Source organism: Cellulomonas sp. Root485, from assembly GCF_001426705.1.
In the GTDB taxonomy this organism is placed as follows: Bacteria; Actinomycetota; Actinomycetes; order Actinomycetales; family Cellulomonadaceae; genus Cellulomonas.
The window spans coordinates 1,592,227-1,819,946 of record NZ_LMFC01000001.1 but is presented as its reverse complement, the minus strand read 5'-3'; the positions used below and the strand labels follow the sequence as shown (position 1 = coordinate 1,819,946).

At 72.1% G+C, this 227,720-nt stretch carries 209 protein-coding genes, 2 tRNA genes, 1 pseudogene and 1 riboswitch (2 of these 213 only partly in view); of the genes and pseudogenes, 127 read left to right on the top strand and 85 right to left on the bottom strand.

Features of this window, described 5'->3' with window-relative positions:
• The 3 genes from ASD16_RS08325 to ASD16_RS08315 all read left to right on the top strand — a co-directional run.
• Positions 1-308: the final stretch of a M20/M25/M40 family metallo-hydrolase gene (locus ASD16_RS08325; RefSeq protein WP_055915281.1), read on the top strand. It extends 1,036 nt beyond the left edge of the window; only the last 308 of its 1,344 coding nucleotides appear in the window; the start codon falls outside the window, past its left edge; the stop codon is at positions 306-308.
• 162 nt (positions 309-470) lie between these two features.
• Positions 471-1,046: a GTP cyclohydrolase I FolE gene (gene folE / locus ASD16_RS08320; RefSeq protein ID WP_055915278.1), complete on the top strand. Its 576-nt coding sequence runs from the start codon at positions 471-473 to the stop codon at positions 1,044-1,046.
• A gap of 9 nt (positions 1,047-1,055) precedes the next feature.
• On the top strand, positions 1,056-2,264 hold the full coding sequence (locus ASD16_RS08315) for an NAD(P)/FAD-dependent oxidoreductase (protein ID WP_055915275.1): 1,209 nt from the start codon (positions 1,056-1,058) through the stop codon (positions 2,262-2,264).
• Here ASD16_RS08315 and ASD16_RS08310 read toward each other — a convergent pair.
• Complete coding sequence (locus ASD16_RS08310; RefSeq protein WP_055915272.1) at positions 2,261-2,509, bottom strand: DUF5703 family protein; 249 nt, start codon at positions 2,507-2,509, stop codon at positions 2,261-2,263. The two genes, ASD16_RS08315 and ASD16_RS08310, sit on opposite strands and share 4 nt — an antisense overlap.
• Positions 2,510-2,621: 112 nt before the next feature.
• Between ASD16_RS08310 and ASD16_RS08305 the strand changes: the two genes are divergently transcribed.
• The gene (locus ASD16_RS08305) at positions 2,622-2,918 is read left to right on the top strand and encodes a hypothetical protein (RefSeq protein WP_055915270.1); all 297 of its coding nucleotides are present in this window, start codon (positions 2,622-2,624) and stop codon (positions 2,916-2,918) included.
• Here the strand turns inward: ASD16_RS08305 and ASD16_RS08300 are convergent, their stop codons facing one another.
• Together ASD16_RS08300 and ASD16_RS08295 are read right to left on the bottom strand one after the other, a co-directional pair.
• Positions 2,919-3,512 carry a YdeI family protein gene (locus ASD16_RS08300; protein ID WP_055915267.1) on the bottom strand — a complete coding sequence of 198 codons (594 nt, stop codon included), beginning with the start codon at positions 3,510-3,512 and terminating at the stop codon, positions 2,919-2,921.
• A gap of 87 nt (positions 3,513-3,599) precedes the next feature.
• Positions 3,600-4,559 (bottom strand): aldo/keto reductase, encoded by a 960-nt coding sequence (locus tag ASD16_RS08295; protein ID WP_055915264.1) that lies wholly within the window; start codon positions 4,557-4,559, stop codon positions 3,600-3,602.
• 79 nt (positions 4,560-4,638) lie between these two features.
• Between ASD16_RS08295 and ASD16_RS08290 the strand changes: the two genes are divergently transcribed.
• The gene (locus ASD16_RS08290) at positions 4,639-5,523 is read left to right on the top strand and encodes an undecaprenyl-diphosphate phosphatase (RefSeq protein ID WP_055915262.1); all 885 of its coding nucleotides are present in this window, start codon (positions 4,639-4,641) and stop codon (positions 5,521-5,523) included.
• Between the two features lies 1 nt (position 5,524).
• Here the strand turns inward: ASD16_RS08290 and ASD16_RS08285 are convergent, their stop codons facing one another.
• A complete protein-coding gene (locus ASD16_RS08285; RefSeq protein WP_235523172.1) occupies positions 5,525-6,535 on the bottom strand; it encodes a CorA family divalent cation transporter in 1,011 nt (336 codons plus the stop codon).
• A gap of 40 nt (positions 6,536-6,575) precedes the next feature.
• On the opposite strand from ASD16_RS08285, the gene mshC reads away from it, so the two are divergent.
• A complete protein-coding gene (gene mshC / locus ASD16_RS08280) occupies positions 6,576-7,835 on the top strand; it encodes a cysteine--1-D-myo-inosityl 2-amino-2-deoxy-alpha-D-glucopyranoside ligase (RefSeq protein WP_055915259.1) in 1,260 nt (419 codons plus the stop codon).
• 4 nt (positions 7,836-7,839) lie between these two features.
• Here the strand turns inward: mshC and ASD16_RS08275 are convergent, their stop codons facing one another.
• Entirely contained in the window at positions 7,840-8,697 is an 858-nt protein-coding gene (locus ASD16_RS08275; RefSeq protein WP_055915256.1) for a PAC2 family protein, read from the bottom strand.
• A gap of 116 nt (positions 8,698-8,813) precedes the next feature.
• On the opposite strand from ASD16_RS08275, the gene ASD16_RS08270 reads away from it, so the two are divergent.
• Entirely contained in the window at positions 8,814-9,506 is a 693-nt protein-coding gene (locus ASD16_RS08270) for an HAD family phosphatase (RefSeq protein WP_055915253.1), read from the top strand.
• Between the two features lie 12 nt (positions 9,507-9,518).
• On the opposite strand, the gene ASD16_RS08265 is transcribed toward ASD16_RS08270, so the two are convergent.
• Positions 9,519-10,457: a RecB family exonuclease gene (locus ASD16_RS08265; RefSeq protein WP_369817948.1), complete on the bottom strand. Its 939-nt coding sequence runs from the start codon at positions 10,455-10,457 to the stop codon at positions 9,519-9,521.
• A gap of 66 nt (positions 10,458-10,523) precedes the next feature.
• Here ASD16_RS08265 and ASD16_RS08260 point away from each other — a divergent pair, with 66 nt between their 5' ends.
• The 9 genes from ASD16_RS08260 to ASD16_RS08220 all read left to right on the top strand — a co-directional run bounded on the left by ASD16_RS08260 (position 10,524) and on the right by ASD16_RS08220 (position 20,420).
• Positions 10,524-11,654: a site-2 protease family protein gene (locus ASD16_RS08260; protein WP_055915251.1), complete on the top strand. Its 1,131-nt coding sequence runs from the start codon at positions 10,524-10,526 to the stop codon at positions 11,652-11,654.
• Positions 11,655-11,665: 11 nt separating this feature from the next.
• Positions 11,666-12,691, top strand: coding sequence for a tRNA (adenine-N1)-methyltransferase (locus tag ASD16_RS08255; RefSeq protein ID WP_055915248.1), 1,026 nt, complete (start codon positions 11,666-11,668; stop codon positions 12,689-12,691).
• A 149-nt stretch (positions 12,692-12,840) separates the two neighbouring features.
• A complete protein-coding gene (gene arc, locus ASD16_RS08250; protein ID WP_055915243.1) occupies positions 12,841-14,475 on the top strand; it encodes a proteasome ATPase in 1,635 nt (544 codons plus the stop codon).
• 46 nt (positions 14,476-14,521) lie between these two features.
• Positions 14,522-16,129 carry a depupylase/deamidase Dop gene (gene dop, locus ASD16_RS08245; protein WP_055915241.1) on the top strand — a complete coding sequence of 536 codons (1,608 nt, stop codon included), beginning with the start codon at positions 14,522-14,524 and terminating at the stop codon, positions 16,127-16,129.
• A 106-nt stretch (positions 16,130-16,235) separates the two neighbouring features.
• The gene (locus ASD16_RS08240) at positions 16,236-16,433 is read left to right on the top strand and encodes a ubiquitin-like protein Pup (protein ID WP_055915238.1); all 198 of its coding nucleotides are present in this window, start codon (positions 16,236-16,238) and stop codon (positions 16,431-16,433) included.
• Positions 16,434-16,439: 6 nt separating this feature from the next.
• Positions 16,440-17,273 carry a proteasome subunit beta gene (gene prcB / locus ASD16_RS08235; protein ID WP_055915236.1) on the top strand — a complete coding sequence of 278 codons (834 nt, stop codon included), beginning with the start codon at positions 16,440-16,442 and terminating at the stop codon, positions 17,271-17,273.
• On the top strand, positions 17,270-17,968 hold the full coding sequence (prcA, locus tag ASD16_RS08230; RefSeq protein ID WP_055915234.1) for a proteasome subunit alpha: 699 nt from the start codon (positions 17,270-17,272) through the stop codon (positions 17,966-17,968). Before prcB ends, prcA begins: the two co-directional genes overlap by 4 nt.
• A gap of 35 nt (positions 17,969-18,003) precedes the next feature.
• Positions 18,004-19,365, top strand: coding sequence for a Pup--protein ligase (gene pafA / locus ASD16_RS08225; protein ID WP_055915231.1), 1,362 nt, complete (start codon positions 18,004-18,006; stop codon positions 19,363-19,365).
• Positions 19,366-19,535: 170 nt separating this feature from the next.
• Entirely contained in the window at positions 19,536-20,420 is an 885-nt protein-coding gene (locus ASD16_RS08220; protein ID WP_055915228.1) for an FKBP-type peptidyl-prolyl cis-trans isomerase, read from the top strand.
• Here ASD16_RS08220 and ASD16_RS08215 read toward each other — a convergent pair.
• Positions 20,417-21,064: a TIGR03085 family metal-binding protein gene (locus ASD16_RS08215; RefSeq protein ID WP_055915225.1), complete on the bottom strand. Its 648-nt coding sequence runs from the start codon at positions 21,062-21,064 to the stop codon at positions 20,417-20,419. The genes ASD16_RS08220 and ASD16_RS08215 overlap by 4 nt on opposite strands.
• Before the next feature lie 145 nt (positions 21,065-21,209).
• Between ASD16_RS08215 and ASD16_RS08210 the strand changes: the two genes are divergently transcribed.
• The 15 genes from ASD16_RS08210 (at position 21,210) to pyk (ending at position 40,607) form a co-directional block, all read left to right on the top strand.
• Positions 21,210-23,060, top strand: coding sequence for an ABC transporter ATP-binding protein (locus tag ASD16_RS08210; RefSeq protein WP_055915222.1), 1,851 nt, complete (start codon positions 21,210-21,212; stop codon positions 23,058-23,060).
• The gene (locus ASD16_RS08205) at positions 23,057-24,874 is read left to right on the top strand and encodes an ABC transporter ATP-binding protein (RefSeq protein WP_055915219.1); all 1,818 of its coding nucleotides are present in this window, start codon (positions 23,057-23,059) and stop codon (positions 24,872-24,874) included. Before ASD16_RS08210 ends, ASD16_RS08205 begins: the two co-directional genes overlap by 4 nt.
• 52 nt (positions 24,875-24,926) lie before the next feature.
• Complete coding sequence (hisI, locus tag ASD16_RS08200) at positions 24,927-25,325, top strand: phosphoribosyl-AMP cyclohydrolase (RefSeq protein WP_055915217.1); 399 nt, start codon at positions 24,927-24,929, stop codon at positions 25,323-25,325.
• Positions 25,322-26,899: an anthranilate synthase component I gene (locus ASD16_RS08195; protein ID WP_055915214.1), complete on the top strand. Its 1,578-nt coding sequence runs from the start codon at positions 25,322-25,324 to the stop codon at positions 26,897-26,899. Before hisI ends, ASD16_RS08195 begins: the two co-directional genes overlap by 4 nt.
• Positions 26,896-27,504: a Trp biosynthesis-associated membrane protein gene (locus tag ASD16_RS08190; protein ID WP_055915211.1), complete on the top strand. Its 609-nt coding sequence runs from the start codon at positions 26,896-26,898 to the stop codon at positions 27,502-27,504. The genes ASD16_RS08195 and ASD16_RS08190 overlap by 4 nt, the downstream gene beginning before the upstream one ends.
• An 80-nt stretch (positions 27,505-27,584) precedes the next feature.
• On the top strand, positions 27,585-27,890 hold the full coding sequence (locus ASD16_RS08185; RefSeq protein WP_055915208.1) for an HGxxPAAW family protein: 306 nt from the start codon (positions 27,585-27,587) through the stop codon (positions 27,888-27,890).
• A 59-nt stretch (positions 27,891-27,949) separates the two neighbouring features.
• Entirely contained in the window at positions 27,950-28,462 is a 513-nt protein-coding gene (locus ASD16_RS08180) for a DUF4190 domain-containing protein (protein WP_055915205.1), read from the top strand.
• 1 nt (position 28,463) lies between these two features.
• Positions 28,464-28,937, top strand: a complete 474-nt coding sequence (locus ASD16_RS08175) for a DUF2752 domain-containing protein (RefSeq protein ID WP_235523170.1) — start codon at positions 28,464-28,466, stop codon at positions 28,935-28,937.
• Between the two features lie 133 nt (positions 28,938-29,070).
• Positions 29,071-29,883 carry an indole-3-glycerol phosphate synthase TrpC gene (trpC, locus tag ASD16_RS08170; protein WP_055915203.1) on the top strand — a complete coding sequence of 271 codons (813 nt, stop codon included), beginning with the start codon at positions 29,071-29,073 and terminating at the stop codon, positions 29,881-29,883.
• Between the two features lie 35 nt (positions 29,884-29,918).
• Positions 29,919-31,196: a tryptophan synthase subunit beta gene (gene trpB, locus ASD16_RS08165; protein ID WP_200942913.1), complete on the top strand. Its 1,278-nt coding sequence runs from the start codon at positions 29,919-29,921 to the stop codon at positions 31,194-31,196.
• Entirely contained in the window at positions 31,193-32,017 is an 825-nt protein-coding gene (gene trpA / locus ASD16_RS08160) for a tryptophan synthase subunit alpha (protein WP_055915200.1), read from the top strand. Before trpB ends, trpA begins: the two co-directional genes overlap by 4 nt.
• Positions 32,014-32,895: a prolipoprotein diacylglyceryl transferase gene (lgt, locus tag ASD16_RS08155; protein ID WP_055915196.1), complete on the top strand. Its 882-nt coding sequence runs from the start codon at positions 32,014-32,016 to the stop codon at positions 32,893-32,895. The genes trpA and lgt overlap by 4 nt, the downstream gene beginning before the upstream one ends.
• Positions 32,896-33,046: 151 nt before the next feature.
• Entirely contained in the window at positions 33,047-37,612 is a 4,566-nt protein-coding gene (gltB, locus tag ASD16_RS08150; protein WP_055915194.1) for a glutamate synthase large subunit, read from the top strand.
• On the top strand, positions 37,605-39,071 hold the full coding sequence (locus tag ASD16_RS08145; RefSeq protein WP_055915190.1) for a glutamate synthase subunit beta: 1,467 nt from the start codon (positions 37,605-37,607) through the stop codon (positions 39,069-39,071). The genes gltB and ASD16_RS08145 overlap by 8 nt, the downstream gene beginning before the upstream one ends.
• A gap of 99 nt (positions 39,072-39,170) precedes the next feature.
• A complete protein-coding gene (gene pyk, locus ASD16_RS08140; protein ID WP_055915188.1) occupies positions 39,171-40,607 on the top strand; it encodes a pyruvate kinase in 1,437 nt (478 codons plus the stop codon).
• A gap of 74 nt (positions 40,608-40,681) precedes the next feature.
• Here the strand turns inward: pyk and ASD16_RS08135 are convergent, their stop codons facing one another.
• Positions 40,682-41,371, bottom strand: a complete 690-nt coding sequence (locus ASD16_RS08135; protein ID WP_055915185.1) for a hypothetical protein — start codon at positions 41,369-41,371, stop codon at positions 40,682-40,684.
• A gap of 126 nt (positions 41,372-41,497) precedes the next feature.
• Between ASD16_RS08135 and ASD16_RS08130 the strand changes: the two genes are divergently transcribed.
• A complete protein-coding gene (locus ASD16_RS08130; protein ID WP_082570652.1) occupies positions 41,498-43,201 on the top strand; it encodes an MFS transporter in 1,704 nt (567 codons plus the stop codon).
• On the opposite strand, the gene ASD16_RS08125 is transcribed toward ASD16_RS08130, so the two are convergent.
• On the bottom strand, positions 43,127-44,236 hold the full coding sequence (locus ASD16_RS08125; protein ID WP_055915182.1) for a class I SAM-dependent methyltransferase: 1,110 nt from the start codon (positions 44,234-44,236) through the stop codon (positions 43,127-43,129). The two genes, ASD16_RS08130 and ASD16_RS08125, sit on opposite strands and share 75 nt — an antisense overlap.
• A gap of 56 nt (positions 44,237-44,292) precedes the next feature.
• Positions 44,293-45,039 carry a S9 family peptidase gene (locus tag ASD16_RS08120; RefSeq protein WP_200942881.1) on the bottom strand — a complete coding sequence of 249 codons (747 nt, stop codon included), beginning with the start codon at positions 45,037-45,039 and terminating at the stop codon, positions 44,293-44,295.
• 38 nt (positions 45,040-45,077) lie between these two features.
• Between ASD16_RS08120 and ASD16_RS08115 the strand changes: the two genes are divergently transcribed.
• Positions 45,078-45,662 carry a DinB family protein gene (locus ASD16_RS08115; RefSeq protein WP_055915176.1) on the top strand — a complete coding sequence of 195 codons (585 nt, stop codon included), beginning with the start codon at positions 45,078-45,080 and terminating at the stop codon, positions 45,660-45,662.
• On the opposite strand, the gene ASD16_RS08110 is transcribed toward ASD16_RS08115, so the two are convergent.
• The 3 genes from ASD16_RS08110 to ASD16_RS08100 all read right to left on the bottom strand — a co-directional run bounded on the left by ASD16_RS08110 (position 45,649) and on the right by ASD16_RS08100 (position 47,197).
• Positions 45,649-45,975: a hypothetical protein gene (locus tag ASD16_RS08110; RefSeq protein WP_157453821.1), complete on the bottom strand. Its 327-nt coding sequence runs from the start codon at positions 45,973-45,975 to the stop codon at positions 45,649-45,651. The genes ASD16_RS08115 and ASD16_RS08110 overlap by 14 nt on opposite strands.
• Positions 45,976-46,076: 101 nt before the next feature.
• Positions 46,077-46,739: a hypothetical protein gene (locus tag ASD16_RS08105; RefSeq protein WP_055915170.1), complete on the bottom strand. Its 663-nt coding sequence runs from the start codon at positions 46,737-46,739 to the stop codon at positions 46,077-46,079.
• Between the two features lie 23 nt (positions 46,740-46,762).
• Positions 46,763-47,197, bottom strand: a complete 435-nt coding sequence (locus ASD16_RS08100) for a MarR family winged helix-turn-helix transcriptional regulator (protein ID WP_235523168.1) — start codon at positions 47,195-47,197, stop codon at positions 46,763-46,765.
• A gap of 69 nt (positions 47,198-47,266) precedes the next feature.
• Here ASD16_RS08100 and ASD16_RS08095 point away from each other — a divergent pair, with 69 nt between their 5' ends.
• Together ASD16_RS08095 and ASD16_RS08090 are read left to right on the top strand one after the other, a co-directional pair.
• Positions 47,267-47,908, top strand: coding sequence for a maleylpyruvate isomerase family mycothiol-dependent enzyme (locus ASD16_RS08095; protein ID WP_055915167.1), 642 nt, complete (start codon positions 47,267-47,269; stop codon positions 47,906-47,908).
• Positions 47,905-48,279, top strand: coding sequence for a DUF1304 family protein (locus ASD16_RS08090; protein ID WP_055915165.1), 375 nt, complete (start codon positions 47,905-47,907; stop codon positions 48,277-48,279). The genes ASD16_RS08095 and ASD16_RS08090 overlap by 4 nt, the downstream gene beginning before the upstream one ends.
• A 25-nt stretch (positions 48,280-48,304) precedes the next feature.
• Here the strand turns inward: ASD16_RS08090 and ASD16_RS08085 are convergent, their stop codons facing one another.
• From ASD16_RS08085 to ASD16_RS08070, 4 genes are all read right to left on the bottom strand, one after another.
• The gene (locus ASD16_RS08085) at positions 48,305-49,624 is read right to left on the bottom strand and encodes an NAD(P)/FAD-dependent oxidoreductase (RefSeq protein ID WP_055915162.1); all 1,320 of its coding nucleotides are present in this window, start codon (positions 49,622-49,624) and stop codon (positions 48,305-48,307) included.
• 47 nt (positions 49,625-49,671) lie between these two features.
• The gene (locus tag ASD16_RS08080; protein ID WP_082570722.1) at positions 49,672-50,589 is read right to left on the bottom strand and encodes an RNA polymerase sigma-70 factor; all 918 of its coding nucleotides are present in this window, start codon (positions 50,587-50,589) and stop codon (positions 49,672-49,674) included.
• A gap of 16 nt (positions 50,590-50,605) precedes the next feature.
• On the bottom strand, positions 50,606-51,346 hold the full coding sequence (locus tag ASD16_RS08075) for an SDR family oxidoreductase (RefSeq protein WP_055915159.1): 741 nt from the start codon (positions 51,344-51,346) through the stop codon (positions 50,606-50,608).
• A 92-nt stretch (positions 51,347-51,438) separates the two neighbouring features.
• The gene (locus tag ASD16_RS08070; protein WP_055915156.1) at positions 51,439-52,254 is read right to left on the bottom strand and encodes a class I SAM-dependent methyltransferase; all 816 of its coding nucleotides are present in this window, start codon (positions 52,252-52,254) and stop codon (positions 51,439-51,441) included.
• Between the two features lie 91 nt (positions 52,255-52,345).
• Here ASD16_RS08070 and ASD16_RS08065 point away from each other — a divergent pair, with 91 nt between their 5' ends.
• Positions 52,346-53,530: a YibE/F family protein gene (locus ASD16_RS08065; RefSeq protein WP_055915152.1), complete on the top strand. Its 1,185-nt coding sequence runs from the start codon at positions 52,346-52,348 to the stop codon at positions 53,528-53,530.
• Here the strand turns inward: ASD16_RS08065 and ASD16_RS08060 are convergent.
• The 3 genes and pseudogenes from ASD16_RS08060 to ASD16_RS08055 all read right to left on the bottom strand — a co-directional run bounded on the left by ASD16_RS08060 (position 53,507) and on the right by ASD16_RS08055 (position 55,807).
• The gene (locus tag ASD16_RS08060; RefSeq protein ID WP_235523167.1) at positions 53,507-54,778 is read right to left on the bottom strand and encodes a YibE/F family protein; all 1,272 of its coding nucleotides are present in this window, start codon (positions 54,776-54,778) and stop codon (positions 53,507-53,509) included. The genes ASD16_RS08065 and ASD16_RS08060 overlap by 24 nt on opposite strands.
• A gap of 63 nt (positions 54,779-54,841) precedes the next feature.
• Positions 54,842-54,991 carry a hypothetical protein gene (locus tag ASD16_RS21695; protein WP_157453820.1) on the bottom strand — a complete coding sequence of 50 codons (150 nt, stop codon included), beginning with the start codon at positions 54,989-54,991 and terminating at the stop codon, positions 54,842-54,844.
• Positions 54,992-55,079: 88 nt separating this feature from the next.
• Positions 55,080-55,807: pseudogene (locus ASD16_RS08055) on the bottom strand (DUF72 domain-containing protein).
• A 101-nt stretch (positions 55,808-55,908) separates the two neighbouring features.
• Here ASD16_RS08055 and ASD16_RS08050 point away from each other — a divergent pair.
• On the top strand, positions 55,909-56,172 hold the full coding sequence (locus tag ASD16_RS08050) for a GlsB/YeaQ/YmgE family stress response membrane protein (protein ID WP_055915150.1): 264 nt from the start codon (positions 55,909-55,911) through the stop codon (positions 56,170-56,172).
• A gap of 87 nt (positions 56,173-56,259) precedes the next feature.
• Positions 56,260-57,162: an SDR family oxidoreductase gene (locus tag ASD16_RS08045; RefSeq protein WP_055915147.1), complete on the top strand. Its 903-nt coding sequence runs from the start codon at positions 56,260-56,262 to the stop codon at positions 57,160-57,162.
• Here ASD16_RS08045 and ASD16_RS08040 read toward each other — a convergent pair.
• On the bottom strand, positions 57,159-57,830 hold the full coding sequence (locus ASD16_RS08040; protein ID WP_055915144.1) for an AIM24 family protein: 672 nt from the start codon (positions 57,828-57,830) through the stop codon (positions 57,159-57,161). The genes ASD16_RS08045 and ASD16_RS08040 overlap by 4 nt on opposite strands.
• Positions 57,831-57,864: 34 nt before the next feature.
• On the opposite strand from ASD16_RS08040, the gene ASD16_RS08035 reads away from it, so the two are divergent.
• Positions 57,865-58,998 carry an alpha/beta fold hydrolase gene (locus ASD16_RS08035; RefSeq protein WP_055915141.1) on the top strand — a complete coding sequence of 378 codons (1,134 nt, stop codon included), beginning with the start codon at positions 57,865-57,867 and terminating at the stop codon, positions 58,996-58,998.
• Between the two features lie 74 nt (positions 58,999-59,072).
• On the opposite strand, the gene ASD16_RS08030 is transcribed toward ASD16_RS08035, so the two are convergent.
• The 3 genes from ASD16_RS08030 to ASD16_RS08020 form a co-directional block, all read right to left on the bottom strand.
• Positions 59,073-59,972 carry an ABC transporter permease gene (locus ASD16_RS08030; RefSeq protein ID WP_055915138.1) on the bottom strand — a complete coding sequence of 300 codons (900 nt, stop codon included), beginning with the start codon at positions 59,970-59,972 and terminating at the stop codon, positions 59,073-59,075.
• Positions 59,962-60,687 (bottom strand): ABC transporter ATP-binding protein, encoded by a 726-nt coding sequence (locus tag ASD16_RS08025; protein WP_235523210.1) that lies wholly within the window; start codon positions 60,685-60,687, stop codon positions 59,962-59,964. The genes ASD16_RS08030 and ASD16_RS08025 overlap by 11 nt, the downstream gene beginning before the upstream one ends.
• Positions 60,688-60,749: 62 nt before the next feature.
• Complete coding sequence (locus tag ASD16_RS08020) at positions 60,750-61,862, bottom strand: ABC transporter substrate-binding protein (protein WP_055915132.1); 1,113 nt, start codon at positions 61,860-61,862, stop codon at positions 60,750-60,752.
• 450 nt (positions 61,863-62,312) lie between these two features.
• Between ASD16_RS08020 and ASD16_RS08015 the strand changes: the two genes are divergently transcribed.
• From ASD16_RS08015 to ASD16_RS07995, 5 genes are all read left to right on the top strand, one after another.
• Positions 62,313-62,813, top strand: coding sequence for a metallophosphoesterase (locus ASD16_RS08015; RefSeq protein ID WP_055915130.1), 501 nt, complete (start codon positions 62,313-62,315; stop codon positions 62,811-62,813).
• 97 nt (positions 62,814-62,910) lie between these two features.
• A complete protein-coding gene (locus tag ASD16_RS08010; RefSeq protein WP_055915127.1) occupies positions 62,911-63,927 on the top strand; it encodes an iron-containing redox enzyme family protein in 1,017 nt (338 codons plus the stop codon).
• On the top strand, positions 63,924-64,133 hold the full coding sequence (locus tag ASD16_RS08005; RefSeq protein WP_055915124.1) for a CDGSH iron-sulfur domain-containing protein: 210 nt from the start codon (positions 63,924-63,926) through the stop codon (positions 64,131-64,133). The genes ASD16_RS08010 and ASD16_RS08005 overlap by 4 nt, the downstream gene beginning before the upstream one ends.
• A gap of 11 nt (positions 64,134-64,144) precedes the next feature.
• Positions 64,145-64,669: a hypothetical protein gene (locus ASD16_RS08000; protein ID WP_235523165.1), complete on the top strand. Its 525-nt coding sequence runs from the start codon at positions 64,145-64,147 to the stop codon at positions 64,667-64,669.
• A complete protein-coding gene (locus tag ASD16_RS07995) occupies positions 64,666-65,406 on the top strand; it encodes a glycosyltransferase family 2 protein (RefSeq protein ID WP_055915118.1) in 741 nt (246 codons plus the stop codon). The genes ASD16_RS08000 and ASD16_RS07995 overlap by 4 nt, the downstream gene beginning before the upstream one ends.
• Here the strand turns inward: ASD16_RS07995 and ASD16_RS07990 are convergent.
• On the bottom strand, positions 65,351-65,860 hold the full coding sequence (locus tag ASD16_RS07990) for a GNAT family N-acetyltransferase (RefSeq protein WP_055915903.1): 510 nt from the start codon (positions 65,858-65,860) through the stop codon (positions 65,351-65,353). The genes ASD16_RS07995 and ASD16_RS07990 overlap by 56 nt on opposite strands.
• A gap of 112 nt (positions 65,861-65,972) precedes the next feature.
• A riboswitch (SAM riboswitch) is annotated at positions 65,973-66,092 on the top strand.
• 271 nt (positions 66,093-66,363) lie between these two features.
• Between ASD16_RS07990 and ASD16_RS07985 the strand changes: the two genes are divergently transcribed.
• The 15 genes from ASD16_RS07985 (at position 66,364) to ASD16_RS07915 (ending at position 83,029) form a co-directional block, all read left to right on the top strand.
• Positions 66,364-67,521, top strand: a complete 1,158-nt coding sequence (locus tag ASD16_RS07985) for an LLM class flavin-dependent oxidoreductase (RefSeq protein ID WP_157453819.1) — start codon at positions 66,364-66,366, stop codon at positions 67,519-67,521.
• Positions 67,522-67,529: 8 nt separating this feature from the next.
• Positions 67,530-68,924: an NtaA/DmoA family FMN-dependent monooxygenase gene (locus ASD16_RS07980; protein ID WP_055915112.1), complete on the top strand. Its 1,395-nt coding sequence runs from the start codon at positions 67,530-67,532 to the stop codon at positions 68,922-68,924.
• Positions 68,925-68,962: 38 nt separating this feature from the next.
• Positions 68,963-70,606, top strand: a complete 1,644-nt coding sequence (locus ASD16_RS07975) for an ABC transporter substrate-binding protein (RefSeq protein WP_055915109.1) — start codon at positions 68,963-68,965, stop codon at positions 70,604-70,606.
• Positions 70,603-71,550: an ABC transporter permease gene (locus ASD16_RS07970; protein WP_055915106.1), complete on the top strand. Its 948-nt coding sequence runs from the start codon at positions 70,603-70,605 to the stop codon at positions 71,548-71,550. Before ASD16_RS07975 ends, ASD16_RS07970 begins: the two co-directional genes overlap by 4 nt.
• 17 nt (positions 71,551-71,567) lie before the next feature.
• Positions 71,568-72,452 (top strand): ABC transporter permease, encoded by an 885-nt coding sequence (locus ASD16_RS07965; protein WP_082570651.1) that lies wholly within the window; start codon positions 71,568-71,570, stop codon positions 72,450-72,452.
• Positions 72,449-74,095: an ABC transporter ATP-binding protein gene (locus ASD16_RS07960; protein WP_055915103.1), complete on the top strand. Its 1,647-nt coding sequence runs from the start codon at positions 72,449-72,451 to the stop codon at positions 74,093-74,095. Before ASD16_RS07965 ends, ASD16_RS07960 begins: the two co-directional genes overlap by 4 nt.
• Positions 74,092-74,922: a DUF1684 domain-containing protein gene (locus ASD16_RS07955; protein ID WP_055915100.1), complete on the top strand. Its 831-nt coding sequence runs from the start codon at positions 74,092-74,094 to the stop codon at positions 74,920-74,922. The genes ASD16_RS07960 and ASD16_RS07955 overlap by 4 nt, the downstream gene beginning before the upstream one ends.
• A complete protein-coding gene (locus tag ASD16_RS07950) occupies positions 74,919-75,488 on the top strand; it encodes a GNAT family N-acetyltransferase (protein ID WP_200942879.1) in 570 nt (189 codons plus the stop codon). Before ASD16_RS07955 ends, ASD16_RS07950 begins: the two co-directional genes overlap by 4 nt.
• Positions 75,489-75,490: 2 nt before the next feature.
• Positions 75,491-76,534, top strand: a complete 1,044-nt coding sequence (locus ASD16_RS07945) for an amino acid ABC transporter permease (RefSeq protein WP_369817947.1) — start codon at positions 75,491-75,493, stop codon at positions 76,532-76,534.
• Positions 76,531-77,295 (top strand): amino acid ABC transporter ATP-binding protein, encoded by a 765-nt coding sequence (locus ASD16_RS07940; RefSeq protein WP_055915097.1) that lies wholly within the window; start codon positions 76,531-76,533, stop codon positions 77,293-77,295. Before ASD16_RS07945 ends, ASD16_RS07940 begins: the two co-directional genes overlap by 4 nt.
• A 26-nt stretch (positions 77,296-77,321) precedes the next feature.
• Positions 77,322-78,335 (top strand): ABC transporter substrate-binding protein, encoded by a 1,014-nt coding sequence (locus tag ASD16_RS07935; protein ID WP_055915895.1) that lies wholly within the window; start codon positions 77,322-77,324, stop codon positions 78,333-78,335.
• 96 nt (positions 78,336-78,431) lie between these two features.
• On the top strand, positions 78,432-79,574 hold the full coding sequence (solA, locus tag ASD16_RS07930; RefSeq protein ID WP_055915095.1) for an N-methyl-L-tryptophan oxidase: 1,143 nt from the start codon (positions 78,432-78,434) through the stop codon (positions 79,572-79,574).
• A gap of 19 nt (positions 79,575-79,593) precedes the next feature.
• Positions 79,594-80,784 (top strand): LLM class flavin-dependent oxidoreductase, encoded by a 1,191-nt coding sequence (locus tag ASD16_RS07925; RefSeq protein ID WP_055915092.1) that lies wholly within the window; start codon positions 79,594-79,596, stop codon positions 80,782-80,784.
• Positions 80,785-80,811: 27 nt separating this feature from the next.
• Positions 80,812-81,918 carry an LLM class flavin-dependent oxidoreductase gene (locus ASD16_RS07920; RefSeq protein ID WP_055915089.1) on the top strand — a complete coding sequence of 369 codons (1,107 nt, stop codon included), beginning with the start codon at positions 80,812-80,814 and terminating at the stop codon, positions 81,916-81,918.
• A gap of 10 nt (positions 81,919-81,928) precedes the next feature.
• Positions 81,929-83,029 (top strand): LLM class flavin-dependent oxidoreductase, encoded by a 1,101-nt coding sequence (locus ASD16_RS07915; RefSeq protein WP_055915086.1) that lies wholly within the window; start codon positions 81,929-81,931, stop codon positions 83,027-83,029.
• A 62-nt stretch (positions 83,030-83,091) separates the two neighbouring features.
• Here ASD16_RS07915 and ASD16_RS07910 read toward each other — a convergent pair whose 3' ends face one another.
• The 8 genes from ASD16_RS07910 to ASD16_RS07875 all read right to left on the bottom strand — a co-directional run bounded on the left by ASD16_RS07910 (position 83,092) and on the right by ASD16_RS07875 (position 90,022).
• Positions 83,092-83,634 (bottom strand): flavin reductase family protein, encoded by a 543-nt coding sequence (locus ASD16_RS07910; RefSeq protein WP_055915083.1) that lies wholly within the window; start codon positions 83,632-83,634, stop codon positions 83,092-83,094.
• Complete coding sequence (locus ASD16_RS07905) at positions 83,631-84,203, bottom strand: NADPH-dependent FMN reductase (RefSeq protein WP_055915081.1); 573 nt, start codon at positions 84,201-84,203, stop codon at positions 83,631-83,633. Before ASD16_RS07905 ends, ASD16_RS07910 begins: the two co-directional genes overlap by 4 nt.
• Before the next feature lie 135 nt (positions 84,204-84,338).
• Positions 84,339-86,117, bottom strand: a complete 1,779-nt coding sequence (gene ggt, locus ASD16_RS07900) for a gamma-glutamyltransferase (protein WP_055915079.1) — start codon at positions 86,115-86,117, stop codon at positions 84,339-84,341.
• 71 nt (positions 86,118-86,188) lie between these two features.
• Entirely contained in the window at positions 86,189-86,617 is a 429-nt protein-coding gene (locus tag ASD16_RS07895) for a rhodanese-like domain-containing protein (RefSeq protein ID WP_055915074.1), read from the bottom strand.
• The gene (locus ASD16_RS07890) at positions 86,614-87,111 is read right to left on the bottom strand and encodes a cysteine dioxygenase family protein (protein WP_055915071.1); all 498 of its coding nucleotides are present in this window, start codon (positions 87,109-87,111) and stop codon (positions 86,614-86,616) included. The genes ASD16_RS07895 and ASD16_RS07890 overlap by 4 nt, the downstream gene beginning before the upstream one ends.
• A gap of 282 nt (positions 87,112-87,393) precedes the next feature.
• Positions 87,394-88,470, bottom strand: coding sequence for a DNA polymerase IV (locus tag ASD16_RS07885; protein ID WP_055915069.1), 1,077 nt, complete (start codon positions 88,468-88,470; stop codon positions 87,394-87,396).
• Positions 88,471-88,493: 23 nt separating this feature from the next.
• Positions 88,494-89,369, bottom strand: coding sequence for a phosphotransferase family protein (locus ASD16_RS07880; protein ID WP_162250285.1), 876 nt, complete (start codon positions 89,367-89,369; stop codon positions 88,494-88,496).
• An 83-nt stretch (positions 89,370-89,452) separates the two neighbouring features.
• Positions 89,453-90,022, bottom strand: coding sequence for a type 1 glutamine amidotransferase domain-containing protein (locus ASD16_RS07875; RefSeq protein WP_055915063.1), 570 nt, complete (start codon positions 90,020-90,022; stop codon positions 89,453-89,455).
• 340 nt (positions 90,023-90,362) lie between these two features.
• Between ASD16_RS07875 and ASD16_RS07870 the strand changes: the two genes are divergently transcribed.
• Entirely contained in the window at positions 90,363-90,803 is a 441-nt protein-coding gene (locus tag ASD16_RS07870; RefSeq protein ID WP_055915893.1) for an Hsp20/alpha crystallin family protein, read from the top strand.
• 104 nt (positions 90,804-90,907) lie between these two features.
• On the opposite strand, the gene ASD16_RS07865 is transcribed toward ASD16_RS07870, so the two are convergent.
• Complete coding sequence (locus tag ASD16_RS07865) at positions 90,908-92,005, bottom strand: DNA polymerase ligase N-terminal domain-containing protein (protein ID WP_055915060.1); 1,098 nt, start codon at positions 92,003-92,005, stop codon at positions 90,908-90,910.
• A gap of 84 nt (positions 92,006-92,089) precedes the next feature.
• On the opposite strand from ASD16_RS07865, the gene ASD16_RS07860 reads away from it, so the two are divergent.
• Positions 92,090-92,530, top strand: coding sequence for an SRPBCC family protein (locus tag ASD16_RS07860; RefSeq protein WP_055915057.1), 441 nt, complete (start codon positions 92,090-92,092; stop codon positions 92,528-92,530).
• A gap of 1 nt (position 92,531) precedes the next feature.
• Here ASD16_RS07860 and ASD16_RS07855 read toward each other — a convergent pair whose 3' ends face one another.
• The 3 genes from ASD16_RS07855 to ASD16_RS07845 all read right to left on the bottom strand — a co-directional run bounded on the left by ASD16_RS07855 (position 92,532) and on the right by ASD16_RS07845 (position 97,052).
• A complete protein-coding gene (locus ASD16_RS07855) occupies positions 92,532-95,258 on the bottom strand; it encodes a glycoside hydrolase family 3 C-terminal domain-containing protein (protein ID WP_055915056.1) in 2,727 nt (908 codons plus the stop codon).
• Positions 95,259-95,413: 155 nt separating this feature from the next.
• On the bottom strand, positions 95,414-96,580 hold the full coding sequence (locus ASD16_RS07850; protein ID WP_235523161.1) for a peptidoglycan-binding protein: 1,167 nt from the start codon (positions 96,578-96,580) through the stop codon (positions 95,414-95,416).
• A gap of 73 nt (positions 96,581-96,653) precedes the next feature.
• The gene (locus ASD16_RS07845) at positions 96,654-97,052 is read right to left on the bottom strand and encodes an SHOCT domain-containing protein (protein WP_055915053.1); all 399 of its coding nucleotides are present in this window, start codon (positions 97,050-97,052) and stop codon (positions 96,654-96,656) included.
• Between the two features lie 215 nt (positions 97,053-97,267).
• Here ASD16_RS07845 and ASD16_RS07840 point away from each other — a divergent pair, with 215 nt between their 5' ends.
• Both ASD16_RS07840 and ASD16_RS07835 read left to right on the top strand, forming a co-directional pair.
• Positions 97,268-99,541 carry a LuxR C-terminal-related transcriptional regulator gene (locus ASD16_RS07840; protein ID WP_157453818.1) on the top strand — a complete coding sequence of 758 codons (2,274 nt, stop codon included), beginning with the start codon at positions 97,268-97,270 and terminating at the stop codon, positions 99,539-99,541.
• Positions 99,542-99,591: 50 nt separating this feature from the next.
• Positions 99,592-99,816, top strand: a complete 225-nt coding sequence (locus tag ASD16_RS07835) for a hypothetical protein (protein WP_055915047.1) — start codon at positions 99,592-99,594, stop codon at positions 99,814-99,816.
• A gap of 17 nt (positions 99,817-99,833) precedes the next feature.
• Here the strand turns inward: ASD16_RS07835 and ASD16_RS07830 are convergent, their stop codons facing one another.
• Together ASD16_RS07830 and ASD16_RS07825 are read right to left on the bottom strand one after the other, a co-directional pair.
• Positions 99,834-100,016: a DUF1918 domain-containing protein gene (locus ASD16_RS07830; RefSeq protein WP_055915044.1), complete on the bottom strand. Its 183-nt coding sequence runs from the start codon at positions 100,014-100,016 to the stop codon at positions 99,834-99,836.
• A gap of 50 nt (positions 100,017-100,066) precedes the next feature.
• Complete coding sequence (locus tag ASD16_RS07825) at positions 100,067-100,672, bottom strand: FMN-binding negative transcriptional regulator (RefSeq protein WP_055915041.1); 606 nt, start codon at positions 100,670-100,672, stop codon at positions 100,067-100,069.
• Positions 100,673-100,768: 96 nt separating this feature from the next.
• Between ASD16_RS07825 and ASD16_RS07820 the strand changes: the two genes are divergently transcribed.
• Positions 100,769-100,975 (top strand): dodecin family protein, encoded by a 207-nt coding sequence (locus ASD16_RS07820; protein ID WP_055915038.1) that lies wholly within the window; start codon positions 100,769-100,771, stop codon positions 100,973-100,975.
• Positions 100,976-100,981: 6 nt separating this feature from the next.
• Here the strand turns inward: ASD16_RS07820 and ASD16_RS07815 are convergent, their stop codons facing one another.
• The gene (locus tag ASD16_RS07815; protein ID WP_157453817.1) at positions 100,982-103,420 is read right to left on the bottom strand and encodes a lysylphosphatidylglycerol synthase transmembrane domain-containing protein; all 2,439 of its coding nucleotides are present in this window, start codon (positions 103,418-103,420) and stop codon (positions 100,982-100,984) included.
• 243 nt (positions 103,421-103,663) lie between these two features.
• Here ASD16_RS07815 and ASD16_RS07810 point away from each other — a divergent pair, with 243 nt between their 5' ends.
• Positions 103,664-104,236, top strand: coding sequence for an NADPH-dependent FMN reductase (locus ASD16_RS07810; RefSeq protein ID WP_055915033.1), 573 nt, complete (start codon positions 103,664-103,666; stop codon positions 104,234-104,236).
• Positions 104,237-104,243: 7 nt separating this feature from the next.
• On the opposite strand, the gene ASD16_RS07805 is transcribed toward ASD16_RS07810, so the two are convergent.
• The 8 genes from ASD16_RS07805 to ASD16_RS07770 are packed head-to-tail and all read right to left on the bottom strand — an operon-like array spanning position 104,244 to position 112,779.
• Positions 104,244-104,693 carry a DUF1579 family protein gene (locus tag ASD16_RS07805; protein ID WP_055915030.1) on the bottom strand — a complete coding sequence of 150 codons (450 nt, stop codon included), beginning with the start codon at positions 104,691-104,693 and terminating at the stop codon, positions 104,244-104,246.
• A 25-nt stretch (positions 104,694-104,718) separates the two neighbouring features.
• The gene (locus ASD16_RS07800; RefSeq protein WP_055915027.1) at positions 104,719-105,522 is read right to left on the bottom strand and encodes an HpcH/HpaI aldolase/citrate lyase family protein; all 804 of its coding nucleotides are present in this window, start codon (positions 105,520-105,522) and stop codon (positions 104,719-104,721) included.
• Positions 105,507-106,295 carry a 2-keto-4-pentenoate hydratase gene (locus tag ASD16_RS07795; protein WP_055915024.1) on the bottom strand — a complete coding sequence of 263 codons (789 nt, stop codon included), beginning with the start codon at positions 106,293-106,295 and terminating at the stop codon, positions 105,507-105,509. Before ASD16_RS07795 ends, ASD16_RS07800 begins: the two co-directional genes overlap by 16 nt.
• Entirely contained in the window at positions 106,292-107,455 is a 1,164-nt protein-coding gene (hpaD, locus tag ASD16_RS07790; protein WP_055915021.1) for a 3,4-dihydroxyphenylacetate 2,3-dioxygenase, read from the bottom strand. Before hpaD ends, ASD16_RS07795 begins: the two co-directional genes overlap by 4 nt.
• 1 nt (position 107,456) lies before the next feature.
• The gene (gene hpaE / locus ASD16_RS07785; protein ID WP_055915018.1) at positions 107,457-108,941 is read right to left on the bottom strand and encodes a 5-carboxymethyl-2-hydroxymuconate semialdehyde dehydrogenase; all 1,485 of its coding nucleotides are present in this window, start codon (positions 108,939-108,941) and stop codon (positions 107,457-107,459) included.
• Between the two features lie 12 nt (positions 108,942-108,953).
• Positions 108,954-109,646: a GntR family transcriptional regulator gene (locus tag ASD16_RS07780; RefSeq protein WP_055915015.1), complete on the bottom strand. Its 693-nt coding sequence runs from the start codon at positions 109,644-109,646 to the stop codon at positions 108,954-108,956.
• Positions 109,628-111,097 carry a fumarylacetoacetate hydrolase family protein gene (locus ASD16_RS07775; RefSeq protein ID WP_055915011.1) on the bottom strand — a complete coding sequence of 490 codons (1,470 nt, stop codon included), beginning with the start codon at positions 111,095-111,097 and terminating at the stop codon, positions 109,628-109,630. The genes ASD16_RS07780 and ASD16_RS07775 overlap by 19 nt, the downstream gene beginning before the upstream one ends.
• Positions 111,098-111,132: 35 nt before the next feature.
• Positions 111,133-112,779 carry a thiamine pyrophosphate-binding protein gene (locus ASD16_RS07770; RefSeq protein ID WP_055915008.1) on the bottom strand — a complete coding sequence of 549 codons (1,647 nt, stop codon included), beginning with the start codon at positions 112,777-112,779 and terminating at the stop codon, positions 111,133-111,135.
• Positions 112,780-112,876: 97 nt separating this feature from the next.
• On the opposite strand from ASD16_RS07770, the gene ASD16_RS07765 reads away from it, so the two are divergent.
• Positions 112,877-114,697, top strand: coding sequence for an FAD-binding monooxygenase (locus tag ASD16_RS07765; protein WP_055915004.1), 1,821 nt, complete (start codon positions 112,877-112,879; stop codon positions 114,695-114,697).
• Here the strand turns inward: ASD16_RS07765 and ASD16_RS07760 are convergent.
• Both ASD16_RS07760 and ASD16_RS07755 read right to left on the bottom strand, forming a co-directional pair.
• Positions 114,694-115,584, bottom strand: coding sequence for a phenylalanine 4-monooxygenase (locus tag ASD16_RS07760; protein WP_055915001.1), 891 nt, complete (start codon positions 115,582-115,584; stop codon positions 114,694-114,696). The two genes, ASD16_RS07765 and ASD16_RS07760, sit on opposite strands and share 4 nt — an antisense overlap.
• Before the next feature lie 48 nt (positions 115,585-115,632).
• The gene (locus ASD16_RS07755) at positions 115,633-116,577 is read right to left on the bottom strand and encodes a hypothetical protein (protein ID WP_055914997.1); all 945 of its coding nucleotides are present in this window, start codon (positions 116,575-116,577) and stop codon (positions 115,633-115,635) included.
• A 210-nt stretch (positions 116,578-116,787) separates the two neighbouring features.
• Between ASD16_RS07755 and ASD16_RS07750 the strand changes: the two genes are divergently transcribed.
• Positions 116,788-118,440: a ricin-type beta-trefoil lectin domain protein gene (locus ASD16_RS07750; protein WP_055914994.1), complete on the top strand. Its 1,653-nt coding sequence runs from the start codon at positions 116,788-116,790 to the stop codon at positions 118,438-118,440.
• Positions 118,437-120,257 (top strand): family 43 glycosylhydrolase, encoded by a 1,821-nt coding sequence (locus ASD16_RS07745; protein ID WP_235523159.1) that lies wholly within the window; start codon positions 118,437-118,439, stop codon positions 120,255-120,257. Before ASD16_RS07750 ends, ASD16_RS07745 begins: the two co-directional genes overlap by 4 nt.
• 79 nt (positions 120,258-120,336) lie before the next feature.
• On the opposite strand, the gene ASD16_RS07740 is transcribed toward ASD16_RS07745, so the two are convergent.
• From ASD16_RS07740 to ASD16_RS07725, 4 genes are all read right to left on the bottom strand, one after another.
• Positions 120,337-121,611, bottom strand: a complete 1,275-nt coding sequence (locus ASD16_RS07740; RefSeq protein ID WP_055914991.1) for a glycoside hydrolase family 16 protein — start codon at positions 121,609-121,611, stop codon at positions 120,337-120,339.
• Between the two features lie 136 nt (positions 121,612-121,747).
• Positions 121,748-122,593: a hypothetical protein gene (locus ASD16_RS07735; protein ID WP_055914989.1), complete on the bottom strand. Its 846-nt coding sequence runs from the start codon at positions 122,591-122,593 to the stop codon at positions 121,748-121,750.
• 163 nt (positions 122,594-122,756) lie between these two features.
• Positions 122,757-124,901, bottom strand: coding sequence for a DEAD/DEAH box helicase (locus tag ASD16_RS07730; RefSeq protein ID WP_055914986.1), 2,145 nt, complete (start codon positions 124,899-124,901; stop codon positions 122,757-122,759).
• A 221-nt stretch (positions 124,902-125,122) separates the two neighbouring features.
• A complete protein-coding gene (locus tag ASD16_RS07725; protein WP_055914978.1) occupies positions 125,123-125,980 on the bottom strand; it encodes an alpha/beta hydrolase in 858 nt (285 codons plus the stop codon).
• Between the two features lie 288 nt (positions 125,981-126,268).
• Here ASD16_RS07725 and ASD16_RS07720 point away from each other — a divergent pair, with 288 nt between their 5' ends.
• The 4 genes from ASD16_RS07720 (at position 126,269) to arsA (ending at position 130,999) form a co-directional block, all read left to right on the top strand.
• Positions 126,269-127,000 carry a ZIP family metal transporter gene (locus ASD16_RS07720; protein ID WP_055914976.1) on the top strand — a complete coding sequence of 244 codons (732 nt, stop codon included), beginning with the start codon at positions 126,269-126,271 and terminating at the stop codon, positions 126,998-127,000.
• A 66-nt stretch (positions 127,001-127,066) separates the two neighbouring features.
• The gene (locus ASD16_RS07715; RefSeq protein WP_082570649.1) at positions 127,067-128,689 is read left to right on the top strand and encodes an FAD-dependent monooxygenase; all 1,623 of its coding nucleotides are present in this window, start codon (positions 127,067-127,069) and stop codon (positions 128,687-128,689) included.
• 136 nt (positions 128,690-128,825) lie between these two features.
• A complete protein-coding gene (gene arsD, locus ASD16_RS07710) occupies positions 128,826-129,206 on the top strand; it encodes an arsenite efflux transporter metallochaperone ArsD (RefSeq protein ID WP_055914973.1) in 381 nt (126 codons plus the stop codon).
• Positions 129,203-130,999 carry an arsenical pump-driving ATPase gene (gene arsA / locus ASD16_RS07705; RefSeq protein WP_369817946.1) on the top strand — a complete coding sequence of 599 codons (1,797 nt, stop codon included), beginning with the start codon at positions 129,203-129,205 and terminating at the stop codon, positions 130,997-130,999. Before arsD ends, arsA begins: the two co-directional genes overlap by 4 nt.
• A gap of 49 nt (positions 131,000-131,048) precedes the next feature.
• Here arsA and ASD16_RS07700 read toward each other — a convergent pair whose 3' ends face one another.
• The 5 genes from ASD16_RS07700 to ASD16_RS07680 form a co-directional block, all read right to left on the bottom strand.
• A complete protein-coding gene (locus ASD16_RS07700; RefSeq protein WP_055914970.1) occupies positions 131,049-131,321 on the bottom strand; it encodes a metal-sensitive transcriptional regulator in 273 nt (90 codons plus the stop codon).
• A 168-nt stretch (positions 131,322-131,489) separates the two neighbouring features.
• On the bottom strand, positions 131,490-131,852 hold the full coding sequence (locus tag ASD16_RS07695) for a rhodanese-like domain-containing protein (protein WP_082570648.1): 363 nt from the start codon (positions 131,850-131,852) through the stop codon (positions 131,490-131,492).
• A 17-nt stretch (positions 131,853-131,869) separates the two neighbouring features.
• Positions 131,870-133,579 (bottom strand): FAD-dependent oxidoreductase, encoded by a 1,710-nt coding sequence (locus tag ASD16_RS07690; protein WP_055914966.1) that lies wholly within the window; start codon positions 133,577-133,579, stop codon positions 131,870-131,872.
• A 160-nt stretch (positions 133,580-133,739) separates the two neighbouring features.
• Positions 133,740-134,858 (bottom strand): cell wall metabolism sensor histidine kinase WalK, encoded by a 1,119-nt coding sequence (locus ASD16_RS07685; protein WP_055914963.1) that lies wholly within the window; start codon positions 134,856-134,858, stop codon positions 133,740-133,742.
• The gene (locus tag ASD16_RS07680; protein ID WP_055914960.1) at positions 134,855-135,580 is read right to left on the bottom strand and encodes a response regulator transcription factor; all 726 of its coding nucleotides are present in this window, start codon (positions 135,578-135,580) and stop codon (positions 134,855-134,857) included. Before ASD16_RS07680 ends, ASD16_RS07685 begins: the two co-directional genes overlap by 4 nt.
• 427 nt (positions 135,581-136,007) lie before the next feature.
• Between ASD16_RS07680 and ASD16_RS07675 the strand changes: the two genes are divergently transcribed.
• From ASD16_RS07675 to ASD16_RS07660, 3 genes are all read left to right on the top strand, one after another.
• Entirely contained in the window at positions 136,008-138,089 is a 2,082-nt protein-coding gene (locus ASD16_RS07675; protein WP_235523157.1) for a copper-translocating P-type ATPase, read from the top strand.
• 46 nt (positions 138,090-138,135) lie between these two features.
• The gene (locus tag ASD16_RS07670) at positions 138,136-138,828 is read left to right on the top strand and encodes a DUF305 domain-containing protein (RefSeq protein WP_369817933.1); all 693 of its coding nucleotides are present in this window, start codon (positions 138,136-138,138) and stop codon (positions 138,826-138,828) included.
• A 551-nt stretch (positions 138,829-139,379) separates the two neighbouring features.
• Positions 139,380-139,823 (top strand): hypothetical protein, encoded by a 444-nt coding sequence (locus ASD16_RS07660; protein ID WP_235523153.1) that lies wholly within the window; start codon positions 139,380-139,382, stop codon positions 139,821-139,823.
• 57 nt (positions 139,824-139,880) lie between these two features.
• Here the strand turns inward: ASD16_RS07660 and ASD16_RS07655 are convergent, their stop codons facing one another.
• A complete protein-coding gene (locus ASD16_RS07655; protein ID WP_082570645.1) occupies positions 139,881-140,555 on the bottom strand; it encodes a DUF6803 family protein in 675 nt (224 codons plus the stop codon).
• Positions 140,556-140,965: 410 nt separating this feature from the next.
• On the opposite strand from ASD16_RS07655, the gene ASD16_RS07650 reads away from it, so the two are divergent.
• The 3 genes from ASD16_RS07650 (at position 140,966) to ASD16_RS07640 (ending at position 143,953) form a co-directional block, all read left to right on the top strand.
• Positions 140,966-142,252 carry a hypothetical protein gene (locus tag ASD16_RS07650; RefSeq protein ID WP_055914951.1) on the top strand — a complete coding sequence of 429 codons (1,287 nt, stop codon included), beginning with the start codon at positions 140,966-140,968 and terminating at the stop codon, positions 142,250-142,252.
• 70 nt (positions 142,253-142,322) lie between these two features.
• Positions 142,323-143,486 carry a molybdopterin-dependent oxidoreductase gene (locus ASD16_RS07645; protein ID WP_235523152.1) on the top strand — a complete coding sequence of 388 codons (1,164 nt, stop codon included), beginning with the start codon at positions 142,323-142,325 and terminating at the stop codon, positions 143,484-143,486.
• The gene (locus ASD16_RS07640) at positions 143,483-143,953 is read left to right on the top strand and encodes a hypothetical protein (RefSeq protein ID WP_055914948.1); all 471 of its coding nucleotides are present in this window, start codon (positions 143,483-143,485) and stop codon (positions 143,951-143,953) included. The genes ASD16_RS07645 and ASD16_RS07640 overlap by 4 nt, the downstream gene beginning before the upstream one ends.
• 8 nt (positions 143,954-143,961) lie before the next feature.
• On the opposite strand, the gene ASD16_RS07635 is transcribed toward ASD16_RS07640, so the two are convergent.
• From ASD16_RS07635 to ASD16_RS07625, 3 genes are read right to left on the bottom strand one after another with little or no spacing between them, the layout of a single operon-like run.
• Positions 143,962-144,576, bottom strand: a complete 615-nt coding sequence (locus ASD16_RS07635) for a bifunctional 2-polyprenyl-6-hydroxyphenol methylase/3-demethylubiquinol 3-O-methyltransferase UbiG (protein WP_055914945.1) — start codon at positions 144,574-144,576, stop codon at positions 143,962-143,964.
• Positions 144,577-144,590: 14 nt separating this feature from the next.
• Positions 144,591-145,247, bottom strand: a complete 657-nt coding sequence (locus tag ASD16_RS07630; RefSeq protein WP_055914942.1) for a DUF2064 domain-containing protein — start codon at positions 145,245-145,247, stop codon at positions 144,591-144,593.
• Complete coding sequence (locus ASD16_RS07625) at positions 145,244-145,906, bottom strand: glycosyltransferase family 2 protein (RefSeq protein ID WP_200942878.1); 663 nt, start codon at positions 145,904-145,906, stop codon at positions 145,244-145,246. The genes ASD16_RS07630 and ASD16_RS07625 overlap by 4 nt, the downstream gene beginning before the upstream one ends.
• A gap of 134 nt (positions 145,907-146,040) precedes the next feature.
• Here ASD16_RS07625 and ASD16_RS07620 point away from each other — a divergent pair, with 134 nt between their 5' ends.
• Positions 146,041-146,760 (top strand): response regulator transcription factor, encoded by a 720-nt coding sequence (locus ASD16_RS07620; RefSeq protein WP_055914939.1) that lies wholly within the window; start codon positions 146,041-146,043, stop codon positions 146,758-146,760.
• On the top strand, positions 146,757-147,905 hold the full coding sequence (locus ASD16_RS07615) for a cell wall metabolism sensor histidine kinase WalK (RefSeq protein WP_055914936.1): 1,149 nt from the start codon (positions 146,757-146,759) through the stop codon (positions 147,903-147,905). Before ASD16_RS07620 ends, ASD16_RS07615 begins: the two co-directional genes overlap by 4 nt.
• A gap of 10 nt (positions 147,906-147,915) precedes the next feature.
• On the opposite strand, the gene ASD16_RS07610 is transcribed toward ASD16_RS07615, so the two are convergent.
• Entirely contained in the window at positions 147,916-148,932 is a 1,017-nt protein-coding gene (locus ASD16_RS07610) for an NAD(P)-dependent oxidoreductase (RefSeq protein WP_055914933.1), read from the bottom strand.
• A gap of 101 nt (positions 148,933-149,033) precedes the next feature.
• Here ASD16_RS07610 and ASD16_RS07605 point away from each other — a divergent pair, with 101 nt between their 5' ends.
• From ASD16_RS07605 to ASD16_RS07580, 6 genes are all read left to right on the top strand, one after another.
• A complete protein-coding gene (locus ASD16_RS07605) occupies positions 149,034-149,843 on the top strand; it encodes an S-methyl-5'-thioadenosine phosphorylase (RefSeq protein ID WP_055914930.1) in 810 nt (269 codons plus the stop codon).
• A 417-nt stretch (positions 149,844-150,260) separates the two neighbouring features.
• Positions 150,261-151,202, top strand: coding sequence for an ANTAR domain-containing protein (locus ASD16_RS07600; protein WP_055914927.1), 942 nt, complete (start codon positions 150,261-150,263; stop codon positions 151,200-151,202).
• Positions 151,203-151,877: 675 nt separating this feature from the next.
• Positions 151,878-156,425: a multicopper oxidase domain-containing protein gene (locus tag ASD16_RS07595; protein ID WP_235523150.1), complete on the top strand. Its 4,548-nt coding sequence runs from the start codon at positions 151,878-151,880 to the stop codon at positions 156,423-156,425.
• A gap of 447 nt (positions 156,426-156,872) precedes the next feature.
• Positions 156,873-157,367, top strand: coding sequence for a MarR family winged helix-turn-helix transcriptional regulator (locus ASD16_RS07590; protein WP_200942877.1), 495 nt, complete (start codon positions 156,873-156,875; stop codon positions 157,365-157,367).
• Between the two features lie 115 nt (positions 157,368-157,482).
• The gene (locus ASD16_RS07585; protein WP_055914920.1) at positions 157,483-158,289 is read left to right on the top strand and encodes an MBL fold metallo-hydrolase; all 807 of its coding nucleotides are present in this window, start codon (positions 157,483-157,485) and stop codon (positions 158,287-158,289) included.
• Positions 158,280-158,714: a nuclear transport factor 2 family protein gene (locus ASD16_RS07580; protein ID WP_055914917.1), complete on the top strand. Its 435-nt coding sequence runs from the start codon at positions 158,280-158,282 to the stop codon at positions 158,712-158,714. Before ASD16_RS07585 ends, ASD16_RS07580 begins: the two co-directional genes overlap by 10 nt.
• A 122-nt stretch (positions 158,715-158,836) precedes the next feature.
• Here ASD16_RS07580 and ASD16_RS07575 read toward each other — a convergent pair.
• Positions 158,837-158,910, bottom strand: a tRNA-Leu gene (locus ASD16_RS07575).
• A gap of 28 nt (positions 158,911-158,938) precedes the next feature.
• Positions 158,939-159,901 (bottom strand): SMP-30/gluconolactonase/LRE family protein, encoded by a 963-nt coding sequence (locus ASD16_RS07570; RefSeq protein WP_055914915.1) that lies wholly within the window; start codon positions 159,899-159,901, stop codon positions 158,939-158,941.
• Positions 159,902-160,019: 118 nt separating this feature from the next.
• On the opposite strand from ASD16_RS07570, the gene ASD16_RS07565 reads away from it, so the two are divergent.
• Both ASD16_RS07565 and ASD16_RS07560 read left to right on the top strand, forming a co-directional pair.
• A complete protein-coding gene (locus ASD16_RS07565) occupies positions 160,020-160,712 on the top strand; it encodes an ANTAR domain-containing response regulator (RefSeq protein WP_369817932.1) in 693 nt (230 codons plus the stop codon).
• Positions 160,713-160,950: 238 nt separating this feature from the next.
• Positions 160,951-162,216 carry an ABC transporter substrate-binding protein gene (locus tag ASD16_RS07560; RefSeq protein ID WP_055914912.1) on the top strand — a complete coding sequence of 422 codons (1,266 nt, stop codon included), beginning with the start codon at positions 160,951-160,953 and terminating at the stop codon, positions 162,214-162,216.
• A gap of 80 nt (positions 162,217-162,296) precedes the next feature.
• Here ASD16_RS07560 and ASD16_RS07555 read toward each other — a convergent pair whose 3' ends face one another.
• Positions 162,297-163,058: an endonuclease/exonuclease/phosphatase family protein gene (locus ASD16_RS07555; protein WP_055914909.1), complete on the bottom strand. Its 762-nt coding sequence runs from the start codon at positions 163,056-163,058 to the stop codon at positions 162,297-162,299.
• Positions 163,059-163,117: 59 nt separating this feature from the next.
• Between ASD16_RS07555 and ASD16_RS07550 the strand changes: the two genes are divergently transcribed.
• Positions 163,118-163,762 (top strand): nucleotidyltransferase family protein, encoded by a 645-nt coding sequence (locus tag ASD16_RS07550; protein WP_055914906.1) that lies wholly within the window; start codon positions 163,118-163,120, stop codon positions 163,760-163,762.
• Here the strand turns inward: ASD16_RS07550 and ASD16_RS07545 are convergent.
• Genes ASD16_RS07545 through ASD16_RS07530 form a run of 4 tightly spaced genes read right to left on the bottom strand, consistent with a single transcriptional unit; the run spans position 163,759 to position 168,009 of the window.
• Positions 163,759-164,643, bottom strand: a complete 885-nt coding sequence (locus ASD16_RS07545) for an ABC transporter ATP-binding protein (RefSeq protein WP_082570642.1) — start codon at positions 164,641-164,643, stop codon at positions 163,759-163,761. The genes ASD16_RS07550 and ASD16_RS07545 overlap by 4 nt on opposite strands.
• Positions 164,640-165,572 (bottom strand): ABC transporter ATP-binding protein, encoded by a 933-nt coding sequence (locus ASD16_RS07540; RefSeq protein WP_055914903.1) that lies wholly within the window; start codon positions 165,570-165,572, stop codon positions 164,640-164,642. Before ASD16_RS07540 ends, ASD16_RS07545 begins: the two co-directional genes overlap by 4 nt.
• Positions 165,562-166,548, bottom strand: a complete 987-nt coding sequence (locus ASD16_RS07535) for a branched-chain amino acid ABC transporter permease (protein WP_055914900.1) — start codon at positions 166,546-166,548, stop codon at positions 165,562-165,564. Before ASD16_RS07535 ends, ASD16_RS07540 begins: the two co-directional genes overlap by 11 nt.
• Positions 166,549-166,560: 12 nt before the next feature.
• A complete protein-coding gene (locus ASD16_RS07530; protein ID WP_055914897.1) occupies positions 166,561-168,009 on the bottom strand; it encodes a branched-chain amino acid ABC transporter permease in 1,449 nt (482 codons plus the stop codon).
• 334 nt (positions 168,010-168,343) lie between these two features.
• Between ASD16_RS07530 and ASD16_RS07525 the strand changes: the two genes are divergently transcribed.
• The gene (locus tag ASD16_RS07525; RefSeq protein ID WP_235523148.1) at positions 168,344-169,066 is read left to right on the top strand and encodes a GNAT family N-acetyltransferase; all 723 of its coding nucleotides are present in this window, start codon (positions 168,344-168,346) and stop codon (positions 169,064-169,066) included.
• Here the strand turns inward: ASD16_RS07525 and ASD16_RS07520 are convergent.
• Positions 168,982-169,386 (bottom strand): PaaI family thioesterase, encoded by a 405-nt coding sequence (locus tag ASD16_RS07520; protein WP_055914894.1) that lies wholly within the window; start codon positions 169,384-169,386, stop codon positions 168,982-168,984. The genes ASD16_RS07525 and ASD16_RS07520 overlap by 85 nt on opposite strands.
• On the opposite strand from ASD16_RS07520, the gene polA reads away from it, so the two are divergent.
• The 3 genes from polA (at position 169,385) to ASD16_RS07505 (ending at position 174,292) form a co-directional block, all read left to right on the top strand.
• The gene (polA, locus tag ASD16_RS07515) at positions 169,385-172,144 is read left to right on the top strand and encodes a DNA polymerase I (RefSeq protein WP_082570641.1); all 2,760 of its coding nucleotides are present in this window, start codon (positions 169,385-169,387) and stop codon (positions 172,142-172,144) included. The genes ASD16_RS07520 and polA overlap by 2 nt on opposite strands.
• A gap of 142 nt (positions 172,145-172,286) precedes the next feature.
• Positions 172,287-172,637 carry a DUF485 domain-containing protein gene (locus ASD16_RS07510; RefSeq protein WP_082570640.1) on the top strand — a complete coding sequence of 117 codons (351 nt, stop codon included), beginning with the start codon at positions 172,287-172,289 and terminating at the stop codon, positions 172,635-172,637.
• Entirely contained in the window at positions 172,634-174,292 is a 1,659-nt protein-coding gene (locus ASD16_RS07505; RefSeq protein ID WP_055914888.1) for a cation acetate symporter, read from the top strand. The genes ASD16_RS07510 and ASD16_RS07505 overlap by 4 nt, the downstream gene beginning before the upstream one ends.
• Positions 174,293-174,313: 21 nt before the next feature.
• On the opposite strand, the gene ASD16_RS07500 is transcribed toward ASD16_RS07505, so the two are convergent.
• Positions 174,314-175,132: a class I SAM-dependent methyltransferase gene (locus ASD16_RS07500; protein WP_055914886.1), complete on the bottom strand. Its 819-nt coding sequence runs from the start codon at positions 175,130-175,132 to the stop codon at positions 174,314-174,316.
• A gap of 104 nt (positions 175,133-175,236) precedes the next feature.
• Between ASD16_RS07500 and ASD16_RS07495 the strand changes: the two genes are divergently transcribed.
• From ASD16_RS07495 to ASD16_RS07465, 7 genes are all read left to right on the top strand, one after another.
• Positions 175,237-176,262 carry a 6-phosphofructokinase gene (locus ASD16_RS07495; protein WP_055914883.1) on the top strand — a complete coding sequence of 342 codons (1,026 nt, stop codon included), beginning with the start codon at positions 175,237-175,239 and terminating at the stop codon, positions 176,260-176,262.
• Between the two features lie 241 nt (positions 176,263-176,503).
• On the top strand, positions 176,504-178,009 hold the full coding sequence (gene rpsA, locus ASD16_RS07490; RefSeq protein WP_055914880.1) for a 30S ribosomal protein S1: 1,506 nt from the start codon (positions 176,504-176,506) through the stop codon (positions 178,007-178,009).
• Positions 178,010-178,107: 98 nt separating this feature from the next.
• The gene (gene coaE, locus ASD16_RS07485; RefSeq protein WP_055914877.1) at positions 178,108-178,737 is read left to right on the top strand and encodes a dephospho-CoA kinase; all 630 of its coding nucleotides are present in this window, start codon (positions 178,108-178,110) and stop codon (positions 178,735-178,737) included.
• Positions 178,734-179,372: a pyroglutamyl-peptidase I gene (pcp, locus tag ASD16_RS07480; RefSeq protein WP_055914875.1), complete on the top strand. Its 639-nt coding sequence runs from the start codon at positions 178,734-178,736 to the stop codon at positions 179,370-179,372. Before coaE ends, pcp begins: the two co-directional genes overlap by 4 nt.
• Positions 179,373-179,408: 36 nt before the next feature.
• The gene (gene uvrB / locus ASD16_RS07475) at positions 179,409-181,514 is read left to right on the top strand and encodes an excinuclease ABC subunit UvrB (RefSeq protein ID WP_055914872.1); all 2,106 of its coding nucleotides are present in this window, start codon (positions 179,409-179,411) and stop codon (positions 181,512-181,514) included.
• 202 nt (positions 181,515-181,716) lie between these two features.
• On the top strand, positions 181,717-182,724 hold the full coding sequence (locus tag ASD16_RS07470; RefSeq protein WP_055914869.1) for a TerC family protein: 1,008 nt from the start codon (positions 181,717-181,719) through the stop codon (positions 182,722-182,724).
• A 10-nt stretch (positions 182,725-182,734) separates the two neighbouring features.
• Positions 182,735-183,742, top strand: coding sequence for a TerC family protein (locus ASD16_RS07465; protein WP_055914866.1), 1,008 nt, complete (start codon positions 182,735-182,737; stop codon positions 183,740-183,742).
• 2 nt (positions 183,743-183,744) lie between these two features.
• On the opposite strand, the gene ASD16_RS07460 is transcribed toward ASD16_RS07465, so the two are convergent.
• Positions 183,745-184,029, bottom strand: a complete 285-nt coding sequence (locus tag ASD16_RS07460; RefSeq protein ID WP_055914863.1) for a YciI family protein — start codon at positions 184,027-184,029, stop codon at positions 183,745-183,747.
• A 38-nt stretch (positions 184,030-184,067) separates the two neighbouring features.
• Between ASD16_RS07460 and ASD16_RS07455 the strand changes: the two genes are divergently transcribed.
• The 3 genes from ASD16_RS07455 to ASD16_RS07445 are packed head-to-tail and all read left to right on the top strand — an operon-like array spanning position 184,068 to position 187,469.
• A complete protein-coding gene (locus ASD16_RS07455) occupies positions 184,068-185,231 on the top strand; it encodes an acyl-CoA dehydrogenase family protein (RefSeq protein ID WP_055914860.1) in 1,164 nt (387 codons plus the stop codon).
• Position 185,232: 1 nt separating this feature from the next.
• Complete coding sequence (locus ASD16_RS07450) at positions 185,233-185,751, top strand: GNAT family N-acetyltransferase (RefSeq protein ID WP_055914857.1); 519 nt, start codon at positions 185,233-185,235, stop codon at positions 185,749-185,751.
• 29 nt (positions 185,752-185,780) lie between these two features.
• Entirely contained in the window at positions 185,781-187,469 is a 1,689-nt protein-coding gene (locus ASD16_RS07445; RefSeq protein WP_055914854.1) for an AMP-binding protein, read from the top strand.
• A 4-nt stretch (positions 187,470-187,473) separates the two neighbouring features.
• Here ASD16_RS07445 and ASD16_RS07440 read toward each other — a convergent pair whose 3' ends face one another.
• Positions 187,474-188,145 (bottom strand): MBL fold metallo-hydrolase, encoded by a 672-nt coding sequence (locus tag ASD16_RS07440; RefSeq protein WP_055914851.1) that lies wholly within the window; start codon positions 188,143-188,145, stop codon positions 187,474-187,476.
• Entirely contained in the window at positions 188,142-189,965 is a 1,824-nt protein-coding gene (locus ASD16_RS07435) for a glycoside hydrolase family 15 protein (RefSeq protein WP_055914848.1), read from the bottom strand. Before ASD16_RS07435 ends, ASD16_RS07440 begins: the two co-directional genes overlap by 4 nt.
• A gap of 107 nt (positions 189,966-190,072) precedes the next feature.
• Here ASD16_RS07435 and uvrA point away from each other — a divergent pair, with 107 nt between their 5' ends.
• Positions 190,073-192,964, top strand: a complete 2,892-nt coding sequence (gene uvrA / locus ASD16_RS07430) for an excinuclease ABC subunit UvrA (protein WP_055914845.1) — start codon at positions 190,073-190,075, stop codon at positions 192,962-192,964.
• A gap of 33 nt (positions 192,965-192,997) precedes the next feature.
• On the opposite strand, the gene ASD16_RS07425 is transcribed toward uvrA, so the two are convergent.
• Positions 192,998-193,510 (bottom strand): OsmC family protein, encoded by a 513-nt coding sequence (locus tag ASD16_RS07425; RefSeq protein ID WP_055914842.1) that lies wholly within the window; start codon positions 193,508-193,510, stop codon positions 192,998-193,000.
• Positions 193,511-193,583: 73 nt separating this feature from the next.
• Between ASD16_RS07425 and uvrC the strand changes: the two genes are divergently transcribed.
• The 10 genes from uvrC to ASD16_RS07375 all read left to right on the top strand — a co-directional run bounded on the left by uvrC (position 193,584) and on the right by ASD16_RS07375 (position 203,128).
• Positions 193,584-195,602: an excinuclease ABC subunit UvrC gene (uvrC, locus tag ASD16_RS07420; protein WP_055914839.1), complete on the top strand. Its 2,019-nt coding sequence runs from the start codon at positions 193,584-193,586 to the stop codon at positions 195,600-195,602.
• A complete protein-coding gene (gene rapZ / locus ASD16_RS07415) occupies positions 195,599-196,543 on the top strand; it encodes an RNase adapter RapZ (RefSeq protein ID WP_055914836.1) in 945 nt (314 codons plus the stop codon). The genes uvrC and rapZ overlap by 4 nt, the downstream gene beginning before the upstream one ends.
• Entirely contained in the window at positions 196,540-197,517 is a 978-nt protein-coding gene (gene yvcK, locus ASD16_RS07410) for a uridine diphosphate-N-acetylglucosamine-binding protein YvcK (RefSeq protein WP_055914832.1), read from the top strand. Before rapZ ends, yvcK begins: the two co-directional genes overlap by 4 nt.
• A gap of 50 nt (positions 197,518-197,567) precedes the next feature.
• Positions 197,568-198,548 carry a DNA-binding protein WhiA gene (whiA, locus tag ASD16_RS07405; RefSeq protein ID WP_055914830.1) on the top strand — a complete coding sequence of 327 codons (981 nt, stop codon included), beginning with the start codon at positions 197,568-197,570 and terminating at the stop codon, positions 198,546-198,548.
• A gap of 229 nt (positions 198,549-198,777) precedes the next feature.
• Positions 198,778-199,782, top strand: a complete 1,005-nt coding sequence (gap, locus tag ASD16_RS07400) for a type I glyceraldehyde-3-phosphate dehydrogenase (RefSeq protein ID WP_055914827.1) — start codon at positions 198,778-198,780, stop codon at positions 199,780-199,782.
• Positions 199,783-199,899: 117 nt separating this feature from the next.
• On the top strand, positions 199,900-201,099 hold the full coding sequence (gene pgk / locus ASD16_RS07395; RefSeq protein WP_055914824.1) for a phosphoglycerate kinase: 1,200 nt from the start codon (positions 199,900-199,902) through the stop codon (positions 201,097-201,099).
• A gap of 3 nt (positions 201,100-201,102) precedes the next feature.
• Complete coding sequence (tpiA, locus tag ASD16_RS07390; protein ID WP_082570638.1) at positions 201,103-201,897, top strand: triose-phosphate isomerase; 795 nt, start codon at positions 201,103-201,105, stop codon at positions 201,895-201,897.
• A gap of 166 nt (positions 201,898-202,063) precedes the next feature.
• Entirely contained in the window at positions 202,064-202,306 is a 243-nt protein-coding gene (secG, locus tag ASD16_RS07385) for a preprotein translocase subunit SecG (RefSeq protein ID WP_055914817.1), read from the top strand.
• Positions 202,307-202,317: 11 nt separating this feature from the next.
• Positions 202,318-202,665, top strand: coding sequence for an RNA polymerase-binding protein RbpA (locus ASD16_RS07380; RefSeq protein ID WP_055914815.1), 348 nt, complete (start codon positions 202,318-202,320; stop codon positions 202,663-202,665).
• A gap of 13 nt (positions 202,666-202,678) precedes the next feature.
• Positions 202,679-203,128 carry a VOC family protein gene (locus ASD16_RS07375; protein WP_157453815.1) on the top strand — a complete coding sequence of 150 codons (450 nt, stop codon included), beginning with the start codon at positions 202,679-202,681 and terminating at the stop codon, positions 203,126-203,128.
• Here the strand turns inward: ASD16_RS07375 and pgl are convergent.
• The 5 genes from pgl to tkt form a co-directional block, all read right to left on the bottom strand.
• The gene (gene pgl / locus ASD16_RS22440; RefSeq protein WP_055914809.1) at positions 203,125-204,573 is read right to left on the bottom strand and encodes a 6-phosphogluconolactonase; all 1,449 of its coding nucleotides are present in this window, start codon (positions 204,571-204,573) and stop codon (positions 203,125-203,127) included. The genes ASD16_RS07375 and pgl overlap by 4 nt on opposite strands.
• The gene (locus tag ASD16_RS07365; RefSeq protein WP_055914806.1) at positions 204,570-205,487 is read right to left on the bottom strand and encodes a glucose-6-phosphate dehydrogenase assembly protein OpcA; all 918 of its coding nucleotides are present in this window, start codon (positions 205,485-205,487) and stop codon (positions 204,570-204,572) included. The genes pgl and ASD16_RS07365 overlap by 4 nt, the downstream gene beginning before the upstream one ends.
• Positions 205,484-207,025, bottom strand: a complete 1,542-nt coding sequence (gene zwf, locus ASD16_RS07360; RefSeq protein WP_055914803.1) for a glucose-6-phosphate dehydrogenase — start codon at positions 207,023-207,025, stop codon at positions 205,484-205,486. Before zwf ends, ASD16_RS07365 begins: the two co-directional genes overlap by 4 nt.
• Positions 207,022-208,164: a transaldolase gene (tal, locus tag ASD16_RS07355; RefSeq protein ID WP_055914800.1), complete on the bottom strand. Its 1,143-nt coding sequence runs from the start codon at positions 208,162-208,164 to the stop codon at positions 207,022-207,024. Before tal ends, zwf begins: the two co-directional genes overlap by 4 nt.
• Before the next feature lie 66 nt (positions 208,165-208,230).
• A complete protein-coding gene (tkt, locus tag ASD16_RS07350) occupies positions 208,231-210,402 on the bottom strand; it encodes a transketolase (RefSeq protein WP_055914797.1) in 2,172 nt (723 codons plus the stop codon).
• Between the two features lie 319 nt (positions 210,403-210,721).
• On the opposite strand from tkt, the gene ASD16_RS07345 reads away from it, so the two are divergent.
• From ASD16_RS07345 to ASD16_RS07285, 13 genes are all read left to right on the top strand, one after another.
• The gene (locus ASD16_RS07345) at positions 210,722-211,714 is read left to right on the top strand and encodes a heme o synthase (protein WP_369817930.1); all 993 of its coding nucleotides are present in this window, start codon (positions 210,722-210,724) and stop codon (positions 211,712-211,714) included.
• Between the two features lie 11 nt (positions 211,715-211,725).
• The gene (locus tag ASD16_RS07340) at positions 211,726-212,667 is read left to right on the top strand and encodes a site-specific tyrosine recombinase XerD (RefSeq protein WP_055914795.1); all 942 of its coding nucleotides are present in this window, start codon (positions 211,726-211,728) and stop codon (positions 212,665-212,667) included.
• Positions 212,668-212,782: 115 nt separating this feature from the next.
• Positions 212,783-213,598, top strand: coding sequence for a ParA family protein (locus ASD16_RS07335; RefSeq protein ID WP_235523205.1), 816 nt, complete (start codon positions 212,783-212,785; stop codon positions 213,596-213,598).
• Positions 213,582-214,496, top strand: a complete 915-nt coding sequence (locus ASD16_RS07330; RefSeq protein ID WP_055914789.1) for a ScpA family protein — start codon at positions 213,582-213,584, stop codon at positions 214,494-214,496. The genes ASD16_RS07335 and ASD16_RS07330 overlap by 17 nt, the downstream gene beginning before the upstream one ends.
• On the top strand, positions 214,493-215,143 hold the full coding sequence (scpB, locus tag ASD16_RS07325) for an SMC-Scp complex subunit ScpB (protein ID WP_055914786.1): 651 nt from the start codon (positions 214,493-214,495) through the stop codon (positions 215,141-215,143). Before ASD16_RS07330 ends, scpB begins: the two co-directional genes overlap by 4 nt.
• Positions 215,140-216,549: a pseudouridine synthase gene (locus tag ASD16_RS22175; protein ID WP_235523146.1), complete on the top strand. Its 1,410-nt coding sequence runs from the start codon at positions 215,140-215,142 to the stop codon at positions 216,547-216,549. The genes scpB and ASD16_RS22175 overlap by 4 nt, the downstream gene beginning before the upstream one ends.
• A complete protein-coding gene (locus ASD16_RS07315) occupies positions 216,546-217,655 on the top strand; it encodes a prephenate dehydrogenase (RefSeq protein WP_055914783.1) in 1,110 nt (369 codons plus the stop codon). The genes ASD16_RS22175 and ASD16_RS07315 overlap by 4 nt, the downstream gene beginning before the upstream one ends.
• A complete protein-coding gene (cmk, locus tag ASD16_RS07310) occupies positions 217,637-218,347 on the top strand; it encodes a (d)CMP kinase (protein ID WP_055914780.1) in 711 nt (236 codons plus the stop codon). Before ASD16_RS07315 ends, cmk begins: the two co-directional genes overlap by 19 nt.
• A complete protein-coding gene (locus tag ASD16_RS07305) occupies positions 218,344-219,030 on the top strand; it encodes a 1-acyl-sn-glycerol-3-phosphate acyltransferase (RefSeq protein WP_055914776.1) in 687 nt (228 codons plus the stop codon). The genes cmk and ASD16_RS07305 overlap by 4 nt, the downstream gene beginning before the upstream one ends.
• Positions 219,030-219,845 carry a bifunctional 2-polyprenyl-6-hydroxyphenol methylase/3-demethylubiquinol 3-O-methyltransferase UbiG gene (locus ASD16_RS07300; RefSeq protein ID WP_082570636.1) on the top strand — a complete coding sequence of 272 codons (816 nt, stop codon included), beginning with the start codon at positions 219,030-219,032 and terminating at the stop codon, positions 219,843-219,845. Before ASD16_RS07305 ends, ASD16_RS07300 begins: the two co-directional genes overlap by 1 nt.
• Before the next feature lie 56 nt (positions 219,846-219,901).
• Positions 219,902-221,377, top strand: coding sequence for a ribosome biogenesis GTPase Der (gene der, locus ASD16_RS07295; protein ID WP_055914772.1), 1,476 nt, complete (start codon positions 219,902-219,904; stop codon positions 221,375-221,377).
• A complete protein-coding gene (locus ASD16_RS07290) occupies positions 221,374-222,417 on the top strand; it encodes a hypothetical protein (protein ID WP_055914769.1) in 1,044 nt (347 codons plus the stop codon). The genes der and ASD16_RS07290 overlap by 4 nt, the downstream gene beginning before the upstream one ends.
• A gap of 27 nt (positions 222,418-222,444) precedes the next feature.
• Positions 222,445-222,518, top strand: a tRNA-Pro gene (locus tag ASD16_RS07285).
• Positions 222,519-222,665: 147 nt separating this feature from the next.
• Here ASD16_RS07285 and ASD16_RS07280 read toward each other — a convergent pair.
• From ASD16_RS07280 to ASD16_RS07270, 3 genes are all read right to left on the bottom strand, one after another.
• Positions 222,666-224,879: a hypothetical protein gene (locus tag ASD16_RS07280; protein WP_055914765.1), complete on the bottom strand. Its 2,214-nt coding sequence runs from the start codon at positions 224,877-224,879 to the stop codon at positions 222,666-222,668.
• Positions 224,880-225,029: 150 nt separating this feature from the next.
• Positions 225,030-225,329: a hypothetical protein gene (locus ASD16_RS07275; protein WP_055914762.1), complete on the bottom strand. Its 300-nt coding sequence runs from the start codon at positions 225,327-225,329 to the stop codon at positions 225,030-225,032.
• A gap of 67 nt (positions 225,330-225,396) precedes the next feature.
• Positions 225,397-227,720, bottom strand: the 3' portion of a protein-coding gene (locus tag ASD16_RS07270; RefSeq protein ID WP_055914760.1) for a hypothetical protein. Its footprint extends 1,645 nt past the window's final position; 2,324 of the gene's 3,969 nt are visible here — the last part of the coding sequence; its start codon lies off the right edge, out of view — the gene reads right to left on this strand; it ends in the stop codon at positions 225,397-225,399.

The window sequence follows — 227,720 nt, the reverse complement described above, 5'->3', positions numbered from 1 at the left end:
TCCGCATCGAGCGGATCCATCACGACACCGCGCTCGAGGTGCCGTTCAGCGGTGACCTCGTCGACCGCATGGTCGAGGCTCTGCTGGCCGAGGACCCCGACGCCACCGTGCTCCCGTACACGCTGTCGGGCGGCACGGACAACAAGTCGCTCTCGCGGCTCGGCATCCGCGGCTACGGCTTCGCACCGCTGCGGCTGCCCGCCGACCTCGACTTCGCCGGCATGTTCCACGGCGTCGACGAGCGCGTGCCGTCGGACGCCCTGCGCTTCGGGACCCGGGTCCTGGACCGGCTCCTGCGGACCTGCTGACTCAGCCGGCACGCACGTCGAGGACGACGCAGCAGCGGTCGGGGTGCGGGTCGAGCCGCACGTCGAGCCCGGCGAGAGTGCTCGATGTCCCGTCGCCCATCTCCTTGACACCACCGGCGATCGTTTCTAGCGTACACAGAACTGTTCAATAGAAACGAGGCCGTGGTGACCGTCACCCTGACCCGACCCGAGGTAGGCGTCGACGCCGCGACACAGGCCGCGCGAGCGTTCCTGGAGGCCCTCGGTGTCCCCTGCGACACCCCCGGCACCGAGCGCAGCCCGCGACGCATGGCCGAGGCGTACGCCGCCATGCTCACGCCCCGGCCGTTCGAGATGACGACGTTCCCGAACGAGGAGGACTACGACGAGCTGGTCGTGGTCCGCTCGATCCCGGTCCAGTCGCTGTGCGAGCACCACCTGCTGCCCTTCGTCGGCGTCGCCCACGTGGGCTACCTGCCGGCGGGCCGGATCCTGGGCCTCTCGAAGTTCGCGCGCGTGGTCGAGATGTTCGCCCGCCGCCCCCAGGTGCAGGAACGCCTCACTCGTCAGGTGGCGGACTGGATCGACGCCGAGCTGGCGCCGAAGGGTGTCGGTGTCGTGGTCGAGGCCGAGCACCTGTGCATGAGCATGCGCGGGGTGCGCGCGGGTGGGGCGGTGACGACGACGTCGGCGCTGTCCGGAGTCCTGCGTGACTCGCCGGCCACCCGCGCCGAGTTCCTCGCCGCGGTGCGTTCCTAGGAGGTCGGCATGGCTGGGACCGTCGTCGTCGGAGCCGGGCTCGCCGCGGCGCACGTCGTCGCGACGCTGCGCGAGCTGGGGTACGCCGAGCCGGTGACCCTCGTCGGGGAGGAGATCGACCGGCCCTACGAACGGCCACCGCTGTCCAAGGCGTACCTGCAGGGGACGACGCCGCGCGAGGAGGTGTTCGTGCACCCGGACGGCTGGTACGCCGACCACGGGATCGGGACGCGGTTCGGCACCGCCGCGACGCGGGTCGACCGGGGTGCGCGCACCGTGGCGCTCGCCGACGGGACCGCGCTCGCCTACGACCACCTGGTGATCGCCACCGGGTCGAGCCCGCGCACCCTGGACGTCCCCGGAGCGGGACTCGGCGGCGTGCACACGCTGCGCCGGCTCGGCGACAGCGACGTCCTGCGCGACGAGCTGGCCGCGCGCTCACGCCTCGTCGTCGCGGGCGGCGGGTGGATCGGCCTCGAGGTCGCGGCCGCCGCCCGGCTGGCGGGGCTCCAGGTCACGGTCCTGGAGTACGCCGCCCAGCCGCTGCTGCGGGTGCTCGGCCCTGAGCTCGGCGCGTTCTTCGCCGACCTGCACCGTCAGCACGGCGTCGACGTCCGCACCGGCGTCGGGGTCGAGGGGTTCGAGGGTTCGGCCGGTCGCGTGACCGGGGTCCGGGTGGGTGGCGAGGTCGTGCCGGCGGACCTGGTGCTGGTCGGCGTCGGCGCAGCACCGAACATCGGTCTCGCCGCGGCATCCGGTCTCGCGGCGGACCCCGCCCGCGGAGTCACGGTCGACGAGCGCCTGCGGACCGCCGATCCGGCGGTGCTCGCGGCGGGGGACGTGGCGTACGCGTACAACACCGCACTCGGGCACAGCCTGCGCGTCGAGCACTGGGACAACGCGATCCGCCAGGGCGCCCTCGCGGCGCGGTCGATCCTGGGCCAGGACGCGGTCCACGACTGGCAGCCGTACTTCTACACCGACCAGTACGACCTCGGCATGGAGTACGTCGGGCACGCCGACGCGGACGACGCGGTCGTGCTCCGGGGTGACCTGCGCACGCGGGAGGTCATCGCGTTCTGGCTGCGCGACGGACGGGTCCGGGCCGCGATGAACGTCAACGTCTGGGACGTCAACGACCAGCTGCGCGCGCTCGTCGGGCGGGAGATCGATCCCCGTCGCCTCGCGCGGCAGGACGTGGCCCTCGACGAGCTCTAGCCCGACGTCTCCGCCAGGGTGCTGCGCACGCGGATGATCTTGCGCCGCAGCCAGACCTTGCGCTCGCCACCCGCGAACAGGAGCGTCCTCGACAGCTCCCAGCGGCCCAGCTCGGCCTGTTCGGTCAGCATCCGGCGTGCGTCGTTGCGGGACGTCGCCGCCGGGATCCGCAGCACCCGGTACTCGTACTGACCGCCTTGCGCGACCCAGTCGGGCCGCTTCGTCCGTGTCTGACCGATTGCCATTCGCCACCCCGTCCCGTGACGGCGCTCGCGCCGCGACGATAGAGAGTCAGAGCCTGGTGCCGGAGAACCTTACGCGCTGCCATTGTGCCCCGTAGACGACTACGGTCGTCGCATGACCGTCGACCCGCGTGCCGCGCTGGACCGCCTGATCGCAGCCCTCGAGGCCCACTACACCGCCGTCGCCGCGCCGCACGGCGAGGACGACCCCGCAGTGGACGACGCGTACGACATCCTGGCCGACGCCTTCGAGGTCTACGACGACGCCCTGGGCACCGTCCACGGCGAGGCCACGCCGTTCTACCTCGCCGAGGAGGACGACGGTGACGACGACGAGGATGACGAGGACGAGGACGACGAGGACTACGACGACGCGGACGTCGACGACCTCGCCGACGAGGCGAGCCGGTAGCTAGTCCTTCCTCCGCGGTACCGGGTGCGGCGTCGTGCCCTGGGCGAGTCCGTCGGTGAGCTGCTCGATCCGGCGCGCACGGGTCTCCGGGCGGACCGCCGTCTGGATGCGGGCCAGGAACGCGAAACGGTTGCGGCCGTCCAGCGCGGCGAAGACGTCAGTGAGGTTGCGGGTGGCCAAGGCGGCGGCGAGGTCGTCGGGCACCACTGCCGTGGCTGGGCTGTCGTAGGCCGCGTCCCAGCGGCCGTCCGCCTGCGCCCTCTCCACCTCGGCCAGGCCGGCCGGCCGCATCCGGCCCTCGGCGGTGAGCCGCTCGATGCGCACGCGGTTGATCTTCGACCAGACGCTCTTCGCGCGGCGCGGAGTGAACCGCTGCACGTACCACTCGTCGTCGAGCCGCCGGGCGATGCCGTCGATCCAGCCGAAGCAGAGCGCCACGTCCACGGCCGTCGTCCAGTCGATCGAGGTGACGCCGGTGCCCTTCTTGGCCATCCGGATCCAGACGTGCGAGGCGGTCGGGGCGTTCTGGCCGAGCCAGGCCTCGAACGCGGTGCCGTCCGCGAAGAACACCGCGTCCGTGTGGTCCATCGACATGGCGGCAGCCTAGAGCTCTGGATGAACGGGCTGTGGTGAGCTCGCGGACGTCGATGGATGGCTCGGCGTCGTCCCGTCGAGGACGAGCTAGAAGCGCTCGGGGTAGCCGAGCGTCGGGGCGCTGACCTCGTCGAGAGCCCGGCGCAGCTCGTCGGGCAGCACGAGGTCCTGCGCCGCGATCGAGGCCCGCAGCTGGGTCGCCGTGCGGGCACCCACGATCGCCGACGCGATCCCACGCCCCTGCACCCATGCGAGCGCGACCTCGAGCGGGGTCCGCTCCAGCCCGGTCGCCGCGGTGGCCACCGCCTCGACGATCGTCGCCGACGCCCGGGCCAGGTACGGCTCGACGAAGCCCGCCAGGTGCGGCGACGCGGCCCGGGAGTCGGCCGGGATGGTCCGGCGGTACTTGCCGGTCAGGACCCCGCGCCCCAGCGGCGACCACGCGAGCACGCCGACCCCGAGCGCGACGGCCGCGGGGACGACCTCGCGCTCGATCCCGCGCTGGAGCAGCGAGTACTCGGCCTCGACCGCGGTGAGGCCGACCTCGCCCTCGAGCAGGCTCGCCGCGCGGGCCACCTGCCAGCCGGCGTGGTTGGCCAGCCCCACGTAGCGGGCGCGCCCGCTGGTGACGGCCAGCCGCAGCGCGGACACCGTCTCGTCGAGCGGGGTGCGCGGGTCCGGCGTCTGGACGAGCCAGAGGTCGACGTGGTCGGTCCGTAGGCGCCGCAGCGAGCCGTCCAGCGACGCCAGGAGGCCGCCGCGCGAGGCGTCGACCACCCCGCCGTTGCTGGTGCGCCGGACGCCTGCCTTGGTGCACAGGACGACGTCGTCGCGCGGGACGACGTCGCCGAGCAGCTCGCCGAGGAGCTCCTCGGCGCCACCGTCGGCGTAGGAGGCGGACGTGTCCACCAGCGTCCCGCCGGCGTCCGTGAAGTCCCTCAGCTGCTCGGTCGCGTCGTGCTCGTCGGTGTCGCGGCTCCAGGTCATCGTGCCGAGCCCGAGCCGGGAGACCCGCAGACCCGTGCGGCCCAGGTGGCGCTGTTCCATGAGGCGCAACACTAATCGGCGCGGCCACGTCCTCTGCGGCAACGCACCCCGGCTATCGTGTCCGCTCGTGACAGAGGCGATGGGACTGGGTGAAGCGATCCTCTTGGGGCTCGTGCAGGGTCTGACCGAGTTCCTCCCGGTGTCGTCGAGCGCGCACCTGCGGATCATCGGCGACCTGTTCGGCTCCGACCCGGGCGCCGCGTTCACGGCGATCACCCAGCTCGGCACCGAGACCGCGGTGATCCTCTACTTCCGGCGGGACATCGCGCGCATCGCCACCGCCTGGTGGCGGTCGGTCCGAGGTGACCACGGCACGGACTGGCGCGCTCGCCTGGGGATGCCGCTGGGGCGGTCCGACCACGACACGCTCATGGCGTGGTTCATCGCGCTCGGCTCGCTCCCGATCGTCATCCTCGGGCTGGCGTTCCAGGACGCCATCGAGCAGACGTTCCGCAACCTGTGGCTCGTCGCGCTGACGCTCGCGGGCTTCGCGCTCGTGCTCGGCTGGGCGGACAGCCGGGGAGCCAAGCAGCGGGAGCTCACCGAGCTGACCGGCCGGCACGCGATCCAGTTCGGGTTCTGGCAGGCGCTCGCCCTGGTCCCCGGCGTCTCGCGGTCCGGCGGCACCATCACCGGCGGGCTCCTCATGGGCTACACGCGGGAGGCCGCCGCGCGGTACTCGTTCCTGCTGGCCATCCCCGCCGTGTTCGGGTCGGGGCTGTTCCAGCTGGCCAAGAGCGTCGACGACTTCGGCAAGGGCGGCACCCCGGGCTTCGGCGCGACGCTGGTGGCGACGCTGGTCGCGTTCGTCGTCGGCTACCTCGTCATCATCGTGTTCCTGAAGATCGTCTCGACGTTCAGCTACAAGCCGTTCGTGTACTACCGGCTCGGCCTGGCCGCGCTCGTCGTGATCCTGCTGCTCACCGGCGTCCTGGACGCGAACAGCGCACCCGTCACGACATAGCTCAGAGCCAGCCGGACCGACGGAACAGCCGGTACAGCGAGTAGCACACGGCACCCATCGCGGCGATCGCCAGCGGGTACCCGTACGTCCAGGTCAGCTCGGGCATGTGCTCGAAGTTCATGCCGTAGATGCTGGCGACCAGCGTGGGCGCGGCGGCGATGGCCGCCCACGACGAGATCTTGCGGACGTCCTCGTTCTGCCGCACCGAGACCTGCGACAGGTGCACCGAGAGCATGTCGCTGAGCAGGTCGTCGTACCCGTCCAGGTGCTTGTCCAGGCGGTCGACCCACGCCTCGGCCCGGCGCAGCCACGGCTGCGAGCGCTTGCGGCCGGGTCCCTCCTCGGCCTCCGCCATCAGCTCGGGCAGGACGGACGTGACCGGGCTGAGCGCCCGGCGCGCCTCGGCGATCTCGCGCTTGAGGTCGTAGATCTCCTCGAGCGGGTTGCGGTGCCGAGCCGTCGAGAACACGAGCCGTTCGGCGTCGGCGACGGCGTCCCCGAGGCCGATCTCGACGTCGGAGGCCTCCGCGACGAGCGTGAGCACGACGACGGCGAGGACCTGGTGGACGCCCTGGTCGGGGACCGGGAACCCGCCCGTCAGCTTGGCGACGGCGTGGTCGAGCACGTGCGCGTCGCCCAGCTCCGCCATGAGGACCACGTCCTTGCCGACGACGCTGGTCAGGGCACCGGTGTGCACGTCGTGCGTGGCCTCGTCGTAGGACAGGGTCGGCGTCGTCAGGATGAGCTCGCCGTCGGGGGAGCGGTCGAGGCGGGCACGCTGCGCGTGGTTCGGGTCGTGCGGGTGGGCGCCGGGGATGCGGTGCTCGAGGAGCGTGATCGCGCGGTCGCTGATGCCGTGCCGGCGCGCAGCGTCGGCCAGGTCGTCCATCGAGTCCACGACCACCCAGCGGGCCCCGCGGGACCGGGCCCCGTCCTGCGCGAGCTCCCACCCGTCGGACGTCTCCACGCAGACACGCTCGTGGTGGTCGTCGGTCGTTGTCTGGTGCGTCACCTGGGCATTGTGGACCTCGCGACGCGGTTAGGCTTCCGGCGTGCTCACCTGGCCGCCCCCGTACATCCCGCAGCTCCCCGGACAGGGCCTCCCGGTCCAGGTGAGGGACTCCTCGACGGACCAGCTGGTCCTTGCCGCGGCGGGGCCGGACGCGACGCTCTACGTCTGCGGGATCACGCCGTACGACGCCACGCACCTCGGCCACGCCGCGACCTACGTCGCGTTCGACATCCTCGGTCGAGCGTGGCGCGACGCCGGCCTGCGGGTCCGGTACGCGTCGAACGTCACGGACGTCGACGACCCGCTGCTGGAGCGTGCCGCGTCCCTCGGCATCGACTGGCGTGACCTCGCGGCCGAGCAGACCCAGCTGTACGCCGAGGACATGACCGCGCTGGCCGTGATCCCGCCCGACGTCTACTCCGGCGTGGTCGAGGTCATCCCCGCGGTCGTGGAGGCCGTCGAGGTGCTCCTCGCCGCCGGCGCCGCGTACCGCGTCCCGTCGCCCGATGCGCTCGCCGACGACGGCCTGGGAGACGTCTACGCCGACCTCACCGCCGACATCGACTTCGGTGCGGTCGCCGGCCTCGACGACGACACGATGCGCTGCCTGTCCGCGGAGCGCGGGGGGGACCCCGGGCGCGCGGGCAAGCGGGCACCGCTCGACCCGCTGCTGTGGCGCCGGGAGCGGGCCGGCGAGCCCGCCTGGGACGGCGGGTCGCTCGGACGCGGGCGTCCGGGCTGGCACATCGAGTGCGCGGTGATCGCGCGCGACGCGCTCGGGCTGCCCTTCGACGTCGAGGGCGGCGGGTCGGACCTGCAGTTCCCGCACCACGAGATGAGCACGTCGCACGCCCGGCTGCTCGACCAGGGTCGCGGCGCGCGGGTCCACCTGCACACCGGCATGGTCGGGCTCGACGGCCACAAGATGAGCAAGTCGCTCGGCAACCTCGTGCTCGTCTCCCGCCTGCGCGAGCAGGGCGTGGACCCGATGGCCGTCCGCCTTGCCATCCTCGCGCACCGCTACCGCGACGACTGGGACTGGACCGACGGGGGCCTGCACGCCGCGCAGGAGCGTCTGGAGCACTGGCGTGCGGCGGTCTCCGGCAACGGGGGCCCGGACGCCGACTCCACCCTGGCAGCCGTGCGCGCGGCGCTCGCCGACGACCTGGACACGCCCGCCGCTCTGGCCGCGATCGATGCCTGGGCGGACCTGTCCCTGGCCGGCACGGCCGACCCCGTGGAGGGTGCCCCCGGCGTCATCGGTCGCACCCTCGACGCCCTCCTGGGCATCCGCCTCTAGCGGGTCAGCCGCCGGTGCCCTTGTCGCGGCGGCGCAGGTAGCGCTCGAACTCCTGGGCGATGGCCTCGCCGCTCGCCTCCGGCAGGTCGGCCGTGTCCTTGGCCTCCTCGAGCTGGTGCACGTACTCGCCGATCTCGGCGTCCTCCGCGGCCAGCTCGTCGACACCGTGCTGCCAGGCGGCCGAGTCGTCGGGGAGCTCGCCCAGCGGGACCGGTTCGCCGAGGAGCTGCTCGATGCGGTGCAGGATCGCGAGCGTGGCCTTCGGCGAGGGCGGGTGCGCGACATAGTGCGGGACCGCCGCCCACAGGGACATCGCCCGCATCCCGCGCGCCGCAGCCTCGTGCTGGAGCACGCCGACGATGCCGGTCGGCCCCTCGTAGGTGTTCGGCTCGAGCCGGAGGTCGTCCCGGATACCCGCGTCCTCGCTCGTCGTGTTCACCGGGATGGGTCGCGTGTGGGGCACGTCCGCCAGCAGTGCGCCGACGGTCACGACCGTGTCCACGCCGAGGCCGGCGGCGATGTCCAGCAGCTCGGTGCAGTACCGGCGCCACCGCATCGAGGGCTCGATGCCGTGCACCAGGACCACGCGCCGCCCGCTCACCGGGGCGGTCGCGACGGCCACCGCGGTCGTCGGCCAGGTGATCTCCCGGCGCCCGTCGGGACCGGGACCGACCACCGGCCGGTTGACCTGGAAGTCGTGGTACTCCTCGGGGTCCAGCTCGTCCACCTGCTCGGCGTCCCAGACCTCGTGCAGGTGCTCGAGGGCCTGCGTGGCGGCCGAGCCCGCGTCGTTCCACCCCTCGAACGCCGCGAGCAGCACGGTCTCGCGGGCGGGGAGGTCGGCCGAGGAGGTCTCGCTCATCGGCCCAGCGTAAGGCGCCGGATCGTGGCGGCCGCGGACGGGCCGCCCGCGCGCGTCGGGAGTCACGGCCGGGGGAGCGTCACCGGCGTGTCCGCGCCGGCTCGTACGATGGACCGATGCCCAGCGCCTTCACCGACCTCGTCGCGCCGTCCGCCGTCCTGTGGGACATGGACGGCACCCTGATCGACACCGAGCCCTACTGGATGGGCGCCGAGACGGAGCTGGTCGAGGCCCACGGCGGTGTCTGGACCCGGCAGGACGGGCTGGCGATGGTGGGCAACCCGATGTCGGTGTGCGCCGCGACCCTGCGGTCGCGCGGGGTCGACCTGCCGGACGAGGAGATCGCCGACTTCCTGAACGGCCGCGTCGCGGAGGGAGTCGCCGCGGGGATCCCGTGGCAGCAGGGTGCGCAGGAGATCCTCGCCGCGCTCCACGAGGCCGGGGTGCCGATGGCGCTGGTCACGTCCTCGTTCCGGCGGCTCGCCGAGCCGTTCGCGGACGCCGTCGGCCTGTTCGACGTCGTCGTCAGCGGCGACGACGTGACCCGGCCGAAGCCCGACCCGGAGCCGTACGTCACGGCGGCGCGGCTGCTCGGTGTCGACGTCACCGACTGCGTGGCCGTCGAGGACTCGCACTCGGGGATCGCGTCCGCCGTCGCGTCGGGCGCCCACGTCGTGGCGGTCGAGGTGATGCAGGCGCTCGCGCCGCGGCCCGGCCTGAGCCGCGTGGCGTCGCTCGCGGACCTCTCCCTGACGGACGTCGCACGCATCGCAGGCGGTGCGGTGCTGGACCTGCGCCGCGCCAGCTGACGCGTCCGGGCCTCAGGCGGCGGGCACGACCCCGATCGATCGCTCGACGGCACCCTCGGGGATCTCGGGCGGTGTTCCGCCGAACGCCGGGCACAGGGCCTTGAACGAGCACCAGTCGCACAGCTTCGAGGTGCGCGGTCGCCAGTCGCCGGACCGGGCCGCGTCCTCGATACCGCCCCAGATGGAGCGCACCCGCGCCTCGACGGTCGCCATCTCCGCCTCGGTCGGCTCGTGGGTGAGGATGACGCCGTCGCCCAGGTACTCGAGCTGGAGGCGCTTCGGGAGCACGCCCCGGGTGCGCCAGATCACGTACGCGTAGAAGCGCATCTGGAACAGCGCCGAGCTCTCGTACCCGGCCCGGGGTGAGCGGCCGGTCTTGTAGTCGACCACGCGCACCCACCCGTTGGGCGCGACGTCGACCCGGTCGATGATGCCGCGGAGCTGCGGGCCACCCTCGTCGAGCTCGGTGGAGACGAGCAGCTCACGCTCCCGGGGCTCGATGCGTGTCGGGTCCTCGAGCGTGAAGTACGTGCCGAGCAGCGCTTCTGCGCTGGTCAGCCACTCGGCGAGCTCCGTCGGTCCGGCGAACAGCTCGCCGATCGCGGGGGAGCGCTCGAGCAGCGTGGCCCACTGGTCGGGCAGCAGCGCGTGCGCCGCCGCCAGGGTCCGCTCGGACGCCGGCAGGTCGAAGAGGTGCTCCAGGACGGCGTGCACCAGCGTGCCGCGCGCGGCGGCCGAGCTGGGCGGCTCGGGGAGCCGGTCGATCACGCGGAAGCGGAACAGCTGCGGGCACTGCAGGAAGTCGTTCGCCCGCGACGGGGAGAGCCCGGGGCGCGACGGGGGACGAGCCTTCGCGGCCGCCTCGACCGCGACCTCGACCGCCTCTTCCACCGCGTCGTCGGCGAGGGTGGCCGACGGGAGGTCGGGGGTGTCCTGGTCGAGGTGCTGCACTGTCACGTGTCGAGCGTAGGCGGGGGCGCCCACACGACCGACCAGCGACCCACCTACTCTGGACCGGTGAGCGCCTCCCGACCCCCGGCACGACGATCCTCCGGCTGGGTGATCGGCCGCGCGGTCGGCGCCCCGATCATCCTGGCCCCCAGCTGGCTCATCGCCGCGGTGGTGCTCACCCTGATCTTCGCCCCGACGATCCGCGCCCGGGCGGACCTCGGTGCGCTGGTGTACGTCGTCGCGCTGGGCTTCGTGGTCCTGCTGTTCGCCTCCGTGCTGGTGCACGAGCTCGCGCACGGCCTCATGGCCCGCGCGCGAGGGCAGCAGCCGCGCGAGTTCGTGCTCACGCTGTGGGGCGGGCACACCGCGTTCGGGGGCGCGACGCCGACGCCCGCCAGCAGCGCGCTCATCGCGGTGGTCGGCCCGATCGCCAACCTCCTGCTCGCGGCCGTGTTCCTCGCGGTCGCACAGGGCGTCGAGACGAACAGCCTCGTCGGGCTGCTGGTCTGGTCCGGGTGCCTGACCAACGCGTTCGTCGGCCTGTTCAACCTGGTGCCCGGCCTGCCGCTCGACGGCGGGTTCCTGCTCGAGGCGGCCGTGTGGGCGGTCACCAAGAACCGTCACACGGGGACCGTGGCCGCCGGGTGGGTGGGGCGCGTCGTCGCCGTCGCCGTGTTCGCGTGGGCGCTCGTGCTGCCGCTGGTGCAGGGCAGGCAGCCGGAGATCTACGACGTCGTCTGGGCCGCGCTCATCGGGGCGTTCCTCTGGTCGGGCGCCTCGGCGGCGGTCCGCGGCGGCCGCACCCAGAAGGCCGTCGGCCTCCTGACGGTGGCCTCCGTCGGTCGCCGGGCGACGGGGGTCGGGCACACCGAGTCCCTCGCACACGCCGGGGCGCTGGCAGCCGCGGCGGGTGCCGAGGAGGTCGTCATCCTGTCGCCCGACGGCCGGCCCGCCGCGTACGTCGACCGTGCCGCGGCGGCCTCGGTGCCCGCCGACGCGGCAGGCACCACGCCGGTGACCGCCGTCGCCGTCCCCCTGCCCGGCGGTGCGGTCGTCGACGGGCTGCTCACGGGGCAGCAGCTGGTGGCCGCCGTCGGCCGCGCCACCGAGCACTCCCCGGTCGTGGTGGCTGTCGTGGACGGTCGCGTGGTCGGCCTGATCCGCGCGATGGACGTCGTGGCCGCCATCCGCTCCTAGACTCGGGCACCGTGAACCCCGACCAGACGTCCACCGGGGCCGCGCAGCGCCGCGGCCTCTTCCGTGCGGGCGACCGCGTGCAGCTCACCGACCCGCGCGGCCGGCTGCACACGATCACGCTCGCCGAGGGCGCGTCGTTCCACACGCACCGCGGCTACCTCAACCACGACCAGCTCCTCGGCGCGCCCGAGGGGTCCGTCGTGCGGAACACGGCCGGCATCGAGTACCTCGCGGTGCGCCCGCTGCTCGCCGACTACGTGCTGTCCATGCCGCGCGGTGCCGCCGTCGTCTACCCCAAGGACTCCGGCCAGATCGTCGCGATGGCGGACATCTACCCCGGCGCCCGCGTCATCGAGGCCGGCGTCGGGTCCGGCGCGCTGACCATGTCGCTGCTGCGCGCGGTCGGCGACGGCGGCTCGCTGCACTCCATCGAGCGGCGTGAGGACTTCGCCGCGATCGCCCGCGGCAACGTCGAGGGGTTCTTCGGCGGACCGCACCCGGCGTGGCAGCTGTCCGTCGGCGACCTCTCGGACGTCCTGCCGACCGTGGCGGAGCCGGGCAGCGTGGACCGGGTCGTGCTCGACATGCTCGCACCGTGGGAGAACCTCGACGCCGTCGCCGAGGCGCTCGCACCCGGCGGCGTCTTCATCTCCTACGTCGCGACGACGACTCAGCTGTCCCGGCTGGCCGAGGACATCCGCACCGACGGCCGCTACACCGAGCCCGAGGCGTGGGAGTCGATGGTGCGCGGCTGGCACCTCGAGGGTCTCGCCGTGCGGCCGCAGCACCGGATGATCGGGCACACCGGTTTCCTGCTCACCACGCGCCGCCTCGCGGACGGTGTCGAGGCGCCGCAGCGTCGTCGCCGGCCCGCCAAGGGCGCGTACCCCGTGGCCCCCGACGGTGCTCCCGCGGTGGACGACTCCGAGCTCTGGTCGCCCGAGGCCATGGGAGAGCGGCTCGTCTCCGACAAGAAGCTGCGCCGGGCGCGCCGCGACGTCGGCCAGGCGCCGACGCCTCCGACGCCGTCCGCCTGAGGTCGATGTCCGCTGGTCGAGAACGGCTGCGCGCGTCGGACGCCGTGTGTTGACACTGGTGGTTAGGGTCGTCGGACCAGCAGGCACAGAGCCGTGCACGGTGGGGACGGAGTGACGACCACGCGCGACGCGGAACGGAGGCCGACGAGATGACCGATTCGGCAGCCCCTGGACGGGACCTGCACCGAGAGCTCACAGTGCTCGCGGCCAAGAACGAGCGGCTCAGCGACGCGCTCGTGGCGGCGCGGGAGCAGATCATCGACCTCAAGCGTCAGGTCGACGACCTGGCCAAGCCCCCGGGCACCTACGCGACGTTCCTCGGCTCCCGCGCCGACGGCACGGTCGACATCGTGTCGTCGGGACGCAAGATGCACGTCGGCGCCAGCCCGTCGCTCGACGTCTCGCGCCTCCAGCCGGGCCAGGAGGTCATGCTCAACGAGGCCCTGACCGTGGTCGAGGCCGGCGGGTACGAGGAGGTCGGCGAGCTCGTCACCGTCAAGGAGCTGCTGGGCACCGACCGTGCGCTGGTGGTCGGCCGCGGGGACGAGGAGCGCGTCGTGCGCTTCGCCGGTCAGGTCCGGGACGCGCACGTGCGGATCGGTGACGCGCTGACCATCGACTCGCGCAGCGGCTTCGTGTTCGAGGTCATCCCGCGCGCCGAGGTCGAGGAGCTGGTGCTCGAAGAGGTGCCGGACATCGACTATGCGGACATCGGCGGGCTCGGACCGCAGATCGAGGCCATCCGCGACGCCGTCGAGCTGCCGTTCCTGCACCCCGAGCTGTTCCGGGAGCACGGGCTCAAGCCGCCGAAGGGCGTGCTGCTGTACGGCCCGCCCGGCTGCGGCAAGACGCTCATCGCGAAGGCCGTCGCCCACTCGCTGGCTGCGACCGCCGCGGCCGCCAAGGGCGAGTCCACTGCCGACACCAAGAGCTTCTTCCTCAACGTCAAGGGTCCCGAGCTGCTCAACAAGTACGTCGGCGAGACCGAGCGGCACATCCGGCTGATCTTCGCGCGGGCCCGCGAGAAGGCGTCGCAGGGTCACCCGGTGGTGGTGTTCTTCGACGAGATGGAGTCGCTGTTCCGGACCCGCGGCACAGGGGTCTCCAGCGACGTCGAGACGACCATCGTTCCGCAGCTGCTCAGTGAGATCGACGGCGTCGAGCGGCTCGAGAACGTCATCGTGATCGGTGCCTCGAACCGCGAGGACATGATCGACCCGGCTATCCTGCGGCCCGGCCGGCTCGACGTGAAGATCAAGATCGAGCGCCCGGACGCCGAGGGTGCGCGGGAGATCTTCGGCAAGTACCTGGTGCCGACGCTCCCGATCCACGCCGACGACATCGCCGAGCACGGCGGCTCCGCCACGGCGGCCGTCGAGGCGATGATCACCCGGGTCGTCGAGCGGATGTACACCGAGAGCGACGAGAACCGGTTCCTCGAGGTCACGTACGCCAGCGGTGACAAGGAGGTCCTGTACTTCAAGGACTTCAACTCCGGCGCGATGATCCAGAACGTCGTCGACCGTGCGAAGAAGTCGGCGATCAAGGACTTCCTCCAGAGCGGTCAGCGCGGGATCCGCGTCGACCACCTGCTCACCGCGTGCGTCGACGAGTTCCGCGAGAACGAGGACCTGCCGAACACGACCAACCCGGACGACTGGGCGCGCATCTCCGGCAAGAAGGGTGAGCGCATCGTGTTCATCCGGACGATCGTGCAGGGCAAGAAGGGCGCGGAGGGTTCGCGCACCATCGAGAACGTCACGAGCACCGGCCAGTACCTCTGACGGTCGCGCGTCACGGCGCACGGTCGCACCGCCCTAGGGTGGTCGTGTGACCGTGCGCCGTGTGATGGGGATCGAGACCGAGTACGGGATCCTCCAGCCCGGACGCCCGCTGGCCAACCCGATGCTGCTGTCCAGCCACGTCGTCGCCGTGCACGCCGCGGCCCGCGAGGGTGCGCGGACGAAGGCCCGCTGGGACTACGACGACGAGGACCCGCTGCACGACGCCCGCGGCTTCCACCTGCAGAGGGCGTCGGCGCACCCGTCACTGCTCACGGACGACCCGGAGAAGCCGGCACCGTCCGGCGACGGACCGCAGGCGCTGCCGCGTGCGACGACCGAGGAGTACGAGGACCCGGGCGCCGCGAACGTGATCCTCACCAACGGCGCTCGCCTGTACGTCGACCACGCGCACCCGGAGTACTCCTCACCGGAGGTGACCAACCCGCTCGACGCCGTCCGCTGGGACCGCGCCGGCGAGCGCGTGATGCTCGCGTCGGTGCGGGCGCTCGCGTCGACGGCCGCGCTGCCGGACGTCGCGCTCTACAAGAACAACGTGGACGGCAAGGGCGCCACCTACGGCATGCACGAGAACTACCTCGTGGACCGGGCGGTCCCCTTCCACGACCTGGCCGCGCGGCTGATCCCGTTCTTCGTCACGCGCCAGGTGTTCACCGGTGCGGGCCGGGTCGGGCTGGGCCAGCGCGGGGAGGAGCCGGGCTTCCAGCTGTCGCAGCGCGCCGACTACATGGAGGCGGAGATCGGCCTGGAGACGACGCTGCGTCGCCCGATCATCAACACGCGCGACGAGCCGCACGCCGACCCGGACCGGTGGCGTCGCCTGCACGTGATCATCGGCGACGCGACGATGCTCGAGGTCGCCACCTACCTGCGGCTGGGCACGACGTCACTGGTCCTCTGGCTCATCGAGCGCGCGGTCGCCGACAGCGGCTCCGGGGGAGCGCTGGCGGCGATCGACCGGCTGACGCTGCGCGACCCCGTGCACGCCGTCCACGTGGTCAGCCACGACGTGACCCTCACCGCACGGCTGGAGCTCGCGGACGGGCGGCGGCTGACCGCTCTGGAGGTGCAGCGCGAGTACCTCGACGCGGTCCTCGCGGCCCTGGCGCACACCGGCGACGAGCCCGACCCGCAGACCGCGGACGTGCTGGCCCGCTGGGCCTCGGTGCTCGACCGGCTGGGGTCGGACCCGGCGTCGTGCGCGCGCGAGGTCGAGTGGCTGGCCAAGCTCCGCCTGCTCGAGGGCATGCGTCGCCGCGACCGGCTGGCGTGGGACCACCCGCGTCTGGCGGCGATGGACCTGCAGTGGTCCGACGTGCGACCTGAGCGCGGCCTCTACCACCGCCTGGTCCAGGCCGGGGCGGTCGAGCTCCTGGTCGATGCCGAGGACGTCGCCGACGCGGTTCTGCACCCGCCCCGGGACACCCGGGCCTACTTCCGCGGCGAGGCGGTGGCGCGGTACGGCGGCGAGATCTCGGCGGCCAGCTGGGACTCGGTGGTGTTCGACGTGCCGGGTGCGGCGACGCTCCAGCGGGTGCCCATGCGCGACCCGCTCCGGGGGACGCACGCGCACGTGGGCGAGCTGCTGGACCGCAGCCCCGACGCGACCGCGCTGCTGGACGCGCTCGGGGCCTGAACGACGACGGGTCCTCGTCCGCACCGTGGGCGTGGGGACCGGGAGCGTCGGAAGATGGGCCTAGGGTGGACGACAGCACATCGGCTCGGCACTTCGGGAGGTCACCATGGCTGGTCAGGAACACGTACGTCCGCGCCGCGAGGATGCGGAGCCGGACGACGGACCGGACACCCCCGCCCCCGTCGCCCCGGCTGCTCAGTCGCGGGACGCCGAGGTGGACGCGCTGCTCGACGAGATCGACGACGTCCTGGAGTCCAACGCCGAGCAGTTCGTGCGCGGCTTCGTCCAGAAGGGCGGTCAGTGACCGCACATGAGCTCATCCGACACGTCCGCTTCCGGGCGGCTGCCGCACGCGTTCACCACTCCGGGGTCGTCGTCGTTCCTGGAGTTCCTGTCCAGCCATGCCCCGCAGCTGCTGCCGGGTAACCGGCCCCCCTCGGACGTGCACGCACCGCACGGCACCACGATCCTCGCGCTCGCGTTCGCGGGCGGGATCGTCATGGCGGGGGACCGCCGCGCGACCATGGGCTCGATGATCGCGAGCCGGGAGATCGAGAAGGTCTTCCCCGCCGACGAGTACTCGGCGGTCGGCATCGCCGGCACCGCAGGCCTCGCCGTGGAGCTGGTCCGGCTGTTCCAGCTCGAGCTCGAGCACTACGAGAAGATCGAGGGCAGCCTGCTCTCGCTGGACGGCAAGGCCAACCGGCTCGCGACGATGATCCGTGGCAACCTCGGCATGGCGATGCAGGGGCTGGCCGTGGTGCCGCTGTTCGGCGGCTTCGACCTGGACCGCCGTGTCGGCCGGATCTTCTCCTACGACGTCACGGGCGGCCGCTACGAGGAGCACGACCACCACGCGGTCGGCTCGGGGTCGGTGTTCGCGCGCGGCTCGCTGAAGAAGCTGTGGCGGCCGGGGCTCGACGCCGACGCCGCGGTGAAGGTGGCCGTGGAGGCGCTCGTCGACGCCTCGGACGACGACTCGGCGACGGGCGGGCCCGACCACACGCGGGGGATCTGGCCCGTCGTCGCCACGGTGACGGAGTCCGGGTACCTGCGCGTGAGCGACGCCGACCTCGGGGCTGTCGCCGAGCAGGTCGAGCAGGAACGCAGACGGGCGCACGAGAGCCGTGGGGGTGCGCGATGAGCATGCCGTTCTACGTGTCACCCGAGCAGCTGATGAAGGACCGGGCGGACTACGCGCGCAAGGGCATCGCGCGCGGGCGGTCCGTCGTGGTCCTGCAGTACGACGACGGGATCGCGTTCGCCACCGAGAACGCGTCGCGTGCGCTGCACAAGATCTCCGAGATCTACGACCGGATCGGCTTCGCGGCGGTCGGCAAGTACAACGAGTTCGAGAACCTGCGGGTGGCCGGTGTGCGCTACGCCGACCTGCGCGGCTACTCCTACGACCGGGAGGACGTCACCGCCCGGGGTCTGGCCAACGCGTACGCGCAGACGCTCGGCACGTCGTTCACGACGGAGTCCAAGCCGCTCGAGGTCGAGATCGTCGTGGCCGAGGTCGGCCGCGCGGCAGCGGGTGACCAGATCTACCGGCTGGCCTACGACGGCTCGGTCACGGACGAGCACGGCTACGTCGTCATGGGTGGGCAGGCGGACCGGCTGGGCGTCCTCCTGGCCGAGCAGTGGCGGGCAGGGCTGACCCTCCCGGAGGTGCTCGCGCTCGCCGTGCGCACCCTCGGGGCGGCGGAGGACGGGGGCGAGCCGCGGGCGATCCCGGCTCCCCAGCTGGAGGTCGCGGTGCTGGATCGCACACGTCCCCGCAGGACGTTCCGGCGGCTCGCCGGTGCCCTGCTGGAGGACCTGCTGGGCGCAGACTGACGGGGACCGTACGAGGCGACGGAGGGAGCACGGCGATGGACAGGCGGATCTTCGGCCTGGAGACGGAGTACGGCGTCACGTGCGCCGCCCAGGACGGTCGTGGGCTCTCGGCCGACGAGGTCGCGCGGTACCTGTTCCGCAAGGTCGTCGCGTGGGGACGCTCCTCCAACGTGTTCCTGCGCAACGGCTCGCGCCTGTACCTCGACGTCGGCTCCCACCCCGAGTACGCGACCGCCGAGTGCGACGACGTGCGGCAGCTGGTCACGCACGACCGGGCGGGCGAGCGCATCCTCGAGGGGCTCGTCGCGGACGCGCAGCAGCGGCTCGAGCACGAGGGGCTGCCGGGCACGATCCACCTGTTCAAGAACAACACCGACTCCGCGGGCAACTCCTACGGCTGCCACGAGAACTACCTGGTGCGCCGGCAGGGCGACTTCTCGCGGCTCTCGGACGTGCTGGTGCCGTTCCTCATCACCCGGCAGATCCTCACCGGTGCGGGCAAGGTGCTCACGACACCGCGCGGGGCGGTCTACTGCCTGTCGCAGCGTGCGGACCACATCTGGGAGGCGGTCTCCAGCGCGACCACCCGCTCGCGGCCCATCATCAACACGCGCGACGAGCCGCACGCCGACGCCGAGCACTACCGCCGGCTGCACGTGATCGTCGGTGACTCGTCGATGTCCGAGTCGACGACGATGCTCAAGGTCGGCACGACGGACCTCCTGCTGCGGATGATCGAGGCCGGCGTCCCGATGCGGGAGATGGCCCTGGAGAACCCGATCCGCGCGATCCGGGAGATCAGCCACGACCTGACCGGCATGCACCCGGTGACGATGGCGAACGGCCGGACGGTCACGGCGATCGACCTGCAGGAGGAGTACCTCACGCGGGTGAGCGACTTCCTGGCCTCGGAGGGCGGGCCGAGCCCGGAGAACAAGCAGGTGCTCGACCTGTGGGAGCGCGGGCTGCGGGCGATGCGGACCGGGGACCTGTCCCTGGTGGACCGGGAGCTGGACTGGGTCATCAAGTACCGGCTGATCGAGCGGTACCGCGCCAAGCACGGCCTGGAGATGTCCGACGTGCGGGTGCAGCGCCTGGACCTGGCGTACCACGACATCTCGCGCACCGAGGGCCTCTACAACCTGATGGCCGCCAAGGGGCTGGTGGAGCGGGTGACGACGGACCTGGAGGTCTTCGAGGCCACCGCGGTGCCGCCGCAGACGACGCGCGCCAAGCTCCGCGGTGACTTCGTGCGTGCCGCGCAGGATGCCCGACGCGACTACACGGTCGACTGGGTGCACCTCAAGCTCAACGACCAGGCGCAGCGCACCGTCCTGTGCAAGGACCCGTTCCGCAGCGTCGACGAGCGGGTGGACCGGCTCATCGAGTCCATGTAGCCCCGGCCTGACAGCGCCGGGCCGTACAGTGTGGCGGTCTGGCGACCGCCAGGACGGTGGACTGTGGGTCCGCCAGGACTGTGGGCTCGTGTCCGCCAGGACTGTGGGCTCGTGTCGGCCAGGACCGTGGCGCTGGAACACGCCCGGACCCAGGAGCTGGAAGGAACGACGTGCGACGACTGCAGGGCAGAGCCCTGGTCGCCGGTGTGGCGATCGCGTTGCTGACCCTCGTCGGCTGCAGCGCGCCGGCGGCGGAGCCGGCCGCGGTGACGGTGACGGGGGAACCCGGCGCAGCGCCGACGATCACGTACCTGACCCCCTTGCAGGTGGACAAGACCCGGACGGAGCAGATCTGGCCGGGCACGGGCGCCGAGCTGGTCGAGGGCGCGCCGGTGCTCATCGACTTCTGGCTGGAGGACGCGACGGACGCGACCCTGGTCAAGGAGAGCTACACCACCAACCCGACGGCGATGCTCCTGACCGAGGAGGACCTCGGCAAGGACCTCTACGAGACGCTGCGCGGCCAGCAGGTCGGTGCCCGGATGCTCCAGATCAGCCCCGGCAGCGGCGAGGGTGCGACGGACTACCCGACGGTGACGGTGGTCGACGTGCTGCCCACGCGCGCGGACGGCGAGCCGAAACCTCCTCGTGCCGACCTCCCCGCGGTGACGCTGGACGCGTCCGGCGCGCCGACGATCACACCGACCGGGACGGAACCGCCGACGACGCTCGGCGCACAGCCGCTGATCCGTGGCAGCGGCGAGCAGGTGGCCGCGAGCGACGTCGTGACCGTGCAGTACACCGGTTTCGCGTGGACCACGGGCGAGGCGTTCGACTCGACCTGGACGCACGGGCTGCCGGTGTCGTTCTCGCTGCAGGACGTGCAGGCGTGGGCCGAGGGGCTGGTCGACCAGCCGGTCGGCAGCCAGGTGATGCTCGTCGTGCCGCCCACCTACGCCCTCGGTGTCACCGAGAGCGAGGAGCTGGCGGGGCAGACCGTCGTCTTCGTGGTGGACATCCTGGCCACCGGGCACCCCGAGCAGGCGGCGGGCTAGCGGGAGGGCAGGACCGCCTCGATCGTCGCGACGTCGTCGGCGTCGCCCTCGACCCGGACGTCGGCGGCGGCGCCCCGGCCGAGGAGGTAGAGGACGAGCTCGCCGACGGCGCCGCGGACGACGACGGTGCCGTAGTCCGCCTTGGGTGCGCGCAGGTGGTGCCGGACGCCGTCGTCGCGGACGAGGACGACCCCCACCGGGGCGCCGCGCAGCCGGCCCGCGGCGGCGCGCGGCAGGTGCGACCACAGCGCGTCGACGAGTCCCGCGTCGAGCTCGCGCGCCGGGACGGACCCCGCTCCGCGCCGGACGTCCTCGGTGTGGACGAAGAACTCGATGACGTTCGCGGACTCCCCGACCCAGGAGGCCGGGTGCCAGCGCGCGGGCGTGTCGGCGACCCGGGCCACCAGGTCCCGGTAGGCGCCCTCGGTGGAGGCCTGGTCGGCGAGCGTCGCGATGGCGGCCTCGGCACGGGATGCGAGGGCCGGGACGGCGATCCCCGCACTGACGATCGGTGAGCGCTCCCGGAGCACGACGTGCGCCGCGAGGTGCCGTGCCTGCCAGCCCTCGCAGAGCGTGGGTGCGTCAGGCGTGACGTCCAGGAGGGCCTGCGCCAGCTGCGCGCGCTCGATCTCGTGCCAGGTCATGACCGCAGGATCGCACGCGCCGCCGTGGCCCGTGGCCCGAGCGCTCGGCGGGTAAGCGCTCGCACCCTCATGAGAGAATGAGGAGAACCCCACCAGCGTCACGGAAGGTCCTGTCGTGCCCACGCGAGACGAGCCGTCCCGGTCGATGGCGCTCACCGGCTCCGTGCCGCGACGCGCCGTCCAGCTGCTCGGTCGAGGGCTGCGAGCGCACCCCCGCACCTACGTCCTGGCCATCGGGACGTCCGCGCTCTTCGGTGCCCTCACGGTCGGGGTCAGCCGCGTGCTCGGTGCCGTGACGGACCAGGTCGTCGTGCCGGCGCTGGCCGGCTCGAGCGAGGCACGGGACCGGATCTGGCTCGCGGGCGGCGCGATCGCGCTGGTCGCGGTGTCCCTCGCCCTGACGGTCGCGGCCCGCCGGATGTACGCGGGACGGGGGTTCGCCCTGATCCAGGAGGACCACCGGACCGGCGTCACCCGCCAGTACCTGCGGCTGCCGATGTCGTGGCACCGCGAGCACCCGACGGGCCAGCTGCTCTCGAACGCCAGCGCGGACGTCGAGGCGGCGACGTCGATCTTCAACCCCTTGCCGTTCGCCATCGGGGTCGTCGTGATGATGGTCGTCGCGACCGTCGAGCTGGTGCGGACCGACATCTGGCTGGCGCTCGCCGCGCTGATCGTCCTGCCGCTCGCGGTGGTCGCGAACGTCGTGTTCCAGAACCGGATGTCACCGGCGGCGATCCGCGCCCAGCAGCTGCGGGCCGAGGTGGCCGACATCGCGCACGAGAGCTTCGAGGCCGCCGTGCTCGTCACGTCGCTGGGCACGGAGGCGCGCGAGGAGGCCAGGTTCGCCGAGCGGGCCACCGAGCTGCGCCACGCGAACGTCCGCGTCGGTGTGGTGCGGGCGCTGTTCGACCCGGTCATCGACCTGCTGCCGAGCCTCGGGACCCTGCTCGTGCTCGTGGTGGGGACCGTGCAGATCAGCGAGGGCCACATCGGGACCGGGGACGTCGTCGCGGCGGCCTACCTGCTGACCCTGCTCGCCGTGCCCGTGCGTGCGTTCGGCTGGGTGCTGGGGGAGCTGCCGCGGGCGCTCGTCGGGTACGACCGGATCGCCCGGGTGATCGACTCGCACGGGGCGCTCAGCGTGGGCAGCACGCCGTGGGAGCCCGTCGGCGGTGCCCGGGTGGAGCTGCGTGAGGTGAGCCGCTCCGTCGCGCTGCCCGGTGGTGGGGAGCTCGAGCTGCTGCACGACGTCGACCTCGACGTGCCGGCCGGCCGCACCATCGCGGTCGTCGGCCCGACCGGTGCGGGCAAGACGACGCTCGTCTCCCTGGTCAGCCGCCTGTACGACCCGTCCCGGGGCTCGGTCCGGGTCGACGGGCTCGACCTGCGCGACGTGCCACCGGCCGACCTCGCGCGGCACGTCGCGCTGGTGGCCCAGTCGACGTTCGTGTTCGAGGACACCGTGCGCTCGAACGTCACGCTCGCCGACGACGGTGAACCGGGGTCGCCGGACGACGACGCGGTCTGGGACGCGTTGCGCCTCGCCCGCGTCGACGACGTCGTGCGGGCCCTGCCCGGCGGACTCGACGCACCCCTGGGCGAGCGTGGCGCGAACCTGTCGGGCGGTCAGCGCCAGCGCCTCGCGCTCGCCCGCGCGCTGGTCCGCCGGCCTGCCGTCCTCGTGCTCGACGACGCGACCTCCGCGGTCGACCCGCGCATCGAGCAGGCGATCCTGCGGGGGCTGCGCAGCGAGGCTGCAGGGAGCGGTCCGACGGTGCTGCTCGTCGCCTACCGGATGTCGTCCGTCCTGCTGGCCGACGAGGTCGTGCACATCGACGGCGGTCGGGTCGTCGACCGCGGCACCCACGACGAGCTCCTCGCCCGCGACGACGGCTACCGCGCCCTGGCGACCGCGTACGAGCAGGAGACCGCGCGCCGCGCCGCCGAGGCCGCGGACGAGGAGGCCCTCGAGGTCGTGGAGGACCTGGCATGACCGAGCCGAACGGCAGCCACCGGTTCGCCCCCGCCAGCACCCTCGGGGTGCTCGCGACGTTGCGCCGCGGCGTGCAGGTCTCCCCGCAGCTGCTGGTCGGCTGGCAGGTCACGGTGCTGCTCGCGGTGATCGCGTCGATCGGGCGGGTGCTCGTGCCGATCGCGGTGCAGCAGACCGTCGACACGGGCATCCTCGCGGAGGGGGGTCCGGACGTGTCGCGGGTCATGGCGCTCGCCGGCCTGGCCGCCGTCGGGCTCCTGATCGCGGCGGTGTGCTCGGCCTACGTCAACGTGCGGCTGTTCCGGTCGAGCGAGAGCGGGCTGCTGGCGCTGCGCACCCGGGCGTTCCGGCACGTGCACGACCTGTCGGTGCTGACGCAGAACACCGAGCGGCGGGGGTCGCTGGTCTCGCGCGTGACGTCCGACGTCGACACGATCTCGCTGTTCGTGCAGTGGGGCGGGATCATGCTGCTCGTCTCCGTGCTGCAGATCGCGGTGGCGACGGTGCTGATGGCGGTCTACTCCTGGCAGCTGACCCTGATCGTGTGGGCGGGGTTCGTGCCGCTCTTCGTGCTGCTCCAGCCGTTGCAGAAGCGCGTCAACGCCCGGTACACGGCGGTGCGTGAGCGCGTCGGCGGGATGCTCGGCGCCATCTCCGAGGCCGTCGTCGGCGCCGAGACCATCCGGGCGTACGGGGTCGCCGAGCGCACGCAGCGCCGGATCGACGCCGCGGTCGCCGCCACCCGTGCGGCGATGGTGCGGGCGCAGAACCTGGTCGCCCTCGTGTTCTCCAGCGGCGTGCTCGTCGCCAACCTCGTCCTGGCGCTGGTCGTCGTCGCCGGGACCTACCTCGGGATAGCCGGGGAGATGTCGGTTGGCCGCCTGCTGGCCTTCCTGTTCCTCGTCCAGCTCTTCACCGGCCCGGTGCAGATGGCCACCGAGATCCTCAACGAGCTGCAGAACGCCGTCGCCGGGTGGCGCCGCGTGCTCGGGGTCCTGGAGACGCCGGTCGAGGTGGTCGACCCGGGCGCGGACGGCGTGCCCAGCCCCCGCGGCCCTGCCCACGTCGAGCTGCGCGCGGTGGACTTCTCCTACCCGGACGGTCCGCCGGTGCTGCGGGAGGTCGACGTCGCGATCCCCGCCGGGACGTCCGTCGCGGTCGTCGGCGCGACGGGATCGGGCAAGACGACGATCGCCAAGCTCGTCGCCCGGTTCATGGACCCCACCGGGGGTTCCGTCCTGCTCGACGGGGTGGACCTGCGGGACATCGCCGTCGCGGACCTGCGGCGTCGCGTCGTGCTGGTCCCGCAGGAGGGCTTCCTGTTCGACGGCACCCTCGCGCAGAACGTCGCCTACGGTCTGCGCCACGAGGACGGGACGACCACTGCGCAGGACGACGACGTGCGGATCCGCGCCGCCATCGAGGCGCTCGGCCTGGACGGCTGGGTGGACGAGCTGGCCGACGGCCTCGACACTCCCGTCGGCCAGCGGGGCGAGTCCCTGTCTGCGGGGGAGCGGCAGCTGGTCGCGCTCGCCCGTGCCTACCTGGCGGAGGCGGACCTGCTGCTGCTCGACGAGGCGACCTCGGCGGTGGACCCGGCCACCGAGGTCCGGATCGCGCGCGCGCTGGACTCGCTCACGCGCGGCCGCAGCACCCTGACGATCGCGCACCGGCTGTCCACGGCGGAGGCGGCCGACACGGTGGTGGTGGTCGATGCGGGCCGTGTGGTCGAGGTCGGGCACCACGACGACCTGGTGGCGCGCGACGGTCACTACGCCGCGATGCACGCCGCCTGGGTGTCGCAGACCCGCTGACGGCTGGTGGGACGGGTCCGTCCGGCACGCGGCTGCGTGGCAGGATCGGTGCGTGTCTTCGAGCCCCTCCGCACCGACCCTCGATCCCGCCGTCGCCGCGCGCCTCAAGCACGACGACCACGGTCTGGTGGCAGCGATCGTGCAGCAGCACGACTCGCGCGAGGTCCTCATGCTCGGCTGGATGGACGACGAGGCGCTGCGCCGGACGCTGACCAGCGGCCGCGTCGTGTTCTGGAGCCGCTCGCGCCAGGAGTACTGGCGCAAGGGCGACACGTCCGGTCACGCCCAGTACGTGAAGTCCGTGAGCATCGACTGCGACGGCGACGCGCTGCTCGTCGAGGTCGACCAGGTCGGTGCCGCCTGCCACACCGGCGCGCACACCTGCTTCGACGCCGGCGGCCCGCTGTCCGCGGTCGTCGGCACCCGCCCCGAGAACGGAGAGCTGTCGTGACCGCGCCCGCTGTGCCCGCTGTTCCCACGGACGTCGCTGCGGCGGAGGTTCCCTGGGGTGGCACGTGGCCGTCGCTCGAGGTGTTCCGGGGCCTGGCGCGCGACCGCCGGGTCATCCCCGTCGCGCGCCGGCTCCTCGCCGACGACGTCACGCCCGTCGGCCTCTACCGCACGCTCGCGGCGGGGCGACCCGGGACGTTCATCCTCGAGTCGGCCGAGGCCGCAGGGAGCTGGGACCGGTACTCCTTCGTCGGCGTCCGCTCGCGCGCCACCCTGACCGTCCGGGACGGGTCGGCCGTCTGGGTCGGTGACGTCCCCGTCGGCGTCCCCACGGACGGTGACGCGCTCGACGTCCTCGAGCGCACGCTCGACGCGCTCCGCACCCCCGCGATCGCCGGTCTGCCACCCCTGACCAGCGGGCTCGTGGGTGCCCTGGGCTGGGACATCGTCCGGCACTGGGAGCCGACGCTGCCCGCGAACGCGCCCGACGAGCTGGGCGTGCCCGAGCTGACGCTGCTGCTGGCCACGGACCTGGCGGTCGTCGACCACCACGACGGGTCGGTCTGGCTCATCGCGAACGCGATCAACTTCGACGACACCGACGAACGGGTGGACGACGCGCACGCCGACGCCGTCGCGCGGATCGACGCGATGGAGGCCGCGCTGCTGCGACCGACCGAGTCCGCGGTCGCGGTCCTGGCGGACGTCGCGGAGCCCGAGCTGGCGTTCCGGTCCACCCGGCAGGACTTCGAGGACGCGGTGCGGACCGGTCAGGAGGCCATCCGTGACGGCGACGTGTTCCAGGTGGTCATCTCGCAGCGCCTGGACCTCGACTGCCCGGCGGAACCGATCGACGTCTACCGGGTGCTGCGCACCATCAACCCGAGCCCGTACATGTACTACCTGCAGCTGCAGGACGCCGACGGTCGCGACTTCGCCGTCGTCGGGTCGAGCCCGGAGACCCTCGTGAAGGTGACCGCGGGACGCGTCGTGACGTTCCCCATCGCCGGCTCGCGCCCCCGCGGCGCCACCCCCGACGAGGACCGCCGGCTGCAGGACGAGGTGCTCGCCGACCCCAAGGAGCGGGCCGAGCACATCATGCTGGTCGACCTGTCCCGCAACGACCTGGTCAAGGTGTGCGAGCCGGCCAGCGTCGAGGTCGTCGAGTTCATGGCGGTCAAGAGGTACTCCCACATCATGCACATCTGCTCGACGGTCGTCGGGCGCCTGCGCGAGGGCGCGACCGCCCTCCAGACGCTCGTCGCGACGTTCCCCGCCGGGACGCTCTCGGGGGCGCCCAAGCCGCGTGCGATCGCGCTCATCGACGAGATCGAGCCCGCCCGCCGCGGCATCTACGGCGGCACGGTCGGCTACTTCGACTTCGCCGGTGACATGGACATGGCCATCGCCATCCGCACGGCGCTGATCCGCGACGGGCGGGCGAGCGTGCAGGCCGGCGGCGGCATCGTCGCGGACTCCGTGCCCGCGCTGGAGTACGAGGAGTCGCGCAACAAGGCGGCCGCGGCCGTGCGTGCCGTGCAGATCGCGTCCCGGCTGCGCCGAGCGGGCGCGTGACCGTCCCGCAGGGCGCCGGCCGCCGCCGGTCCGGCCGAGGACGGGCGGCGGGTGCCCTGCTCGTCCTGGCGGGCCTGACCGCGGTCGTCGCGGTGCCCACGTGGTTCACGACGACGGGCACGACCGCGCTGCAGGGCACGGTGACGGTCGAGGTCAGCGGCTCTCAGGCGGCTCCGGCCGTCCTGGCGGCCGCGGTCGCGATCCTCGCGGCCGCCGCCGCGGTGGGACTGGTCGGGCGAGCGGGCCGCTGGGTCGTGGCCGCCGTCGTGGTCGCGTGCGGCGTGCTCGTCGTGGCCACCACGCTCGGGGCGACGACGGACCCGGTCGCGGCGGTCACGCCGGTGGTCGCCGCCGAGACGGGCGTCGGAACGCTGGCGGGCCCGGTCACGACGACCGTCTGGCCGTGGCTCGCCGTCGGCACCGGGATCCTCGACGCCCTGGCCGGCATCTGGTTCGTGCGCGCCTCACGTGCGTGGTCGGGGCCGTCCCAGCGGCACGAGGTCGCGCCGGGGAGCAGGGCTGCGGAGGCCGCAGCGGTGATTGACGAGAAGCCCGACGAACGGTCCGACTGGGACGCGCTCAGCCGTGGTGACGACCCGTCCTGACGTGCGGCGGCGCATGCCGGGCCGCACCGGGACGGTCGGATAGGGTGAGCGCAGAACCGAGCACGAAGGGCACCACACTGATGGCTGACAACACCCTCGCGCACCGCGCGCAGAACGCCACGACGACCGAGACGATGCACCTGCCGCCGACGGCCGCCCCGACCAACCACGGGAAGACGCTCGCCGCCTGGGTCACCACGTACTCGGTGGTCATCGCGTTCACCATCGCCGGCCTCGGCGTCCTGTTCGCGATGGTCTGGCTGTTCTGGCTCGGCATGGCGCTCGTCGCGGCCGGCCTGATCGCCGGCAAGGCGCTGCAGGCGTCCGGTCACGGTCAGGGCGGCGACAAGACGCGTGCCCGTCAGGCACGTACCGGCGGGCACTGACCCGCACCCAGCTCCACCGCCGCCCGGACAGGGTGAGCGCACGCGACCGAGGAGGACCGATGTCGACCCCCAACGAGCCGCAGAACCCGTACGGGAGCGGAGACCCACAGCCGCCGCAGGACCCCGGCGGGGCCCCGCAGTACCCCGCCGCACCACCGCCGTACTCCCAGGGACCAGCCGCGCCGCCTCCGTACCCGGGCGCCGGTGCGCCGCAGTACCCTTCCGCGGCCCCCTACGGCTCTGCTCCGAGCGGCTACGGGCAGCCTGGTGGTGGCTACGGCGCCGTCTACCCGAAGAACAGCCTCGCGGTCTGGTCGCTGGTGCTCGGCATCGTGTCGTTCGTGCTCTCGTGCGGCTTCCTCACCGGCATCCCGGCGGTGATCGTCGGCAACAACGCCAAGAAGGCGGTCGCGCGCGGCGAGGCGAACAACGGTGGCATGGCGACGGCCGGCGTCATCCTCGGCTGGATCGCGATCGCGCTCTCGGTGCTCGGCATCATCCTCTTCGCCGTGCTGTTCGCGAACGCCGACTTCCGGGACGCGTTCAACGAGGGCTACAACTCGGGCTACTGACGTGCCGACCGTCGACGACGGTCCGCAGGTACTGCCGACCGGCCCGCTGCCGTCCGACGCACCCGCGTCGGACGCGGCGGGCCGTCGTGCGTCCCTGGTGGCACCGCTCGTCACCGCGGGGGTGGTCGCGGCCGCGACGGTGCTGCTCGCCGTGCGGGACCCGCACGTGACGGGGAGCTACGGAGGCTGCCCGCTGTTCGCGCTGACGGGCATCCTGTGCCCGGCGTGCGGCGGGCTGCGGGCGACCCACGACCTGGCGCACGCCGACCTGGCCGGAGCCTGGTCGATGAACCCGCTGTGGGTGCTCGCCGTGCCGCTCGTGGTCGCGCTGTGGGGGCGCTGGGTCGCCCGCGCGGCGCGAGGTCGCCGCGTGGGGCCCGCACCCACCTGGGCGGCGTGGCTGCTCCTGGTGGTGGTGGTCGGGTTCGGGGTGGCGCGCAACCTCCCTGTGCTGGCTCCGTGGCTGGCTCCGTGAGGAGGCGTGTCCCAGCAACTGACCTGTGGTCGGGGTCACTCCGGGACCGTTCTACGATGGCTCACTGGACCGCCGCCACGACCGACGGCGAGCAGCAGGTCCGGAACCGACCGGGGGAGAAGGTGAGTTCTCGATGACCGTGCTGGACGACATCGTCGCGGGAGTCAGGCAGGACCTCGCCGTCCGGGAGCAGGCCACGCCGCTCGCGACGGTGAAGGAGCGGGCCCGCCGCCGAGAGTCCGCGATCGAGTGCGTGGGTCGCCTGCGCGCCGAGGACGCGGTCCGGGTGATCGCCGAGGTGAAGCGCTCGAGCCCCAGCAAGGGAGCGCTCGCCACCATCAAGGACCCCGCGGCCCTCGCGGCCGAGTACGAGAAGGGTGGCGCCGCGGTCATCTCGGTGCTCACCGAGGAGCGCCGGTTCCACGGCTCGCTGGCGGACCTCGACGCCGTCCGCGCCCGGGTGGACATCCCGGTCCTGCGCAAGGACTTCGTCGTCACGCCGTACCAGGTGTGGGAGGCCCGCGCGCACGGCGCCGACCTCGTGCTCCTCATCGTGGCTGCCCTGGAGCAGACCGTGCTCGAGTCCCTCGTCGAGCGCGTGCACTCCCTGGGCATGACCGCCCTGGTCGAGGTGCACGACGTCGAGGAGGTCTCCCGGGCCGCCGACGCGGGTGCCCGCGTGATCGGCGTCAACGCCCGTGACCTGCGCTCGCTCGAGGTGGACCGCACCACGTTCGCCCGGGTGGCGCCGGCCATCCCGTCGCACATCGTCAAGATCGCCGAGTCCGGGGTCCGCGGGCCGCACGACGTCATGGACTACGCCCGCGCCGGTGCGGACGCCGTGCTCGTCGGCGAGGCGCTGGTCACGGACGACGCCCCGCGCGAGTCGGTCGCCGACCTCGTCGCAGCGGGTGCCCATCCGTCTCTGCGGGCGGTGCGCCAGTGACCGGTCGGCCGACCGTCGAGGCCCTGTCGGAGAAGCTGCTCGAGGCCACCGCGAGTGGCCCGCTGTCCACCCACGCCGGACCGTACTTCGGCGAGTTCGGCGGCCGGTTCGTGCCCGAGGCGCTGATCGCGGCGCTGGACGAGCTGGACACGGCGTACCACAAGGCGTTGGCGGACCCGGCGTTCGGGCGTGAGCTCGCGCGGTTGCACCGCACCTACACCGGCCGGCCCAGCCCGCTGACCGAGGTGCCGCGCTTCGCGCAGCACGTCGCGCCGGGCGTGCGGGTGTTCCTCAAGCGCGAGGACCTCAACCACACGGGCTCGCACAAGATCAACAACGTGCTCGGGCAGGCCCTGCTGGTCAAGCGCATGGGCAAGACGCGCGTGATCGCGGAGACGGGCGCGGGTCAGCACGGCGTGGCGACCGCGACGGCTGCCGCACTGCTCGACCTCGAGTGCGTCGTCTACATGGGCGAGGAGGACACGCGCCGGCAGGCGCTCAACGTCGCGCGCATGCGGCTGCTCGGCGCCGAGGTGATCCCCGTGACCATCGGGACGAGGACGCTCAAGGACGCGATCAACGAGGCGCTGCGCGACTGGGTGGCCAACGTCGACACGACGCACTACCTGCTCGGCACCGTCACGGGGCCGCACCCGTTCCCCGAGATGGTGCGCGACTTCCACAAGATCATCGGCGAGGAGGCCAAGGCGCAGCTCCTCGAGGAGATCGGGCGGCTGCCCGACGCGGTCGCCGCGTGCGTGGGCGGCGGGTCGAACGCGATGGGCATCTTCAACGCGTTCCTCGACGACCCGGGCGTGCGCCTCTTCGGCTTCGAGGCGGGCGGCGCGGGGATCTCCTCGGGCCGGCACGCCGCACGGTTCTCGGGCGGGGAGCCCGGGGTGCTGCACGGCGCCAAGTCGTACCTGCTGCAGGACGAGGACGGGCAGACGCTGCCCAGCCACTCGGTGTCGGCCGGTCTGGACTACCCGAGCGTCGGGCCCGAGCACGCCTGGCTGCACGACATCGGGCGTGCGGAGTACCGGCCGGTGACCGACGACGAGGCCATGGAGGCGTTCCGTATCCTGTGCCGGACCGAGGGGATCATCCCGGCGATCGAGTCCGCGCACGCCCTGGCGGGCGCCATCCAGCTGGGCGACGAGCTGGCGGGCTGGACCGGCGACGACGGCCACGAGCCGGTGCTGCTGATCAACCTCTCGGGACGCGGGGACAAGGACGTGGCCACCGCTGCGGCATGGTTCGACCTCATCGAGGACGAGCCCGTCGTGCTGGCTGATCAGGGAGAACAGCTGTGAGCGGCGCGGTTGCGGTCCGGTCCCAGGTGGCGGAGCACCTCGACGCCCTCGGGCGCCCGGCGCTGATCGGCTACCTGCCGGTGGGCTACCCGACGGTCGACGGGTCCGTGGCGGCTGTCCGCACGATGATCGACGCCGGCGCCGACGTCGTGGAGCTCGGCGTGCCGTACAGCGACCCCGTCATGGACGGTCCCACCGTCCAGCGCGCGGTCGACGCGGCGCTGGCCGGGGGGACCAAGGTGGGCGACACCATCCGCGCGGTCGAGCAGGTCGCCGGACGCGGTGCGCCCATCCTCGTGATGACGTACTGGAACCTGGTGCTGCGCTACGGGGTCGACGCGTTCGCGCGGGACCTCGCGGCAGCCGGCGGCGCCGGGCTCATCACTCCCGACCTCATCCCCGACGAGGCAGGCGACTGGATCGCCGCCTCGGACGCGCACGGCCTGGACCGCGTGTTCCTGGTCGCGCCCAGCTCGACGCCCGAGCGGCTGGCCTCCACGGCGGCCGCCTCCCGCGGGTTCGTCTACGCGGCCTCCACCATGGGCGTGACGGGCGAGCGCGCGACGGTCGGCTCGAAGGCGGAAGAGCTCGTCGCCCACACCCGCGCGGCCGGTGCCGAGCGCGTGTGTGTCGGGCTCGGCGTCTCCCGGCCCGAGCAGGCCGCCGAGATCGCCCGGTACGCCGACGGCGTGATCGTCGGCTCGGCGCTCGTGCGCACGCTGCTGGACGCGGCCGACGACGCGGCCGGGCGAGGAGCGTTGGCCCGCCTGACGGCTGACCTCGCCGAGGGCGTCCGGTCAGCGACGAGGAGCGCGCCGTGAGCGCCGTGCTGCCGCTCGCGATCCCGAGCCCGTCGACCGGCGTCTGGCACCTCGGCCCGTTCCCGCTGCGCGCGTACGCGTTCGCGATCCTGCTCGGCATCGTCGTGGCGCTGTGGATGACGCGGCGCCGGTGGATCGAGCGCGGGGGCGAGCCGGACACCACCCTGGAGATCGCGTTCTGGGCCGTGCCGTTCGGCATCGTCGGCGGCCGGATCTACCATGTGATCACCTCGCCCGACGCGTACTTCGGCGTCGGCGGGGACCCCGTCCGCGCCCTGTACATCTGGGAGGGCGGCCTCGGCATCTGGGGAGCGGTCGCGCTCGGGGGAGTCGGTGCCTGGATCGGCTGCCGCAGGCAGGGCGTCAGGCTCGCCCCGTGGGCCGACGCGCTGGCCCCCGGCCTGCTCGTGGCCCAGGCGATCGGCCGACTCGGCAACTGGTTCAACCAGGAGCTGTACGGCGGCCCGACGACACTGCCCTGGGGGCTGCGCATCGACGCCGCCCACATGCCCGTCGGCGACCCCGCGGGCACGCTGTACCACCCGACGTTCCTCTACGAGATGGTCTGGAACCTGGCCGGTGCGGCCCTGCTGATCTGGCTCGACCGCAAGCTCCAGCTCGGCTACGGGCGCGTGTTCCTGCTCTACGTCGTGATCTACACCAGCGGCCGGCTCTGGATCGAGATGCTCCGCATCGACCCGGCGCACGAGTTCCTGGGTCTGCGGATCAACGTCTGGACGTCGATCATCGTCGGCCTCGGGGCGCTGGTAGCGTTCGTGGTGGTCGGGCGCCGGCACCCAGGACGTGACACGACCCTCCTGCTGGCACCCCCCACCGTGCAGGACGACGAGGAGATCGCGACCGATCCCGCCCGCTGACCCGCGGGCGAGCGGTCACCCTGCTCCGCACCCGATGCGGGCGGTCCATCCACCGCGCTGTATCGTCACCATGACTGGGCCGACGACGTCCCCGTTCCCCCCTTGTTCGTGCAATTCCCCGACCTCGTCGGGGACCGTGAGGACGGTGCAGATGTCGACGTCGCCCGCGAGCCTTGGCGCAGTACGCGCGCCGCTGCCGCAGGGTCTCTACGACCCCGCTGCCGAGCACGACGCGTGCGGATTCGCCTTCGTCGCCACGCTGCGCGGCACACCCGGTCGGGACATCGTCGACGCGGGCCTGACCGCGCTGCTCAACCTTGACCACCGCGGTGCCGTGGGCGCCGAGGAGGACAGCGGAGACGGCGCCGGCATCCTCACGCAGATCCCCGACGCGTTCCTGCGCGACGTGGTCGACGCCGAGCTCCCGCCGGCCGGCTTCTACGCGATCGGCATGGCGTTCCTGCCCGTCGACGAGACGGAGCAGCGCGTCGCCGTCGCGGCCCTGGAGTCCATCGCGGCCGAGGAGAAGCTCGACGTCCTGGCGTGGCGCGAGGTCGTGGTGACGGCGGACCTCGTCGGACCGACGGCGCGGGCCTCCATGCCCGTGTTCCGCCAGCTCGTCGTCGCGGACCCGTCCCGGGAGCTGTCCGGCATCGACCTGGACCGCCGCGCCTACCGCCTGCGCAAGCGCGCGGAGCGGGAGCACGGCCTGTACTTCGCGTCGTTGTCGGCCCGCACGATCGCGTACAAGGGCATGCTGACCACCGGGCAGCTCGAGCCGTTCTTCGCGGACCTGTCGGACCCGCGGTACGCCTCCGAGATCGCGCTGGTGCACTCGCGCTTCTCGACGAACACGTTCCCCTCGTGGCCGCTCGCGCAGCCGTTCCGGATGATCGCCCACAACGGCGAGATCAACACCGTCCGTGGCAACCGCAACTGGATGGCGGCCCGCGAGGGCACGCTGGCGAGCGACGAGCTGGGTGACCTGGCGCCGCTGCTGCCGGTCTGTACGCCCGGCGGCTCGGACTCGGGCAGCTTCGACGAGGTGCTCGAGCTGCTGCACCTGGCGGGGCGGACCCTGCCGCACGCGGTCATGATGATGATCCCGGAGGCGTGGGAGAACCACGCCCAGATGGAGCCGTCGCGCCGCGCGTTCTACGAGTACCACTCGACCCTTATGGAGCCGTGGGACGGGCCGGCGGCGATCACGTTCACGGACGGCACCCTGATCGGCTCGGTGCAGGACCGCAACGGGCTGCGCCCCGGCCGGTACTGGGTGACCGAGGACGGGCTGGTCGTGTGCGCGTCGGAGGCCGGGGTGCTCGACATCGACCCCGCGACGATCGTGGCGAAGGGCCGTCTCGAGCCCGGCCGCATGTTCCTCGTGGACACCGGCAAGGGCCGGATCATCGACGACCAGGAGATCAAGTCCTCCCTGGCCGCGCAGCGTCCGTACGCGGACTGGGTGCGGGACAACTCCGTGTACCTCCAGCAGCTGCCCGAGCGCGAGCACGTGGCCCACTCGGCCGCGTCGGTGCGTCGCCGGCAGCGTGCCTTCGGGTACACCGAGGAGGAGCTGAAGATCCTGCTCAGCCCCATGGCCGCCGCGGGCGCGGAGCCGCTGGGTGCGATGGGCTCGGACACGCCGGTCGCGGTGCTCTCGACCCGGCCGCGGATGCTCTTCGACTACTTCACGCAGATGTTCGCCCAGGTGACCAACCCGCCGCTGGACGCCATCCGGGAGGAGCTGGTGACCGCGATCGGCGGCGCCATCGGCCCGGAGCCCAACCTCCTGGAGGACGGCCCGGGGCACGCCCGCAAGCTGATCCTGCCGTTCCCCGTGATCGACAACGACCAGCTGGCGAAGATCGTGCACGTCGCCAAGTCGCCGTCGCTCGGCTACCGGTCGACCATCATCCGCGGGCTCTACAAGGTCAGCGGTGGGGGAGAGGCCCTCGAGGCGCGTCTCGAGGAGATCTTCGCCGAGGTCGACGCGGCCGTCGCCGACGGTGTGAGCTTCCTGGTCCTGTCGGACCGGAACTCGGACGCGGACCTGGCGCCCATCCCGTCGCTGCTGCTGCTCAGCGCGGTGCACCACCACACGCTGCGCCGGCACACGCGCACGCAGATCTCGCTCGTCGTCGAGGCCGGTGACGTGCGCGAGGTGCACCACGTCGCGCTGCTGATCGGCTACGGCGCGGCGGCCGTCAACCCGTACCTCGCGATGGAGACCGTCGAGGACCTCGCGCGGGCCGGCTACCTCACGGGCGTCGGTCCGGAGAAGGCCGTCGCCAACCTGATCAAGGCGCTCGGCAAGGGCGTGCTCAAGGTGATGTCGAAGATGGGCATCTCCACGATCGCGTCCTATCGCGGTGCGCAGGTGTTCGAGGCCATCGGGCTGTCGCAGCCGCTGGTGGACAAGTACTTCACGGGCACCACGAGCCGCCTCGGCGGCATCGGCCTGGACGTCATCGCGGCCGAGGTCGCGGCGCGGCACGCGGACGCCTACCCCGCCAGCGGCAACCGGCAGGCGCACCTGCGGCTCGCGGTCGGTGGCGAGTACCAGTGGCGCCGGGACGGCGAGGACCACCTGTTCGACCCGGAGACGGTGTTCCGGCTCCAGCACTCCACGCGGACGCGGCAGTTCGACGTCTTCCAGCAGTACACCAACCGGGTGGACGAGCAGTCGTCGCGCCTGATGACCCTGCGCGGTCTGCTGGCCTTCAAGGAGGGCGAGCGCACCCCCGTCCCGCTGGACGAGGTCGAGCCGGTCAGCGAGATCGTCAAGCGCTTCAACACGGGGGCGATGTCGTACGGCTCGATCTCCATGGAGGCGCACGAGACGCTCGCGATCGCCATGAACAGCATCGGTGGCAAGTCGAACACCGGTGAGGGCGGCGAGGACCCGGAGCGCCTGCACGACCCGGCGCGCCGGTCGGCCATCAAGCAGATCGCCTCCGGCCGGTTCGGCGTCACCAGCGAGTACCTGACCAACGCGGACGACATCCAGATCAAGCTCGCCCAGGGCGCCAAGCCCGGCGAGGGCGGTCAGCTGCCCGGCAACAAGGTGTACCCGTGGATCGGCCGGACCCGGCACTCGACGCCCGGGGTGGGCCTCATCTCGCCGCCGCCGCACCACGACATCTACTCGATCGAGGACCTGGCGCAGCTGATCCACGACGCCAAGAACGCGAACCCGCGCGCCCGGATCCACACCAAGCTCGTCAGCGAGTTCGGTGTCGGCACGATCGCGGCGGGCGTGGCCAAGGCGCACTCGGACGTCGTGCTCATCTCGGGTCACGACGGCGGCACCGGCGCGAGCCCGCTGACGTCGCTCAAGCACGCGGGCACCCCGTGGGAGATCGGTCTCGCGGAGACGCAGCAGACCCTGGTGCTCAACAACCTGCGCGACCGCGTGGTCGTCCAGGTGGACGGCCAGCTCAAGACCGGCCGCGACGTGGTGATCGGTGCGCTGCTCGGCGCCGAGGAGTTCGGCTTCGCCACCGCGCCGCTCGTCGTCTCCGGCTGCGTCATGATGCGCGTCTGCCACCTCGACACCTGCCCGGTGGGTGTCGCCACGCAGAACCCGGAGCTGCGCGCGCGGTTCACCGGCAAGCCCGAGTTCGTCGTGACCTTCATGGAGTTCATCGCCGAGGAGGTCCGGGCGCTGCTTGCGCAGCTGGGCTTCCGCACGCTGCTGGAGGCCGTCGGCCACGTCGAGCTCCTGGACACGCGTGCGGCGATCGACCACTGGAAGGCCTCGGGTCTGGACCTGGCGCCGGTGCTCGCCGTCCCGTCGCCCGTCGCCGGCACGGAGCTGCACCACACCAAGGACCAGGACCACGGTCTGGACCGTGCGCTCGACAACCGCCTGATCGCGCTCGCCGGCGACGCCCTCGAGCGCAGCGAGCCGGTCCGGATCGACCTGCCGGTCCGCAACGTCAACCGGACGGTCGGCACGATGCTCGGCCACGAGGTGACCAAGCGCTTCGGCGGGGCCGGGCTGCCGGACGACACCATCGACGTCACGCTCACCGGGTCGGCCGGCCAGTCGTTCGGCGCGTTCCTGCCGCGGGGCATCACGCTGCGGCTGTTCGGCGACGCCAACGACTACGTCGGCAAGGGGCTGTCCGGCGGGCGCATCGTGGTGCGTCCCGACCGCAACGCCGCCCTGTCGAGCGAGCACAACGTGGTGGCCGGCAACGTCATCGGCTACGGCGCGACCACCGGGCAGGTCTTCCTGCGCGGCCTGGTCGGCGAGCGGTTCGGCGTCCGGAACTCCGGCGCCACGCTGGTCGTCGAGGGCGTGGGTGACCACGGGTGCGAGTACATGACCGGTGGGACCGTCCTGGTGCTCGGCCGGACCGGCCGCAACTTCGGCGCGGGCATGTCCGGAGGCACGGCCTACGTGCTGGACCTGGTGCCCGCCCTGGTGAACGTCGACGCCGTGCGCACGAACGAGCTCGCGCTCGACCCGCTCGACGACGAGGACGCCGTGGTGGTGCAGACGCTCCTGCGCGCGCACCTCGACGAGACCGGCTCGCCGGTCGCCGCCCAGCTGCTCGAGGACTTCCCCTCGACCCGGGCGCGGTTCACGCGCCTGCTGCCCACCGAGTACGCCCGCGTCCGCCGCGCTCTCGCGCAGGCCGAGGCCGACGGCCTCGACCCCGCCGCGCCCGGCGTGTGGGACCAGATCCTGGAGGTGGCCCGTGGCTGACCCCCGCGGCTTCCTGAAGGTGCGGGACCGTGAGCTCCCGCCCAACCGCCCCGTCGAGGTCCGCCTGCGCGACTGGAAGGACGTCCACGAGCACCTGCAGGACGGCCAGCCGTACCTCAAGGAGCAGGCGGGCCGCTGCATGGACTGCGGCATCCCGTTCTGCCACAACGGCTGCCCGCTCGGGAACCTCATCCCCGAGTGGAACGACCTGGTGTGGCGCGGGCAGTGGTCGGACGCCATCGACCGCCTGCACGCGACCAACAACTTCCCGGAGTTCACGGGTCGCATCTGCCCGGCACCGTGCGAGTCGAGCTGCGTGCTGGGCATCAACCAGCCGCCCGTGACCATCAAGAACGTCGAGGTCTCGATCATCGACGAGGCGTTCGAGCGCGGGTACGTCACGCCGCAGGTGCCGCAGCGCCTCACCGGCCACACGGTCGCCGTCGTCGGCTCGGGCCCGGCGGGCCTGGCTGCCGCGCAGCAGCTGACGCGGGCGGGGCACACCGTCGCGGTGTACGAGCGCGACGACGCCATCGGCGGTCTGCTGCGCTACGGCGTGCCGGACTTCAAGCTCGAGAAGGTCCACATCGACCGCCGTCTGGCGCAGATGGATGCCGAGGGCACCCGGTTCCGGCCCGGCGTCGAGGTGGGTCGGGACGTCACGTGGCCGCAGCTCCAGGCGCGCTACGACGCGATCGTGATCGCCACCGGTGCGACCGTGCCGCGCGAGCTGAAGGTGCCGGGCAAGGAGCTGGGCGGCGTGCACGTCGCCATGGAGTTCCTGCACCAGGCCAACGCGGTCGCCGCGGGCAAGCCGGTCGCGGACCAGATCACCGCCGAGGGCAAGCACGTCATCATCATCGGTGGCGGCGACACCGGCTCGGACTGCCTCGGCACCGCGCTGCGGCAGGGTGCGGCGTCGGTGACGACGCTCGCCATCGGCAAGCGCCCGCCGCTGGAGCGTCCCGAGCACCAGCCGTGGCCCACCGACCCGATCCTGTTCGAGGTGTCGTCCTCGCACGCCGAGGGCGGCGACCGCGACTACCTCGCGTCCACCGTCGAGTTCGTCGGCGACGAGTCCGGCACCGTGCGGGCGCTCACGCTGGCGAGGACCGAGTACCTGTCCGACGGTCGCCGCGTGCCCACGCCGGGCACGGAGCGCGAGATCCCGGCGGACCTGGTCCTGGTCGCGATGGGCTTCACCGGCCCCGAGGTCGACCCGCTCACCGAGCAGATCGGCATCGAGCTGACCTCGCGCGGGCTCGTCGCACGCTCCGACGACTACGCGACGACCGTCCCCGGCGTGTTCGTCGCGGGGGACGCGGGCCGTGGCCAGTCACTCATCGTGTGGGCGATCGCCGAGGGCCGCGCAGCAGCGGCCGCCGTCGACACCTACCTGTCCGGCAGCACCGAGCTGCCCGCCCCGGTCACCGCCAGCACCGTGGCGCTGCGCCCCTGAACCCACCCTCGACCGAGTCGCGTACCGGGCCGGCCACAGGGTCGGATCGGGACTTTCGGTCCGTCCCCGTGAAAACACGAAAGGCATAGGCTCGCTGTCATGCGTAGAGCAAAGATCGTTTGTACCATCGGCCCCGCCACAGAGTCTGCCGAGCAGATCCAGGCCCTCGTCGACGCCGGGATGGACGTGGCGCGGCTCAACCGCAGCCACGGCGACACCGAGGTCCACAAGCGCGTGTACGACAACGTCCGAGCCGCTGCCAAGGCTTCCGGGCGCTCCGTCGCCGTGCTCGTCGACCTGCAGGGTCCCAAGATCCGCCTCGGCCGGTTCACCGCGGGCAAGCACGACCTCGCCGTCGGTGACACCTTCACCATCACGACCGAGGACGTCGAGGGCACCAAGGAGCTCGTCTCCACGACCCACAAGGGCCTCACGGACGACGCTCGGGTCGGCGACCCGATCCTCATCGACGACGGCAAGGTCCTGGTCCGCGTGACCGCCGTCGAGGGCCCCCGCGTGGTCACCCGCGTCGAGGTTCCCGGCACCGTCTCCAACAACAAGGGCCTCAACCTGCCGGGCGTGGCCGTCTCTGTGCCCGCGATGAGCGACAAGGACGCGGACGACCTGCGCTGGGCCCTCAACGTCGGCGCCGACATCATCGCCCTGTCGTTCGTGCGCTCCGCCGCCGACTACGACGATGTGCGCCGGATCATGGAGGAGGAGAACCGGGTCGTCCCGGTCATCGCCAAGATCGAGAAGCCGCAGGCCGTCGAGAACCTCGCCGAGATCATCGCCGCGTTCGACGGCATCATGGTGGCCCGCGGGGACCTGGGCGTCGAGCTGCCGCTCGAGCAGGTGCCGCTGGTGCAGAAGCGTGCGGTCGAGCTGGCCCGTCGCAACGCCAAGCCGGTCATCGTGGCCACGCAGGTGCTCGAGTCCATGACGAACAACCCGCGGCCCACCCGCGCCGAGACCTCGGACTGCGCCAACGCGGTGCTCGACGGTGCCGACGCGGTCATGCTCTCGGGCGAGACGAGCGTGGGCGACTACCCGATCGAGACCGTGCGCACGATGGCGCGGATCATCGAGGCGACCGAGGAGCTGGGCCGCGAGCGGATCGCGCCCCTGGGCTCGACGCCGCACACGCGCGGTGGGGCGATCACCCGTGCCGCCGCGGAGATCGGCGAGACGCTCGACGTCAAGTACCTGGTGACGTTCACGCAGTCGGGCGACTCGGCGCGGCGCATGTCGCGTCTGCGCTCGGCGATCCCGCTGCTCGCGTTCACGCCCGTCGACGACGTGCGCAACGTGCTGTCGCTCAGCTGGGGCGTCCAGACGTACAACGTGCCCTCGGTCGAGAACACCGACGCGATGGTGAGCCAGGTGGACTCGACGCTGCGGGCCAACGGTCTGGCGGAGGTCGGCGACTACGTCGTCGTCGTCGCCGGTGCGCCGGTGGGCGTGGTCGGCTCGACCAACTCGATCGTCGTGCACAAGATCGGTGACGAGGAGAACGCGACCGGTCGCGTCGCCTGACGCCCCTCGTTCGTCGTACGACCCGTTCGGCCCCGCGCCCTGCACGCGGGGCCGAACCTCGTCCGGGGAGGTTCTCAGACCTGGACGGGGAACGTCACGAGCACGGCCACGGTGCTGAGCAGGACGACGCCGCCGATCGCGATCATCGCGGTGCGCTTGCGGGGGGAGCCCAGCTTGGAGCCGATGCCGGAGAAGAAGAGGACCGACGCGCACAGGACGGTGGCCAGCACGTAGTGGTCCTTGCGCTCGATGGCGACCCGGGCCAGGGCTGCGGAGCGTTCGGACGCCTTGTCGAGCCGGACCGACTCGGTCGTCGAGGCCAGCACGTACTCGTCCATCGCGAACGGGCTGGGCGGCGCGTCGGGGTCGGTGAGCGGGTCCTCGGCCAGCCAGGCGTGCACCGCGGGCTGGAACTCGGCTCGGAACCTCTCGAAGAGGAACCCGGAGTACTGGTCCGGGTCGGGCACGTACGGCTCCGGCAGGACGGCGTCGCCCTCGGCGTGCAGGGCCGCGAGCCAGTCCGTGAACAGCAGCACGTCGATGGTGGTCTGCTGGCCCGCGAGGGTCGCGGCCTGGTTGGACTCGGCGCGCTCACGGGAGGCGGCGCTGTAGGCGATGGCCTGGACGCCGCCCCACTGGCTGCTCTGGAACGCCGACCAGGCGGTCAGCACCGTCGCGACGGCGAGCAGGATCGTCGCGATCAGGTCGAGATGGCGATACCAGCCGGACTCTGTGACCTGCGCAGGCTCAGCGGTCTCGCCCACTGCCCACCCCCTCGGTTTCCGGCAGCGTAGCGCCTGGTCCGTAGCGGTGAACGGGCTGGTGGTGGTACCTCTGGGGTCCGGTCGTCCGGGCTCGGAGGACGTGGCGCAGATGGGGAGCGGTGCCCGATGACCCAGAAGTCCGGCGGAGCGGCGGGGCTCGTCCTGTTCACGCTCGCCACCGCGCAGTTCCTCATGACGCTCGACAGCTCGGTGATGAACGTGTCCATCGCGCAGGTGGCCGCGGACGTCGGCACGACCGTGACGGGCATCCAGACGGCGATCACGCTCTACACGCTCGTGATGGCGAGCATGATGATCACCGGCGGGAAGATCGGCAGCCTGATCGGCCGCAGGCGGGCGTTCGCGATCGGGTGCGTGATCTACGCGTGCGGCTCGTTCGTCACGTCGATCGCGCAGAGCCTCACGGTGCTGATCATCGGCTGGTCGGTGCTCGAAGGGCTCGGGGCGGCGCTGATCATGCCGGCGATCGTCGCGCTGGTGGCGTCGAACTTCGCGTCGAAGGACCGCCCGAGGGCCTACGGCCTGGTCGCCTCGGCGGGCGCCATCGCGGTGGCGGCCGGACCGCTGATCGGCGGGTTCGTCACCACCTACTGGACCTGGCGCTACGTGTTCGCCGGCGAGGTCGTGCTGGTCATCGGCATCCTCGCGCTCACCCGCAAGCTGGCCGACGCCGAGCCGGAGGCGCGGTTCCGCCTCGACTACCTCGGCTCCGTCCTGTCGGCCCTCGGCCTCGGGCTGGCGGTCTTCGGGGTGCTGCGCTCGGGGGAGTGGGGGTGGGTCCTCACGCGTGAGGGAGGTCCGTCCTGGCTCGGCCTGTCACCGACCATCTGGTTGGTGCTGGCCGGCATCGTCGTCCTGCGGCTGTTCTTCTCGTGGGAGAACCGGATGGTCGCTGCTGGTCGTGAGCCGCTCGTGCGCCCTGCGATGCTGCGCAACGCCCGGCTCGCGGGCGGCCTGACGATGTTCTTCTTCCAGTTCATGATCCAGGCCGGGCTGTTCTTCGTCGTGCCGCTCTTCCTGTCGATCGCGCTGGGCCTGACCGCTCTGCAGACCGGCGTCCGGCTGCTGCCGCTGTCCGTGTCCCTGCTGGTCGCCGCCGTCGGGATCCCGCGGTTCTTCCCGACCGCCTCCCCGCGGGAGGTGGTCCGCTGGGGCCTGGTGAGCATGCTGCTGGGCATCGTCGCGCTCATGGGTGCGCTCGAGGTGGGGGCGGGCGCGGAGATCGTCGCCGTGCCGCTGCTGCTGGCCGGGTTCGGCGTGGGGGCGCTGTCGTCGCAGCTCGGGGCGGTGACCGTCTCGGCCGTGGCGGACAAGGACGCGGGCGACGTCGGTGGGGTGCAGAACACGATGACCAACCTGGGGGCGTCGCTGGGCACCGCGGTCGCCGGGTCGATCCTCATCGCGACGCTGACGTCGACCCTGCTCGTCGGTCTCGGCTCCAACCCCGGGGTGAGCGCCGAGGTCGCGCAGACCGCGAGCGTCCAGCTGGCGTCGGGCGTGCCCTTCGTCTCCGACGCGCAGCTGGAGACGGCGCTCGACGAAGCCGGGCTCCCTCCTGACGAGGTCGAGGCGGTGGTCGCGGAGAACGAGTCCGCCCGGATCGACGCCCTGCGCGCGAGCCTCGCGGTGCTCGCCGTGATCGCGGCCCTCGCGCTCTACTTCTCCCGCCTTCTGCCCACCGCGCCGGTGGGGTCGGAGCCGGTCGGCTCGGCCGGGCCGCCGGACGAGGCGTCCTCAGAGGTGGAGCCGGTAGAACCGGAACATCTCGTGGTCGACGGGGAGGACCTCGACGCGCGAGAACCCGGCTGACTCGGCGTAGCCGGCGAGGACGGACGGGCGCATCACGGTCCCCGTCCCGACGCCTCCCGGGGTCGACAGACCGTCCGGCAGGCAGCACACGATGGAGTACCCGTACAGCAGCCGCTCCACGGGGTCGGCGGGTGCGGCGAACGACTCGGCGGTCCGCTCGTCCATGACCAGCACGTAGCCGTCGTCGCGCGCGATCGCCCGCATCGCCGCCAGCACGCCCACGGGGTCCGGCATGTCGTGGACGCACTCGTAGGCCATGACGACGTCGAACGCGCCGGCACGGCTCTCGTGCAGCCGGGCGGCGTCGACGGCCGAGAACGTGACGCGGCCGTCGAGCCCACGGCCGGCGGCGTGCCCGTTCGCGGCCGCCACGGACGGCTCGTCGACGTCGAAGCCCTCGAACGTCGACGTCGGGAACGCGGCTGCCAGGCCGATCGACGACCATCCCTCGCCGGTGCCGATGTCCGCGACGCGTGCGGCACCGGCCAGGAGGGTGTGCAGCTCGGGGATGGTGGGGATGATCTGACGGGGCAGCTCGTCCAGGAAGAGCGGGCGGTTGAGCGCGGCCTGGGCGGTGCGGGCGTCGTCCCCGAACTGTGACCAGCTGACGCCGCCGCCCGCACGGGAGGCCGCCGCGAGGTCGTCGATCCGACGGCACGCCGCGATCACGAACCCCGCCACGGGTGCCACGTGCAGCGGGCTGTCGGGATCGGTCAGGACCGGGACGGCCCCGGGTGCGACGCGGTACCCACGCTGGGTCGCGCCGAGAGCAGGGTCGTCCTCCACGAGCAACCAGCCGCCCACGGCCTGCTGCTCCAGCCACTCACGCACGTAGCGCTCCTGGGTGCCGGTCCGGGCTGCCAGGTCGACGGACGTGAGCGGCCCGTCGTCGACGAGCGCCTGGTACCAGCCGAGGCTGCGGCCGAGATGGATCGCCACCAGGTCCATCCCGCCGAGGGTGGCGGCCAGGAGCCTGTCGGCGAAGACCGCAGGTTCGGCGTCGGCTGCTGGGGTCTCGAAGAGGTCGGTGCTCATGGTTCCTCCCGGCGGTGCGCGAATCTCCCGAGTCTGGCCCAGTGCGCGGGGCTGCGTCAGCCCAGGACGTCCCGCAGCGCGGCGAGGACGACCGGCCACGCCGCCGAGGCGGGATCGATCAGCTCGAAGTGCCCGGTGTCCGGGACCTCGACCAGCGACACCCCGGTCCGGGCGCAGTAGCTCCGCGCCACCTCGACGGGCACGACATCGTCGAGGGGACCGTGCACGACGACGGTGGTGGCGGCCGGGGTGCCGAGCACAGCGGGGTCGGTCGCGGCGAACCGGTCGGGCACGGTCGTCGGGCTGCCGCCGAGCAGCTCGCGGACCACCCCGTCGCTCAGGCCGAGCCGGTCCACCGCAGCCAGGTCGGCGGCCGGCGCCAGGGCCACCACCCCACGGACCAGCGGCGGACGTTCCGTGCGACCGGGCGCACCGGCGGGGAGCTGGTCCCGCACGGCGGCCCACAGGGCCAGGTGGCCGCCGGCGGAGTGCCCGACGTAGGCGACGGAGCCGAGGTCGACACGGTCGGCGAGCGCGACCTGCACGGCGTCGATCGCCGCGCCGACGTCGGCGAAGGTCGACGGCCAGCCCCCGCCACCGCCGACCCGGCGATACTCGACGTTCGCGACGGCGACACCCTCGGTGGTCAGCGCGTCGACGACGGCGCCCAGATGGGTCCGGTCGTACGCGACGCGCCAGAAGCCGCCGTGCAGCAGCACGACGAGCGGCGGTCGGGTCGTTCCCGGTGGGAACGTGACGTCGACGACCTGGTCGGGGTGGTTGCCGTACCGGAGGGTCTCCACACCCGGACAGTACGCAGCGTGCACGGCATAGTGGCGGGATGGACGACAAGGACACCCTGCTGCGGTACCTGCGGGCCCAGCGGACGAGCCTCGTAGGCAAGCTCGACGGTCTCGGCGAGTACGACATCCGACGGCCGATGACCCCGACGGGTACCAACCTGCTCGGGCTGGTCAAGCACGTGGCCAGCGTCCAGCTGGGCTACCTCGGCGCGGTGTTCGGGCGTCCGAGCGGGCGGGACCTCCCGTGGGAGGCCGACGACGCCGACGTCAACGCGGACATGTGGGCGACCGCCGACGAGACCCGCGAGGAGATCCTGGAGCTCCACGAGTTCTCGGCGGCCCACGGCGACGCGACGATCGAGGCCCTGCCGCTGGACGCGCCGGGACAGGTGCCCTGGTGGCCCCAGGACCGACGGGACGTGACGCTGCACCAGATCCTGGTGCACCTGTGCGTCGAGACGGCCCGCCACGCGGGCCACGCCGACATCGTGCGCGAGCTCGTCGACGGCGCCGTCGGCAGCCGGCAGGACGACCCGAACATCCCCACGATCGACTGGCCGGCCTACCGCGAGCAGCTCGAGGCTGCCGCGCGGCAGGCCGCGGCCGGGTCTACGCGTCCGTGAAGTCGCAGCTGATGACGAACCGGATCGGCTTGTCGAACGTATAGGTGCGGTCTCCCTCGTTCGCGTCGCCCAGGTCGCTCACGAAGTACGTCTTCCCGGTCTTGATCACCACGAACGCGACCGGCGACGGCTTGGTGTAGGTGCGCACACCGTGGCCGACGGCCGCCTTGGTGCAGTCGTAGACCCCGCCGTACTCCCACGTGGTCGGGTCGGCCTGCGGGTCGGTCCGGCACGCTGCGGCCGGTCCGGCCGAGGCGAGCAGTGCGGCGCCGGCGAGCGCGGCAGCCGTGAGCGACATGCGGAGACGTGCCATGAGTTCCCCCTGATGGACGGCGGACACCGCGCGTGTCGCGGTGTCCGGTTTGTCCACGTTAGAGGCGAGGGTGCCGAGGGGAGAAGGCTGGACCTGCAGGTTCACCCAGCCACGGCGGGACGCGCACGGCCGGGGGTGAGCAGGATGGCGACGCTGAGCACGAGGACCCAGGCGGGGAACACGAGCTGCGCCCACTTGTTCTGGCCGGCGACGAGGAGCAGCACGAGTGCGACCGCGTAGCCGCTGAACGGCACCCAGCGGGGCACCGCTGCCGTGCGCAGCGCGACCGTGCTCACCGACAGCGTGAACACCGCGGCCATCCGCATCGCGTACACGGAGATCAGGGCCTCCGTCGTGCCGCGCCCGAACGTCCAGACACCGCCGTCGAGGTCGGGTCCGGACACCATCGCGACGAGGCTCGTCGCGGTCACCGCGCCCTGGAACAGCATCGCGAGGAAGAGCAGACCGCTGCCCAGGAACACGGTCGAGAAGAGACGGTCCTCGACCTCGCCCAGCTGGTCGCGGACCACCCCGATGAACCAGAGGAACGCGATCCCGGCGAACGGCACGAGATTGAGGGCGAGACGCACGAGGGCGCGCCGGCCGGGGTCGAGCTCGATCTGGCCGACGGTCTCGCCCGCGACCGCGAGCCGCATCAGCACGAGCGCGGCGATGAGGAGCACCGCGAAGACGATCCCGGCGACCGCGGCGGACCGCCGGCTGCGCCAGCGTCGCGCTGTGAGGGCCGGCTCAGGGGAGGTCACCCGCCCATCCTGGCAGGGCGCGGTCAGGCGTAGGGGTCGGTGATCTCCCGGAGCCGGAGCAGAGTCTCACGCAGCGCCGCCATGCGCCGGGATCCGAGGTGCTGCTCCCACTCGGACTCCATCGCAGCGACGACTCCTGCCGCAGTCTCCTGCGCCGCGGCGCCGCGCTCCGTGATCCGTACCAGGCGGGCGCGCCCGTCGGCCGGGTCGGGAACGCGCCGGACGTAGCCGGTGCGCTCGAGCTGGTCGACCAGGAAGCCGGCGGTCTGCTTGGTCACCTGGGCCTGCTCGGCGAGGTCGGTGAGCCGGGTGCCGTCGGGGCCGATGCGCTGGAAGACGCGGGCCTGCGCGAGAGTGATGTCGCTGTACCCGACCGAGGCGAGCGTCGTGAGCACCCGAGACTCCATCGCTCTGTAGGGGAGGAAGAGCAGCAGCCCGACGTTGGGCGACGCATCCACGACGACTCCTTGACGTTAGTCAGTGTCACTGTCTAATCTAGACAGAGTATCGTACTAATGGGGTGCGGGATGGATCGGGACGCGACGTGGCGGGTCATCGACGCCGAGCGTGCCGCCCTCGCCTCGATGCTCACCTCGCTCAGCGACGACGAGTGGCAGACGCCATCGCTCTGCGCGGGGTGGACCGTACGCGACGTGGCCGCTCACGTGATCTCGTCGCCGCAGGCCACCGCGCGAGATGTCGTCCGGTCGATGCTGGCGGCTCGCGGTGACGTCGACCGCGCCCTGTTCCTGGAGGCCACCCGGTCATCGACCCGTCCGACGGACCAGATCGTGGACGACTACCGGCGGTTCGCCGGGTCCCGCAGGCACCCGGTCGGCACCACGTACGTCGACCCGCTGATCGACGTCCTGGTGCACACCCAGGACATCGCAGTCCCGCTCGGGCGCCGCCACGCGATGCCCGCCGATGCCGCCGCGGTCGCCGCGACGCTCGTGTGGCGGCGGCCGTTCCCGTTCCATGCCCGTCGGCGCCTCGCGGGGTACCGGCTCGTCGCCACCGACACGCGGTGGTCGGCGGGCCGAGGGCGCCCGGTGGAGGGTCCGGTCGAGGCGCTCCTCCTGCTCCTCACCGGGAGGACCGCCGCTGTCAGGAAGATCCCCGGGACCTCGGTCCTGCAGCTCGCCGCCGGCAAGGGAGTCAGGTCGTGAACGCGTTCGCACAGGTCGTCGCGGTGCTGGTCTCGCTCGTCCTCGTCGTCATGTGGGTCCTCGAGGTCTTCTTCCACGACCGCGAGGCCCTGTACCCCATCTTCCTCATCGAGCGGGAGGACGTGCCCGCCGTCCGCATGTGGGCGGTCAACGTCGGGTTCTACAACCTGTGCTTCGGTCTCGCGGGACTGCTCGGTGTCCTGCTCCTGCACGTCGGGGACCCAGCGGTGGGCCGCGCGCTGGTGCTCGTCGTCTGCGCGAGCCATGTGCTCCTCGGCGCGGTCCTCTATGTCTCCGAGCGCAGGCTGTGGATGAGTGCCTTGGGCGAGAGCGTGCCGGCGCTCGTCGTGGTGGTCGCCACTCTCGCCTGACCGAGTGCGTGCCGGTGGGTGCGTCCTACCGGGGCGCCCCGCCGCGGACGAACGCGTCCCGCGGGTGCTGCACGCTGGCGAGCGAGACGATGTCCCGCCCGAAGACCGCCGCGGCCAACCACACGGCCAGCACGCGGACCTTGCGCTCCCACGTGGGGACCGCCAGGACGTGGTAGCCGCGGTGCATGACCCACGCGGGGAAGCCACGGATGACGAGCCGCCGGTACTGGAAGACGCCCTGGCCCAGGCCGAGGGTGGCCACGACGCCCAGGCTCTGGTGCGCGTAGTCCTTCGGGGTCTTGCCCCGCAGCACGGCGGCGACGTTCGCCGCGAGGTGCCTGCCCTGGCGCACGGCGTGCTGGGCGTTCGGGACGGTGCGGGCACCGGGGGTGCCGACGGCGATGTCCGGGACGGCGGCGTCGTCCCCGGCGGCCCATGCGTCGGGCACCGCGGCCTGCGCCGTGCCGATGCGCAGGTCCGCGCGCACGCGCAGAAAGCCTCGGTCGTCGACCGGGAGGTCCGTGTGCTGGGCGACCACCGGGTTCGCGGCGTTGCCGGCCGCCCAGACGATGAGCTCGGAGTCGAACTCCTGGCCCGTGGAGAGCACGACGTGGCCGCCCACGGCCGAGACGAGCTGCGTGTTGAGGTGCACGTGGGCGCCACGTTCCTCGAGCGCGCGCACCACCCACCGTCCCGGCTCGTCGGTGACCTCGGGCAGGATCCGTCCCGCGGCCTCGACGAGGTGGAAGCTCAGGTCCGCGAGCGAGAGCTCGGGGTAGGAGCGCAGCAGTGACGTGGCCAGCGACAGCAGCTCGCCGAAGCCTTCGACGCCGGAGAAGCCACCCCCCACGAACGTCACGGTCAGGAGCCGCTGCCGCTCGGGTCCGGGCGGCAGGACGGAGGCGCGGTCGAACGACGTGAGGAGCGTGTCGCGGATGGCGACGGCCTCCTCGACGTGCTTCATGCCGATGGCATGCTCGGCGATCCCCGGGATGGGGAACGTCCGGGTGACCGCCCCGGCGGTGATCACGATGACGTCGTAGCCGAGCTCGACGTCGCCGCCGTCGGCGGGCCGGACCTGCAGGGCACGGCGCGCGTGCTCGACCCGGGTCACCTCGCCCGCGACCACCGTGCTGCGACGCAGGTGCTTGCGCAGGGAGACCGCGGCATGACGGGCCTCGACCGACCCGGCCATCACCTCGGGCAGGAACGGCTGGTACGTCATGTACGGACGCGGGTCGATGACGGTGATGTCCGCCTCGTCCGGGCGCAGCGTCTTCTCCAGGTTCCACGCGGCGTAGAAGCCGGCGTAGCCACCGCCGACGATCACGATCTTCTTCTTCATGTGTGTCACACCTTCTCGACCGCGCAGGGCGCCGGAACGTGACAGTCTCAGGCGAACTGCCGCATCTTGCTGGGGCTGACGACGATGTAGACGTGCTCGATCCCGCGCTCGGAGCCGTCCAGCACGACGACCGCCTGCGGCTCGCCGGTCTCCGAGGTGACCAGGAGAGCGGCGCCCCCGTTGGCCTCCACGATCCGCAGGGTCGAGTCCTGCCAGTACTTGCGCAGGATGTTGTCCAGGAACGTGACGGTCCGCGCCGCGCCGACCAGCTCGACGCGCGACGCGTGCACCTCACCGCCGCCGTCGGGCCGCACGACGACGTCGTCGACGAGCAGGCGTTCCAGCCCGTCGAGGTCCCCGGCCCGGGCCGCCGCGACGAACGACTCCAGCAGCCGGCGCTGCTGCGCCGGGGACGCGGGGGCCGAGCGCTCGGAGTCGAGGTGCTCCCGCGCCCGTCGCGCCACCTGCCGGGCATTGACCTCCGAGGTGTCCAGGACGTCGGCGATCTCCCGGTAGGAGTACCCGAACGCCTCCCGCAGCACGTAGGCGGCACGTTCCGTCGGACCCAGCTTCTCCAGCAGGAGGAGCACCGCCAGCTCGAGCGCCTCCGCCTTCTCGGCCCCCAGCGCGGGGTCCGCGCTGGTGTCCACGGGCTCGGGCAGCCACGGGCCGATGTACGTCTCGCGCCGCGCGTGCGCCGAGGTGGTCGCGTTGATGGCGAGCCGGGTCGTCGTGGTGGTGAGGAACGCCGCGGGGTTGCGCACCACGCGGCGGTCCGTGCTCTGCCAGCGCAGCCACGCGTCCTGCACCACGTCCTCGGCCTCCGCGACGCTGCCCAGCATCCGGTAGGCGAGTCCGAACAGCCGCGGACGCACGTCCTCGAACGCGGCCAGGTCCGACTCCGGGACGTTGGCGTTGGACCCTGCCGCCGGCGCGCCCGGGTTGTCGGTGGTCTCGCTGGTCACCGTCACAAGATAGGGGTCACCGGGCGGACCAGTCCTGGAGGCGGGTGCTCCCCAGCGTCGCCTCGCCCAGCGGGACCAGGGTGTCCTCCTCCAGCACGGCACCGAAGTACGTCGCCGCAGGGTCCGTCACGACCGCGCGCGCGTCGTCGCGGGCGGCCAGGAAGCGGCGGCCGAGGTCGTCGAGCCGGAACCGCTCCGGACCGGCGATGTCGACCCGGCCGTTGGTCGGAGGGCCCACGGCGACATCCCGGAGCGCCGCGGCGACGTCGTCCGCGGCCATCGGCTGGATCAGCACGTGCGCCAGGCGCACGGTGGAGCCGTCGGTGGCGGAGTCGACGATGCCGGCGACGAACTCGAAGAACTGGGTCGCGTGCACGAGCGAGAACGGGATCGGGGAGCTCTCGATGAGCCGCTCCTGTGCGATCTTCGCGCGGAAGTAGCCGCTGTCGGGCAGGCGCTGGGTGCCGACCACCGACAGCGCCACGTGGTGCCGGACGCCCGCGACCGCCTCGGCGGCCAGCAGGTTGCGGGTCGAGGTCGTGAAGAACTCCAGGACCGCCGCCGCCTCGAAGGACGGGGAGTTCGACACGTCGACCACGACGTCGGCGCCGGTGATCGCCTCGGCCAGCCCGTCGCCGGTCAGGGTGTTGACGCCGGTGCCGGGCGACGCGGCCACAGCCCGGTGGCCGGCGGCCGCGAGGAGTGCGACCAGCTTCGAGCCGATGAGCCCTGTGCCTCCGATGACGACGATCTTCATGGGTGAACCTCCGGTGTCGGTGACCGGCGATGCGCTGGTCACCACGTTCGACCGGGCAGGGCGCCCAGACGTGACACCGGCCCGCGCGCACGTCAGGCGCGGGCGCCCAGGGTGTGCCGGACGTGCTGCACGAACGTGAGGTCACCGGCGCCGTCGCGCATCGCCTCCAGGGTGTCGACGACCTCGGCGCGCAGTGCCGGCCGGTCCGCCTCGGGCACGGCCTCCCACATCGCTCGCTGACCGTGCGACCAGGAGAACCGCAGGAAGTGCTCCGGGTCGTCGAACCGCGCCTCGACCTGACCCCCGACCGTCCGGACGTCGGCCAGACCAGCCCCACGGAACAGGTCCTCCATCCCGGAGTCGGAAGCGAAGGGACCGCGTCGCCCGCTGGTGCGGGCGTCGAGCATCGCCGCAGGGAGGAACGGGTCGAAGAGGGCGTCGACGCTGCGCCACCGCTCGTCCTGGCTGCCGAACGTGGTCACGCCCAGCCGTCCGCCGCTGACGAGGAGGTCGGCCCACGCGCCCAGTGCTGCGGCGGGGTCCGGCAGGAAGAACAGCACCAGGCACGACGCGACCACGTCGAAGGACGCCGGTGGCAGGGCGGGTGCGCGGGCGTCACCGACCCGCACCTCGACCTGCGGCAGGTCCGACAGGTCCTGGCTCGTCAGCTCGACCATCCGCGGGGCGAGATCGATCCCCAGCGCGTAGCCGTCGGGGCCGGACGCCTGAGCGAGGGGCCGCAGCGCAGCGCCCCGTCCGCAGCCGACATCGAGCACCCGTTCGCCGGGCCGGACCGCCAGCTCGGCGACGAGACCCGCGGCGATCGGCTCGAACCACGGCACCCCCACGCGGTCGTACGTGTCCGCAGCCCGGTCGAACACGCCGGCGATACCGTCCGGGGATCCCATGCCGTCACCCTGCCAGCACCGAGGCTGCCGGGACAGGGTGCAGCGGCGTGTCCGGGCCGCGTCCCGGCGTGCGCCGACGGATCCTGGGGCGATGAGCGCACACACCCACGACGTCGTGCCCGCGTCACCGCAGGTACGTCGGCACGCTCGGCGGGTGTTCACCGCGATCCTCGTCCCCGCACTGCTCGTGACCCTGGTGGGCGCGTGGGTGCTGTGGCCGACCGGGGAGCGGCCCGTGCTGGAGACGTCTCCGCCGGGCATGACGTTCCCGACGGTGACCGTGGTGGAGGTCTTCCCGAACGCTTCCGACCCGCTGCGCCAGGTCCGCGCGGCGACGGCGGACGGGACCAGCGCCTGGGTCCAGGTCCCGCCGGAGTACCTGCCCGAGATCCACCCGGGCGACCGGATCATCGCCGCCGACCTCGGAAGCATGGGGACGCCGGAGTCGGGCCTCGTCTTCACGGACTTCGTGCGCGGCCCGCCGCTCGGTCTGCTCGCCGCGGTGTTCGCGGTGCTGGTCGTCGCGGTGGCCCGGTGGCGTGGGTTCGCGGCGCTGGTCGGGCTCGGCATCTCGATGGGTGTCATCGGGGCGTTCATGCTGCCGGCGCTGCTCGAGGGCAAGCCGGCCCTGCCGGTGGCGCTGGTGACGTCGTCGGCCATCATGTTCGTCGTCCTGTACCTCGCGCACGGCTTCACGTTCCGGACGTCGACGGCGCTCGTCGGCACGCTCCTCGGCCTGCTCGCGACCGGGTTCCTCGCGACGTGGGCGAGCGGTGCGGCGCACCTGACCGGCCTGTCGGGGGAGTACGCGCTCGACCTGCTGTCGTACGCCCCGCAGGCGCGGATGAGCGCGATCCTGCTGTGCGGCATGGTCATCGCCGGGCTCGGGGTGCTCAACGACGTGACGATCACGCAGGCGTCCGCGGTGTGGGAGCTGCACGGCAGCTCGCCGGGGGCGGGCTGGCGCGAGCTGTTCGGCCGCGGCATGCGGATCGGCCGCGACCACATCGCGTCGACCGTCTACACGATCGTCTTCGCCTACGTCGGCGCGACCCTGCCCCTGGTCCTGCTGGTCAGCATCTCCGACCGCTCGATGCTCGACGCGCTGACCAGCGGGGAGCTGGCCGAGGAGGTGGCCCGGACGCTCGTCGGGTCGATCGGCCTGGTGCTGGCGATCCCGCTCACGACGGCGATCGCTGCCTGGGTCGTGCGGTCCGGACGGCCCGCGGCGGTGGCCGAGCCGGAGCCCGCTCTAGTGGACGTGGCTGTGCGCTGAGGCGCGGCGGAGCTCCGCCGGCGCCTGCGCAAGGGCCACGCCGGCCGCGATGGCGGTGGTGAACGGGATGGCGAGGATGAGGCCGATGGCACCGGCCAGGGTGCGGACGATCTCCTGGGCGAACTGCCCGCTGGTCAGGGTCTGGCCCAGCGGCAGCTCATAGATCTGCAGCAGCAGGAGGACCGGCAGGGAGGCGCCGGCGTAGGCGAAGGCGATGGTGTAGATCGTGGATGCGATGTGGTCCCGGCCGATCCGCATGCCGCCCGTGAACAGGCCACGCCAGGTCGCGCGCGGGTCGACGGCGCGCAGCTCCCACACCGCCGAGGCCTGGGTGATGGTGACGTCGTTCAGCACGCCGAGACCGGCGAGCACCACGCCGCAGAGGAAGACGCCGCGCAACGCCGCCGCCCCGTTGTCGCCGAGGAGCGCCGCCAGCCGGTAGTCCTCCTCGGTCGTCGCGCCGGTCAGGTGCGCCGCGTCCGCACCGAGAGCGCCGAGCGCTCCGACGAGCAGCAGCCCGGTGAGGGTGCCCAGGAGCGCCGTGCTGGTGCGCAGGGAGAACCCGTGCGCGAGGTACAGCACGACGGCCATGATCACCGCCGACCCGCACAGCGCCAGCACGACGGCGTCCTCCCCGGCGATGAGCCCCGGCAGGACGTACTGCCACAGCACCACGAACGCGAGCACCAGCCCCACGATCGCGCGCACTCCCCGCCACCCGGCGACGAGCGCGGTGATCAGCACGAAGGCCAGCGCGAGGGTGGCCAGGGGGACACCGCGGGCGAAGTCGGACCACGCCCACGCCTCGGGCGCTCCGTCGGCCGCCGGGTAGTGCTGGACGACGATCCGGGTCCCCGCAGGGACGTCCGCAGCGGTGAGCGTCGCCGTCGCCCACACCTCGATGTCGGAACCGGACTGCGCGCCGGACGTGACGGTCGCGAGGACCTGGAGGCACGGCACCTGGTCGGGCTGCGAGCCGTCCGGCAGACGGTCCTCGACCGTCGACTCGCACTGCTCGGTCCTCGTCCCGGTGACGGTCGCGGTGACGTGCTCGACGCCGACGTCGACGAGCCCGGCGCGCTGCCCGGTCCCGCCGTCGTCGTGCGGCCACGTCAGGATCATGCCGACGACCGCGGCCAGCAGGAGCGGTCCGAGCACCAGGCCGAGCACGAGCGCGGCGCGGGACGCGCTGGGGGAGCGGCGGCGGCGGGTCGGCGGTGGGGCGGTCGGCTCGTCCGGTGCGATCACGGGGTCGATTGTGCATGAGCGAGGCGCCGAGCCCGAGGGCTGCGGCGCCTTGCCGTGCGGGTCCTAGCGGGGGTCGACGTTCTGCTCGTCGATCCCGTCGGCCTTGATCTTCTCGGCATCGGTCAGCTCGGCCTCGGCCTCGGCCCGGACATCTCGGACCACCGGGGTGTCGTCGTCGCCGACGTCGTGGACGATCCTGTCGTCGCTGTGCATCTCGACCTCCTCGTCGTTCGGCCTTCGTGCGAGAGGCGAGCGTAGGACCGGTTCGGCGTCCGCGCGCGCCGAGCGACGGACGTCCAGGTCAGGTGCCCAGGAGCCACCGCAGCGTGCGGGCGTTGCGCACGGCGTTCCCGCCTCCGTCGTTGTTGAAGTAGGCGAGGACGTCGTGGCCACCGTCCGACCACTCGCGCATCCGGTCGGCCCACCAGCGCAGGTCGTCGTCGGAGTAGGAGCCGCCGTAGAGGTGCTCGTGGTCCGGGCCGTGCAGCCGCACGTAGACGGTGGGTGCGGTCGCCCGCAGCACGCACGGGAGGTGGGCGCCGCTCATCACGACGTTGGCGGCGCCGTGCCGCTCCAGGATCGCGAACACCTCGTCGTCCTGCCATGACGGGTGCCGCAGCTCGACGGCGACGCGGACCCAGTCGGGCAACGCACCCAGGAACCAGTCCAGCCGTGCGTCGTCGCGCTCCTGGTCCGGCCGGAGCTGGACGAGCAGCGCCTCGCGCCGGTCGCCGAGCTGGTGCCACGAGCGCGCGATGCGGTCCGACCAGCCCTCGGGCGCGTACAGGCGCTTGGCGTGGGTGAGGCCGCGAGAGGCCTTCACCGACATGCCGAACCCGTCGGGGAGCCGTCGCCGCCAGCCGGCGAACGTCGAGTCCCGGGGCCAGCGGTAGAAGCTCGCGTTGAGCTCGACCGTGTCGAACTCGTGGACGTAGCGGCCCAGGCGCTCCCACGACGGAGCCCGGGTGGGTACAGGACGTGCTCCCAGTGGTCGTAGGACCAGCCCGACGTACCGATGCGGATGCTCACCTTCGGATGAAACCTCCCCACTCAGCGCGCGGACCGGACGAATCACCCCTAGATTCACTCGTCGCCGTACCCGGCGCATCATCACCGTGAGGAGCCTCATCATGACCCCCGCAGGCATCATCTCCGCGATCATCATCGGCGCCATCATCGGCGTCCTCGGCCGCCTGGTCGTCCGCGGCAAGCAGAACATCTCGATCCTCGTCACGATCATCGTCGGCATCGTCGCCGCGCTCCTGGGCACCTGGCTCGCGGGCCTCGTCGGTGTCCAGACGACGGACGGCATCGACTGGATCGAGCTGCTCTTCCAGGTGGTCCTCGCTGCGATCGGCGTGGCGATCGTCGCGGGCTCGGGTCGTCGTCGCTGACCTGACACCGTCCGACGAGAGCGGTCCACCGGCGGGGTGGGCCGCTCTCGCCGTCCCGGGATGCGAGTCCGGCTCGCTCGACCGACCATGAAGCAGCCGAAGAAGTCCGGCGTGATGACGGACGTACTCGCAGGAGCAGACGTGTCCTTCCCCGCGCAGCAGCAGCAGCCACCCGGCCTGACCGAGCCGATGAGCCCGACCCCGGACCACGGGGAGACCAGCTACGAGGGCCACGGGCTCCTGACCGGCCGGCGAGCGCTGATCACCGGCGGTGACTCAGGTATCGGGCGGGCGGTCGCCATCGCGTACGCCCGGGAGGGTGCCGACGTCGCGATCGTCTATCTCCCGCAGGAGCAGGTGGACGCCGACGAGACCGTGCGGTGGGTCGAGCAGGCCGGCCGACGGTGCGTGCAGGTCCCGACCGACCTGACGGACGAGCAGGCGGCGCGGGCGGCTGTGAAGAAGGCGGTCACCGAGCTGGGTGGGCTCGACGTCCTGGTGAACAACGCCGGGTTCCAGATGGCGCGCCGGGAGTCCATCGCGGACATCACCTCGAGCGACCTGGACCGGACCTTCAAGACGAACCTGTACGCGCTGTTCTGGGTCACGCAGACGGCCCTGGAGCACATGGGCGAGGGCGGCGTCATCCTCAACAACTCCTCGATCCAGGCGTACCAGCCGTCCGAGACGCTCCTCGACTACGCGTCGACGAAGGCGGCCATCAACAACGTGACGGTCAACCTGGCCGCCGAGCTGGGCTCGCGCGGGATCCGCGTGAACGCGGTGGCACCCGGCCCGATCTGGACGCCGCTGCAGCCGGCCACCCAGTTCTCGGAGAAGGTCGAGAAGTTCGGCACGGACACCCCGCTCGGACGCGCGGGCCAGCCGGCCGAGGTCGCACCCGCGTTCGTGTTCCTCGCCGCCGACTCGACCGCGTCGTACGTGTCCGGGACGGTCCTCGGGGTCACCGGCGGGAAGCCGGTCTTCTAGCCCTGGTTCACGACGGGGTGTCCCTCGGACGCCTGCACGACCACGAAGCCCGCGCCCGTGAGGCCGAGCTGGTAGGCCTCGCCGGACCCGCGCCCGATCGCGGCGCCGAGCTTGGCGGTCTTGCGGACCGTCGACTTCAGCGAGGTCGACCAGAGCACCGCCGCCTGCATGTCGACGAAGGTCGGGACGTCGACCTGCAGGACCACCGGGGTCCCGTACGCGGTCACGGCCAGCGCGCCGGTACCGGTGAAGGTGGTGTTGAACAGCCCGCCGGACAGCATCGAGGCGCCCTCGACCCGGTTGATGTCCCAGGTCAGGGTGCTCTCGAACGCGAGGATGGCCGACCCGCTGACGGTCACGCTCTCGCCCTCGAGGTGGACGATGAAGATCTCGTCGGCGTCCTGGGCCAGGAAGACGTCACCGCTGCCCGACACCTTCATCAGGGACATGCCCTCGCCGGTGAAGGCCTTCTTGAACATCTTGGCGACGCCGCCGCTGCCCTGGTAGTTGAAGTCGACCTCGCCCTGGTAGGCGACCATCGACCCCTGCTTGGCGTAGAAGAACCCGCCGGTACCGGCGAGATCGACCTTGAGCATCCGCCCGTTCTGGAGCACGAAGCTGCCGGGCTCGGTGGACAGTTCCGCATTCTGCAAGAGTGAGCTGCGCATCGACGCATGCTATCGGCCGGGCCACACTGGTCGGGTGGTCGACAGCCCGGTCCCACCGCCCGCCAGCTGCCCGATCGGGTGGCAGCCGCAGGCGCTCGCGCCCGTCTTCTGGGGCGTCCGCTCGCTCGGGCCGGCCGACGGTGCACCCGTCGACCTGCGGATCTTCTTCCCGAGCCTGGACGGCGCCGTCGAGTCCGCGCCGCTGCTCGAGGGGTGCGGGCGGTACCCGGTGGTGCTCTTCGCGCACGGCCACTGCGCCCAGGACACCGACCACTACCGGCGCTGGTTCCTCATCCCGGCCATGCTCGCGCGCAGCGGCTACGTGGTGGTCGTCCCGCGCCTGGCCGGCAACGAGGGCGGGCAGAACCCGTCGGTGCCCGAGCACCCCGACGAGGCCACGCTGGACGCGGTGCTCGACTGGGTGCGCACCGGGTGGGAGCACCGGGACGTGCTGCTCCCGCCCCCGGCGACGGGGGTCGTCGGGCACAGCTTCGGCGCGATGCTGGGCGCCCGGTTCGCGCTCGGGCGCGAGATCGGCGCGTACGCAGGGCTGAGCGGCGGATGGCAGGACTGGTTCGGCGGGTCACCCTTCCCGTTACCGCTCCTGGACCTGCCGACCCTGCTGGTCTGGGGCCTGGGCTTCGACCTGTTCAGCCAGCTGACCGAGGCGCAGTGGCAGGGGATGCACCGGCCGCGGCACCGGGTGGTGTTCGACGAGGGCGAGCACTGGGACTACCTGAGCGAGCAGATCGACGTCCCGTGCCGGCCGGGAGCGGGCGTGTGCACGGAGATCGCCGGTGCGACCGCGGACCTGGTGACGATGTTCTTCGCCCGGTACCTGCCGCCCGAGCTGGCCACCAACCTCGCGGTCGAGGTGCCCTCGTCGCTGGTGCCGCCCGAGCTGGACCTCACCCCCGAGCAGGAGTTCTTCGCCGGCGGGTTCCTCGGGGGCTTCCACCGCCTGGGCGGTCAGCCGCAGTGCGGGGTGACGGTGTCGTCCGACAGCGAGCGGCTGCTCGCCAACCGCCGCACCCACGAGACGCACTCCCTGGACCACCCGTGCGTGTGGGTGTCGAGGATCGCGGCGCGCAACCGGTGGCCCGTCGGCGCGCGACCGGCCGGGTACCACTGGTGCGACGTGTGCTTCCCGAGCCGCGCGGACGGCTGACTCGCGCCGCTCAGCGGGGGCGCAGGACGCAGGAGTCGTTGCCCTCGCACGCTCGTCATGGCTCCGTTCGGCGGCTACCGGGTCGACGCCTGCCCGGTGAGCCCGCGGGAGTGCAGGACGTGACGCTCCAGCGGCGCGAAGACGACGAGCTCGATGACGATGCCCACCAGGAAGATGAGACCGATCGACGCGATGACCAGCGACATGTCGCTGGTGACCCGCCCGAGGTCGAGGATCTGGCCCAGCCCGGTGCCGAGCCCCGTCTGGACGATGAGCTCGGCGGCCATGAGCGAGCGCCACGCGAACGCCCAGCCCTGCTTGAGCCCGCCGAGGAACCCGGGCAGCGCGGCGGGCAGCAGCACGAACCGGATCCGCGTCCACCCCGTGGCACCGAGCACCTGGCCGACGCGCAGGTACAGCGGCGGCACCTGGTCGGTCCCGGCGAGCAGCCCGTTGACGATCGACGGCACCGCGCCGAGCAGGATGACCGCGTACATCGTGGCGTCGGTGAGCTGGAACCAGATGATCGCGGCCGGCACCCAGGCGACCGACGGCAGCGACTGCAGGCCGGTGATGATGGGGCCGAACGCGCGGCGCAGCAGAGGGGAGGCGGCGAGCGCGATCCCGATCGCGACGCCGACGACGACCGACATCGAGAAGCCGACCGCCGCGCGCTGCACGCTGAGGGAGACCGCGCGCCACGCCGAGCCGTCCTGGATGGTCCCGAGGAGGGTCTGCCACGTGTCCGCCGGGCTGGGCAGCGCGTACGGCGGCTTGAGCTCGAGCAGGTAGGCGACCTGCCACACGACGAGCAGGGCGCCGAGAGCGGCGAGCACGGGCCAGACCGCCCGCCACGCCGACTGCCAGGCGGAGCCGCGGGGTGCGGCGACCGGTGTCTCGAGCGCGTCCAGCCCCGCGGCGAGGTCGTCGTCCGTGGTCCTGCGCGTGGGTGGCGCTGTCGTGTCAGTGGCCATGGCGGGCGATCTCCTGTCGCAGGTCCTCGGTGATCTCGGCGCTGAGCCGGGACACCGCGGGGTCTTCGATGCGGCGTGGCTGGGGGATGTCCACCGCCCACTCGCGGGCGACGCGTCCGGGCCGCGACGACAGCAGGACGACGCGCTGCCCGAGCCGCACCGCCTCGCGGACGTTGTGCGTGACGAAGATGACGGCGCGGCCGGTCTCCGTCCAGATGCGCGTGAGCTCCTCGTGCAGGACGTCACGCGTGATGGCGTCGAGAGCCGCGAACGGCTCGTCCATGAGCAGGAGGTCACCCTCCTGGGCCAGCGCCCGGGCCAGGGCGACGCGCTGCCGCATACCGCCCGACAGCTCGTGGACCCGCTTGGGTCCGGCACCCTCCAGCCGGACGAGCGCGAGCAGGCGCTGGGCCTCGTCGCGCCGCTCCGCGCGGGCGACCCCCCGCAGCCGCAGCGCGAGCTCGACGTTCCCCGCAGCCGTGAGCCACGGGTACAGCGCGGGCTCCTGGAACATGAGCGCCGGCCGGCCGCCCGGCACCTCGACGGTGCCGGCGACGGGCTTGTCCAGCCCCGCGACCAGGGACAGCAGCGTCGACTTGCCGCAGCCCGACGCCCCGAGCAGGCAGACGAACTCGCCGGGCGCCACGGTCAGGTCGATGCGGTCGAGCACCGGGGGTCGCGAGGCCTCACCGAAGTGGTGCGTCACCCCGGTCAGGCGCGCCGCGACGGCGGCCGGGGCCGTGGAGCCCTGGCCGCCGACCGCCGTCACGGTGGTGGTCACTTGCCCGACGCCCCGAGGCCGCCGTCGGAGACCGGCTCCTGGTCGTTCTCGGCGAGCACCTCGTTGAGCAGGGTCAGGTCGTAGATGCCCTGCAGGTCGGTCTCCTTGGAGGTCCCGGCGGCCACGGCGTGGTCGGCGGACGTCTGGAGGCTGGACGCGATCGGGTCGAGCGTGATCCGCAGGTTGCCCCACGCCCGGTCCAGCACCTCGGCGGACAGCGGCTTGCCGCTGAGCTTCTCGATCACGGTGTTCGACAGGGTCTTGGCCTCGTCGGGGTTCGCCGCGATCCACTCGGACGTCGCGTACTCGGCCTCGAGCAGCTTCTTGACCGTGCCGGGGTACTTGGACAGGTACTCCGTGGCCACGATCAGGTGCGTGGTGACGAAGTCCCCGTCGGGCCACAGCTCCTTCTCGTCGAGCAGCACGTGCGCGCCCGCGTCGACCACGAGCCGCGACGCCCACGGCTCCGGCAGCCACGCACCGTCCAGCTGTCCGGCCTTGAACAGGTCGAGGGTCTGGGAGTTCTCCTGCGGCGTGATGGTCACGTCACTGGCGCCGCCGGTGAGCGACGTCTCCAGCCCTTCGTCCGCGAGCCAGGCGCGCAGCGCGACGTCCTGCGTGTTGCCCAGCTGCGGGGTCGCCAGCGTGGTGCCGACGAGGTCCTCGGGGGAGTCGATGCCCTCGCGGACGACCAGCTGCGCACCACCGGAGGTCGCACCGGAGACGATGCGGACCGCCTCGCCGTTCGACTGCGCGAACGCGTTGATGGCCGGGTTGGGGCCGATGAACGTCGCGTCGATCGCGCCGCCGAAGAGCGCCTCGACCGCGGCCGGGCCCGCGTTGAAGATCGAGGTGGTGAGCGTGGTGTCGCCCAGCGCCTCCTGGTAGGTGCCGTCGTCGACACCGACGAGGGCGACGGCGTGCGTCAGGTTGGCGAAGTAGCCGAGACGGAGCTCCGGGGCCTCCGCGAGCTCGGCCGGTGCGGCCGACGCGTCGGCGCTGGAGTCGGCAGCCGGCTCCTCGGCCGCGGATGAGGAGCACGCGGCGAGGGAGGCGAGGAGGCCGGCGGCGACGAGGGCGGCGGTCAGACGGGCGGGACGGGCGGTCATGTCAGGTCCTTGGGGGTCGCGGGTCGAGTGGGCGGGCGGTCGTCAGGGACGACATCGCCGCGCAGGCTCGGTGCGCGCGGGCTGAGCAACGTGGGGCCGGCTGGGCGCCATGAGGGTGAGTCCTCCGCGGGGGACGGGGGTGGAGGGCACGCGCGTCGCACCGAGTCGTCGTGGGGATCGACGAGGGCCGGGCGTCGGACGCGCGGCCGGGGGACAGTGCCGCGTTCAGACGTTCCGCGGACAGCAGGGGCGCGCGGAAGCCGTGAGGACGTGACAACACGTCGAGGCGGCGCGGCGGGTCTGCATGAGATGAGGATGGCCGTCGGAGAGCGTCTGCGACAGGACCGTCTCTAAATGTGGACAACGCAGGTCGGAATACGAGACTAAACCCGACGTGCCCACGCACTGCGCGGCGCCTACGGTCGGATGCACCGACCACGAGGAGGACCCGTGCGACTCGTCCTGCTGGCGGACACGCACCTCCCGCGCCGCGCCCGCGACCTACCTGCGGAGGTGTGGGCGGCGGTCGACGCCGCGGAGGTCGTCGTCCACGCGGGCGACTGGGTCTCGGAGGCCCTTCTCGACGTGCTGGCCGAGCGGTCCCGCCGCCTCGTCGCGTGCTACGGCAACAACGACGGACCGCGTCTGCGCGCACGCCTGCCCCTGGTGGACCGGGTCGAGCTGGACGGTCTGCGGCTGGGCGTCGTGCACGAGACGGGACCCGCCACCGGCCGGGAGCGCAGGTGCGACGCCGAGCACCCCGACCTGGACGTGCTCGTGTTCGGGCACAGCCACATCCCGTGGGACACGGTCACGCCGCACGGGCTGCGGCTGCTCAACCCGGGTTCGCCCACGGACCGACGCCGCCAGCCCTTCGCGACCTACATGACGGCGACCGTGGCCGATGGACGGCTGGACGACGTCACGGTGCACCGCCTGACCCGCACCTGACCCGACCTCCGGTTGCGCATCAGGCGGGCCGTGCGAACGTGGTGCCGAGGCTTGCTCCAGAACCGGGCGGGTGCACGCACCAGGACGGATCTCGACGATGAAGCTTCCCGCACCACGGGGACCCCTCGGGGCGTCCCTGACCGACCTGCTCGTGCATCCGCCGCGCGACACGGACGACGTCGACGACGCGGTGCTCAGCCGGTGGCGCGACGCCGCGACGGTCGCCGACCCGGTGACGGACGACGACGTCCAGCTGACGCTCTGGACGCTCTACGCGCTGCACTACCGCGGGTTCGAGGGCGTGGACGACGCGTGGGAGTGGGATCCCGACCTGCTCCGGCTGCGGCGCGTGCTGGAGAACGCGTTCGAGGCGGCGCTCCGCCACCAGGTACCCGCCCCGACAGCGACGGCCGCCGAGCGTGAAGCCGTCGCGGCAGCGCTCTTCGCGATGACCGCGCCCGCACCGGGACCGAGTGTCGCCCGCTACGTCAGCAGGTCGGCGGACGCGACGCAGGCGGAGGAGTTCCTCATCCACCGGTCGCTCTACACCCTCATGGAGGCCGACCCCCATACGTGGGCGGTCCCGCGGCTGTCCGGGGCGCCCAAGGCGGCGCTGGTCGAGGTGCAGGCCGACGAGTACGGCGGTGGCCGGCCGGACCGCATGCACAGCGCGCTGTTCGCCCGCACGATGCGCGGGGCAGGGCTCGTCGACGAGTACGGGTACTACGTGGACCGGCTGCCGGCCGTCACGATCGCCGCGCTCAACCTCATGTCGCTGTTCGGGCTGCACCGCCGGTGGCGGGGAGCGATCGCGGGCCACCTCGCGGCCTTCGAGATGACGTCGTCGCTGCCGAACCGGCTGTACGGGGACGGGTTCCGGCGGCTCGGGCACGACGCGGGGACCACCGACTACTTCGACGAGCACGTGGAGGCCGATGCCGTGCACGAGCAGATCGCGGGTCGGGACCTGGCCGGACGGCTCGCGGAGCAGGAGCCCGAGCTCGTCGGCGACATCCTCTTCGGCGCCGCGGCCTGCCTGTACCTCGACGAGCTCGTCGGCCGGCACCTGCTGGACGCCTGGTCGGCCGGCACGTCCTCGCTGCGTGCGGCATGACCGGCCACGCGCCCCAGCCGGCGACGATCGAGGCGTGCCCGAACGGCCCGCTCCTCGTGCGCGGGGACGTGGAGCTGGTCGACAGCGACGGCAACCCCATCGAGCGGCGCCGACGGACCGTCGCGCTGTGCCGGTGCGGCACGTCGGCCATCGCGCCGTTCTGCGACGGGAGCCACAAGGCGATCGGATTCGTCACCCCCTCATGAGAACTGCGTCCGTGCAGACAGCGGCCTTCGTGCCGGGCGACGTCGTCCGCGTCCTCGCGCTCGTCAGCGTCGTCGTCGGCACCTGGTGGTCCGGCCCCGTCGCGACAGCCCTCTTCCTGCTCGTGCTGGGCGGGGCGATGGTGCCCCGCGTGATCAGCGCCTCGACGGCGCTCGACGTCGCGTACTGCAGCACGATCCTGTTCGCCGCCTGGGCTGCCCAGCTCGACTGGTACGTGGCGGTGAGCTGGCTGGACGTCGTCGTGCACGCGGTCGCGACGGGCCTGATCGCCGTGCTGGGCGTGGAGGCACTGCAGTTCTGGGGGGTCGTCGGACGCGACCGCCCGCGGTCGGAGCTCGCCCTCCTCGTGGTCGGGCTCGGTGCGGTGCTGGCGGTTCTCTGGGAGCTCGGGGAGTGGGCCGGGAACGCGTGGCTCGACCGGAGGATCCAGGTGGGGTACCCGGACACGATGGGTGACCTCGCCGCGGGACTCGCCGGCAGCGTCGTCGCTGCAGCCGTCGTGGGCCGGCGCGCGTGAACGGCGTCGAGCCGCTCACCGTCTCGGTGGTCATCCCTGCCCGTGACGACGCGGTCGCGCTCGCGGAGTGCCTCGCGCGGCTCCGTCACCAGACGGTCGCACCGTCCGAGGTGCTGGTCGTCGACAACGGCTCGACGGACGACACCGCGGCGGTCGCTGCGGCGTGGGGAGCGCGGGTGGTCCCAGAGGCACGCATCGGCATCCCCGCCGCGGCAGCCACCGGGTACGACAACGCTCGCAGCGACGTGATCGCTCGGCTCGACGCCGACTCCCGACCGGACGCGCGGTGGGTGGAGCGCATCGTCGCCTCGATGCAGGCAGACCCGCGGCTCGACGCCGTGACCGGCTCGGGTCAGTTCTTCGACCTCCCGGTGGTCCTGCGGGCCGGGGTCTCGGGCGCCTACCTGGGCACCTACTACGTCCTGGCACACCTCGCCCTGGGCCACACCGCGCTGTGGGGGTCGTCGATGGCGATGCGCCGGGACGCGTGGCTCGCGGTCCGCACCCTCGTGAGCCGGGACGACGCGGAGGTGCACGACGACCTCGACCTCGCGTTCGCCCTCGGACCCGGGCGTCGGATCCGGTTCGACCCGTTGCTGCGGGTGGGGGTGTCCGCGCGGTCGTTGCGTGGGCACTCCCAGCGGGTGCGCCGGCTCGATCGGGCGTGGCGGACCCTGCGCCTCAACTGGCGGGTTGCGCCGCCCTGGGACCGGTGGCGGGTACGTCTGGCGCGATGAGCGACAACCGGTAGAAGACGCTGTGCGGGTCGAGGACGTAGTCGCCGAAGGGCGGGCACGCGACGAACCCGGCCCGCTCGTACAGGCGGCGGGCGGGGGCGAAGTAGTCCTGGGTGCCCGTCTCCAGGTGCACCGTGCGGAGGCCGCGGGCCGCCGCGGTGGCGAGCACGTGCGCGAGCAGGGCGGTGCCGACCCCATGCCCGCGTGCCGCGCTCGTGGTCCGCATCGACTTGAGCTCGCCGTCCGCCGGTCCGAGCTCCTTGAGCGCCGCGCACCCGAGCAGCGCGCCCCCGGCGTCGCGGGCGGTCCAGAACGTGATGCCGGGCGCCGCGAGCGCCGACGGGTCGAGGGCGTGCACGGACTCGGCGGGGGAGGTCGCGTACATGTCGGCAAGGTGCTCGCCGAGCAGTGCCAGCACGTCGGGCGCGGTCGGGTCGTCGATGGTGATCGTCAGGGACACGTGCTCATCGTTCCATCACCTGACGGGACGCCGCGTCCCATCATCTGGACTATTGCCTCGGGGTATTGACTCGTCCGCGATCTAACTCTACTTTCCCGACCTGTTAGGTCATGAATTCCAGCGACAAGCCCCGGCTCGTTGGATGGCAACCCTCCTGCGTGTGGGGTGCCCCGGGTGACGACCTGGTCCTGCACGAGCACCCGCTCGTGCCCGACAACGACGCAGCGCCCGCCCGGCGGGCACGAAGGGAAGCACGATGAGCACGGACGGACAGCCCGCTTCGGTTCCCGGCGGCCTCCCTCGCCTGTCCTCGTGCTGTCCCGGCGCCGGTTCCGGCGCGCTCAGCACCTGTTGCTGCTGACGCCCCTCTCCGCCTGACCGGCCCCTGACGAGCCACCGACCCGACGGCGCTGCCGTCTCGGACGCTCGCTCCCGCACGCACCGACCGCCGCGCCGCCGCGCGCGGCGCGCCTCCGCGCCTCATGAACGGACTCCCCATGGCACGCCCCACGTCTTCTCCCCGCCCCCTGCACCTCGGCGTCGACCTCAGCGACGCCGGCGCCCACCCCGCCGCGTGGCGGACGCACGGCTCCCAGGCGCAGCGCCTCTTCGACGCCGAGCGCCTCCAGCACCTGGTCGACACCGCCCAGCGCGGCACCCTCGACCTCGTCGTGATCGACGACTCGTTCTCGTTGCAGCCCACCCGGTCCACCACCCTGCGGGGCCGTCTCGACGCCGCCCTGGTCGCGGCGCGGCTGGCGCCGCGGTCCCGCGGAATCGGCCTGGTGCCGACCGTCGCGACGACGCACACCGAGCCGTTCCACGTCTCGAAGGCGATCGCGACGATCGACCACGTCAGCGGCGGGCGTGCCGGGTGGCAGCTGGGCTGGTCGGCGGACGAGCAGGACGCGAACCACTTCGGTCGCGGGGCAGCACTGTCCGAGGCGGCTGCCGTGGCCGAGGCCGAGGAGGCCGTCGAGGTCGTGTCGGCGCTCTGGGACAGCTGGGAGGACGACGCCGAGATCCGCGACCAGGCGACGCACCGGTACGTCGACCGCGCCAAGCTCCACTACGTCGAGCACGACGGGGTGCACTTCGCCGTGAAGGGTCCGTCCATCACCCCGCGGCCTCCGCAGGGGCAGCCGCCGATCGTGGTGCGGGTCGGCTCCGACGAGTCGTTCGGTCTCGCTGCCCGGCACGCCGACGTGGTCCGGATCAGCGCGACCAGCCGCGAGGAGGCGCTCGACCTGCGGCTCCGGCTGCGTGCCGCTGCCGCGGCGGCCGGCCGCGAGCCCGGTGACCTGCGCGTCCTCGTGGACGCGTTCGTCGTGACGGGCCCGGACCAGGCCAGCGCCCGTGCTCGCCTCGACCTGCTCACCGAGCTCGAGGGTGTCCGCTGGGACACCGACTCGCTCACGCACGTCGGCACGGCGCGCGAGCTGGCCGACACGCTCCTGGCCTGGTGGGAGATCGGCGCCGTGGACGGGTTCGTCGTGCGGCCCTCCTCGCTGCACACCGACCTCGACGCGCTCGTCGACGGGGTCGTCCCGATGCTGCGCACCGCGCGGGCGTTCCGCGAGCACTACAACGGCCCCACGCTGCGCGACCAGCTGGGCCTCGTCCACCCGGCCAACCGCTACGCCGCGATCGCCTGAGCCGCGCGATGACTCTCCCCCGCAAGGTCCCCCGCAAGCAGGTCCACCTCGGCGCGCACTTCCCCGGCGTCAACAACACGACCGTCTGGAGCGACCCCCGCTCCGGCAGCCAGATCGACTTCGCGTCGTTCGAGCACCTCGCCCGTCGCGCCGAGGCAGCCCGGTTCGACTTCTTCTTCCTCGCCGAGGGCCTGCGCCTGCGCGAGCACAAGGGACAGATCCACGACCTCGACGTCGTGGGCCGGCCCGACACCCTGCCCGTGCTCGCGGCGCTGGCCGCGGTCACCGACCGGATCGGCCTCGCCGGCACGATCAACACCACCTTCAACGAGCCGTGGGAGCTGGCTCGCCAGTTCGCGACGCTCGACATCCTGTCCGGCGGCCGCGCCGCGTGGAACCTGGTGACCAGCTCGGACGCGTTCACGGGGGAGAACTTCCGCCGCGGCGGGTTCCTGCCCTACGAGCAGCGCTACGAGCGGGCCGCGGAGCTGGTCTCGGTCGCCCGGGCGCTCTGGGACTCCTGGGACGACGACGCGGTGGTCGCCCACGCGAGCACCGGGCAGTTCGTGCGGCCGGGGTCGGTGCGCGACGTCCGCCACGAGGGTCCGCACTTCCAGGTGCGCGGCGAGTTCACCACGCCGCGCGGACCGCAGGGTCACCCCGTGCTGTTCCAGGCAGGCGATTCCGCCGACGGCCGGGACTTCGCCGCCGCCACCGCGGACGTGGTCTTCTCGGCGCACTCGACGTTCGAGGCGGGTCAGGCGTTCTTCGCCGACGTGAAGGGCCGCCTCGCCGCACACCGCCGGACCCCGGACCAGCTCCTGATCCTCCCCGCGACCACGGTCGTGCTCGGCGCGACTGCGCAGGAGGCGGCCGAGCGCTCCCGCGAGATCCGGCTCCAGCAGGTTCCGGGTCCCACCGCGATCGCGTTCCTCGAGCAGGTCTGGGGCCGGGACCTCACGGACCACGATCCCGAGGGGCCGCTGCCGCGGATCGAGCCCGATGTCGAGAACCTCGACATCACCCGCGGTCGGGTTCGGCACGTCAAGGACCCGCGCACCATCGCCGCCGCATGGCGCGAGCAGGCCGACGCGAACGGGTGGTCGATCCGGCAGCTCGTCATCGAGGTGACCTCCCGCGGCGGGTTCGTGGGCACCGCCACCCAGGTCGCCGACGCCATCGACCGGCACGTCCAGGAGGACGCGTCCGACGGCTTCATCCTCGTCCCGCACCTGACCCCCACGGGTCTGGACGACGTGTTCGACCAGGTCGTCCCGCTGCTCCAGGAGCGCGGCTCGTTCCGGACCGAGTACTCGGGTCCGACCCTGCGCGACCACCTCGGCCTGAACCGCCCGGCGCCCCGCGCCACCCGTTCGCAGGCCGACCGCGCCCTCGTCGGCTGACCAGCCCCACCCACCCCTGAACGAAGGAACCCCCTGTCATGCTCCGCTCGACCCGTGCCCGTTCCGTCCTCCTGACCACGCTCGTCGTCCCCGGCCTCCTGCTCACCGCGTGCAGCTCCGGTTCGCCCGCCGCCGGCTCGTCCGCCTCGGCGACTGCGGACGCAGAGACGGCGACCCCCGGTGGCACGTTGCGGTTCGCGCTCGGCGCCTCGCCCAGCGGGGTGGACCCGCAGCAGGTCGGCTCGAACGTCAGCATCTACATCGCCCGCCAGCTGGCGGACTCGCTGACCGACCAGGACCCCGAGACCGGCGAGATCGTCCCGTGGCTCGCGCAGAGCTGGGACGTCAGCGACGACCTGACGCAGTTCACCTTCCACCTGCGCGACGACGTGACGTTCTCGGACGGCACGCCGCTGACCGCGACCACGGTCAAGGCGAACTTCGACGCCCTGGTCGGCCCCCTCGCCGCGACGGCACCGCTGGCCGGGTCCTACCTCTCGGGCTACCAGGGGACGACCGTCGACGACGAGCACACCGTCACCGTTGCCTTCGCGACGCCCAACGCGCAGTTCCTGCAGGCGACCTCGACCGTGTCGCTGGCGATCCTGTCCGACGCGACCGCCACGACGGACCCGGCGGCGCGTCTCCAGGGCGAGATCGTCGGCTCGGGACCGTTCGAGCTGGAGGAGTACACGCAGGACCAGGGCGCGACGATCGTGCGCCGCGACGGGTACGCATGGCCGTCGGAGGTCTCCGAGAACCCCGGTGAGGCGTACCTCGACCAGATCGACTTCTCGATCGTGCCCGAGTCGGGGGTGCGGTCCGGCGGGCTGGCCTCCGACCAGTTCGACGCCGTGGGCGACGTGCTGCCGCAGGACGTGCCGCAGGTCGAGGGGTCGGGCGGTGCGGTGCTGACGCGCACCAACCCGGGCGTCGCGTTCGTGCTCCAGCCGAACGTGAGCGCCGGTCCGCTGGCCGACCCCGACGTGCGGGCGGCCGTGCAGGTGGCGATCAACCGCCAGGAGCTCGTCGACACGGTGCTGAGCGAGGCGTTCAAGCCCGCGACGAGCGTCCTGGCCAGCACGACGCCGGGCTACGTGGACCTGTCCGACGAGCTCGCGTTCGACCAGGACGGGGCCGCGGACGCGCTCGACGACGCCGGCTGGACGCTCGGTGCGGACGGGATCCGGGAGAAGGGCGGCGAGAAGCTGTCGTTCGACGTCGTCTACGCGCCGCTGTTCACGGGCAGCCAGGCCGTGCTCGAGCTCACGCAGCAGCAGCTCAAGGCCGTCGGCGTCGACCTCCAGGTGCGCCAGCAGACGCCCGCCGAGCAGCAGGCGGCTCTCACGGCCGGCGACTACGACACGTACTACTACAACGTCACGCGGGCCGACGGCGACATCCTGCGCACCCAGTTCTCGTCGAAGTTCCGCAACATCAACAAGCGGCCGGCGGACACCGTCCTGGACCCCCTGCTCGACGCCCAGCTGGCGCAGGGTGACGCGGCGAAGCGCGACGACGACCTGGCCACCGCGCAGCGCACGATCCTCGAGGACGGCTACGCGATCCCGCTGTTCGAGCTCGCGCAGTCCATCGGCGTCGGCGCGGACGTGCACGGCCTCGCGTTCGACGCGTCGTCCCGGCTGCTGTTCCACGACGCCTGGATCGGTGCCGACCAGTGACGGCCTACGTCCTGCGCCGGCTCGGCGCCGCGGTCCTGGTGCTCTGGGCGGCGTTCACGGTCTCGTTCGCGGTGCTGTACCTGCTGCCCAGCGACCCGGTGAGCATCATGCTCGACGCGGCCAACCCCGGCGGCACCGTCGACCCGGCGCAGGTGGCCGAGCTGAGCGCCCGCTACGGGTTCGACCGCCCGCCGCTCGAGCAGTACCTGGTGCTGCTCGGGCGGGCGGTCACCGGTGACCTGGGGGTGTCGGTGACCTCCGGGGCTCCCGTGTCGCAGCTGCTCGCCGACGCGTTCCCGCAGACGCTCGCTCTGACCAGCTTCGCTCTGGGGATCGCGCTGCTGCTCGGGGGCACGATCGCGGCGGTCTCGTCCTGGTCGCGGTCCACCCGCCTGCGCGGTGCGCTGCTCGCGCTGCCTCCGCTGGGCGTCTCGATGCCGACGTTCTGGATCGGTCTGCTGCTCCTGCAGCTGTTCTCGTTCCGGCTCCCGCTGTTCCCGGCGGTCGGCAACCAGGGCTTCGGCAGCCTGGTGCTGCCGGCGGTCACGCTCGCCATCCCGCTGTCCGCCGTCATCGCGCAGGTCCTGGCCCGGTCCATGCGGACCGCGTGGGACGCGCCGTACGTGGAGACGGCGCTGGCCAAGGGCGCCAGCCGGGGTCGGGTGCAGTGGCGGCACGTCACCCGCAACGCGGCCCTGCCGGCGCTGACGCTGCTCGGGATCGCCGTCGGCAACCTGCTGGCCGGTGCCGTGGTGGTCGAGACGGTGTTCTCGCGCGCCGGGTTCGGCGGGCTGGTGGAGAAGGCCGTCCGCACGCAGGACATCCCCGTCGTGCAGGGCGTCGTGGTCGTGGGCGCGCTCGTGTTCGTCGTCGTCAACCTCGTCGTCGACCTCGCCTATCCGGCGCTCGACCCGCGCATCGCCCGTACCCCGGCCACGGCCTGACCAGGGAAGGAACCGTCATGACACTCGTCTCGCAGGCTCCGGCCGCCGTCACGGCACCCAGCGTGGTGGTCGCACGACCGGTCCCGGGCCGCCGCCGACGCCACCCCTTCGCGACCCCCGGCGTACTCGCGTCGGTCGCCGTCGTCCTCGTCATTCTCGGCTGGGCGCTCGTGCCGGGCCTGTTCACCGCGGCGGACCCGCTCGTGGGCGTGCCGGCCGAGAAGCTGAGCGCACCGAGCGCGGAGCACTGGTTCGGCACCGACAACCTGGGCCGCGACCTGTACGCCCGCACCGTGCACGGCACCGGCCTCTCGCTGCAGGCCGCACTGCTCGCGCTCGGTCTGGGGCTCGCCGTGGGTGCGCTGGTCGGGCTCGTCGCCGGCTACCTCGGCGGAGCGGTCGACGCCGTGCTCATGCGGACCACCGACGTGCTCCTGGCGATCCCCGGCCTCCTGCTCTCGCTCGCGGTCGTCACCGCGCTCGGGTTCGGCACGCTCAAGGTCGCGATCGCCGTCGGGGTCGCGGAGGTCGCGACGTTCGCCCGCGTCATGCGCTCCGAGGTCCTGCGGGTGCGGACGACGACCTACGTCGAGGCGGCAGTCCTCGCCGGGGCGCGCCGGTCGGCGGTGCTCGCGCGGCACGTGCTGCCCAACGCGGCAGCCCCGATCCTCGTGCTCGCCACCGTGCAGCTCGGGGTGATCGTGCTGGCCGTGTCGTCGCTGAGCTTCCTCGGTTTCGGTGCCGTGCCGCCCACCCCCGAGTGGGGCTCGCTCGTGGCCGAGGGGCGCAACTACCTCTCCGTGGCCTGGTGGTTCACCACCCTGCCCGGTCTCGTCATCGCCGCCCTGGTGCTGGCCGCCAACCGGCTCGGTCGCCTCCTCGAAGGGAGGGCGCACCGATGAGCGCCCAGACAGCCCCCGTCCTGCAGGTGCGCGACCTCGTCGTCGAGTACGAGGGTCGGGGTGAGAGCGTCCAGGCCGTGCGCGGCGTGAGCTTCGACGTGCACGCCGGCGAGGTCGTCGCGCTCGTCGGCGAGTCCGGCTCCGGCAAGTCCACGACCGCGCACGCGGTGGTCGGTCTGCTGCCCGGTGGCGGTCGGGTCGTCGGCGGCAGCGTCCGGCTGCACGGCGGCGAGCTGGTCGGTCTGACCGACAAGGCGTGGCAGCAGGTGCGCGGCGCGCGGATCGGGCTGGTGCCGCAGGACCCGGGCATCGCGCTCAACCCCGTGACCCGGATCGGCGACCAGGTGGCGGAGGTGCTGCGCATCCACGGCCGCGTGCGCCGGGCTGCCGCTGCGCAGCAGGCGGTCGAGATCCTGCGGTCCGTCGGGCTGAGCGACCCCGAGGCGCGCGCCCGCCAGTACCCGCACGAGCTGTCAGGCGGCATGCGGCAGCGCGTGCTCATCGGCATCGCGCTCGCCCTGGAGCCGGCTCTGGTGATCGCCGACGAGCCCACCAGCGCGCTCGACGTCACCGTGCAGCGCCGGGTCCTCGACCTGCTCGACGACCTCACGTCGCGCACCGGCTCGGCGGTCCTGTTCATCACGCACGACCTCGCCGTGGCGGCCGACCGCGCCGACCGGGTCGTCGTGATGAAGGACGGCGAGATCGTCGAGGAAGGACTCACGGCGCAGGTGCTCGGCGCACCCCGCCACCCGTACACGCGGTCCCTGCTGGCGGCCGCTCCGCAGCTCGCGGTGCGCGAGCGGGTTCCTCCGCCGGCGCCGACCGTGGGGGAGTCGCCCCTGCTCGACGTCCTGTCGGTCAGCAAGACGTTCCGCCTGCCCGGCCACGCCGGCCGCACCGTCCAGGCCGTCGACGACGTGAGCTTCTCGGTGGCGCGTGGGGGAGCGTTCGGCCTGGTGGGCGAGTCCGGCTCGGGCAAGTCGACCGTCGCGCGGCTGGTGCTGCAGCTGACGACGCCGGACTCCGGCGCGGTGCTGCTCGACGGCGCTCCCGTCACCGACCCGGCCGGTCGGGCACTGCTCCGGCGCCGGTCGCAGCTGGTGCACCAGAACCCGTTCGCGTCGCTGGACCCCCGGTTCACGGTCGCGAAGATCATCGACGAGCCCCTGCGGTCGCACCGCGTGGGCTCCCGTTCCCAGCGGCGAGACCGCGTGGTCGAGCTGCTCGAGCAGGTCGCCCTCGGTGCCGCCTTCGCCACGCGGCGTCCGGGTGAGCTGTCGGGCGGTCAGCGGCAGCGGGTGGCGATCGCGCGCGCTCTCGCGCTCGAGCCGGACCTCCTGGTGCTCGACGAGCCGACGAGCGCACTGGACGTGTCGGTCCAGGCCCAGATCCTCGCGCTGCTCGATCGGCTGCGCCGCGACCGTGGCCTGACGTACCTGTTCATCTCGCACGACCTCGCCGTCGTGCGGCAGGTGGCCGACCGGGTCGGGGTGCTGCACGACGGCCGGCTGGTGGAGGTCGGGCCGACCGCCGACGTCTTCGACCAGCCGCAGGACCCGTACACCGCCGAGCTGGTCGGGGCGATCCCCGGCCACCGCGCCGACCCAGCCGATCGACCGCTCGAGAGGAGCACCCGATGACCACGCTCGCCATCGACCCGACCGCCGACCTGCTGCGCTGGCGCAGCGACCGCGAGGAGGCCCTGCGCCAGCCGCACGGCTGGCTCAGCCTCGTCGGCCTGTACGCGCTGACCGCGACGCCGCGGTCGATCCCGGGGTTCCCGGGTCAGTGGTCGACCGACGGCGCCGATGCGCTGGTGGAGACCGACGCGGCGGACGCGGTGACGGACCCGCAGTCGCGTGAGCTGCTTGTGGGGAGCTGGCGCCGGACGGTCGGGGAGGGCCTGTCGACGCTGGTGGCGGCGTACGTGCCGGCTGACCGCGACGACGAGGACCGCCTGGTCGTCGAGCTGGTCCGGCGCACCGGCCGGCTGTACCTGCGGGTGCGCGACCCGCGTGCCGCGGCGCGCACGGGCTTCGACGGCGTCCCGACGCACCCGTACGACCCGTCCTGGGTCGTCGACGTGCCCGTGCGCTGGTACGACGAGCCCGTCGTGGCGACGGTCGGAGCGGCGCAGCACGGCCTCGTGCACCACGTCCGTCTCGTCGGGGAGATCGACGTCGAGCGCGACGGGGTGCGGCACACCCTGCGGCTGTCGAATGGTCACCAGCCGGGGCAGGTCACCGTCCTGTTCAGCGACGAGGCGCAGGACCTGGCCCCGTGGCGCGTGGTCACCGTCGACGTGGCCGACCGCACCGCCGGCACGCTGCGGATCGACCTCAACCGCACCCTCAACCTGCCGTACGCGTTCAGCGACTTCGGGACGTGCCCGGCGCCCGTCGAGGGCAACCACCTGCCGTTCGCGGTGACCGCCGGCGAGCGCGACCCCCGCGGGAGCGCGTCGTGACCGCGACGACCACCACCCTGACGATCCGCTGGACGGACCTCGCCGACCCGCTCGTGCGCCCGCTGCTGGACGAGCTGGCGTACGAGTACGCCTCCCGGTACGAGGGCATCCTGGCCGTCGAGCAGATCCGGGACGAGCTGGAGCACTACCCGGCGGCCGAGTTCGCGGAGCCCGACGGCGCGCTGGTCCTGCTGCTCGAGGACGGTGAGCCGGTGGCCGGCGGCGCGTTTCGCCGTCGCGTCGAGCCCGAGCTGGGTGACGCCGACCGTCGCCCGCGCAGCGAGGGGCGCGACGATGCCGGTCTCCCGACCGTTCCCACCGCGGAGCTCAAGCGGATCTGGACCCATCACGCGCACCGCCGCCGTGGCCTGGCCGCACGCGTCGTCGCCGAGCTGGAGCAGCGCGCGTCGGAGCTCGGCTACCCGCGGCTGTACCTGACCACCGGGCCGCGGCAGCCGGAGGCCGTCGGCCTGTACCTGCGCGCCGGCTACACGCCGCTGTTCGACCCCGCCGCCGAGGCGACCGGGCCGCTCCCGTTCGAGAAGTGGCTGGAGGTGGACTCGTGAGCATCGTGCAGGACGAGTCCCGCGTCCTGGCGCCGCCGCCGGCGCAGACCGACGCGGCGACGCTCGCCGGCCTGCGCGTCGTCCCGAGCAGGCACCCGGGTCGCTGGCTGGCCACCGCTGTCGTCGCGGTGCTGCTCGCGATGGTCGTCAGCTCTCTGGTGACCAACGACCGGTGGCAGTGGTCGGTGGTCACGCAGTACCTGACGTGGCCGTCGGTGCTCACGGGACTGTGGGGGACGCTGCGCCTGACGTTCGCCGCCGCGGTCATCGGGTTCGGGCTCGGTACCGTGCTCGCCCTCATGCGGCTGTCGCGTTCACCCCTGCTGCGCAGCGTCGCCTGGGGCTACACGTGGGTGTTCCGGTCGGTGCCGCTGATCCTGCAGCTGCTGCTCTGGTACAACCTCGCCTACCTCTACCCGGAGATCTCGTTCGGCATCCCGTTCGGCCCGGCGTTCACCGAGGTGGACACCCTGTCGATCGTCGGGAAGTTCGGCGCCGCGGTGCTCGGCCTCGGGCTCTCGCAGGCGGCGTACTCGGCCGAGATCGTGCGCGCCGGGATCCTCGGCGTCGACCAGGGCCAGCACGAGGCCGCCGCCGCGCTCGGCATCCCGCGCTCCCGCCAGCAGCTGCGCATCGTGCTCCCGCAGGCCATGCGGACCATCGTGCCGACCTCCATCAACGAGATCATCGGCCTGGTCAAGGGCACGTCGGTGGTCTACGTGCTGGCGTACGGCGAGCTGTTCTACACGGTCGGCGTGATCTACGGCCGCAACCTCAAGGTCGTCCCGCTGCTCATGGTCGCGGCGATCTGGTACCTGATCATCACCACGGTGCTGACCGTCGGGCAGTACTACCTGGAGCGGCACTACGCGAAGGGCGCCCTGCGCACGCTGCCCCCGACGCCCGTGCAGCGCCTGCGCTGGTCGGTGCTCGCCGCCGCGAGCAAGGTGTCCGGGCGCCCGCTGCCGGCGAGCGTCCCGCCCAGCTACGCGGTGCGCTCGACGCTCGGTGCCGGCCACCTGTTCCGGACGGGGGGCGACCGATGAGCGCGGGCCTGGTCGAGGTGCACGGCGTGCACAAGTCGTACGGCACGCTCGAGGTGCTCGCCGGCATCGACCTCGTCGTCCAGCCGGGAGAGGTCACGGTCGTCATCGGACCGTCGGGCTCCGGCAAGTCGACCCTGCTGCGCGTCATCAACCACCTCGAGCGCGTGGACCGCGGGTTCGTGGCGGTCGGCGGCGAGGTCGTCGGCTACGAGCGCCGTGGCGACACGCTGCGCGAGCTGCGCGAGAAGGACGTGCTGCGGCAGCGCACCCGCATCGGCTTCGTGTTCCAGAGCTTCAACCTGTTCCCGCACCTGACCGTGCTGGAGAACCTCGTCGAGGCGCCGGTCCACGCCCAGGGCCGCCCGCGGCGCGAGGTCGAGGCGGAGGCGCGCGTGCTGCTGGAGCGCGTCGGGCTGTCCGACAAGGCCGACGCCCGGCCGCGACAGCTGTCCGGCGGCCAGCAGCAGCGCGTCGCCATCGCCCGCGCTCTCGCCACCCAGCCCGAGGTGCTCCTGTTCGACGAGCCGACCTCCGCGCTCGACCCGGAGCTCGTGGGCGAGGTCCTCGACGTCATCAAGGACCTCGCACACAGCGGCACGACGCTCGTCGTCGTCACGCACGAGATCGGCTTCGCCCGCGAGCTGGCCGACACGGTCGTGTTCATGGACGGCGGCCGGATCGTCGAGCAGGGCCCTCCCGCGCAGGTGCTCGACCACCCCCAGCACGCGCGCACCCGCGCGTTCCTCGACAAGGTCCTCTGACCATTCCACCCCGAAGAGAGAAGATGATGTCCGCTCCATCGCACCGTTCCACTCGCTCGTCCCGCACCCGGCTGCTCGCCGCGCTCGTCCTGATCCCCCTGCTCGCGGGTCTCGCGGCCTGCTCCTCGAGCGCCGAGGCCGAGCCCGGTGGCGGTGACCTCCAGGAGGCTGCGCAGGCAGCCGGGCTCACCGTCAACACCACAGCGGACCAGGACCGCGTCCACACGACCGAGTCGGCCGAGGCCATCGCGCTGCTGCCCCCGGAGGTCAAGGAGAAGGGCACGCTCACGGTCGCCGTGAGCGCGTACGTGGCGCCCCTGGCGTTCCTGGCCGACGACGAGAAGACGCCCATCGGCAACGAGACCGACATCGCCCAGCTGGTGGCCGACGCGCTCGGTCTGGAGCTGAAGCACGAGGTCAAGGCGTGGGCCGACTGGCCGCTCGCCGTGCAGTCCGGAGCCGTGGACGCGGTCATCTCGAACGTGACGGTCACCGAGGAGCGCAAGGAGCTCTACGACTTCTCCTCGTACCGCAACGACCAGCTGGGCTGGCTCGTGCGCGCCGACAACGACGACCTGACGGAGATCTCCGAGCCGAAGGACATCGCCGGCCTGACCGTCGCGGTGGGCTCGGGCACCAACCAGGAGAAGATCCTGCTCGCCTGGGACGAGGAGAACCAGGCGGCCGGGCTCGAGGCGGCGAAGGTCGAGTACTTCGAGAACGACGGCGACACGATCCTCGCGCTGCAGTCGGGCCGCATCGACGTCTCGTTCGGCCCGAACGCGACCGCCGCCTACAAGGCCGCGGTGTCCCCGGAGGACTTCAAGGTGATCGGCACGCTCAACGGCGGCTGGCCCGCGACCGCGCAGATCGCCGTCGGCACCCTCAAGGGCAACGGGCTGGCACCGGCGATCACCGCGGCGCTCAACCACGCGTTCGAGGACGGCACCTACGCCGAGGTGCTGGAGCGGTGGGGCCTGCAGGACGAGGCGATCGCGACGTCCGAGACCAACCCGCCCGGTCTGCCGAAGACAGACTGACCCCACAGACGAGGCGGCTTGGGGAGTCGCCTCACACGGCCGGCTGGGTGGACGGGGGTCGCCCAGCCGGCCGACCCACAGGCGGAGGAGGAGCAGATGAGCGAGCACGTGGACCACGTCGTCGTCGGTGGCGGGGTCATGGGGGCCGCGACCGCGTGGCAGCTGGCCCGGCGCGGGCGGCAGGTCGTCCTGCTGGAACGGTTCGGCCGCGGGCACACGCAGGGTGCCTCGCACGGTGCATCCCGGATCTACCGGAACACCTACGCGCGGGCGGAGTACCTCGACCTGGTGCAGGAGGCGTTCGACCTGTGGCGGGTGCTCGAGGACGAGACGCCCGAGGCCGGGGAGCTGCTGACGATCACCGGCGGGGTGAGCCAGGGCTCGCTGGCGTCACGGGAGGTGGCGGACGCGTTCGTCGAACGGGGCATCCCGCACGAGTGGCTGTCCGCCGCCGACGCGCACGCGCGCTGGCCGGGCCTCGCGTTCGAGGGTGACGTCCTGCACGAGACGAGCACCGCGGGACGACTGCACGCCGACCGCGCGGTCGAGGCGTTCCTCCAGGCCGCCACCGCGGCCGGTGCGCGGGTGCTGCACGAGACACCCGTGCGCGCGGTCGAGCAGACCGGTGACGGCGTGCGGGTGGTCACGGACACCGGCACCTGGCACGGGACGAACGCCGTCGTGGCGGTCGGTGCCTGGACGTCCCGCCTGCTGCCCGGGTTCCCCGAGCTGGCCGACCGGCTGGTGGTGACGCAGGAGCAGCCTGCGCACTTCGCGCTGCGCCCGGACGCACCCCCCGTCGACCTGTGGCCGTCCTTCACCCACGACCCGCCCGCCCCGCACCCGTGGCCCAGCGGCACGTACGGCCTGGCGACCCCCGGCGAGGGGATCAAGGTGGGCTTCCACGCCGTCGGCCCCCGCACCGACCCCGACCGGAGGTCCTTCACGCCGGAGCCGCACCAGCTGCGGCAGCTGCGCGACTACGTGGCGCAGTGGGTGCCGGGTGCCGACCCCGACCACCTCGTTCCGATCTCCTGCACGTACACCACGACGCCGGACCACGACTTCGTCCTCGACCGCCGCGGACGCGTCGTCGTCGCGGCCGGGTTCTCGGGGCACGGCTTCAAGTTCGCGCCGGCCCTCGGACGCGTGCTCGCCGACCTCGCGTCCGATCCCGCCTGCTCGGCGCACGCGGCCTTCGCGGCCGCCCGGTTCGCGGCCCTGCCGGCCTCACCCTGACCCTCACCCCGGAGCCTCCATGACCACGAACGTGCCCCTGTCCATCCTCGAGCTGGCGACCGTCGGAGTCGGCCAGACCGGCGCCGACGCCCTGCGCGCGACCCTCGACCTCGCCGTCGCGGCCGACCGGCTCGGGTACCGCCGGCTGTGGTTCGCGGAGCACCACCTCGCGCCCGGCGTGGCATCGGCGTCGCCCGCGGTGCTCGCGGCCCTGACGGCCGAGCGCACCCGGCGCCTGCGGGTGGGGTCGGGGGCCGTGCTGCTGGGGACGACGAGCCCCCTGATCGCCGCCGAGCAGTTCGGCACGATCGCCGCGCTGCACCCGGGACGGGTCGACCTCGGTCTCGGTCGCGCGTTCACGCCGCCGCCCGAGGGGTTCGTCGCCCCACCGCCCACACAGGCGCGCGACGTCGACGGCCTGCACGTGCCGGGCACACCGCCGATCGACTTCACGGACTCGTCCCTGCGGGCGCGCCTCCTCGCGCAGAAGGAGGTCATCGGCGCCAGCCGCACCGGCCAGGACTTCCGCGCCGAGCTCGAGCTGGTCCTCGGCCTGCTCGCCGACGACTACGTCGACAGCGCCGGGCACGCCTACGTGAGCCCGGCCGTCGCGGGGGCGGCGTTCGACCTGTGGGTGCTGGCGTCCAGCGGCGGCGAGAGCGCTCGCGTCGCCGGTGCCCTCGGTCTGCCGCTCGCGGCGAACTACCACGTCAGCCCGTCGACCGTGCTCGGCACGGTCGACGCCTACCGCGCGGCGTTCCGGCCGGGGGTGCTGGCCGAGCCGTACGTCGTCGTCTCCGCCGACGTGCTGGCCGCCGAGACGTCCGAGCAGGCGCGGCACCTCGCGGACCCGTTCGCCGAGTGGGTGCTCTCGATCCGCCGCGGCGCGCAGGGGGCGATCGCCTACCCGGAGCCCGGCACGACGATGCCGTGGGAGCAGCGCAGCGCCGCCGACCAGGACGTGCTGCGCGACCGGGTCGACTCCCGGATCGTCGGCACCCCGGACGAGGTCACGTCCCGCCTCGCCACCCTGCAGCGCGTGACCGGGGCCGACGAGCTGCTCATCACCACCGAGACCCACGACCCCCGCGACCGCGTGCGCTCGTTCGAGCTGCTCGCCTCCGCCTGGGGCCTGCACGCCGACGTGTCCGACGCCGCAGCTGCCGACGCGTCTGCCGACGCCCACGACCTGGTGCCCTCGGGCGCCTGACCCCCCACCACGAGAAGGAGCCCCACCGTGCCCGTCGACTTCCTCGGCATCGCCACCACCAGCAACGGCTCGGAGACGCAGGTCCCCACCACCGCGCCGTTCGACCTGCGCTACCTGGAGCGGATCGTCCGCGCCCACGAGGACAACGGCTGGACCCGTGTGCTGTTCGCGTACGGCTCCAGCGGCCCGGAGCCGTCGGTCCTGGCCGCGCACGCCGCCGCGCGGCTCGACTCGATCGAGCTGCTGCTCGCGCACCGCCCGAACGTCTCGTACCCGACGTTCGCCGCCAAGTCGTTCGCGACGCTCGACCAGCTCTCCGGCGGGCGCCTCTCGGTGCACTTCATCACCGGCGGCAACGACCACGAGCAGCAGCGCGAGGGCGACACGCTCACGAAGGACCAGCGGTACGCCCGCACCCAGGAGTACATCCAGATCGTCAAGAAGGCCTGGACCAGCACCGAGCCGTTCGACCACGACGGCGAGTACTACCAGTTCCGGGACTTCGTGCTCGACGCCAAGGCGCTCGACGGCCGCTCGCCGACGATCTCCTTCGGCGGGTCGTCCGACGCCGCGTACCGGGTCGGTGCTGCCGAGGCGGACATCTACGCCGTGTGGGGCGAGCCGCTGGACCGGACCGCCGAGCAGATCGCGCGGATCCGTCGGGAGGCCGCCGCCGCGGGACGGACCACACCGCCGCGCATCCACGCCGCCTTCCGGCCGATCATCGCGCCGACGGAGGAGCTGGCCTGGGAGAAGGCGCACCGGATCCTCGGCGCGATCGAGGCCCGCAAGGCGGCCGCCGGTGGAGTCCTGAGCCGGCGCCACTCGATCGACAAGCCCGAGAACGCCGGCTCGCAGCGGCTCCTCGAGATCGCCGCGCAGGGGGACCGGTTCGACTCCGTGCTCTGGACGGCGACCGCGAAGGCCACCGGCGGCGCCGGCAACTCGAACGCGCTGGTCGGGACGCCCGAGCAGGTCGCGGAGGCGCTGCTGGCGTACTACGACCTCGGCGTGACCGTGATCTCGGCGCGTGGGTACGACCTGCTCGACGACGCCATCGACTTCGGCCGCTACGTGATCCCGCTGGTCCGCGACGAGGTCGCTGCCCGCGACGCCGCGCGCACCGCGGCCTGAGGGGGACGACATGCGTTTCCAGGTACTCGACATCGTCTTCAACCCGCCGCACCCCGTCACCGGGGAGGCGGTCCCGCCGGCCGACCGGCTGGCCCGGGTGGTCGAGACCGCCGTGCTCGCCGAGCAGCTCGGCATCGACGCCTTCGCGGTGGGGGAGCGGCATGCCGGTGAGGTGCTGTCGTCGTCGCCCACCGTGCTGCTGGGCGCCCTCGCCGCGAGCACGTCACGCATCCTGCTCAGCACCGGGGTGACCGTGCTGTCCCTGCTGGACCCGATCCGGGTCGCCGAGGACTACGCCACGATCGACCAGCTCAGCCGCGGGCGGCTCGAGATCGTCATCGGCAAGGGCAACGAGGCGCTGCAGTACCCGCTGCTGGGGCTCGACCTCGACAAGCAGTACGAGTACCTCGAGGAGAACTACGAGCTGCTCAGCCTGCTGCTCAGCCGCGAGGACGTCGAGTGGGTCGGCCGGCACCGCCCGGACCTGCACGGTGCGACGACGCTCCCGCGGCCGTTCTCGGGTCCGTTCCGGATCTGGCACGGCTCCGCGACCTCGCAGTTCGCCGTCGACCTGGCGGCCAAGCACGGCGACCCCATCGTCAGCGCGAACGCCCTGCAACCCCGCGAGAACTACCAGGTGCTCATCGACCGGTACCGCGAGCAGTACGCCGCGCACGGCCACGACCCGGCGTACGCGTTCGTCGGCTCCGGCTCCGGCGGGCTGTTCCTCGCGGACACCACCGAGCAGGCCGTCGCGCAGTACCGCCCGTTCTACGAGGGGGCGGTCGCGCGGCAGGACCTGCGCAAGCACGATCCCGCCGCGGTGGGCAAGGTGACCAGCTTTCGGACCATCGAGGAGGCCGTCGAGCGTGGTCCGGCGCTCGTCGGGTCGCCCGAGCGGGTCGCGGAGAAGATCCTCGACTACCACGCCAGCTACGGGCACGACCTGCAGTCGGTCTCGATCAACCACGTCCTTGAGCCCACCCACCAGGACGACGTGCTGCGGCGGTTCGCCGAGGAGGTCGTCCCGCTGGTCAAGGCCGAGGTGAAGACGGACCTGTGGGGTCCGGCGGACGCCCGGCGCCCGGCCGGGTTCACCGCGGTCGACTGAGACGCACAGAGAAGCCCCCCGCTGCGGCGGGGGGCTTCTCTGCGTCGCGAGGCAGGCTGTTCTCAGATCGCCGTGTGCGACCCGATCCGGTGGTAGCTGCGGTCGTGGTACACCAGCGGCGTCGTGTCGTCGGACGTGCCGTGCTCGAGCGCGCGCAGCGAGACCAGGTAGCTGTCGCCCACCGGCGTGCGCTGGAGCACCCGCCCGCGGACCCAGGACACCGCTCCTTCGATCACGGGTTCGCCGCTGCCCAGGTCGTACCAGCCGCCGGCCGCGAACCGGTCGATGCCGCTCGTCGCGAAGCGTGCCGACACGTCGTCCTGGTCCGCCGACAGGAAGCTCACCGTGAGGGTGCGCGCACGGGACAGGGCGTCCCACGACGACGACGTGGACGCCAGCGAGAACGCGAGCAGCGGGGGAGCGGCGGACACGGAGATGACCGAGGTCGCCGTGAACCCGATCCGGCGCTCGCCGTCGCGCAGCGCGACGACCGCGACCCCCGCGGGGTGCTGACGGAAGACCTCCTTGTACTGCTGCGGCGACAGCTGCGGCTCGTCCTGGTCTCGGAGCAGGCGGTCCAAGGCGTGCAACGTCTCGGCGGTCATGCGCGGACCTCCGCGAGCTCGGCGGGGCTGGCCGCGGCGACCTGGGCCTCCAGGGCTCTGCCTCCCTCGGACCACCACCGCTCGATCACCGGGTCGAGGTCGGTGAGCTGTGACTCCACGACCGTCAGCGCCCGGGTGGGCACGACGGCGCCGAGCTCGACGAGCAGGGGCCGCAGGTGCACCTCGCCGACGAGCGCGTGCGCGGGGTTGCCCGAGACGACGACGGGTACCGCGACCACGCCGCTGAGCCCGCCGGGGCCGTACAGGTCCAGGAACGCCTTGAGCAGGCCGGTGTACGAGGCCTTGTAGACGGGGGTCGCGACGACGAGCACCGTGGCCTCGGCGACCGTGCGCAGCGCGACGTCGGCGGTCGGGTGCGTGTCTGCCAGGATCTCGGCGGCGAACTGGGCGAGCTCGACGGTCTCGACCGGCTGCTCGGAGCCGAGGAGCCGCGCGCTCGCCTGCGCGACGTGCACCGCGGCGGCGGTGGTGCGGGAGCCCGCCCGGGGGTTGCCCGACAGCACCACCACACGTGCTCCGGGGTGCTGCGACGACGTCTGATGGGTCATGGCGGGTCCTCGATCTCGGCTCTCATGAACCCGCCGCACGGTCCGCGCGGGTTCGATGCACCGGGTATAACAACAATCCCGACTTGACCAGAGGGTTTAGTCAACTTTCTTGCATGGCGGACGAACGCGGCGCCGTCAGCTGTCGTGCACCACCGCGGCGCTCCCGCCACCGCGCCGGACCGGTTCCGCGACCGCGAGCAGGGTGCCGTCGTCGAGGAACTCGATCGCGGTCGCCGCCCCGATCTCCGGGTTGTCCACGAAGGTGTGCCCGAGCGCCTGCAGCGCCGTCCGGTCGAAGCCCGGTTCGGCCTGCACCGCGGCGGTGTTGCGCTGCGTCGCACGGGGCGCCGCGACGGCCGCCGGCAGGTCCATGCCGAGGTCCAGACGGTTCACCAGGACCTGCAGGACGGTCGTGATGATGGTCGACCCTCCCGGGGAGCCCAGCGCCAGGAACGGGCTGCCGTCGGCCAGGACGATCGTCGGTGACATCGAGCTGCGCGGCCGCTTGCCCGGACCCGGCAGGTTCGGGTCGTTGCCGCCCTGGGTGTCGGTGAAGTTGAAGTCGGTCAGCTCGTTGTTGAGCAGGAAGCCGCGGCCGGGCACGACGATCCCGTTGCCGCCCAGGGACTCGATGGTGAGCGTGTACGCCACCACGTTGCCCCACTGGTCCGCGGTCGTCAGGTGCGTCGTGGACTGGCCGTCCGTGCCCTCGGTGCCGACGGCCGCCGTCTCGCACGTCGCGTAGTCGCCGTCGGGGACACCCGGGGCGACCGGCTTGGTCAGCGCGGTCGTCGGGCTGATGAGGCAGGCGCGCTCCGCGGCGAACCCGTCGGACAGGAGCTGTTCGAGCGGCACGTCCACGAAGGCGGGGTCACCGACATAGCGGTTGCGGTCGGCGAACGCCAGGGCGCTCGCCTCCAGGTAGTGGTGGAGCGTCTGCGTCGGGTCGGTGAGGTCGGAGGCCTCCAGGATGTTGAGCGCCTCGCCGACGGTCGAGCCGCCGGACGACGGCGGCGCCATACCGTAGACGTCGAGCCCGCGGTACGACACGAGCGTCGGGGCGCGCAGCGGAGCCTGGTAGGACGCGAGGTCACTGAGCTCCAGGAGGCCCGGGCGTGCGACGAGCGTGCTCTGCCTGCGGACGGGCGGGTCCTGGACCGTCTGGACGATCTCCTGGGCGAGCCGCCCGGTGTAGAGCGCGTCGACACCCTTGCGGGCCAGCAGGTCATAGGTCTGTGCCAGGTCGCGGTTCCGGAACACCGACCCGACGGCGGGGGGAGCGCCGCGGCGCAGGAACAGGTCCGACGACGACCGGAACGCGGAGAACCGCGCGACGTTGGCGGTCGTCTGGTCCACGAACGTCTGGTCGACCACGAAGCCGCGGCGCGCCACGTCCGTGGCCCCCCGCAGAGCGGTGCGCAGGTCGATGGACCCCCACTGGTCCAGCGCGGTCGCCCACGTCCGCGGGGTCCCGGGCACGCCGACGGACAGGCCCGACGTCACGGCGTCGGCGAACGGGATCGGCACGCCGTTCTCGACGAACGCGTCGCTCTGCATGGCCATCGGCGCGGTCTCGCGACCGTCGATCGTGTGGACCTGCCCGGTCGCCGCCTCGTAGAAGACGAAGAAGCCGCCGCCGCCGATGCCCGACGAGAACGGCTCGGTGACACCGAGCGTCGCCGCGGCCGCGACGGCGGCGTCCACCGCGTTGCCGCCCCGGCGCAGCACGTCGAGGCCGACGCGGGTCGCGTCGGCGTCGACGGTGGTGACAGCGCCGCCGGAGCCGGTGGCCACCGGCACCTTCTCGCCCGGTCGCGGTGGGTGCGCCGAGGCGGGCGCGACGCCCACCCCCAGCGCGAGGGCGACAGCGGCGACGAGCGCCACCAACGAGCCGGTCGGCCTGGACGATCGCATGAGAGATCTCCTCGGGCGAGGGAGCGGGTGAATCCCGGTCTACCACTCGCCGGAGCCCGGCGCCCCCGGGGTCACGCGCCGGCGTGCACTCCCGCCCCCACGAGCGCGCCACGGCCGGCGGTCACGGGCAGCCCTGCCGCCGCCCACGCGTGGAAGCCACCGACGACGTCGGTCGCGCGGTGCAGCCCGAGGTCCGCGAGCGCGGCGGCCGCCAGGCTGGACGTGTAGCCCTCGGAGCAGAGCACGATCACCTGCAGGTCGTGGCCGGTCGCTGCCGGGATGCGGTGGGCGCTGGCCGGGTCGAGCCGCCACTCGAGGACGTTCCGCTCGATCACGACCGCCTGCGGCACCTCGCCCTCGGCCGCTCGCTGGGCCGCGGGACGGATGTCGACGAGCAGCGCGCCCGCCGAGAGCGCGTTCCACGCGTCCGTCGGGTCGAGCCGCCGCAGCCCCGCGCGGGCGTCGGCGAGGACGTCGTCGATGGTCCGGCGGCGGGTCACTTGTCCGACTCCGGCTCGTCGGTGTCGACCGTGCGCGACGGGACGAGGGTGCCGTCCGGGGTCGTCGCCCAGTACGTCATCCGGGTCAGCGGCGGGGAGTAGGCGTGGATGCTGACCGCCGGCTCGGTCCCGGTGTTCAGGACGTCGTGGCGGTCGCCCGGGTCGACGGTCTGGGTCCGGTCGGCGGGGAGCTGCTGCGGCACCAGGGAGCCGTCGTCGGTGGGCCGGACCTCCGTCAGGGTGCCGGTGACGATCGTGAACGCGGCCGCGGAGGCTCCGTGGTCGTGCAGCTCGGTGCCCTGCGACGGCAGCCAGCTGAGCAGCCACACGTCGACCCCGGGCGGCCCGTCCAGCCGGGTCCACCAGCGGCCGCTCTCCTGGAACCGGACCAGCGGCTGCCAGAGGTCCGGCTGCGCGGCGAGCGATCGTGTCAGCGCGCGGAGCTCGTCGACACCGAGGGTGATCGTGGGACGGGGGGACAGGTCGATGCTCATGGTGGTGCCTCTCGGGGGTGCGTCTGCGGGCCGACCCGGACGCGACGAAGGCGTGGGGGGTCGGACGGGCCTGCTCCCGGCACGTGCCGGGTGGGGCGTCAGTGCTGCTGACAGCAGGCCGGACAGGAACGCAGCGCGAGGGCGCCACGACGGGACGGCAGCGCGGTGACAGCGGTCATCGGTTGCTCCTCCCAGGTCGGCTCGATCACGGCGGGGACAGGTGAGCACGCCTCCGGCGGGCCGGTCAAGACTTCGCGCAGGACTCTCGCATGGTGGACGACGTCAGATGCGGCCGCGCACCGGGGTCCGGTCGGCCGGATCGGCGTCGTCGGGCATCGCCATCTCCGCTCGCACACCGAGCAGCCGGACCTCCCGGTCCTCGACCTTGTCCAGCAGGGCCAGCACCGCGTCCACGATCGTCGCCGGGTCCCGGGTGGCCTCGGGGAGCTTGCGGCTCGTGCTCGTCGTCACGAACGGCGCGTAGCGCACCTTGATCGCGACACGGACGACCGGCCGGCCGTCCTTCGCGGTGTCCTCGACCACCTCGTACGCCATCGCCCGGACCGCGTCCCGTACCTGCTCCGGCGTCGTGAGGTTCTGCTGGAAGGTGGTCTCGCGGCTGTGACCTCGCGGCACCCACGGGGCGTCGTCGACGGTCGTCGGCCCGAGCCCTCGTCCGAGCTCGTGGTACCAGACGCCCATCTTCGGCCCGAACTCGGCGACGAGGGCGTCGGGGGGTGCGTCGGCCAGCTCCTGCACGGTGGTGACGCCGAGCGCCGTCAGGCGTTTCGACACCTTCGTCCCCACGCCCCACAGGTCGATCGTCGGGCGGTGGCCCATCACGTCGAACCAGTTCTCGGCGGTGAGCCGGAAGACGCCCGCCGGCTTGCCGAACTCGGTGGCGATCTTCGCGCGGACCTTGTTGTCCCCGATGCCCACCGAGCAGTGCAGCCGGGTCTCGCGCAGGACGGCTTCCTGCGCGTGCCGGGCCAGCGCCTCCGGGTCGTCGGTCGAGGCGCCGAGGAACGCCTCGTCCCAGCCGAGCACCTCCACGACGGCACCGAGCGAGCGCAGCGTCGCCATCACGCGCTCGGACACCGCCTCGTACTCGGGGGCGTCCACGGGGAGGAACACCGCGTCGGGCAGCTTGCGGGCGGCGATCCGCAGCGGCATCCCGGAGCGGACCCCGAACACCCGTGCCTCGTAGGACGCGGTCGAGACCACGCCCCGTTCGGTCGGGTCGCCGCGTCCGCCGACCACGACGGGCCTGCCGGCGAGCTCCGGGCGACGCAGCACCTCGACGGCCGCGACGAACTGGTCGAGGTCGACGTGCAGCACCCAGGCAGTGTGCGAGCCCATGGTCCGAGTCTGCCCGACGGGTCCTACGTCAGCCGTGCGACCAGCGCCGCGGTGTCCTGCCGGTGCCGGGCCGTGTCGACGTCGTACTCCAGGCACCACAGCAGCTGGTAGACCTCCGCGCGCCTCGCCCACCCGTCCCGCTCAGGCACACCCTCGCGGTAGACCGACCAGAACACCGGGTCGGTCATGCCGTCCCAGAAGGCCATCCGCGCGACGTCCGCCTCGGCGGACCCGGCCCACGCCTTGTCCCAGTCGAGGATGCCCGCCAGCACCCAGCCGCTTTTGTCCCGCCGGAAGAGCAGGTTCGCGTGGTGGAGGTCGTCGTGCGTGAGGGTCGGCCGGTCCGGTGCGCGGAAGAGGTCGGCATGGTCGTGCAGGACGTCGTGGGCCTGCTGCCGCCGGGCGCCCTCGGGGATCCGAAGGTCGACCCGCGTGTGCAGCGCGTCCAGCAGGCCGCGTGGCGCGGGGTCGTCCAGGGCGCCGAACGACGGGATCGTGACGGACTGCAGCGCCAGCACGGCACCGGCGATGTCCGCGTACGCGCGTGCCAGCTCGGCCGGTCGCAGCTGCGGTCGCACCGTGCGCCACTCGCTGCCCTGGACCTCCTCCTGGAGCAGGTACTGGACGGCGGGCACCTCGGCGTCGACACCCGCGGCGACCACCGTCCCGGCCGGCACCCCCGCCCGCCGCGCGAGCTCCTGTGCTGCGGCGGACCGTGCGAGGTCGAGGCCGGGGCGGGTGTCGGCGGCGGCGACCTTGAGCACCAGCCGCGTGGTTCCTGCACGGACGAGAAGGACGGCGTGCGTGGCGCTCGAGCCCAGCAGGTCGAGCCGGGCCACCCCGACGTGCCGGTCGGCGAGCGCGCGGGCGACCGCGAGCCACGGGTCCCGTGCTGGCACGCGTCGGCCCCCCCGCCCCTCGTCGGTCAGCTTCCTCGTCCGCATCCTCGACCCGCGACGGAGGTCCGCGACGCCGGCGCCCATCACCTCTCGTGGGCGGAGGCGAGGGCCTTCTCGACGGCCGGCAGGAAGTCGTCGAGGTCGTCCGGCGTGCGGGAGGTGACCAGGGTGAACGGGCCGCCGTCGTCGATCGAGACGGACTGGTCGACCCAGGTGGCCCCGGCGTTGCGCAGGTCCGTCCGGAGCGACGGGTACGACGTCACCGTCCTGCCCTCGACCACACCCGCCTCGGCCAGCGCCCACGGGCCGTGGCAGATCGCGGCGACGGGACGGCCGGACGAGGCGAACGAACGGACGGTGTCGACGGCGCCGCTCTCGAGGCGCAGCGCGTCGGCGTTCAGGGTGCCGCCGGGGATGAGGAGCAGGTCGAAGTCCGACCCCGCGTCGCCGAACGTCGCGTCGGGCTGCACCGTCCGGCCGGGGTCCTTGTCCCCGACGAGGGTCTGGATCACGTCCCTCGACGCGGCCGCGACCACGACCGTGGCCCCGCGCTCCCGCAGGTGCTCGACGGGCACGACGAGCTCGTCCTGCTCGACGCCGTAGTTGGTCACGATCGCCAGGACGCGATAGCCGCTCAGCGTCGTCTCGCTCATGTGGGGGTGTCCTTCCGGGGCGGTGCCGCACGGTCGGACGGTGCGCGTCGCAGGACTCCGCGGCGCGCGGTGCGTCGATCGTCGGACGGCTCGTCGGTCAGCGCGGCTGCCTCACGCCCGACGTCCCGACGCTACGCCGCCGCCCTTCCCGACGCGCGTCGTGCGGCCACCACCCGTGCCCTGTGCGGGGTGTTCGCCGCGCGCGAACACCCCGGCAGAACCGCTGGCACTCTCGCTACGAGAGTGCTAATTCTTGTCCTGTAGCCAGTCCGGCCACGGGGGCCGGACAGCACCCGAGGCCCGGACGGTCCGGCGCCTCGCCGCGAAGGAGGTGACGGTCATGGCTACGCGATTCGACCCGTTCCAGGAGTTCGACCGCCTGTTCGCCCAGGTCGCGTCCGCCGAGCGCGCGTCGGCGACCATGCCGATGGACCTGTACCGCTCCGGGGACCACTACGTGCTGCACGTGGATCTCCCGGGCGCCGACCCGGGCACCATCGACGTGAACGTCGAGGACCGCACGCTCACCATCCGGGCGCAGCGCACGCCGCACACCGAGCAGGACGTCCAGTGGCTCGCGAAGGAACGGCCGGTCGGCACGTACGCGCGACAGCTCACGGTGGGCCGCGGCCTCGCCCTCGACGCGATCACGGCCACGTACACCGACGGTGTCCTGACGCTGAGCATCCCGGTCGCCGAGGAAGCCAAGCCGCGGCGCATCGAGGTGCAGCACGCCGGCGACACCAACCAGATCACGGCCGAGGCGAGCGCCGACGCCTGACGGACCACGGTGGGGGCGCGCCCGGTGCGAGAGCACCGCACGGACCCTCGGGACGCCCTGTGCGGGCGAGCCGACCCCGCGCCCCCGCCAGTCCTGCCCGGCCGTCAGGCCGAGGACACGTGGAGCCAGTCGGCGGAGCGGGTACCCGGCAGGTACGGCGACGATCTCCGCTTCGCCACGATCCCGTCGAACCCGTTCGCCGCGGCGGCGGCGAGGACCGCCGCACCCGGCCCGTCGAACGGGGGAGGCACCCGCCACGCCCGCCCGGACAGCCCCAGCGCGTCCAGCAGTGCCCGCCGGTCGTCGTAGCGGCGCTCCACGGTCGAGCGTCCGTCCAGGTGCAGCACGTCGTGGACGAGGTAGGTCACGGGGTGCGTCCGGGCGAGCCGTCGTGCCGCGTTCCCGCTGACGCCCTCGCGCTCTGCCAGCCGCTCACGATCGGGTGCACCCGTGGCGTCGAGCGCGACGAGCTCGCCGTCGAGCGCCACCACCGTGGACCCGAGCTGCTCGCCCATCCCGGCGACCTCGGGGAAGGAACCGGTGAGGTCGTCGTCGCCGGACCCCAGCCGCACGCGCCCACCGTCGACGAGGGCGATCGCGCGCACCCCGCCCCAGGCCATCTCGTACGCCCACGACCCGTCGTCCGGCGGCAGCGCGCCCGGCTGCGCGAGCATCGGGAGGAGGTGCGTCGGCAGCGGGGTCCAGCCGGGGTCCGTCGGCGGGTCCATCCGGTGGACCATCCAGCTCCGGCCGTCGTCGGGGTTGCCCTTCGACCGCGTCGCGAACAGCACGTACCTGCCCTGGACGCGCTCGCCGTGCAGCACGACCTGGACCTCACGGTCCGTCCACTTCAGCTCCTCGTAGGTACCGCGGTCCCACACGCTGACCCGGCCGCCGCCGTACTCGCCTGCCCCGATCTCGCCCTCGAACGTGGCGTACTCGAGCGGGTGGTCCTCCGTGTGGACCGCCAGGTGGTTGGTCCTCGGGTCGGGCGGCAGACCCTTCGGCACCGCCCAGGACACCAGGACGCCGTCGCGCTCGAGCCGGAAGTCCCAGTGCAGTGCGCGGGCGTGGTGCTCCTGGACGACGAACGTCCGGCCCCCGGCCGTCGAGGCGTCGGGGTCCGTGTCGGGCACCGGTTCGGGCGTCCGCGCGGGGTCGCGCTTCGCCCGGTACGCGGCGAGACGCTCGCGATCTGGCACGTCCCGAGTGTCCCGCCGACGCGGAGGCGCCGCGCGTCGGACCGGCCGGGTTGCCGATCGGGAGCCCGTGGCTACGGTCGAGCCATGGCGACCGTCACCCGCGACCTCAGCTGCCCTCCGTCGGCCGTGCTCTCCGTGCTGGCCGACGGCTGGACCTACGCCACGTGGGTCGTCGGCACGTCACGCATCCGGGCCGTCGACCCGGCGTGGCCCGCCGTCGGCACACGGATCGCGCACTCGGTCGGGATCTGGCCGGCGCTGCTCGACGACGAGTCGGTGGCGCGCGGATGGGATCCCGAGCGCGGCATCGACCTTCAGGCGCGCGGGTGGCCCGCCGGTGAGGCCCGCGTCCGGATCGTGGTGCGCCCCCGGCCCGGCGGCGGCTGCACGGTCACGATGTCGGAGGACGCCGTGCGCGGACCGGGAACGCTGGTTCCCCGGCCCCTGCGCACGGCGCTGCTCGTCCCGCGCAACACCGAGGCGTTGCGACGGCTCGCCTACCTGGCCGAAGGGCGCTCGGCGTAGGTCACCGCGCGGGGCTGCCTCCCGTCCGGAGCGTTCCCGTGAGCCGGATGTCGGCCGAGGACGAGCCGACGAACACAGGGATGTCGCCGCGGGGCGTGCGCCAGCGGTCGCGGTCGACGTCCCAGTAGGACACGGACTCGGGGCTGAGCGCGACGGTGACCTGCCGGCGCTCGCCCGGCTGCAGCGTCACGGTCGCCCAGCCGGCCAGCACCTTCGGGGCGCTCTGCACCTGCCGGGTGGGCAGGTTGCCGACGTAGACCTGGACCGTCTCGGTGCCGGCGACCGCCCCGGTGTTCCGGACGGCGACCTTGACCTGGAGGCCGCCGTTCGCGGCCGGTGCCGTGCGCAGGTTGCGGTAGTCGTACGTCGTGTACGACAGCCCGTGCCCGAACGGGTACTGGGGTGCGATGCCGAACTCCTCGTACCCGCGGTAGCCCACGTAGATGCCCTCGCTGAACTGCTGGTCCAGCCCGACGCCGGGGTACTGCTCCGGAGTGCTCACCGGGGTGCTGTCCTCGTCGACGGGCAGGGTGATCGGCAGCCGGCCGGACGGGTTGACGTCACCGAACAGGATTCCCGCCAGGGCGTTGCCCTGCTCCTGACCGCCGAACCACGAGTGCAGGATCGCCGGGACGCCCGCCTCCCAGTCGGAGGTCTGCACCGCACCCCCGGCGACGAGCACGACGACCGTGCGGGGGTTGGCTGCTGCGACCTGCCGGATGAGCTCGGCCTGACCGTTGGGCAGGTCGAGGTCGGGCTTGTCCCCGCCCTCGCTGGAGTAGTCGCGGACCAGGACGACCGCGGCCTGCGACGAGCGCGCGAGGCCGGCGGCGGCCAGCGCCTGCGGTGCGACGATGCCGTCCGGCGTGGTCCAGCCGAGCTGGAACACGGCGCCGGCGTCGGTGCCGCCGGGGCCGTCGTTGACGTACTCGACGAGCAGCTCGTGCTCGACGCCCGCGACGAGGTCGACGTCGACGGTCGTCGTGGACACCTCACCGGTCGGCTCGGCGATGAGCACCGCGACGCCGTCCAGGGTGACCGTCGCGCTCCCCGTCGTGGTGACGGCGAGGCCGTAGGTCCCGTCGACCGGTGCGGTGAGCGTGCCCGTCCACCGGATCGATCCCGCCATGTCCCGCGTCTGCAGCGGGAAGTGCGGGGACTGGGCGTTGAACCCCTGGAACAGGAAGAACCCCGCGTTGATGGCGGCGTAGGGGTCGGTGCGGTCCGCGATCGGCCCGGTGAAGTCCGGCTCGGTGAAGTACTCGGCCCGCAGACCGTTCTCCGATCCCGTCGACAGGAAGTCCGACGGGATCGGGTCCGGTCCCGGGATGAGCGACGCGGACGTCACGGGGTCGGCGCCGGCGACGTGCCGGACGAGGACCCCCGCCCCCGCACGGGCCTGGATGCCCTCCAGCGGGCTCACCGTGTAGGTGGGCTTGACCAGCGAGCTGCCCCCTCCGGCCACGACCGTGTCGGCGTCCGCGCCGATGACGGCGATCGACCCGACGCTCGGCTGCAGGGGGAGGGCCGCGGAGTCGTTCTTGAGCAGCACGGCCGACCGCTCGGCGACCTGCCGCGCGAACGCGCCGTGCTCGGCCTCGGGCAGCGCCGACACGACCGGCGGGTTGTCGAAGAGCCCCAGCGCGAACATGGGTCGCAGGATCCGCAGGACGGCGTCGTCGATCCGGGAGACCGGCACCTGGCCGGCGCGGACGGCGTCGAGCAGCGGTCCGCAGAAGTAGCACGTGCCCGGACCTGTCTGCGGGGTGGTGTTGCCCGGCATCTCCTGGTCGAGGCCGCCGAGGATCGCCTGCGTGGTGCTGTGGGTGGCGCCGTAGTCGCTCATCACCCAGCCCTCGAAGTCGAGCTGCGCCTTGAGGATGCGGTTGAGCAGCTCGTCGCTCTCGCACGCGTACACGCCGTTGACCTTGTTGAACGCGCACATGGCCGAGCCGGGTCGGCCCTGCTCGACACCGATCGCGAACGGGCGTGTGTAGATCTCCTGCAGCGCCCGCTCGTCGACCACGGCGTTCCCGCCGCTGAGGCGGTTGGTCTCCTGCGTGTACACGTTGTAGTGCTTGATGTCCGCGACGACGGGGTGCGACTGGATGCCACGGATCTCGGCGGCTCCGATCGTCCCGGACAGCAGCGGGTCCTCGCCGAGCGCCTCGAACGCGCGACCCGCCTGCGCCACGCGGGCGATGTCGACCGCGGGGGAGAGCAGGACGTTGTGGCCCGTGCGGAAGGCCTCGTCGCCGGCGACCTGGCCGTACTGCTCGGCGAGCGCGGCGTCCCACGTGGCCGCCAGGGCGAGGGGCGCCGGCAGCTGGGTGGCTTCCTGGTCGTTCACGTCGGGGTTCGCGATCCGCACCCCCGCGGGGCCGTCCGCCATCGTGAGTGCGGGGATGCCCAGGCGCGCGATCGGCCCGTTGTAGAAGCCGTAGAAGTTGTTCAGCTCGCCGTGGAGCATGTCCACCTTCTCGTCGAGGGTCATCTGCCGCAGCAGCGCCCGCGCGCGTCGGGTGTCCGGACCGGACTCGTCCCACCACCACTGCGACGGCAGCGACTGCACCTCCTGGAGGCGTTGCGTGACGGCGGCTTCGCCGTCGGGATCGTCCGGCGCACCCGACGCGGCGCCGGCGGGGACGGCGAGCGCGAGAGCGCAGAGCGCGACGAGCGCGGACGCGCGCGCGGAACGAGACCGCGCGAGGTGACGACGAGAAGACATGAGACACCCCCTAGCAGTGCAGAGGTGCCTGCGAGCGTCGTTGCCGTTCGGCGGTCCTCTGCCGAGCGGCCCAGTCTTCACCCGCTCGGACACACCGCAACCCCGACGGGTCACTGGGCGGACACCGGTCCCACGTGGTGTCCGTCGCTCGCGGGTCAGTCCTCGGTCGAGGGGGACGGCTCCGGTTCCTCGGTGGGCGCCGCAGGCTCCTTGGCGTCGGCGACGGCCTGCTGGAAGGCCGCGATCGTGGCGGCATCCACCGTGCCGGTGACCGGGACACCGAGATCGGTCTGTGCGGCGCCGACTGCGGCCGTCAGCGCGTCCGTCCACTGCCCGTCGACCGGGGCGTCCCAGTAGCCGGCGAGCTTGAGGGTCTGCTGGAGCGCGGCGGTCGACGCCAGGCTGGCCTGAGCGGCGGCGCTGCCCGCGGCTTCCAGCTGAGCCCGGAGCGCCGCCTCGGTGGCCTTGTCCATCGTCCCGGTCTGGGGGAGGCCGGCGGCGTCCTGCAGGGCCTCGACGGCCGCCACCGTCTGCGGGCCGTAGATGCCGTCGATCGCGCCGGTGTAGTACCCAGCGTCCGTCAGCTGCTGCTGGATCGCGACGGTGTAGGCGCTCACGGCGGCCGCCGCCTGCGCCTGGTCCTCGTCCGTGATGCACCCGGACTGGACGAACAGCCGGATCCAGGCCATCTCGAGGGCGACGACGGCGGAGTTGAACTGCTCGGCCGCCTGGGCCAGCGGGGTGTCGTCGCTGAGCCCGCCCCGGGTGGCGTCGAGGTCCTCCTGCGCCTGCTGCACGCGGGTCACGTCGACTGTCGGAGCTGCGGGTTCCTCGGACTCCTCGACCGGCGCCGGCTCGGGCGGCTCCTGGCCTGCCGCGGTCGCCTCCGCCGCGGCCAGCGTCGCCTGGGCGTCGGCGAGGTCCTGCTGGGCGTCGGCGAGCGACTCCCGGGTGCTGACCACGGCCTCGGCGGCGTCCGTGGTCTCCTCGCCGGGCTCGGTGAGGTCCTCGCCGGCGGTGCGGACGTCGCCGACGGTGACCGCGGTGTCGTGCAGGACGTCGCCGTAGCGGTCGAGGGCCGTGATGTAGGTGGACCCGGCCGTGCAGAACTGCGCCTCCGCATCGGTGGCCGCGGTCTGCGCCTCGGTGAGCGCCTCCTCCTTCGCCGCCACGTCGGCCCGCGCGAGATCGACCGGTGAGCGTTCGGGGTCCGGGGTGGTGCAGGCGGACACGGTGGCGAACAGTCCGGCGGCCGCGACGACCGCCGTCGCGAGGTGCCACGGTCGGCGGTGCGGTCGGGCCGTGCCCATCGTTCCGTCCACGTTCTCGTCCTCTCGCGCTGCGGCGGCGGCCCGGCGAGGTGGTTCGCCGAGCCGCCAGGGTCGGGCGTGCGCCTCAGGCCAGAGCCGCGGCCTTGAGCTTGGCGAACTCGGCCTGGTCGATCGCGCCGGAGTCGAGCAGCGACTTGGCCTGGGCGATCTGGTCGGCCGGCGACGACGACGACGAGGACGCGCTCCGGATCCGGTCGTCGAAGGCGGACTGCGCGGCCTGCATCTGGGCTGCCTGGCGGGCGCCCATGCCCTTCCCGCGCACGATCAGGTACAGCAGGATCCCGAGGAACGGCAGCAGGATCAGGAACACGACCCACAGGGCCTTGACGCCCCCGCCCGTCTCGTCGTCACGGAAGAGGTCGCCGAAGATGGCGATCAGCAGCCAGAACCAGATGATGAACAGGAAGAACTCGAGCATGAAGAGCAGGATGTCGCCGCTCCCGAACGTCGTCGTCAAGCCCATGACGGTCTCCTTCGTCGTGACGTGACCGTCGGGCCCGAGCCCGGGGTGGTCGTGAGACCTCCGGTCGAGGCCCCCTGCGATCGTGGGGCGACGGGGGAGGTCTCGGGATCACCCCCGGCACGGATCACCCGGGTGAGCGTGTCCTGGTGTGTCCGGTGTGTCCGGGCGGGCGTCGTGGGGTCTAGGGTGCGATCAAGCGGCCCTGGGGAGAGTTCGTGACGCACGACATCGGCTCTGAACAGGCACGTCGGCTCCGGCCGGCGTCGGAGCGGGGCGTGGTCCGGGCGAAGCTGGTACCACCGCGACTGCCGCGTGGTTCGGTCCGCCGTCCGGCATTGCTGGACACCCTGCGCGCCGGGAGAGGCCGCAGCCTGACGCTGGTCTCCGCGCCGGCCGGGTTCGGCAAGACCACGTTGCTGGCCGAATGGGCGCTGACCGACCGCCTCGGCCGGTTCGCGTGGGTGTCACTCGACGCCGGGGACTGCGAGCCGCAGCGGTTCTGGAGCCATGTCGCGGCGGCGCTGTCCGGCGTGGAGCCCCGCGTCACCGGCGCCACGGTGGCCGCGATGCGGGCACGGCCCCGCCGGATCGGTGACGTCGCGATGCCGCGGCTGTTCGACGCGCTGGCCGGTGGCGACGACGACCTGGTGCTCGTCCTCGACGACTACCACCGCGCGGAGACCCCCGAGATCAGTGCGCTGCTCGCGGAGTTCCTGAGGTACCGGCCCGAGCGGGTCCAGCTGGTGGTCTCGACCCGGTCGGACCCGGCGCTGGGCGTCGCGCGGCTTCGCGCCGGCGGGGACCTGGTCGAGGTCCGGGCGGACGCGCTGCGGTTCGACGAGGCCGAGGTGGCGAGCTTCTTCGACGGCATCGGCCTGGCGGGACTGACGCCGACGGAGGGACATCAGCTGGCGGAACGCACGGGTGGCTGGCCGGCCCCGCTGCGCCTGGCGTCGCTGCTCATGCCGGAGCATGGGAGGGCCACGTTCATCGAGCAGTTCTCCGGGGCGAGCCGGCACGTCGTCGACTACCTGGCACAGGACGTCCTCGACCTGCTCGACCCGGCGACCCGCGACTTCCTGCTCCAGGTCTCGGTCCTCGGCCGGTTCACCGGGCCGCTGTGCGACGCGGTCACGGGGACGACGGGCTCCGGCGCGCTCCTGGCCGACCTGGAGCGGGCGAACCTGTTCATCTCGGTGGACAGCGCGGGGGAGTGGTACCAGCCGCACCAGCTGTTCACCCAGGCCCTGCGGGTCGAGCTGACGAGGACGCGGCCCGGGCTGGTGCCGGTGCTGCACGCGCGGGCCGCCGCGTGGCTCGAGGACGCCGGTGACATCGAGGCCGCGACGGACCACGCGATCGCGGCGCACGACGTGCACCTGGCGTCACGCCTGGTGGCGGCGCAGGTCCAGCCGATGTCGGCAACCGGACGCGGCGCGAACATCCGGCGCTGGCTCGCGGCGCTCGCGTGGCCCGAGGCCCTGCGGGACCCCGAGCTCGCGTTCGTCAGGGCGGTGGCAGCGAGCCTGGCGAACCACCTCGACGACGCGGCGGACTGGCTCGACGTGGCGCGCACCGGCGATCTCGGCGCGGTGGACGCGGGCGGTCTCCCGCTCGGGTTCCGGGTCGACTTCCTGGACAGCGCCATGGGCGTCAACGACGTAGGCCGCGCTCTGGACGCGGCGCGCCGAGCCGTCGAGGGCGCCCCGAACCCGAGCTGGCACGGCATCGCGCTGGCCTGTCTCGGGCAGGCACAGCGTCTGGCGGGGGCCGGTGACGCGGCGGCCTCGACGCTGCGGGTCGCGGTGGGGGAGATCAGCGACGCCAACCCGATCATGCTCGCGTTCGCCGTCGGGAACCTCGGCCTCGCGGAGTCGTCGACCGGAGCGGAGTCCCATGCGGACCCGCTGCTCGACCGCCTGGCCGACGTCCTGCGTGCGGTCGGCGCCGACCGGTCGGTCCCCGCGGCCGTCCTGCTCCTCGCGCAGGGGGAGCGGTCGCGCCGGGTGGGCGACCCGCAGGGCGCCTTGAGCGCCGTGCGCTGCGCGATCGACATCCTCGAGGACATGCCCCGCAGCGCGTGGCTGGCCGACGCCCTGCTCCTGCTCGCGGCGACCGAGCGCCTCGTGGGCCACGCCGCCGGCGCGTCGGACGCGGTGGACCGGGCGCAGGAGATCCTCGACCGGCTGCCCGACCCGGGCGCGCTGGTAGCACGCGCGGCCGCCCTGCGCGCCGTGCTGTCCGCGCCCACGCGGCACGCAGGCGAGTTCGGCGAGGAGCTGTCGGCGCGGGAGATCGTCGTCCTGCGTCTCGCCGCGGACGGGCTCCAGCAGCGCGAGATCGCCGACCAGCTCTACATCTCCTACAACACGGTGAAGTCCCACCTGAAGTCCGCCTACCGCAAGCTGGGCGTCGCGTCGCGGGACGCGGCGATCGAGCGGCTGCAGGAGCTGGACGCCGCGCTCCCGCACGACCGACCACCCGGGTGAGAAGCCGGGCGGGTGGTCCCTCCGCGCTCCGGGGTGACCACGATGTCGGGATGATCCTCTGCACGATCGTCGTCGCCGGTGAGCTGGACTCCCGATTCGGCGACGCCGTCGAGGGCATGACGCTCACGGTGGCAGAGGGCAGGACCGAGCTCGTCGGCACCCTCACCGACCAGGCCCACGTCCAGGGGGTCCTGCACCAGCTCTTCGACCTCGGGCTCGAGGTCGTGTCGTTCACGACCTCGGACCCGAGCGAGGAACAGCCCGGCACCCGCTGAGCAAGAGCTACGGCGGGTCAGGGTGTCGTCCGCACCACCGTCAGGTCCGGACCGGGGAACACCAGCGACTCGTGCCCGTCGTCGAACCGCACGACGTACGGACCGTCCGCCCCTCGGGCCTCGACCACCGTGCCACCACGATCCGCCGTCCCGACCGTCCGGCCGTGGATGACGACCTTGTCACCGACCTCTGCGTGCATCGTCGCTCACCTCGACATCCAGGCTAGCCCCGTGCGGGCGGACCGGACCGTCAGCTCCCGTGGACCCGGCGCATCTCCTGCGCGAGGGCGGGGTTGGTGCGCTCGAGGTGGGCGATCACGTTCTGGGCGACGTCGGGCTGCTTGTTCTGGCTCAGCTTGGCCCGGGCGTCGAACCGCGTGACGCGCAGGCGCAGGCCCACCGTTCCCTTCGCGATCCGGCGGGTGCCCTCCTCGTCCTCGTCGAGGCGGCGAGCGCCGGGTCGGCCGTGCTCGAGGTGGTCGGTGAGGCGCGCGAGCACGGCGTAGTTCTCGTCGTCGGACAGGATCTCGGGCGTGCCGTAGAGGTGGGCGGTGACGTGGTTCCAGGTGGGCACGAGGTCGCCCGGCGCGTACCAGCTGGGGGAGACGTAGTCGTGCGGCCCCTGGACGATCACGAGGATCTCGTGCCGGCCGAGCTCGTGCAGCGTCTCGTCGGGACGGCCGAAGTGGCTCACCAGGGTGATCCCGGCGTCGTCGCCGTCCTCGACCAGGACCGGGTAGTGGGACGCGACGAGCCCGGTCGAGGCCGGCGAGACGAAGGTCGCCCACGGGTGCGCCCGGACGAGCCGCCGGACGTCGTCCGGGTCCGTCATGAGGAACCGGGGGGTGTGGCGCATGAGCGATCTCCTGTCGTCCTGGCCCGCACGGTGGTGCTGCCGACCGGCCGCGACCAGTATGGAGTCGTCTGTTCCGAGCGAGGAGAGGCCAGCACCATGAGCGTGTACCGAGTGATCGACGTCATCGGGACGAGCACCACGTCCTGGGAGGCGGCCGCGGCCGAGGCGATCAGCACGGCCGGGGGATCGCTGCACGACCTCCGGGTGGCCGAGGTGACCAAGCAGGACGTCGTCGTCGGGGAGACCGGAGAGCTGCTCTACCGCACCCGGATCCAGCTCTCGTTCAAGTACAAGCCCGAGTAGGAGCCGCTACACGTACTCCTGGCGCCGGAGCCAGCGCATCGCCGCCGCTCCCCAGATCGGGGGGAGGTAGAACGTGACGAGCCGGTAGGTGATGGCCGTCGACACGGCGATCGCGCTGGGCACCCCGATGGCCTGCAGGCCGACCGTGAAGCCCGCCTCGGTGACTCCCATGCCACCGGGGACGGGCATGAGGCCGGCGAACAGGCTCACCGCGGTGTTGATGAGGATCAGCTGCGAGAAGTGCGCGGTCTGCCCGAACGCCTGCAGGCACAGGGCGAGCACCCCGGCCTGGAGCAGCTGAGCCCCGAGGTTCCCTCCGAGCATCGCGGACACCTTCGCCGGCTTGCGCAGCACCCCGAGCGCGGACTGCGCCGAGCGCGCCTGCTCCGCGATCGCGGCGCGGATCCTCGGGATGCGTGCGGTGAGCCGGTTGCGCAGCCGGGGGACGGCCAGGGTCACGATCGCGGTGAGGACGAGCGCGGCGACCAGCACCGCGAGGAGGGACGGGCTCGACGAGCCGGAGGCGTCGCTGCTCGACCCGGTCTCGAGGCTCGAGGTGAAGCCCGGCAGGCCGCTCACCACGATGAGCAGGATGAGGGACGCCTGCACGACGAAGCCCGTGACGCTGTCGATGAGCCCGAACGAGAGGGCGGAGCCGGCGGGGATCCCGAACTTCTGGAAGAAGCGGACCTCGAGCGCCAGCCGGGCGGCGGACGACGGGAGCACGAGCGAGATGAACTGGATGGCGTACTGCAGCATCAGGACCGGGAAGTACCGCAGCCGGGCGAGGGCGGCACCCAAGGTCGCACCGGCGAGCGCCGTCTGGATGAACGGGGAGAGCAGCAGCGCGGCGACGAGCCACACCCAGTCCGCCGACCGCAGGGCCGCGGCGACGCTGGCGAGGTCGACACCGGCGAGCATCGTGACGACGACGTAGATGATGAGCGCGGACAGGAGCAGGGTGCCGACCGACCGCGGCGTCACCCGTCGCAGACGCTCCAGCGGTGGTTCCTCTACCCCGGCAGCCGCGACGGCCGCGCTGCGCAGCTCGTCGAGCGTCCAGCTCTGCGCGCGCACCTCGGCGCGGGTGCCGCGCCCGAGCGCGGCCGACTGCAGATAGGGCAGGAGATCGGCGAGACCCTCGGCACCCACGGCGTCGAGCGCCGCGGCGAGCGCCCGGTCGGGACCCACCGCGAGCGCGGTGCAGACGAGGAGCCGGGCCTGGTCGGTGCGGACGTCACCCTCGTCGGCCGCGCGGCCGGCCGCGTCGAAGTCGGCCAGCGCGGGGGTGCCGTCGAGCCGGACGACCACTCGGCTGCTGTCGATCCGTCCGTGCGCGATGCCGGCCCGGTTCAGCCCCACGACCGCTCGCCACATGCCGGCGAGCAGCCCGTCGTCGAGGGTCCCGGCATCCAGGTCGGCCAGCGACGAGCGCGGGCTGGTCGTCACCAGCAGGGCATCGCCCTGGTCCGCCACGCCGACCGCGACGACGTCGAGCGTCGCGACCCCCGCCTTCGACGCCAGCAGCGTGAAGAGGGCCTCGTGCTCGACCCGGGACCGTCGCGTGCCCCAGATCTGTGCGCGCTCGCCGCGGCGGGTCAGGGCCGTCCACAGCGACCCGACGAGCTGGCTGTCCCACGCGTCGCGCCCGTAGACCGTGACCCGCAGCGCGCTGTCCTGCTCCGTGCGGGCGACCAGCAGGTTCACGGCCGTCGGGTCCGGTGACGCCGACACCTCGGTGGTCGGCACGCCGAGGTCGGCGAGCGCGACCTGCACCTGCGCGTCAGTCAGGCGCCCCTGCGGCGACCCCAGGACGAGGTGGGTGATCGCCGCGGCCGCGATCCCGACGGCGATGCCGGCGCTCGCCCCGAGGAGGTTCGTCGCGTTCAGGCCGATCGCCGCCAGCGCGCCCAGGGCGATGACCACGCGGCTCGCGTAGCGCCACGGCCGGGCGAGGTGCGGCGACGCGGTCACGATGATCGCGGTGAGGACGGCGACCCGGCTCGCGACGTAGACGACCGGGGGGCCGGACGACACCAGGCCGTCGACGATGTCCGACGGATGGGTCCCGGCCAGAGCGCCGACCCCGATCGAGGCGCCGAAGGCGAGCGCTGAGGCGGTCGCCTGGTCGACCAGGAGCTTGCGCCGCCCCCGGCTCGCCGCGGCGAGCAGGACGACCCCGACCGCCCACAGCGTCATGACGGCGTAGACGACGCTCCACAGCCAGCCGAACAACGGCTGCAGCCAGGCAAGGAACGTGGCCAGCGCGTCGTCGGCACCGGTGGGCCCCGGCGCGGCCAGGGCGAGCACGCCGAGGGCCAGGATGGAGACGACGAGCAGGAGGATGTCGGTCGGTCGGCGGAGCCGGGGGGCGCCGGCCGCTGACGACCAGACGCGAACGAGCCCGTCCACCCTCCTGCGGGTCCGTTCCGCTCGGACAGCCATCGAGCCTCCTGGGCACAACGACGAGGTGGGAGCTGGCGCCTACGGGAGGTCAGCACCGTGCAGATCTGCGGTGAGCGTACCGCGGCCCTGACCAGCGGGTTCGTGATTCGGCGCCCAACCCGCCGGTGGTATGTCCGACTTCGGTCGCACGACGCCGGTGCCGGTCCTACCGTGGTGGGACCAGCCACTCGTCGACATCGACGACCGGGCTCACGACCTGCGGTCGCCGGGAACGGACCACCCATGTCGCGCACCTACGCCGTCGGGTACTTCGTCGGCAGCCTCTCGTCCACGTCCATCAACCGGGTCCTGTCCAAGGCACTCATCGCGCTCGCGCCCGACGACCTGGAGTTCATCGAGCTGCCCATCGGGAACCTCCCGCTGTACAGCCCCGACTACGACGCGGACTACCCGCCCGAGGCGCGCGCTCTCAAGGAGGCGATCGCCGGCGTGGACGCCGTCCTGTTCGTCTCGCCGGAGTACAACCGGTCGATCCCGGGTGCCCTGAAGAACGCCATCGACTGGGCGTCGCGGCCCTGGGGGCAGAACTCGTTCGACCACGTGCCGGCCGCTGTGATCGGTGCGTCCGTCGGCTCGATCGGCACCGCGGTGGGCCAGCAGAGCCTGCGCGCGGTCCTGAGCTTCTGCAACGCGCGCCAGATGACCTCGCCCGAGGCGTACATCCACTACTCGCCCGACGTGTTCGCCCCGGACGGCACGGTCCGGGACGAGGCGACGGCCGAGTTCCTGCGGGGGTACATGCACGAGTTCCACGACCACCTGGTCCGTGTCCTGACCGTCCTGCCGCGCGGCTGACGGGACGCTAGGCGGGTTCCAGCGCGAGCTCGACCACCTGGTACGGCTCATGTCCGGGCACGACGTTGTGCATGGTGATGACGGCCTCCCGCGGCCGCACGTGGATGTGCCAGCCCCAGTCCGGCCCCGACTCCGCCGGGTAGGAGCCCCGGAGCTGCAGCTCGTCACCGTCGGCGGTGCCGCCGGTGAAGGTCATCCACGTCGGGCCCGTGTGCCAGGAGTCCACCCACACGCCGGACGCGCCGTCGGCCTCCACCTCGCCGCCGAGCAGGAGGAGCCCGTCCTGCGGGGTGTCCCCGTCGAACCACGTGTAGGCGATCGAGACGAAGCGGACCGCGGTGACCGTGACCGTGGCGGTCGCGGTCGAGGGCTGGTACTCGTCGGTGGGCATGAGCCGGAGGCGGTTCGTGCCCTGCCAGCGGCCCAGCATCGGGGCGAGGTGGTCGACGACGCTCATACCTGACCCTACCGAGAGCACCGCGTCACGAGGCCGGCCCGTCGGGGTCGACGGCAGGCGGAGCGAACCGGTCGGCGAGCGCCTCGGACCCGTGCGCGAGGAGCGTCACGTCGGCGCCCACGAGCACGAACGCGGCGCCGGCGTCGACGTAGGTGCGTGCGAGGGCGGGGTCGAACGCGTTCACCCCGACGGGCGTGCCCGTCGCGCGCACGGCCTCGACCGTGCGCAGGACCGCGGCGACGACGTCCGGGTGGCCCTGCTGCCCGAGCACCCCCATCGAGGCGGCGAGGTCGGACGGCCCCACGAAGACGCCGTCCACGCCGTCGACGGCCGCGATGGCTCCCGCGGCGGCCACACCCTCGACCGTCTCGATCTGCACGAACAGCGACACGTGCTCGTCGGCGTGCTCCAGGTACCCGTCGACCCGGTTCCACCGCGCGGAGCGGGACAGCGCCGACCCGACGCCCCGACGGCCGCGGGGCGGGTAGCGCACGGCCTCGACAGCGGCCCTGGCTTCGTCCGCGGACGACACCATGGGGACGAGCAGGTTCTGCGCCCCGAGGTCCAGGACCTGCTTGATGGTGACCACGTCGCTGGCAGGTACCCGCACGACCGGGGTGGGCGGGTACGCGGCGACCGCCTGGAGCTGCGCGAGCACCGACTCCAGGCCGTTGGGCGAGTGCTCCATGTCGATCAGCAGCCAGTCGAGGCCGGAACCCGCGCAGATCTCCGCGACCAGCGGGCTGCCTGAGCAGACCCACATGCCGACCAGCGTCCGCGGGGAGGCCGCAAGGGCGTCGCGGAACGTCGGCGTCAGGTGAGCTGGCATGTGATCGTCCCCAGGTCGCGGTAGTCGGCCAGCACGGTGTCGCCCGGGTGCACCCACATCGGGCGGGTGAAGGAGCCCGCGAGCACGAGCTCGCCGGCCTCGAGCCGGTCGCCGTGCTGAGCCAGCTTGTTGGCCAGCCAGGCGACCCCGCGGGCCGGGTGGTCGAGCACGGCACCCGCCACGCCGGACTCCTCGACGGTCCCGTTCCGGCGCAGCACGGCGGCGACCCAGGGCAGGTCGACCTCGTCGGGCCGCACGTGCGCCCCGCCGACGACCATCGCCCCCATCGCCGCGTTGTCGCTGATCGTGTCGACGATCGTGCGGCCCTCGAGCGCGATGCGGGAGGACAGGATCTCCAGCGCGGGCACGACGTGCTCGGTGGCCGCGAGGACGTCCTCGAGCGACACGTCCGGGCCCTCGAGCGGCTCGGCCAGGCGGAATGCGAGCTCGACCTCGATGCGGACGTTCGAGAACCGGCCGTGCTCGATCACCGCACCGTCCTCATAGACCATGTCGGCGAAGATCGTGCCGTAGTCGGGCTCGTCGATGCCCGTCGCCACCTGCATCACCTTCGACGTCAGCCCGATCTTGTGGCCGACCAGCCGGCGACCGGCGGCCACCCCCCGGCGTCGCCACTCGCCCTGCACCGCGTACGCGTCCTCGACGGTCATGCCGGGATGGCGCGCGGTCAGGAGCGGCACCGTGGTCCGGTCCCGCTCGGCGGCGGCCAGCTCGTCGGCGATCGCGGCGAGGGTCTCGGCGGGGAGCGTCACAGCTGGTGCCCCAGCTTGTACTCGCCCTGCTTCCAGCTCGGCAGCTCGTCGGGGGCGTCCCCCTTGCGGGTGTAGGAGAACCCGTCGGCGCCGATGGTGACCTCCATCTCGCTGGTGTCCGTGCGCGCGACGACAGGCTTCGGGACGCCGTCCAGGTCGAGGACGAGCGACGCCTCGGTGTACCAGGAGGGGACCACCGGGTTGCCCCACCAGTCGCGGCGCTGGTTGTCGTGGACGTCCCACGTGACCACGGGGTTGTCGGGGTCGCCCGTGTAGTAGTCCTGCGTGTAGATCTCGATGCGGTGCCCGTCGGGGTCGCGCAGGTACAGGTAGAACGCGTTGGAGACGCCATGGCGGCCGGGGCCTCGCTCGATCCGGTCCGACATCCGCAGCGCGCCGAGCTTGTCGCAGATCGCGAGGATGTTGTGCTTCTCGTGGGTCGCGAAGGCGACGTGGTGCAGGCGGGGACCGTTGCCGCCGGTCATCGCGGTGTCGTGGACGGTGGGCTTGCGGCGCATCCACGCGGCGTAGGTGGTGCCGGCCTCGTCCTGGATGTCCTCGGTCACGCGGAACCCGAGGTCCTCCAGGTGGGCCACGGCTCGGGGCACGTCGGGGGTGACCTGGTTGAAGTGGTCGATGCGGACGAGCGTGCCCGGCGTGTAGAGGTCGTAGCGCCACGCGAGCCGCTCGACGTGCTGGACGTGGTGGAAGAACTCGTACGGGAACCCGAGCGGGTCCTCGACGCGGACCGAGTCGCCGAGGCCCCGGACGAAGCCGTCCACCCGCCGCTCGGTCCGGCACCCGAGCTCGCGGTAGAAGGCGACCGCCCTGTCGAGGTCCTCGGGGGCGCGGACCCGGAAGGACAGCGCGGCGACCGCCGCCACCGGCCCTGTCCGCAGGACGAGGTTGTGGTGGATGAACTCCTCGTGGCTGCGCAGGTAGACCGTGTCGGAGTCCTCCTCCGTCACGACGAGGCCGAGGACGTCGACGTAGAAGTTCCGCGACGCCGCGAGGTCCATCACCACGAGCTCCATCGACGCGGCGCGCAGGATGTCCGGTGGCGGGGACGTCGGCGTCGGGATGCGGTCGGCCGCCCGGATGGGGTCCTCGTCGGTCACGACGGGCTCGGGCCCGCCGGGGGTGATCGGGGTGGCGCTCACGTCAGTGTCCTTTGCCGAAGGTCGGGTGGTGCATGCCGCCGAGCGTGACGTGCACGGCCTGCTGGTGCGTGTAGAAGTCGATCGAGCGGTACCCGCCCTCGTGGCCGAGCCCGGAGGCCTTGACCCCGCCGAACGGCGTGCGCAGGTCGCGGACGTTGTTGCTGTTGAGCCAGACCATGCCCGCGTCGACGGCCTGGGCGAAGGTGTGCGCCCGTCGCAGGTCGTTGGTCCACACGTAGGCCGCCAGCCCGTACGCGACGCCGTTGGCCAGCGCGAGGGCCTCCTCGTCGGTGTCGAACGGGGTGATGGCGACGACCGGTCCGAAGATCTCCTCCTGGAAGATCCGGGCGTCCGGCGGGACGTCGGCGAACACGGTCGGTGCCACGTAGTTGCCGGTCGGGAAGCCGTCGGGCCGGCCGCCGCCGGCGACGAGGCGCCCCTCGGTCTTCCCGATCTCGATGTAGTGCATGACCTTCGCGTAGTGCTCCGGGTGCACGAGGGCGCCGACCTCCGTGCTCGGCTCGTGCGGCGGGCCGACCACCACGCGGGCCGCCTGCGCGGCGTAGCGCTCGACGAACTCGTCGTAGATCTCGCGCTGGACGAGGATCCGGCTGCCTGCCGTGCATCGTTCGCCGTTGAGCGAGAACACCCCGAAGATCGTCGCGTCGATCGCCTCGTCGAGGTCGGCGTCGGCGAACACGACGGCGGGGGACTTGCCCCCGAGCTCCATCGACAGCCCCTTCAGGTGCGGCGCCGCGTTGGCGAAGATGAGCTGCCCGGTCCGGCTCTCGCCCGTGAACGAGATCAGCGGGACGTCCGGGTGCTTGACCAGCGCGTCGCCCGCCTCCTCGCCCAGCCCGTGCACGAGGTTGAACACCCCCGGAGGGACGCCGGCCTCCTCGAAGATCCCGGCCCACAGGGATGCCGACAGCGGCGTGAACTCCGCGGGCTTGAGCACGACCGTGTTGCCCGTGGCCAGCGCGGGTCCGAGCTTCCAGGACTCGAGCATGAAGGGCGTGTTCCAGGGGGTGATGAGCCCGGCGACGCCGATCGGCTTGCGGTTCACGTAGTTGAGCTGCCGCCCGGGCACCTTGAAGGCGTCGTCGGTCTGCGCGACCACCAGGTCGGCGAAGAACCGGAAGTTCTCGGCGGCCCGGCGTGCCTGGCCGAGCGCCTGCGTGATCGGCAGCCCGGAGTCGAAGGACTCCAGCTCGGCGAGCCGGGCGTCACGTGACTCGACGATGTCGGCGACGCGGTGCAGGACCCGCGAGCGCTCGCGCGGCAGCATCCGCGGCCACGGACCGTCCTCGAACGCGACTCGCGCCGCCGCGACGGCCCGGTCCACGTCGGCCGCCTTCCCGGCGGCGGCGTGCAGGTACGTCTTGTTCGACACCGGGTCGAGGACCGCGAACGTCGCACCGTCCGCGGAGTCGACGTGCTCGCCCCCGACGTAGTGCTGGAGGCGGTCGGGAAGGTCGGCAGGCATGGGGCTCGCCTCTCAGAGAGTGGTCGTGACGTCGTCGGGGTGCTCGTGGCTGAGGTAGGCGGCGAGCGTGGCCGAGCGGTGCGAGCGGGCCGCGCGCTCGATGTCCGCCAGCGGGGCGCCGGTCTCGATGAGGTCGAGCAGCGACTCGTGCTCGCGCACCGACTCCTGGGCGCGGCCGGGCACGAAGCTGAACGTCGAGTCGCGCAGGTGACCGAGCCGGACCCACTCCGACTCGACGAGGGCGAGCAGGCGCGGGTTCGGGCAGGCGGCGAAGAGCACCGCGTGGAACTCGTGGTTCAGCGAGGTGAAGAGCCGCGGGTCGAAGTCGTCGAGAGACTCGACGAGGCGACGGTTCAGCTCGCGCGCCGGCCGGAGGTCGTCGGCGGTCAGGTGCCGGGCAGCGAGCGCGGTAGCCGCTCCTTCGAGGAGTGCGAGCGTCTCCATGGCGTGCCGGTACTGGGAGTCGTCGATCATCGACACCCGCGCACCGACGTTCCGCTCGAACGTCACCAGGCCCTCGGCCTCCAGGCGGCGGATCGCCTCGCGTACCGGCACGACGCTCATCCCGAGCTCGTTCGCGACCGACGCGAGGACCAGGCGGTGCCCGGGCGTGAGCTCCTCGGCCGCGATCCGCTCCTTGAGCGCGTGGTACGCGTGCTGCGACTTGCTCCGCGTCGCCGACTCGCTCACCGGTTCTCGCGCCATGCGTCGAACCTCGCTCTCCACTGCGCGTCCAGGGGGAAGAGGCCGTCGAGCGGGTGCCCGGCGGCGACCTGCTCCGCGATCCAGCCGTCCTCCTCCTCCTGGGCGAGGGCGGCGTCGACCACCTCCTCCACGAGCGCCGGCGGGATGACGACGACCCCGTCCCCGTCCCCGACGACGACGTCGCCGGGCTCGACGGTCGTCCCACCGCACGCGACCGCGACGTCGACGTCCCACGGCACGTGCAGGCGGCCGAGGACGGCGGGGTGCGCACCCGCCGACCAGACCGGGATGCCGACGGCGGCGACGGCGGCGTGGTCGCGGACCCCGCCGTCGGTGACGATCCCCGCGGCGCCGCGCGCGTGCGCGCGCAGGGCGAGGATGTCGCCGAACGTGCCCGACCCGGCCTCGCCGCGCGCCTCGATGACGATGACCTCGCCCTCGTCGACGGTGTCGAACGCGCGCTTCTGGGCGTTGTAGCCGCCGCCGTGACGGGCGAACAGGTCCTCGCGGCCCGGCACGAACCGCAGGGTGCGCGCCGTGCCGACCAGCTTGGCATCGGGGTGGGTCGGCCGGACACCGTCGACCGTCACCGTGTTCAGGCCGCGCTTGCGCAGCTGGGCACTGAGCCCGGCGACGGGGGCCCGCGCGAGCTTGTCGCGCAGCTCCGCGGTGAGGCGGAACCGTGCGGGTGCGGGTTCCACGCCCCACGCCTCAGCACGCTGGACGTCGTCGACGGCGGGCAACGACCCGAGCTCGCCGTCGAACGCGCGCTCGCCCTGCGTGACGGTCGTGACGAGCAGGCCCGACGTCGGCGCACCGGGTGCGTCCGGCGCGTCGACCTCGACCTCGACGACGTCCCCGGGGACGACGACCGACGACCCGGCGGGGGTGCCGGTGAGGATGACGTCGCCCGGCTCGAGCGTGAGGTGCTGGGAGAGGTCGGCGACCACCTGTGGGAGCGTGAAGAGCAGGCCCGCCGTGGTGTCCTCCTGGCGGAGCTCGCCGTTCACCCAGGTGCGCAGCCGCAGGGCGTCCGGGACGACCGCGCGGGCGTCGACGAGGTCGGGCCCGACGGGGGTGAACCCGTCGCCCCCCTTGGACCGGACGTTGGAACCCTTGTCGTTCGCGCGCAGGTCGTAGAGACCGAGGTCGTTCGCGGCCGTGACCCACGCGACGTGGTCCCAGGCGCGGTCGAGGGGGACGCGCCGTGCGGTGGTGCCGATGACGAGGGCGATCTCGCCCTCGAACGCGAGCAGCTCCGTGCCGGGCGGCCGTTCGACGGTGCCGCCGGAGGGCGCCACCGAGCTCGACGGCTTGAAGAAGTACGACGGGTGCGCGGGGCGGCGGCCGCGCTGGTCGGCACGCGAGGCATAGCTGAGGTGGATCGCCACGATCTTGCCGGGCCGTCCGGGCAGGCCGGCGAACCTCGGGTCCGTGCTGTCGTCGGTCATGTGCGTCCTCACGTGAGTGTCCGTCGGTCCCGGGGTCAGCCGCTCGCCTGGGAGATCTCCTCCCAGAACGGTGCGACGACGGTGCCGGAGACCCGCAGGTCGAGCAGCAGGAACGGGCGTTCGCCCTCCGGTCGGGCTCGCCACTGCGTCAGCACGTCGAGGTCGTCGACGGACCGGACGATCACGCCATGGGCACCGAGGGCGGTGGCCACTCCCGCGAAGTCGACGTCGGGGATGAGCATCGGCTCCTGCGCCAGCCCCTTGCGCCCGTAGAGGTGCATCTCCGCGCTGTACGCCCCGTCGTTCCACACGACCGCGATCCCACGTCCGGCTGCGACCCGCACCGCCGACTCGAGGTCGGACAGGGCCATCAGCCCGCCACCGTCGCCGGTCGTGAGGACCACCGTCGCCTCGGGGCGCGCGAGGGCCGCCCCCATCACGCTGGGGAAGCCGAGCCCGATCGCCTGGAACGCGGTGCCGACCATCACCATCCGGTCGGGCGACGACACCGGCCAGTACATGTTGGACCAGCCCAGGAAGTGCCCGCCGTCCGAGACGACGACACGGTCCTCGGGCAGCAGCTCCGCGAGGCGCGCGGCCGCGGAGCGCGGGTCGAGCCGCCCGTCCGCGGCGATCCCGTCGCCGGGCTCGTGCCGCCTGGCCGTCGTGAGGTCGACGGACTCGCGCCACCCGCTGGGCACGACGTCGGACAGCTCCTTGAGGATCGACTCGGCGACGACGCAGGCGTCGCCTCGGACGTACCCGCCCACGTGCGGGTGCGTCGCCGCCGGCGCGACGTCGACCTGGAACACCCGGCACCCTGGCGCGAACAGCTCGCCGAACCGCATCGTGAACTGGTTGAGGGACGCGCCGACGACGACCGCGACGTCGGCCGCCCGGACGAGCTCCATCGCGCCCTCGGTCCCGAACCCGCCCGCGACCCCCAGGTCGAACTCCGACCGCGGGAAGATCCCGCGACCTAGCGCCGTCGTGACGGTCAGCGCACCGGTGGCGTCGGCGACGGCGCCGAGGGCCTCGCCCGCGCCGGCCACCCAGGCGCCCCGCCCGGCGAGGAGCAGCGGCCGACGTGCCGTGGCGAGGGCGGCGGCGATCTCCCGCACGACGCCGTCGGCGAACGCCCCGCGCACGGCGAGCGGCGCGGGCAGCCGCGGTGCGGGTGTCTCGGGCACGGGCCCGGTGTCGAGGGTCGCGACGTCGTAGGGGATCGCCAGGACGGTGGGCACCCGGTAGGTCAGCGCGTGCTCGACGGCGATGACGGTGGTCGCGGCGGCATCCGCGCGACCCACGGTGTAGGTGCGGGCACCGACCGCCGAGGCCATCGCGATCTGGTCGACGTCCCAGGGTCGCGGCCCCGAGGTCGGCTCGTCGCCGACGACGAGGACGAGCGGCACGTGGGCCTGCACGGCCTCGGCGAGCGCCGTGAGGGTGTTGGTGAACCCCGCCCCGTAGGTCGTCGTGGCCGCGGCGAGCCGACCGGACGCCCGGTGGAAGGCGTCGGCGGCGACGACGGCGCCGGCCTCGTGCCGCACGGGTGTGAAGGTGGCGCCGGTCTGGCACGTCAGGGCGTCGAGGAAGTACGCGTTGCCGTTGCCCATGACCCCGAAGACGTGGTCGACGTGGGCGGCGAGCGTGATCGCGACGTGCGCGGAAACCGTCGGCATGGAGCGGGGCCTCTCGGACCGGGGTGACCGCGTCGTTGCGGCTCGGTAGGGATAATATACGATCTGCACCACCTCGACAGCGGCGTCAGGGGAGTCCATGCAGTTCCACCACCACGGCTACGTCTCCGGCGACCCGCGCGTCCAGCCCGCGGCAGGCGTCGGCATCGACCGCCCCGACGAGCTTCCCGACGAGGTCGACGTCCTCATCGTGGGCACCGGGCCGGCGGGGATGATCGCCGCCGCGCAGCTGTCCCAGTTCCCCGAGGTCACCACCCGGATCGTCGAGCGCCGTGCGGGGAGGCTCCCGATCGGGCAGGCGGACGGCATCCAGGCGCGCAGCGTCGAGACCTTCCAGGCGTTCGGGTTCGCCGGGCGGATCGCCGAGGAGGCCTACCGCATCACCGAGATGTGCTTCTGGCACCCGGACCCCACGGACCCGTCCCGCATCGTGCGGGGCGAACGGCCCGCCGACGACCCCGGCGGCATCAGCGAGTTCCCGCACCTGATCGTGAACCAGGCCCGCGTGCTCGACTACTTCGCCGAGTACATGGCGAACGCCCCGACCCGGATGGTGCCGGACTACGGCTACGAGTTCGAAGGTCTGGTGCGGTCCGACGACCATGTCGACGTCACCCTCGTGCGGGCAGGGCAGCAGAAGGTGGTGCGAGCCAAGTACGTCTTGGGAGCGGACGGTGCTCGGAGCAAGGTGCGCAGCGCGATCGGCTGCACCATGGAGGGCAACTCGGCGTTCCACGCCTGGGGCGTCATGGACGTCCTCGCGGTCACCGACTTCCCGGACATCCGCCTCAAGTGCGCGATCCAGTCCGGTGCGGGCGGCAGCATCCTGCTCATCCCACGCGAGGGCGGCCACCTGTTCCGGATGTACGTGGACCTCGGCGAGATCGACCCCGACGCCCACCACGAGGTCCGCAGCACCACGATCGAGCAGATCATCGCCAAGGCGAACGCGATCCTGCACCCGTACACGCTCGACGTGCGCGACGTCGCCTGGCACAGCGTGTACGAGGTGGGACACCGGCTCACCGACCGGTTCGACGACGTCCCGGCGGGGGAGTCGGGCACGCGGACGCCCCGCGTGTTCATCGCCGGGGACGCGTGCCACACCCACAGCGCCAAGGCCGGCCAGGGCATGAACGTGTCCATGCAGGACGGGTTCAACCTGGCGTGGAAGCTCGGGTACGTGCTGTCGGGTCGCAGCCCCGAGAGCCTGCTCGCCACGTACTCCGCCGAGCGGCAGGTGGTCGCGCAGAACCTCATCGACTTCGACAAGGAGTGGTCCACCCTCATGGCGAAGACGCCGGAGGAGCTGGGCGACCCCGGTCGGCTCGCCGAGTTCTACGTGCGGACCACCGAGTTCCTCTTCGGGTTCATGACGCAGTACCCGCCGTCGATGGTCGTCGCCGAACCGGTCCACCAGGCGCTCGCCACCGGCTTCCCCGTCGGGAAGCGGTTCAAGTCCGCGCCCGTCGTCCGCGTCGCCGACGCGAACCCCCTGCACCTGGGCCACCAGCACCGGGCCGACGGACGCTGGCGGCTGTACGCGTTCGCCGACTCCGACGCCTCCGCAGTCCGCACGTGGGCCGAGTGGATGGCGAGCTCACCCGAGGCCCCCGCGCGCGACGTCCTCGACATCAAGGTCGTCCACCAGCAGCGGCACGTCGACGTCGACATCGCGACCGTCCCGCCGCTCTTCCTGCCGCGCACCGGCCCGTTCGAGCTCATCGACTACGAGAACGTCTTCGCCACGGACCCGGTCGACGACATCTTCGACCTGCGCGGCGTCGACCGTGGCGGCTGCGTCGTCGTCGTCCGGCCCGACCATTACGTCGCGGCGGTCCTGCCGCTCGACGCGACGGACGAGCTCGCCGCGTTCTTCCGGCAGCACCTGCTCGTCTAGGCGGAGTTCCGCGGCACGAGCCGGGCCGCCACCTCGTCGTCGAACTCGGCGAAGAATCCCGCCACCCGGTCGGTGAGCTCGCTCATGCCGTCGCACGCGAACAGGATCGGCTGGTAGTGGCTGATGTCGTAGGCGAGCGTGGCCATCTGGTCGAAGTCCACCGGACGGATGTCGGCGCCGCGGAACTCCTCGATCTCGCCGTAGGAGGAGAGCAGACCGGCTCCGTAGGCACGCAGCTCGCCGTCCTCGTACATGACGCCGAACTCGATCGTGAACCAGAAGACGTCGGCCACGTACTGCAGTCCCTCGGCGGTCTCGCACCGGCGCGCAGCCTCCCCGGCACGGCGCTTGACCTCGGCGATCGCGGGGTTCGCCAGGAGATTGCAGTGCCCCACGACCTCATGGAGGATGTCCGGCTCCGGCGTGTACAGCGGCTGCGACGGGTGGCGCAGGTACTGGGTCGAGTGGAACACCCCGTCCGCGAGCGACCCGTAGAAGACGTCGAGGGGCACGAGCCCCGCGGCCGGGTGGAGCCGGAACCCGCTGATCGGGTCCAGGCCCGCGCTGACCTCGTCCAGCTGCGGCACGTGGTCGGTGGGCAGCGCGAGGGCTTCCTTGCCCTCCAGGTAGCCGCGGATCGCGAGGCGCTCGTGCTTCGGCGCGAGCTCGCGGCAGACCGTCTCCCAGATCGCGTTCTCGGAGTCGGTGTAGTCGACGCGCGGCACCGGGTCGCCGGGCTGCCAGGCGAGTGCCGGGGCGGCGATCTCGTTCCGGCGCCGGCGGTAGGCGTCGTCGTTGGCGCCCGGGTGGTCGTCCGCGAGGTGCACGGTGGCCTTGCCGTCCTCGTCCGCGGTGACGGGGGCGTACAGCTGACCCTCTTCGAACATGCGATCCGTTCTACGCCAGAAGCGCGGGCGACGCATCCCCCACACGGGTCAGGCGCCCCCGGTCGCCCCCTCCGTCGCCTGCTGCAGCTCTCCGGCCGTCGGCGGCTCCCACTTCTGGATCGTCTGGATGAGCCAGAACGCGACGAACAACCCGAGCTCCCACAGCTCCGCGATGATCACCGCGTACTCCGAGGTGAACACCAGCTTGGCGACGACGGCGATGACGATCCCGCCGACCACCATGAGCCAGAAGATCCACTGGTACGTGCCCGTGCCGTCGCCCGTGCTCCCGGACTCCCTGCGCCTCCTCGACCCCGCCGTGGGTGGGCGCAGCGAGCCGGTCGGTGCGGGCCAGGCGTAGCTCGCGACGGCGGTCGCCATGCTGGCGACGAGCAGCAGGGCGGCCGCGAGGTGGACGTTGTCGAAGGTCGTCCCCTCGACGGTGCGCCACACGAGCAGCACGAGGAACGCGACCGCGAGGACGGTGGAGATCCGGAAGAACCACCTGGTCACGGTGTTCTTGCGCAGCTCGCGGTACGGCCAGTGACCGGTCTTCGCCTCCAGGACGAGGAACGCGGCGGTGACCAGCAGGACGGCGGTGACGGTGACACGCAGGGAGGTGACGACGTCGGCCCGCTCCTGCTCCGTCTCGAGCTTCGCGAGCGAGTGCGCCAGCTGCGTCGGGACGAACGCGACGAACAGCGCGTAGAAGCCGGCGAGGTTCAGGGCGTAGTCCTCGAGGGCCTCACCCCGGTAGGCGACGAGGCACACCGCGATCCCGACCATGCAGCCGACGAAGACGTCCCGCATCGGGCCCAGGTAGTACGCGCTGATGGAGCCCTGGATGGAGTCGAGACCGAAGGCGAACGCTGCGCCGACGAGGCCGAGGAGCAGGAGCACGGGGAGCGCGACGAGCATGGTGCGCAGGTGGCGGTATGTCTCGTGCGCGAAGTACGGGTCACCCGAGGACCTGAGCTGGTGGTGGATCGCCATGTCGCGATGCTCCCGCTCCCCGGGTTGCCCGTCCAGACGAAGGCGTGCCGGCCTCGGACGTCGAGGAAGTTGCGCAACTTAAACGGTTTATCGATAAATGTTAGCGATAACATCGCCGCGTCGCGCTGGCAACGACGCCATCGCCGCACAGGACACGCCGTGCCGGCGAGCTCCCGGCACCGCGGACGTCCCCGGAGCAAGGAGATGCACATGCGTACACGCAAGAGATGGTTCGCCGCCGTCCTCGGCGTCCTGGCGCTCACGCTCGCCACGGTGACGACCGAGGCGGTCGTGACCCCTCGACCGGCCCAGGCGCTGGACAACGGTGTTGCACGGACGCCCCCGATGGGCTGGAACACCTGGAACACGTTCGGCTGCAACATCAACGAGACCCTCATCCGCCAGATGGCCGACACGATCGTGAGCACCGGCCTGCGGGACCTGGGCTACAAGTACGTCGTCGTCGACGACTGCTGGTTCAACCCCAACCGTGACGGGCAGGGCAACCTGCAGGGTGACCCGCAGCGGTTCCCGAGCGGCATGAGGGCGCTCGGCGACTACCTGCACGCCCGCGGGCTGCTGTTCGGCATCTACCAGGGACCGCTGGACCAGACCTGCGCGCAGTACTTCGACAGCTACCCCGGCTCCACCGGAAGCCTCAACCACGAGTACCAGGACGCCCGTCAGTTCGCCGCCTGGGGTGTGGACTACCTCAAGTACGACTGGTGCTCGCCCACCGGCAGCATCTCGGAGCAGGTCTCCCGGCTGAGCATCATGCGGGACGCGCTCAAGGCCACGGGTCGGCCCATCGTCTACAGCATCAACTCGAACAGCATCCACTCCAAGACGGGGCCGCAGCGCAACTGGAGCGACGTCGCGAACCTCTGGCGGACCACCGAGGACATCACGAACGCCTGGGACACCGGCCAGACCAACGGCTACCCGATGGGCATCCAGAACATCGTCAACGTCACCGTGCCGATGGCCGGCTACGCCGCACCCGGTGGGTTCAACGACCCGGACATGATGGAGGTCGGCCGGGGTGGCATGACCGACACGGAGATGCGCAGCCACTTCGCGCTGTGGGCCGTGATGGCCTCCCCGCTCATGATGGGCAACGACCTGCGCTCGGCCAGCTCGGGAACGCTGGACATCCTCAAGAACGCCAACCTCATCGCGATCAACCAGGACACCCTCGGGAAGCAGGCGGTCCAGGTGTCCAACGACGGTACGCGTCGGGTGCTCGCCAAGCCGCTGGCCAACGGTGACGTCGCCGTCGCCCTGTTCAACCAGGGCAGCTCCACCACGACGGTCTCCACCACCGCGGCGGCGATCGGCAAGGGCGGCAGCTCGTTCACGCTGAAGGACGCGTGGACCAACGCGACCTCGACCAGCACCGGGACCATCTCCGCGAGCGTCCCGGCGCACGGCACCGTGGTCTACCGGGTCAGCGGAGGCAGCATCGTCGACCCGCCGACCCCCACCACGTTCCGGCTGCGCAGCGCGTCCGCCGGACGGTGCGTCGACGTCGACCGCGGCACGAGCACCAACGGCACCGGCACGTTGATCTGGGACTGCCACACCAACGCCAACCAGCAGTTCACTCAGGACGGTCAGACGCTGAAGGTCCTCGGCAAGTGCCTCGACGTCCCGTTGACCGCGGTCAACGGCACGCGTGTGCAGATCTGGGACTGCAACGGCGGCACCAACCAGCAGTGGACGTTCAACAGCAACGGCACGGTGAGCAACGGCCGGTTCCCGTCGCTGTGCCTCGACGTCAACGGCGGCGCGTCCGCGAACGGCACGCCCGTGATCCTCTGGTCGTGCCACGGCGGCACCAACCAGCGGTGGAGCAAGTCGTGACGGCCCAGGTCCGAGGTGCGAGGACCAGGCTGCGGTCCGTCGTCGCCGTGCTTGCCGCGCTGGTCTGCGCCGTCACGCTGCTGCCCGCAGCGCCGGCACAGGCCGACAACCCGATCGTCCAGCACCTCTACACCGCCGACCCGGCGCCGCTGGTGGTCGACGGACGGGTGTACCTGTACACGGGGCACGACGAGGACGCCTCGACGTACTTCACGATGAAGGAGTGGCGCGTCTTCTCGTCCGCCGACATGGTGAACTGGACGGACCACGGCTCCCCGATGTCGCTCGCGACCTTCTCGTGGGCGGACCTGAACGCGTGGGCCGGGCAGGTCGTCGCCCGCAACGGGAAGTACTACTGGTACGTCCCCGTGCGGCAGCGGTCGACCGGGCAGATGGTCATCGGGGTGGGCGTCTCGGACAGCCCGACCGGCCCGTTCCGCGACGCCATCGGCCGCCCGCTGGTGGGTACCAACGAGATCGACCCGACCGTCATGATCGAAGACGACGGGCAGGCGTACCTGTACTGGGGCAACCCGAACCTCTGGTACGTGAAGCTCAACGCCGACATGATCTCGTACTCCGGCAGCGCGACGAAGATCCCGCTGACCACCGCCGGGTTCGGGACCCGCACCGGCAACGTCGCCAACCGTCCGACGCTCTACGAGGAAGGGCCCTGGGTCTACAAGCGTGGCGGGCTCTACTACAACGTGTTCGCGGCGAAGTGCTGCTCGGAGTTCCTCGGCTACTCCACGTCGCCCGGTCCCACCGGGCCGTGGACGTACCGGGGGACGATCATGCCGACGCAGGGCAGCAGCTTCACCAACCACGCCGGCGTCATCGACTTCAAGGGCGGGTCGTACTTCTTCTACCACAACGGGGCGCTGCCAGGAGGTGGCGGCTACACGCGCTCCGTCGCGGTCGAGAAGTTCAGCTACAACTCCGACGGCACCATCCCGACCATCAACATGACGTCCACCGGCGCACCTGGTGTGGGCACGCTCGACCCGTACGTCCGGCAGGAGGCCGAGACGATCGCCTGGGGCTCCGGCATCGAGACGGAGCCGGCCACCGAGGGCGGCATGAACATCGGCTTCATCGAGAACGGGGACTACGTCAAGGTCAAGGGCGTCGCGTTCGGCACCGGGGCATCCTCGTTCTCCGCACGGGTAGCCTCCGCAACCTCCGGGGGCAGGATCGAGGTGCGGCTCGACGGCACCAGCGGCCCGGTCGTCGGCACCTGCACCGTCGTAGGCACCGGCGGCTGGCAGGCCTGGACGACGACCACCTGTGCGGTGTCCGGGGCGACCGGCACGCACGACCTGTACCTGCGGTTCGCCGGCGGCACGGGCAACCTGTTCAACGTGAACTGGTGGCAGTTCAGTGGCGGGGGCAGCACCACCCCGACGGCGTACCGGATCACCAACCGCAACAGCGGGCAGGTCATCGACGTCCAGCAGGCCAGCCTCGACAACCTCGCGGTCATCGGTCAGTGGACGAACAGCGGCACCGCCTGGCAGCAGTGGCGCTTCCTCGACGCCGGCAACGGCACCGTGCGGCTGCAGAGCGTGCACAGCGGCAAGTGCATCGACGTCAGCGGCGCGTCCACCGCCGACGGCGCGGCCGTGATCCAGTACACCTGCCACACCAACCCGAACCAGGCGTTCACCTGGCGATCGACCGGCGACGGCTACTCCCAGCTGGTCAACCTCAACAGCAACAAGTGTCTGACGGTGGTCAACGGCTCGACCGCCGCCGGCGCTGCCCTGGAGCAGCGGACCTGCACCACGGCGACCAGCATGCAGTGGACCCGCTCGTAAGGCGGCTCCGCTGATCTGACGCTCGGGGGCGACGGTGCAGACCGTCGCCCCCGAGCTTCGTCATTCCGAGGTCAGCGTGTCAGAGGTACCACTGCTGGTTCGCGCCGCCGTGGCAGTCCCACAGGTTCACGCGCTGCCCGTCGTGCACGGGGGTGCCGCCGACGGCGTCGAGGCAGCGTCCGGACTGGGGGTTCTTCAGCGCGCGCGTCCCGGAGTCGTAGGTCCACTTCTGGGCCCCGGTGCCGTTGCACGTCCACAGCTGCACGACGGTTCCGTTGGCGGTCCCGCCGCCGCTGACGTCGAGGCACTTGCCGAGTGCGCGGACGGTGCCGTCGGACCCACGGGTCCACTGCTGGGCGGCGTTGCCGTTGCAGCCGACGACCTGGATCGGGTTGCCGTCGTTGGTCTGCGCCCAGGGCACGTCGAGGCACAGGGAGTTCGCGACGCGGATCGTGCCGGTACCCGTGGGGAGGGAGCCGCCGCCTCCGCCGCCTCCGCCGCCCGAACCAGAGCCGTTGTCGTAGACGCGGACGTAGTCCACCTTCATCTGCTGCGGGAACTGGGTCGAGCCGTCGGGGTAGCCGGGCCACTGGCCGCCGACGGCGACGTTGAGGATGAGGAAGAACGCCTTGTCGAACACCCACGGGTTACCGCCGACGCGGGCGGTCGTGACCTGGTGGTAGACGTTCCCGTCCACGGACCACGTGATCGAGCCGGGCTTCCAGTCCACGGCGAAGGTGTGGAACGCGTCGGCGAACGACCAGTTCTGCGGGTGCTGGTACGCGCCGGTGATGCCGCTGCCGCCCGAGTAGCCGGGGCCGTGCACCGTGCCGTAGATGCGGTGCGGTTCCTTGCCGACGTTCTCCATGATGTCGATCTCGCCGGACGACGGCCACGCGTTCTGCGGGAAGTCGCCGCCGAGCATCCAGAACGCCGGCCAGATGCCCTGGCCGCGCGGGATCTGGATGCGGGCCTCGACGCGGCCGTACTTCACCTCGACCTTGTCGTTGCTCTGCAGCCGCGCGGACGTGTACGACCCGTCGCCCTCGCGCCGGGCGGTGATGACGAGGTTGCCCTGCCCGTCGAGCGCGGAGTTGTTGCGGGACGTCGTGTAGTTCTGCAGCTCGGCGTTGCCCCACCCGCCGGCCCCGGTGTCGTAGTTCCAGACGGCGGAGTCGGGGGCGCTGCCGGCGGAGCCGTTGAACTCCTGCGACCAGATGACGTCGCCGATCGCGGCCTCGGCGGGGGTCGAGGTGGAGGCCACCAGGCCGGCGGCGACGAGGGCGGCGGCTCCGAGGGCCGCGGCGAGCGTGTGTGCTCGATGGGTGGCGGTGCGTGGGCGTGCGGGATGCATCGTTGCCTCCTGGAACCGTTCGGCGAGCGGACAGCTTCGGTCGGTGACACGTGTCACGACGCTGCGCACGTGTGCGGACGACCCTGTCCGTTTTGCGGCACAGTAACGGCGAGTGTTACTGACTGGCAAGTAACTGTTACTTGTCCGCCCGGTGACTGAGGCGCCGACGGGCGACCCCGGCGAGCAGATCGGCCACCTGGACGCGCGCGTCGTCCCGCGAGTCGACCTGCCGGAACGAGCGCAACGGTGCGGGCGACGGCGAGACGGCCTGGGCGAGGTACGCCGCCAGCCCGGCCACCCGGCCAGGGGTCAACGCGCTCTGCTCGTCGTGCACGACCGCGACCGACCGCGCCCGGGCGCTCCAGAACAGCAGCGTCTCGGCGAGGGCGGGCACCAGCGGCTCCAACGGCGGGGGGAAGGCAGGATCGCCGTCGACCAGCCGACCCATCACGCGCTCGACCCGCGCGCGCGTCAGCCCACGCAGCGCCGGCACGTCGGCGGGCATCGCCGCCACGAACCGGTCGATCGCGTCGCGGTCGACCCACCGGAGCCGCTTCGTGCGGGCGAGGTCGACGAACGCGGCGAGCAGCTCGGGGTGGCTCCGGAGCGCGTGCCCGGCGGCGGAGTGGTCGCGGCCCAGGCTCGTGCCCGCTCCGTACGACGGTTCCTCCGCGAACAGGTCGAGCACCCGGGCGGCGACGAACTCGGTCTTGTCGATGACGTGGACGTGGGCGCGGCCGCGCAGCGTCGCGAGGAACCACTCCAGCGCCGGACGCTGGTCGGCCCGCAGCAGCCGCCCGGCCTTGTACTCGGACGCGCCGCCGGGCGGCGACCGCAGCAGGGCGACCACGTCGGTGGCCTCCGACAGGGACAGGTCTGTGCTCGCATGGACGAGCACGGGGGAGAGGGGGTCGAGGAGGTTGCTGCCGGAGAACCCGGACTCGTCACACGCGATCTCGACCCACGACGAAGGGAGGGTCATGGGGCTGCTTCCGGCCGTCGGGGCGCGCACAGGTACCCGTCGTGGGGACGGGCGCGATCAGGTGGGCAGACCCGAGATCAGTGATCGGCAGCGGCCGGAGCGGACATGCGACCCATGCTCACCTGGCGTCGGCCGGCGCGCCAGCCGTTTCCGACGGTCCGGATCAGCGCATGCCCTCTGCGGCGAGCGCGTCCCTCAGCACCCCGACCAGGGCGTCGAGCTGGACGTCGGTCGACGAGGTGAGGTCCTCGTCCCCCGCACCGTCCAGCGCCCGGGCCGCGAGCCCCGACTTGCTGTCGATCAGCTCGGCGATCCGGGCGTCGATGGTCTGCGCGGCGATGATCCGCCACGCGGTGACCGGCTCGTCCTGGCCGATCCGGTGGATCCGGTCGATGGCCTGGGTCTGCTCCGCGTGGGTCCAGGACAGCTCGGCCAGCACCAGGTTGGACGCGACCTGGAGGTTCAGCCCCACGCCGGCGGCCGTCAGGGAGCACACGACGATCTGCACATCCGGGTCGTCGACGAAGGCGGCGACGTTCTTGTTGCGCGTCCTCGTCGTCTGGTCGCCGCGGATCGAGGCGTACCGGATGCCGCGGTCCGCGAAGGTCTGCTCGGCCTGGTCCATCACGTCGACGTGCTTGGCGAAGAACACGACCTTGCCGACGTTGCGGGCGAGCTGCGCCGCGTAGTCGGCGGCCAGCCCGGCCTTGGCCTGGCCGATCCGGCGGACCATCGTGAAGACGTTCTCACCGCCGGCCTTCGAGCTCGCGTCCTTCAGCTCCGCCGCCGCGACCCTGCGCACGAGCTCGTCGTCGATCTCGTCCTCGCCCGCGCCGCCGGACCGCACGTCCACGGCCGACCGGTAGCGGGCGACCATCTGGGCTGCGAGCGCGGCCTCGGCGGCGCGGATCGAGCGGCCTGCCGCGCCGTCGAGCTCGACCGGCAGGTCCGCCACCCGGCGCGCGGGGATGTCCGCGACCACGTCGACCTTGCGACGACGCACGATGCCCATGTCGATGACGGCGGACCGCGCTGCCGTGTAGAACCCCTGGTCGGCCGGGGTGAGACCGGAGTCCTCGAGCGCCGCCATGAGCGGTCCGAGCGGCTTCGCGTCGTCGATCCAGCCGAGGAACTGCCAGATGGCCCGGAAGTCCTCGATGTCGTTGATCAGCGGGGTGCCGGTCAGCGCCATCAGCAGCGGCCGGGCGACGCGCGCGCGGATCCGCTCGGAGAGCGCCAGGACGTGCTGCGAGCGCTGCGAGGACTTGTTCTTGATGAAGTGCGCCTCGTCGACGACCATGCCGCGGAAACCGAGGTCGCCGAGCCAGCCGACGTGCCGGTCCAGGAGTTCGTAGTTCACGATCACGACGTCCGCGAACCCGTCCATCCGGTCGCCGTCGCCGTGGACCACCGTGGGCCGGCGGAACGGCGTCCACAGCCCCACCTCGTGCGCCCAGTTCGTCTTGACCACGTTCGGCACCACGACCAGCAGCGGGTAGGCGTCGGCCGCCTGGGCGGCGAGCAGCGCCTGGGCGGTCTTGCCCAGCCCTGGCTCGTCGGCGAGCAGGAACGTGCGGTGACCTCGGGCCGTCGCGGTGACCACCTGGGCCTGGTGCGGCATCAGCTCGCGGCCGGCGGGAGTGGGCACGGGGCGGGGCTCGGGCAGCGTCATGCAGGCCGGCGCACCGGTGGCCGCGCGCTCGAAGGAGTTGAAGAGCGGGTCGAGGAGCTCCCAGCCGGCCAGCCGGCGGGCCTGCGTGGCGGTCCGCTGGGCCGCGGCCTCGAAGTCCGGGGCCAGGAACGGGTTCGCCAGCTGACGCGAGATGACCGACCTCGGCACCACCTTCGCGGCGGTGAGCGCCGGTGCCGGCTTCTCGACGGGCGCCGGCTCCTCGGGGGGCTCCAGCCCGCCCGCGCGCATGAGGGTCGCCTTGTAGGCGCGCGCCGCGTCCGTGACCCGGGCGTCCTCGGCGAGCAGCTGGAGCAGTGACGTGTCGCGGGCTGCGGTCCGGGCGAGCTGCGTCGCCACCCCGTCGAGCCGCTTGAGCTGCTTGGCGCGTCCCGACTCGCCCAGGGCTCCGTCGGCCATCACCCGGGCGCGCTCCTCGCGCACGAGCAGTGCCACGACCTGGAACTTCGTCCGGTCGGCCGGACGCATCGGCGGTCGCTGCACCGCGCGGTCGACCTGCCCGGCGACCTCGGCGAGCACCGGGATGATCCCCTGCTCGGCGGGACGCGCAGGCTGGCGCCGCTGGGCGCCTGGATCGGGGCGCGCGCCACCGGACCGGCGTTGGCGTGCTCGTGCCACATCTCCTCCTTCGCGCCGTCCGCACCGCGACCACGGCGCAGCGCGCCGTGCCACGGCCGGTCGGGCGTCGTCCTCGTGCCCGGTTGCAGGCGACCCGGACCGGGCGCCGCGTCACCGCCCGGCGTCCCCGCGTGCGCCGTCCGTGCTCGCGCCGATGGTGACACGCCGCGGGGCGTCTCGGTGCATCATCGCGGGCGACACGGGAGATCGTTGTCAGGTCGTCACCGACACGGCGGGGCGGCGCCGGCGGTTGCGACGTCCACCACAGCATCCACCAGAGCCGACCCGGAGGCCAGTGCCGCGTCGTTGTGACCTGCCCGGGGGACCACGACCTCGGTGACGGACCGGGACGCCGTCCGGGCCACCTCGGCGACCTCCCGGCTCAGGCGTGGCGGCACGGTCGCGTCGTCGGCACCGAGGACGACGGCGACCGGGACGGTCGTCCGCCGCACCGCGGCACGGACGTCGAACCGGTCGAGGAGCAGCGGGCCGACGGGCACATGGTACGCCGCGCGTGCTGCCTCGGCGAGCGTCGTGAAGGGCGAGCGGAGCACGAGCGCTGCGGGCGGGTGCTCGACGGCCAGCCCGGCCGCCACGGCCGCGCCGAGGCTCTCCCCGAGGTAGACCAGGGATGCCGCCGGGACACCGACGTCGAGCAGGTACGTCCGCGCGGCGCGCGCGTCGCGCAGGAGGCCGGCCTCCGACGGCGTCCCCGGGTTGCCTCCGTAGCCGCGGTACTCCAGGAGCAGGACCCCGAACCCGGCGTCGGCCAGTGCCGCGGCGAGCGGGACGCGGGTACCGCGATGGCCGCCGTTGCCCGGCGCGACCAGCACGGTCGCGGTGCAGCCCGCCGGCGCGGGCAGGTACCAGGCCGTGAGCCGCAGGCCGTCGGAGGTGCGCAGGGAGACCTCCTGCGCGCCCGGCAACGCCTCCGACACCCGGGGTGGGACGCTCCGGTCCGGCACGAACACGAGCGAGCGCTGGAACCCGAGGACCAGGCCGACGACGACCAGGACCCCGACGAGGACCGCGATCGCCCCCACCGGCAGCACCCGACGACCGCGCACCTGCTGGGCCATGGTCCGATCGTCGCACCCGCGGGACGCGGCTCCCAGCGATGCCCGATCGCCTCGGGAGCCTTCGCCCCGCCGGACCTGCGCCCGTCAGGGCAGTGGTGTCCCGGATCCGTGGACCCGCCTTCGTCCCGGAAGCAACGATCCTCTCGACGGCGACGCGTCAGGCGCCGCGAGGAGGTCGCAACGACGGGGTCTCGCGAGCTGTTGGCGGGCGAGAAGCTCGGCGCACCCCGTACCGTCGGGACGTGCGCACCCGGCCGCCGTGCCCGGTGCACCGGGAGGAGGCAGCCCGTGCTCGGTGCGTTCGGCTGGGGGTTGCTCGCGGCCAGCTCGCTCGTCGTGGGCGCCCTCGTGGCGCTGTTCCTGCGTATCCGGGTGCGGACCATCGGGCTGATCATGGCGTTCGGCGCCGGGGTCCTGATCAGCGCGGTCGCGTTCGACCTGGTGGAGGTCGCGGCCGCCACCTCGACGGGGAACGGCGCACTGATCGGTGGTCTGTTCGCGGGCTGCCTGGTCTTCTTCGGCGGCGACCTGCTCATCGGCCGGTTCGGCGGCGGCGACCGCAAGGACGTGAGCGGTGGGCAGCAGAGCGGGTCGGCCCTGGCGATCGTCCTCGGGACGGTCCTCGACGGCATCCCCGAGTCGATGGTCATCGGCCTGACGATCTTCCAGGGGGGCGAGGTCGGTGCCGCCTACCTCGTGGCCGTGTTCATCTCCAACCTGCCCGAGGCGATCGGCTCGACGACCGGCCTGGCGACGGCCGGGTGGAGACGCGGCCGGATCCTGTGGATGTGGGTGGCGATCGCGCTGGTGTCGGGTGCTGCCTCTGCGGCCGGCTACGGCCTCTTCCAGAACGCGTCCCCGGGGGTGCTCGCGTTCGTCCTGACCTTCGCGGCAGGCGCGATCCTCACGATGCTGGCGAACACGATGATGCCCGAGGCGTTCGACGAGGGCGGCAAGCTGGTCGGCATCGCGACGACGCTCGGCTTCGCGGTCGCGTTCGCGATCCACCTGCTCGACTAGCGACGTCGCTCTGCGGTAGGCCCAGCGGGTAGCGACAGGGAGTGACGGCGTGCCTACCGTGGAGGCGTGGACGAACGGGCGGCGCCGAGCGCAGGGCCCTCGGTCGACGTGCTCGTGGTGGGCGCCGGCCCGACGGGACTTGCGCTGGCTGCCTTCCTCACCGCCGAGGGGGCATCGGTCCGTCTGGTCGACCGGCTTCCCGACCGGGTGCACGAGTCACGAGCCCTGGCCATCCAGCCGCGCACGCTCGAGCTCCTCGCGGGACTCGGCGTGACCGCCGAGCTCGTCGCACGCGGCAACCGCGGCGTCCGTGTGGTGATGCACTTCCCGCGACGCACCGTCGCGGCGAACCTGTTCGAGCTGGGGCTCGACGACACCGCGTACCCGTACCTGTTGTTCCTCTCCCAGGCGGTCACCGAGGAGGTCCTCGGCGCCCACCTCGCCACCCGAGGGGTGCCGGTCGAGCGTCGGGTCGAGCTCGTCGACCTGCGGCAGGACGCCGACGGGGTCACCTGCGAGCTCGCCGGACCCGACGGCGCATCGTCACGGTGTCGAGCTCGGTTCGTCGTCGGGTGCGACGGGCAACGCAGCTCGGTGCGACAGCTCGCCGGTATCCGCTTCGGGGGCTCGGCCTATCCGCAGACGTTCGTCCTGGCCGACGTCGAGGCGGACGGGATCGCGCCGGGCTCCGCGCACGCGTTCGTCACGCCTCAGGGCTTGCTGTTCTTCTTCCCGCTCGGACGTCCGACGACCTGGCGGATGCTCGCCATGCGACGGCCGGACGAGACGGGCCTGCTCGACGAGGCGCCGACCCTGGCGGACGTGCAGATCCTCTGCGACACGTACGCCGGGGGCGACGTCTGGCTGCACAGCCCCGCGTGGACGACGAGGTTCCGGATCCACCACCGCCGCGCGGAGCACTACCGGGCGGGTCGGGTGTTCGTGGCCGGCGACGCGGCGCACGTCCACAGCCCGGCCGGGGCGCAAGGGATGAACACCGGGATCCAGGACGCCGCGAACCTGGCGTGGAAGCTGGCAGCGGCGTCCCGCGGGTCCGCGTCCGGCGTGCTGCTCGACTCCTACGAGGGCGAGCGGGCGCCGGTCGGGCGCGAGGTCCTGCGCTTCACGGATCGGGCCTTCCGCATCGCGACCTCGACCAGCGCGCCCCTCCGGTTCGCCCGGGGGAGGGTGGCGCCGATTCTTGTCCCGCTCGCGCTCCGTCTCGCCGTCGCCCGGTCGCGAGGGGTCCGCCTCGTCACCGAGCTCGACATCCGCTACCGCGACAGCGCACTGTCGGTCGACGCCCCGGAGGCTCCACGCCACGGGCCGCGCGCGGGCGATCGGGTCCCAGATGCTCGAGTGACGGTCGACGGTCGACCGACCTCCCTGCACCACGTCCTCGGATCGCCCGGGTTCCACCTCCTGCTGCTCGGCCCTCGAGGCGCATGGACGGACGAGACGGTCATGGCGCGGGCAAGCCGGTCGGGCGTCGCGGTCCATCGGCTGTCCGACGACGCGCGGGCAGGAGTCGTCCACGACGTCGACGGGACGGCCCGTCGTCTCTTCGGCGCCGACGGAGGTGTTGTGCACGTCCTCGTGCGTCCCGACGGCTACATCGCCCACCGCGGCGGCGCGAACCTCGCAGGAGCCGAGGCCTGGTTGACCGAGCACGTGATGCCGCTGGACTGACGGGACGAGGACATCCACCGGGCCGCCCGGCCTTCCGTGCGCCGGACAGGACGTTGGTCCCTGTCCTCGCGTCCACGAGGCATCGACACTTGTCGATATCGACGGTTGTCGATGCGATAGCGGGAGGTCGTGGCGGATGAGCACCATCGCAGTCTTCGAGCCGGCACTGTGCTGCAGCACCGGGGTGTGCGGCCCGGACGTCCCGCAGGAGCTGGTGACGTTCTCCGCCGACCTCGACTGGCTGCGGGACCAGGGTGTCGCGGTGACGCGGTTCAACCTGGCCAGCGAGCCAGGGGAGTTCGCCGGCACCCCTGCCGTGCTGGACTTCCTGCAGGTGTCCGGATCAGAGGGCCTTCCGCTCGTCCTGGTCGACGGGACCGTCGCCATGGCGGGCCGGTATCCCAGCCGTGCAGAGCTGGCGCGCTGGGCCACGGTCGGCGCGGCCACGCCGGCCCGCGCCGTGCTGCCGATGGCAGGGTCCACCGGTGGGTGCTGCGGCGGAGGTGGGTCGTGCTGACCGATCCGGCCCTGCCGCGCTTCCTGGTCGGCGCCCCCAGGTTCCTGTTCCTGACCGGCAAGGGCGGGGTGGGCAAGACCTCCATCGCCTGCGCCGCCGCGATCGCGCTCGCCCGCACGGGCAGGTCCGTCCTGCTGGTCAGCACCGACCCCGCGTCCAACGTGGGCCAGGTGTTCGGGCTGAGCATCGGCAACACCATCACACGCGTCCCCGCGGTGATCGGACTCTGGGCGCTGGAGATCAACCCGGAGCAGGCCACGGCCGCCTACCGAGAGCGGATCGTCGGCCCCGTCCGTGGCGTCCTGCCCGCCGCCGAGGTCGCGCTCATCGAGGAGCAGCTGGCCGGGGCGTGCACCACCGAGATCGCCTCGTTCAACGAGTTCACTGCACTGCTCACCCAGGACACGGCTGCGGAGTTCGATCACGTCGTGTTCGACACCGCGCCGACCGGGCACACCATCCGGCTCCTGCAGCTGCCGTCGTCCTGGACCGACTTCCTCGACGAGGGCAAGGGCGACGCCTCCTGCCTCGGACCCCTGGCCGGCCTCGACCGGCAGCGCACGGTCTACGCCGCGGCCGTCGCCGCCCTCGCCGACCCCGCCCGCACCCGCCTCGTCCTGGTGACCAGGGCTCACCAGGCGGCGGTCGCGGAGGTCCAGCGCACCCATGACGAGCTTGCCGCCCTCGGGCTACGTCACCAGCACCTGGTGGTCAACGCGGTCATGCCCTTTCCCGTCTCCGGGGACGCGCTCGCCACAGCCGTCCACGAGCGCGAGCAGGCGGTCCTCGCGGCCCTGCCCCCCGAGCTCGCCGCCCTGCCCCGCGACGTGCTCACCCTCAAGGGGGAGAACATGGTGGGCCTCGACGCGCTCGGCCGGCTCTTCACGCCGGACGACCCGTCGGCCATCCAGGTCCCCGAACCGCGGGGGCCCGTCCCGACGGGAGTCGACTCGCTGGGTGCGCTGATCGACGAGCTCGCCACCCAGGAGCACGGCCTGATCATGACGATGGGCAAGGGGGGCGTCGGCAAGACCACTGTCGCCGCCGCGATCGCCGTCGCGCTCGCCGACCGTGGACTCTCCGTCCATCTGACCACCACCGACCCCGCGGCCCACCTCGGGCAGACCCTTGCAGGGTCGGTGCCGAACCTCGAGGTCTCACGGATCGACCCTGCCGTCGAGACCGAGCGCTACCGCCAGTCGGTCCTGGCCCGCCGGGGCGCCTCCTTGGATCCCGCCGGACGCGCCAGCCTCGAGGAGGACCTACGGTCCCCGTGCACCGAGGAGATCGCTGTGTTCCAGGCCTTCTCGAAGGTCGTCAACGACGCCCGACGTCGATTCGTCGTGATCGACACCGCCCCGACCGGCCACACCCTGCTGCTCCTCGACGCCACCGGGTCCTACCACCGGGACATCGTGCGCCAGATGGGAACGACCGCTGCGACGTTCACCACCCCGATGATGCGCCTGCAGGACCCCGGCTACACCAAGGTCCTCATCGTCACCCTGCCCGAGGCCACGCCCGTCCTCGAGGCCGAGGAGCTCACCGATGACCTCCGCCGCGCGGGCATCCACCCCTGGGCCTGGGTGGTCAACAACACTGTCGCGGCAGCGTCGACCACCGATCCGCTGCTGCGGCGGCGCGCCGCCGCCGAGCTCGGTGAGATCGCCCGCGTCCGAGCCGAGGGCGCCGCACGGTGCGCCATCGTCCCGCTCCTGGCATCCGAGCCTGTCGGTGTCGGTGCTCTCCGTGCGCTCGGCATGCGTGACGCACCTGCTGAGGTCGCGGTCTGAGAACGCGCCGACAGGCGCGAGCAGGTGCGAGCCTGACCCCGGTCCGACCTCAGGCGAGCGAGAGGAACAGCTTCTCGAGCTTCTGCACGTCGAGGGAGGCGGGTTCGCCGTCCTGCTCGGGCTGGGTGAGGCACTGCCGCATGCCGGAGGCGATGATCGCGAAGCCTGCGCGGTCGAGTGCGCGGGACACGGCCGAGAGCTGCGTGACGATGTCCTCGCAGTCCCGACCCTCGTCGAGCATGCGCACGACGGCGGCGAGCTGGCCCTGGGCGCGCTTGAGCCGGTTGGACACCTTGGACATCTCGTCCTTGTCGAGCTCCATCGGGGACCTCTCTGGTTGCGGGGCGGTCAGCGGCAGGTGCACTGCTGGGTGCGGGGTACCTGGGCCATGACGGCGTCGACGTGCATGCCGCAGCCGGACCAGGTGACCTTGCCACAGCGGGAGCAACGGACGGGCGAGCACATGGGGTTCTCCTTCGTCGGGGGTGGGTCAGCGGCGGACGGCGCCGCCGGCGGACTGCCAGGCGCCGATGCCGCCGGACAGGCTCGTGGCGTCGAAGCCGAGCGTGCGCAGGTGCTTGGCGGCGCTGCGCGAGCGCATGCCCGAGGCGCACATGACCACGACAGGCGTGCCCTGCGTCAGGCGGCGGGGGGCCTTCTCGATCTCGCCGAGCGGGACGTGCACGGCCTGGGGCGCGTGACCGGTGTTCCACTCGGACCGTTCGCGCACGTCGAGCAGGGCTGCCCCGTCGCGGACGAGCTCGAGCGCTCGGACGGCGTCGATCGTGGGCCGCAGGGTGTTGCCGCTGTCTGTGCCACCGAAGAGTCGGCGCAGGGTGCTGCTGAGGGACATGGGCTTCTCCTTGGGGGTCAGGCGATGAGTTCGGGGCGGACGGCGGTGAGGGTCAGCCACCCGCCGGACAGGTTGCGGGCGTCGATGCCTGCGGCGAGCAGGACGCGGGTGGCGATGTGCGAGCGGACCCCGGAGGCGCAGTGCACGCTGACCGGGCGACCGGCCGCGGCGGCGTGCACCTCGTCGAGACGGCCGCGCAGCTCGGTGTGCGGGATGTGCAGCGCGCCCTTGAGGTGTCCCCGGTCGAACTCGCCCGGCGAGCGGACGTCGAGCACGAGGGTGTCGGCCAGGACGTCGTCGAGCTCACTCGCGTGCCACTGCGGCGTGGTGCCGTCGAGGACGTTCTGCGCGACGAAGCCCAGCATGTTCACGGGGTCCTTGGCCGAGCCGTAGGGCGGCGCGTAGGCCAGCTCCAGCTCGGCGAGGTCGTCCGCCGTCATCCCGGCGCGCAGAGCCGTGGCCAGCACGTCGATGCGCTTGTCGACACCGTCGCGACCGACGGCCTGGGCGCCGAGGAGCCGCCCGTCGGGGGCGAACGAGGCCACGAGGTGGATCTGTTCAGCGCCCGGGAAGTAGCCGGCGTGGTGGCCGGGGTGGATCCGGACCGCCTCGTGCGCGATACCCGCGCGAGCGAGCGTCAGCTGGCTCGCGCCGGTGACTGCCGCGGTGAGCCCGAACAGCCGAACGATCGCTGTGCCCAGGACGGCTGCCTGCGGGGTGGTGCGCCGTCCGAGCATCGAGTCGGCGGCTCGCCGCCCCTGGCGGTTGGCAGGGCCGGCGAGCGGCACGGGGCCGACCGCCCCGGTGACGGCGTGGACGACTTCGACGGCATCGCCGACCGCCCAGATGTGCGGGTCGGAGGTCCGCTGGTCCTCGTCGACGCGGATGGCACCGTGGCGACCGAGCTCGAGCCCGGCGTCGCGTGCCAGTTCGCTCGCCGGGCGCACCCCGACGTTGACGAGCACCAGGTCGGCGCTCAGCTGCGTGCCGTCGGACAGGACGACGCTCAGCGCGGAGTCGGAACCTGGGTGGAGGGCCTGTGCCGAGACGCCGAGGTACAGGCCGACGTCGTGTGCCGTCAGCTCGTCGGCCAGCAGCGGTGCCAGCTCGGCGTCCAGGGGTGGCAGGACGTGGTCGGCCAGCTCGACCACGTCGACCTCGAGGCCGCGGGCGACGAGGGCCTCGACCGCCTCCAGGCCGATGAACCCGGCGCCGACGACCACTGCGCGCGGGCGCTCGGCCCGCTCGGCGACGAGGCGACGGACGTGGTCGTCGACGGCGTCGAGGTCAGGGATGGTCCGCAGCGCGTGCACGGCCGGGTGGTCCAGCCCGTCGATCGGGGGTCGGACGGCGACCGCACCGGGGGAGAGCAGCAGGGCGTCGTACGCGAGGTCGTAGCGGTCGGCGCCGGCCGTGACGGAGACCGTCCGTGCGGCCCGGTCGATCGCGGTCACGCGGTGGCCGGTCCGCACGTCGAGCGCGAGCGCGGCACCGAGCGAGGACGGCGTGTGCAGGAGCAGGTCGTCACGCCGCTCGATCTCCCCGGACAGGTGGTACGGCAGCCCGCAGTTGGCGAACGAGACGTAGTCCGACTGCTCCAGCACGACGATCTCGGCCCGCTCGTCGAGGCGCCGCGCGCGAGCCGCCGCACTCATGCCGCCGGCGACACCGCCGACGATGACGATCCTGCGAGGGTCGCGGTCCGGGCGAAGGTCTCTGTGGTTCATGGATCCAATATACCCCAGGGGGTATCCCGGACGAGCATCCGCGGCGCGCACAGCGGTGTCGAGCAGGGCGGTCACCTGAGTGATCGGCGCATCGTGGGCAAGCACGAAGTCTCGCCCGAACAGCGGACCAGGCGTCGGGTGCCCCGGGGGAGCTCGACGTTCAGACCGGCTGGCCGGGGGCGGGCATCAGGTCGATGTCGAACCGTGATCCGCGGTCGCGTCCGGCACTGGTGGCCGTGACGGTGCCGCCGTGGGCGTGGACGATCGCGCGGACGATCGCCAGGCCGATTCCGGAACCGCCACTGGTGCGGTCCCGCGCCGTGTCGACTCGGTAGAAGCGCTCGAAGATGAGGCCGAGCTGATCAGGGTCGATGCCTTCGCCGGTGTCGGCGACCGTCAAGCGGACGAGACCAGCCTCGGTCAGGTGTGCGCTGAGGCGCACCGATCCGCCGCGGGGTGTGTGTCGCCGGGCGTTGTCGAGCAGGTTGCCCAGCACCTGGCTCATCCGATCGGCGTCGGCGGCGACGGTCGGCAGTCCTGGGTCCACGTCGAGCTCCAGCTCGACACCGGCGGAGTCGTAGCCGCTGCGGGCAGCGGCGAGCGCTGCGGACAGGAGCGCGTGCGGCGACGTCGGCGCGAGGACCAGGCTGCGAGCGCCCTGTTCCGCGCGTGTCACCGCCGCGAGGTCGGTGGCGAGGCGTGCCAGTCGCGCGCCCTGGTCTCGCAGCACGCTCACGGTCTGCGGTGTCAGGGTGGTCACCCCGTCCTCCAGTCCCTCCAGGTACGCGCCGATGACCGCGACCGGAGTGCGGACCTCGTGCGCCACGTCCGCGAGCAGCCTCTGTCTGAGGGCTTCGCTCTCCTCGAGCTGGCGAGCCATGTCGTTGAATGCGTCGGCGAGCTGGTCGAACTCGACGCCGAGCGACGGGCGGTCCACGCGCGAGTCGAGATGGCCGGCCGCGATACGGGTCGCGGCCGAGGTCAGGGTGCCGAGGGACGAGGCGATGCGCCTGGTCAGGAACACGCTCACGGCGAGCGACGCGGCCACTGACGTGACCAGGGCGATCGTCAGCGTCAGAGCGCTGGCCGACTGGAACGCCTCTTCGGCGTGCATGACGGCTGCCGGGCCGGCCCCCATGCCGACCTCGCCCATGTGCTGATGGAAGACGACAGGACCCACCGCCGCGGCGACGATCCACGCGGTGAACCCGCCGGCCAGGACGACCACGGTCATGGCCGCCAGGAGCCTGCCGGCCAGGCCCCATCCCGGTGACGTCATCCGCCGGTGCCGATGCGGTAGCCGACGCCCCGGATGGTGCGGACGTAGCGCTGCGCGTCGGCCGTGTCGCCGAGCTTCTGCCGCACGTGGAGCACGTGGACGTCCACCAGGTGCGGGTCACCTACCCAGTTGTCGCCCCACACGGCCTCGATCAGGACGCGTCGGCTGAAGACGAGCTGCGGGCTGGCGGCCAACGCCGCGAGCACGTCGAACTCCGTCCGCGTGAGCGGCACCGGGTAGCCGTCGAGGAGGACCTCTCGGCCCGGCAGGTCGATCGAGAGCGAACCGATGCGCAGTGGCTCACTCGCTGCCGTTGAGCCGTCAGCAGTGCGCCGCGGTCGGCGGAGCAGGGCGGAGATCCGCGCCAGCAGCTCGCGCGGGCTGAACGGCTTGGTCATGTAGTCGTCGGCGCCGACCGACAGACCGATCAAGGTGTCGACCTCCTCGCTGCGGGCGGTCAGCATGATCACGTAGCAGTCGGAGAACGAGCGCAGCTGCCGGCACACTTCCACGCCATCGATCCCGGGAAGTCCGAGGTCCAGCACCACGACGTCGGGGTCGATCGACCGCGCCGCCTCGAGACCTTCGAGTCCGTCGTGGGCCAGGTGGACCTCGAAACCGTCGCGTTCCAGGTAGTCGGCGATCAGGGTGGCGAGCGCCTCCTCGTCGTCGATGACGAGAGCACGCCGGCGTGACGGCAGCTGCGGGGCCATGTCGGCCATTGTGTCCGGTCGGCACCCTCAGGTGGCGGACCACCGACCGCTCGCGTCATGGCTTCATCGAACGCTCATCAAACCCGGCGACGGCAGGACAGCTTCGCTCGACCACGTCGGCTTCATCAAGGCTTCATCGCCGGCTGGGAAGTTCCGTATGGGCACCCGCGTTGTACCGAACGGATACCCCCATGGGGTATGCGAAACAGGTTGTCCGACGAGACGTGGGAGCGGGGTCATGAAGGTCGAGACGACAGTCCTGGAAGTGGGGGGCCTCCAGAGCTGCGAAGGCCGCTCCGTCCCGCAGCACGTCTGCGAGCCGATAGACGATCCGGCCGGCAGCCGGATGTCCGCTTCGAGCGCTGACCTCGCGGCGTCGAACCAGGATGCCGGGTCCGTGCACGCGCACCACGGTGGCGACGATGCGACCGAAACGATGTCGGCGCAGGACGCGATGGGGCACGGAGGTCACCACGGCGGCGGCTCGATGGCGGACATGGTCCGCGACATGCGCAACCGCTTCCTGGTCGCGCTGCTCCTGTCGGTCCCGATCGTCCTGTGGTCCCCGATCGGACGCGAGCTGCTCGGATTCTCGGCCGGCACCCCGTTCGGCCTGCGCGACGACGTGCTCAGCCTGCTGCTGTCGCTGCCGGTGATCTTCTACTCGGCGTGGATCTTCTTCGACGGCGCGTACCGGGCGCTGCGGGCCCGGACGCTGGACATGATGGTGCTGGTCGCGGTCGGTGTGGGCACCGGGTGGCTGTACAGCCTGTGGATCACCCTCACCGGCGGCGGTGAGGTCTTCTACGAGGCCGCCACGGTCCTGACGACCTTCGTCCTGCTCGGCCACTGGGTCGAGATGCGGGCCCGGGGCGGCGCGAACGACGCCGTCCGCACACTGCTCGAGCTCGCCCCCGACACGGCGGTCGTCCTGCGGGACGGAGCCGAGGTCGACGTCCCGACGGGTCAGGTCCTCGTCGGCGATCTGCTGCTGGTGCGGCCCGGAGCGAAGGTTCCCGTCGACGCGGTCGTCGAGGCGGGCGAGTCCGAGGTCGACGAGTCGATGGTCACCGGAGAGAGCCTGCCGGTGCCGAAGGCTCCCGGGTCGCAGGTCATCGGTGCGTCGATCAACACCACCGGGACGCTGCGGGTACAGGCCGCCAAGGTTGGTTCGGACACCGCCCTGGCCCAGATCGTCGCCCTGGTCCAGGAGGCACAGAACTCCAAGGCGCCAGGTCAGCGGCTCGCCGACCATGCGGCGTTCTGGCTCGTTCTCGTCGCTCTCGTCGGGGGCACCGTCACGTTCCTCGCCTGGACCCTGGCCGGGGCCAGCGTGCCGACCGCGATGCTGTTCGCCATCACCGTGGTCGTGATCACCTGCCCCGACGCCCTGGGCCTGGCCACACCGACCGCCATCATGGTCGGCACCGGCTTGGGCGCACGCCGCGGCGTCCTGTTCAAGAACGCCACCGCGCTGGAGACGTCGGCACGCATCGACACCGTGGTGATGGACAAGACCGGCACCCTCACCAGGGGCGAGCCGGAGGTGACGGATGTGGTCGTCGATCACCTGCCCGAGCTGGAGGTCCTCGCGCTGGCGGCCGCCGTGGAACGCGAGTCCGAGCACCCGCTGGCGCGTGCCGTCGTCGCGCACGCCACCACGCTCGGCGCTGCCGTGCTCGTCGCCCTCGACTTCCGCAACGTTCCTGGCCACGGTGCCGGCGCCACGGTGGACGGTCACCGAGTCCTGGTCGGCAACCAGCGGCTGATGGCCGCCGAGGGCGTCGCGCTCGGGGACCTGTCCGCCCGCCGCGACGAGTTCGCGCAGTCGGGCAGGACCGCGGTGCTCGTCGCGGTCGACGGTCGCCTGGCGGGCGTCATCGCCCTGGCTGACGCCGTGCGCGAGACCGCCACCGCAGCCGTCGCCTCCTTGCACGAGGCCGGTCTCGAGGTCGTCATGCTGACCGGCGACAACGAGGCGACCGCCCACCGCATCGCCGGCCAGCTCGGCATCGACACCGTCGTGGCGGAGGTGCTGCCGGGCGACAAGGCCGACCAGGTCGCCCGTCTGCAGGCCGATGGACGCACGGTCGCCATGGTGGGAGACGGCGTCAACGACGCCCCCGCCCTGGCCACGGCCGACCTCGGCATCGCGATCGGCGCCGGCACGGACGTCGCCATCGAGACCGCCGATGTCGTCCTGATGCGGTCCGACCCGCTCGACGTGGCGATCGCACAGCGGATCGGAAAGGGCACGTTGCGCAAGATGCGGCAGAACCTGGGCTGGGCGATCGGCTACAACGCGCTCGCACTCCCGATCGCGGCAGGCGTGCTCTACCCGTCGCTCGGCGTGTCGCTGAGCCCCGAGATCGCCGCCCTGACGATGTCCGGGTCCTCGGTGATCGTCGCCGCCAACGCCCTGCTGCTCAAGCGGCTGACCCTCCCCGCAGGTCAGCGAACCCACGAGCTCACGCCCACGACCGCGAGGGAATCACTCGGCGGGAGCGCAGGGCGGTGAACGCCGCGCCCTCCCGGGATCGGAGCGCCACCTTCATCAAACCTTGATGCGACGGCGACCGGCCATGCGGGTGTCACGGCGCAAGGTGGGCAGGGCCTGTGCACTCACCGACCGCAAGGAGACCAGACTGATGAACGAGATGCGTCGCCGCCTGACTGCCTCCGCCGCCGCGGTCGCCCTGGCGATCACCCTGGCCGCGTGCTCCAGCAGCAACGACGCAGGGCAGACGCCTGGCTCGGACCAAGGCACGCAGAGCACCGCGGCCACCCACAACGACGCCGACACCCAGTTCGCGCAGCTGATGGTCATCCACCACCAAGGCGCCATCGAGATGGCCGACGTCGCGATCGCCCGAGCCGCGAGCCCCGAGGTCAAGGCCCTCGCACAGCGCATCCAGGCCGCTCAAGGGCCTGAGATCGACCTCATGACCGGTTGGCTCAACGACTGGAACGAGGAGACGTCACACGACATGGGCATGGACCACATGGACATGGGCGGGATGGACATGGACGGCATGAGCCAGTCCGAGGTGATGGACGAGCTCGACGGCCTCGACGGCACCGAGTTCGACCGGTCCTTCCTCGAGCGCATGGTGGCGCACCACCGCGGCGCCATCGAGATGTCCGAGCAGGAGAAGGCCGAGGGCCTGAACCCCGACGCCCTGGCCCTGGCGGGCACGATCATCGACGCCCAGACGGCGGAGATCACGGAGATGCAGAACCTGCTCGCTGGCCTGTAGGGGTGGATCGTCATGATGTGGTGGGGACACGGCGGATGGGGCGCGAGCGCCTGGGTGACCATGGCCCTGACGATGCTCGTGCTCTGGGGACTGGTCGCGGCACTCGTCGTCTGGATCATGCGCAGCGTCTCCAGCGACAGGGCGACCCTGGGCGACGCTGGGCGAACGCCCCCGAGCCCGGACAGCGTTCTCGCGGACAGGTTCGCCCGCGGCGAGATCGACGAGAGCGAGTTCATCCGACGCAGAGACGCACTGCACGGCTCACGAGGTGAACCGCGAGAACCTTGAGATCCGTGAGACCTCTCCGGCCCGACCCGGGGGAGGGCTAGACGCCGTCGCCCGGGATCACGGGCGGACGCGCGCCCTCGTCGATGCCCGACCACCAAGGACGCCGGGATACCCTCGGCAGTCGTCTTCCGTGGCGCCGAACCGTTCCTCCGCCCGAAGGCTCCGAGGACCATCGCTGGCTGGGACCGGGAAGCAAGGTCGTACACCGAGTGCCGTCGGAGTGAAGCCAGCAGCCCACCACGCAGTAGTCCGGGAGGACGCCCATGCCCGCACGCCCCGACGCGCGGCCCCCTCTGAATGCGCTCGACGGCCGTGACGCTGCTCGCCGGCCCGCGGTGCCCGGCCTGACGGTGTGCTCGCTCTGCGTCGGTGAGACTCTCGGTGACGCCGACGGGCGACGTGGTGGACAGCTCGCGCGGCTGCGAGAGCTCGAGGCCGTCGGCGCGGCGCGCCTCACCCTGGCGGAGTGCCTCGACGAGTGCGATCGGGGTGACGTCATCGTCGCGCGGTCAGCCCGATCCGCACGGCGCCGATCAGCCCGGCCGGTGTGGCTCGAGCGTGTAGCCGGAGACGAGCTGACAGCGTCCCTGACCACCTGGCTCGCACGAGGCGGCCCGGGACAGGCGCCGCTGCCGGCGGCCCTCGAGGCGCACGTCATCGACCGGTCGGCGTCCGCTCGCCCCACCTCGACGGCCGAGCTCGCCTAGCTGGCGAGGCCTCCGGTGTCCGTCTCGCCGGACGGGAAGAGTTGCATCGCTCACTCGTCAGTGGGTCATGCCCTCCATCTGCGAACCGTCGTCCATGACGTGGGTGGGGTCCCATCCGAGGACGGTGGGGTCGAGCATCCCCGCGATCATCGCGATGTGGGCGACCACCAAGAAGATGCCGACGAAGGTGGCGTGGATCTTGCGGCGGTGCTGCTCTCCCCACGCGGCTCCGAGCACGCGCGTCTCCAGCAAGGCCATCCCGTACAGCGGCACGACACCGAGCAGGTAGAAGCCGACGGCGATGACGTCGGCGGGACCACGCCACCCCCCGGAGGTGGTCAGCGGGATGACGGCGTTCTCCATCAGGTAGACGAAGACCCCGAAGAAGTAGAACCCGACGAACATGCCCGTGTACCGGTTCAGGGCGAGCACCGTGCGGCCGGCCCTCTGCGGGCTGAACAGGATGACGAGCTCCGTGACCGCGATCGTCTCGGCGGCGATGACGGGGATGGCCATGAACAGCAGCAGGTTCCACGGCTGGTTCGCGGCGAGCAGACCCATGTAGTGCGTCGAGCCCATGTCCTCGCCCGCCGGCCACACCGGCAGCAGGAGAGCGACGACCCCGATGGCGACGCTGAGCGCCACGACGAGTGCGACCCGGATGGTGTAGGTCCGGGACGATCCGGAGAGGGCGGACGCGGCGGCTGCTGCGCGAGGTGCGGTGGTGACCATGAGATTCCCCGATCGTGACGCCGGGCCCTCCGGCGCGTTCCCGAACCATCCCAAGTCGGGGTTGTGTGCTCACTCAGGAACCATGAAGAGTCGATCAAGGTTGCTCGCCGTGGCTCATGGCGCAAGACGAACCGGGAACGGGGTCGCCGAGATCGGTGGTCCACGGCTCCTCTGGCAAGACGTGCGCGAGCACCGCGGGCGTGCCTCGCTCTGGGTGTCTACGGCTTCGTTGCGACACACCGCCAAGATCATGCGGTTCGTCCCGCGGTCGGCTCCCTGGGCGCGACCTGCGGCGCCGCGGCTCTCGGCGCCGTCATCTGCCCGTCATGTCGACCGAGGTCACGCCGTGCAAGGGTGAAAGCGTGGGACCACGGCCGCCGGGCACAGCGGAAGCAGAGCGGACAGCACCGGTGCTCGCCACGAGACGGGCTGTCGTCGCGGTCGGACTGTGGCTGACGGGTCTCGTCCTTCTCTGGGCCGTGGGGCGCGTGCTCGCGGACCGTGGAGCGGTCGTCACCTACGGGAGCGCTCCGCCGTTCATCGGCTACCTGCACGGTCGCGCGTCGGTCGGCACCGTCCTGGCCGTGGTCGTCGCCGGCGTGGTGGTCCTCTCGGGACCACGCTTCGCACGCACCGCACGCTGGCGACTCGTCCTCCTGGCCGGGTGGGGAGCGTCGACGCTGTTCGCCGTGCTCCTGGCCGCGACGGACGGTCTCAGCGCGATCGCCGCGCCTCTGACGGACGAGAACGACTACCTGGCGGTCGTGCCCGCCGTGGCCCAGGACCCGGGGGAGTTCCTGCGCAGCTTCACCGATCAGGCCCTGACCTACCCGGTGCACGTGCGCGGCCACCCACCTGGCGTGCCGTTGCTGCTCGGCGGGCTCGACCGCCTGGGACTGGGCGGCGCGGGGTGGATGGCGGCGCTCGTCGTGGTCGTGGGGACGAGCTCGGTGGTGGCGGTGGGTGTCACGGTGCGGGCTCTCGCGGGAACGCGCGGCGAGGAGACGGTGCGCCGGGCGCTGCCGGCCGTCGTGCTCGCACCGGCGGCGCTGTGGCTCGCGACATCGGCCGACGCGCTCTTCTCGGGCGTCCTGGCGTGGGGCGTCGCCCTGCTCGCCATCGCCTCCACCCGGGAGGGGCGGTCGTGGCCGTGGGCGATCGCCGCGGGGCTGGTCCTGGGTCTGTGCCCGTTCCTGTCCTACGGGCTGCTGCCGATGGGTGCGCTCGCGCTGGTCGTCGGGATCGTCACGAGGCGGTGGGCTCCCACCGTCGTGGCCGGCGTCGTGGTGCTGGCCTGCGCGGCCGCGTGGGGTGCGGCCGGGTTCTGGCTGCCGGACGGCATCGCCGTCACGCACCTGGCATCCACGCTCGGCCGAGCCGCTGACCGGCCCTACCTCTACTTTCTCGTCGCCGACCTCGTCCTGCTCGGCACCCTCGTGGGGCCGGCCGGTGTCGGAGGGCTCGTGGGCCTGCGTCACCTGCCGCGCGCCGTGCGGCTCCTCGTCGTCGTCGCGCTGGGCGCCGCGCTCCTCGGCGCCCTCTCCGGGGTGGAGCGCGGGGAGGTCGAGCGCATCTGGTTGCCGTTGGCGTGCTGGGTGCTGCCCGTCGCGGCGACGCTCGCAGACAGACGGGGGTGGCTGGTCGCGCAGGCGAGCGCGACGATCGCACTGCAGGTCGTGCTGGTATCGCCCTGGTGATGCGGACCGTCAGGTAGCCGTCATCGCATGACCGGGTCCGGCCGCCGACGGCCCGACCTAGGGTCGAAGTGTGGCGCGCACCCGGCTGAGCGACCTCCGGAGGCAGCCGCCGGACCAGGCGGACTTCCGGTCCCCGGTGCACGACCCGCGCGTCGTGGCCCGGGTCGGCGTCCTGCTGGCCGCGGCGATCGGCACGGCGTTCGTCACGGGGCTGCTGTCCCACCTGCACCAGCACCCGGCGGCCTGGGTACCGTTCTCGCCGTTGCCGGTCTGGGGATTCCGGCTGAGCCAGGGTCTGCACGTCGCTGCCGGTCTGGCCGCGCTGCCGCTGCTGCTGGCCAAGCTCTACGCCGCCTACCCGGCACTGTTCCAGCGCCCACGACTGCGCGGGCCGCTGCACCTGCTCGAGCGGGGTTCGGTGGCGGTCCTCGTCGCCACCGCGATCTTCCAGGTGGTCACCGGGCTCCTCAACATCTTCCAGTGGTACCCGTGGTCGTTCTCCTTCGTGCGTGTGCACTTCGCGGTCGCCTGGGTGCTCGTGGGGTCGATCGTCATCCACGTCGCGGTGAAGCTGCCGACGATCGCGGCTGCGCTCCGGCGCCCGGTCGGCCAGGAGGCCGACGGCGAGCACGACGGGCCCACGCGGCGCGGCTTCCTCGCGGGCATCGCGGTGACCGTCCTCGGGCTGACGGCACTGACCGTGGGGCAGACGGTGGCGCCGCTGTCCGGGCTGGCGGTCCTCTCGCCCCGCCAGTCCGGGGTCGGCGTCCAGGGTGTGCCCGTGAACCGAACCGCCCGGGGTGCGGACGTGCTGGACCGAGCGATCGACCCGGCGTGGCGGCTCTCGGTCCGTGGGCCTGGCGGGACCCTCCGGCTCTCGCGGGCCGACCTGGAGGCGATGCCTCAGGTGACGGTCGTGCTCCCGATCGCCTGCGTCGAGGGGTGGAGCACGACCGCGACGTGGCAGGGGGTCAGGGTCGCCGATCTGGTCTCCGCCGTGAGCGGTCGCGACGACGCCGACGTCCGGTTCGTGAGCCTGCAGGAGGCCGGCTCGTACAAGGAGTCCGTGCTGCCCGCTGCGTACGCCCGGCACCCCGACAGCGTCGTCGCGCTCCGGCTCGGCGGCGAGCCGCTGCACCCCGACCACGGATACCCGGCGCGGTTGATCGCCCCGAACCGGCCGGGCGTCCTGCAGACCAAGTGGCTCGACCGGATCGAGGTCGCACAGGCATGACCGAGACCTGGACGGCAGCGCGCCTGGCCCTGCTGGGTGCCGGGGTGGCGCTGGTCGGAGTCGGCGTCGTCGTCGGGCTCACGTCCGTGCCCCAGGGCCATTGGTCGTCCGTGCTGCTCTGGCTGGCCGGCGGGGTCGCGGTGCACGACGCCGTGCTGGCACCGGCTGCGGTGGTCCTCGGCGCGCTCGTCCTGCCGCGGGTGCCGGTGGGCTGGCGTCCGGCGCTGCGGGCCGGGGCCCTGGGCGCAGTCGTCCTCGCGATCGTCGCGGTCGTGATCGTCGTGGCCTCCGGCATGCGCCGTGACCCCTCCGTGGTCCCCGTGCCGCTGTCGACCTCCCTGGTCGTCGCCTCGGCGGTCCTGGTCCTCGCCGTCCTGGCGGGCGCGGCCGTCGGTACGGCGCGGGCCCGGCCGCGGGCACCCGAACCTGCGGACCCCGACCTCCTGCCGCGCGAGGACGCCGACTGACGGACCCCTCAGAGCGCTCGCAGCGCGACGACGGTCCGACCCTGCAGGCGCCACTGCTCCAGGACCGCGAACCCGCACCGCGGGGCCAGCCGGACGAGCGCGTGCACGCCGATCCGCGCCCACGGCATCGGACGACTGGTCCGACCGTCGGCACGGCGCAGGGTCAGTGGCGCGGTGTCGTCTGCGTCGTCGTCGACGTCGGTCTCCACCAGGACGAGGCCGCGGGCGCCGACGAGCGTGCGGCACCGGTCGAGCAGCGCCGCCGGGTCGCCGCCGATGCCGATGTTCCCGTCGGCGAGCAGGACCGTCCCCCACCGGCCCTCGGCGGGGACGTGGTGCTCGACGGCACGCCGCAGGACGGTGGCCCCCCGGCGGCGCGCGTGCTGGACGGCGCGGGACGAGATGTCGATGCCCAGGGCCGGGATGCCGCGTGCGTTCAGGGCGCCGACGAGCCGGCCCGGTCCGCACCCGACGTCCAGGACAGGGGCCTCGCAGCGCGCGAGCATCAGGTCGTCGATGGCGTCCGGCTCGTCCCTCCAGCGCGCCACGGCGAGCGTGACGATGCCACCCGAACCGAGCGCGACGACAGGCTCGCCGTCGAGCGCAGCCTCGTAGAGCGTCATGGGGTGTGGACGCATCAGCGTGGCGCCGGGTCGTCGGCGAGGCGACGCCACGCGGCAGCGAACCGCGTCGCGGGTGCACCCAGGGCGACCGCCCGCGCGTCGGCGGGCTCGTCGACGTCACGGAGCCGGGGGAGGAGCCGCACCCGGAGCCCGAGGTCCCGGAGCCGCCGGAGCTGGGCCGCGCCGGTCCGGGCCGTCGACATCGGGACGCCCTCGAACACGCGCTCGTCTGCCTCGCGCAGCCCGATGGCCCAGTAGCCTCCGTCGTCGGTCAGACCGAGCACGGCGTCGGCGTCGGCGAAGTCGACGCGCGCGAGGTGCCCACCGAGCTGGGGGGTGTCCATCCCGACCAGCAGCGCAGGGGAGTGCCCCGCGCGCTCCAGAACGCCACGGAAGGCGGCCGCCAGCCTGAGACCGAGTCCGCCCGTCGGCTGCGCCACGACGTCGAAGCCCGGCGGGAGCCACGGGCCGGGTTCCCCGTCCAGAGCGACGACCCGGTGGGTCGCCGAGGTCGAGGACATCGCGACGAGGGTGTCCTCGAGCGCGGCCTGGGCCAGGGTTGCGGCGTCGAGCGGGCTGAACGCGCTGTGCAGCCGGGTCTTGACGCGTCCGGCGACGGGCGCCTTGGCGAGCAGCACGACGGCCCGCGCGGGTTCGGCCGGGACGGTCATGACGCCAGCACCGCCGACATGTCGCGCACTGCGCGGACCACGCCCAACGGGGTCCCGGTCACCTTGGAGCGACCCGTCCGTGGCGCGTAGTCGACATCGACCTCGCTGATCCGCCAGCGGCGGTCGGCCGCGCGGACGACCATCTCCAGCGGGTACCCCGAGCGTCTGTCGTGCAGGTCGAGCCCCAGCAGAGCCGCCCGGCGACCCGCTCGCATCGGCCCGAGATCCTTGAGCCGCAGCCCGGTCCGGCGTTCGAGCCGGTGGACCAGGACGGTGTTCGCGACGCGCAGGTGCCACGGCCAGGCGGCTGCCGAGGTGGGCCGCCGCCGCCCCAGGACGAGGTCGGCCCCCTCGCGCAGCGGGTCGAGCACCCGGTCCAGCTGCCGCGGGTCGAGGCTGCCGTCGGCGTCCATGAACGCCACCACGTCCGCGGTCGCGGCGAGCAGACCGGCGTGACAGGCCGCTCCGAACCCGCGGCGTTCCTCCCGGACGACGTGAGCGCCGAGCGCGCGTGCGACGTTCGCGGTGTCGTCGGTCGACCCGTTGTCGACGACGATCGCGCGCAGACCCGGCGGCACCCGCGGGAGGACCCACAGGAGCGCGGCCGCCTCGTCGAGGCAGGGGAGCACCAGGTCCACCGTCGGGTCGCGACCAGTCACGCGTCCACGCTAGGTGGGGTCCACCGACGGGCGGGCTCGGCCAGGATGACCGTTCGATGACGGATCCGCTCCGGAGGGCGTCCACGGCCGGTTCGGGTCCGCCGCACGTCGGGACGCGGGCTAGCGTGACAACCATGCCCAGTGTGCTGGTGGTCGACGACGAGGAGCTCGTGGCGCGCAGCGTCGCCGCCTACCTGGAGGCGGACGGCGTGCAGGCCAGGGTCGCCGGCGACGCGCGCGAGGGCGAACGCCTCTGGCGGGAGACCCGACCCGATGCCGTCGTGCTCGACGTGCGGCTTCCCGGCACGTCGGGGCTCGACCTGCTGCGCCGCATGCGGTCCGACGCCGACCGCACCCCGGTGGTCCTGCTCTCCGGACTCGGCAGCGTGGACGACCGCATCATCGGGCTCGAGCTCGGTGCCGACGACTACCTGACCAAGCCCTTCAGCCCCCGCGAGCTCGTCCTGCGCGTGCACGCCTTGCTGCGGCGAGGAGACATCCATCCCGGTGACGGCTCGCGACCTGTCACCGTCGGCCCGCTGACGCTGGAACCGTCCACCCGGTCGGCGTCCCTGGCCGGGTCCGAGCAGGTGCTGGCCCCGCGTGAGTTCGACCTGCTGCTCTTCCTCGCGCAGCACGCCGGGTCGACGTTCGGCACTCGTGAGCTGCTGCGTCGGGTGTGGGGCTGGGACTTCGGGGACGACTCGACGGTCGTCGTGCACGTGCGCCGCCTACGTCGGAAGTTCGAGCCCGACCCGTCGGAGCCGATGCTGCTCACGACGGTGCGGGGGACGGGCTACCGGCTCGGCACCGCGGACGAGCTGACCGCGTCGCTGGCCGAGGCCTCGAGGTGAGCCGGGACCTCTGGTTCATCGCCGGCATGACCGCACTCTGCGCGGTCGGTGTCGGCGTCGTCGGCGCGCTCGTCGTCAACCGGGTCCGTCGTGCGTCCTTCGTCGCGGCGATGGTGGTGACGGCCCTGGTCCCGGTCGCCGTCGTCGCGCTCGCGATCTGGGTGAACGTCGGGGCGATGTTCCTCTCGGAGCACGACGCGGCGGTCGCTCGCCTGGTCCTGGGGCTCTCCTCACTGCCCGCGGTCGTGCTCGCGGTGCTGCTCGGGCGCTTCGTCCTGGCCGACGTCCGTGTCGTCGGTGCGCAGGCGCGCGGCCTCGCGACCGAGGCGGGTCTCCCGGCGGCGTCTCCCGTGACCGCCGAGCTCGCGGAGCTGTCGTCCGAGCTGGCGCGAACCCGGGTGCGGCTCGAGGCGTCGCGGGAGCGGGAACGCGCCCTGGAGTCCGCTCGCCGGCAGGTCGTGGCATTCGTCACCCACGACCTGCGGTCACCGTTGTCCGGCGTCGGCGCGACGATCGAGGGTCTGCAGGACGGGGTGATCACGGACACCACGACCGCCTACCTCGGTATCGGGGCCGCCGTGGAGCGGATGGGCCGCATGATCGACGACCTCACCGAGCTGTCGCGCCCCGACGGACCGGCGCCGTCCCGGCCGCCACAGACGGTGGAGCTGAGCGCAGTCCTGACCGACGTCCTCGCCCACTCGGCGCCTGCGGCCGTCGCCCAGGACGTCGACCTGATCGTCGACGTCCAGCCAGGGCTGGAGGTGGTGGGCCTCCCTGATGAGCTTGCCCGGGTGCTGGACAACCTCGTCGGCAATGCCGTGCGGAGCAGCGGGCGCGGCGGCACCGTGCGCGTCGCCGGCTACCGGCACGACGGCCAGGTCCGGGTCGCCGTCGAGGACACCTGCGGCGGGATCCCGGACGAGGAGCGCGCGCACGTGTTCGAGGAGGGATTCCAGGGCGGCGGCGCCCATGGCGAACGCCGGCGGGAGACCGGGTCGACCGGGTTGGGACTGGCGATCGTCGGGACCGTCGTCGCGGCACACGGCGGTCGGGTCGACGTCGAGGCCACCGACGCGGGATGCCTGTTCGAGGTCCGGCTCCCCGCACCGGGAGAGACGACCGAGGCGGTGCTCCAGGACTGAGCGCAGCTGGTCAGCAGGTCGCCAGACCGGAGCGCAGCCCGATCTGCGCCGACCAGCCCAGCACCTGCTCGGCCAGGTCCGACGACGCGGTGACGTGCCGGACGTCACCGATCCGGAACTCACCCGTGACGACCGGTGCAGGCCCGTCGAGAGCGTCCGCCAGCGCCTGCGCCAGTCCGCCCACCGTCGTCACGGCACCGGAGCCGACGTTCAGCGGGACGACGAGCCCGGGACCGGCGTCCGTCCTGGTGGCTGCGACCACAGCCTGGGCGACGTCGTCCACGTGCACGAAGTCCCGGCGCTGGGCGCCGTCCTCGAACACGCGCGGCGCCCGTCCCGCGGCGAGCGCGGACCGGAACAGGGAGGCCACCCCGGCGTACGGCGTGTCGCGGGGCATCCCCGGTCCGTAGACGTTGTGGAACCGCAGCGCGAACGCGCCACCGGAGGTCTCCCGTGCCCAGGCCCGAAGCAGGTGCTCGCCGTGCACCTTCGTCGCGGCGTAGACGTTGCGCGGGTCGAGAGGTGCGTCCTCGGTCACGACGGCGGGAGCCAGCACCGCGTCGCACCGCGGACAGCGGGGATCGAAGACACCCGCCTCGAGGTCCGCCGGCCGCCGGGGCCCGGGAGCGACGCGGCCGTGCTCGGGACAGTCGTACGCGCCCTCGCCGTACACCACCATCGAGCTGGCGAGCACGACGCGACCGACGCCGGCACGGCGTGCCGCGCGCAGGACGGTGGCCGTGCCCAGGTCGTTGGTGGAGACGTAGTCGACGATGTCGTCGAGGTCGACCCCGAGACCGACCTTCGCAGCCAGGTGCACGACCACGTCGGCGCCCCGGACCGCCGGGACCAGGGTGTCCTCGTCCCGCACGTCGCCCACCACCAGGCGCGCCCCCGGCGACGCCTCTCCCGCCCGGGGGGCCGGTCGCACCAGGTCGAGGACGGTCACGTCGTGGCCGTCCGCCACGAGCCGGTCGACGGTGGGTCGGCCGATGAAGCCGGCTCCGCCGGTGACGAGGATGCGCACCCGCCCAGCATGACCCGGGCTGCGAGGCCGGTGCATGACGGGAGCCTGACGGATCGCGTGGACCCCCGCTCGCGTCGAGACGGCCCGATACCGTCGATCGCATGGCAAGCAGCGCGTCGCCCGTCGGCATCATCGGTGGCTCCGGCCTCTACCGACTCCTCGACGACGCGGAGCAGGTGCCGGTGCGCACGCCGTTCGGCGAACCCAGCGACCCTCCGACGGTCGGCCGCCTCGGGAGCCGACAGGTCGTGTTCCTCCCACGCCACGGTGCGGACCACCGGTTCCCGCCGCACCGCGTGAACTACCGGGCCAACCTGTGGGCGTTGCGCGAGCTCGGGGTGCGGCGCGTCCTGGCCCCCTCCGCGGTGGGCGCTCTGCGTCCCGACCTCGCCCCGGGGACGCTGGTCGTCCCGGACCAGCTGATCGACCGCACCTGGGGGCGGCCGTCCACCTTCTACGACGACGTCGGGGTGGTCGTGCACGTCGGCCTCGCGGACCCCTACTGCCCCCAGGGCCGTCAGACCGCCACGGCGCTACCCGACCCGGCGATGCAGGTGGTCGACGGCGGCACGATGGTCGTCATCCAGGGCCCCCGCTTCTCGACGCGTGCCGAGTCACGGAGCAACGCCGCGGCCGGCGGCACGGTCGTGGGGATGACCGGCATGCCCGAGGCGGCGCTCGCCCGAGAGCTGGCCCTGTGCTACACCAGCCTCGCGGTCGTGACCGACGCCGACGCCGGGGTCGAGGCGTCCGGCGCTGTGTCGCACCAGGCAGTCCTCGCGGAGTTCGAGCGCAGCGTCGACCGGCTGCGGACACTTCTCAGCCGGCTCGTCGAGGCGCTGCCGCTGGACGACGAGTGCACCTGCCGGCACGCGCTCGACGGCCTGACGCTGCCCTTCGAGCTCCCCTGACCCCCTGAGGGCACCTCGATCGACGACCCTCGCGGCGATCAGGTCCAGGGTGACGTCCTCGGCGAACGCGTGCGCGCGCAGGAGGGCGAGGGGGTCGTCGGGATCGATGCCGAGCTGGGCGACGACCATGCCGGTCGCCTGATGCGCACGAGCCCTGTCGGACCAGCGGGAGAAGGAGGTCAGACCGTGCACCCGGCCAGTCCCTCGATGCTAGTTGGCCGGGCGGAGCCCGCCGTGAGAGTGACGGCAGTCCGGTCGCGTGCTCCGCGCCCGCGACATAACCTGCCTCCACGCACTTGCACCGGCCGATCCGGTCACTGATCGGCATGGCGTTCCTCGGGGTTCAGGGTGGAGCCTCGCCGCAGGGTCTCGCCCACGTGCCGAGCGTCGGAGGATCTTGTGACTACCTCAACGTTGATGACCGTCGGCCGGTTCAGCTACTCGCCGAGCGCACCGAGATGGTCCTGGTCGGACGAGATGTTCACGCTCCACGGGATGGAGCCCGGCGACGTGGTGCCCACGAGGCTCCTGTTCCTGAGCCACGTGCACCCGGAGGACCGCCCCACCGTCGAACAGCTGCTCGACTCCAGTCCCGGCACCGGCGTGGCCGGTGGCGAGTACCGGCTGGTGGACCTCAACGGCTGCACGCGCAACGTCATCATCGCTCTGACGCAGACCTCCGAGGCCGGCACGGTGTGGGGCTTCCTCGCCGACGACACCGCGCGGCTGCGACGAGCCGTCGCCGACGGGGTCAACGCCGAGCTGCAGCACGCGCTCGAGTCGCACGCCGTGATCGACCAGGCCAAGGGCGCGCTCATGCTCGTCTACGGCGTCGACGACCAGGCTGCCTTCCAGATGCTGCGGGCGGCGTCGCAGCAGCACAACATCCGACTTCGCACGCTGGCCCAGCGGTTCGTCGACGCGCTGCAGGCCGCCGGCGGGCTGGGCCAGCAGACGAGAGCAGCCATGGACGACCTCTTCATGGCACTCGTGACCGATGCACCGCTCCCGAGCACGCCCCGCGCTCGTCGGGACCCTCTGCAGCTGTCGTTCGACCACCGGGCGCCGATCCCGACCCTGAACGTGAGCGGACGGGTCGACCTGGCATCCATGGAGGAGTTCGGAGTGACGCTGAGCAGCCTCATCGCCGCCGGGCGCGGCCACGACGCCGTCATGGTGAGGCTCCGGGACGTCGACCGGATCGGCAGCGTCGCCAGGTCCGTGCTGGAAGCAGCCCGGCGACGCAGCAAGTCGCTCGGCGTCACGATGGGCTTCCGACTGGACCCGGAGGCAGAGCCGAGCTCGATCGAGCGGCCGGCCACCAAAGACCTGACAGGAGCTGCGCGGACCCGTCCCTGAGCCCCCTGGACGCGGGCCACGAGGTCCTTCTCGCAGCGCAGCCGACAGCGACTGCCCGGTGCCTCAGGTGCCCGGGACGGCGTCGGCGCCGCTGGACCGTCCCCTCACCGGGGACGCGGTCTCTGAGCCGGCGCACGTCATCACGTGGACCACGCCCTGGCCTGGGTCGCCGAGCGCGGCGACCGCGACGGGGACGGCTTCGTCGAGTACCAGCGCCTCCACGACGGCGGCTCTCGTCTGCCTCCGGACGGGACTCGCGCTAGGCCCGGCTCAGCGCACCCGCGTGCGGCCGACCACCCCCAGCTCACGAGGCACGCCGCCTTCTCAACGACGCGTTCAAACGACCGGGCGACCGCGGCCAGACCGTGCGAGCTTGCTGCACCGTTTCGGATGAGAATCCCGCTCGGCGGGACTTTGGTCCCTTCTGGAACCCGGACAAATGGCGGTAATTCTGGCCGCACAGGGAGAGTCCATCGGCGGCCCGCATGCCCGCTCGATCACCGATCCCGCGGGAGCGCGGGAAGCCGGGGAGTGCAACAGCGCCCTCGAAGGATGCGGGTTGGAAGGAATCTCATGTCAACGCAGCTGGTCCATGCCGGTCGAAGCCGGGGTCGGCTACCGGGCGGCTGGCGGGTGGCGTTCGCGTCGCTCACGTCCGCCCTCCTCATCGTGGCCGTGACCCTCACCCCAAGCGCAAGCGCGAGCGGTGCGGCGGGCGGCTCGACCGTCGTCCCCGCGGCGCTCCCGGCGAGCCCTACGGACTCCTCGACAGTCCCTCACTACTTCGGGCCGTGGCCGAACTGGGCGAACAGCCAGTTCACGCTCCCTGCTGCGACGGTCGAGATCACGGGCGACGGCACGGGCGCCACGGCGACCGCGACCGTGGACCCCGTCTCGGGCGGAGTCGCCACGATCGAGGTCACGGACCCCGGCAGTGGGTACACGACGGCACCCGTCGTCACGATCGTCGGCGGTGACGGCCTCGCGAAGGCCGACGCGACCATCTCGACCACAGGCTCGGTGACCAGCTACGTCGTGGACGACCCCGGCGCCGGTTACACCGGTTTCGCCGTGGCCGTCGACGGTGGCGCGACCGCGATCGCCTCGGGCAGCGTGGACGTCGTGACGATCGCGGACGGTGGTGCCGGTTACACGATGCCGACGGTCGAGTTCGACCTGCCGGCCATGCCCGACGGCACGCAGGCCAAGGGCCATGTGCCGATGATCGCCAACGGTGATGCCAGTGACGGGATGGATGCCAACGGGGTCATCACCGCCGTGGTCGTCGACGTGCCGGGCTCGGGTTACACGACCGCGCCTGGAGTCGCGATCCACAACGGCACGCTCTTCGACCCGATCTCCGGAGCGACTCCCGCGCAGGCCAGCGCGACGCTCTCCCTCACGGCGGTCACCCCGCTCGAGCTCGGCGCCGACTACGCCAGCGGCCCGGCGGTCACCGTGACCGACCCGGACGGCGCCGGATCCGGTGCGCTCGTGAGCGCGCGGACGTCGGTCGGCGCCGTCACGGGGATCAACGTGACCGACGTGGGCAGCGGCTACCTCACGGTCGGCATGCGCAAGTTCCAGGACGCGCTCCCGCTGCCGTGCGACCCTGCGGGCACGGGCTGCCCGTCCGACCCGGCGGCCAAGTTCCTGCCGGTCGCAGTCCCCGAGGCCAAGGCCTACGGCGCCCAGGAGGCCGACGAGTACGTCATCGGCCTCGTGCAGTACCGGTCGACCTTCAGCTCCGACCTGCCGCCCGCGCTCACACGCGGCTACGTGCAGCTCGAGACCGCCGCCAACGTCTCGGTCAGCCAGCACTTCCCGCTGGTCAACGAGCTGCTGGACGGCACCTCCGCACCGGCGGTCGATGCCGACGGCCAGCAGTACTTCGCCGTGACGAGTCCGCAGTACCTCGGTCCGATCATCGCGGCCACCAAGGACCGGCCGGTGCGGATCGTCTTCCGCAACCTGCTTCCTACAGGCTCGGACGGCGACCTGTTCCTGCCGACCGACAGCAGCCTGATGGGCTCGGGCATGGGCCCGATGACGATGGCCGACCCCGCCGACCAGGGCACGGTCGTCGACGCGGTGCGCAACCCGGACTGCTCGCAGTACCCCAAGCCCGAGGCCTGCTTCAGCGACAACCGCGCCACGCTCCACCTGCACGGTGGCACCACCCCGTGGATCAGCGACGGGACTCCGCACCAGTGGATCACTCCCGCCGGTGAGTCGACCGCGTGGCCGCAGGGCGTCAGTGTGAGCGAGGTTCCCGACATGGCCGAGGTCGGCTGCACCGCGGCCGACGACGGCTGCCAGACCTTCTACTACACCAACCAGCAGAGTGCGCGGCTGATGTTCTACCACGACCACGCGTGGGGCATCACTCGCCTCAACGTGTACGCCGGCGAGGCTGCGGGGTACATGATCAGCGACCCGACCGAGAAGGCTCTGGTCGACGCCGGGGTCATCCCCGGGGCCGGCGACACGGTCCCGCTCATCGTCCAGGACAAGACGTTCGTGCCCGCAGCCGAGCAGCTCGCGGCGCAGGACCCGACGTGGGACACCGACCGGTGGGGCACGAAGGGCAGCTTCTGGTACCACCACGTGTACATGCCTGCGCAGAACCCGGGTGACCCCTCGGGCATGAGTGCGTACGGCCGCTGGATGTACGGACCGTGGTTCTGGCCACCGGCCGAGGCCACGAAGTACGGCCCGATCGCGAACCCGTACTACGAGCCGACCTGCGACCTCGACGTGCCGTCGACGTGGCAGTACGACACGGACCCGTTCTGCGAGCCCGAGCTGATCCCCGGCACGCCGAACATCTCGGTGGGCATGGAGCAGTTCAACGACACGCCGCTGGTCAACGGCGTCGCCTACCCGACGGTCACGCTGGACCCGAAGACCTACCGGATGCGTGTCCTCAACGCGGCGAACGACCGGTTCTTCAACTTCCAGTGGTACGTGGCCGACCCGACCCAGGGTGACGGCACCACCGAGGTGGCGCTCGATCCGGCACTGCTCGCGGCTGCGCAGACCGACCCGGTGGTCTTCCCGACCCCGGTGGACGCGAACAACAGCGCCGCCGGTCCCGACTGGGTGCAGATCGCCAGCGAAGGCGGCTTCCTGCCGGCTCCCGCGGTGATCGACGGTCAGCAGCCGACCACGTGGATCACCGACCCGACGCGCTTCGACGTCGGGAACGTCGACAAGCACTCGCTGCTCCTCGCACCGGCCGAGCGTGCGGACGTCATCGTGGACTTCTCGAAGTTCGCGGGCAGCACGCTCATCCTGTACAACGACGCTCCTGCCGCCTTCCCGGCTCGGGTGCCGTCGTACGACTACTACACCGGCGCTCCTGACATGAGCCCGATCGGCGCCCCGGAGATCTTGCCGGGGTACGGGCCCAACACCCGCACGGTGATGCAGGTGAAGATCGCGGCGGTCGCTCCGGCTCCGGCATTCGACCTCGCCAGGCTGCAGGCGGCGTTCAAGCACAACGCCCAGGGCACCGGCGTGTTCGAGTCCGGCCAGCACCCGGTGATCGTCGGCCAGGCCGCCTACAACAGCGCGTACGGGTCGTCGTTCGCGGCGAGCAGCAACTGCAACGCCAAGGGCTCACCGCTGCAGAAGTGCGACGGCCTCGTCCGCATCAACGACACGACGGCGTTCGGGTTCAACACGCTGCGCGGCCAGGCGACGAAGTCGTCGGTCACGCTCCAGCCCAAGGCCATCCACGACGAGATGAACGCGACCACGTTCGACGAGTTCGGCCGCATGCAGGCCAACCTCGGCGTCGAGGCGCAGCCGCCGACACCCGGGGCGCAGAACGTCACGCTCTACCCGTTCGTCAACCCGGCGACCGAGATCATCGACGGCACCGGGCTCCCGAGCGCGGACGTGAAGGTGACGCCCGTGTCCTCGACGTCGGACGGGATGCAGATCTGGCGGTTCACGCACAACGGCGTCGACACCCACCCGATCCACTTCCACCTCTACGACGTGCAGGTACTCAACCGGGTGACGTGGGACAACATCATCATCCCGCCTGAACCGAACGAGCTGGGCTGGAAGGACACGGTCCGGATAGCGCCCCTCGAGGACACGATCGTCGCGCTGCGGCCGATCATCCCGAAGGTGCCGTTCGAGGTGCCCAACTCGGTGCGGACGCTCAACCCGATGATGCCGACGGGCTCCACCGCGATGTTCAACAACGTCGACGTCCAGGGCAACCCGACGACGCCGATCGAGAACAAGCTGGTGAACTTCGGGTGGGAGTACGTCTACCACTGCCACATCCTCAGCCACGAGGAGATGGACATGATGCGGCCGGTCAGCCTCGCGCTGCCGCCGATCGCACCGGACGCACCGACGTTCACCACCACCGGCAACGGGAACAACCGGCGCCTGGTGGCGACCTGGGCCGACAAGTCGATCACCGAGACCGACTTCCAGGTCCAGCGCAGCACGGACGGGACGACGTGGACGACGGTGAGCACCGTGCCGCAGCCGCTCGTGGGCAACACCCACGGCACGCGCACGGCCACCGACACGACGTCGTCGGCGACGGCGCCCGCGCTGTACCGGGTGGTCGCCCGCAACGCGGTCGGGTACGGCGGGCAGTTCCCGAGCCTGACCGTGCAGAGCGCGTCCGCGGCGGTGGCCGTGAACGCACCGGCGGCACCGACCGGGTTCTCGGCGACGCTGCAGGCGGGGCCACGGGTGGCCCTGGCGTGGAGCGACGCCGCGACCAACGAGACCGGCTACGTCGTGCAGCGCTCGACGAGCGGGGGAGCCTGGTCGCAGATCGCGGCGCTCCCGGCCGGGGCGAAGAGCTACTCGGACACCGCAGTCACGCTCGGGTCCGCGTACTCCTACCGGGTGGGAGCCGTGAACGTCGCGGGCACCGCCCTGAGCCCCACGGTCGATGTCACGGTCAGCGCGCCGGTAGCCCCGGCACCGTCCGCGACTGCGGCGCGCTCGACCACCAACCGTGAGCGGGTCACGGCGACCTGGCCGGACGTGTTGAACGAGACCGGCTACACCGTCCAGTGGAGCGCCGACGGCTCCACGGTCACGGGGTCGTCGACCCGAGCAGCGAACTCGACCAGCTACACCACAGGGAACCTGGCCATCCAGCCCTGGTACGTCCGAGTGGGTGCGACCAACGCGCTCGGCACGACCTGGTCCGGTTGGATCGCCGTCCCGGCGGCGCCCTGACGACGCCGACCGAATGACGCGGTGCGGCCGCACGAGCCACTCGTGCGGCCGCACCGCGTCGTGGGGGGCATCTGGGATCCGAATCCGTTCCACCTGCTCCTGCGTGAACCGGATACGGCGACGACCGCGAGACGCAGTCGCTCGGCACGAACACGGGACACCGGCTCTCGCGGCCACCGCCCAGACATACCGAGAAGTCCGGCCACATCCTCCAGGCCGCATGTCTCGTGTCGCTCAGGCTCTCCGTCTCGCGCATCACTCCTCCCTTCCTTGTCAGGACGAAGGCGGGTGTGCGTACTTTCCGTGCACGACGCGCCGCAGCGGAGGCGACCGACGCGGCGACGGGGAGTGAGCCCGAGAGTGTCGGCTCGGACCCTGACCTACCTTGCGCACGTGCAACACGGGTTCCATCACACGTCGTCGATGCCGCGTCTCTAGGGTTGGGGCGTGACCGGAGACCGAGAGTTCGCCACGGCCGGGGAGGCCGCCAACGATCCGCGCATCCTCATGTTCGGCCGGTTGCTCGGAGCTGCGAACCGGCTGGAGTTCCTCCTTGGCCGCGCGCTGGAGGAGGGGACGGGACTGAGCCACTCCTTGTTCGAGCTCCTGTTGGTGGTCGGGCGGGCAGGTCCGGGTGGCATCGCCGGCCGGGACATCGCTCAAGCCAGGGTCCTGACCTCCGGCGGAGCCACCCGGCTGGTCGATCGCGCGTCCGCACAGGGTCTGGTCAGGCGTCACGCGTCTCCGGACGATGGGCGCGTGCAGCTCATCGAGCTCACCCCCCGTGGCGAGGAGATCCTCGTTGCGGCGAGCGCCCTCCACGCGCGCAACATCGAGCGGTATCTCATCGATGTCCTGCCACCCGATCAGGCTGCGGTGTTTGCTGAGGCGATACGGACCCTGAGCAAGAACGCGGCGACTGCACTGCCCGTCATGCCGTGATCGGCGTCCTTGGCGGGAATAGCTGACTAGTCAGCCAATGTTGGAAGGGGCATGCGGCGCGACGCGCTGCTGGCCTCGGGGTCCACCGAGTGCCGACGAGGAAGGAACTGCCACCATGTCGCTCGGGTATGAGGTGTTCGATCTCGACTTCCCAGCGGGCTCGCCGAACAAGTCGGCGGTCCTGGTCACCGGTCCCAACGAGGCGCTGCTGGTCGATGCCGGCTTCACCCGCGCCGACGGTCACCGCCTGGCCGCGGCGGTCCTGGACTCCGGCAAGACCCTGACCACCGTCTTCGTCAGCCACGCCGACCCCGACTTCTACTTCGGACTCGAGGTCGTGGCCGACGCGTTCCCGGACGCCGTTCTCCTGGCCACCCCGATCGTCATCGAGCACATCCAGGCGTCGTTCGAGGGAAAGCTCAAGGCCTGGGCCACGCTGGGCGCCAACCTGCCCACTCGCCTGGTCCCGCTCACCCCGCTGGCCGCCGAGTCCCTCGAGGTCGACGGGCACCGGCTCCAGCTGCGCGGGGGATCGGCCCTCCTGCCGGACCGGCACTACCTCTGGAGCGCCGACGACCGCGCCATCCTCGGTGGTGTGCTCGTCTTCCAGCAGGAGCACGTCTGGACGGCCGACACCGCGAGCCAGCCGCAGCGCGCGGCATGGATCGACCTGCTCGACCAGATGCAGGCGCTCGACCCGCAGCTCGTCGTCCCCGGCCACCGGCTGCCCGGCACCGCGAACGACGCGAGCGCCCTGCACTACACGAAGACCTACCTGGAGGACTTCGAGCGGATCCTGGCCGAGGCCGCCGACGGCGCAGCGGCGACGGCTGCGTTGGTCGCCGCCTATCCGAGCTCCGGGATGCTGATCGCCGCCCAGCTCGGACCGAAGGTCGCGAAGGGGGAAATGACGTGGGGCTGACCGACACCACCGATCCGGTGAGCTCGACCTCGCCCCGCGACGTCGTGCGGAGGCAGTACCTCGCGTCCGCCGCCGGTGACCTCGACGCGCTGCGGGCGACGCTGGCCCCGGATGTCGAGTGGACCGAGATGGCAGGTTTCCCGCTGGCCGGCACGTATCGCACCCCGGACGGTGTCACCTCGCACGTCATGGAGCTGCTCGGGCGAGACTGGGACGCGTGGACGGCTCACGACGACACGTACGTCGTCGAGGGGGAGAACGTCGTCGTGCTCGCCCGGTACACCGCCACCCACCGGACCACCCACAAGGCGCTGAACGTGCGGGTCGCCCACCACTTCATCGTGCGCGGGGGTCTGATCGTGCGGTTCGAGCAGTTCGTCGACACCGCGTTGGTCGCCGAGGCCGCGCGTCCGGATGGGGCGTGACGCGCAACCTCGGCCGCGTCGGGAGGGGCGGTCGGAGCTCGGCGGCTCCGGTCGCTCCTCCGTCCCAACGCCCCGGCGCACAGGCGAGTTGCGGTCTTGAACTGCGGATCTACGGCACGAAGTGCCCCGAGTGGGATTCGAACCCACACTGGATCGGGTTTGAGCCGAACGCCTCTGCCGGTTGGGCTATCGGGGCCGTGCAGCAGGATAGCCCGGCGCGGCGATCATCTCGGCGCGCGCACGCGGCTCACGGTGAACGGCCCGGGCTGCTCACCGGCGGCGCGTTCCCCGAACTGGCTGTTCACGACGAGCAGCGACCGTCCGACGAGCGCGGCGGTCGTCGGGTCGTCGAACCCGGGGTCGGTGGTGCGGGAGATGACGGTGCCCGACGTGAGGTGATGATCGAGCGCGATCGTCACGATGTACCCGACGTCGCCCTGGCGCTCGACGGCGTAGAGGGTGCGGCCGGTCAGGACGAGCCCGTCGCCGGCCACCGTCACGCCCTCGACGGGGACGACGCTCCGGTCGCGCAGCCCCACCCGGTACAAGGTGGCGGTGTTCGACTGCGCGACGACCGCGTACCGGCCGTCGGGGGAGACGACGATGCCGTTGACGTTGAACCCGGTGGTGTAGGTCAGGGCGGTCCCGGTGAAGTCGACGAACGTCGACAGGGTCTCCACCGCGGTGGTGCGCCGGTCGGTCGAAGCGATCCGGTAGAGCGCGGGTCGCAGCGAGTCGGTGACGTACACGTCGCCTCGGGGGCTGATCGCGATGTCGTTGAGGAAGGTCGGAGCGCCGGTCTGCTCGACCTGCCACGACCCGGTCAGCTCGCCGGTGCGCACGTCGTAGGCGAAGACGCGACCGGTGCCCCCGCCGGCGACGAACAGGGTGCGGCCGTCGACCTTCATCCCGACGGCCGACGTGCGGCCGTCGGCGCCGCCGGGGAGGAAGGGGGTCGCGGTGGGGGAGTGCAGGTCGCCGCGGTAGATCGTCCCGTCGGTCGTGCTGCCGACGTAGAAGGTGTCGCCGCGCGCGGCGATGCCTTCCGGGAAGATGGCGGCCGCCGCAGTCCCCGCCGGGTCGAGCAGGTACTCCGTCGGCCTGTCGTGGGCGCTCGCCGGGGGTGCCGCGAACCCGAGCAGCAGGAGAGCGGCGAGGGCTGCGTACAGGGATCGTCGGCTGCGCATGGGACCTCCTCGGACATTCCGAACACCTCGAGGCTACGTCTGGCTGCCGAGGAGGGCACCGCGTGGGCTGCCTCACAGGGGCAACCACTGCGAAGCGAGCAGCACCGCCCACTACTCTGTGCACGTGAGCACCGACGCGAACCCCGAACCCACCGAGGCGGCCCCCGACGCCCTGGACCTGAGCACTCCCGCTCCGACGGGCGAGCCGGAGACCCCCGCACCGGGCCGCCCGGCACGCCGTGCCGTCGTCGCCGAGGACGAGGCGCTGATCCGCATGGACGTCGTCGAGACGCTGCGTGACGCGGGCTTCGACGTGGTCGGCGAGGCCGGCGACGGGGAGCAGGCCGTGCAGCTGGTCACGGACCTGAAGCCCGACGTCGTGGTCATGGACGTGAAGATGCCCGTCCTCGACGGCATCTCCGCGGCGGAGCGCATCGGCAAGCTGCACCTGGCTCCGGTGGTGCTGCTGACGGCGTTCTCCCAGAAGGAGCTCGTCGAGCGCGCGCGGGACGCCGGCGCGATGGCGTACGTGATCAAGCCGTTCAGCCCGGCGGACCTGCTGCCCGCCGTGGAGATCGCGATCTCCCGGTACGCGCAGATCTCTGCGCTGGAGTCGGAGGTCGCGGACCTGGCGGAGCGGTTCGAGACGCGCAAGCGGGTGGACCGGGCCAAGGGGCTGCTGATGACCAAGATGGGTCTGACGGAGCCGGAGTCGTTCCGGTGGATCCAGAAGACGTCGATGGACCGCCGGCTGACCATGCGCGAGGTGGCCGACGCGGTGATCGAGCAGGTGGGCGGCGCGTCGTCCTGACGCCCCATGACGGGCCGGCCCGAGCACGTGGGGCCGGCCTTCGTCGTGCCCGGACCCCCCGGTTTTGTCGGTCGCGCGTCCAGTTCGGTTGTTACTGGTTGGTCACAACTCGGCAACAACCCTCGCTGAGACATGTCGATTCACATCGCGGACACAAACAATGAGTACTTTCGCGCCACACCTGCAGGATCCCTACCGGGCTCCGCGGATCGCAGTACTTCACAGAGGGGTACCACGCATGATTCGTTCGACACACGCAGTTCGGGCCGCGGCCCTGGCCGGCGCAGCCGCGCTGGTCCTCGCCGCCTGCAGCTCCGGCGACAGCGGCGACGACGCGACAGACGGCGCCAGCGCCGACTCGGGCAGCCCGCTGATCGTCGGCACCCTGCTCCCGCAGACCGGTTCGCTCGCTCAGCTCGGCCCGCCCGAGATCGCCGGCGTCGACCTGGCCGTCAAGGACATCAACGAGGCGGGCGGCGTCCTGGGCTCCGACATCGAGGTCGTCCACACGGACTCCTCCGACGCCGAGCACGCCGAGGTCGCCACCCAGTCGGTGCAGGACCTCATCAGCCAGGACGTCTCGGTCATCGTCGGTGCGGCATCGTCCTCGGTGACCCGCAACGTGATCGACGACATCACGGGCGCGAAGATCGTCCAGATCTCCCCGGCCAACACGGCCACCGACCTCTCGGGCTACAGCGACTTCTACTTCCGGACGGCCCCGCCGGACACGGTCCAGGGCTCGGCGCTCGCCAACCTCATCCTGGGTGACGGCGCGGTGAACCCCGGCGTCATCGTCTTCAACGACGACTACGGCACCTCGCTGCGCAACGTCGTCGAGGAGGTCGTCACCGACCAGGGAGCGACCCTCGCGTACGGCACGGAGGGCCAGGAGTTCGACCCGAACGAGACGAACTTCAACACGATCGTCAGCGGTGCGCTCGCGACCAACCCGGACGCGATCGCGATCATCGCGTTCACCACGCAGACGCCGCTGATCGTCTCGGAGCTCGCCGCGCAGGGCTACGACATGTCGAAGGTCTACTTCGTCGACGGCAACCTCACGCAGTTCGGTGAGGAGTTCCAGGCCGGCCTCCTCGAGGGTGCGCAGGGCACGCTGCCCGGCGCCTTCCCGAGCGACGAGTTCCAGGCCCGCCTCCTCGAGGTGAACGACGGGCTGACGGACTTCTCCTACGCGGCGGAGTCCTACGACGCGACGATCCTCGCGGCCCTCGCGGCCGTGAAGGGTGGCGCGACGGACGGCGAGACCATCCAGGCCAACATGGCTGCGGTCTCCGGTGCCGACGGCGGCGAGAAGTGCTCGACGTACGCCGACTGCCTCGAGCTGCTCGACGCAGGCGACGACATCGACTACGAGGCGCAGTCGGGTGCGGGTCCGTTCAACGCGGACAACGACCCGTCGTCCGCGTACATCGGTGTCTACGTCTTCGGCGCTGACAACAAGTACACGTTCGCGAAGTCGGAGTTCGGCGAGGTCGGCTGACCCCGTCGCAACGATGGACCGGGGGCCGGTGCGGAGCGATCCGCGCCGGCCTCCGGCGTGTCCGGCCTTCTGAGGCCCTCTCAGTACGAGATGTCGACGACGAGCGCCCGATGGTCGGACAGGCCCGTGTCGACGGCGCGAGCGGCCCCCAGAGGCTCCACGCGGCCGTCCGCGAGGATGTGGTCCAGCTGCCGCAGCGGGTGCGCCACGGGGAACGTTGCGGCCGTCGCGAGCGCGCGCATCCCGGACACGCGGGCCGGGCGGTCGCCGCCGATGTTGAGGTCGCCCATGAGGACGAGCGGTCGGGGGAGCGTCGCGACGTGCCCGACCAGCGTGCGCAGCTGGCGGGTGCTCCAGCCCGGGATGAACGTCAGGTGCGTGGCGACCACCGTCAGGTCGCCCTGCGGTCCCTGGATGACCGCGGCGAGGGCTGCGCGGGGCTCGTCGCTGACCAGCGCGGGCCAGCGGCTGCCCGGCCACAGCACCGGGGCCCGGCGAGGCAGCACCGGGAGGTTCAGCAGCCGCCACTCGCGGACGGGATGACGGCTCAGCAGAGCGATCCCGTAGGAGGCCGTCGCGGGCTGGTGGTCCCCCGTCGCGGCGGTCCAGAGCCCGGGTTCACCGTGCAGCACGGCCGCGAACCGGTGCTCCGGGGCGCCCATCGCCTCGGCGGCCAGGACGGTCAGGTCGGCGCCGTGCGACCGCGGCTGGTCGCGGTCCACCTCCTGCAGCGCGAGCACGTCGGCGTCGAGGTCGCGGACGGCGCCGGCGAACCGGTCGAGGTCCACGTGCCCGTCGGTGAGCGAGCGCGCGTGCAGGATGTTGAAGGTGGCGAGGCGCATCCCGTCGATTGTGGCTGCCGACCTGCGAGCCCGCCCGTCGACGTGTAGACACTGGACCCATGACGCAGCAGGGCGCCCTCGCCGATCCCCCCGACGACCGCACCGCGCTCCAGGACGGCCTTCGGCTCACGGCCGTGGCCCTGACGAACGCGGAGATCCCGTTCGCGCTCGTCGGCGGCTACGCCTCGTGGGCGCGAGGCGCTCCGGAGCCGAGCCACGACGCGGACTTCGCCGTCACCGAGAAGGACGTCCAGCGGGCCAAGGAGGCCATCGCGGCGGCGGGTCTGGTGGTCGAGCAGCCTGCCGAGAACTGGCTGTTCAAGGCGTTCCACCACGGGCAGCTGGTCGACGTGCTGTTCCGGATGGTCGGCGAGCCCGTCACCGAGGAGCTCCTCGCTCGGGCCGACCAGCTCGAGGTGCTCGCGGTGCGCATGCCGGTGCTGGCCGCGACAGACATCGTCTCGGCCAAGATGCGGGTGCTGGGGGAGCACGCCTGCGACTTCGGTCGTCTCCTGGCGATCGTGCGCGCGCTGCGGGAGCAGATCGACTGGGACGTCATCCGTCACGACGTTCGGGACCACCCGTACGCCAAGGCGTTCCTGTACCTGGCGGACGAGCTGGGCATCACCGACGTCCAGCGCGCGGCCGACGTGGACGTCGAACCCGGTCGGGCCGCAGCACCGACCGGGTCCGACGCAGGCTAGGACTTCTCGGCGGGCGGGATCAGCGGCGCGTGGGTCGCGGCCGCCTCGACGTCCGTGGCGAGCGTGCCCAGGTAGAGCTCGATCACCTTGGGGTCGTGCATGAGCTGCCTGCCCGGGCCCGAGTAGGCGTTGCGGCCCTGGTCGAGCACGTAGCCGCGGTCGCAGATCTGCAGGGCGCGGCGCGCGTTCTGCTCCACGATCACGACGGACACGCCGGCCTTGTTGATCTTGCGCGTCCGCAGGAAGGTCTCGTCCTGCTTCACCGGCGACAGTCCCGCCGAGGGCTCGTCGAGCAGCAGCACGGACGGCTCCATCATGAGCGCCCGGGCCATCGCGACCATCTGCCGCTCACCACCGGACAGCGAGCCTGCGCGCTGGCGTCGGCGTTCCCCGAGCGTCGGGAACAGTTCCGCGACGAACGCGAACCGCTCGGCGAACTTCCTCGGCGCCTGGAACGCGCCCATCTGCAGGTTCTCCTCGATGGTCAGCGAGGGGAACACGTTGTTGTTCTGCGGGACGAAGCCCACGCCGCGCTGCACCAGGTGGTCCGCACGCAGGTTGGTGATGTCCTCGCCGCCCAGCGTCACCGAGCCGGAACGGACGTTGACCAGACCGAAGAGGGCCTTGAGCAGCGTCGACTTGCCGGCGCCGTTGGGCCCGATGATCCCGATGAGCTCACCGGGGTGCAGGACGAGGTCGCAGCCGTTGAGGATGTTCACCCCGGGTAGGTAGCCGGCCACCAGGTCGGTCGCGGCGAGCAGGGGCTCGCCGGTCGGGGCGCCGCGGTGCAGGCCCGCCCGGTCGCCGAGAGCCACCGAGGTCGTCCCCGGGGGAGTGCCGTGGTCGTCGCGGGTGACCGCGTCCATCGCCTCGTCGCTCATCGTGCCTCCTCGTCCTCGGTGCGCAGCTGCTCGAGCACGGCGTCGTCCAGCAGGGCGTCGTCGCCGAGGTCGGTGTCGTGGTGCGCACCGAGGTACGCGTCGATCACCGCGGGGTTGTTCATCACCGAGTCGGGCGGCCCCTCGGCCACGATCCGACCCTCCGTCATGACGACCACCCAGTCCGAGATGTGCCGGACCATGTGCATGTCGTGCTCGACGAACAGCACGGTCATGCCGTCGTCGCGCAGGGCCTGGATGTGCCCGAGGAGCGACTGGGTCAGCGCGGGGTTCACCCCGGCCATCGGCTCGTCGAGCATGATCATCTGCGGCTTGGCCATGAGCGCGCGGGCCATCTCGAGCAGCTTGCGCTGACCACCGGACAGGCTGCCCGCGAAGTCGTCGCGCTTGGTGTCGAGCTTGAAGCGCGCGAGGAGCTCCTCGGCCTGCTCGGTGATCGCCTTCTCCCGCGGGCGCCACACCGCGGGCACGAGAGCGGCGAACAGGTTCTCGCCGGGCTGTGCCGTGGCGCCGAGCCGCATGTTCTCCATCACGGTCATGCGGTTGAGCGCCTTGGTGAGCTGGAACGTGCGGACCATCCCGGCGCGCGCCACCCGGGCGGCAGCGACACCGCCGAGCGACCGGCCGTCGAAGGTCCACTTCCCGCTGTTGGGCTTGTCGAACCCGGTCAGCAGGTTGAAGAACGTCGTCTTGCCGGCGCCGTTGGGCCCGATGAGGGCCGTGATGGCACCGCGTTGCACCTCGACGTGGTCGACGTCGACGGCGTTGACGCCACCGAACATCCGGCGGACGTCGTCGGCGATGAGCACCGGGTCGGGCTTGGGCGCGCCGGGGACGTGCGGGACGTCCCGGAGGGCGGCGGCGACGGCCGCGCGGGCGTCGGTGGCGGCGGGCGAGGGCTCAGTGGGCATTGATCGCCAGCTCCTTCTTGTCGCCGAGGATGCCTTGTGGTCGGAAGATGATCAGCAGCATCAGGGCGACTCCCACGATGATCCAACCGAACTGCTCGATCTGCTCGCTGCGCAGGAACGTGGTGGGGACGACGTCGCGCAGGGTGAGCTTCACCAGGGCGAGGACCGCCCAGAAGATGATCGAGCCGAGCACCGGGCCGAACACGGTCGCCGCCCCGCCGAGCAGCAGGATCGTCCAGATGAAGAACGTCATGGATCGGCCCATGGAGTCGGGTTGGACGGCTCGTGGCAGCACGTAGAGGATGCCGGCCAGGGAGCCGATGACGCCGCCGAGCACGAGCGCCTGCATCTTGTAGCTGTAGACGTTCTTGCCGAGCGAGCGCACGGCGTCCTCGTCCTCGCGGATGCCCTTGAGCACACGGCCCCAGGGGCTGCGGATGAGGAGCCAGACGAGCCAGCATGCGAGACCGACCACGACCCAGCCGACGATCCTGATCCACCAGCTGTTCGACGCGTTCACGGCGTACTCGAACGGCCCGAGCGCCCACGTCCCGTCGTCGAACGGCGACGCGTCCTGGAAGGTGTCCTTGTACTGGTTGCCGCGCAGACCGCTCGAGGCGCCGGTGAGCTCCGTCAGGGCGGTCGACCGGCCCACGAGCCGGACGATCTCCGCGGCGGCGATCGTGACGATCGCCAGGTAGTCCCCGCGCAGCTTCAGGGTGGGGATGCCGAGGATGAGCGCGAAGATGGTCGCCGCCGCGATGGCGATGAGCACTGCGGCCCACAGCGGCCAGCCGGCGATGGTCGCGATGGCGAAGCCGTAGGCGCCGAGCAGCATGAAGCCGGCCTGGCCCATGTTGAGCAGCCCGGTGAGCCCGAAGTGGATGTTGAGCCCGACCGCGGCGAGCGCGTAGGCGGCGGTCGTCGGGGCGAAGAACTCGCCCGCGACGTTGGTGAGGATGCGTGTCCAGTCCATGAGTGGTCTCCGTTATCCGACGCGCGTCGCTCGGCCGAGGATGCCCTGCGGTCGTACCAGCAGGACGAGGATGAGGATCACGAGCGCGGACGCGTACCGCATGTCCGTCGGGATCCAGAGGCTCGACAGCTCGACCACGAGGCCGATGACGATCGAGCCGGCGAGCGCCCCGAACGCGGCCCCGAGGCCACCGAGCGTCACCGCAGCGAACATCAGCAGCAGGAGCGCGCCGCCCGAGTACCAGGACGTGGCGCCGAAGTAGAGGCCGATGAGGACACCGCCGAGCGCGGCCAGGCCGGCCCCGAGCGTCCAGACGATCCGGATCATGCCGTTCACCGAGATGCCCGACGCCGCGGCCAGTGCGGGGTTGTCGGCGACCGCGCGGGTCGCGCGTCCCGCCCGCGTGCCGAGCAGGAAGTAGGCGACCCCGCCGAGCACGATGGCCGCGATCGCCAGCGACCACAGCGTCGTCGTGGTGATCCGGACCGGGCCGATGGACACCGAGGTCGGGGTGTCCGTGACGATGCGCAGCGGACCGGCTCCGAAGAAGAACTGGAACACGTACGAGATGGCCATCGACAGGCCGATCGTCACGATCATCTGCTGGATCATCCCGACCCCGCGTCGCCGCAGCGGCTTCCACAGGCCCGCGTCCTGCAACCACCCGGTCGCCGCGCCGAGCGCGACCGCGATGATGGCCGACGGGATCAGCGGCAGCCCGACGAGCTGCGTGCCGACGTACGCGAGGATGCCGCCGAGGGACACCTGCTCACCGTGCGCGAAGTTGCTCAGCCCGGTCGTGCCGTAGATCAGGGAGAGCCCGACGCTCGCCAGGGCGAGGAGCGTGCCGAACACCAGGCCGTTGACGGTGAGCTGGGCCACGCGAGCGGCGGTCACGCCGGACCCGGTCGACCCGGGTGTCGTGGGAACCGCGGCCGCGCCGCCGTCGGTGCCGGTCGTCGGCGAGTCGCTGGGCTCGTCGCCCGTGTCGCCGCCTCCGCCGCCTGCGGCGGGAGCGCCGAGCGGGAACAGCGCAGCAGCCGACGCGCCCAGCCCCACAGCGACGGTGCGGGGGTTGTTGGCGGGGTCGCGCAGGGCCTCGCCCGCGGGGATCGTCGCGACGTCGAGCGTGACCTCGTACTCGCCCGGCTCGGTGACGGCGACCGACCAGCGGCCGGTCGCGTCGCTCGTGGCGGTGAGCTCTCCCTGCGGGCCGACGACGTTCAGGACGGCGCCCACGACGGGTTCTCCGGCCTCCGTGCGCAGGGTTCCGACGATGCACCCCGTCGCCGCGTCCGCGACGCACGCCGCCGTCGCGGATGCCACGGGTCCCTGCGCGCGCGCCGGTGTGGCGACGAGCAGCAGGGTCACCGACGTGAGGGCGAGCAGGAGCAGGGCGGCGATGCGTCGGGCAAGTGGCGGCGTGGTGGTGCCGCCGGGGTCCAGGACGGCTGATCGCACCTGGGACCTCCGTCCGTCTGTTCGGGTGTGGCGGTGTCGTACGCAGCGGCGTCGTTGCCGCACACGTCCGACGTCTGCCGGGTGGCAGGACGATAGGCAGGGATTGTGTCGCGTTCATTTCGTGAACGCGAGGCCCTCCGGCCGGAGAGACACCGCGTGTCGGACTATTCTGGTCGTTCGTCCAGGTTACGTGCCCGTCATTCGGATGAGCGATCGCCCAGGACTAGCACCCTGGACCAGGCTGGTCCATGATCGAGGACGGCGCCATCCTCGAACGACGAGGTGGTGTCATCCTGACCGGATCCCCCTCGTCCCGTCTGGAGGTACAGCTGCCGTGCGACTCGGAGTGCAGGTCCGCGAAGCCCTGCCGGGCGACATGGAGAGCCTCGTCGCGCTCTGTCTCGCCGCGCGGCGGGAGGCCGCCGTCGGAGCGCAGCTGTGCACCGACGACGCCGACCGGCTGCGCGACCAGCTGGGAGCGCTCCTGGCGGTGCGCGGCGGACGGGTGCTGGTCGCGCTCCTCGACGACGAGCCGGCTGGTCTGCTGCTGGCACGGGTGGTCGGACCGGGTCCGTTCACCGACCTGGTCAGCCTCGACATCGAGGCCATCTACGTCCTTCCGGCGGCACGTCGACGCGGTCTCGGGCACGCGCTGCTGGTCGGTGCGACGACCGTGGCCGACGAGGCCGGTGCGACGGAGATGTACTCCTCGCCCCTGCCCGGCGCCCGGGGCATGCAGCGCTTCCTGGCCCGGCTGGGGTTCGCGCCCGCGGCCTCTCACCGCGTGGTGACGACGTCGGCCCTGCAGCGCAAGCTCACGCACGAGGCCGGCCACGCCGGTGCCCCGGGGTCGGTCCGTCGTTCGGGGCCGCGTGGTCTCGAGGACCTCATCGCGCGTCGTCGGCAGGCCCGCGCCGCACGTCAGCCCCTCGTCGAGGAGCCGTCGACGCCCGCACGGGCGTCGGGCGCGGATCAGGGTCGCGCGTCGATCACCATGCAGGTCAGCCGCGCCGTGCAGAGCGGGCGGCCCTCCTCGTCCTCCACCACCACCTGGTAGGTCGCCAGGCGCCCACCGAGGTGCAGCGCTGTCGCGGTCCCGGTGACGAGGCCGGAGCGTGCCGAGCGGTGGTGCGTCGCGTTGAGCTCGATCCCGACGGCGGCCCGGCCCTCGCCCGCGTGCGCCATCGCCGCGATCGAGCCCAGCGTCTCGGCCAGCACCGCGGACGCGCCGCCGTGCAGCAGGCCGTAGGGCTGGGTGTTGCCCGCCACGGGCATGGTGCCGACGACGCGCTGCGCGGAGGCCTCGAGCACCTCGATGCCCATGCGCTCGATGAGGGTGCCTGTGTACTCGTGGACCGGTGGGGTGGTGTCGGACATGGCAGATAGGTTGGCACCCGTGAGCGACGCACTGCCAGCGGTTCCGCCGGCCACTCCCGGAACGCCTGCCCGACTCCTCCTGATCGACGGTCACTCGATGGCCTACCGGGCGTTCTTCGCGCTCCCGGTGGACAAGTTCGCGACGTCGGCCGGTGAGCCCACCAACGCGGTCTTCGGGTTCTTCTCGATGATCGCGAACCTGCTCCGCGACGAGGAGCCGACGCACGTCGCCGTCGCCTTCGACGCGGGCCGGACCACGTTCCGCACGGAGGTCTACGAGGCGTACAAGGGCAACCGTGACGCCACGCCGGCTCCGTTCAAGGGACAGGTGGCGGTGATCGAGCGGGTCCTGGAGACCATGCACATCCCGTCGCTGAGCAAGCCGCAGTTCGAGGCCGACGACATCCTGGCCACCCTGTCCGTCCAGGCGCGGGCGCAGGGCATGCAGGTCCTCATCTGCACCGGTGACCGCGATGCGCTCCAGCTGGTGAACGACGACGTCACGGTGCTGTACCCCGTCAAGGGCGTCTCCGAGCTCGCGCGCATGACCCCGGCCGCCGTGGAGGCGAAGTACGGCGTCCCGCCGCACCGCTACCCGGACCTCGCCGCGCTCGTCGGCGAGTCCAGCGACAACCTGCCGGGCATCCCCGGGGTGGGACCGAAGACCGCCGCCAAGTGGATCGGGCAGTACGACGGGCTCCAGGGGGTCCTCGACGCCGCGGACCAGGTGCCGGGCAAGGCGGGGGAGTCGCTGCGGGACAACCTCGACCAGGTGCGCCTCAACCGCCAGCTCAACGCGCTGCTGACGGACCTCGAGCTGCCGCTGGGCCCCGAGGACCTCGCGGCGCGGCCGTGGGACCGGCCCGCGCTGCACGCGATCCTCGAGGAGCTGGAGTTCCGCGCCATCCGGGACCGCCTGTTCGCGATGCTCCCCGACGAGAAGGGTGAGGGACCGGGGACGGTCGCCGCGGCCCAGATCGACCACACGGTCCTCGGCGCCGGCGAGCTCGCCGAGTGGCTCGGTGCCCGGGCCGGACTCCCGCTGGGTGTCGACGTCCGCGGGTCCGGGTCGCCCTCCAGCGGTGACGCGTGGGGGATCGCGCTGGCGGACCCCGACGGGCAGGCGGCGTCGTTCGACCTGCAGGAGATCCAGCCCGCCGACGAGGCGGCGCTGGCGGCGTGGCTCGCGGACCCCGCAGCGCCGAAGATCGTGCACGCGGCGAAGGAGGCCTGGCACGCGCTGGCCGGCCGGGGTCTGCCGATCGCGGGCGTCGTGCTCGACACCGAGCTCGCGGCGTACCTGTGCCAGCCGGACCGGCGGGCGTACGACCTGACCGACCTCGCCATCGGCTACCTGCACCGCGAGCTCGGCGCCGACGAGGTGTCGACCAGCGGTCAGGGTGCGCTGGACCTCGAGCTCGACGGCACCGACGAGGGCCGACGCGCCGCCGTCCGCGCGGCAGCGGTCCGCGACCTCGCCGACGTGCTGAGCGGAGAGCTCTCCGACCGCGGCGCCACGGGTCTGCTGGAGAACCTCGAGCTGCCGCTGGTGGACGTGCTGGCGCGCATGGAGCGCACCGGCATCGCGATCGACTCGGGTTACCTGTCGGGCCTGGAGAAGTCCTTCGACGGGCAGGTGCAGAACGCGGCCGCCGAGGCGTACGCGGTGATCGGTCGCGAGGTCAACCTCGGCTCTCCGAAGCAGCTCCAGGAGGTGCTGTTCGACCAGCTCGGCATGCCGAAGACCAAGAAGATCAAGACGGGCTACACCACGGACGCGGCCGCGCTCACGGACCTCTTCGCGCGCACCCAGCACCCGTTCCTCGAGCACCTGCTCGCGCACCGCGACGCCATCCGCCTGCGCCAGACCGTCGAGGGTCTGCTGCGGTCCGTCGCCCCCGACGGACGCATCCACACCACGTTCCAGCAGACGATCGCGGCGACCGGCCGGCTGTCGTCCGCGGACCCGAACCTGCAGAACATCCCGATCCGCACCGAGGCCGGCCGGCAGATCCGGCGCGCGTTCGTGGTCGGCGACGGCTACGAGACGCTGCTGACCGCGGACTACTCGCAGATCGAGATGCGGATCATGGCGCACCTGTCGGGCGACGAGGGCCTGATCGAGGCGTTCCGCTCGGGCGAGGACCTGCACAGCTACGTCGGCTCGCGCGTGTTCTCCGTGCCGACGGACGAGGTCACCCCGGCCATGCGGTCCAAGATCAAGGCGATGAGCTACGGCCTGGCCTACGGGCTGTCGCCGTTCGGCCTCTCGCAGCAGCTCTCGATCGAGGTGTCCGAGGCAGCCGTGCTCATGCAGGACTACTTCTCGCGGTTCGGCGGCGTGCGCGACTACCTCACGGGCGTCGTCGACGTCGCGCGGCAGACCGGCTACACCGCCACGATCCTGGGGCGCCGCAGGTATCTGCCCGACCTCACCAGCGACAACCGCCAGCGCCGCGAGATGGCCGAGCGCATGGCCCTGAACGCCCCGATCCAGGGCAGCGCCGCGGACCTGATCAAGGTGGCGATGCTCGGGGTCGACCGCGAGCTGACCCGCCGTGGCCTGGGCTCACGCGTGCTGCTCCAGGTGCACGACGAGCTCGTGCTGGAGGTGGCTGCGGGGGAGCGGGCCGAGCTGGAGGCGCTCGTCCGCGAGCAGATGGGTGCTGCGGGGGATGCGGCCACGGACGGCCCGCTCGACGTGCCGCTGGACGTCACGGTCGGCGCGGGGAGCTCCTGGCACGACGCCGGGCACTGACGGTTTGTCGCCCGATCGCAGGAATTGCGTGGGTATCGACGAGTTGGTCGGAAGTATCGGGTGCGCTGCGGGGTGATCTACGCCACAGTGTCGGGCACACAGTGGCGACGGAGCCGCTGACATCCCCACCCGGGAGGCGCTGATGACCGACACCTTCGGAGAACGCGAGACCGACTACCAACGAGTGCAGAACAGCGAGGAGTTCCAGGCGCTCAAGCGCCGGTTCCGTCGCTTCGTCTTCCCCATGACGGCCTTCTTCCTGTCCTGGTACTTCCTGTACGTGCTGCTCGCCGACTACGCCCACGACTTCATGTCCACCAAGGTGTGGGGCAACATCAACGTCGGGCTGCTGCTCGGGCTGGGCCAGTTCGTGAGCACCTTCGCGATCACGATGATCTACGCGCGCTGGGCGAACAACCGGCAGGACCCGGTGGCCGAGCGTCTCCGTCTGCACATCGAGAACGGCGACCCGCTGGACGGTGAGGCCGTATGAGCGCCTCGCTGACCACTCTGCTGAAGGCTGCCGAGTCCGAGGACATCGGCAACCCCTGGGTCAACATCGCCATCTTCGGCGGCTTCGTCGCCATCACGCTCGTGATCGTGTTCCGTGCGTCGCGGAACAACAAGACGGCTGCGGACTACTACGCGGCCGGGCGCTCGTTCACCGGCCCCCAGAACGGCACCGCGATCGCCGGCGACTACCTGTCGGCGGCCTCGTTCCTCGGCATCTGCGGCGCGATCGCGATCAACGGGTACGACGGCTTCCTGTACTCCATCGGCTTCCTGGTCGCGTGGCTGGTCGCCCTCCTCCTCGTGGCGGAGCTGCTGCGCAACACCGGCCGCTTCACCATGGCCGACGTGCTGTCGTTCCGGCTCAGGCAGCGTCCCGTGCGCATGGCCGCGGCGCTGGCGACCCTGACGGTCGTCTTCTTCTACCTGCTCGCCCAGATGGCCGGCGCCGGTGGCCTGGTGGCCCTCCTGCTCGGCGTCGACGGCACCGCGGCCCAGGGGCTCGTCATCGCCGTCGTGGGTGCGCTGATGATCCTGTACGTCCTGGTGGGCGGCATGAAGGGCACCACGTGGGTGCAGATCATCAAGGCGGTGCTCCTCATCGCCGGAGCGGCCGTCATGACGCTGTGGGTCCTCGCCCAGTTCGGCTTCAACTTCTCCGACCTCCTGCAGGGCGCCATCGACATGGCGGGCGAGGGCGGCGAGGCGGTCATCGAGCCGGGCAAGCAGTACGGCGTCAGCACGATGAGCCAGCTGAACTTCCTGTCGCTCGCCCTGGCGCTCGTCCTCGGCACCGCCGGCCTGCCGCACGTCCTCATGCGCTTCTACACGGTGCCGACGGCCAAGGAGGCCCGTCGTTCGGTCGTCTGGGCGATCTGGCTGATCGGCATCTTCTACCTGTTCACGCTCGTGCTCGGCTACGGCGCCGCTGCGCTCGTCGGGCCGGAGGCCATCAAGGCGGCACCCGGCGGCGTGAACTCGGCGGCCCCGCTGCTGGCGTACGAGCTGGGCGGCACGATCCTGCTGGGCCTCATCTCGGCGGTCGCGTTCGCGACGATCCTCGCGGTGGTCGCGGGGCTGACGATCACGGCGGCGGCGTCGTTCGCGCACGACATCTACGCCTCGGTGATCAAGCACGGCGAGGTCAAGCCCGACGGCGAGGTGCGGGTCGCGCGGATCACGGTGGTCGTCATCGGGATCCTGGCCATCATCGGCGGCATCTTCGCCAACGGCCAGAACGTGGCGTTCCTCGTGGCGCTGGCCTTCGCGGTCGCGGCGAGCGCCAACCTGCCGACGATCCTCTACTCGCTGTTCTGGAAGCGGTTCAACACCTCCGGTGCGCTGTGGAGCATCTACGGCGGGCTGATCTCCTGCCTGGTCCTCATCGCGTTCTCGCCGGTGGTGTCGGGCAAGGTGGACCCGGTCACGGGCGCCAGCCTGTCGATGATCAAGAACACCGACATCGACTTCCACCTGATCCCGCTGGAGAACCCGGGGTTGATCTCGATCCCCCTCGCGTTCCTCCTGGGGATCCTCGGGACGTACCTGAGCAAGGACAAGAGCAGCCCCGAGAAGTACGCGGAGATGGAGGTCCGGTCCCTCACGGGCGCCGGGTCCGAGAAGGCGTCCGTGCACTGACGGCACACCTCGGGCGGCCGTCTACGCGGACGGCCGCCCGAGATGCGTCACGAAGATCGCCGTCCCCGGCAGCCGAGCCCCCCGCACGGGTCCCCACCCGCCCCAGGTCCGGTCGTGCCCCACGGGCCACTCGGGCTCGACGAGCCGGTCCAGGACGAACCCGGCCGCGACCAGCTCGCCGACGTGGTCTCCGAGGGTCCGGTGGTACTCGGCGTACAGGACGCCGCCCGACTCACCGAGCTCGGCGTACGGCGTCCGGTCGAAGTACGAGCGCGTCGCGGTCAGACCACCTTCGCCGGGGTCGTCGGGGAACGCCCAGCGCACGGGGTGGGTCACCGCGAACACCCACCGGCCGCCCGGGCGCAGGACCCGCGCCACCTCGGCGTGCACCCGGTCGGCGTCCGGGACGAACGGCAGCGCCCCGAACGCCGTGAAGGCGACGTCGAACGCGTCGTCGGCGAACGGCAGCGCGCGGGCGTCCGCCTGGACCAAGGGCGTCACGCGTCCTGTGGCGGCGTCGTAGCGGGCGCCCGCCTCGAGCATCCCGCCCGACACGTCGGTCGCGACGACGTCGACGCCCTCGCCGACGAGCCACCGTGCGCACTGCGCAGCCCCGGCGCCCACCTCGAGCACGCGTCGACCCGACAGGTCGCCGAGCAGCCGGGAGTCCTTCTCCCGCAGCCCCTCGGGGCACCAGCAGAAGTCCGCCGGCCCGAGGAACGTCCCGTGCTCGTCGAGGTATTCCTCCGCGTTGGCGTCCCACCACGAGCGGCTCGCCGCTCCGCCGGCCGCCGGCGGTACGTCGAGGTAGCCGGCCTCGGCCAGCGGATCGTCAGACACGGGACCAGTGTCCCCTCCCACGGCTCGTACGCGCCGATACGCTGGGCCTCCGGCAGCCCGACGACGCGCTCCGATCCATGTCATCGCGATCAAGGAGTGCCAGCGTGCGAGTCGGTCTGCTCACGGGCGGCGGGGACGTCCCCGGTCTGAACGCCGCGATCCGCGCCGTCGTCAAGCGTGGCGAGGGCGAGTACGGGCACACGATCATCGGCTTCCGCAACGGGTGGCGCGGGGTGGTCGACGGGTTCAGCCTCCCGCTGACGCGCCAGCACATCCGCAACCAGCTCTCGGTCGGCGGCACGCTCCTCGGCACCGCGCGCTACCACCCGCACGCCGACGACGGTGGGCTCGACGCGGTCCTGTCGACGCTGGAGTCCGAGCGGATCGAGGCCCTCATCTGCATCGGCGGCGACGGCACGCTGCACGCAGCCAGCAAGGTCGCCGAGGCCGGCGTCCGGATCGTGGCCATCCCCAAGACGATCGACAACGACGTCTGGGGCACCGACCAGTCGATCGGGTTCGACACCGCGGTGGCCATCGCGACCGAGGCCATCGACCGCATCCACACCACCGCGGAGAGCCACAACCGCGTGATGATCGTCGAGGTCATGGGCCGGCACGCGGGCTGGATCGCCGCGACGTCCGGCATCGCCGGGGGAGCGGAGCTCGTGCTCGTCCCCGAGGCACCGTTCGACATCGACAAGATCGAGCGCTTCCTCAAGCACCGGCACCGCGCGCACGCCAGCTTCTCGATCATCGTCGTCGCGGAGGGCGCGATCCCGGCCGAGGGGACGTCGATGCACTACGAGACGCCCGTCGGGAAGTTCGGGGACATCGTCGCCGGGGCCATCGGCGAGCGGCTCAAGGCCGAGGTCGAGAAGCGCACGGGCTTCGACACGCGGGTGGTCGTGCTCGGCCACGTGCAGCGCGGCGGCATCCCGACGCACGTCGACCGGATCCTCGGCTCGCGGTTCGGGGTGGCCGCGATCGACGCCGCGAGCGGCGGGCAGTCGAACGTCATGACGGCGCTGCGCGGCGAACGCGTGGAGATGGTGCCGCTCAGCGAGGTGGCCGGCAAGGTCAAGTACGTGCCTGACGAGCTGCTCTCGGTGGCGCGGGCCCTGGCCTGACCGGGCGGACCGGCTTTGACCTGCCCATCGTCACCCCGATAGGGTGGACGGCGGTGCCGCGCGCCTTGTTGCGTCGGCGTGTCCTCACTCGTACTGCTCGTGCGGGGGCTCTCTCCGGAGGGTCGAGGGCGTCCCACCAGATCGCGCTCACCATCTCGTCTGTCCTACGTACATCACCGTGCCGCCGGCACACACGTTCAGTCCTCACAACTTCCCTGTCCGCATCGGAGCCCATCCCTACATGAGCATCACCACCCCCGCGAAGCCCGCCACCCCGCAGGTCGCGATCAACGACATCGGCTCGGCCGAGGACTTCCTCGCCGCGATCGACGCCACCATCAAGTACTTCAACGATGGCGACATCGTCGAGGGCACCATCGTCAAGGTCGACCGCGACGAGGTCCTGCTCGACATCGGTTACAAGACCGAGGGCGTCATCCCCTCCCGTGAGCTGTCCATCAAGCACGACGTGGACCCCGGTGAGGTTGTCAAGGTCGGCGACGCAGTCGAGGCCCTCGTCCTCCAGAAGGAGGACAAGGAAGGCCGGCTGATCCTGTCCAAGAAGCGCGCACAGTACGAGCGCGCCTGGGGCACGATCGAGAAGATCAAGGAGGAGGACGGCGTCGTCACCGGCACCGTCATCGAGGTCGTCAAGGGCGGCCTCATCCTCGACATCGGTCTGCGCGGCTTCCTGCCCGCGTCGCTGGTGGAGATGCGTCGCGTCCGCGACCTCCAGCCGTACGTCGGCAAGGAGATCGAGGCCAAGATCATCGAGCTCGACAAGAACCGCAACAACGTGGTCCTGTCGCGCCGTGCCTGGCTCGAGCAGACGCAGTCCGAGGTGCGCTCCACCTTCCTGCAGACGCTGCAGAAGGGCCAGGTCCGCCCCGGTGTCGTGTCCTCGATCGTCAACTTCGGTGCGTTCGTGGACCTGGGTGGCGTGGACGGGCTCGTGCACGTCTCCGAGCTGTCCTGGAAGCACATCGACCACCCGTCCGAGGTCGTCGAGGTCGGCCAGGAGGTCACCGTCGAGGTTCTCGACGTCGACTTCGACCGCGAGCGTGTCTCCCTGTCGCTGAAGGCGACGCAGGAGGACCCGTGGCAGGCATTCGCCCGCACGCACGCCATCGGCCAGGTCGTCCCGGGCAAGGTCACCAAGCTGGTTCCGTTCGGTGCGTTCGTGCGCGTCGAGGACGGCATCGAGGGCCTGGTCCACATCTCGGAGCTGGCCGTGCGCCACGTCGAGATCCCGGAGCAGGTCGTCCAGGTCGGCGACGACGTCTTCGTCAAGGTCATCGACATCGACCTGGAGCGTCGCCGCATCTCGCTGTCGCTGAAGCAGGCGAACGAGGGCTTCGACCCGGCCAGCGAGGACTTCGACCCCGCGCTGTACGGCATGGCGGCGGAGTACGACGAGGCCGGCAACTACAAGTACCCCGAGGGCTTCGACCCGGCCACGAACGAGTGGCTCGAGGGCTTCGAGGCGCAGCGCGAGGTGTGGGAGGCGCAGTACGCGCAGGCCCACGAGCGCTGGGAGGCGCACCGCAAGCAGGTCGCCGACGCCGCGAAGGCCGACGCGGAGGCCGCCAGCGGCGCCGCCGAGGGTGCGACCGCCACGTCCTCGTCGTCGAGCTCGTCGGCCGGCCCCGTGCCGTCGTCGTACTCGTCGTCGACCGAGGAGGCCGCGGGCACGCTCGCGTCCGACGAGGCGCTCGCCGCTCTGCGCGAGAAGCTCACGGGCAACTGATCCACGCCTGACGCTCGAAGGCCGGTCACCCTCGTGGTGGCCGGCCTTCGGCGTTCCCGGCCTCTGCACCGCAGCGCCGAGCAGGGCAGGATGGGCGGATGCAACGCATCGGTCTGACAGGCGGGATCGCGGCCGGCAAGTCCGTCGCGGCACGGCGACTGGCGGAGCACGGGGCGGTGGTGATCGACTCCGACGTCCTGGCGCGGGAGGCGGTCGCGCCCGGCTCGGCGGGACTGGACGCGGTCGTCGACGAGTTCGGCCGCGGGGTGCTCGCCGGCGACGGGTCCCTGGACCGGGCGGCGCTCGCCTCGATCGTGTTCGCCGACGACGCCGCCCGCGCCCGTCTCGACGGCATCGTGCACCCGATCGTGCGGCGGCTCTCCGCCGAGCGGGAGGCGGCTTCCGCGACCACCGACCACGGCGCCGTGGTCGTGCACGACATCCCGCTGCTCGTCGAGACCGGCCAGGCCGACGCGTTCCACGTGCTCGTCGTCGTGCACACCCCTGCGGTGCTGCGCGTCGAGCGGCTGGTGCGGCTGCGCGGCATGGACCGTGCCGAGGCGGAGGCGCGCGTGTCCGCGCAGGCGAGCGACGACGAGCGGCTCGCGGTCGCGGACGTCGTGCTCGACGGTGCGGGCAGCGACGACGACCTTCGCGCCCAGGTGGACGACCTCTGGGACCGCCTGGCGGTCGAGAGGGCAGACGAGCTCGCGGCCGAGACCCCGTGACCCGGATCCTGGTGACGGGCTTCGGTCCGTTCGACGGTCAGGCAGTCAACGCGTCGTCGCTCGCCGTGGAGTCGCTTGCCTCACGGTGGACCGGTCCCGACGAGCTGGTGGTGCGCGAGCTGCCGGTGTCCTTCCGGGGCGCCCGCCAGCACCTGCGGGTCGCGATCGCCGAGACCGAGCCGGACCTGGTCGTGTGCGTCGGTGAGGCGGGCGGCCGCGCGGCGGTCGGCGTCGAGCGCGTGGCCGTGAACGTGATCGACGCGCGGATCCCTGACATCGACGGCTCGGCACCGGTCGACGTCCCGGTGATCGCAGGCGCGCCGGCGGCGTTCTTCTCCACGCTCCCGGTCAAGGCGTGCGCCGCGGCGGTGCGCGAGGTGGGCGTGCCGGTCGAGGTCTCGAACACCGCCGGCCTGTACGTGTGCAACGCGACGTTCTACGCGCTGCAGCACCTGCTCGCCGCGCGCCCGGGGGTGCGCAGCGGGTTCGTGCACGTCCCGCGGACACCGGCCCAGGTCGACCCGGGTGCACCGGCGATGGACGTCGAGGATGCGGCGACGGCGCTGCTGGCACTCCTGCGTGCCGCTCTCTCGACGACCACGGACGTGCGGGAGTCCGCGGGCACCCTCGCCTGAGCCGCAGCTGTCAGTGGTGCCACGTACGGTTGTGGCATGCGTCCTGTCACCGACCTCCAGCGGACCGTCGCGCCCTTCGAGGTGATCTCGGAGTACACGCCCTCGGGTGACCAGCCGAAGGCGATCAAGGAGCTGACGGCGCGGATCCAGGCGGGGGAGAAGGACGTCGTCCTGCTCGGCGCCACCGGTACCGGCAAGTCCGCGACGACGGCCTGGCTCATCGAGCAGGTGCAGCGGCCGACGCTCGTCATGGCGCCCAACAAGACGCTCGCGGCGCAGCTGGCCACGGAGTTCCGGGAGCTGCTGCCGAACAACGCGGTGGAGTACTTCGTCTCGTACTACGACTACTACCAGCCCGAGGCGTACATCGCGCAGACGGACACCTACATCGAGAAGGACTCCTCGATCAACGACGAGGTCGAGCGGTTGCGGCACTCGGCCACCAGCTCGCTGCTCACCCGTCGCGACGTCATCGTCGTCGCCTCGGTCAGCTGCATCTACGGCCTCGGCACGCCGCAGGAGTACGTCGACCGGATGGTGACGCTCTCGGTGGGCGACCAGGTCGACCGGGACCAGCTGCTGCGCAAGTTCGTCACGATGCAGTACACCCGCAACGACATGGCGTTCACGCGCGGCACGTTCCGCGTGCGCGGGGACACCGTCGAGATCATCCCGGTGTACGAGGAGCTGGCCATCCGGATCGAGTTCTTCGGCGACGAGATCGAGGCGATCGCCACCCTGCACCCGCTGACCGGTGACGTCGTCCACTCCGAGCAGCAGATGCACATCTTCCCCGCCACCCACTACGTCGCCGGGCCGGAGCGCATGGAGCGGGCGATCATGGGGATCGAGCTGGAGCTGGAGGACCGGCTGGCGGAGCTGGAGCGGCAGAACAAGCTGCTCGAGGCCCAGCGGCTGCGCATGCGGACCACGTACGACATCGAGATGATGCGCCAGATCGGCTCGTGCTCCGGCATCGAGAACTACTCGCGGCACATCGACGGGCGCAGCCCCGGTTCCGCGCCGAACACGCTCATCGACTACTTCCCCGAGGACTTCCTGCTCGTCATCGACGAGTCGCACGTGACGGTCCCGCAGATCGGTGCGATGTTCGAGGGCGACATGTCGCGCAAGCGGGCGCTCGTGGACCACGGCTTCCGCCTGCCGAGCGCGACCGACAACCGTCCGCTGCGGTGGGAGGAGTTCGTCGAGCGGATCGGTCAGACGGTGTACCTGTCGGCCACGCCCGGCAACTACGAGCTGTCGATCTCGGACGGGGTGGTCGAGCAGATCATCCGTCCGACGGGCCTGGTGGACCCCGAGGTCGTCGTCAAGCCGACGACGGGCCAGATCGACGACCTGCTCGGGGAGATCCACGACCGCGTGGAGAAGGACGAGCGCGTGCTCGTCACCACGCTCACCAAGAAGATGGCCGAGGACCTGACGGACTACTTCCTCGAGAAGGGCGTCCGCGTCCGCTACCTGCACTCCGAGGTGGACACCCTCCGGCGCGTGGAGCTCCTGCGCGAGCTGCGGATGGGCGAGTACGACGTCCTGGTCGGCATCAACCTGCTGCGCGAGGGCCTCGACCTGCCCGAGGTGTCGTTGGTCGCCATCCTCGACGCCGACAAGGAGGGCTTCCTGCGCTCCGGGCGCTCTCTCATCCAGACGATCGGCCGTGCTGCCCGCAACGTGTCCGGTCAGGTGCACATGTACGCGGACCGGATCACCGACGGGATGGCGCAGGCCATCGACGAGACGTCGCGACGCCGCGCGAAGCAGGTCGCCTACAACCTCGAGAACGGCATCGACCCGACCCCGCTGCGCAAGAAGATCGGCGACATCACGGACCTGCTGGCTCGTGAGGACGCCGACACCGCCGAGCTGCTGGGTGGCGCCGGACGGCAGACCAGCCGCGGGAAGGCGCCGGTGCCGGGGTTCGGGTCGAAGGGTGCGCCGCGCGACGAGCGGACCCGGCTCACGGGTGCGGCTGCAGGCGAGCTCGCGGACCTCATCCAGCAGCTGTCGGACCAGATGCACGCGGCGGCCGGCGAGCTCCAGTTCGAGCTGGCCGCGCGCCTGCGCGACGAGATCTCGGGGATGAAGAAGGAGCTCCGGCAGATGCAGGCCGCCACGGCGTGAGCCGGGTGTGGTGGACACGACACGAGCCGGACACATGCGTGGCTTATGCTTGCCCGCGTTGAAGGGGAGTACCCCAGTCACGATCCCGTCGTCATCACGGACCCGCTAGCGCGGGTCCCGGTGGGATCGGTCCGCAGCGGTTGACCGCGCGGGCGGGGGAGACCTTCGGTATCGAAGCACATCTCGTACCGGAGGTTTCTGCATGGACGTGTCCGGCTGGGTCTGGGCAGCGACGGCGGTCTTCGTCGTCGGACTGATCTTCTTCGACTTCTTCGCGCACGTGCGGACACCGCACGCTCCCAGCTTCAAGGAGTCCGCGCGCTGGTCCATCTTCTACATCGCCCTCGCCCTCGTGTTCGGCGTGGTGATGGGGATGGTCTGGGGCTGGGGACCAGGCACCGAGTACTTCGCCGGGTACATCACCGAGAAGAGCCTCTCGGTCGACAACCTCTTCGTCTTCCTCATCATCATGACGAAGTTCGCGGTGCCCCGGGAGTACCAGCAGAAGGTCCTGCTGGTCGGCGTCGTGATCGCACTGGTCCTGCGGACGGTCTTCATCCTGGCCGGTGCGGCCGCCATCGAGCAGTTCTCCTGGGTGTTCTACATCTTCGGCGCGTTCCTCGTGTACACCGCCGTCAAGCTGGCTCGCGAGCACCACGACGCCGACCACCCGGATCCTCGCGAGGAGCGGGACGGCGTCGCCGTCCGCATGTTCAAGCGGCTGGTCCCGACCGTCGAGGAGTACCACGACGACCGCCTGACGGTGCGGATCGACGGCAAGCGGTTCTTCACGCCGATGCTCGTCGTGATGGTCGCCATCGGCTCGACCGACGTGCTGTTCGCGCTCGACTCCATCCCCGCGATCTACGGCCTGACGGAGGAGCCGTACATCGTCTTCACGGCGAACGCGTTCGCGCTGCTCGGCCTGCGCCAGCTCTACTTCCTGATCGGTGGGCTGCTGGAGCGGCTCATCTACCTGTCGCAGGGCCTCGCCATCATCCTCGGGTTCATCGGCGTCAAGCTGGTGCTCCACGCCCTGCACGTCAACGAGCTGCCGTTCATCAACAACGGCGAGCCCGTCGAGTGGGCGCCCGAGATCCCCATCTGGCTGTCGCTCACCGTCATCCTCGGCACGCTCGTCGTCGCGACGGTGCTGAGCCTGCTGAAGACCCGCAACGACGCGACCGTCGCGTCCACCACCGAGAACTGAGGAACACCCGTTGGACATCGACCCTCTTGTCTGGGCCATCTCGCTCGGGCTGGCCGGTGCGCTGCTCGTCATCGACGTCGCCGTCGTGGCGCGCCGGCCGCACGTGCCGACCACCGCCGAGTGCGTGCGCTACCTGGCCTTCTACATCGGTCTGGCGGTGCTCTTCGGGATCGGCGTCTGGCTGACCAACGGCGCCGAGTACGCCGGTCAGTTCTACGCCGGCTGGCTGACGGAGTACTCGCTGTCGGTGGACAACCTGTTCGTGTTCCTGCTGATCATGGGCAAGTTCGCCGTGCCCAAGGCGTACCAGCAGACGGCGCTGCTCATCGGGATCATCCTGGCCCTGGTGTTCCGCGGGCTGTTCATCTGGGCGGGTGCCGCCGTCATCGACGCGTTCAGCTGGGTGTTCTACCTGTTCGGCGCGTTCCTCGTGTACACGGCGTGGAAGGTCGGACGTGAGGGGGAGGCGGGGGAGGACGACGAGTTCCACCCGCCCCTGATCCTGCGGCTGGTGCAGCGGTTCCTCCCGGCCACGCAGGAGTACCACGGCGTGAAGCTCACGGTCGTCGAGGGCGGCCGCCGGCTGATCACCCCGATGTTCGTGGTCCTGGTCGCCCTGGGTGCCACGGACCTGCTGTTCGCGTTCGACTCGATCCCCGCGATCTTCGGGCTCACCAGCGAGCCGTACCTGGTGCTCATGGCCAACCTGTTCGCCCTCATGGGGCTGCGCCAGCTGTACTTCCTGCTGGGCGACCTGCTGAAGCGCCTGGTCTACCTGAACATCGGGCTCGCTGTGCTGCTCGGCTTCATCGGCGTCAAGCTCGTCCTGCACGCGCTGCACGAGAACGAGGTGCCGTTCATCAACGGCGGCGAGCCGGTGCCGTGGGCGCCGGAGATCCCCATCGGGGTGTCGCTGGGGGCGATCGTCGTGATCCTCGGCACGACCGCTATCGCGAGCGTCATCAAGGTGCGCCGCGACGCGCGGGCGGCCGTCTCGGCGGGCGAACCGTCGGACTGAGCTCAGGCGCTCCAGGGCCCGAGCACGACGTCCCACGCGCGGACGTCCCGGTCTGCGACCAGGCCCTCGCGCACGAAGGGGTCGTCGGCGAGGATCGCGCCGACGACCTCGGGCGACGCCGCGCGGAACACCAGCAGAGCGCCGGGGTCACCGTCGGTGAACGGGCCGGACCCGAGCAGCGTGCCGTGCTCGGCCAGGGCGGCCAGGTACGAGCGGTGCTCGGCGCGGAAGTGGTCACGCACGTCGGTGCGCTCGTCGTAGGTGTAGCGGACGGCGTAGGTAGGCATGGGCGTCATCCTGCCCGAGCCGGTGGCAGAGTGCTGACATGGCTCGGATCCTGCGCACGCTGCTGACCGATGACGTCCTGGCCCGCATCCACGAGCGCGCGCCGGTGCACGACCGGGAGAACACGTTCCCGCACGACGACCTCGCCGACCTGGTCGGCGTCGGGTACCTGACGGCGTTCGTGCCGGAGCGGCTGGGCGGTGCGGGGCTCACCCTCGAGGAGGTCGCGCGCGAGCAGGTCCGGCTCGCGGCGGCGGCCCCGGCGACCGCGTTGGCGGTGAACATGCACCTCGTGGTCACCGGCCTCGCCGCGCTGCTGGTGGGCCGGGGTGACGACTCCTTCGAGTTCGTCCTGCGAGACGCCGCGGCGGGGGAGATCTTCGCGTTCGGCAACTCCGAGCCCGGGAACGACCTGGTGATGTTCGGCTCGCGGACGCGTGCGGAGCGGCAGCCCGACGGGTCCTACCGGTACTCCGGCACGAAGATCTTCACCTCGCTGTCGCCCGTGTGGACCCGGCTGGCCACGTTCGGCCTCGACGACGCCGACCCGGAGGACCCGCGCCTGGTGCACGGGGTGGTGTCGCGCGCGGACGGCGGCATCGAGACGCGAGACGACTGGGACACCCTCGGGATGCGTGCGACGCAGTCGGCGACCACCGTGCTCGGCGGTGCGCTCGCGCCGGCGGACCGGGTGTACCGGTCGCTGCCGCCCGGGCCGAGCGCCGACCCGTTCGTGTTCGCCCTCTTCGCCGTCTTCGAGATCCTCCTCGGCGCCGTCTACACGGGCATCGGTCGGCGGGCGATCGAGCTCGGGATCGAGGCTGCCCGGCGCCGGACGTCGATGAAGTTAGAGGGCCGCTCCTATGCCCAGGACCCTGACATCCGCTGGCGGATCGCCGACGCTGTGCTGGCGCAGGACGGCGCGGAGCTGCAGGTGTTCGCGCTCGCGCGGGACGTCGACGAGCAGGTCGACCACGGCGCACGCTGGTTCGCCCAGCTGGTCGGGCTCAAGGTTCGCGCGACGGAGTCGGCACGGGTCGTGGTCGACAACGCGATCCGGGTGTCCGGCGGTGGGTCGTACTTCTCGGGGAGCGAGCTCGGGCGGCTGTACCGGGACGTGCTCGCGGGGATGTTCCACCCGTCCGACGACGAGTCGGCGCACGCCACGCTCGCCACGTCCGTGCTGGGTCCACCGGAGGCCTGACGTGGAGCTGCCCGACGAGCTGGTCCTGCCCGGGGCACGGCTGCGCGCGCTCCAGGAGGACGACTGGCCGCTCGACCACGCGCTGTCCCGCGTCGTGGACGTGCCGCAGTGGACGTACTACCCCGCGGACGTCGACGAGCACCAGGCGCGCGACCGGGTGGGGCGGAACCTGGCCCAGCGCGCCGAGGGCCGGGGAGGGCGGTTCGTCGTCGAACGGTCGGGGGAGGCGCTCGGCACGATCGGGCTGGGACTGCGCAACGACGGCCCGCACCTCTACTACGCGTTCCTCCCGGCGGGCCGCGGGCTCGGGCTGGCCACCGAGGCAGTGCGCGCCCTGACCCGCTGGGCTCTGGAGCACGGCGCGGACGTGGTGAACGCCCGGACGATGGTCGGGAACACGGCGAGCGAGCGCGTCCTCGAGCGGGCGTCGTTCCGCCGCGGTCCACTCCAGGTGGAGCCCGACGGCGTGTCGGTGATCCGGTGGTCCTGCGGGCCGGGCTCGCAACCTACTCTCCAGTAACTTACGCAACCGTAGGTTAGGATCGGGAGATGACCACCGTGGGATCAGGCCGACCGTCCGCCCCCTCGACCGGCGCCCCGCAGGAGGTGGCGATCCCCGACGAACCCCTCACCTCGGCACTCGACCGGGCCGCCCAGCGCTGGCCCGAGCGCGCGGCGGTGGACTTCCTCGGCGCGACGACCACGTATCGCGAGCTCGCCGACGCCGTCGCACGCGGTGCACAGGTGCTGCTCGACCTCGGCGTCCGGCCCGGTGACCGGGTCGCCCTCGTGATGCCGAACTGCACGGGACACGTCATCGCCTTCTACGCCGCGCTGCGCATCGGCGCCGTCGTCGTCGAGCACAACCCGACGTACACCGCAGGTGAGCTCGCGCACCAGCTCGCCGACTCCGGGGCGGTCGTCGCGCTCGTCTGGGAGAAGGCCGTCCCGCGGGTCCTGGAGTCGCTGCCGCGGACTGCCCTCAAGGCGGTCGTCGCCGTCGACCTCTCGGCGGACCTGTCGCGCGGCAAGCGGCTGGCGCTGCGCCTCCCGGTGCCGAGCGCGCGCCGCGTGCGGGCGGCGATGTGCGGGAAGGTGCCGCCCGCCTTCCCGATGTGGCACCGGCTGGTCGCCAAGGCAGCACCGCTGGACCCGGCGCACCCGGCGCCGTCGGCGGCCGACGTCGCGCTCCTGCAGTACACGGGCGGGACCACCGGCACCCCCAAGGGCGCGATGCTCACGCACCGCAACCTCGTCGCGAACGCCGTCCAGGGACACGCGTGGACCGGTGCCCAGCCGGGCACGGAGGTCGTCTACGGCGTTCTCCCGTTCTTCCACGCCTTCGGGCTCACGCTCTGCCTCAGCTACGCGATCCGCGTGGGCGCGACGCTCGTCGCCTTCCCCTCGTTCGATCCCGAGCGGGTGCTCGACGCGCAGCGGCGCCTCCCGGGCACGTTCCTGCCGGCTGTCCCGCCGATGCTCGACCGGCTCGCGGCTGCCGCGATGACGTCCGGCGCGGACCTCACGTCGTTCCGCTACGCGATCTCCGGGGCGATGGCCCTGCCGGCGTCCACCGCGCAGGCATGGGAGCAGGTGACGCGCGGCCTGGTGATCGAGGGGTACGGCATGACCGAGACCTCGCCGGTCGCGCTCGGCAACCCGCTGACCGACGCGCGCCGGCCGGGCTCCCTCGGCCTGCCGTTCCCGAGCACCAGCATCCGTGTGGTCGACCCCGCGGACGTCACGCGCGACGTCGAGCCCGGCGAGCGCGGCGAGCTGCTGATCCAGGGCCCGCAGGTCTTCGCCGGCTACTGGGGGCGGCCGGACGAGACCGCGGAGCAGCTCCTCGACGACGGCTGGCTGCGGACCGGGGACATCGTCACCGTCGACGAGACCGGGTGGGTGGTCCTCGTCGACCGCATCAAGGAGGTCATCGTCACCGGTGGGTTCAAGGTCTACCCGTCTCAGGTCGAGGAGCACCTGCGGGCCATGCCCGGGGTGGCGGACGTCGCCGTGGTCGGGATCCCCGGCGGGGACCTCGGCGAGACCGTCGTGGCAGCGGTCGTGCTCGAGCCGGGCGCCCGCGGGGTGGACCTGGACGCCGTGCGCGCGTGGGGCGAACGGCACCTGGCGCGCTACGCGCTCCCGCGCAGGCTCGTGCTCGTCGACGAGCTGCCGCGGTCCCAGGTCGGCAAGGTCCTGCGTCGCGTCGTCCGCGAGTCTGTGCTGGCAGGCTGAGAGCTCACCAGCCGCGGGCGCGCCACTCGGGCAGGTGCTCGCGCTCCGCCCCGAGCGTCGTGTCGCGGCCGTGGCCGGGGTAGACCCAGGTGTCGTCGTCGAAACGGTCGAAGACCCGTTCCACGACGTCGGTGTACAGCTGGTCGAAGGCCTCCGGGCCGTGCGTCGCGCCCACGCCGCCGGGGAACAGCGAGTCGCCGGTGAACAGGTGCGCGCGCCCGCCCGGCTCGCGGTAGGCGAGGGCGACCGATCCCGGGGTGTGACCGCGCAGTGCGACCACCCGCAGCGCGACGCTCCCCACCCGCACGGTGTCGCCGTCGTGGAGCCGCCGGGTCACCGCGATGTCCGTCGCCTCGGCGATGGCGTCGGCGTCGTCGGCGCCCGCCGCGACGGCCGCTCCGGTCACGGCGACGACGGACGCCAGGGCGCGGTGGTGGTCGGCGTGGCGGTGCGTGGTCACCACCAGGTCGAGCTGCGTCGTCCCCTCGTGCAGCAGGGCGAGGAGGCGGTCCGGGTCGTCGGCGGCGTCGACCAGCAGCTGGGCGCCGTCGGCCCGGCACGTGAGCAGGTAGGCGTTGTTCTGCATCGGCCCGACCGCGGCCTTGCGGATCTCGAGCTCGTCGAGCACCCGGACCTGTGTGGCACCGCCCACCTGCACGTCGCCGGTGTACGTCATCGCGCCCGCCGCTCGAGGGCCAGGTCGTGGCTGTGCACGGCGCGGACCAGTGCCAGGTGGGACAACGCCTGCGGAGTGTTGCCGGCCATCCGGCGACCGACCGGGTCGTACTGCTCCGCCAGCAGACCGACGTCGTTGGCCAGGCCGACCAGGATGTCGAGGACCTTGCTCGATCCCTCGACGTCGTCGGTGCGGGCGAGGGCGTCGGCGAGCCAGAACGAGCAGGCGAGGAACGCGTGCTCGTCCCCGGCGACCCCGTCGTCCGTGCGCTCGGTGGGGTAGCGGCGCAGCAGGCCGGGAGCGATCTCGAGCTCGGCCCGGATCGCCGCGAGGGTGGACACGAGGCGCGGATCGTACGCGGGCAGGAAGCCGACCTGCGCGAGCTGGAGCAGTGACGCATCGGTGTGCTCGGCGCCGTAGGACTGCACGAAGGTCTGCCGCTCCGCGCTCCACCCGTGTGCCAGCACGTCCGCGTGGATGGCGTCCCGCTCCGCGCGCCAGCGCTCCACAGGTGCGTCGAGCCCGTGCTTCTCCGCCGCCCGGACGGCGCGGTCGACCGCGGCCCACGCCATCACCTTCGAGTGCGTGAAGTGCCGCGGCTCGCCACGGACCTCCCAGATGCCGCGGTCCGGGTGCCGCCACCGCCCCAGCAGGTCGTCGACCAGGTGCCGCTGCATCGACCACGAGTCGTCCGTCTCGTCCAGACCCGCCTCGCGGGCGAGCTCCAGGGCGCACATCACCTCGCCGAGCACGTCGTTCTGCACCTGCCCGACAGCCGCGTTCCCGATGCGGACCGGGCGCGAGCCGGCGTAGCCCGCGAGGTGGTCGAGCTCCCGCTCCAGGAGGTGCCGGCCGCCGTCGACCCGGTACATGATCTGCAGGTCCGACGACCGCCCGGCCACGGCGCGCAGCAGCCAGTCCCGCCAGCCGGTGGCCTCCTCGCGGTACCCGTGCTCGAGCAGGGCCTCGAGCGTCATCGCCGCGTCGCGCAGCCAGCAGTACCGGTAGTCCCAGTTGCGCTCGCCGCCGAAGTCCTCCGGCAGGGACGTCGTGGCGGCCGCGACGATCCCGCCGGTCTCCGCGTCGGTGAGCAGCCGCAGCACCAGCAGGGAGCGCACGACGGCATCCCGGTACGAGCCGTGGTACTCGCAGCTGGCAGCCCACAGACCCCAGGAGATCCGCGTGGAGTCGATCCGGTCCGCGATGGTCAGCCGGGGTGGCACGGCCTCCCAGGACCGCGTCCAGGTCAGCGCCAGCTCGACCGACTCGCCCTCGTGCAGCGTGAACCGGTCGGCGTGCCGGTGGTCCACCGGCCTCGGCAGGCGGTCGCCGCGCAGCAGCAGCGAGTCCGGGCCGGCGATCGCCTGGATCGCGTCGTCCCCGTCCTCGTCGGTGATGCGCCGTACCCACGGCACGACCGCCCCGTACCCGAACCGCACCACCCACTCGTGCTCGACCTCGACGCTGCCGCTGGTGCAGACGAGCCGGCGCACCAGGTCCGCACGCCCGTCGTTGAGCGGCATGGTCTCCTGCGCGACGGCGGTCCCGGCGGGCGTCTCGTAGGTCGTCTCCAGCACGAACGAGGCGTCGAGGTAGCGGCGGCTGACGCGCGTCGCGTCGCGCACGGTGAGGAGCCAGCGCCCGTTGTCCGGTGTGCCGAGCAGCCGGGCGAACGAGGCCGCCGAGTCGAACGTGGGGAGGCACAGCCAGTCGATCGAGCCGCGCAGCGAGACCAGCGCAGCCGTCTTCCCGTCCCCGAGGACGGCGTAGTCCTCGACGGGCACCAGCGGGGGGTCGACGACGGCGTCAGGTCTCTCCACGAAGCGAGCATGACGCGGTGACGGGGGTGTGGCACCTCGACGCGTTGTGTGGACGCTCACGTCGAACAGATGTGCGATTGTCAGTGGAGACACGTAGACTCCCCGCCGTGAACGAACGACTGGTGGTGCAGGGCGCCCGCGAGCACAACCTCCGCAACGTCGACCTCGATCTCCCGCGTGACAAGCTCATCGTGTTCACCGGTCTGTCCGGGTCCGGGAAGTCCTCGCTCGCGTTCGACACGATCTTCGCGGAGGGACAGCGACGCTACGTCGAGTCGCTGTCCGCGTACGCGCGGCAGTTCCTCGGGCAGATGGACAAGCCCGACGTCGACTTCATCGAGGGCCTCTCGCCGGCGGTGTCCATCGACCAGAAGTCGACCAACCGCAACCCGCGATCGACGGTCGGCACCATCACCGAGGTGTACGACTACCTGCGCCTCCTGTACGCGCGTGCGGGGACGCAGTACTGCCCGATCTGCGGCGAGCGCGTCACCGCGCAGACGCCCCAGCAGATCGTGGACCGGCTGCTCGAGCTTCCCGAGGGCACGCGGTACCAGGTGCTCGCGCCGGTCGTCCGCGGCCGCAAGGGCGAGTACGCCGACCTGTTCAAGGAGCTGCAGAGCAAGGGCTTCGCGCGCGCCCGGGTCGACGGTGAGGTCGTGCAGCTCACCGACCCGCCCACGCTCGAGAAGAAGCTCAAGCACGACATCGAGGTGGTCATCGACCGCCTCGTCTCCCGCGAGGGTGTGAAGCGACGGCTGACCGACTCCGTGGAGACCGCCCTCGGGCTCGCCGGCGGCCTGCTCGTCGTCGAGCTCGTGGACGCCGACATCGACGACCTCAACCGCGAACGCCGGTTCTCGGAGCACCGCGCGTGCCCGAACGACCACGTGCTCACGCTCGACGAGATCGAGCCCCGCACGTTCTCGTTCAACGCGCCGTACGGCGCCTGTCCGGAGTGCACCGGCATCGGGTCCCGACTGGAGGTGGACCCCGACCTGGTGGTCCCCGACGAGGACCTGTCGCTCGACGAGGGCGCGATCGCGCCGTGGTCGCAGATCTCCAGCGAGTACTTCGCCCGCGTGCTCAGCGCCCTGGCCTCGGACATGGGCTTCTCGACGTCCGTGCCGTGGCGGGCGCTCCCGCAGCGGGCCAAGGACGCGGTGCTGCACGGCCAGAACCACGAGGTGAAGGTCCGGTACAAGAACCGCTGGGGCCGCGAGCGGCAGTACTCGACGGGCTTCGAGGGTGTCATCACGTTCCTCGAGCGCCGGCACACCGAGACGGACTCGGACTGGAGCAAGGAGAAGTACGAGGCCTTCATGCGCGAGGTCCCGTGCCCGGTGTGCGAGGGCGCGCGGCTCAAGCCGGAGGTGCTCGCGGTCCGGGTCGGCGGCAAGTCCATCGCCGAGGTCTGCACGCTGCCCATCCGTGAGGCGCGCGCGTTCCTCGACGGCCTGGAGCTGGGCGAGCGCGAGCGAGCGATCGCCGCGCAGGTGCTCAAGGAGATCCAGGCGCGGCTGGGCTTCCTGCTCGACGTCGGCCTCGACTACCTCTCGCTGACCCGGCCCGCCGCGACGCTGTCCGGTGGCGAGGCGCAGCGCATCCGGCTCGCGACGCAGATCGGCTCCGGCCTGGTCGGTGTGCTCTACGTCCTCGACGAGCCCAGCATCGGCCTGCACCAGCGCGACAACCGACGTCTGATCGACACGCTCACGCGCCTGCGGGACCTGGGCAACACCCTCATCGTCGTCGAGCACGACGAGGACACCATCCGCACGGCGGACTGGATCGTCGACATCGGCCCCGGCGCCGGCGAGCACGGCGGGCGCGTCGTCCACTCGGGCGACCTCGCCGGGCTGCTGTCGTCGGCGGAGTCGGTGACGGGCGCTTACCTGTCCGGCCGACGGTCCATCCCGATGCCGCAGATCCGCCGCCCGATCGACACGAGCCGCCAGCTCACGGTCGTCGGCGCGCGCGAGCACAACCTGCAGGGCATCGACGTGACGTTCCCGCTGGGGGTCCTCACGGCCGTGACCGGCGTGTCCGGGTCCGGGAAGTCGACGCTGGTCAACGCGATCCTGTACACGGTCCTCGCCAACGAGCTCAACGGGGCGCGCCAGGTCGCCGGCCGGCACAAGCGCGTGACCGGCCTGGAGCACCTGGACAAGGTCGTGCACGTCGACCAGGGCCCGATCGGTCGCACCCCGCGGTCCAACCCCGCCACGTACACCGGGGTCTGGGACCACGTACGCAGGCTGTTCGCGGAGACCACCGAGGCGAAGGTCCGCGGCTACACGCCCGGCCGCTTCTCGTTCAACGTCAAGGGCGGTCGCTGCGAGGCGTGCTCCGGCGACGGAACCCTGAAGATCGAGATGAACTTCCTGCCGGACGTCTACGTCCCGTGCGAGGTCTGCCATGGCGCGCGCTACAACCGCGAGACGCTCGAGGTGCACTTCAAGGGCAAGACGGTCGCCGACGTGCTGAACATGCCGATCGAGGAGGCCGCGGAGTTCTTCGCCGCCGTCCCCGCGATCTCACGGCACCTGCGCACGCTGGTCGACGTCGGCCTCGGCTACGTCCGCCTCGGGCAGCCCGCCCCGACGCTCTCGGGTGGCGAGGCGCAGCGCGTTAAGCTCGCGGCGGAGCTCCAGCGTCGCTCGACCGGGCGGACCATCTACGTCCTGGACGAGCCGACGACGGGTCTGCACTTCGAGGACATCCGCAAGCTGCTCGGGGTGCTCCAGTCGCTGGTGGACAAGGGCAACTCGGTCATCGTGATCGAGCACAACCTGGACGTCATCAAGAACGCCGACTGGGTGATCGACATGGGACCCGAGGGCGGCAGCGGCGGCGGGCTCGTCATCGCCGAGGGCACCCCCGAGCACATCGCCTCCGTCGAGGCGAGCCACACCGGGCGGTTCCTCGCCGAGGTGCTCGAGCCGGAGCCGCAGCCCGTCAAGCGCAAGCGCGCCGTCAAGCAGCCCATCCCGGCGTAGCGGTCGCATGACGCGACGGACGAAGTGACGGGGTCAGTGCGAGACGGACTGCGCCGTGCGCACCGGCACGGGCTCGTGCCGGACGGGGAAGTTGACGGACCGCGAGATGAAGCAGTGCTCGTGGGCCTGGTGGTGGATGCCGGCGAGCACGCCGTCGGTGACCGCAGCACCGGTGGGCAGGTGCGCCCCCGCGGCGAGGGTCACGCGCGGGCGCAGCACGACTTCGCGGAACTGTCCCTGCCCAGCGGCCTCGATCCGCATCGTGCCCACGGCCTGGTCCTCGTACCCGACCACGACGACGCCCGCGGCGGACGCGAGGTGCAGGAACCACAGCATGTGGCACTGCGCGAGCGCGCTGACCAGCAGCTCCTCCGGGTTGTACCGGGTCGGGTCGCCGCGGAACGCCGGGTCCGACGACCCCAGCAAGGGCGGCTTCGACCCGATCCGCACCTCGTGGTCGCGGCTGTACGCGGTGTAGCTCGAGGTGCCGGTGCGTCCGGCGCCGGTCCAGGTGACGTCGACGGAGTACGTGTGGAGGGGGCCCATCTGCCCACGGTAGCGGCGTCCGGCACGGCCCGGGCGGTCCGTGGCGTCAGCGGTGCGAACTACGCTCGAGAACATGGCTGATCCCGCCACATACCGGCCCGCTCCGGGAGAGATCCCCGACTCGCCGGGGGTCTACCGCTTCCGCGACGAGCACGGCCGCGTCATCTACGTCGGCAAGGCCAAGAGCCTGCGCTCGCGCCTGTCCAGCTACTTCCAGGACCTGTCCGGGCTGCACCAACGGACCCAGCAGATGGTCACCACGGCCGCGTCGGTGCAGTGGACGGTCGTCGGGACCGAGGTCGAGGCGCTGGCGCTCGAGTACTCGTGGATCAAGGAGTTCGACCCGCGGTTCAACGTCAAGTACCGCGACGACAAGTCGTACCCGTACCTCGCGGTGACCCTGGCCGACGAGTTCCCCCGGATCCAGGTGATGCGCGGCGCCAAGCGCAAGGGCACGCGCTACTTCGGCCCGTACGCGCACGCGTGGGCCATCCGCGAGACGGTCGACCTGCTGCTGCGCGTGTTCCCGGTGCGGACCTGCTCGGCGGGGGTGTTCAAGCGAGCCCACCAGCAGGGCCGGCCGTGCCTGCTCGGGTACATCGACAAGTGCTCGGCGCCGTGCGTCGGTCGCATCTCGCCGGACGACCACCAGCAGCTCGCCCGCGACTTCTGCGACTTCATGGCCGGCGACACCGCGAAGTTCACGCGCCGCCTCACCGCGCGCATGAAGGAGGCAGCGTCGGAGCTCGACTACGAGCGTGCCGCACGGCTGCGGGACGACATCGCGACGCTCGAGCGGGCGACCGAGAAGAACGCCGTCGTGCTCGCGGACGGCACGGACGCGGACATCTTCGCGCTGGCCGGCGACGAGCTCGAGGCTGCGGTGCAGGTCTTCCACGTGCGCGACGGGCGCATCCGTGGACAGCGCGGCTGGGTCGTCGAGAAGGTCGAGGACATCACGGACGCCGAGCTGGTGGAGCACCTGCTCCAGCAGATCTACGGGTCGGAGGCCGCTGCCGGCGACGGCGGTGCGGGCTCGTCGGCGGTTCCGCGCGAGGTTCTCGTCCCGGTGCTGCCGCCCGACGTCGACCAGGTGCAGGCGTGGCTGTCCGGGCTGCGCGGGAGCCGGGTCTCGGTGCGGATCCCGCAGCGCGGGGACAAGCGCGAGCTGGCGGCGACCGTGCACCGCAACGCCGAGCACGCGCTGGTGCTGCACCGCACCCGACGCGCCGGCGACCTGACCACCCGCAGCCAGGCGCTGCAGGAGATCCAGGAGGCGCTGGACCTGCCGTCGGCGCCGCTGCGGATCGAGTGCTACGACGTCTCGCACAACCAGGGGACGTACCAGTCGGCGTCGATGGTCGTGTTCGAGGACGGGCTCGCCCGCAAGAGCGAGTACCGGCTGTTCACCATCCGTGGCCCCGAGGGGCAGGGCGCCCGGGACGACACCGCGGCGATGCACGAGGTCATCACGCGACGGTTCCGCCGGTACCTCGCGGACCGTGCGGACGCCCGGGACCTCGAGCTCGGCGGCGGTGAGGACGAGGACGGCGTGCCGCTGCGGTCGGGGCCCATCGACGAGGTCACCGGCAAGCCCGCGCGGTTCGCGTACCCGCCCAACCTGATCGTGGTCGACGGAGGTCCGCCGCAGGTCGCCGCCGCGGCAGCCGCGATGACGGAGCTCGGGATCGACGACGTCGCGCTCGTCGGGCTGGCCAAGCGGCTGGAGGAGGTGTGGCTGCCGGGGGAGGAGTACCCGGTGATCCTGCAGCGCAGCTCGGAGGGTCTGTACCTGCTCCAGCGCCTGCGTGACGAGGCCCACCGGTTCGCGATCACCGCGCACCGCAAGCGCCGGAGCAAGGGCATGACCACGTCGGTGCTCGACGGTGTCCCCGGGCTCGGCCCGGCGCGTCAGGCCGCGCTGCTGCGGCACTTCGGGTCGGTCAAGCGCCTGCGGGCCGCGTCGGTCGAGGAGATCGCGTCGGTGCAGGGCATGGGGGACAGGACTGCCGCGGCGGTCGTCGCAGCGCTCGCCTCCCCGGGAGTGGCGGCGGACCCGGTGCCCGAGTCGGCTGGCATGCTGGACGCATGAGCGACGAGCCTTCGCCGATCACGGTGCCCGCCGGGATCCCCGCCCTCGAGGCGGCCACCGAGGCGCCCCACCTGAGCCAGCCGCAGGTCCTGATCATCACCGGGATGTCCGGTGCCGGTCGCACGCGCGCAGCCGCCGTGCTGGAGGACCTCGACTGGTACGTCATCGACAACCTGCCCGCCCAGATGCTCACGCACCTGGTCGGGATGCTCACCAGCGGGCCCGCAGGCGCCCGCGCGCAGCGGCTCGCCGCCGTGATCGACGTCCGCGGTCGCGAGTTCTTCCGGGACCTCGCACCGGTGCTGGCGGGGCTGCGGGAGTCGGGGGTGGAGTACCGCATCCTGTTCCTCGACGCGTCCGACGAGGTGCTCGTCCGCCGGTTCGAGCAGGTCCGTCGGCCGCACCCGCTGCAGGGTCGGGGCCGCATCCTCGACGGCATCGCGGAGGAGCGTGCCATCCTCTCGGACCTGCGGGAACGCGCGGACACCCTCATCGACACCTCGGAGCTCAACGTGCACGACCTCGCGCGCGAGGTCCGCGCCGTGGTCGCCAGCGGCGAGCAGGACGCACTGCGGATCTCCATCGTCTCGTTCGGGTTCAAGTACGGGATCCCGCTCGACGCCGACCACGTGGTCGACATGCGGTTCCTGTCCAACCCCTACTGGATCACCGAGCTGCGGCACCTGACCGGCCGCGACGCCCCCGTGCGCGACTACGTCCTCGGCCTGCCGGGTGCGATCACCTTCATCGACCGGTACGTCGACACGCTCGAGCCGGTGCTCGCGGGGTACCTCAACGAGGAGAAGCGCTACGTGACGATCGCCGTCGGCTGCACGGGCGGCAAGCACCGCTCGGTCGCCGTGAGCGAGGCGATCGCCGCGAGGCTGCGGGAGCGAGGGCACCTCGTGGCCGTGTCTGCCCGCGACCTCGGCAAGGAATGAGGGCGGCCTCGCCGGCCGTCGTCGCGCTCGGGGGCGGCCACGGACTGTCGGCGTCGCTGTCGGCGCTGCGCCTGATGACCGACCGGATCACGGCGGTCGTCACGGTCGCCGACGACGGCGGGTCCTCCGGACGGCTCCGCGACGAGCTCGGGGTCCTGCCGCCGGGGGACCTGCGCATGGCGCTGTCGGCCCTGTGCGACGACTCCGACTGGGGCCGGACGTGGCGGGACCTGCTCCAGCACCGGTTCAGCTCCTCGGGGGACCTCGACCAGCACGCGGTGGGCAACCTGCTGATCGTCGCGCTCTGGGAGCTGCTGGGCGACACGGTCGAGGGTCTCGACTGGGTGGGCAAGCTCCTGGGCGCGCGTGGCCGGGTGCTGCCGATGGCCGCGGTGCCGCTGCGCATCGAGGCGGAGGTCAAGGACGCGGCCGGGGTGTCCCGACTGGTCGTGGGGCAGAGTGCCGTCGCCGTGACGACCGGGACGATCTCCCAGGTCCGCCTGGAGCCGTCCGACCCGCCGGCGTGTCCGGAGGCGGTGGCGGCGATCGATGCCGCCGACTGGATCGTGCTCGGTCCGGGCTCCTGGTACACCTCGGTGCTCCCGCACCTGCTCGTCCCCGGTCTGCGGGAGGCGCTGCACCGGACGAGTGCGCGCACGATCGTGACGCTCAACCTCGCGTCGGGTGAATCGGGGGAGACGGCAGGGATGCGCGCGGACCAGTACCTCGACGTGCTGCACGCGCACGCACCGGAGCTGAGCGTCGACGCCGTCGTCGCGGACCCGACGGCCGTCGAGGACGTCGCTGCGCTCGCCTCGCGGAGCGCGGACCTGGGGGCCCGCCTCCTGCTCCGCCAGGTCAGCCGAGGTGACGGCACGCCGCGGCACGACCCGTTGCGGCTCGCCGGCGCGTACTCGGACGTGCTCGACGGCTTTCTCGGGGACGTCGGGACGCGAGAGAAGCCACCCGAGTAGGTGACCGGAGCGGTCCCGGACACGTGTCCCGCAATGGCAGGATGCACCCCATGGCGTTGACGGCACAGGTGAAGGACGAGCTCGCCCGTCTGAAGGTGGACAAGACGTCCTCACGGAAGGCCGAGGTCTCGGCCACCCTGAGGTTCGCCGGGGGGCTGCACATCATCTCGGGTCGGATCGTCATCGAGGCAGAGCTGGACACGGGCATCGCAGCCCGACGGCTCCGACAGGCGATCGCCGAGGTCTACGGGCACGAGAGCGAGATCATCGTCGTCTCCGGCGGTGGTCTGCGCCGCGGCAGCCGGTACGTGGTCCGGGTGGTCAAGGACGGCGAGTCGCTCGCGCGTCAGACCGGCCTCCTGGACAACCGCGGGCGTCCGGTGCGCGGTCTCCCGCCGCAGGTCGTGTCGGCCGGGGTGGCCGAGGCCGAGGCGGCCTGGCGCGGTGCGTTCCTCGCGCACGGCTCGCTCACCGAGCCCGGCCGGTCGTCGGCCCTGGAGGTCACCTGCCCCGGGCCGGAGGCGGCGCTCGCGCTGGTCGGGGCCGCGCGTCGGCTCGGGATCGCCGCGAAGGCGCGCGAGGTGCGTGGCATCGACCGTGTCGTCATCCGCGACGGTGACGCGATCAGCGCGATGCTCGCCCGGCTCGGCGCCCACGAGACGATGCTCGTCTGGGAGGAGCGCCGCGTGCGGCGCGAGGTCCGCGGCACAGCGAACCGGCTCGCGAACTTCGACGACGCCAACCTGCGGCGGTCGGCTCGCGCGGCAGTGGCGGCCGGTGCCCGGGTCGAGCGGGCGTTCGAGATCCTCGGCGACGAGCTCCCCGAGCACCTGCGTGAGGCGGGCGAGCTGCGCCTGGCGCACAAGGAGGCTTCGCTGGAGGAGCTGGGCAAGCTCGCGGTGCCCACCCTGACCAAGGACGCGGTCGCGGGACGGATCCGGCGGCTGCTGGCGACGGCGGACAAGCGCGCGGTCGAGCTGGGCATCCCGGACACCGAGGCGGGCCTGAGCCCTGACCTGCTCGACCTCTGAGCGGTCGTCCCACGGTCGTCGTGCCCGTGCCGGGACCTTCGTCCTGACTCTGCGGGCGCTGTCCGCGTGACCGTCGTCACGGGTATAGGCTCGGGTCATCCGACCGCCTGACGTGCGTCCGTGCTGTGCACGGGAGCTCGGTGAGACGGTCGGAACGCACAGCGGCGTGCGTGACCCCATCACCAAAATGTGTGCGCCGGCCCCCCGTCGGCGCTGCCGAGGAGGGCAAGTGACCATCCGCGTCGGTATCAATGGCTTCGGCCGTATCGGGCGTAATTTCTACCGGGCGATCATCGCGTCCGGCGCCGACATCGAGATCGTCGGTGTGAACGACCTCACGGACAACAAGACGCTCGCGCACCTGCTCAAGTACGACACCGTGCTGGGCCGGTTCCCGCTGAGCGTCGACTTCGACGACGAGAACATCATCGTCGACGGCAAGAAGATCCGTGCGCTCGAGGAGCGGGACCCCGCGAACCTCCCGTGGGCCGAGCTGGGTGCGGACATCGTCATCGAGTCCACCGGCTTCTTCACGGACGCGACCAAGGCCAAGGCGCACATCGACGCCGGCGCCAAGAAGGTCATCATCTCCGCCCCGGCGAAGAACGAGGACGGCACGTTCGTGATGGGTGTCAACCACACGGACTACGACGCCGCGACGCAGCACATCATCTCCAACGCGTCGTGCACCACGAACTGCCTCGCCCCGGTCGCCAAGGCGCTCAACGACTCCATCGGCATCGAGCGTGGCCTCATGACCACGATCCACGCCTACACGGGTGACCAGAACCTGCAGGACGGCCCCCACAAGGACCTCCGTCGTGCCCGCGCCGCCGCGCAGAACATCGTCCCCACCTCGACCGGTGCGGCCAAGGCCGTGGCGCTCGTGCTCCCGGAGCTCAAGGGCAAGCTCGACGGCTTCGCGCTCCGCGTGCCGACGATCACCGGCTCGGCGACGGACCTGACGTTCACGGCCTCGCGCGAGGTCACCGTCGAGGAGGTCAACGCTGCGGTCAAGGCCGCCGCCGATGGCCCGCTCAAGGGTGTTCTCGAGTACGTCGAGGACGAGATCGTGTCGAGCGACATCGTCACCAACCCGCACCAGAGCATCTTCGACTCGAAGCTCACCAAGGTGAGCGGCGACCTGGTCAAGATCATCGCCTGGTACGACAACGAGTGGGGCTACTCGAACAGCCTCGTCGCCCTCACCACGTACGTCGGCGAGCGTCTCTGACGGTCTCGTTGCACCTGTAGTGACGGTCATGCGTCCGCGTGCGCCCCGGCCCCTGTGGCCCGGGCGCACGCGGACGCTGCCGTGTCAGCCCCTGCTCGAGTCACGGGAAGAAGACGCATGAAGACCATCGAGGACCTCGGCGACCTGCGCGGCAAGCGCGTGCTCGTCCGCTCCGACTTCAACGTGCCGCTGGACGGCACCACCATCACGGACGACGGCCGCGTGCGCGCGGCCCTCCCGACGCTCCAGGCGCTGCTCGCCGCCGGTGCGCGCGTGGTCGTGACGGCCCACCTCGGCCGCCCTAAGGGCGCTCCGGAGGACAAGTACTCGCTCAAGCCCGTCGCCGACCGGCTCGCCGAGGTGCTGGGCCAGCCCGTCGCGCTGGCGACCGACGTGGTCGGCGACTCGGCCAAGGCCACCGTCGCCGCGCTGCAGGACGGCGAGATCGCCCTGCTGGAGAACATCCGGTTCGACCCGCGCGAGACGTCCAAGGTCGACGCCGAGCGCGCCGAGCTGGCCGGTGAGCTCGCCGAGCTGGCCGATGTCTTCGTGTCCGACGGATTCGGCGTCGTGCACCGCAAGCAGGCGTCGGTCTACGACGTCGCGCTGGTGCTCCCGCACGCGGTCGGCAAGCTCGTCCTCAAGGAGGTCGCGTCGCTGCGCAAGGCGACCGACGACCCGGCGCGTCCCTACGTGGTCGTGCTCGGTGGCTCCAAGGTGTCGGACAAGCTCGGCGTGATCGCCAACCTCATCACGAAGGCGGACCGCCTCCTGATCGGTGGCGGCATGCTCTTCACGTTCCTCGCGGCGAAGGGCTACTCGGTGGGCAACTCGCTCCTCGAGGAGGACCAGATCGAGACGGTCAAGGGCTACCTGGCGCAGGCCGAGGAGGCCGGCGTGGAGATCGTCCTGCCCACCGACATCGTCGTCGCTGACGAGTTCAAGGCCGACTCCCCGGCGCAGGTCGTCGCGGCCGACGCCATCCCGGACGGCAAGATCGGCCTGGACATCGGTCCTGAGTCCAGCGCGCTGTTCGCCAGCAAGATCGTGGACGCCAAGACGATCGTCTGGAACGGCCCGGCCGGCGTGTTCGAGTTCGAGGCGTTCTCGGGCGGCACGCGTGCCGTCGCGCAGGCGCTGGTCGACGCGGGCGCCAACGGCGGCTTCACGATCGTCGGCGGTGGCGACTCCGCCGCGGCCGTGCGCACGCTCGGCTTCGACGAGGCCGGGTTCGGACACATCTCGACCGGTGGTGGCGCGAGCCTCGAGTTCCTCGAGGGCAAGACGCTCCCCGGCATCGCGGTACTGGAGGACTGAGCGTTGACCACTCGTACCCCGCTGATGGCGGGCAACTGGAAGATGAACCTGGACCACCACCAGGCCACGCACACGGTGCAGAAGCTCGCGTGGACGCTCAAGGACGCCCGCCACGACTTCGCGGCCGTCGAGGTCTGCGTGCTGCCCCCGTTCACGGACCTGCGCAGCGTGCAGACGCTGGTCGACGCCGACAAGCTCGAGCTCGTCTACGGCGCGCAGGACGTCTCGGCGCACACGTCGGGCGCCTACACCGGCGAGATCTCGCCGCTGTTCCTGGCCAAGCTCGGCGTCACCTACGTCGCGATCGGTCACTCGGAGCGCCGTGAGTACCACAACGAGTCCGACGAGCTGATCAACGCGAAGGTGAAGTCGGCGCTCGGCGCGGGGATCATCCCGATCCTGTGCGTCGGCGAGGTGCTCGACGTCCGCAAGGCCGGAGAGCACGTCCCGCACACGCTGGCGCAGCTCGACGGCGCCCTGGCCGGTCTGACGGCCGCACAGGTGGCCACGATCGTCGTCGCGTACGAGCCCGTCTGGGCCATCGGCACGGGCGAGACGGCGACCCCCGAGGACGCCCAGGAGCTCGCCGCGGCCATCCGTGCCCGCATCGCCGAGCTGTACGACGCCGAGACGGCCGACGCGGTCCGCGTGCTGTACGGCGGCTCGGTGAAGTCGTCGAACGTCGCGTCGATCATGGCCAAGCCGGACGTCGACGGCGCGCTCGTCGGCGGCGCGAGCCTGGACCCCGAGGAGTTCGCCGCGATCGCTCGGTACAAGTCGCACGCCGTGGGTCTCTGACCGATCCGCGACCCGCCCGGTGGGTTCCGCGCACTCCTGCGGAACCCACCGGTGGGCGGTGGTGGCTTATCGCCCCACTCGTCGCCTACCCTGTACCGCGGTCCACCGCAACGTCGCTGGCTCTACCGCCGTCGACGTGCCCGCCGAGTAAGGAACTGACACCGACGTGACTGGCCTGAAGATCACCCTCCAGGTGCTGCTGGTGCTGACCAGCCTCCTGCTCGTCCCGCTCGTCCTGCTGCACAAGGGCAAGGGCGGTGGTCTGTCGGACATGTTCGGCGGCGGCATCACGAGCAGCGCGGGAAGCTCCGGCGTCGCGGAGCGGAACCTCAACCGCATCACGATCGGCACCGCACTCGTGTGGACGGCGATCATCGTCCTTCTCGGTCTCATCGAGCGCACGGTCTGAGGCGGTAGACGATGGCGAGCGGGAGCGCGATCAGGGGGTCGCGAGTCGGCGCAGGCCCGATGGGCGAGGCCGAGCGCGGTGACACGGCTCCGCGGATCTGGGTGTCGTACTGGTGCGCCAACGGCCACGAGACCCGTCCCAGCTTCGCCGAGGAGGCCGCCCTCGAGGCGCCGGTGACGTGGGACTGCCCCCGCTGCGGGTTCCCCGCCGGGCAGGACCAGGAGAATCCTCCGTCCCCCTCGAAGAACGAGCCGTACAAGACGCACCTCGCGTACGTGAAGGAGCGGCGGTCCGACGAGGACGGCGCTGCGATCCTCGACGAAGCCCTCGCGGCCCTGCGCGCCAAGCGCGGCGGCTGACCAGACCCGTGCCGTGAGCGGCGAGAGCCCTCCTCACGACCCACCGGCCGAGACGCCGGTGCTCTCGGTGATGCTCGCCGTGCCCGATGCCGGCGCAGCGGCGCGGTGGTACGCCGAGGCGATGGGCGCCACGACGCTGTGGGACCTCGGGAGCGTCGTGGGTCTCAGCATCGCCGGGGCACCGTTCTTCCTCGGTCAGCCAGAGGGGAACAACTGGGACACGCCCGCTGGGCTGGGCGGCCGGACCGTGCGTGTGGAGATCTTCGTCGACGACCCGGACGGCTTCGTCGCCCGCGCGGTCGACACCGGTGCGGATGGCGGCGTCGACCCGGTCCGCGACCACCGGATGCCGTGGGGCGTGCACCGACAGGGCGGCTTCATCGACCCGTTCGGACACCTCTGGCTGGTCGGTGACCGGTCACCCCTGGCGCGGCACCCCGAGGGCGGCCGCGAGAGCCCTTAACCGAGCACTCTGAGCAGAGCGAAGCCGTCGTATCCCTTGGCGCCGACCGTCTGCACCACCGTGGCGTCGTACCGGGGGTGACGGGTGAGCAGCTCGACCATGGCGCGGACGCCCTGGACGCGCTCGTCGGCGTGGTCCGCCTGGATCACGGCACCGCCGCGGACCACGTTGTCGACGACGACGAGCGAGCCCGGGTGGGTGAGGGCGAGGCTCTGCTCCAGGTAGCGGGGGATCGACTGCTTGTCGGCGTCGATGAAGACCAGGTCGTACGGTTCGGTGTCCTCGGCGATGAGGCTGTCGAGCGTCTGGGCCGCCGGCCCGACGAGGACGTCCACGGACGCGCCGACACCGGCCCGGGAGAGCGACTCGGTCGCGACCCGGGCGTGCTCGGGCTCGAGCTCGAGCGTCGTCAGGCGGCCGCCCTCAGGCAGCGCACGGGCGAGCCAGAGCGTGCTGTACCCGCCGAGCGTGCCGATCTCCAGGATCCGACGTGCACCGCTCGCCTGCGCCAGCAGGTGGAGCAGCTTGCCCTGGTTGGGGGCGACGGCGATGTCCGGCAACCCACCGGCGGTCGCAGCATGCCGGGTGTCGACCAGCGCGGAGTCCTCGTGAGCGAGGACGGAGAAGTAGTGGTCGACGTGCGTCCAGAGCTCGGACGCGGTCTCGGGAGCCGCCGGGAAGGCCGCCGCGGTCGTCGAGAGCGCGGCGGGCGTGCCCAGCGTCTCGGTCGCCGCGATGTCGACGAGCCAGAGCGTCCGCTCGGTGCCGAGCGCGCCGGCCGCCGGGGTCGTGTCGACGGGAGCGCCGCGGAGCGCGGAGGCGACCGCCTGCGCCTTCTCCGCACCGGCGGCGACCACCCAGACCTCACGGGCCTGGCGGATCGCGTCGAAGGTCAGCGAGACGCGCTCGGGCGGTGGCTTGGGGGAGCCGTGCACCCCGACCGTCGGACGGCCGGTCACCGCGAGAGCCTCATGACCTGGGAAGAGCGATGCGACGTGCCCGTCCGGACCCATGCCGAGCAGCACCACGTCGAAGGCGGGGGAGCCGGCCGCCGCGAAGGTCTCCCCGTAGGCGTCCGCGGACGCCTCGGGCGTCGGGACGTCGTCGCTCAGCGCGGGCATCGCGTGCACGTTCTCGGCCGGCAGGGCGTCGCCGAGCGCGTCGATGAGGGCGCCGCGGGCCTGGGTCTCGTTGCGGTCCGGGTCTCCCGCGGGGAGGAACCGCTCGTCGCCCCACCACAGGTGTACGCCCGACCAGTCGACCGCGTCCCGCACCGGGCTCGCCGCGACGGCCTCGAGCGACGCGATGCCGACCGTGCCCCCGGTCAGCACGACGTGGACGGGGGAGCGGTGCGACTGGACGTCGACCAGGTGGGTGAGCAGCCGCGCAGCGACCGACTCGGCCAGGATCCGGGCGTCCGGGTGGACGACGACGTCGCGGGTCATGCGTCGATCCTCGACAGGCCCTTCTGCAGCACCTCGCCGTAGACCTCGTCCGCGTCGAGCCGCCGCAGCTCCTCGGCCAGGCACTCGCGCAGCTGCCTGATCGGGAGAGCGATCCGGTGCTCCGGCTGGTCGGGCTGACGCAGCGCGGCCGTCTTGCCGTCCGGGCGGTCGAGCACGATGTCGCCCGACGTCCGCTCCAGCCGCACCTGCGTGATCGCGGGCGCGTCCTTGATGCGCTCGATCTCGACAGGGCACTTCAGGGCGTACGCGAGCCACGCGGCCATCAGGTCGACCGACGGGTGGGTGCTCTCGCCGACGACGACGGCCTTGTGCACCTGCTCGTACGGGGGCTGGTCGAGCGTCGCCGCGATGAGGCCACGCCACAGGGTCGCGCGCGTCCACGCCAGGTCGGTGTCACCGTCCGTGTGCGACGCCGCGAGCTTCCGGAGCGCTGCGTTCGGCCTGGCGCACTGCGTCGTGTCCGTGATCCGTCGTGCGGCCATGCGCCCCAGAGGATGCTCGGCGGGGTTCTCCGGGATCTCGTACGGCCACCAGGTGACGATGGGCGCGTCCGGGAGGAGCAGCGGGATGACGAGGGTGTCCAGGTGCCGCTCCAGCTGACCGGACGGCCGCAGCACCAGCACCTCGCTGGCGCCGGCGTCACCGCCGAGCCGGATCTGCGCGTCCAGGTTGGAGGCGCGGTCCTTGGTGTCGTTCGCGATGACGATGACGCGGCACGGGTGCTCGCGGCTGGCGTCGTTCGCCGCGTCGATCGCCTCGTCGGGGTCCCGGTCGCCCACCGAGATGATGAGCGTGAGGACGCGTCCCAGGGCGATCGCGCCGCCCTCGTCACGCTCCTTGAGCAGGCGCTTGTTGATGTCGCGCGTCGTCGTGTCGGGCATCTCGATGATCATGGCCGTCTCCAGACTCGCCCGTCGCGGGCCATCATCTTGTCCGCGGACTCCGGACCCCAGGTGCCGGAGCGGTACTCCTCCGGCTTGCCCTTGCCCGCCCAGTACTCGGTGATCGGGTCGAGCACCTTCCAGGACAGCTCGACCTCCTCGTGGCGGGGGAAGAGCGGCGGGTCGCCCAGCAGCACGTCGAGGATGAGGCGCTCGTACGCCTCGGGGGACGACTCGGTGAACGCATGTCCGTAGCCGAAGTCCATCGTGACGTCCCGGACCTCCATGGCCGTGCCCGGCACCTTGGCGCCAAACCGCAGGGTCACGCCCTCGTCGGGCTGCACCCGGATGACCAGGGCGTTCTTGCCCAGCTCCTCCGTGGCGGTCGACTCGAACGGGAGGTGCGGCGCGCGCTTGAACACCACGGCGATCTCGGTGACGCGGCGGCCGAGTCGCTTGCCCGTGCGCAGGTAGAACGGCACCCCGGCCCACCGGCGGTTGTCGATGTCGACCCGGATCGCGGCGAACGTCTCGGTGGTGGACTCCGGGTTGAAGCCCTCCTCCTCGAGGTAGCCGACGACCTTCTCGCCGCCCTGCCACCCGGCCGCGTACTGGCCGCGGGCCGTGTGCTTGCCGATCTCCCGGGGCAGGCGCACGGCGGAGAGCACCTTGATCTTCTCGGCGGTCAGGCTGGACGCCTCGAACGATGCCGGCTCCTCCATCGCCGTCAGGGCGAGGAGCTGGAGCAGGTGGTTCTGGATGACGTCGCGGGCCGCGCCGATGCCGTCGTAGTACCCCGCGCGTCCGCCGATGCCGATGTCCTCGGCCATGGTGATCTGCACGTGGTCGACGTAGTTGGCGTTCCAGATGGGCTCGTAGAGCTGGTTGGCGAAGCGCAGGGCAAGGAGGTTCTGGACCGTCTCCTTGCCGAGGTAGTGGTCGATCCGGAAGATGTCGTCCGGCCGGAACACGGTCGAGACGATCTCGTTGAGCTCGCGGGCGCTGGCCAGGTCGTGCCCGAACGGCTTCTCGATGACCACGCGGCGCCAGGTGCCGTCCTGAGGCTGCGACAGCCCCGAGCGTGCCAGCTGCTTGCAGACGACGGGGAAGGCGCTCGGCGGCACCGAGAGGTAGAACGCGTGGTTGCCGCCGGTCCCGCGGGAGGTGTCGAGCTCTTCGACAGTCTCACGGAGCCGGTCGAAGGCGTCGTCGTCGTCGAACGTGCCCTGCACGAACCGGATGCCCTCGGAGAGCTGGCGCCACGTCGCCTCACGGAACGGGGTGCGGGCGTGCTCCTTGACCGAGTCGTGCACGATCTGCTCGAAGTCCTGCCGCGCCCAGTCGCGCCGGGCGAACCCGGTGAGGGCGAAGCCGGGCGGGAGCAGGCCGCGGTTGGTGAGGTCGTACACCGCGGGCATCAGCTTCTTGCGGGCGAGGTCGCCCGTGACGCCGAAGATGACCAGACCGCAGGGGCCGGCGATCCGCGGCAGGCGACGGTCGCGGGGGTCGCGCAGGGGGTTGTGCCCGGCGGAGACCTTGCTGGGGCTCACTTGGCGTCCCCGGCGGCGTTCTGCTCGGCAGCACCGGCAAGACCGTCGGCGACGGTGCCGAGCAGCTCTCCCCAGCTCGCCGTGAACTTGTCCACGCCCTCGACCTCCAGCTGCTCGGTCACCTGATCGATGTCGATGCCCACCGCTCGCAGACCCTCGATGACGGCCTCCGACTCCTGGCGCGTCCCGGTGACCGTGTCGCGGCCGTCGCCGCCGTGGTCCGCGACCGCGTTCAGCGTGGCCTCGGGCATGGTGTTGACGACGCCGGACACCACCAGCTCGTCGACGTACAGGGTGTCGGGGTACGCCTTGTCCTTCACACCCGTGGACGCCCACAGCGGCCGCTGCGGGTGAGCGCCCGCGGCGGACAGCGCCTTCCAGCGCTCGTTGGCGACGACGTCCTGGTAGAGCCCGAACGCGAGGCGGGCGTTGGCGATGGCGGCCTGTCCGCGCAGGGCGGCAGCCTCCGGCGTGCCGATCGCGTCGAGCCGAGGATCGATCGCGGTGTCGACGCGCGAGACGAAGAAGGAGGCGACCGACGCGATGGGCGCCAGGTCGTGCCTGTTCGCGCGCGCCTGCTCCAACCCGCTCTGGAACGCGTCGAGGACCTCGCCGTACCGCTCGAGCGAGAAGATCAGGGTGACGTTGACGCTGATGCCCTCCGCGAGGACCGCGGTGATCGCCGGGAGCCCTTCGCGGGTGGCCGGGATCTTGATGAAGACGTTCGGCCGGTCGACCGTGGACCACAAGGACTTCGCGGAGGCGATCGTCCCGTCGGTGTCCTTGGCGAGGCGGGGATCGACCTCGATGGAGACGCGGCCGTCCACGCCGCCGGTGGCGTCGTAGACGGGACGCAGGACGTCGGCCGCCTGCCGGACGTCGTCCGTGGTGATGCGGAAGACCGCCGCGTCCACGTCGGCTCCGTCCGCGGCGAGCTCGCGCAGCTGCTCGTCGTAGGCGTCGCCCTTCGCGAGCGCGCTCGCGAAGATGGACGGGTTGGTCGTCACGCCGACGACGCCCTTCGCGGAGACGAGCTCGGCGAGGTTCCCCGTGCGCAGGCGTTCACGCGAGAGGTCGTCGAGCCAGATCGCGACGCCGGCGTCAGCCAGCCGTGCCAGAGGGGTGCTGCTCGGTGCCATGTCGATCGATCCCCTTCTCCTGCGCGTCGGCCCCGGGGTGACCGGGGCCGACGCGCCCGTCCAGACTCAGACCTGCTGGTCGCCCGTCCCGCTCTCCGTGGGCACGGCGGGTGTGTTAGCCGGACCCACGCCGCCGCGGGCCGCCGCGATGGACTCGTGCGCGGCCGCGACCACGGCCTCCGGCGTGAAGCCGAACTCGCGGAAGAGCGTCTCGGCATCGGCCGACGCGCCGTAGTGCTCGATCGAGACCGAGCGGCCGGCGTCGCCGACGAGCTTGTGCCACGACAGTGCGATGCCCGCCTCGACGGAGACGCGTGCACGCACCGACGACGGGAGCACGGACTCGCGGTACTCCTCGTCCTGCTCCGCGAACCACTCCAACGACGGCGCCGAGACGACGCGCGTCGCGACACCGGCCGCCTCGAGCGTCTCGCGGGCGGCGACGGCGACCTGCACCTCGGACCCGGTGCCGATGAGGATGACGTCGGGCGTGCCGCTGCTCGCCTCGAGCAGGACGTACGCGCCCCGCGCCACCCCGTCGGTCGTGGCGAACCCGTCCTCGCCGCGCGGGAACGTCGGGACGTTCTGGCGCGTGAGGATGAGGCCGACCGGGCCGTCGGTGTGCTCGAGGATCGCGCCCCACGCCGCGGCGGTCTCGTTGGCGTCGGCCGGGCGGACGATCGTCAGGCCGGGGATCGCACGGACGGCGGCGAGGTGCTCGATCGGCTGGTGCGTGGGTCCGTCCTCACCCAGGCCGATGGAGTCGTGCGTCCACACGTAGATGGCGGGCACGCCCATCAGCGACGCGAGGCGGACCGAGCCGCGCATGTAGTCGCTGAACGTGAAGAACGTCCCGCCGTAGGGCCGGGTCAGACCGTGCAGCCGGATGCCCGACAGGATCGCGCCCATCGCGTGCTCGCGGATGCCGAAGTGCAGCGTGCGGCCGAACTGGTCGCCCGCGAACTCGTGCGTCGAGCGCTTGGCGGGGATGAAGGACGGCTCGCCCTTCATCGTGGTGTTGTTCGAGCCTGCGAGGTCGGCCGAGCCGCCCCACAGCTCGGGCAGCACGGGCGCGAGCGCGCTGAGCACCTCGCCCGAGGCCGCGCGGGTGGCGACCGCCTTGCCCGCGGGGAAGACGGGCAGCGACTCGGTCCAGCCGTCGGGCAGCTCACCGGCGACGAGCCGGTCGAGCAGTGCGGCGTTCTCGGGGTTGGCGGCGTGCCACGCGTCGTACGCGCTCTGCCACTCCGCCTTCGCCGCGGCGGTGCGCGCCGAGAGCCCACGCGTGTGCGCCAGGACCTCGGGGGCGACCTCGAACGTCTTCTCGGGGTCGAACCCGAGCAGCTCCTTCAGGCCACGGATGGCGTCGCCACCGAGCTTCGAGCCGTGCGAGGAGTGGTCATTGGTCTTGCTCGGCGTCGGCCACGCGATGAGCGTGCGCAGGCCGATGAACGACGGGCGGTCGGTGACGGCCTTGGCCGCCTCGATCGCGGCGTGCAGGGCGTCGACGTCCTCGCGGTACCCGTCCGGGCCGCCGGTCCAGTCGACGAACTGCACGTGCCAGCCGTACGCCTCGTACCGCGCCACCACGTCCTCGGTGAACGCGATCTCCGTGTCGCCCTCGATCGAGATGTGGTTGTCGTCCCACAGCACGATGAGGTTGCCGAGCTCCTGGGTGCCCGCGATGGACGACGCCTCGCTGGTCACGCCCTCCTGCAGGTCGCCGTCGGAGGCGATGACGTAGACGTGGTGGTCGAACGGGCTGGTGCCCGGCGCGGCCTCAGGGTCGAACAGGCCCCGCTCGCGTCGCGCCGCCATCGCGAAGCCGACAGCCGAGGCGAGGCCCTGGCCGAGCGGCCCGGTGGTGATCTCGACCCCGGTCGTGTGCCGGTACTCCGGGTGTCCCGGGGTCTTCGAGCCCCAGGTCCGCAGAGCCTCCAGGTCCTCGATCTCCAGGCCGAAGCCCGCGAGGTAGAGCTGGATGTACTGCGTCAGGCTGGAGTGGCCCGCGGACAGGACGAACCGGTCGCGGCCCAGCCAGTGCGGGTCCGCCGGGTCGTGCCGGAGCACGTTCTGGTAGAGCAGGTAGGCCGCGGGGGCGAGGCTGATCGCCGTCCCCGGGTGGCCGTTGCCCACCTTCTCGACCGCGTCGGCGGCCAGGACACGGACCGTGTCCACCGCCCGCAGGTCGAGGTCTGTCCAGCCGACCGTCTCAGCCAGGGGAGCCTTCGCGTTCACCGAACCTCATTTCCACCCGGGCAGGGGTCCGGGTGTCGTGTCGGACGAGATCTTCGACGTGATTTCGAGATGAAACGACATCCGCGTCGGATGCCGGGCAAGTGGGACGTCACGCCGTCACGGCGGTCGTCGGACCGTGCGAACCGACCTTATAGCGCACCTGGGTCGGGATGCCGGGCGTGACCATCACGCGGCGGAGCGACCGATCTCACACGCGCGGCCCGGCGATCCGACGTCCGCGTCGCGCCCTGGCGCAGGCACAGGCCGTAGCATGGCTGCGCGAACCACCCCCGCCGGAACACGAACGGAATCGCAGCGCGTGCGCCTCAGCAGCCCCCTGTCAGTCGACGACGCCGGAGCGTCCTCCGCGTCGACCCCGGGTGCTCCTGACACGACGCTGGCCGTCGCGCCGAGTGGTCCGCTGTCCCGGCTGCGTCGGACGGTCGGCCCGTACATCGCGCTGACGAAGCCGCGCGTGATCGAGCTGCTGCTGGTCACCACGCTCCCGACGATGATCCTGGCGCAGGGCGGCTTCCCCAGCTTCGGGCTGGTCGTCGCGACGCTCGTCGGCGGTGCGGCCGCAGCCGGCTCTGCCAACGTCCTGAACTGCTACCTCGACCGCGACATCGACAAGATCATGAACCGCACCAAGCGGCGACCGATCGTCACCGGCGAGGTCAGCCCGCGGGCGGCCCTGATCTTCGGTCTCGCACTCGGCGTGCTGTCGCTGGCGTGGCTCGCCCTCGTGGTGAACCCGGCGTCGGCCTGGCTGACGGCGGCAGCGATCCTCATCTACGTCGTGGGCTACACGATGATCCTCAAGCGGCGCACCCCGCAGAACATCGTCTGGGGTGGCGCGGCCGGGTGCATGCCCGTGCTCATCGGCTGGTCCGCGGTCACCGGGGGCCTCTCCTGGACCGCGGTGCTGCTGTTCGGGGTCATCTTCTTCTGGACGCCGCCGCACTACTGGCCGCTGTCGATGAAGTTCCGCCGCGACTACGCCGCCGCCGGCGTCCCGATGCTGCCGGTCGTGGCCAAGGACACCAAGGTCGCCCGCGAGATGATCGCGTACACGGTCGCGATGATCGCCTGCTCGCTGCTGCTGGTCCCCGTGCAGGGCATGACCTGGGTGTACGGCGTCGTCGCCCTGGCCCTGGGCCTCTGGTTCCTCTGGGCGTGCATCGGGCTGCTGCGCCGCGCGGAGCACCCGGAGGCCGGCAAGCTGCGCGCGATGAGCGTGTTCCACGCATCGATCACGTACCTCACGCTGCTGTCCGTCGCGATCGCGGTGGACGTGTTCCTGCCGTTCTGAGCGGCAGACGCGTGAACCGGGCCGTGCTCCAGTCGGCGCTCGAGCTGTACCTCGCGCACCTGACGGTCGACCGCGGACTGTCCGCGAACACGCTGCTGGCGTACCGCCGCGACCTGACCCGGTACACCGCCTACCTCGAGTCGCGCGGCTGCTCGACGCCCGCCGACGTCGCCGAGGAGGACGTCGAGGACTTCGTGGCCGCCGTGCGCTCCGGCTCCGACGGGCGCACCGCGCTGTCCGCCTCGTCCGCGGCGCGAACCGTCGTGGCGGTGCGCGGGTGGCACAAGTTCCTCCTCCTCGACGGTGCGACAGGTCTCGACCCCGCCCGTGCCGTCAGGCCCCCGGCCCAGCCCAAGCGGCTGCCGAAGGCGATCTCCGTGGCGGACGTCGAACGGCTGCTGGACGCCGCCGGCGAGGGAGACGGTCCCGTCCCGCTGCGCGACCGGGCGCTCCTCGAGCTCGTCTACGGCACGGGCGCCCGCATCTCGGAGGCGGTGGGTCTCGACGTCGACGACGTGGACCGCACCCCTGGGCGGGCGACCGTCCGGCTGGTCGGCAAGGGCAGCAAGGAGCGCATGGTGCCGCTGGGCGCGTTCGCGCTCGAGGCCGTGGAGGCGTACCTGGCCCGGGCGCGGCCCGCGCTGGCCGTGGGGAGCGAGCACGGGTCGCCGGGGGTGTTCCTCAACACGCGTGGCGCGCGGCTCAGCCGGCAGAGCGCGTGGGCAGTGCTGCGGGTGGCTGCGGGACGTGCCGGGCTGGCGGAGGCCGAGCACATCTCACCGCACACCCTGCGGCACTCGTTCGCCACGCACCTGCTCGCCGGGGGCGCCGACGTCCGGGTGGTCCAGGAGCTGCTCGGGCACGCCTCGGTGACCACGACGCAGATGTACACGACCGTGACCCCGGACACCCTCCGCGAGGTCGTCGCGGCCTCCCACCCGCGAGCACGGTGAGCATCAGCGGCGCACCGGACTGTCGCGGGGCCATGCGGCGCCCTGCTCCGGTAGGTTGTCCCGCGTGGTGAGCCAGCAGACGACCGACCCGCAGCTCGATGCCGTCGGGCGGCCCATGCCCGCGTTCCCCGAGCCCCCACCCCTGGCGTCGCACGGCCCGGCGCGGGTGATCGCGCTGTGCAACCAGAAGGGCGGCGTCGGCAAGACGACGACCACCATCAACCTGGCCGCCGCGCTGGCGGAGTACGGCCGCAAGGTGCTCATCGTCGACTTCGACCCGCAGGGCGCTGCGTCGGTGGGTCTGGGCATCAGCCCGCACGAGCTGGACCGCACGGTCTACAACCTGCTCATGGAGCGGGACGCGGACATCCACTCGCTCATCCAGCACACCGCGACCCCCGGTCTGGACCTGCTGCCCGCCAACATCGACCTGTCCGCGGCCGAGGTGCAGCTGGTCGGTGAGGTGGCCCGGGAGTCGGTGCTGGCCCGCACGCTGCGTCCGGTCCTCGACGACTACGACGTCGTGATGATCGACTGCCAGCCGTCGCTGGGTCTGCTCACGGTCAACGCGCTGACCGCCGCGCACGGCGTGCTCATCCCGTTGGAGTGCGAGTTCTTCGCGCTGCGCGGGGTCGCGCTGCTGGTGGAGACCATCGAGAAGGTGCGCGACCGGCTGAACCCGCGTCTCGAGGTCGACGGCATCCTGGCCACCATGTACGACCCGCGGACCCTGCACGCCCGTGAGGTCGTCGCGCGCGTCAGCGAGGCGTTCGGCGACACCCTGCTGCACACGGTCATCAGCCGCACCGTCAAGTTCCCCGACGCCACCGTCGCCGCGGAGCCGATCACCACCTACGCGCCGACGCACTCGGGTGCGGCGGCCTACCGTCAGCTGGCACGTGAGCTCGTCGCCCGTGGCGACGCCGCCTGACGAGCGCGCGGTCCCGCCCGAGCAGCCCGCCACCGGTGGGCCGATGTCGGCCGCGCCCGTGGGCACCCAGGCGTTCGAGGTCCACCTCACCAACTTCAGCGGACCGTTCGACCTGCTCCTCGGTCTGATCGCCAAGCACAAGCTCGACATCACCGAGGTCGCGCTCGCGCAGGTCACCGACGAGTTCATCGCGCACATCCGGGGCGCCGAGAAGCAGTGGGACCTGGGCCAGGCCAGCGAGTTCCTGGTCATCGCCGCCACCCTGCTCGACCTCAAGGCCGCCCGGCTGCTGCCGTCGGCGGACGTCGAGGACGCGGAGGACCTGGAGCTGCTCGAAGCCCGTGACCTGCTCTTCGCGCGCCTGCTGCAGTACCGCGCCTACAAGCTGGTCGCCGCCGACCTCGCGGAGCGGTTCGCGACGGAGGGCCGACGCTTCCCGCGCCTGGTCACGCTGGAACCGCATCTGGCAGCCCTCCTGCCGGAGCTGGTCTGGCAGATCGGCCCCGAACAGCTGGCGGCGCTGGCGGCGAAGGCCGAGCAGCCCAAGGCGGTGCCGCCCGGGGTCGACATCAGTCACCTGCACGCCCCGGCCGTCAGCGTCCGGGAGCAGGCGGCCGTGCTGGTGGACCGCCTGCGCCACGGGGGCGCGATGTCGTTCCGCGCGCTCACGGCCGACGCCGGCGCGACGGTCGTCGTCGTGGCCCGGTTCCTCGCGCTGCTGGAGCTCTTCCGGGAGGGCGCGGTCGCGTTCGACCAGGTCACGCCGCTGGGCGAGCTGACCGTGCGCTGGACGGGATCCGAGGAGGGCGAGATCGAGGTGTCCGACGACTTCGACACGCTGGACACCACACTCGACGCTGAGCTGGCCCGTGACGGGGCAGCCGAGGAGGACGCATGACCGAGCAGACCGCTGACGACGCGACGGTCGAGGAGACGGCGACGGCGGACGAGCTCGCCTTCGACGTCGACGACCTGCCCGGAGGCGCCCTGGCGGCGCTCGAGGCGGTGCTCATGGTGGCCGACGAGCCCATCGCGGCCGTCCGGCTGGCGACCGTCCTGGCGCTGCCGACGGCACGGGTCGAGGCTCTGCTCGACGAGCTCGCCGCCGAGTACCGCGGGGAGAACGGCGGCCGGCCGCGCGGCTTCGAGGTGCGGCGGGTGGGGGACGGCTGGCGGATCTACTCGGCCCCCGTCTACGCGGACGTCGTCGGCCGCTTCGTGCTCGAGGGGCAGACCGCCCGGCTCACGCAGGCGGCGCTCGAGACGCTCGCCGTCATCGCCTACCGGCAGCCCGTGACGCGCGGCCAGGTCTCCGCGGTCCGTGGCGTGAACGTCGACGGTGTCGTGCGCACGCTCACCACCCGCGGGCTCGTGGCCGAGGTGGGGACGGATCCGTCCAGCGGTGCGGTGCTCTACCAGACCACGGGATACTTCTTGGAGCGGATGGGGCTGTCCAGCCTGGACGAGATGCCCCCGCTCGCGCCCTACCTGCCGGACATCGACGCCTTCGACGGCGTCGACCAGGCGATCGGAGACAACAGATGAGCCCGCAGGAACGACGGTCAGGGGGCGCCGGGCAGTCCGGCGGTCAGTCCGGCGGCAGGGGCGGCGCACCTCGGGGAAGCAGCGGGTCCGGTGCGAGCCGTGGCGGCAGCGCCGGCGGGTACCGCGGTGGCAGCTCCGGTGAGTCCCGCGGAGGTGGTGGCGGCGGCTACCGCGGAGCCGGCGGAGGCGAGGGCTACCGGGGGAGCACGGGCGGCGGCGACGGCTACCGCAGCAGCGGTGGTGGCGGCTACCGGGGGAGCGGCACCGGCGGCGACTCACGCGGCGGCAGCGGCGGAGGTTCTCGCGACACCGGGGGCTACCGCGGCGGTTCGACCAGCGGTGGCGGCTCGCGTGACGGCGGCGGGTACCGCGGCGGTTCCGGCAGCGGTGGCGGCTCGCGTGACGGCGGCGGGTACCGCGGCGGTTCGACGGGCGGTGGCGACTCCCGCGACAGCGGTGGCTACCGTGGCGGCCCCAGCAGCGGTGGCGGCTCGCGTGGCGCGACCGGCGGAGCCTCGCGCGGCGGACCGGGTGCCGGCTCGCGCAGCGGCGCCCCCCGTCCGAAGACCGGGAGCGGCTACCCGCGCAGCGGCGGTACTGGGCGTCCGCGCAGCGACGGTGCGTCGAGCCGGCCGTCGAAGCCCAGCCGCACCCCCGAGGTGACGATCGACGTCCACGACCCCGACGGCGTGCGCCTCCAGAAGGTGCTCGCGGCTGCCGGGCTCGGTTCGCGCCGGGCGTGCGAGGACCTGATCTCCGCGGGCCGCGTCACGGTCGACGGCAACAAGGTGCTCGAGCTCGGTGTCCGGGTCGACCCGCTGACGGCGGTCATCCATGTCGACGGCATGCGCGTGCAGCTGGACTCGTCGATCGTCACCATCGCGCTGAACAAGCCCAAGGGCGTCGTCTCGACCATGCACGACCCCGAGGGCCGACCGTCGATCGGGCAGTTCGTGTCCGACCGCGAGGAGCGGCTGTTCCACGTCGGTCGGCTGGACGCCGAGACCGAGGGTCTGATCCTGCTGACCAACGACGGCGACCTGGCCAACCGGCTCTCGCACCCGTCGCACGGCGTCACCAAGGTCTACCTGGTGCAGCTCGAGGGCCGCGTGACGCCCTCGCTGGGCACCCGGTTGATCAAGGGCGTGGAGCTCGAGGACGGGCTGGCCAAGATCGACAAGTTCCAGATCGTGCAGACCACGCCCCAGGCGAGCCTGGTCGAGATCGAGCTGCACGAGGGTCGCAACCGCATCGTGCGGCGGATCTTCGACGAGGTCGGCCACCCGGTCACACAGCTGGTTCGCACGCAGATCGGCCCGATCCGCCTGGGTGACCTCAAGCCGGGTCGCACGCGCGTGCTGTCGAAGACCGAGGTCGGCTCGCTGATGTCACGGGTGGGCATGTGACGCTGGCGACGCGAGGGCCGGTGCGCATCGTCGGCACCGGCCTGCTCGGCACGTCGGTGGGTCTCGCCCTGTCGACCCACGGTGTCGACGTGGTCCTGCACGACCCGTCCCGCACCGCGCTGGCGCTGGCGCGCGACGTCGGCGCGGGCCGGCCCGCGCGTCCCGACGACGCCGCGCCGACGCTGATCGTCGTCGCCGCCCCGCCCGACGTGACCGCCGACGTGGTCCGCGCCGAGCTGGAGGCGTACCCGGACGCGGTGGTGACCGACGTGGCGAGCGTCAAGGGGTACGTGCTGGCAGAGCTCAGAGCGGCCGGTGCGGACCTCACGCGCTACGTCGGCTCGCACCCCATGGCGGGTCGCGAGCGGTCGGGGCCGTCCGCCGCGGTGCCGGACCTGTTCCTCGGCCGCCCGTGGGTGATCGCCGACTCGGGCTCGTCGCACCCGGACGCGGTACTGGCTGTCCGGTCGCTCGCCGTCGACCTGGGCGCCGTTCCCGTGGCCATGGACGCCGACGCGCATGACGCCGCCGTCGCCGCCGTCTCGCACGTGCCGCAGGTGGCCGCGAGCCTCGTGGCCGCCCGGTTGCGCGGAGCCGACGACGCGGCGCTCGGGCTCGCCGGACAGGGTCTGCGCGACGTGACCCGGCTGGCGGCGTCCGACCCCGCGCTGTGGACCTCGATCCTCGCCGCGAACGCAGCCGCGGTGCGCGACGTCCTGCGGGACCTGCGCTCCGACCTCGACACCGTGATCGACGCGCTCGGGCAGGCGGCCGCCGCCGACGGACCCGAGACCGTCGAGCTGGGCGCGCTCGCCACGCTGGCGCAGGCGATCGCCGACGGGAACGCCGGCGTCTCGCGCATCCCCGGCAAGCACGGCGGCGCGCAGCGGGTCTACGGCGTCGTCACGGTGCTGGTGCCCGACGCGCCGGGCGAGCTCGCGCGGCTCCTCACCGAGGTGGGGGAGGCGGGGGTCAACCTCGAGGACCTGCACCTCGAGCACGCCGCCGGTCGGCCGGTCGGCATGGCGGAGATCTCGGTGCTACCCGGCCGGGTGGAGCACCTCGAGGCGGAGCTCACGGCCCGCGGATGGAGACTGGTGAGTTGAGCAGGGCGATTGTCGTCGCGATCGACGGTCCTTCGGGGTCCGGCAAGTCCAGCGTGTCCAAGGGTGTGGCTCACGCGCTCGGCCTCGCGTTCCTCGACACGGGCGCGATGTACCGGGCCGCGACCTGGTGGTGCCTGCGCCAAGGGGTGCCGCTGACCGACGTCGATGCGGTCGCCGGACACGTGCGGACGCTGCCGCTGGTCATGGGTGTCGACCCGCTGAACCCGACGGTGCACGTCGACGGCATCGACGTCGGCGAGGCGATCCGGACCACGGAGATCTCGGCGGCGGTCAGTGCGGTGGCGACCAATCTCGAGGTGCGCGCCGAGCTGGGGAGGCTGCAGCGGGCGGAGATCGAGTCGGCGCGCGTTCGGGGTCGAGGCATCGTCGCCGAGGGACGTGACATCACGACGGTCGTCGCGCCCGACGCGGACGTCCGCGTGCTCCTGACCGCGAGCGAGGAGGCCCGGCTCACCCGGCGTGCGCGTGACGTGCACGGCACCGCCGACGCCGCGGCCGTCGAGGCGACTCGTGACCAGGTGCTGCGTCGCGACGCCGACGACTCCACCGTCGTGCAGTTCCACGTCGCCGCCGAGGGGGTGGTGACGGTCGACTCGTCGCACCTGGACCTCGACCAGACCGTGCAGGCAGTGCTCGACGTCGTCGAGTCGGTCGTCGGCCCGCGCCGGTGAGCACGCCGACCGGCCCGTCGCAGCGCGGTCCGCTCTGGGCGCGCTGGATCGGCCGGTTCCTCGCGCGCGTCGTCTGGAACACGGAGGTCACCGCCGGCCACCTGGTTCCCGCCGACGGGCCCGTCCTGTTCGCGGCGAACCACACGGGGATCATCGACGGGCCGATCCTGCTCGGTGTGTCGCCGCGGCCGTCGCACATGCTGGTCAAGTCGGAGATGTTCTGGGGTCCGATCGGCACGGTGCTGCGCGCGGCCGGGCAGATCCCCGTCGAGCACGACGGCGGGCGGTCCGCCCTGAACAGCGCGCTCGTCGTGCTCAAGCGAGACGGGGTCGTCGGGGTGTTTCCCGAGGGGAACCGCGGCAAGGGGGATGCGGCGAGCGCACGCGCCGGCATCGCGTGGCTCGCCCTCAACGGCCACGCACCGGTGGTCCCGGTCGCGGTGCTCGGCACGCGGCGGACGGGGGAGTCCGTCGGGCACGTCCCGGGTCTTCGGCGCCGGCTCGCGATCGAGTTCGGCGAGCCGCTGGTCCTCGAGCGCCGGGCGGGCATGTCCGGTCGGGCGGCCCTGGAAGGGGCGAACGAGTCGATCCGGGTGGCCCTCGCCGAGCTGGTCGACCGTGCCAGTGCCCGGACCGGCCTGGTGCTGCCGACCGACGACCCGAACAGGGAACGCGCGCTCTGATGGACTGGGTGTGGGATCCGAGCCTCTACGAGGGCAGCGCCCCGCACTTCGCGGTGGGCCGGATGGCCTACCCGGCGGCGCTCGCCGACGCCCTGCGTGATGCGCTGGGCCTGGACGGCAGTGGTCGGCTGCTCGACGTCGGCTGCGGGCCGGGCTCGCTCACCGTGCTGCTCGCGCCCATGGTGAGGTCCGCCGTGGGGGTCGACGCCGACGCCGGCATGATCGCGGAGGTTCGTCGCTCGGGCGCCCCACGGATCGAGTGGCGGCAGCTGCGCGCCGAGGAGCTGCCTGCGGACCTCGGCACGTTCCGGCTGGTCACGTTCGCGCAGTCCTTCCACTGGATGGATCAGGAGCGGGTCGCGCGCACGGTGCGCCCGATGATCGAGCCGGGTGGCGCGTGGGTGCACGTCTTCGCGATGACGCACCGCGGAGCTGAGGGTGACGACGCGCTCCCGCGCCCCCGACCGCCGTGGGACGCGATCGACCGGCTCGTCGCGGGCTACCTCGGGCCGGTCCGCCGCGCGGGTCGGGGATCCCTGCCGTCCGGGACGCGTGGGGGCGAGGAGGACGTCATGCGCGACGCCGGCTACCGCGGGCCGGAGCGGCTCGACGTCGTGCGTGGCGACGTGGTGGAGCGCTCGACGGAGCAGGTCGTGTCCGCGGTGTTCTCGCTGTCCAGCTCGGCGCCGCACCTGTTCGGACCCCGGCTCCCGGAGTTCGACGACGACCTGCGCCGGCTCCTGCGGTCGGCGTCCCCGGACGGCACGTTCGCCGAGCGGGCGCGCGACCTCGGCGCCGTCATCTGGCGTCCGTGACGGGACTCTCGCGCCGGTAGTCGTCCTGGGGTCGGTGCACAGGGGACAATGGGTGCATGACTGAGCCCGATCCGACCTTTGCGCTGCCCGACGAGGCCGGCGACGCCGACCGTGAGCGGGCGCTGCGCGCAGGGCTCACCGACTACGAGCTCGAGGACGAGGACCTTGCCCTCCTGCACGCGGGCGACGTCGGGGAGATCGGTGAGGAGCCGGTCGTCGTCTTCCCCGTGCTCGCCGTCGTCGGCCGTCCGAACGTCGGCAAGTCCACTCTCGTCAACCGGATCCTCGGTCGCCGCGAGGCGGTCGTCGAGGACAAGCCTGGCGTCACGCGCGACCGCGTGAGCTACCCCGCCGACTGGTCGGGCAAGCGGTTCACGCTCGTCGACACCGGCGGCTGGGAGGTCGACGTCGCCGGCATCGAGGCGCGCGTGGCCCAGCAGGCCGAGGTCGCGATCTCGCTGGCCGACGCCGTGATCTTCGTCGTCGACGCCACCGTCGGCGTCACCGAGACCGACACCCAGGTGGTCCGCCTGCTGCGCAAGGCCGGCAAGCCCGTCGTGCTGTGCGCCAACAAGGTCGACGGTCCGGCCGGCGAGGCCGACGCGGCCAACCTGTGGTCGCTCGGGCTCGGCGAGCCGTTCCCCGTCTCGGCCCTGCACGGCCGCGGCACCGGCGACCTGCTCGACGCCGCGATCGACGCGCTGCCCGAGGTCTCGGCGCACGGGACGCCGATCCCCGACGGACCCCGTCGTGTCGCCCTCGTCGGCCGTCCGAACGTCGGCAAGTCCTCGCTGCTGAACAAGGTGCTCGGCGCCGAGCGCGTCGTCGTCGACTCCGTCGCCGGCACCACGCGCGACCCGGTCGACGAGCTCGTCGCGCTCAAGGGCAAGCCCTGGGTGTTCGTCGACACCGCCGGCATCCGGCGCCGCGTGCACCAGACGTCCGGCGCCGACTTCTACGCCTCGCTGCGCACGCAGGCCGCGATCGAGAAGGCCGAGGTCGCTGTCGTCCTCGTCGACGCCTCCGTGAAGCTGACCGAGCAGGACACCCGCGTGATCACGCAGGTCATCGAGGCCGGCCGCGCCCTGGTCATCGCCTACAACAAGTGGGACCTCATGGACGAGGACCGCCGCCCGTTCCTCGAGCGCGAGATCGAGCAGGACCTCGTGCAGGTCCAGTGGGCGCCCCGCGTGAACATCTCCGCGAAGACCGGCTGGCACACCGACCGCATGGTGCCCGCGCTCGAGCGGGCGCTGGAGTCGTGGGACACCCGCATCTCGACGGGACGCCTCAACGCGTTCCTCGGCGAGCTCGTCGCGGCCCACCCCCACCCGCTGCGCGGCGGCAAGCAGCCCCGCATCCTCTTCGCCACGCAGGCCTCCACCCGCCCGCCGCGCTTCGTCATCTTCGCGACCGGCTTCCTCGACCCCGGCTACCGCCGCTACATCGAGCGTCGTCTGCGCGAGACGTTCGGATTCGAGGGCACGCCCATCTCGATCTCGGTCCGGGTGCGGGAGAAGCGCAAGCGGTGACGTCCGAGGGGCCCGTGCAGCGCAGACGGCCTCTGCTGAGGCTCGGCCTGCCGCGTGACCCCGCGTCGAGCAGCCACATCACCGGGTTCCTGGTGACCACGCTCGCGACGGTCATCGTCACGCGCCTGCTCCTGGGCCTCACCGGCTTCCCGCAGCTCGGCGGCGGGGGAGTGCACATCTCCCACGTCCTGTGGGGCGGACTGCTCATGGCCCTCGCGTTCATCGGGCTCATGTCCTACATCGGACCCGTGGTGCGACGCGTCGCCGTGCTGGTCGCCGGGGTGGGCTTCGGGCTGTTCATCGACGAGGTCGGCAAGTTCGTCACCTCCGACTACGACTACTTCTGGGAGCCGACGGCCGCCCTGATCTACCTCGTGGTCATCGGGCTCGGGCTCTTCGCCGACGTCCTGCAGCGCCGCCACCCGCGCGACCCCGCCGAGTACCTCGCCGCAGCCGCCGACCAGGCTGTCGCCGGTCTCGCCGGCGGCTTCAGCGAACGCGAGCGCACCCGCGCGCGCTGGTACCTCTCCCGTGCCGGCGACGTCCCCGGTGCCGACGAGGTCCGCGCCCTGCTGGACACCGTGGAGCACGACGCCGACGAGGTCCCCGACCCGATCGGCGCGACCTCCCGATGGGTCGTCGCCGCGTCCCGCTGGCTCGTGCGCGCCCGCTGGGTCCCGTGGGTCACCGTCGCCGTCCTGGTCGCCACATCCGTCGTGACGCTCGCCCGCGGCATCTACGGCTGGACCGCGTCCGACGACCAGCCCGTCTGGCTCGTCGCCGGCATCCTGCTCAGCGGGCTCGCGTCGACCGCGTTCGCCGTCGTCGGCCTCGTCCGGGTCCGCCGCGACCGCGAGGCCGGCTACCGCTGGTTCCGACGGGCCGTCCTCGTCGCACTCCTGGTCACGCAGATCTTCCTGTTCCGGCTCTCACCCTGGGACGCCACGATCGGCCTCCTGGTCGACCTGGTGATCCTCGGCGTCGTCGCCGCCGAGCTCGACGTGATCGCCGATGACAGGACCACGTCGCCCGTGGGGTAGAGTTTCCGAGGCTTCTGCGGGAGCCATCGGGCTGTGGCGCAGCTTGGTAGCGCACTTGACTGGGGGTCAAGGGGTCGCAGGTTCAAATCCTGTCAGCCCGACCGATGAAACCGCAGATCAGGGGTCGTCTCCGGAGGTTCGGAACGGCCCCTGATGTGCGTCTCAGGCAGTGCGATGAGTCATCCAGTCAGCGATGAGTCATCCGAGTCCCAGCGAGGACGCCGCAGCGTCCACCGCGTCACGCGCGGTCAGCTCTTCCGCAGTTCGGCGGCCGCCGAGCGCACCTCGTCCACGACGTTCTCGCGTACGCCGCGGGCCGCGAGGTCGTCGGCGAGTGTCTCGGCTTCGTTCGCCGCGGTATCCGTCTCACCAACCTCCGCGAACAGCGACGATCGCAGCCCGACGAGTTCTCCGTACGGCAGGTTCTCGGCCCGACCACCCGACTCGTGATACGCCTGCACGGTCGCAGCGGTGACGTCGAGCGCCGCCTCGGGATCCGCGCTGTGATGCTTCACGAGGGTGCGCTCGTCCTGCCGGTAGAAGTCGTCGCCGATGCTCTGGGCGACGGCGACGGATGCCTTCATGCCGAGCGCTTCGTCGGCGAATCGTTCGCTCGCCTCCTGCAGCGCGTCGAACCCAGCAGCGAGGTACGGCGACTTCGACCCGCCGAGCGCGAGCGTCAGTCCGACCTCGCGGGTGAGGAAGTCGTCGGCGAACCGGTCCGTTGCCTTGTCGGTGGGGAACCCGACCGTGAGCCGCAGCGTGTTCGACGTCTGCAGCATCCCGGCACCGTGGTAGATGGCACGGACGAGGTACTGTCCGGGAACCGCAAAGGTGAATCCGCCGGCGCCGTAGGTGAGCGGCACGAGAACGCTCAGCCGATCTGGTCCGGCTGCACCGCCAGAGTCGACCGAGGGTGCGAGGTCGAGGAGCTCCGGGATCCCGGCGAGGCAGAAGAGCGAGTCGAAGACGATGCGGCTGCCGTCGGGCCGCTGAACGAAGACCGTCGTCGTGCCGTACTTCGGATCCAGTCGTCCGTCGACCGTCAGCGTCGTGCTCGTCCGGTTACGCAGCCGGAACTCCAGCTCGACCGGCTCGAGGAAGTCGAAGAAGCTCTTCGAACGCACGAGGAGCTCGACCGGCCCACCGGGCTCGCTCTGGATCGTCGAGTCGGCCGGGCTCTCGAGGTGTCCGCCGGATGCCCAGGGATCCCCGCCCATGATGACCGACGCGCGGTCACCGTGACGCATGTGGATCAGCTCTTCGTCGTCGAAACGGAATCGGAAGTCACCCCAGAACGCGTCGGCGCCATTGAGCTGGTCGTACTTCCAGTCGTAGTTCATCCATGACAGCGACGACGGACGAGACTTGTTCCACGAGTGCAGCAGGTTGAAGGCGTGTCCGGCTTCGTGCACCCACGTGTAGAGGAACTGTCGCATCGCACGTGCCTGGTCCTGCGTCGTGGAGGTCCCGGTGATCAGGTCGTTGAACCAGCTGTGGTCGCGGAACACTGCGAAGCCCTGTCGCTCGGGCGCGTCGCCGGCTCCGCCGTATCCGGCGGCCGCGTCGAACATGATCCCGCCGACACCGGAGTTGTCGAAGCTGCCCGCCTGCAGTCCCCACATGTTCCACGAGGGCCAGGTGCCGCTGAAGCGGCTGAACGCCGTCTCCATCGCGTCGTGCAGCTCCCCCGGTGACCAGCTCGCAAATCCGGCCGCGGAGTCGTCGATCACGGTGTGAGTGGGGTCGATCGTCACGCCGATGCCGGCTTCGCGGTATGCCGTCTCGATCGTGAGAACACGGTCGGGCGTGTCCGTCGGGCGGTTGTCGTGCCAGCGGCTGCCGTAGATCGGCACCCTCGGCTCGACGTCCACTGACGAGCAGTAGTCGAGCTCGAGTCGCACATCGCGGAACGTGTCCGCTTCGTAGGTGATGGTGTACGCCGTCTCGGCGCGGCCCACCCTGAAGGTCGCCACGCCGGGCCGGCGTCCTCCGTTGGTCCACGGAATCCGGATCGTGACCCTCGTCACCGGGTGCACGCCCTGCCAGAACCGCAGCCGTCCCGTGATCGTCACTGCACAGCGACCCCAGCGGACGACAGGGCTGTCGACGATCCACGAGTTCTCGTATGTGCGCACGATGCGCCAGAACTGGCCGTCCTTCACAGGGCGCGTCGAGTAGAAGTCGCCGCTCACGCGGTTCATGACGGGTGACTCGGAGCTGTACCGCTGGTCGATGTCGACGCGGAGATCGACGGTCCGCCCGAACAGGGCGACGACACCCTGGCGACCGTGATACCGGCCGCTGAGCTCGGGACGCGGCCAGCATCTCCACCACAGCTCGTCCGGCGGGACCGGTCCCGGCCCGGCCCAGGGCGCCGGCGGCGGTCCGTCTGGACCCGGGGTCGTCTCCGAGTCGTAGTCATCAGCAACGAGATCGGTCGGGTCGTCGCACATCGTCATGTCCTCTCGTTCGCGTGCGCTGTGACGGATCGGGCAGCACGGCGGAGCGGCGCAGAGGAGCACGTCGGAGACCTGAGAAGCGTGATGTCCGGTGCCTGGAAGAGCGAGAGCGGATGCCCTGGATACATCGGCTGCAGTTGCATCGCCTTGTTACATCGCGCCCTCCCGGCCCGTTCCCTCTCGCAGGTCCAGCTCGCCGTCGCGCAGGTCCGCGAGGATGGTGGCGTCGCTCGGCACTTCGATGACCGCTTCGGGTTGGGACTGGTTCGACGGCACCGATATGCCCACGGAGATCGTTCCCTCGGGGGAATCGACCCGGATGCTCTCGGCAATGCCTGTCAGGAGTTGCGTCGACACCGCTTCACGTCGCGCGACCTCGACGCCGTCGACCGTCACGACGACCTCGTCGTGCAAGAAACCGTCGATGAGCATCACGGTGAGTTGAGGCATCCGTCTTCCCTCGTTTTCCTCCGGCGCGCACTGCCATCGTCCCGCCCGAGACCGAGCGTCGGGTGCTTCATACGGGCACCGCGACCGCGTAGACCACCCGGGAGGTGATCACCTCCGGCTCGCCGTCGGCGTACAGCCGCTCCTCCTCGACGATCAGGAGCCGCTGCTCGCCACCGTCGGCAGGGACGGTGACCTGCCCCGTCCAGGTCGCGGCAGTCCCGATGACATTGCGGGTCAGGGTCACCGCGGTCTCCGGCAGGGTCCGCCAGCGCAGCACGTCGTCGGCCACCGCCGGGTCGGCACGCTGCACCGACACCATGACCGCGGGCAGCACGCTGTCGTCGGTGCCCACGACCGGGCCTCGCCCGCGCACCGCGGTGTAGCTCGGTCCGGCGACGGTGATGGTCCGCACCGCGGGGTCGTCCGCGCCGGCCGTCACCGTCGCGGTGCGGTCCGGTAGCGGTTGCACGATGTCGGCCAGCACGATCGGTGAGAGGGCGCACCGGGCCAGCGAGTTCGGCTGATATCGGACCAGTGACAGTCGCACGAACGGCGCGTAGGCATCTCCGGTGTCGAGGTCGATGTCCGCGAACCACCGCTCGGTCGTCTCGTCGTACTGGGGGACGTGACCGACCACCGTCACGAACGAGACGGGCGTCCCCACCAACGGCAGGCCCGTCGCCACGGTCGGGTCGCCGCCGAAGCTCTCGGCCCGCAGGTTCCGCAGCTTTGCGCTGGTCCGGATGAGGTCCTGCCCCATGAGGGACACGAACGGGTAGTCGCTGCCCTTGGGCGAGATGACGTTGCTGCCGACGACGACGCCGAGCAGCTCGCCGGCACCGGACGACCACCAGCCGCGCCCCATCCAGATGCGCAGCCCGCCGCCTCGACGCCGGCTGACGTAGCCGCCGTCCTCCTCGGCGGCGCTCCAGCCCATCGTCGGCACGACGTACTGCAGGTCGGGGAGCGAGGGCGGCGCGGAGCTGGGTACGTCCAGGGTGAGCACGTCGCTGGTCACCGACAGCCGGTCGGGCTGGTCGATCCACGTGACCGGGAAGTCCTCACGGAACGGCGTGGTCGCCGTCAGGGCGTAGCTGACCCGTCGGTACTTGGTGTCGCCGAAGTGGTGCGGCGTCGGCAGCGGGCGGTCCAGCTCGCGCGCCATCAGCGAGTCGAAGGTCAGCTCCTTGCCGTCGCGCAGCCGGTAGGCCGCAGGTCTGCCCTCCGGGACGAGCGCCGACGCGTCCATCGGCAGGCTGAAGACGGTCGTGCGTGCGGAGAGCTCGCGCGGGCCTGGCTCGCGAGGGTCGTCGAGGGGCTCGGTCCAGGTCGCGTCGAGGCCCACCTTCCCGGTCGAGCGGCCGTCGATGTAAGCGATGCCCGCGACGTCCGCGTACGTCTGGCCCGTCGAGCGAGAGGCCTCGAGGTGTTCCCACGCCGGCACCTCCAGGGGGTGCTGCACCGCATGCACCAGCTCGATGTCGTGCCAGGGGGTCGTCAGCCAGCAGCGGTTGTCCTTCATCGCTCCGATGACCCGGTCCAGCTCGTCGCCGGACAGCTCCTGCTCGCACCAGCGGAGCATCCCCATCAGGTCGAGCGAGGACAGCCGGGAGACCATCCGTACCTGGGCGGTCGCGGCCTGCGGCAGTCGCACGGTCAGCACCCGCGCTGCTGCGTCCCACAGCGGTGGACCGTTACCGCCGGCGAGCTCCAGCCGCAGCGGCCGAGCCTTCCACCAGGTGCCGTCGTCCGCGTCGAACGGCAGCTCGTACGCCTCACCCAGCGGCACCCCCGGCAGCCCCCAGAAGATCACCCCGGTGGCGAGCGGGTCGGGCAGGTAGGGCAGCTCGAGCTGGTCGACCGTGTGCAGGACGTACCGGCCGCCGGGAGCACCGTCCGCTGTCGGGATGTCCACCACCAGCGCACCGGGGGCGTCGGGATCGTCGAAGCTGCCCTTCTCCCGCCGCGCCACCTCGTACGCGCCGGCGATCGTCGCCACCTGCTCCGCGCTCGGCGGCGTGCCGTCCGACCCCATGGCAAGGTCGAACAGCCCGTGCTTCTCGGCCAGGTCGAAGCTCGCCTTCGGCGGCGCGAGGTGCCGCACGTCGACCGGCGCGTACCCCGGGTGCTCCGGGAGCTCGGCGTTGAAGCGCGCGGCGTAGCCGTCCGGCTCCAGCCCGACGTCGCTTCGAATCACCAGCCGGTGCAGCGAGGCACCCTCCCCGAACGCGGCGTACGGCACCGCGGCGGGGGCCGCCACGGGCTCGAACCGCAGGTACGGCTCCGCTGCGACGTCCCCGACCGCGAGCGCGTCCGCCTCCCCGAGGGTCAGTGCCCCGCCGACCAGGTCGACCTCGCGCAGACGGAGCCGGTAGGAGCGGCCGAACCGCA

Excerpts from the sequence above, each read along its gene's own strand:
- ASD16_RS08065 (WP_055915152.1), top strand. The coding sequence starts at position 52,346 with ATGAGCGCACACACCCACGACGTCGTGCCCGCGTCACCGCAGGTACGT.
- pyk (WP_055915188.1), top strand. The coding sequence starts at position 39,171 with ATGCGTAGAGCAAAGATCGTTTGTACCATCGGCCCCGCCACAGAGTCT.
- ASD16_RS07685 (WP_055914963.1), bottom strand. The coding sequence starts at position 134,858 with ATGACGTCACCGGGATGGGGCCTGGCCGGCAGGCTCCTGGCGGCCATG.
- ASD16_RS07940 (WP_055915097.1), top strand. The coding sequence starts at position 76,531 with ATGAGCGCGGGCCTGGTCGAGGTGCACGGCGTGCACAAGTCGTACGGC.
- ASD16_RS08275 (WP_055915256.1), bottom strand. The coding sequence starts at position 8,697 with ATGAGCGAGACCTCCTCGGCCGACCTCCCCGCCCGCGAGACCGTGCTG.
- ASD16_RS07455 (WP_055914860.1), top strand. The coding sequence starts at position 184,068 with ATGGCTCGGATCCTGCGCACGCTGCTGACCGATGACGTCCTGGCCCGC.
- ASD16_RS08215 (WP_055915225.1), bottom strand. The coding sequence starts at position 21,064 with ATGACCTGGCACGAGATCGAGCGCGCGCAGCTGGCGCAGGCCCTCCTG.
- ASD16_RS07775 (WP_055915011.1), bottom strand. The coding sequence starts at position 111,097 with ATGACCGACGACAGCACGGACCCGAGGTTCGCCGGCCTGCCCGGACGG.
- ASD16_RS07855 (WP_055915056.1), bottom strand. The coding sequence starts at position 95,258 with ATGTCTTCTCGTCGTCACCTCGCGCGGTCTCGTTCCGCGCGCGCGTCC.
- ASD16_RS08270 (WP_055915253.1), top strand. The coding sequence starts at position 8,814 with ATGCCCAGCGCCTTCACCGACCTCGTCGCGCCGTCCGCCGTCCTGTGG.
- ASD16_RS07755 (WP_055914997.1), bottom strand. The coding sequence starts at position 116,577 with ATGGCGATCCACCACCAGCTCAGGTCCTCGGGTGACCCGTACTTCGCG.
- ASD16_RS07335 (WP_235523205.1), top strand. The coding sequence starts at position 212,783 with ATGCCCGCGTTCCCCGAGCCCCCACCCCTGGCGTCGCACGGCCCGGCG.
- ASD16_RS07655 (WP_082570645.1), bottom strand. The coding sequence starts at position 140,555 with ATGGTCACCACCGCACCTCGCGCAGCAGCCGCCGCGTCCGCCCTCTCC.
- ASD16_RS07520 (WP_055914894.1), bottom strand. The coding sequence starts at position 169,386 with ATGTCCGACACCACCCCACCGGTCCACGAGTACACAGGCACCCTCATC.
- whiA (WP_055914830.1), top strand. The coding sequence starts at position 197,568 with ATGGCGTTGACGGCACAGGTGAAGGACGAGCTCGCCCGTCTGAAGGTG.
- ASD16_RS07925 (WP_055915092.1), top strand. The coding sequence starts at position 79,594 with ATGACCACGAACGTGCCCCTGTCCATCCTCGAGCTGGCGACCGTCGGA.
- ASD16_RS07985 (WP_157453819.1), top strand. The coding sequence starts at position 66,364 with ATGGCACGCCCCACGTCTTCTCCCCGCCCCCTGCACCTCGGCGTCGAC.
- ASD16_RS07765 (WP_055915004.1), top strand. The coding sequence starts at position 112,877 with ATGCAGTTCCACCACCACGGCTACGTCTCCGGCGACCCGCGCGTCCAG.
- ASD16_RS07690 (WP_055914966.1), bottom strand. The coding sequence starts at position 133,579 with ATGAACCACAGAGACCTTCGCCCGGACCGCGACCCTCGCAGGATCGTC.
- ASD16_RS07910 (WP_055915083.1), bottom strand. The coding sequence starts at position 83,634 with ATGACCGCCGAGACGTTGCACGCCTTGGACCGCCTGCTCCGAGACCAG.
- uvrC (WP_055914839.1), top strand. The coding sequence starts at position 193,584 with ATGGCTGATCCCGCCACATACCGGCCCGCTCCGGGAGAGATCCCCGAC.
- ASD16_RS07830 (WP_055915044.1), bottom strand. The coding sequence starts at position 100,016 with ATGCACGCAGAGGTCGGTGACAAGGTCGTCATCCACGGCCGGACGGTC.
- arsD (WP_055914973.1), top strand. The coding sequence starts at position 128,826 with ATGAGCACCATCGCAGTCTTCGAGCCGGCACTGTGCTGCAGCACCGGG.
- ASD16_RS08010 (WP_055915127.1), top strand. The coding sequence starts at position 62,911 with ATGAAGCTTCCCGCACCACGGGGACCCCTCGGGGCGTCCCTGACCGAC.
- trpC (WP_055915203.1), top strand. The coding sequence starts at position 29,071 with ATGACCGTGCTGGACGACATCGTCGCGGGAGTCAGGCAGGACCTCGCC.
- ASD16_RS07805 (WP_055915030.1), bottom strand. The coding sequence starts at position 104,693 with ATGAGCGTCGTCGACCACCTCGCCCCGATGCTGGGCCGCTGGCAGGGC.
- ASD16_RS08115 (WP_055915176.1), top strand. The coding sequence starts at position 45,078 with ATGGACGACAAGGACACCCTGCTGCGGTACCTGCGGGCCCAGCGGACG.
- pafA (WP_055915231.1), top strand. The coding sequence starts at position 18,004 with ATGGACAGGCGGATCTTCGGCCTGGAGACGGAGTACGGCGTCACGTGC.
- ASD16_RS07570 (WP_055914915.1), bottom strand. The coding sequence starts at position 159,901 with ATGCGCAGCCGACGATCCCTGTACGCAGCCCTCGCCGCTCTCCTGCTG.
- ASD16_RS07980 (WP_055915112.1), top strand. The coding sequence starts at position 67,530 with ATGACTCTCCCCCGCAAGGTCCCCCGCAAGCAGGTCCACCTCGGCGCG.
- ASD16_RS08205 (WP_055915219.1), top strand. The coding sequence starts at position 23,057 with ATGACCGAGCCGAACGGCAGCCACCGGTTCGCCCCCGCCAGCACCCTC.
- ASD16_RS07845 (WP_055915053.1), bottom strand. The coding sequence starts at position 97,052 with ATGGGCTTGACGACGACGTTCGGGAGCGGCGACATCCTGCTCTTCATG.
- pgk (WP_055914824.1), top strand. The coding sequence starts at position 199,900 with ATGAAGACCATCGAGGACCTCGGCGACCTGCGCGGCAAGCGCGTGCTC.
- ASD16_RS08240 (WP_055915238.1), top strand. The coding sequence starts at position 16,236 with ATGGCTGGTCAGGAACACGTACGTCCGCGCCGCGAGGATGCGGAGCCG.
- ASD16_RS07935 (WP_055915895.1), top strand. The coding sequence starts at position 77,322 with ATGTCCGCTCCATCGCACCGTTCCACTCGCTCGTCCCGCACCCGGCTG.
- ASD16_RS07960 (WP_055915103.1), top strand. The coding sequence starts at position 72,449 with ATGAGCGCCCAGACAGCCCCCGTCCTGCAGGTGCGCGACCTCGTCGTC.
- ASD16_RS08095 (WP_055915167.1), top strand. The coding sequence starts at position 47,267 with ATGGATCGGGACGCGACGTGGCGGGTCATCGACGCCGAGCGTGCCGCC.
- ASD16_RS07825 (WP_055915041.1), bottom strand. The coding sequence starts at position 100,672 with ATGCGCCACACCCCCCGGTTCCTCATGACGGACCCGGACGACGTCCGG.
- ASD16_RS07440 (WP_055914851.1), bottom strand. The coding sequence starts at position 188,145 with ATGACGTACACCGGCGACGTGCAGGTGGGCGGTGCCACACAGGTCCGG.
- ASD16_RS07700 (WP_055914970.1), bottom strand. The coding sequence starts at position 131,321 with ATGGAGCTCGACAAGGACGAGATGTCCAAGGTGTCCAACCGGCTCAAG.
- ASD16_RS07470 (WP_055914869.1), top strand. The coding sequence starts at position 181,717 with ATGGACGTGTCCGGCTGGGTCTGGGCAGCGACGGCGGTCTTCGTCGTC.
- ASD16_RS08295 (WP_055915264.1), bottom strand. The coding sequence starts at position 4,559 with ATGGAACAGCGCCACCTGGGCCGCACGGGTCTGCGGGTCTCCCGGCTC.
- ASD16_RS08290 (WP_055915262.1), top strand. The coding sequence starts at position 4,639 with ATGGGACTGGGTGAAGCGATCCTCTTGGGGCTCGTGCAGGGTCTGACC.
- cmk (WP_055914780.1), top strand. The coding sequence starts at position 217,637 with ATGGAGACTGGTGAGTTGAGCAGGGCGATTGTCGTCGCGATCGACGGT.
- hpaE (WP_055915018.1), bottom strand. The coding sequence starts at position 108,941 with ATGCCTGCCGACCTTCCCGACCGCCTCCAGCACTACGTCGGGGGCGAG.
- ASD16_RS07620 (WP_055914939.1), top strand. The coding sequence starts at position 146,041 with ATGCCCAGTGTGCTGGTGGTCGACGACGAGGAGCTCGTGGCGCGCAGC.
- ASD16_RS08030 (WP_055915138.1), bottom strand. The coding sequence starts at position 59,972 with ATGGCCACTGACACGACAGCGCCACCCACGCGCAGGACCACGGACGAC.
- ASD16_RS07550 (WP_055914906.1), top strand. The coding sequence starts at position 163,118 with ATGACGCAGCAGGGCGCCCTCGCCGATCCCCCCGACGACCGCACCGCG.
- ASD16_RS07380 (WP_055914815.1), top strand. The coding sequence starts at position 202,318 with ATGGCGAGCGGGAGCGCGATCAGGGGGTCGCGAGTCGGCGCAGGCCCG.
- ASD16_RS07675 (WP_235523157.1), top strand. The coding sequence starts at position 136,008 with ATGTCGGCGCAGGACGCGATGGGGCACGGAGGTCACCACGGCGGCGGC.
- tal (WP_055914800.1), bottom strand. The coding sequence starts at position 208,164 with ATGGCACCGAGCAGCACCCCTCTGGCACGGCTGGCTGACGCCGGCGTC.
- ASD16_RS07905 (WP_055915081.1), bottom strand. The coding sequence starts at position 84,203 with ATGACCCATCAGACGTCGTCGCAGCACCCCGGAGCACGTGTGGTGGTG.
- ASD16_RS07760 (WP_055915001.1), bottom strand. The coding sequence starts at position 115,584 with ATGTTCGAAGAGGGTCAGCTGTACGCCCCCGTCACCGCGGACGAGGAC.
- ASD16_RS07870 (WP_055915893.1), top strand. The coding sequence starts at position 90,363 with ATGGCTACGCGATTCGACCCGTTCCAGGAGTTCGACCGCCTGTTCGCC.
- ASD16_RS08130 (WP_082570652.1), top strand. The coding sequence starts at position 41,498 with ATGACCCAGAAGTCCGGCGGAGCGGCGGGGCTCGTCCTGTTCACGCTC.
- ASD16_RS07885 (WP_055915069.1), bottom strand. The coding sequence starts at position 88,470 with ATGGGCTCGCACACTGCCTGGGTGCTGCACGTCGACCTCGACCAGTTC.
- ASD16_RS07555 (WP_055914909.1), bottom strand. The coding sequence starts at position 163,058 with ATGCGCCTCGCCACCTTCAACATCCTGCACGCGCGCTCGCTCACCGAC.
- ggt (WP_055915079.1), bottom strand. The coding sequence starts at position 86,117 with ATGCGATCGTCCAGGCCGACCGGCTCGTTGGTGGCGCTCGTCGCCGCT.
- rapZ (WP_055914836.1), top strand. The coding sequence starts at position 195,599 with ATGAGCGACGAGCCTTCGCCGATCACGGTGCCCGCCGGGATCCCCGCC.
- ASD16_RS07955 (WP_055915100.1), top strand. The coding sequence starts at position 74,092 with ATGACCACGCTCGCCATCGACCCGACCGCCGACCTGCTGCGCTGGCGC.
- pgl (WP_055914809.1), bottom strand. The coding sequence starts at position 204,573 with ATGACCCGCGACGTCGTCGTCCACCCGGACGCCCGGATCCTGGCCGAG.
- uvrB (WP_055914872.1), top strand. The coding sequence starts at position 179,409 with ATGCGTCCTGTCACCGACCTCCAGCGGACCGTCGCGCCCTTCGAGGTG.
- ASD16_RS07660 (WP_235523153.1), top strand. The coding sequence starts at position 139,380 with ATGCCCGCACGCCCCGACGCGCGGCCCCCTCTGAATGCGCTCGACGGC.
- ASD16_RS07600 (WP_055914927.1), top strand. The coding sequence starts at position 150,261 with ATGACCGTCGGCCGGTTCAGCTACTCGCCGAGCGCACCGAGATGGTCC.
- prcA (WP_055915234.1), top strand. The coding sequence starts at position 17,270 with ATGAGCATGCCGTTCTACGTGTCACCCGAGCAGCTGATGAAGGACCGG.
- ASD16_RS08310 (WP_055915272.1), bottom strand. The coding sequence starts at position 2,509 with ATGGCAATCGGTCAGACACGGACGAAGCGGCCCGACTGGGTCGCGCAA.
- ASD16_RS07750 (WP_055914994.1), top strand. The coding sequence starts at position 116,788 with ATGCGTACACGCAAGAGATGGTTCGCCGCCGTCCTCGGCGTCCTGGCG.
- ASD16_RS07275 (WP_055914762.1), bottom strand. The coding sequence starts at position 225,329 with ATGCCTCAACTCACCGTGATGCTCATCGACGGTTTCTTGCACGACGAG.
- ASD16_RS07875 (WP_055915063.1), bottom strand. The coding sequence starts at position 90,022 with ATGAGCGAGACGACGCTGAGCGGCTATCGCGTCCTGGCGATCGTGACC.
- ASD16_RS07510 (WP_082570640.1), top strand. The coding sequence starts at position 172,287 with ATGACCGACACCTTCGGAGAACGCGAGACCGACTACCAACGAGTGCAG.
- ASD16_RS07800 (WP_055915027.1), bottom strand. The coding sequence starts at position 105,522 with ATGCCAGCTCACCTGACGCCGACGTTCCGCGACGCCCTTGCGGCCTCC.
- ASD16_RS07975 (WP_055915109.1), top strand. The coding sequence starts at position 68,963 with ATGCTCCGCTCGACCCGTGCCCGTTCCGTCCTCCTGACCACGCTCGTC.
- ASD16_RS08185 (WP_055915208.1), top strand. The coding sequence starts at position 27,585 with ATGGCTGACAACACCCTCGCGCACCGCGCGCAGAACGCCACGACGACC.
- ASD16_RS22175 (WP_235523146.1), top strand. The coding sequence starts at position 215,140 with ATGAGCCCGCAGGAACGACGGTCAGGGGGCGCCGGGCAGTCCGGCGGT.
- ASD16_RS07680 (WP_055914960.1), bottom strand. The coding sequence starts at position 135,580 with ATGGCCGACATGGCCCCGCAGCTGCCGTCACGCCGGCGTGCTCTCGTC.
- ASD16_RS07540 (WP_055914903.1), bottom strand. The coding sequence starts at position 165,572 with ATGCCCACTGAGCCCTCGCCCGCCGCCACCGACGCCCGCGCGGCCGTC.
- ASD16_RS07640 (WP_055914948.1), top strand. The coding sequence starts at position 143,483 with ATGACCGAGACCTGGACGGCAGCGCGCCTGGCCCTGCTGGGTGCCGGG.
- ASD16_RS07365 (WP_055914806.1), bottom strand. The coding sequence starts at position 205,487 with ATGATCATCGAGATGCCCGACACGACGACGCGCGACATCAACAAGCGC.
- ASD16_RS07605 (WP_055914930.1), top strand. The coding sequence starts at position 149,034 with ATGGCAAGCAGCGCGTCGCCCGTCGGCATCATCGGTGGCTCCGGCCTC.
- ASD16_RS08020 (WP_055915132.1), bottom strand. The coding sequence starts at position 61,862 with ATGACCGCCCGTCCCGCCCGTCTGACCGCCGCCCTCGTCGCCGCCGGC.
- ASD16_RS08070 (WP_055915156.1), bottom strand. The coding sequence starts at position 52,254 with ATGGGATCCCCGGACGGTATCGCCGGCGTGTTCGACCGGGCTGCGGAC.
- ASD16_RS07725 (WP_055914978.1), bottom strand. The coding sequence starts at position 125,980 with ATGGCCCAGCAGGTGCGCGGTCGTCGGGTGCTGCCGGTGGGGGCGATC.
- ASD16_RS07780 (WP_055915015.1), bottom strand. The coding sequence starts at position 109,646 with ATGGCGCGAGAACCGGTGAGCGAGTCGGCGACGCGGAGCAAGTCGCAG.
- ASD16_RS07695 (WP_082570648.1), bottom strand. The coding sequence starts at position 131,852 with ATGTCCCTCAGCAGCACCCTGCGCCGACTCTTCGGTGGCACAGACAGC.
- ASD16_RS08305 (WP_055915270.1), top strand. The coding sequence starts at position 2,622 with ATGACCGTCGACCCGCGTGCCGCGCTGGACCGCCTGATCGCAGCCCTC.
- ASD16_RS07635 (WP_055914945.1), bottom strand. The coding sequence starts at position 144,576 with ATGACGCTCTACGAGGCTGCGCTCGACGGCGAGCCTGTCGTCGCGCTC.
- coaE (WP_055914877.1), top strand. The coding sequence starts at position 178,108 with ATGCAACGCATCGGTCTGACAGGCGGGATCGCGGCCGGCAAGTCCGTC.
- ASD16_RS07670 (WP_369817933.1), top strand. The coding sequence starts at position 138,136 with ATGCGACGGCGACCGGCCATGCGGGTGTCACGGCGCAAGGTGGGCAGG.
- ASD16_RS08315 (WP_055915275.1), top strand. The coding sequence starts at position 1,056 with ATGGCTGGGACCGTCGTCGTCGGAGCCGGGCTCGCCGCGGCGCACGTC.
- ASD16_RS08210 (WP_055915222.1), top strand. The coding sequence starts at position 21,210 with ATGGCGCTCACCGGCTCCGTGCCGCGACGCGCCGTCCAGCTGCTCGGT.
- ASD16_RS21695 (WP_157453820.1), bottom strand. The coding sequence starts at position 54,991 with ATGCACAGCGACGACAGGATCGTCCACGACGTCGGCGACGACGACACC.
- ASD16_RS08050 (WP_055915150.1), top strand. The coding sequence starts at position 55,909 with ATGACCCCCGCAGGCATCATCTCCGCGATCATCATCGGCGCCATCATC.
- ASD16_RS07280 (WP_055914765.1), bottom strand. The coding sequence starts at position 224,879 with ATGACGATGTGCGACGACCCGACCGATCTCGTTGCTGATGACTACGAC.
- ASD16_RS07890 (WP_055915071.1), bottom strand. The coding sequence starts at position 87,111 with ATGAGCATCGACCTGTCCCCCCGTCCCACGATCACCCTCGGTGTCGAC.
- ASD16_RS07460 (WP_055914863.1), bottom strand. The coding sequence starts at position 184,029 with ATGCCTACCTACGCCGTCCGCTACACCTACGACGAGCGCACCGACGTG.
- ASD16_RS07735 (WP_055914989.1), bottom strand. The coding sequence starts at position 122,593 with ATGACCCTCCCTTCGTCGTGGGTCGAGATCGCGTGTGACGAGTCCGGG.
- ASD16_RS07445 (WP_055914854.1), top strand. The coding sequence starts at position 185,781 with ATGACCACCGTGGGATCAGGCCGACCGTCCGCCCCCTCGACCGGCGCC.
- ASD16_RS08125 (WP_055915182.1), bottom strand. The coding sequence starts at position 44,236 with ATGAGCACCGACCTCTTCGAGACCCCAGCAGCCGACGCCGAACCTGCG.
- ASD16_RS07535 (WP_055914900.1), bottom strand. The coding sequence starts at position 166,548 with ATGGACTGGACACGCATCCTCACCAACGTCGCGGGCGAGTTCTTCGCC.
- yvcK (WP_055914832.1), top strand. The coding sequence starts at position 196,540 with ATGAGGGCGGCCTCGCCGGCCGTCGTCGCGCTCGGGGGCGGCCACGGA.
- rpsA (WP_055914880.1), top strand. The coding sequence starts at position 176,504 with ATGAGCATCACCACCCCCGCGAAGCCCGCCACCCCGCAGGTCGCGATC.
- der (WP_055914772.1), top strand. The coding sequence starts at position 219,902 with ATGACTGAGCCCGATCCGACCTTTGCGCTGCCCGACGAGGCCGGCGAC.
- scpB (WP_055914786.1), top strand. The coding sequence starts at position 214,493 with ATGACCGAGCAGACCGCTGACGACGCGACGGTCGAGGAGACGGCGACG.
- ASD16_RS08040 (WP_055915144.1), bottom strand. The coding sequence starts at position 57,830 with ATGCGCAGCTCACTCTTGCAGAATGCGGAACTGTCCACCGAGCCCGGC.
- ASD16_RS07770 (WP_055915008.1), bottom strand. The coding sequence starts at position 112,779 with ATGCCGACGGTTTCCGCGCACGTCGCGATCACGCTCGCCGCCCACGTC.
- ASD16_RS07820 (WP_055915038.1), top strand. The coding sequence starts at position 100,769 with ATGAGCGTGTACCGAGTGATCGACGTCATCGGGACGAGCACCACGTCC.
- ASD16_RS08085 (WP_055915162.1), bottom strand. The coding sequence starts at position 49,624 with ATGAAGAAGAAGATCGTGATCGTCGGCGGTGGCTACGCCGGCTTCTAC.
- ASD16_RS08075 (WP_055915159.1), bottom strand. The coding sequence starts at position 51,346 with ATGAAGATCGTCGTCATCGGAGGCACAGGGCTCATCGGCTCGAAGCTG.
- ASD16_RS08180 (WP_055915205.1), top strand. The coding sequence starts at position 27,950 with ATGTCGACCCCCAACGAGCCGCAGAACCCGTACGGGAGCGGAGACCCA.
- ASD16_RS08005 (WP_055915124.1), top strand. The coding sequence starts at position 63,924 with ATGACCGGCCACGCGCCCCAGCCGGCGACGATCGAGGCGTGCCCGAAC.
- ASD16_RS07915 (WP_055915086.1), top strand. The coding sequence starts at position 81,929 with ATGCGTTTCCAGGTACTCGACATCGTCTTCAACCCGCCGCACCCCGTC.
- ASD16_RS07560 (WP_055914912.1), top strand. The coding sequence starts at position 160,951 with ATGATTCGTTCGACACACGCAGTTCGGGCCGCGGCCCTGGCCGGCGCA.
- ASD16_RS07300 (WP_082570636.1), top strand. The coding sequence starts at position 219,030 with ATGGACTGGGTGTGGGATCCGAGCCTCTACGAGGGCAGCGCCCCGCAC.
- ASD16_RS07585 (WP_055914920.1), top strand. The coding sequence starts at position 157,483 with ATGTCGCTCGGGTATGAGGTGTTCGATCTCGACTTCCCAGCGGGCTCG.
- ASD16_RS07965 (WP_082570651.1), top strand. The coding sequence starts at position 71,568 with ATGACACTCGTCTCGCAGGCTCCGGCCGCCGTCACGGCACCCAGCGTG.
- gltB (WP_055915194.1), top strand. The coding sequence starts at position 33,047 with ATGTCGACGTCGCCCGCGAGCCTTGGCGCAGTACGCGCGCCGCTGCCG.
- ASD16_RS07425 (WP_055914842.1), bottom strand. The coding sequence starts at position 193,510 with ATGGGCCCCCTCCACACGTACTCCGTCGACGTCACCTGGACCGGCGCC.
- ASD16_RS07860 (WP_055915057.1), top strand. The coding sequence starts at position 92,090 with ATGGCGACCGTCACCCGCGACCTCAGCTGCCCTCCGTCGGCCGTGCTC.
- ASD16_RS07815 (WP_157453817.1), bottom strand. The coding sequence starts at position 103,420 with ATGGCTGTCCGAGCGGAACGGACCCGCAGGAGGGTGGACGGGCTCGTT.
- ASD16_RS07630 (WP_055914942.1), bottom strand. The coding sequence starts at position 145,247 with ATGACCGTCCCGGCCGAACCCGCGCGGGCCGTCGTGCTGCTCGCCAAG.
- prcB (WP_055915236.1), top strand. The coding sequence starts at position 16,440 with ATGAGCTCATCCGACACGTCCGCTTCCGGGCGGCTGCCGCACGCGTTC.
- ASD16_RS07740 (WP_055914991.1), bottom strand. The coding sequence starts at position 121,611 with ATGCATCCCGCACGCCCACGCACCGCCACCCATCGAGCACACACGCTC.
- ASD16_RS07835 (WP_055915047.1), top strand. The coding sequence starts at position 99,592 with ATGATCCTCTGCACGATCGTCGTCGCCGGTGAGCTGGACTCCCGATTC.
- ASD16_RS08045 (WP_055915147.1), top strand. The coding sequence starts at position 56,260 with ATGAAGCAGCCGAAGAAGTCCGGCGTGATGACGGACGTACTCGCAGGA.
- ASD16_RS08300 (WP_055915267.1), bottom strand. The coding sequence starts at position 3,512 with ATGTCGATGGACCACACGGACGCGGTGTTCTTCGCGGACGGCACCGCG.
- arc (WP_055915243.1), top strand. The coding sequence starts at position 12,841 with ATGACCGATTCGGCAGCCCCTGGACGGGACCTGCACCGAGAGCTCACA.
- ASD16_RS07810 (WP_055915033.1), top strand. The coding sequence starts at position 103,664 with ATGTCGCGCACCTACGCCGTCGGGTACTTCGTCGGCAGCCTCTCGTCC.
- polA (WP_082570641.1), top strand. The coding sequence starts at position 169,385 with ATGGCAGATAGGTTGGCACCCGTGAGCGACGCACTGCCAGCGGTTCCG.
- ASD16_RS08110 (WP_157453821.1), bottom strand. The coding sequence starts at position 45,975 with ATGGCACGTCTCCGCATGTCGCTCACGGCTGCCGCGCTCGCCGGCGCC.
- ASD16_RS07545 (WP_082570642.1), bottom strand. The coding sequence starts at position 164,643 with ATGAGCGACGAGGCGATGGACGCGGTCACCCGCGACGACCACGGCACT.
- ASD16_RS07505 (WP_055914888.1), top strand. The coding sequence starts at position 172,634 with ATGAGCGCCTCGCTGACCACTCTGCTGAAGGCTGCCGAGTCCGAGGAC.
- solA (WP_055915095.1), top strand. The coding sequence starts at position 78,432 with ATGAGCGAGCACGTGGACCACGTCGTCGTCGGTGGCGGGGTCATGGGG.